Annotated in this window: 200 protein-coding genes, 7 tRNA genes, 1 pseudogene and 1 riboswitch (2 of these 209 running past the window's edge); of the genes and pseudogenes, 60 read left to right on the top strand and 148 right to left on the bottom strand. The window is 67.8% G+C overall.

Annotated elements, in window-relative coordinates:
* The 4 genes from GS424_RS07370 to GS424_RS07355 all read right to left on the bottom strand — a co-directional run.
* Positions 1-545, bottom strand: partial view of an ABC transporter permease gene (locus GS424_RS07370; protein WP_160941748.1) — the 5' end (the start) only. The gene continues 1,894 nt to the left of window position 1, outside the view; the window shows 545 of its 2,439 coding nt (coding positions 1-545); it begins with the start codon at positions 543-545; the stop codon falls past the left edge of the window.
* Between the two features lie 10 nt (positions 546-555).
* Entirely contained in the window at positions 556-1,329 is a 774-nt protein-coding gene (locus GS424_RS07365; protein ID WP_160941749.1) for an ABC transporter ATP-binding protein, read from the bottom strand.
* A 63-nt stretch (positions 1,330-1,392) separates the two neighbouring features.
* Complete coding sequence (locus tag GS424_RS07360; protein WP_160941750.1) at positions 1,393-2,568, bottom strand: sensor histidine kinase; 1,176 nt, start codon at positions 2,566-2,568, stop codon at positions 1,393-1,395.
* Complete coding sequence (locus tag GS424_RS07355) at positions 2,565-3,260, bottom strand: response regulator transcription factor (protein ID WP_160941751.1); 696 nt, start codon at positions 3,258-3,260, stop codon at positions 2,565-2,567. The genes GS424_RS07360 and GS424_RS07355 overlap by 4 nt, the downstream gene beginning before the upstream one ends.
* Before the next feature lie 166 nt (positions 3,261-3,426).
* On the opposite strand from GS424_RS07355, the gene GS424_RS07350 reads away from it, so the two are divergent.
* From GS424_RS07350 to GS424_RS07330, 5 genes are all read left to right on the top strand, one after another.
* Positions 3,427-4,098 carry a response regulator transcription factor gene (locus GS424_RS07350; protein WP_160941752.1) on the top strand — a complete coding sequence of 224 codons (672 nt, stop codon included), beginning with the start codon at positions 3,427-3,429 and terminating at the stop codon, positions 4,096-4,098.
* Positions 4,085-5,308: a sensor histidine kinase gene (locus tag GS424_RS07345; protein ID WP_160941753.1), complete on the top strand. Its 1,224-nt coding sequence runs from the start codon at positions 4,085-4,087 to the stop codon at positions 5,306-5,308. Before GS424_RS07350 ends, GS424_RS07345 begins: the two co-directional genes overlap by 14 nt.
* 81 nt (positions 5,309-5,389) lie before the next feature.
* Positions 5,390-6,865, top strand: coding sequence for an ABC transporter permease (locus GS424_RS07340; RefSeq protein WP_160941754.1), 1,476 nt, complete (start codon positions 5,390-5,392; stop codon positions 6,863-6,865).
* A 12-nt stretch (positions 6,866-6,877) separates the two neighbouring features.
* The gene (locus GS424_RS07335; RefSeq protein WP_160941755.1) at positions 6,878-7,570 is read left to right on the top strand and encodes an ABC transporter ATP-binding protein; all 693 of its coding nucleotides are present in this window, start codon (positions 6,878-6,880) and stop codon (positions 7,568-7,570) included.
* The gene (locus tag GS424_RS07330) at positions 7,567-8,046 is read left to right on the top strand and encodes a hypothetical protein (RefSeq protein ID WP_160941756.1); all 480 of its coding nucleotides are present in this window, start codon (positions 7,567-7,569) and stop codon (positions 8,044-8,046) included. Before GS424_RS07335 ends, GS424_RS07330 begins: the two co-directional genes overlap by 4 nt.
* A 40-nt stretch (positions 8,047-8,086) precedes the next feature.
* On the opposite strand, the gene GS424_RS07325 is transcribed toward GS424_RS07330, so the two are convergent.
* The 8 genes from GS424_RS07325 to GS424_RS07290 form a co-directional block, all read right to left on the bottom strand.
* The gene (locus GS424_RS07325; RefSeq protein ID WP_160941757.1) at positions 8,087-9,238 is read right to left on the bottom strand and encodes a GGDEF domain-containing protein; all 1,152 of its coding nucleotides are present in this window, start codon (positions 9,236-9,238) and stop codon (positions 8,087-8,089) included.
* The gene (locus tag GS424_RS07320; protein ID WP_160941758.1) at positions 9,235-10,401 is read right to left on the bottom strand and encodes a GGDEF domain-containing protein; all 1,167 of its coding nucleotides are present in this window, start codon (positions 10,399-10,401) and stop codon (positions 9,235-9,237) included. The genes GS424_RS07325 and GS424_RS07320 overlap by 4 nt, the downstream gene beginning before the upstream one ends.
* Positions 10,402-10,501: 100 nt before the next feature.
* The gene (locus GS424_RS18130) at positions 10,502-10,597 is read right to left on the bottom strand and encodes a ClbS/DfsB family four-helix bundle protein (RefSeq protein ID WP_160941759.1); all 96 of its coding nucleotides are present in this window, start codon (positions 10,595-10,597) and stop codon (positions 10,502-10,504) included.
* A gap of 161 nt (positions 10,598-10,758) precedes the next feature.
* Entirely contained in the window at positions 10,759-12,177 is a 1,419-nt protein-coding gene (ffh, locus tag GS424_RS07310; RefSeq protein ID WP_154333993.1) for a signal recognition particle protein, read from the bottom strand.
* Positions 12,178-12,293: 116 nt separating this feature from the next.
* Entirely contained in the window at positions 12,294-13,280 is a 987-nt protein-coding gene (locus GS424_RS07305; protein ID WP_160941761.1) for an MBL fold metallo-hydrolase, read from the bottom strand.
* A gap of 1 nt (position 13,281) precedes the next feature.
* A complete protein-coding gene (ftsY, locus tag GS424_RS07300) occupies positions 13,282-14,202 on the bottom strand; it encodes a signal recognition particle-docking protein FtsY (RefSeq protein ID WP_160941762.1) in 921 nt (306 codons plus the stop codon).
* 53 nt (positions 14,203-14,255) lie between these two features.
* A complete protein-coding gene (locus GS424_RS07295) occupies positions 14,256-14,807 on the bottom strand; it encodes a DUF2812 domain-containing protein (RefSeq protein ID WP_160941763.1) in 552 nt (183 codons plus the stop codon).
* Entirely contained in the window at positions 14,800-15,150 is a 351-nt protein-coding gene (locus GS424_RS07290; protein WP_160941764.1) for a PadR family transcriptional regulator, read from the bottom strand. Before GS424_RS07290 ends, GS424_RS07295 begins: the two co-directional genes overlap by 8 nt.
* A 110-nt stretch (positions 15,151-15,260) precedes the next feature.
* On the opposite strand from GS424_RS07290, the gene GS424_RS07285 reads away from it, so the two are divergent.
* Entirely contained in the window at positions 15,261-15,611 is a 351-nt protein-coding gene (locus GS424_RS07285; protein WP_160941765.1) for a hypothetical protein, read from the top strand.
* Positions 15,612-15,641: 30 nt separating this feature from the next.
* On the opposite strand, the gene smc is transcribed toward GS424_RS07285, so the two are convergent.
* The 19 genes from smc to GS424_RS07190 form a co-directional block, all read right to left on the bottom strand.
* A complete protein-coding gene (gene smc / locus GS424_RS07280) occupies positions 15,642-19,202 on the bottom strand; it encodes a chromosome segregation protein SMC (protein ID WP_160941766.1) in 3,561 nt (1,186 codons plus the stop codon).
* Between the two features lie 6 nt (positions 19,203-19,208).
* Positions 19,209-20,054 carry a ribonuclease III gene (gene rnc, locus GS424_RS07275; RefSeq protein WP_154334005.1) on the bottom strand — a complete coding sequence of 282 codons (846 nt, stop codon included), beginning with the start codon at positions 20,052-20,054 and terminating at the stop codon, positions 19,209-19,211.
* A gap of 73 nt (positions 20,055-20,127) precedes the next feature.
* Positions 20,128-21,147, bottom strand: coding sequence for a phosphate acyltransferase PlsX (gene plsX / locus GS424_RS07270; protein ID WP_425321384.1), 1,020 nt, complete (start codon positions 21,145-21,147; stop codon positions 20,128-20,130).
* Positions 21,148-21,332: 185 nt separating this feature from the next.
* Positions 21,333-21,512, bottom strand: a complete 180-nt coding sequence (rpmF, locus tag GS424_RS07265) for a 50S ribosomal protein L32 (protein ID WP_101722275.1) — start codon at positions 21,510-21,512, stop codon at positions 21,333-21,335.
* 741 nt (positions 21,513-22,253) lie between these two features.
* Positions 22,254-24,149, bottom strand: coding sequence for an ABC transporter ATP-binding protein (locus GS424_RS07260; RefSeq protein ID WP_244977705.1), 1,896 nt, complete (start codon positions 24,147-24,149; stop codon positions 22,254-22,256).
* 116 nt (positions 24,150-24,265) lie between these two features.
* Positions 24,266-25,570 carry a chloride channel protein gene (locus GS424_RS07255; RefSeq protein WP_244977704.1) on the bottom strand — a complete coding sequence of 435 codons (1,305 nt, stop codon included), beginning with the start codon at positions 25,568-25,570 and terminating at the stop codon, positions 24,266-24,268.
* Positions 25,571-25,750: 180 nt separating this feature from the next.
* Positions 25,751-26,458 (bottom strand): hypothetical protein, encoded by a 708-nt coding sequence (locus tag GS424_RS07250; RefSeq protein ID WP_160941768.1) that lies wholly within the window; start codon positions 26,456-26,458, stop codon positions 25,751-25,753.
* Positions 26,455-27,318 carry an ATP-binding cassette domain-containing protein gene (locus GS424_RS07245; RefSeq protein ID WP_160941769.1) on the bottom strand — a complete coding sequence of 288 codons (864 nt, stop codon included), beginning with the start codon at positions 27,316-27,318 and terminating at the stop codon, positions 26,455-26,457. The genes GS424_RS07250 and GS424_RS07245 overlap by 4 nt, the downstream gene beginning before the upstream one ends.
* Positions 27,311-27,682 carry a GntR family transcriptional regulator gene (locus tag GS424_RS07240; RefSeq protein WP_160941770.1) on the bottom strand — a complete coding sequence of 124 codons (372 nt, stop codon included), beginning with the start codon at positions 27,680-27,682 and terminating at the stop codon, positions 27,311-27,313. The genes GS424_RS07245 and GS424_RS07240 overlap by 8 nt, the downstream gene beginning before the upstream one ends.
* 175 nt (positions 27,683-27,857) lie before the next feature.
* Positions 27,858-29,432, bottom strand: coding sequence for a phytoene desaturase family protein (locus tag GS424_RS07235; protein WP_218958890.1), 1,575 nt, complete (start codon positions 29,430-29,432; stop codon positions 27,858-27,860).
* Between the two features lies 1 nt (position 29,433).
* Entirely contained in the window at positions 29,434-30,009 is a 576-nt protein-coding gene (locus GS424_RS07230; protein WP_160941771.1) for a TetR/AcrR family transcriptional regulator, read from the bottom strand.
* Between the two features lie 119 nt (positions 30,010-30,128).
* Positions 30,129-33,050, bottom strand: coding sequence for a GNAT family N-acetyltransferase (locus GS424_RS07225; protein WP_160941772.1), 2,922 nt, complete (start codon positions 33,048-33,050; stop codon positions 30,129-30,131).
* A 151-nt stretch (positions 33,051-33,201) separates the two neighbouring features.
* Positions 33,202-33,759 (bottom strand): YceD family protein, encoded by a 558-nt coding sequence (locus tag GS424_RS07220; RefSeq protein WP_160941773.1) that lies wholly within the window; start codon positions 33,757-33,759, stop codon positions 33,202-33,204.
* A complete protein-coding gene (locus GS424_RS07215; protein WP_009304513.1) occupies positions 33,760-34,233 on the bottom strand; it encodes an ATP synthase subunit B family protein in 474 nt (157 codons plus the stop codon).
* A 189-nt stretch (positions 34,234-34,422) separates the two neighbouring features.
* On the bottom strand, positions 34,423-34,905 hold the full coding sequence (gene coaD / locus GS424_RS07210; protein WP_154334013.1) for a pantetheine-phosphate adenylyltransferase: 483 nt from the start codon (positions 34,903-34,905) through the stop codon (positions 34,423-34,425).
* A gap of 26 nt (positions 34,906-34,931) precedes the next feature.
* Positions 34,932-35,525 (bottom strand): 16S rRNA (guanine(966)-N(2))-methyltransferase RsmD, encoded by a 594-nt coding sequence (gene rsmD / locus GS424_RS07205; RefSeq protein ID WP_160941774.1) that lies wholly within the window; start codon positions 35,523-35,525, stop codon positions 34,932-34,934.
* Positions 35,526-35,530: 5 nt separating this feature from the next.
* Positions 35,531-37,729 carry an ATP-dependent DNA helicase RecG gene (locus tag GS424_RS07200; RefSeq protein ID WP_160941775.1) on the bottom strand — a complete coding sequence of 733 codons (2,199 nt, stop codon included), beginning with the start codon at positions 37,727-37,729 and terminating at the stop codon, positions 35,531-35,533.
* A gap of 177 nt (positions 37,730-37,906) precedes the next feature.
* Positions 37,907-39,541, bottom strand: a complete 1,635-nt coding sequence (locus tag GS424_RS07195; RefSeq protein WP_160941776.1) for a DAK2 domain-containing protein — start codon at positions 39,539-39,541, stop codon at positions 37,907-37,909.
* Positions 39,542-39,625: 84 nt separating this feature from the next.
* Positions 39,626-39,973 carry an Asp23/Gls24 family envelope stress response protein gene (locus tag GS424_RS07190; protein WP_160941777.1) on the bottom strand — a complete coding sequence of 116 codons (348 nt, stop codon included), beginning with the start codon at positions 39,971-39,973 and terminating at the stop codon, positions 39,626-39,628.
* 221 nt (positions 39,974-40,194) lie between these two features.
* Here GS424_RS07190 and rpmB point away from each other — a divergent pair, with 221 nt between their 5' ends.
* Positions 40,195-40,386: a 50S ribosomal protein L28 gene (gene rpmB / locus GS424_RS07185; protein WP_009304520.1), complete on the top strand. Its 192-nt coding sequence runs from the start codon at positions 40,195-40,197 to the stop codon at positions 40,384-40,386.
* Positions 40,387-40,488: 102 nt separating this feature from the next.
* Here rpmB and GS424_RS07180 read toward each other — a convergent pair whose 3' ends face one another.
* The 5 genes from GS424_RS07180 to rpe are packed head-to-tail and all read right to left on the bottom strand — an operon-like array spanning position 40,489 to position 44,992.
* Positions 40,489-41,208, bottom strand: a complete 720-nt coding sequence (locus GS424_RS07180; RefSeq protein ID WP_160941778.1) for a zinc ribbon domain-containing protein — start codon at positions 41,206-41,208, stop codon at positions 40,489-40,491.
* 48 nt (positions 41,209-41,256) lie between these two features.
* A complete protein-coding gene (locus tag GS424_RS07175) occupies positions 41,257-42,165 on the bottom strand; it encodes a Nif3-like dinuclear metal center hexameric protein (protein WP_160941779.1) in 909 nt (302 codons plus the stop codon).
* A 46-nt stretch (positions 42,166-42,211) separates the two neighbouring features.
* The gene (locus GS424_RS07170) at positions 42,212-43,021 is read right to left on the bottom strand and encodes a histidinol-phosphatase HisJ family protein (protein ID WP_160941780.1); all 810 of its coding nucleotides are present in this window, start codon (positions 43,019-43,021) and stop codon (positions 42,212-42,214) included.
* 52 nt (positions 43,022-43,073) lie between these two features.
* Positions 43,074-44,279: a cysteine desulfurase family protein gene (locus tag GS424_RS07165; RefSeq protein ID WP_160941781.1), complete on the bottom strand. Its 1,206-nt coding sequence runs from the start codon at positions 44,277-44,279 to the stop codon at positions 43,074-43,076.
* Between the two features lie 5 nt (positions 44,280-44,284).
* The gene (gene rpe, locus GS424_RS07160) at positions 44,285-44,992 is read right to left on the bottom strand and encodes a ribulose-phosphate 3-epimerase (protein ID WP_160941782.1); all 708 of its coding nucleotides are present in this window, start codon (positions 44,990-44,992) and stop codon (positions 44,285-44,287) included.
* Between the two features lie 171 nt (positions 44,993-45,163).
* On the opposite strand from rpe, the gene GS424_RS07155 reads away from it, so the two are divergent.
* From GS424_RS07155 to GS424_RS17840, 3 genes and pseudogenes are all read left to right on the top strand, one after another.
* Positions 45,164-45,643, top strand: coding sequence for a methylated-DNA--[protein]-cysteine S-methyltransferase (locus GS424_RS07155; RefSeq protein ID WP_160941783.1), 480 nt, complete (start codon positions 45,164-45,166; stop codon positions 45,641-45,643).
* An 87-nt stretch (positions 45,644-45,730) separates the two neighbouring features.
* Positions 45,731-47,746 carry an NAD(P)H-hydrate epimerase gene (locus GS424_RS07150; protein ID WP_160941784.1) on the top strand — a complete coding sequence of 672 codons (2,016 nt, stop codon included), beginning with the start codon at positions 45,731-45,733 and terminating at the stop codon, positions 47,744-47,746.
* A 260-nt stretch (positions 47,747-48,006) separates the two neighbouring features.
* A pseudogene (locus GS424_RS17840) lies at positions 48,007-48,869 on the top strand (class I SAM-dependent methyltransferase).
* 9 nt (positions 48,870-48,878) lie between these two features.
* Here GS424_RS17840 and GS424_RS07140 read toward each other — a convergent pair.
* The 5 genes from GS424_RS07140 to GS424_RS07120 form a co-directional block, all read right to left on the bottom strand.
* A complete protein-coding gene (locus GS424_RS07140; protein WP_160941785.1) occupies positions 48,879-49,880 on the bottom strand; it encodes an NAD(P)H-dependent glycerol-3-phosphate dehydrogenase in 1,002 nt (333 codons plus the stop codon).
* Positions 49,881-49,886: 6 nt separating this feature from the next.
* Positions 49,887-50,546 (bottom strand): glycerol-3-phosphate 1-O-acyltransferase PlsY, encoded by a 660-nt coding sequence (gene plsY / locus GS424_RS07135; protein WP_160941786.1) that lies wholly within the window; start codon positions 50,544-50,546, stop codon positions 49,887-49,889.
* A 6-nt stretch (positions 50,547-50,552) separates the two neighbouring features.
* Positions 50,553-51,869: a ribosome biogenesis GTPase Der gene (gene der, locus GS424_RS07130; protein ID WP_160941787.1), complete on the bottom strand. Its 1,317-nt coding sequence runs from the start codon at positions 51,867-51,869 to the stop codon at positions 50,553-50,555.
* Between the two features lie 33 nt (positions 51,870-51,902).
* On the bottom strand, positions 51,903-53,354 hold the full coding sequence (locus GS424_RS07125; protein WP_160941867.1) for a DUF512 domain-containing protein: 1,452 nt from the start codon (positions 53,352-53,354) through the stop codon (positions 51,903-51,905).
* Between the two features lie 150 nt (positions 53,355-53,504).
* The gene (locus tag GS424_RS07120; protein ID WP_160941788.1) at positions 53,505-54,902 is read right to left on the bottom strand and encodes a response regulator transcription factor; all 1,398 of its coding nucleotides are present in this window, start codon (positions 54,900-54,902) and stop codon (positions 53,505-53,507) included.
* A 248-nt stretch (positions 54,903-55,150) separates the two neighbouring features.
* Between GS424_RS07120 and GS424_RS07115 the strand changes: the two genes are divergently transcribed.
* On the top strand, positions 55,151-56,833 hold the full coding sequence (locus GS424_RS07115) for an FAD-binding protein (protein ID WP_160941789.1): 1,683 nt from the start codon (positions 55,151-55,153) through the stop codon (positions 56,831-56,833).
* A gap of 90 nt (positions 56,834-56,923) precedes the next feature.
* Here the strand turns inward: GS424_RS07115 and ispH are convergent, their stop codons facing one another.
* The 9 genes from ispH to GS424_RS07070 form a co-directional block, all read right to left on the bottom strand.
* Positions 56,924-57,760, bottom strand: a complete 837-nt coding sequence (ispH, locus tag GS424_RS07110) for a 4-hydroxy-3-methylbut-2-enyl diphosphate reductase (RefSeq protein WP_160941790.1) — start codon at positions 57,758-57,760, stop codon at positions 56,924-56,926.
* Positions 57,757-58,671: a lysophospholipid acyltransferase family protein gene (locus tag GS424_RS07105; protein ID WP_160941791.1), complete on the bottom strand. Its 915-nt coding sequence runs from the start codon at positions 58,669-58,671 to the stop codon at positions 57,757-57,759. Before GS424_RS07105 ends, ispH begins: the two co-directional genes overlap by 4 nt.
* Complete coding sequence (gene cmk / locus GS424_RS07100; protein ID WP_160941792.1) at positions 58,668-59,345, bottom strand: (d)CMP kinase; 678 nt, start codon at positions 59,343-59,345, stop codon at positions 58,668-58,670. The genes GS424_RS07105 and cmk overlap by 4 nt, the downstream gene beginning before the upstream one ends.
* Complete coding sequence (aroA, locus tag GS424_RS07095; protein ID WP_160941793.1) at positions 59,342-60,670, bottom strand: 3-phosphoshikimate 1-carboxyvinyltransferase; 1,329 nt, start codon at positions 60,668-60,670, stop codon at positions 59,342-59,344. Before aroA ends, cmk begins: the two co-directional genes overlap by 4 nt.
* Positions 60,660-61,832, bottom strand: coding sequence for a prephenate dehydrogenase/arogenate dehydrogenase family protein (locus GS424_RS07090; RefSeq protein ID WP_160941794.1), 1,173 nt, complete (start codon positions 61,830-61,832; stop codon positions 60,660-60,662). The genes aroA and GS424_RS07090 overlap by 11 nt, the downstream gene beginning before the upstream one ends.
* Before the next feature lie 87 nt (positions 61,833-61,919).
* A complete protein-coding gene (locus GS424_RS07085) occupies positions 61,920-62,804 on the bottom strand; it encodes a pseudouridine synthase (protein WP_160941795.1) in 885 nt (294 codons plus the stop codon).
* Complete coding sequence (scpB, locus tag GS424_RS07080) at positions 62,797-63,606, bottom strand: SMC-Scp complex subunit ScpB (protein WP_160941796.1); 810 nt, start codon at positions 63,604-63,606, stop codon at positions 62,797-62,799. The genes GS424_RS07085 and scpB overlap by 8 nt, the downstream gene beginning before the upstream one ends.
* 4 nt (positions 63,607-63,610) lie before the next feature.
* Positions 63,611-64,402 (bottom strand): segregation and condensation protein A, encoded by a 792-nt coding sequence (locus tag GS424_RS07075; RefSeq protein ID WP_160941797.1) that lies wholly within the window; start codon positions 64,400-64,402, stop codon positions 63,611-63,613.
* Between the two features lie 13 nt (positions 64,403-64,415).
* Positions 64,416-65,093: a site-2 protease family protein gene (locus GS424_RS07070; RefSeq protein WP_160941798.1), complete on the bottom strand. Its 678-nt coding sequence runs from the start codon at positions 65,091-65,093 to the stop codon at positions 64,416-64,418.
* Between the two features lie 328 nt (positions 65,094-65,421).
* On the opposite strand from GS424_RS07070, the gene GS424_RS07065 reads away from it, so the two are divergent.
* Positions 65,422-66,204 carry a glucose 1-dehydrogenase gene (locus tag GS424_RS07065; protein WP_160941799.1) on the top strand — a complete coding sequence of 261 codons (783 nt, stop codon included), beginning with the start codon at positions 65,422-65,424 and terminating at the stop codon, positions 66,202-66,204.
* 102 nt (positions 66,205-66,306) lie between these two features.
* Here the strand turns inward: GS424_RS07065 and GS424_RS07060 are convergent, their stop codons facing one another.
* Positions 66,307-67,653 carry a helix-turn-helix transcriptional regulator gene (locus tag GS424_RS07060; RefSeq protein ID WP_160941800.1) on the bottom strand — a complete coding sequence of 449 codons (1,347 nt, stop codon included), beginning with the start codon at positions 67,651-67,653 and terminating at the stop codon, positions 66,307-66,309.
* 323 nt (positions 67,654-67,976) lie between these two features.
* Between GS424_RS07060 and GS424_RS07055 the strand changes: the two genes are divergently transcribed.
* Positions 67,977-69,476: an FAD-binding protein gene (locus GS424_RS07055; protein ID WP_160941801.1), complete on the top strand. Its 1,500-nt coding sequence runs from the start codon at positions 67,977-67,979 to the stop codon at positions 69,474-69,476.
* 100 nt (positions 69,477-69,576) lie between these two features.
* On the opposite strand, the gene serC is transcribed toward GS424_RS07055, so the two are convergent.
* On the bottom strand, positions 69,577-70,656 hold the full coding sequence (serC, locus tag GS424_RS07050; protein ID WP_154334041.1) for a 3-phosphoserine/phosphohydroxythreonine transaminase: 1,080 nt from the start codon (positions 70,654-70,656) through the stop codon (positions 69,577-69,579).
* 548 nt (positions 70,657-71,204) lie between these two features.
* Between serC and GS424_RS07045 the strand changes: the two genes are divergently transcribed.
* Positions 71,205-72,851, top strand: a complete 1,647-nt coding sequence (locus GS424_RS07045) for an FAD-dependent oxidoreductase (RefSeq protein WP_160941802.1) — start codon at positions 71,205-71,207, stop codon at positions 72,849-72,851.
* 113 nt (positions 72,852-72,964) lie between these two features.
* Positions 72,965-73,957 (top strand): LysR family transcriptional regulator, encoded by a 993-nt coding sequence (locus GS424_RS07040; protein WP_160941803.1) that lies wholly within the window; start codon positions 72,965-72,967, stop codon positions 73,955-73,957.
* On the opposite strand, the gene GS424_RS07035 is transcribed toward GS424_RS07040, so the two are convergent.
* The 4 genes from GS424_RS07035 to GS424_RS07020 form a co-directional block, all read right to left on the bottom strand.
* Positions 73,884-74,354, bottom strand: coding sequence for a tRNA (cytidine(34)-2'-O)-methyltransferase (locus GS424_RS07035; protein WP_160941804.1), 471 nt, complete (start codon positions 74,352-74,354; stop codon positions 73,884-73,886). The genes GS424_RS07040 and GS424_RS07035 overlap by 74 nt on opposite strands.
* Positions 74,351-76,411, bottom strand: coding sequence for an ABC-F family ATP-binding cassette domain-containing protein (locus GS424_RS07030; RefSeq protein WP_160941805.1), 2,061 nt, complete (start codon positions 76,409-76,411; stop codon positions 74,351-74,353). Before GS424_RS07030 ends, GS424_RS07035 begins: the two co-directional genes overlap by 4 nt.
* 187 nt (positions 76,412-76,598) lie before the next feature.
* A complete protein-coding gene (locus tag GS424_RS07025) occupies positions 76,599-77,018 on the bottom strand; it encodes a cupin domain-containing protein (protein WP_160941806.1) in 420 nt (139 codons plus the stop codon).
* 39 nt (positions 77,019-77,057) lie between these two features.
* Entirely contained in the window at positions 77,058-77,597 is a 540-nt protein-coding gene (locus GS424_RS07020; RefSeq protein WP_160941807.1) for a flavodoxin family protein, read from the bottom strand.
* A gap of 162 nt (positions 77,598-77,759) precedes the next feature.
* Here GS424_RS07020 and GS424_RS07015 point away from each other — a divergent pair, with 162 nt between their 5' ends.
* Complete coding sequence (locus tag GS424_RS07015; RefSeq protein WP_154334046.1) at positions 77,760-78,137, top strand: MerR family transcriptional regulator; 378 nt, start codon at positions 77,760-77,762, stop codon at positions 78,135-78,137.
* A 90-nt stretch (positions 78,138-78,227) separates the two neighbouring features.
* Here the strand turns inward: GS424_RS07015 and GS424_RS07010 are convergent, their stop codons facing one another.
* The 4 genes from GS424_RS07010 to GS424_RS06995 all read right to left on the bottom strand — a co-directional run bounded on the left by GS424_RS07010 (position 78,228) and on the right by GS424_RS06995 (position 81,285).
* Positions 78,228-78,431 carry a cold-shock protein gene (locus tag GS424_RS07010; RefSeq protein WP_101722236.1) on the bottom strand — a complete coding sequence of 68 codons (204 nt, stop codon included), beginning with the start codon at positions 78,429-78,431 and terminating at the stop codon, positions 78,228-78,230.
* Positions 78,432-78,650: 219 nt separating this feature from the next.
* A tRNA-Asn gene (locus GS424_RS07005) sits at positions 78,651-78,725 on the bottom strand.
* A gap of 127 nt (positions 78,726-78,852) precedes the next feature.
* Complete coding sequence (gene trpS / locus GS424_RS07000) at positions 78,853-79,899, bottom strand: tryptophan--tRNA ligase (RefSeq protein WP_160941808.1); 1,047 nt, start codon at positions 79,897-79,899, stop codon at positions 78,853-78,855.
* Positions 79,900-79,971: 72 nt separating this feature from the next.
* Positions 79,972-81,285, bottom strand: a complete 1,314-nt coding sequence (locus GS424_RS06995) for an acetyl-CoA hydrolase/transferase family protein (RefSeq protein WP_160941809.1) — start codon at positions 81,283-81,285, stop codon at positions 79,972-79,974.
* A 181-nt stretch (positions 81,286-81,466) separates the two neighbouring features.
* Between GS424_RS06995 and GS424_RS06990 the strand changes: the two genes are divergently transcribed.
* Entirely contained in the window at positions 81,467-81,979 is a 513-nt protein-coding gene (locus tag GS424_RS06990) for a DUF6125 family protein (RefSeq protein WP_154334049.1), read from the top strand.
* A gap of 54 nt (positions 81,980-82,033) precedes the next feature.
* Here the strand turns inward: GS424_RS06990 and GS424_RS06985 are convergent.
* Positions 82,034-82,108: transfer RNA gene (locus GS424_RS06985), tRNA-Ile, on the bottom strand.
* 160 nt (positions 82,109-82,268) lie between these two features.
* Here GS424_RS06985 and GS424_RS06980 point away from each other — a divergent pair.
* Positions 82,269-82,343 (top strand) — tRNA-Val (locus GS424_RS06980).
* A gap of 41 nt (positions 82,344-82,384) precedes the next feature.
* Here GS424_RS06980 and GS424_RS06975 read toward each other — a convergent pair.
* From GS424_RS06975 to GS424_RS06950, 6 genes are all read right to left on the bottom strand, one after another.
* Positions 82,385-84,505 (bottom strand): putative bifunctional diguanylate cyclase/phosphodiesterase, encoded by a 2,121-nt coding sequence (locus GS424_RS06975; protein ID WP_218958887.1) that lies wholly within the window; start codon positions 84,503-84,505, stop codon positions 82,385-82,387.
* A gap of 17 nt (positions 84,506-84,522) precedes the next feature.
* Positions 84,523-85,935: a GGDEF domain-containing protein gene (locus tag GS424_RS06970; RefSeq protein WP_160941810.1), complete on the bottom strand. Its 1,413-nt coding sequence runs from the start codon at positions 85,933-85,935 to the stop codon at positions 84,523-84,525.
* A gap of 215 nt (positions 85,936-86,150) precedes the next feature.
* Positions 86,151-86,618: a PH domain-containing protein gene (locus GS424_RS06965; RefSeq protein ID WP_160941811.1), complete on the bottom strand. Its 468-nt coding sequence runs from the start codon at positions 86,616-86,618 to the stop codon at positions 86,151-86,153.
* Positions 86,611-86,961, bottom strand: a complete 351-nt coding sequence (locus GS424_RS06960; protein ID WP_160941812.1) for a translation initiation factor IF-2 — start codon at positions 86,959-86,961, stop codon at positions 86,611-86,613. Before GS424_RS06960 ends, GS424_RS06965 begins: the two co-directional genes overlap by 8 nt.
* Positions 86,962-86,967: 6 nt before the next feature.
* Positions 86,968-87,627 carry a DUF3887 domain-containing protein gene (locus GS424_RS06955; protein ID WP_160941813.1) on the bottom strand — a complete coding sequence of 220 codons (660 nt, stop codon included), beginning with the start codon at positions 87,625-87,627 and terminating at the stop codon, positions 86,968-86,970.
* A complete protein-coding gene (locus tag GS424_RS06950; RefSeq protein ID WP_160941814.1) occupies positions 87,624-87,965 on the bottom strand; it encodes a PadR family transcriptional regulator in 342 nt (113 codons plus the stop codon). Before GS424_RS06950 ends, GS424_RS06955 begins: the two co-directional genes overlap by 4 nt.
* 146 nt (positions 87,966-88,111) lie before the next feature.
* On the opposite strand from GS424_RS06950, the gene GS424_RS06945 reads away from it, so the two are divergent.
* Complete coding sequence (locus GS424_RS06945) at positions 88,112-88,813, top strand: YczE/YyaS/YitT family protein (RefSeq protein WP_160941815.1); 702 nt, start codon at positions 88,112-88,114, stop codon at positions 88,811-88,813.
* Between the two features lie 105 nt (positions 88,814-88,918).
* Here the strand turns inward: GS424_RS06945 and rlmKL are convergent, their stop codons facing one another.
* The 3 genes from rlmKL to GS424_RS06930 form a co-directional block, all read right to left on the bottom strand.
* The gene (gene rlmKL / locus GS424_RS06940) at positions 88,919-91,231 is read right to left on the bottom strand and encodes a bifunctional 23S rRNA (guanine(2069)-N(7))-methyltransferase RlmK/23S rRNA (guanine(2445)-N(2))-methyltransferase RlmL (protein WP_160941816.1); all 2,313 of its coding nucleotides are present in this window, start codon (positions 91,229-91,231) and stop codon (positions 88,919-88,921) included.
* Between the two features lie 186 nt (positions 91,232-91,417).
* On the bottom strand, positions 91,418-92,650 hold the full coding sequence (gene rpoD / locus GS424_RS06935) for an RNA polymerase sigma factor RpoD (protein WP_160941817.1): 1,233 nt from the start codon (positions 92,648-92,650) through the stop codon (positions 91,418-91,420).
* 133 nt (positions 92,651-92,783) lie between these two features.
* Entirely contained in the window at positions 92,784-95,579 is a 2,796-nt protein-coding gene (locus GS424_RS06930) for an ATP-binding protein (RefSeq protein WP_160941818.1), read from the bottom strand.
* A gap of 190 nt (positions 95,580-95,769) precedes the next feature.
* Here GS424_RS06930 and GS424_RS06925 point away from each other — a divergent pair, with 190 nt between their 5' ends.
* Complete coding sequence (locus GS424_RS06925) at positions 95,770-97,209, top strand: D-alanyl-D-alanine carboxypeptidase family protein (RefSeq protein WP_218958886.1); 1,440 nt, start codon at positions 95,770-95,772, stop codon at positions 97,207-97,209.
* Between the two features lie 8 nt (positions 97,210-97,217).
* Here GS424_RS06925 and priA read toward each other — a convergent pair whose 3' ends face one another.
* The 3 genes from priA to metK form a co-directional block, all read right to left on the bottom strand.
* The gene (gene priA, locus GS424_RS06920; protein ID WP_160941819.1) at positions 97,218-99,566 is read right to left on the bottom strand and encodes a replication restart helicase PriA; all 2,349 of its coding nucleotides are present in this window, start codon (positions 99,564-99,566) and stop codon (positions 97,218-97,220) included.
* Positions 99,567-99,593: 27 nt separating this feature from the next.
* Complete coding sequence (locus GS424_RS06915; protein ID WP_160941820.1) at positions 99,594-99,722, bottom strand: toxin-antitoxin system HicB family antitoxin; 129 nt, start codon at positions 99,720-99,722, stop codon at positions 99,594-99,596.
* 99 nt (positions 99,723-99,821) lie between these two features.
* On the bottom strand, positions 99,822-101,087 hold the full coding sequence (gene metK, locus GS424_RS06910) for a methionine adenosyltransferase (protein ID WP_160941821.1): 1,266 nt from the start codon (positions 101,085-101,087) through the stop codon (positions 99,822-99,824).
* Positions 101,088-101,095: 8 nt separating this feature from the next.
* Positions 101,096-101,188: riboswitch (SAM riboswitch) on the bottom strand.
* 307 nt (positions 101,189-101,495) lie between these two features.
* Here metK and GS424_RS06905 point away from each other — a divergent pair.
* From GS424_RS06905 to GS424_RS06880, 6 genes are all read left to right on the top strand, one after another.
* Complete coding sequence (locus tag GS424_RS06905) at positions 101,496-102,860, top strand: glutathionylspermidine synthase family protein (RefSeq protein WP_160941822.1); 1,365 nt, start codon at positions 101,496-101,498, stop codon at positions 102,858-102,860.
* Between the two features lie 87 nt (positions 102,861-102,947).
* A complete protein-coding gene (locus GS424_RS06900) occupies positions 102,948-103,700 on the top strand; it encodes a lipoprotein intramolecular transacylase Lit (protein WP_160941823.1) in 753 nt (250 codons plus the stop codon).
* Between the two features lie 449 nt (positions 103,701-104,149).
* Positions 104,150-105,685 (top strand): glutamate--tRNA ligase, encoded by a 1,536-nt coding sequence (gene gltX, locus GS424_RS06895; protein WP_160941824.1) that lies wholly within the window; start codon positions 104,150-104,152, stop codon positions 105,683-105,685.
* Positions 105,678-106,805, top strand: coding sequence for a 4Fe-4S binding protein (locus tag GS424_RS06890; RefSeq protein WP_160941825.1), 1,128 nt, complete (start codon positions 105,678-105,680; stop codon positions 106,803-106,805). The genes gltX and GS424_RS06890 overlap by 8 nt, the downstream gene beginning before the upstream one ends.
* 22 nt (positions 106,806-106,827) lie before the next feature.
* The gene (locus GS424_RS06885; RefSeq protein ID WP_160941826.1) at positions 106,828-107,922 is read left to right on the top strand and encodes a hypothetical protein; all 1,095 of its coding nucleotides are present in this window, start codon (positions 106,828-106,830) and stop codon (positions 107,920-107,922) included.
* Entirely contained in the window at positions 107,880-108,335 is a 456-nt protein-coding gene (locus GS424_RS06880; RefSeq protein ID WP_244977701.1) for a PaaI family thioesterase, read from the top strand. Before GS424_RS06885 ends, GS424_RS06880 begins: the two co-directional genes overlap by 43 nt.
* Positions 108,336-108,356: 21 nt before the next feature.
* Here the strand turns inward: GS424_RS06880 and GS424_RS06875 are convergent, their stop codons facing one another.
* The 6 genes from GS424_RS06875 to GS424_RS06850 all read right to left on the bottom strand — a co-directional run bounded on the left by GS424_RS06875 (position 108,357) and on the right by GS424_RS06850 (position 112,915).
* On the bottom strand, positions 108,357-109,688 hold the full coding sequence (locus GS424_RS06875; protein WP_244977700.1) for an MATE family efflux transporter: 1,332 nt from the start codon (positions 109,686-109,688) through the stop codon (positions 108,357-108,359).
* A 5-nt stretch (positions 109,689-109,693) separates the two neighbouring features.
* The gene (locus GS424_RS06870) at positions 109,694-110,149 is read right to left on the bottom strand and encodes a MarR family winged helix-turn-helix transcriptional regulator (protein WP_154334083.1); all 456 of its coding nucleotides are present in this window, start codon (positions 110,147-110,149) and stop codon (positions 109,694-109,696) included.
* A gap of 109 nt (positions 110,150-110,258) precedes the next feature.
* Positions 110,259-111,344 (bottom strand): dipeptidase, encoded by a 1,086-nt coding sequence (locus GS424_RS06865; protein WP_244977699.1) that lies wholly within the window; start codon positions 111,342-111,344, stop codon positions 110,259-110,261.
* Positions 111,341-111,856 (bottom strand): nucleotidyltransferase domain-containing protein, encoded by a 516-nt coding sequence (locus tag GS424_RS06860; protein WP_160941829.1) that lies wholly within the window; start codon positions 111,854-111,856, stop codon positions 111,341-111,343. The genes GS424_RS06865 and GS424_RS06860 overlap by 4 nt, the downstream gene beginning before the upstream one ends.
* A complete protein-coding gene (locus GS424_RS06855) occupies positions 111,846-112,436 on the bottom strand; it encodes a DJ-1/PfpI family protein (protein WP_160941830.1) in 591 nt (196 codons plus the stop codon). Before GS424_RS06855 ends, GS424_RS06860 begins: the two co-directional genes overlap by 11 nt.
* Positions 112,433-112,915, bottom strand: coding sequence for a GyrI-like domain-containing protein (locus GS424_RS06850; protein ID WP_160941831.1), 483 nt, complete (start codon positions 112,913-112,915; stop codon positions 112,433-112,435). The genes GS424_RS06855 and GS424_RS06850 overlap by 4 nt, the downstream gene beginning before the upstream one ends.
* Before the next feature lie 572 nt (positions 112,916-113,487).
* Here GS424_RS06850 and GS424_RS06845 point away from each other — a divergent pair.
* Positions 113,488-113,796 carry an autorepressor SdpR family transcription factor gene (locus GS424_RS06845; protein ID WP_160941832.1) on the top strand — a complete coding sequence of 103 codons (309 nt, stop codon included), beginning with the start codon at positions 113,488-113,490 and terminating at the stop codon, positions 113,794-113,796.
* Positions 113,753-114,400: an SdpI family protein gene (locus GS424_RS06840; RefSeq protein ID WP_160941833.1), complete on the top strand. Its 648-nt coding sequence runs from the start codon at positions 113,753-113,755 to the stop codon at positions 114,398-114,400. The genes GS424_RS06845 and GS424_RS06840 overlap by 44 nt, the downstream gene beginning before the upstream one ends.
* A gap of 38 nt (positions 114,401-114,438) precedes the next feature.
* Here GS424_RS06840 and GS424_RS06835 read toward each other — a convergent pair whose 3' ends face one another.
* The 4 genes from GS424_RS06835 to GS424_RS06820 all read right to left on the bottom strand — a co-directional run bounded on the left by GS424_RS06835 (position 114,439) and on the right by GS424_RS06820 (position 122,361).
* A complete protein-coding gene (locus GS424_RS06835) occupies positions 114,439-115,377 on the bottom strand; it encodes a DMT family transporter (protein ID WP_160941834.1) in 939 nt (312 codons plus the stop codon).
* Positions 115,374-118,883, bottom strand: a complete 3,510-nt coding sequence (gene mfd / locus GS424_RS06830) for a transcription-repair coupling factor (RefSeq protein WP_160941835.1) — start codon at positions 118,881-118,883, stop codon at positions 115,374-115,376. The genes GS424_RS06835 and mfd overlap by 4 nt, the downstream gene beginning before the upstream one ends.
* Positions 118,884-119,225: 342 nt before the next feature.
* Complete coding sequence (locus GS424_RS06825) at positions 119,226-120,782, bottom strand: FAD-dependent oxidoreductase (RefSeq protein WP_160941870.1); 1,557 nt, start codon at positions 120,780-120,782, stop codon at positions 119,226-119,228.
* A gap of 178 nt (positions 120,783-120,960) precedes the next feature.
* Complete coding sequence (locus tag GS424_RS06820) at positions 120,961-122,361, bottom strand: helix-turn-helix transcriptional regulator (RefSeq protein ID WP_160941836.1); 1,401 nt, start codon at positions 122,359-122,361, stop codon at positions 120,961-120,963.
* A 110-nt stretch (positions 122,362-122,471) separates the two neighbouring features.
* On the opposite strand from GS424_RS06820, the gene nth reads away from it, so the two are divergent.
* The 5 genes from nth to GS424_RS06795 all read left to right on the top strand — a co-directional run bounded on the left by nth (position 122,472) and on the right by GS424_RS06795 (position 126,620).
* Positions 122,472-123,134, top strand: a complete 663-nt coding sequence (nth, locus tag GS424_RS06815) for an endonuclease III (protein WP_160941837.1) — start codon at positions 122,472-122,474, stop codon at positions 123,132-123,134.
* A gap of 17 nt (positions 123,135-123,151) precedes the next feature.
* Entirely contained in the window at positions 123,152-124,294 is a 1,143-nt protein-coding gene (locus GS424_RS06810) for an aldo/keto reductase (RefSeq protein WP_160941838.1), read from the top strand.
* Between the two features lie 199 nt (positions 124,295-124,493).
* Complete coding sequence (locus tag GS424_RS06805; RefSeq protein WP_160941839.1) at positions 124,494-125,033, top strand: CarD family transcriptional regulator; 540 nt, start codon at positions 124,494-124,496, stop codon at positions 125,031-125,033.
* A gap of 68 nt (positions 125,034-125,101) precedes the next feature.
* The gene (locus GS424_RS06800) at positions 125,102-125,932 is read left to right on the top strand and encodes a DNA-formamidopyrimidine glycosylase family protein (RefSeq protein WP_160941840.1); all 831 of its coding nucleotides are present in this window, start codon (positions 125,102-125,104) and stop codon (positions 125,930-125,932) included.
* 85 nt (positions 125,933-126,017) lie between these two features.
* Positions 126,018-126,620: a helix-turn-helix domain-containing protein gene (locus GS424_RS06795; RefSeq protein WP_160941841.1), complete on the top strand. Its 603-nt coding sequence runs from the start codon at positions 126,018-126,020 to the stop codon at positions 126,618-126,620.
* A gap of 261 nt (positions 126,621-126,881) precedes the next feature.
* On the opposite strand, the gene GS424_RS06790 is transcribed toward GS424_RS06795, so the two are convergent.
* From GS424_RS06790 to GS424_RS06780, 3 genes are all read right to left on the bottom strand, one after another.
* Entirely contained in the window at positions 126,882-127,448 is a 567-nt protein-coding gene (locus GS424_RS06790) for a flavodoxin domain-containing protein (protein ID WP_160941842.1), read from the bottom strand.
* A complete protein-coding gene (locus GS424_RS06785) occupies positions 127,445-128,101 on the bottom strand; it encodes a TetR/AcrR family transcriptional regulator (RefSeq protein WP_160941843.1) in 657 nt (218 codons plus the stop codon). Before GS424_RS06785 ends, GS424_RS06790 begins: the two co-directional genes overlap by 4 nt.
* Positions 128,102-128,344: 243 nt before the next feature.
* On the bottom strand, positions 128,345-128,767 hold the full coding sequence (locus tag GS424_RS06780) for a DUF488 domain-containing protein (protein ID WP_154334104.1): 423 nt from the start codon (positions 128,765-128,767) through the stop codon (positions 128,345-128,347).
* Between the two features lie 242 nt (positions 128,768-129,009).
* On the opposite strand from GS424_RS06780, the gene GS424_RS06775 reads away from it, so the two are divergent.
* The gene (locus GS424_RS06775; RefSeq protein WP_160941844.1) at positions 129,010-130,689 is read left to right on the top strand and encodes a putative bifunctional diguanylate cyclase/phosphodiesterase; all 1,680 of its coding nucleotides are present in this window, start codon (positions 129,010-129,012) and stop codon (positions 130,687-130,689) included.
* On the opposite strand, the gene GS424_RS06770 is transcribed toward GS424_RS06775, so the two are convergent.
* The 3 genes from GS424_RS06770 to GS424_RS06760 form a co-directional block, all read right to left on the bottom strand.
* The gene (locus GS424_RS06770; protein ID WP_160941845.1) at positions 130,667-131,653 is read right to left on the bottom strand and encodes a GGDEF domain-containing protein; all 987 of its coding nucleotides are present in this window, start codon (positions 131,651-131,653) and stop codon (positions 130,667-130,669) included. The genes GS424_RS06775 and GS424_RS06770 overlap by 23 nt on opposite strands.
* 149 nt (positions 131,654-131,802) lie before the next feature.
* Entirely contained in the window at positions 131,803-132,303 is a 501-nt protein-coding gene (locus tag GS424_RS06765) for a hydrogenase maturation protease (RefSeq protein ID WP_160941846.1), read from the bottom strand.
* On the bottom strand, positions 132,304-132,732 hold the full coding sequence (locus tag GS424_RS06760; protein WP_160941847.1) for a viscotoxin-A3: 429 nt from the start codon (positions 132,730-132,732) through the stop codon (positions 132,304-132,306).
* Positions 132,733-132,829: 97 nt separating this feature from the next.
* On the opposite strand from GS424_RS06760, the gene GS424_RS06755 reads away from it, so the two are divergent.
* The gene (locus GS424_RS06755) at positions 132,830-133,393 is read left to right on the top strand and encodes an NADPH-dependent FMN reductase (protein ID WP_160941848.1); all 564 of its coding nucleotides are present in this window, start codon (positions 132,830-132,832) and stop codon (positions 133,391-133,393) included.
* 85 nt (positions 133,394-133,478) lie between these two features.
* Here GS424_RS06755 and GS424_RS06750 read toward each other — a convergent pair whose 3' ends face one another.
* Genes GS424_RS06750 through GS424_RS06740 form a run of 3 tightly spaced genes read right to left on the bottom strand, consistent with a single transcriptional unit; the run spans position 133,479 to position 137,082 of the window.
* Positions 133,479-134,177, bottom strand: coding sequence for a cytochrome b/b6 domain-containing protein (locus GS424_RS06750; RefSeq protein WP_160941849.1), 699 nt, complete (start codon positions 134,175-134,177; stop codon positions 133,479-133,481).
* Between the two features lies 1 nt (position 134,178).
* Positions 134,179-135,843, bottom strand: coding sequence for a nickel-dependent hydrogenase large subunit (locus tag GS424_RS06745; RefSeq protein ID WP_160941850.1), 1,665 nt, complete (start codon positions 135,841-135,843; stop codon positions 134,179-134,181).
* A 6-nt stretch (positions 135,844-135,849) separates the two neighbouring features.
* Complete coding sequence (locus GS424_RS06740) at positions 135,850-137,082, bottom strand: hydrogenase small subunit (RefSeq protein ID WP_160941851.1); 1,233 nt, start codon at positions 137,080-137,082, stop codon at positions 135,850-135,852.
* A 343-nt stretch (positions 137,083-137,425) separates the two neighbouring features.
* Here GS424_RS06740 and pheA point away from each other — a divergent pair, with 343 nt between their 5' ends.
* On the top strand, positions 137,426-138,277 hold the full coding sequence (gene pheA / locus GS424_RS06735) for a prephenate dehydratase (RefSeq protein ID WP_154334111.1): 852 nt from the start codon (positions 137,426-137,428) through the stop codon (positions 138,275-138,277).
* 85 nt (positions 138,278-138,362) lie between these two features.
* On the opposite strand, the gene GS424_RS06730 is transcribed toward pheA, so the two are convergent.
* The 15 genes from GS424_RS06730 to GS424_RS06660 form a co-directional block, all read right to left on the bottom strand.
* A complete protein-coding gene (locus GS424_RS06730) occupies positions 138,363-138,944 on the bottom strand; it encodes a manganese efflux pump MntP (protein WP_160941852.1) in 582 nt (193 codons plus the stop codon).
* 430 nt (positions 138,945-139,374) lie between these two features.
* Positions 139,375-140,004, bottom strand: coding sequence for a TorD/DmsD family molecular chaperone (locus tag GS424_RS06725; protein WP_193666555.1), 630 nt, complete (start codon positions 140,002-140,004; stop codon positions 139,375-139,377).
* A 45-nt stretch (positions 140,005-140,049) separates the two neighbouring features.
* Positions 140,050-141,276: an NrfD/PsrC family molybdoenzyme membrane anchor subunit gene (nrfD, locus tag GS424_RS06720; RefSeq protein ID WP_160943289.1), complete on the bottom strand. Its 1,227-nt coding sequence runs from the start codon at positions 141,274-141,276 to the stop codon at positions 140,050-140,052.
* Positions 141,277-141,294: 18 nt separating this feature from the next.
* Complete coding sequence (locus GS424_RS06715; protein WP_160943288.1) at positions 141,295-141,912, bottom strand: 4Fe-4S dicluster domain-containing protein; 618 nt, start codon at positions 141,910-141,912, stop codon at positions 141,295-141,297.
* Between the two features lie 2 nt (positions 141,913-141,914).
* Complete coding sequence (locus GS424_RS06710; RefSeq protein WP_160943287.1) at positions 141,915-144,434, bottom strand: molybdopterin-containing oxidoreductase family protein; 2,520 nt, start codon at positions 144,432-144,434, stop codon at positions 141,915-141,917.
* Between the two features lie 305 nt (positions 144,435-144,739).
* Positions 144,740-145,675, bottom strand: coding sequence for a slipin family protein (locus tag GS424_RS06705; RefSeq protein ID WP_160943286.1), 936 nt, complete (start codon positions 145,673-145,675; stop codon positions 144,740-144,742).
* A gap of 3 nt (positions 145,676-145,678) precedes the next feature.
* Complete coding sequence (locus tag GS424_RS06700) at positions 145,679-146,077, bottom strand: GntR family transcriptional regulator (protein ID WP_244977698.1); 399 nt, start codon at positions 146,075-146,077, stop codon at positions 145,679-145,681.
* 48 nt (positions 146,078-146,125) lie between these two features.
* Positions 146,126-147,007 (bottom strand): NrfD/PsrC family molybdoenzyme membrane anchor subunit, encoded by an 882-nt coding sequence (gene nrfD / locus GS424_RS06695; protein WP_160943285.1) that lies wholly within the window; start codon positions 147,005-147,007, stop codon positions 146,126-146,128.
* A gap of 466 nt (positions 147,008-147,473) precedes the next feature.
* Entirely contained in the window at positions 147,474-148,349 is an 876-nt protein-coding gene (locus GS424_RS06690) for an HhH-GPD family protein (RefSeq protein WP_160943295.1), read from the bottom strand.
* A complete protein-coding gene (locus GS424_RS06685) occupies positions 148,340-148,915 on the bottom strand; it encodes an RrF2 family transcriptional regulator (protein WP_160943284.1) in 576 nt (191 codons plus the stop codon). Before GS424_RS06685 ends, GS424_RS06690 begins: the two co-directional genes overlap by 10 nt.
* Entirely contained in the window at positions 148,915-150,468 is a 1,554-nt protein-coding gene (locus GS424_RS06680; protein WP_160943283.1) for a ribonucleotide reductase subunit alpha, read from the bottom strand. Before GS424_RS06680 ends, GS424_RS06685 begins: the two co-directional genes overlap by 1 nt.
* A 300-nt stretch (positions 150,469-150,768) precedes the next feature.
* Positions 150,769-151,488 (bottom strand): HAD family hydrolase, encoded by a 720-nt coding sequence (locus tag GS424_RS06675; RefSeq protein ID WP_160943282.1) that lies wholly within the window; start codon positions 151,486-151,488, stop codon positions 150,769-150,771.
* A gap of 50 nt (positions 151,489-151,538) precedes the next feature.
* Positions 151,539-153,416: an ABC transporter ATP-binding protein gene (locus tag GS424_RS06670; RefSeq protein WP_160943281.1), complete on the bottom strand. Its 1,878-nt coding sequence runs from the start codon at positions 153,414-153,416 to the stop codon at positions 151,539-151,541.
* A complete protein-coding gene (locus tag GS424_RS06665) occupies positions 153,413-155,572 on the bottom strand; it encodes an ABC transporter ATP-binding protein (RefSeq protein ID WP_160943280.1) in 2,160 nt (719 codons plus the stop codon). Before GS424_RS06665 ends, GS424_RS06670 begins: the two co-directional genes overlap by 4 nt.
* A complete protein-coding gene (locus GS424_RS06660) occupies positions 155,563-156,054 on the bottom strand; it encodes a MarR family winged helix-turn-helix transcriptional regulator (RefSeq protein WP_160943279.1) in 492 nt (163 codons plus the stop codon). The genes GS424_RS06665 and GS424_RS06660 overlap by 10 nt, the downstream gene beginning before the upstream one ends.
* Before the next feature lie 448 nt (positions 156,055-156,502).
* Here GS424_RS06660 and GS424_RS06655 point away from each other — a divergent pair.
* Positions 156,503-156,579, top strand: a tRNA-Asp gene (locus tag GS424_RS06655).
* Between the two features lie 114 nt (positions 156,580-156,693).
* Positions 156,694-156,770, top strand: a tRNA-Asp gene (locus GS424_RS06650).
* A gap of 76 nt (positions 156,771-156,846) precedes the next feature.
* Here the strand turns inward: GS424_RS06650 and GS424_RS06645 are convergent.
* The 18 genes from GS424_RS06645 to GS424_RS06560 all read right to left on the bottom strand — a co-directional run bounded on the left by GS424_RS06645 (position 156,847) and on the right by GS424_RS06560 (position 174,364).
* Positions 156,847-157,494, bottom strand: a complete 648-nt coding sequence (locus GS424_RS06645; RefSeq protein ID WP_160943278.1) for a TIGR03936 family radical SAM-associated protein — start codon at positions 157,492-157,494, stop codon at positions 156,847-156,849.
* Positions 157,487-159,469, bottom strand: a complete 1,983-nt coding sequence (locus GS424_RS06640; protein ID WP_244977696.1) for a TIGR03960 family B12-binding radical SAM protein — start codon at positions 159,467-159,469, stop codon at positions 157,487-157,489. The genes GS424_RS06645 and GS424_RS06640 overlap by 8 nt, the downstream gene beginning before the upstream one ends.
* 44 nt (positions 159,470-159,513) lie before the next feature.
* Entirely contained in the window at positions 159,514-160,650 is a 1,137-nt protein-coding gene (locus GS424_RS06635) for a YcjF family protein (RefSeq protein ID WP_160943277.1), read from the bottom strand.
* Positions 160,651-160,671: 21 nt separating this feature from the next.
* Positions 160,672-161,865 carry a rod shape-determining protein RodA gene (rodA, locus tag GS424_RS06630; RefSeq protein ID WP_160943276.1) on the bottom strand — a complete coding sequence of 398 codons (1,194 nt, stop codon included), beginning with the start codon at positions 161,863-161,865 and terminating at the stop codon, positions 160,672-160,674.
* A gap of 23 nt (positions 161,866-161,888) precedes the next feature.
* A complete protein-coding gene (mrdA, locus tag GS424_RS06625) occupies positions 161,889-164,069 on the bottom strand; it encodes a penicillin-binding protein 2 (protein ID WP_160943275.1) in 2,181 nt (726 codons plus the stop codon).
* A gap of 12 nt (positions 164,070-164,081) precedes the next feature.
* Complete coding sequence (mreD, locus tag GS424_RS06620; protein WP_160943274.1) at positions 164,082-164,609, bottom strand: rod shape-determining protein MreD; 528 nt, start codon at positions 164,607-164,609, stop codon at positions 164,082-164,084.
* Positions 164,606-165,502: a rod shape-determining protein MreC gene (gene mreC / locus GS424_RS06615; protein ID WP_160943273.1), complete on the bottom strand. Its 897-nt coding sequence runs from the start codon at positions 165,500-165,502 to the stop codon at positions 164,606-164,608. Before mreC ends, mreD begins: the two co-directional genes overlap by 4 nt.
* Positions 165,503-165,520: 18 nt before the next feature.
* Positions 165,521-166,576 (bottom strand): rod shape-determining protein, encoded by a 1,056-nt coding sequence (gene mreB, locus GS424_RS06610; RefSeq protein WP_101722155.1) that lies wholly within the window; start codon positions 166,574-166,576, stop codon positions 165,521-165,523.
* 135 nt (positions 166,577-166,711) lie between these two features.
* Positions 166,712-167,041 carry a hypothetical protein gene (locus GS424_RS06605; protein WP_160943272.1) on the bottom strand — a complete coding sequence of 110 codons (330 nt, stop codon included), beginning with the start codon at positions 167,039-167,041 and terminating at the stop codon, positions 166,712-166,714.
* A gap of 4 nt (positions 167,042-167,045) precedes the next feature.
* Positions 167,046-167,336 carry a type II toxin-antitoxin system Phd/YefM family antitoxin gene (locus tag GS424_RS06600; RefSeq protein ID WP_160943271.1) on the bottom strand — a complete coding sequence of 97 codons (291 nt, stop codon included), beginning with the start codon at positions 167,334-167,336 and terminating at the stop codon, positions 167,046-167,048.
* A 144-nt stretch (positions 167,337-167,480) separates the two neighbouring features.
* On the bottom strand, positions 167,481-168,773 hold the full coding sequence (locus GS424_RS06595; protein ID WP_160943270.1) for a Ni/Fe hydrogenase subunit alpha: 1,293 nt from the start codon (positions 168,771-168,773) through the stop codon (positions 167,481-167,483).
* Positions 168,774-168,784: 11 nt separating this feature from the next.
* Complete coding sequence (locus GS424_RS06590; protein WP_186939426.1) at positions 168,785-169,570, bottom strand: NADH-quinone oxidoreductase subunit B family protein; 786 nt, start codon at positions 169,568-169,570, stop codon at positions 168,785-168,787.
* A gap of 16 nt (positions 169,571-169,586) precedes the next feature.
* Positions 169,587-170,498: an FAD/NAD(P)-binding protein gene (locus GS424_RS06585; protein WP_160943268.1), complete on the bottom strand. Its 912-nt coding sequence runs from the start codon at positions 170,496-170,498 to the stop codon at positions 169,587-169,589.
* The gene (locus tag GS424_RS06580) at positions 170,488-171,525 is read right to left on the bottom strand and encodes a 4Fe-4S dicluster domain-containing protein (RefSeq protein WP_154334509.1); all 1,038 of its coding nucleotides are present in this window, start codon (positions 171,523-171,525) and stop codon (positions 170,488-170,490) included. Before GS424_RS06580 ends, GS424_RS06585 begins: the two co-directional genes overlap by 11 nt.
* A 123-nt stretch (positions 171,526-171,648) precedes the next feature.
* Positions 171,649-172,053, bottom strand: a complete 405-nt coding sequence (ndk, locus tag GS424_RS06575) for a nucleoside-diphosphate kinase (RefSeq protein WP_154334510.1) — start codon at positions 172,051-172,053, stop codon at positions 171,649-171,651.
* A gap of 105 nt (positions 172,054-172,158) precedes the next feature.
* Positions 172,159-173,514, bottom strand: coding sequence for a tetratricopeptide repeat protein (locus GS424_RS06570; RefSeq protein ID WP_154334511.1), 1,356 nt, complete (start codon positions 173,512-173,514; stop codon positions 172,159-172,161).
* Between the two features lie 45 nt (positions 173,515-173,559).
* Complete coding sequence (locus GS424_RS06565) at positions 173,560-174,093, bottom strand: peptidylprolyl isomerase (protein WP_154334512.1); 534 nt, start codon at positions 174,091-174,093, stop codon at positions 173,560-173,562.
* A 195-nt stretch (positions 174,094-174,288) separates the two neighbouring features.
* Positions 174,289-174,364: transfer RNA gene (locus GS424_RS06560), tRNA-Arg, on the bottom strand.
* Between the two features lie 68 nt (positions 174,365-174,432).
* Between GS424_RS06560 and rlmD the strand changes: the two genes are divergently transcribed.
* Positions 174,433-175,803: a 23S rRNA (uracil(1939)-C(5))-methyltransferase RlmD gene (gene rlmD / locus GS424_RS06555; RefSeq protein WP_160943267.1), complete on the top strand. Its 1,371-nt coding sequence runs from the start codon at positions 174,433-174,435 to the stop codon at positions 175,801-175,803.
* Positions 175,800-176,339, top strand: a complete 540-nt coding sequence (dcd, locus tag GS424_RS06550; RefSeq protein ID WP_160943266.1) for a dCTP deaminase — start codon at positions 175,800-175,802, stop codon at positions 176,337-176,339. Before rlmD ends, dcd begins: the two co-directional genes overlap by 4 nt.
* 52 nt (positions 176,340-176,391) lie before the next feature.
* Here the strand turns inward: dcd and GS424_RS06545 are convergent, their stop codons facing one another.
* Positions 176,392-176,811 (bottom strand): GtrA family protein, encoded by a 420-nt coding sequence (locus GS424_RS06545; RefSeq protein WP_160943265.1) that lies wholly within the window; start codon positions 176,809-176,811, stop codon positions 176,392-176,394.
* Positions 176,812-176,827: 16 nt separating this feature from the next.
* The gene (locus GS424_RS06540) at positions 176,828-179,080 is read right to left on the bottom strand and encodes an ATP-binding protein (RefSeq protein ID WP_244977695.1); all 2,253 of its coding nucleotides are present in this window, start codon (positions 179,078-179,080) and stop codon (positions 176,828-176,830) included.
* A gap of 187 nt (positions 179,081-179,267) precedes the next feature.
* On the opposite strand from GS424_RS06540, the gene GS424_RS06535 reads away from it, so the two are divergent.
* Entirely contained in the window at positions 179,268-180,251 is a 984-nt protein-coding gene (locus GS424_RS06535) for a glycosyltransferase family 2 protein (protein ID WP_160943263.1), read from the top strand.
* Positions 180,252-180,662: 411 nt separating this feature from the next.
* Here GS424_RS06535 and GS424_RS06530 read toward each other — a convergent pair whose 3' ends face one another.
* Positions 180,663-184,154, bottom strand: a complete 3,492-nt coding sequence (locus GS424_RS06530; protein ID WP_160943262.1) for a UvrD-helicase domain-containing protein — start codon at positions 184,152-184,154, stop codon at positions 180,663-180,665.
* Positions 184,151-187,075: a PD-(D/E)XK nuclease family protein gene (locus tag GS424_RS06525; protein ID WP_160943261.1), complete on the bottom strand. Its 2,925-nt coding sequence runs from the start codon at positions 187,073-187,075 to the stop codon at positions 184,151-184,153. The genes GS424_RS06530 and GS424_RS06525 overlap by 4 nt, the downstream gene beginning before the upstream one ends.
* Before the next feature lie 50 nt (positions 187,076-187,125).
* Here GS424_RS06525 and GS424_RS06520 point away from each other — a divergent pair, with 50 nt between their 5' ends.
* Positions 187,126-188,049, top strand: a complete 924-nt coding sequence (locus tag GS424_RS06520; protein ID WP_244977694.1) for an EamA family transporter — start codon at positions 187,126-187,128, stop codon at positions 188,047-188,049.
* Here the strand turns inward: GS424_RS06520 and GS424_RS06515 are convergent.
* Positions 188,029-188,925, bottom strand: a complete 897-nt coding sequence (locus tag GS424_RS06515; RefSeq protein WP_160943259.1) for a LysR family transcriptional regulator — start codon at positions 188,923-188,925, stop codon at positions 188,029-188,031. The two genes, GS424_RS06520 and GS424_RS06515, sit on opposite strands and share 21 nt — an antisense overlap.
* A 239-nt stretch (positions 188,926-189,164) precedes the next feature.
* Between GS424_RS06515 and GS424_RS06510 the strand changes: the two genes are divergently transcribed.
* Both GS424_RS06510 and GS424_RS06505 read left to right on the top strand, forming a co-directional pair.
* A tRNA-Glu gene (locus tag GS424_RS06510) sits at positions 189,165-189,239 on the top strand.
* Between the two features lie 136 nt (positions 189,240-189,375).
* On the top strand, positions 189,376-190,812 hold the full coding sequence (locus tag GS424_RS06505) for a glycosyltransferase (RefSeq protein WP_193666554.1): 1,437 nt from the start codon (positions 189,376-189,378) through the stop codon (positions 190,810-190,812).
* A 23-nt stretch (positions 190,813-190,835) separates the two neighbouring features.
* On the opposite strand, the gene GS424_RS06500 is transcribed toward GS424_RS06505, so the two are convergent.
* On the bottom strand, positions 190,836-191,051 hold the full coding sequence (locus tag GS424_RS06500) for a helix-turn-helix domain-containing protein (protein ID WP_160943257.1): 216 nt from the start codon (positions 191,049-191,051) through the stop codon (positions 190,836-190,838).
* A gap of 128 nt (positions 191,052-191,179) precedes the next feature.
* On the opposite strand from GS424_RS06500, the gene GS424_RS17915 reads away from it, so the two are divergent.
* From GS424_RS17915 to GS424_RS06485, 3 genes are all read left to right on the top strand, one after another.
* Entirely contained in the window at positions 191,180-191,605 is a 426-nt protein-coding gene (locus GS424_RS17915) for a cytochrome c3 family protein (RefSeq protein WP_160943256.1), read from the top strand.
* Positions 191,606-191,650: 45 nt separating this feature from the next.
* Positions 191,651-193,186, top strand: coding sequence for an FAD-dependent oxidoreductase (locus GS424_RS06490; protein ID WP_160943255.1), 1,536 nt, complete (start codon positions 191,651-191,653; stop codon positions 193,184-193,186).
* A 243-nt stretch (positions 193,187-193,429) separates the two neighbouring features.
* Positions 193,430-194,902: a DEAD/DEAH box helicase gene (locus GS424_RS06485; protein ID WP_160943254.1), complete on the top strand. Its 1,473-nt coding sequence runs from the start codon at positions 193,430-193,432 to the stop codon at positions 194,900-194,902.
* 538 nt (positions 194,903-195,440) lie between these two features.
* On the opposite strand, the gene GS424_RS06480 is transcribed toward GS424_RS06485, so the two are convergent.
* The 3 genes from GS424_RS06480 to GS424_RS06470 are packed head-to-tail and all read right to left on the bottom strand — an operon-like array spanning position 195,441 to position 199,072.
* A complete protein-coding gene (locus GS424_RS06480) occupies positions 195,441-195,707 on the bottom strand; it encodes a hypothetical protein (RefSeq protein ID WP_160943253.1) in 267 nt (88 codons plus the stop codon).
* Between the two features lie 48 nt (positions 195,708-195,755).
* Entirely contained in the window at positions 195,756-196,127 is a 372-nt protein-coding gene (locus tag GS424_RS06475; RefSeq protein WP_160943252.1) for a DUF1667 domain-containing protein, read from the bottom strand.
* On the bottom strand, positions 196,127-199,072 hold the full coding sequence (locus tag GS424_RS06470) for an FAD-dependent oxidoreductase (RefSeq protein ID WP_160943251.1): 2,946 nt from the start codon (positions 199,070-199,072) through the stop codon (positions 196,127-196,129). Before GS424_RS06470 ends, GS424_RS06475 begins: the two co-directional genes overlap by 1 nt.
* A 99-nt stretch (positions 199,073-199,171) precedes the next feature.
* Between GS424_RS06470 and GS424_RS06465 the strand changes: the two genes are divergently transcribed.
* Positions 199,172-199,528 carry a NifB/NifX family molybdenum-iron cluster-binding protein gene (locus GS424_RS06465; RefSeq protein ID WP_160943250.1) on the top strand — a complete coding sequence of 119 codons (357 nt, stop codon included), beginning with the start codon at positions 199,172-199,174 and terminating at the stop codon, positions 199,526-199,528.
* A 105-nt stretch (positions 199,529-199,633) separates the two neighbouring features.
* Here the strand turns inward: GS424_RS06465 and rplT are convergent, their stop codons facing one another.
* The 4 genes from rplT to GS424_RS06445 all read right to left on the bottom strand — a co-directional run bounded on the left by rplT (position 199,634) and on the right by GS424_RS06445 (position 201,814).
* The gene (gene rplT, locus GS424_RS06460) at positions 199,634-199,987 is read right to left on the bottom strand and encodes a 50S ribosomal protein L20 (protein WP_154334526.1); all 354 of its coding nucleotides are present in this window, start codon (positions 199,985-199,987) and stop codon (positions 199,634-199,636) included.
* Between the two features lie 23 nt (positions 199,988-200,010).
* Complete coding sequence (gene rpmI, locus GS424_RS06455; RefSeq protein WP_160943249.1) at positions 200,011-200,208, bottom strand: 50S ribosomal protein L35; 198 nt, start codon at positions 200,206-200,208, stop codon at positions 200,011-200,013.
* Positions 200,201-200,785, bottom strand: a complete 585-nt coding sequence (gene infC, locus GS424_RS06450) for a translation initiation factor IF-3 (protein ID WP_186939447.1) — start codon at positions 200,783-200,785, stop codon at positions 200,201-200,203. Before infC ends, rpmI begins: the two co-directional genes overlap by 8 nt.
* A gap of 234 nt (positions 200,786-201,019) precedes the next feature.
* Positions 201,020-201,814: a class I SAM-dependent methyltransferase gene (locus GS424_RS06445; protein WP_160943248.1), complete on the bottom strand. Its 795-nt coding sequence runs from the start codon at positions 201,812-201,814 to the stop codon at positions 201,020-201,022.
* A 181-nt stretch (positions 201,815-201,995) separates the two neighbouring features.
* Between GS424_RS06445 and GS424_RS06440 the strand changes: the two genes are divergently transcribed.
* From GS424_RS06440 to GS424_RS06430, 3 genes are all read left to right on the top strand, one after another.
* Entirely contained in the window at positions 201,996-203,051 is a 1,056-nt protein-coding gene (locus GS424_RS06440; protein ID WP_160943247.1) for a cobalamin B12-binding domain-containing protein, read from the top strand.
* Positions 203,052-203,054: 3 nt separating this feature from the next.
* Positions 203,055-204,779: a putative bifunctional diguanylate cyclase/phosphodiesterase gene (locus GS424_RS06435; RefSeq protein ID WP_160943246.1), complete on the top strand. Its 1,725-nt coding sequence runs from the start codon at positions 203,055-203,057 to the stop codon at positions 204,777-204,779.
* A gap of 129 nt (positions 204,780-204,908) precedes the next feature.
* Positions 204,909-205,322 (top strand): YbaN family protein, encoded by a 414-nt coding sequence (locus GS424_RS06430; RefSeq protein ID WP_160943245.1) that lies wholly within the window; start codon positions 204,909-204,911, stop codon positions 205,320-205,322.
* Positions 205,323-205,385: 63 nt separating this feature from the next.
* Here the strand turns inward: GS424_RS06430 and GS424_RS06425 are convergent, their stop codons facing one another.
* On the bottom strand, positions 205,386-206,828 hold the full coding sequence (locus tag GS424_RS06425) for an FAD-dependent oxidoreductase (protein ID WP_160943244.1): 1,443 nt from the start codon (positions 206,826-206,828) through the stop codon (positions 205,386-205,388).
* Positions 206,829-207,042: 214 nt separating this feature from the next.
* Here GS424_RS06425 and GS424_RS06420 point away from each other — a divergent pair, with 214 nt between their 5' ends.
* Positions 207,043-208,452, top strand: a complete 1,410-nt coding sequence (locus GS424_RS06420) for a helix-turn-helix transcriptional regulator (protein WP_160943243.1) — start codon at positions 207,043-207,045, stop codon at positions 208,450-208,452.
* Between the two features lie 7 nt (positions 208,453-208,459).
* Here GS424_RS06420 and GS424_RS06415 read toward each other — a convergent pair whose 3' ends face one another.
* A complete protein-coding gene (locus GS424_RS06415) occupies positions 208,460-209,854 on the bottom strand; it encodes a helix-turn-helix transcriptional regulator (protein ID WP_160943242.1) in 1,395 nt (464 codons plus the stop codon).
* Between the two features lie 216 nt (positions 209,855-210,070).
* Here GS424_RS06415 and GS424_RS06410 point away from each other — a divergent pair, with 216 nt between their 5' ends.
* The gene (locus GS424_RS06410; protein WP_160943241.1) at positions 210,071-211,615 is read left to right on the top strand and encodes an FAD-dependent oxidoreductase; all 1,545 of its coding nucleotides are present in this window, start codon (positions 210,071-210,073) and stop codon (positions 211,613-211,615) included.
* Between the two features lie 53 nt (positions 211,616-211,668).
* Here GS424_RS06410 and GS424_RS06405 read toward each other — a convergent pair whose 3' ends face one another.
* Positions 211,669-212,769: a helix-turn-helix transcriptional regulator gene (locus tag GS424_RS06405; RefSeq protein WP_160943240.1), complete on the bottom strand. Its 1,101-nt coding sequence runs from the start codon at positions 212,767-212,769 to the stop codon at positions 211,669-211,671.
* Between the two features lie 663 nt (positions 212,770-213,432).
* Between GS424_RS06405 and GS424_RS06400 the strand changes: the two genes are divergently transcribed.
* Positions 213,433-215,796 carry an oxidoreductase gene (locus tag GS424_RS06400; RefSeq protein ID WP_160943239.1) on the top strand — a complete coding sequence of 788 codons (2,364 nt, stop codon included), beginning with the start codon at positions 213,433-213,435 and terminating at the stop codon, positions 215,794-215,796.
* 126 nt (positions 215,797-215,922) lie between these two features.
* Here GS424_RS06400 and GS424_RS06395 read toward each other — a convergent pair whose 3' ends face one another.
* The 7 genes from GS424_RS06395 to GS424_RS06365 form a co-directional block, all read right to left on the bottom strand.
* Positions 215,923-216,246 carry a VOC family protein gene (locus GS424_RS06395; protein WP_160943238.1) on the bottom strand — a complete coding sequence of 108 codons (324 nt, stop codon included), beginning with the start codon at positions 216,244-216,246 and terminating at the stop codon, positions 215,923-215,925.
* A 168-nt stretch (positions 216,247-216,414) separates the two neighbouring features.
* On the bottom strand, positions 216,415-217,266 hold the full coding sequence (locus tag GS424_RS06390; RefSeq protein WP_160943237.1) for a class II fructose-bisphosphate aldolase: 852 nt from the start codon (positions 217,264-217,266) through the stop codon (positions 216,415-216,417).
* Between the two features lie 9 nt (positions 217,267-217,275).
* Positions 217,276-218,274, bottom strand: a complete 999-nt coding sequence (locus GS424_RS06385) for a dihydroxyacetone kinase subunit DhaK (protein ID WP_160943236.1) — start codon at positions 218,272-218,274, stop codon at positions 217,276-217,278.
* A 70-nt stretch (positions 218,275-218,344) separates the two neighbouring features.
* On the bottom strand, positions 218,345-218,986 hold the full coding sequence (locus GS424_RS06380; RefSeq protein ID WP_160943235.1) for a DAK2 domain-containing protein: 642 nt from the start codon (positions 218,984-218,986) through the stop codon (positions 218,345-218,347).
* 271 nt (positions 218,987-219,257) lie between these two features.
* Complete coding sequence (locus tag GS424_RS06375) at positions 219,258-220,397, bottom strand: histone-lysine N-methyltransferase (RefSeq protein WP_160943234.1); 1,140 nt, start codon at positions 220,395-220,397, stop codon at positions 219,258-219,260.
* Positions 220,398-220,434: 37 nt separating this feature from the next.
* Positions 220,435-220,803 (bottom strand): SURF2 Surfeit locus protein 2, encoded by a 369-nt coding sequence (locus GS424_RS06370; RefSeq protein ID WP_160943233.1) that lies wholly within the window; start codon positions 220,801-220,803, stop codon positions 220,435-220,437.
* Between the two features lie 170 nt (positions 220,804-220,973).
* Positions 220,974-222,359, bottom strand: coding sequence for a TrpB-like pyridoxal phosphate-dependent enzyme (locus tag GS424_RS06365; RefSeq protein ID WP_160943232.1), 1,386 nt, complete (start codon positions 222,357-222,359; stop codon positions 220,974-220,976).
* A 609-nt stretch (positions 222,360-222,968) separates the two neighbouring features.
* On the opposite strand from GS424_RS06365, the gene GS424_RS06360 reads away from it, so the two are divergent.
* The 6 genes from GS424_RS06360 to pdxR form a co-directional block, all read left to right on the top strand.
* Positions 222,969-224,606 (top strand): ABC transporter substrate-binding protein, encoded by a 1,638-nt coding sequence (locus GS424_RS06360; protein WP_160943231.1) that lies wholly within the window; start codon positions 222,969-222,971, stop codon positions 224,604-224,606.
* A 261-nt stretch (positions 224,607-224,867) separates the two neighbouring features.
* The gene (locus tag GS424_RS06355) at positions 224,868-225,887 is read left to right on the top strand and encodes an ABC transporter permease (protein WP_009304657.1); all 1,020 of its coding nucleotides are present in this window, start codon (positions 224,868-224,870) and stop codon (positions 225,885-225,887) included.
* 5 nt (positions 225,888-225,892) lie between these two features.
* Positions 225,893-226,825 (top strand): nickel transporter permease, encoded by a 933-nt coding sequence (gene nikC, locus GS424_RS06350; RefSeq protein WP_015760477.1) that lies wholly within the window; start codon positions 225,893-225,895, stop codon positions 226,823-226,825.
* Between the two features lie 4 nt (positions 226,826-226,829).
* A complete protein-coding gene (locus GS424_RS06345) occupies positions 226,830-227,957 on the top strand; it encodes an ABC transporter ATP-binding protein (protein ID WP_009304659.1) in 1,128 nt (375 codons plus the stop codon).
* A complete protein-coding gene (locus GS424_RS06340) occupies positions 227,954-229,003 on the top strand; it encodes an ABC transporter ATP-binding protein (protein WP_160943230.1) in 1,050 nt (349 codons plus the stop codon). The genes GS424_RS06345 and GS424_RS06340 overlap by 4 nt, the downstream gene beginning before the upstream one ends.
* A gap of 52 nt (positions 229,004-229,055) precedes the next feature.
* On the top strand, positions 229,056-229,397 hold the 5' end (the start) of the coding sequence (gene pdxR / locus GS424_RS06335) for a MocR-like pyridoxine biosynthesis transcription factor PdxR (RefSeq protein ID WP_160943229.1). It continues 1,077 nt past the right edge of the window; 342 of the gene's 1,419 nt are visible here — the first part of the coding sequence; it begins with the start codon at positions 229,056-229,058; its stop codon lies beyond the right edge, outside the window.

The raw sequence follows: 229,397 nt of genomic DNA, 5'->3' as shown, positions 1-229,397 counted from the left end.
TCGATGAATCCGGCGATGGTGAGCGTCCTGGACCCCGCGCCCAGGTCGAGCTCCACCGTGTCGCCGACGTCCATGCCGGGCGACACCCTCAACGGGAGCGGGACGTACACCTCGTCGGCCGCCGGAGGCTGCGGGTCCTCCGCGAACCCGGTGCCGTCGGGCGTGAGCAGCTTGCAGGACACGCCCTCGCCCCACGCCTTGTAGAGCACCGTCGAGGACGGGTTCTTGTCGACGCTCTCCCCGTTCTCGTCGTAGAACTTCGTGGGGATGCTGAGCGCGCCGTTCGCGCGCACCTCCCCCACCTCGTCGAGCGCCTCGATGTCCGCCAGCGTCTCGTCGGTGAGGTTCGACGCCAGGTCGTAGGCGTACACGTCGCCGGCGCCCGCCTCGACGAGCGCCTCGGCCTCGCGGGCGTTCAAGTCGACGTACATGCAGACGGTGAACGTGAGCGCGGCGGCGGTGAGGGCCATGAGGAACAGCAGGCCCAGGAACGAGCCCTTCCCGCGCCTGAGACCGGCCGCGACCAGCGTGCGCATGAGTGCCATGCCAGCCCCCTTACCAGGAAAGCGACGACAGCCAGGCGTTCACCTGGGCCTCGCGCGCTCTGAGGTAGGCGGCGTCGCCGTCCGCCCGCCAACGGGGCAGGTCGAGCTCGCCGCACACGGCGCCGTCCTCCAGGTAGAGGATGCGGTTCGCGCGCACGGCGCACTGCACGTCGTGGGTGACCATGCAGATGGACTGGCCGTTCGCGTTCAGCTCGCACAGGAGCGCGAGCACCTCGAGGGTGTTCGCGCGGTTGAGGGCGCCGGTGGGCTCGTCGGCGAACACGATGTCGGGATCGTTCACCACGCTGCGCGCCACGGCGCAGCGCTGCTGCTGGCCGCCCGAGGTCTGGCTCGGCAGGTGGTGCGCGTCGGGCGCGAGGCCCATGCGCTCGATGAGCGCCCCCGCCGCCGCGCGCGTGTCGGCCGTCGAGCGGCCCTCCTTGAGGTAGCCGGGCACGGCCACGTTCTCGAACAGCGTGAGGTTCGACACGAGGTGCGCCTGCTGGAACACGAACCCGAAGCGCTGGGCGCGCAGCTCGGCCATGTCGCGCTCGCGCAGCTTCGCGATGCTGCCGCCGCGATAGCGCACGTCGCCCGCCGTGGGGGCGTCCATGCCCGACAGGCAGTAGAGCAGCGTCGACTTGCCGGAGCCCGACGGCCCCATGACGGCGGTGAAGTCGCCTTCGTACAGCGCCAGGTCGATGGCGCTCAGCACGTGCGCCTGCACGCCGTCGGCCGCGTAGCTCTTCGAGAGCTTCTCGGCCTCGATGATGGATGGTTTCATGACAGCCTCTCGGATCGGTTCGTCTCTGGAAGCCATCGTAGCCGCGCCGACATTAAGGAGTCCTTAAGGCTCGAGGGGGAATTCGATCCCGACGCGCAATCCCGGCTCGGCGTTCTCGAGGCGCACGGAGCCGCCCATCTGCTCGACGAGGTAGCGGACGATGAACAGGCCGAGGCCCGCGCCCGGCGTGCCCTGCGCGTTGGCGCCGCGGTAGAAGCGGTCGAACGCGAACGGCAGGTCCTCGGGCGCGACGCCGTCCCCGAAGTCGCGCACCTCGATGCGGTAGGCGCCGCCCTCCTCGCGACCGTTCACCTCGACGGTCGACCCGGGCGCGTACTTGCGCGCGTTCGCCACGAGGTTCTCGAGCGCCTCGACGAGGCGCTTGGGATCGTGCGCGACGACCGCGCGATCGAGGCGCCCCAGCACCACGGTGCCGTCGACGCCGAAGTCGGCGGCCGCCCGGGCGACGGCGCGGTCGATGGGCGCGTCCTCGCACGACACCGCGATGCGGTCGAGCTCGGCGAGGGCGTGCAGGAACAGGTCGTCGGTGAGCGCCGTCACCTCGTCGCACTTGCGCGCGATGGTGCGCGCGTAGCCGGCGCGCTCCGTCTCGTCGCGCGCGAGGCCCAGCTCGAGCGCCTCGGAGTAGGCGCGGATGGACGCGATGGGCGTCTTGATGTCGTGCGACAGCGCGGCCACCGTGGTCTTGCTCTGCTCGAGCGCCTCGGCCTCCGCGGCGCGGGCGCGCTTGATCTCCTTGCGCATGTTGTCGAACGCCCAGGTGAAACGTCCGAACGGGTTGCTGCGCTCGTAGGCGAGCGGCAGGTCGAGGTTGCCGCGGGCCACCTCGTCGGCGAACGCCTCGAGCCGCGAGAACGGCCGCACGACGCTCAGGTACAGGTACGCCGTCACGCTCCAGACGAGGGCGACGCCCGCCGCGCACACGGCCCACGCGAGCGCGAGCGGGAGGGAGCTCTTCGCGTCGGCCGCCCGGCGCAGCGTCTCCTGCGCCTCGGCCAGCGCCCGGTCGGCGACCGCAGGCTCCGCCTCGGCGGCCAGCGCGGCGCGCGCCTCGTTGAGCGCCACGACGCTTTCGCGCACCTGCGCCGCCGCGTCGTCCTGCGCGAGCGCCGCCGTCGCGACGAGCGCGACGACGACGAGCGCAAGCGAGGCGGCCAGCGCGCAGGCCAGCAGGCGCCGCCGGATGGCGCGCGCCTCGCGCGCAGCCGGGCGCGTCACGACGCGCCGCCCGCCGCGTCGAAGCGGTAGCCCCGCCCCCGCACGGTCTTGAAGTGAACCGGGCGGGAGGGGTCGTCCTCCACCTTCGCGCGCAGCCAGCTCATGTGCACCGACACCGTCTGCGGCTCCACCTCCGAGAACGCGCCCCACACCTCGGCCAGCAGGCGCTCCTTCGACACGGTCTCGCCCTCGTGCGCGATCAGGAAGCGGGCGAGCGCGAACTCCTTGGGCGACAGGGCCACGGCCTCGCCGTCCTTCGCGAGCGTCCCGGCGTCCTCGTCGAGGGCGAACGGCCCCGCGACGCGCGGCCTCCCCGCGCATCCCGCGCGCCCCTGCGAGCGCCTGAGCAGCGCGTTCACGTGGGCGAGCAGCTCGCGCAGCGAGTAGGGCTTCGGCAGGTAGTCGTCGCCGCCCGTGTCGAGCCCGACGATGCGGTCCGTCTCGCTCGTGCGCGCCGACGCGAACACGATGGGCACGTCGCTCGCGCGCCTGAGCGCCGCGCACGCCGCGAACCCGTCGTCGCCCGGCAGGTTGATGTCGAGCAGCACGAGGTCGAAGGGGCGCGCGCCCAGCACGTCGTAGGCCTCCTCGGCGCTCGCGGCGCGCACGACGGCGAACCCCTCGCTTTCGAGGTAGCGCGCCACGATGGCGGACAGGTCCGCATCGTCGTCGACTATGAGTATGCTCGGCATCGCGCTCCCCTTCTCGCGTCGGCCCCGCCCGCATCGGCCGGGGACGGCTCCATTGTAGCAAGGACCGCGCCGCCCGCCCGCGCGAACCGCGGCGCCGTTCGCAGAACCTGTGTCGTTCGGGCGCCGCCTCGAGAGGCTGTGCTACCATGCGCGCAGGAGGTGCCCCATGGCCCACATGCTGATCATCGAAGACGAACCCGCCATCCGCACCGTGCTCGCGGAGGTGTTCAAGAGCGCGGGCCACGACGCGACGCTCGCCGCCGACGGGATGGAGGGCGTCGCGGCGTTCCGCGCCCAGCCCTGCGACCTCGTCGTGCTCGACCTCATGCTGCCGAAGATCGACGGCTTCGCCGTGTGCGAGCTCATCCGCCAGGAATCCGACGTCCCCATCATGATGCTCACGGCGCTCGGCGCCGAGGCCGACGAGCTGCGCGGCTTCGAGCTTCTGGCCGACGACTACGTGACGAAGCCGTTCTCCGTGAAGGTGGTGCTGCGGCGCGCCGAGGCCCTGCTGCGCCGGGCGGCGCACGCCCCGGCCGACGGCGCCGACGGCCTGCTGCGCTGCGGCGACGTGGCGCTCGACCCCGCCGGGCGCACGGTGAGCCGCGGCGGGAGGCCCGTGGAGCTCACCCGCACCGAGTTCGACGTGCTCGAGCTGCTGCTCGCCCACCCCGGCCGCGCGTACACCCGCGACGAGCTGCTGGCCCTCGTGTGGCACTACGAGTTCGCCAGCGATCCGAAGATCGTCAACATCCACGTCATGAACATCCGCAAGAAGCTCGGCGCCGGCCTCGTGGCCACCGTCCGGGGGATCGGGTACAAGCTTGGAACGGCGTAGGGGGCGCCTCGACGACAAGGCCCGCCGGCACCGGCTCGGCCTCAGGGTGTTCCTGGCCGTGGCCGCCGCCCTCGCGCTGACGAGCGCGCTCATCTACGCGCTCGTGGCCGTGGCGCTGCCCGCCAGCTACGAGAGCGTGGCCACATCGCGCGTGCACGAGCGCCTCGACGCGCTCGGCGCGCAGCTCGCCGAAACGCCCTACGCCGATGCGGCCCAACCCATCTACGACTTCTGCATCGAGAACAGCGCCACCGCCGTGCTCGTGGTGGGCAACGACACGTCCCGTTTCGGCACCGAGCCGGACGCGGCAAGCGAATCGGCCGTCGCCCTGTCGACCAACGTGCGGTTCGCCGACCAGGACAGCGGCTACCTCACCATCGTGGCCAACCTGTCCGCCGCCGGCGAGCTGCCCTCGGCGTTCTGGAGCATGCTGCCCGCCGTCGTCGCGGCCATCCTCGCCGCGGCCGTGCTCGTGGCCTGGGGCGTGAGCCGCATCATCAACCGGCTCGTCGCCGACGTGGCCGATGCCAAGCGCGCCGAGCGGCAGCGCCGCGACTTCTTCGCCGCCGTGTCCCACGAGCTGAAGACGCCCCTGTGCGCCCTCAAGGCCCAGATCGAGTGCATGCTGTACGGCATCGGCGACTTCGCCGACCGCGACAAGCACCTGCCGGAGGCGCTCGAGACCGCCGAGCGCCTCGAAGGGCTCGTCGGCGAGATCGTGCTCGTCGCCGGCATGGAGGCCGACGACATCGACCGCGCCTGTGAGGACGTCTCGGCGGCCGCGCTCGTGCAGGAGGCCGTCGACGCGTGGGCGCCGCAGGCGGCCGAGCGGGGGCTCGCGTTCGACGCCGACGTGCAGGGCGACGCCATCGTGCGGGCGAACCGCACGCTCGTGGCCAGGGCGCTGGCGAACGTCGTCGGCAACGCCGTGACGTACTCGCCGCCCGGCGCGCAGGTGTCCGTCCGCCTCGCCGACGGGACGCTCGTCGTGGAGAACACGGGCGTCGAGCTCTCCGACGGCGAGCTGGCCCGCGCCTTCGAGCCGTTCTACCGCGCCGAGACGTCGCGCAGCCGGGCGACGGGCGGCAGCGGCCTCGGGCTCTACATCGCGAAGGCGGCGTTCGACCGCTACGGCATCCGCTTCGCGCTCGACAGCGCGGACGACCGCGTCACGTTCCGGGCGCGCTTCCCCAAGGGCCGCGGCATCTAAACCGAATCTATACCGACGCTCAATCGGAGCCGAGCCTTCCTGGTCGATAGTGGAATTCCACCGATCAGAAAGGAGTCTGCCATGGGACTTGGCAAACGCGCCCTGCTGTACCTGACGCGCAAGCGGGGCAAGACGCTCATCCTGTTCCTGCTGCTGCTCGTCATCGCCACGATGGCGTTGTCGGGGCTGGCCATCAAGCAGGCGGCGCAAACCGCGCAGCTCAACGTGCGCGAGGCGCTGGGCGGTTCGTTCGCCCTCAAGCAGAACACGAGCGACGCGAGCAAATGGGAGTCGGTCCAGCAGGGATCGAACGGCTCGAAGGGGTTCTATCGCGGCGAGCCCATCACGAAGGAGCTGGCCGACCGCATCATGGGCAGCGTGGACGGCATCAAGGGCTACAACGCCTCCTACCAGTCCACCGTGCTCATGAAGAAGCAAGGGGCCTACCTCGACCTCGTCGAATCGGACACGGAGGACGGCGGCGGGCTGGGCGCGATGCTGGCCTCGTCGGGCGACATGAACAAGACCTCCACCGCCTTCGGTGCCACCGACACCGCGTTCGACGCCTACTTCGCCCAGGGCTTCCTCAAGCTCGTGGACGGACGGCACCTCGAGCACGGCGAGACCGGCAAGGCGCTCATCAGCAAGGAACTGGCCGAGAAGAACGGCCTCGCGGTGGGCGACACGATCACCCTGCAGCAGAGCGAGACGAAGGCGCAGATGAACGGCGTGGATCCCGAGGACACGAAAATCGACGTCGAGATCGTGGGGCTCTACGAGGCCACCGCCAAGGCGAGCGCCGTCATGAGCAACTGGTCCATCGACAACGCGGTGTTCACCTCGCTCGAGGTCATCCAGCACGTGCGCCCCGAGACGGGCGGCGAAAGCTACGAGCGCGTGGACTTCCACGTGGACGACCCCGCCGAGGTGAACCGCATCGTCGAGGAGGTGAAGAACCTCGACGGCCTCGATCCCACCGACTTCGCCGTGGACGTGGACACGGGCAGCGTCGATTCCGTCATCGAGCCGCTCGAGAACATGGACAGCCTCATGACCGGGCTCATCGCGGTCATGGTGGTCATCGGCGCCATCATCCTCTACCTCGTGCTGGCCGGCCGGGTGCGCGAGCGCATCCACGAAAGCGGCGTGCTGCTGTCGCTCGGCGTGACCAAGCGGGCCATCGTGGCGCAGTACCTCGTGGAGATCGCCCTCGTGGCCGTGCTCGCGTTCGGCGCCTCGTACTTCACGAGCGGGCTCGTGGCCCAGACGGCGGCCGCGCAGCTGCTCGACTACGCCACCGAGCAGGCGGGCGACGTGGGCGGATCGGGATCTGCGGGCCCCAAGAACCTCGACGGCACGAGCGTGGCCGACTCCTCCTCGATGGCGCCGAGGTTCGAGCAGAACCGCGACATGACGAGGATCGAGGTCGTCATCGAGCCCGCGGCGCTCGCGGGCGTCTACCTGGCAGGCGGCGTGCTCATCGTCGGCTCGGTGGCCGCGGCCGCGCTGCCGGTGCTGCGCCTCAAGCCCAAAGAGATACTCACGAAGATGAGCTAGAAAGGACCAGTCATGCACCTCATGGAACTCGAGAACGTACGCTACTCCTACGGCTCCGCACAGCCCGTGCTGCGCGACGTGTCGCTGGCGCTCGAGCCGGGCAAGCTCTACGCGATACTCGGCCCGTCCGGCTGCGGCAAGACCACGCTGCTGTCCCTCATGGGCGGGCTCGACGAGCCCGACGGCGGCACCGTCCGCTTCGGCGGCGAGGACATCGCCGGCACGGGGCTCGCCGAGCATCGCAAGCATCACGTGGCGTTCGTCTTCCAAAGCTTCAACCTCATCGACTACCTCACCCCGGCCGAGAACGTGGCGCTCATCACGCGCTCGTCGCCCTACCCGCTGCTGGAGGAGCTGGGGCTGACCGACGAGGAGGCGCGCCGCAACGTGCTGAAGCTGTCGGGCGGCCAGCAGCAGCGCGTGGCCATCGCCCGCGCGCTGGCCTCGGAGGCGCCCGTCATCCTGGCCGACGAGCCCACGGGCAACCTCGACGAGGACACCGCCGCCGAGATCACCGGCATCCTGCGCAGCTGTGCCCACCAGATGGAGAAGTGCGTGGTGGTGGTCACCCACTCGCGCGAGCTGGCCCGCAAGGCCGACTGCGTGCTGCGGTTGAAGAAGGGCGTCGTCAGCCAGGAGGACGTCGTCCCCGCCGGCGGGTCGGCCTCCCGCCGAAACCCCTCGAGCAGAAGGAGCCGCCCATGAAAGCCCGCAAGCGCCCCGCCGTTCCCGCGTTCGCCGTCGCCTCGTACGCGGCCGGAGGCATCCTGACCGCCTGCTTCGTTCTCGCCGCTGTCGCCACCTGGGCGAACGTATCGGCGCAGCTGGCGCAGGGCGTGCCCGTGCAGGGCAACGAGCTGGCCATCGCGAACGCCGTCCTGTCGGGCTGCGCGTCGTACGCGGCGTTCGCCTTCCTCGCCTTCGCGGCCGGGACGCTGTACCGCGGCCTCGACCGCCGCGCGGCGATCGCGCCCGGCGACGGCGACGGCGACGCGCCGGCCGAGCCTGAAGCCGACGAGGACGCGTTCTGGGACGAGGACGCCCGGGACGCCGGGACGCCCGACGACGGGCGCGCCGAGGACGTCGAGGCCTTCGTGCGCAGCGCCGACCTCAACCGCGTGTTCGGCGCGCGCCAGACCGTGACCCTCGACCAGGCCCTCAAAGGCGTGTACGTCCGCTGACGGCGCTTCCCTCCCGTCGCCGACGAGCCCTCCCCCGGCGTCAGCGCTGCGGGAGGGCGCGCTCCTTGCTCAGCTGCTTGTCCGCGTACATCGCCTTGTCGGCGGCCTCGAGCAGCTGCTCGGGCCGTTCGAGGTCAGCGCCGTGCCACGCCCACCCGGCGCTGACTGACAGGGCGTAGGGGGCGCGGCGCGTCTGCCCCGTCGTCTCGAGCGCGGCGCGCACGTCGTCCAAAGCGCGGCGCACGCCCTCCTCGCCGCGCGCATCGAGCACGACGGCGAACTCGTCGCCGCCCATGCGGGCCAGAAACGCGCTCGTCTTCGCGAAAGCGCGTTTCAAGGCGGCCGCGAGCTGCCGGAGGGCGTCGTCGCCCGCAGCGTGCCCGTAGCGGTCGTTCACGGACTTGAAGTCGTTGACGTCCAGCACGATCAGGCACCATGGGCGGCTCGACCGCGTCGCCCGGCACCGGGCGGCAAGATGGTCGTCCAAGCTTCCCCGATTGTTGAGGCCCGTCAGCCCGTCGAGCGCCAGCTCGTCGCGCTGGACCGACACGTAGGCGAGCACGACGGAGAGGGCGATGCCGGGAAGCACGGTGTCCATGCCCGGAAGCGCCGCTTGCAGCGCGCCGCCGACGAGCGGGCCGACGGCGAACGCCGCCAGGTACAGCAGGCGGCGCCGGCGAGCGGGCCCTTCCTCCTTCGAGCGATAAAAGAGCGCGAGCGCGGTGGCCGCCAGAACGTAGAGGGCGCCTGCCGCGAACGGGACGAAGGACAAGGGTCCGCGCCGGTAGGCGAGCCCTTCGTCGACGTAGAACACCCCGTGCGTCCACGGCGCGCACAGCACGGCGACGGCGAACGCCGCGTAGGGCGCGCACGCGATCGCGAGGGCGAGGGGCTTGCACAGCAGGCTCTCCCCGTGGACGAGGTAGCGGACGTAGAGGAACCATGAGAAGGCGATGCCGCCCATGAACAGGAAGTGCAGGACGTTCACCGCGTAGAGAGCCTCCGCGGGCAACCGGCCGTCCAGCACCCAGGAGAGCATCCCTGCGACGAGCGCGCCCATGGTCGAAAGAATGACGGTGCGCAGCAGCGAGTTCTCGCGCAGGTACGGCAGCCGCACGAGAGAGTTGACGTAGAGTATGCCCATCACGATGAAGGGCGGCACGTCGACGAGCACGTAGGTGATCGCGTTCACGCCCCTGCCCCCTCGGTGCCGATCGCCTTGCGGGCGTTCTTGGCGCGGTACAGGACGGTATCGGCCGCGCCGACGATGCCCTCGGCATCCTGCTCGACGGCGAAGTCGCGCAGAGCGTAGCCCGCGCTGAACGACACGCGGCCCCCCGGGCCCTGCGAGCCGGGGACGCGCACGCTTTCGGACTCCAGGATCTCGGTCATGCGGGCGGCTTCGGCCTCGTCCGCGCAGTCCGCGATCACGGCGAACTCGTCGCCGCCGTAACGCGCGAGGAACGCGCGCTTTCGCGAGAACGCGGTGCGGAGGGCCTCGGCCGCGCCGCGCAGCACCTCGTCCCCCGCCGCGTGCCCGTAGGCGTCGTTCACGCCCTTGAATCCGTCGAGGTCCGCCATGATGAGGCACCAGCCCCCTTGCGACGCCGGCCTGCCCAGGCGGCGGTTCAGGAACTCGTCGAAGAACCGACGGTTGTACAGGCCCGTCATCGCATCGAAGGATATCTGGCGGTTGCTCGCCCCCAGGTACACGAAGAGGATGGCCACCGCGCTGAGGGGCCACAGCACCCACCACCCGTAGAACAAGGATTGCACGACGCCGCCGACGATCGGTATGACCGCGAAGGCCGCGAGCGTCAGGCAGTCGCGGCGGCGCTCCGCGACGATCTCGCGCGTGAACTGGATCAGGGAGATCACGGCGCACCCCACGAGCCCGCCGAACATGGGCAGGAACGAGACGAGGTACCACGGCCCGCGCTTGTACGAACCGTCCACGTCGATGGAGAACACGATGCCGGTCCAGAAATTGACGATCAGGACGGCCGCGATCAGCGAGAACGGGATGCCGAACGCTACGCGCACCTTCCAGCTGCGAAACAGGTTGCGCCCATCGTGCAGCCGCGCGTACACGTACGCTATCCAGAAAAGCGGCGCGATCAGGCTGCAGAACAGGTACACGGTGTTGACCGCCTGCAGGACGAGGAACGGGGTGCGCGCTGCATCGAACAGGCGCGTGACCATGGTGAGCAGCGTCGCCGCCAACGTGAGGAGCACGCCCGCGCGGAACATCACGGCCGTGAAGCGCTCGGCGTCCTTCGAACGCGAATCCGCCCAGATGATAGCGAGGAGCACCGTGGGGAAGAGGTATATGTTCACGAAGGACAGTCCCGTCATCTGACCAACCACGCCCTTTCGCGCAAACCCGCGCGCGTCTCGCCTGCCGGATCGTCCTCTCATCGCGCTCGAAATGCAAGCGTTCAGATGAAGTTTAGCACTATTGGCGGGAAGCGCGCGCCCTCTTCCACGTGCGGATCTTGCTGCGGAACGATTTGTACGGCGCGACGGTGTTCGTGTGGACCCACTTCCACACCGGCCAGCTAGTCGGCGTCGGCCTCGGCCACGTCGTCGAACTCCGCGACGAACAGCGCGGCCGTCCTCCGGATCTCGGCGATCAGCGCTTCCTTGCTCTCGTACCCCCGCATCGAAAGCCCTCTTGGACGAAAGCGGCGGCCCGAAGCCGCCGCATCATGTCTATTCGCCCATCATGTCCTGGAGCCGTTTGATGTCGGCCATGCTCATGCCGCCCATGCCGCCGGGCAGTCCCATGCGACGGCGGCGGCCCTTCTTGCCCTTCTTGCCTTTTTTGCCACCCTGCATCTCCTCCACGGCGGGCATCATCTTCTTCATCATCTTCTTCGTCTCGTTGAACTTCTTCATCAGCTGGTTCACGTCCGAGACGGTCACGCCCGCGCCCGCGGCGATGCGCGCGCGGCGCGAGCCGTTCAGCAGGTCGGGCTTCTCGCGCTCGGCCTTCGTCATGGAGTTGATGATGACCTCCATGTGGTCGAACGCGCCCTCGTCCACCTGGCCGGCCGCCATGGCCTTGTCGCCGCCCGGCAGCGCGGACAGCAGCTTCGACACGCCGCCCATCTTGCGGATCTGGCGGTTCATGTCGATGAAGTCGTTGAGCGTGAGGTTCGCGCGCATCATGCGCTCGGTCTGCTCCTGCTCGATCTCCTCCTGCTGCACCTTGACGGCGCTTTCGATGAGGCTGACCACGTCGCCCATGCCGAGGATGCGCTTCGCCATGCGGTCGGGATGGAATTCCTCGAGCGAGTCGGGCTTCTCGCCCGAGCTGATGAACTTGATGGGCTTGCCGGTGACCTGCTTGATGGACAGCGCGCCGCCGCCGCGGGCGTCGCCGTCCATCTTCGACATGATGACGCCGTCGAAGTCGACGCGCTCGGAGAACGCGCTGGCCACGTTCACCACGTCCTGGCCGGTCATCGCGTCCACCACCATGAGGATCTGGTCGGGCTTCACGGCGCGCTTGATGTTCTCGGCCTCGTCCATCATCTCGTCGTCCACGTGCAGGCGGCCCGCCGTGTCGACGATCACCACGTCGCGCAGGTTGTCGATGGCGTCCTGGATGCCCTCCTGCGCGATCTTCACCGGGTCCTGGCCGTCGCCGCGGTACACGCGCACGCCGATCTCGGCGCCGAGCGTCTCCAGCTGGTCGGCTGCGGCGGGACGGTACACGTCGCAGGCCACGAGCAGCGGGGAGTGGTTCTCCTGCTTCAGGCGGTAGGCCAGCTTCGCGGCGGCCGTCGTCTTGCCGGAGCCCTGCAGGCCCACGAGCATGACGACGTTGGGGATGCGGCTGCTCAGGACGAGCTTGGAATCCGTGCGGCCCAGAAGCTCGGTGAGCTCGTCGAGCACGATCTTGATGACGTTCTGCGCCGGCGTGAGCGAGTCGAGCACCTCGGCGTCGAGGCAGCGCTCCTTCGTGCGCGCGACGAACGTCTTCACCACCTTGAAGTTGACGTCCGCCTCGAGCAGCGCCATGCGGATCTCGCGCATGGCGTCGTTGATATCGTCCTCAGTCAGGCGGCCCTTGCCGCGCAGCCCGCTGAATATGCCCTGAAGGCGCGTCGAAAGGTTCTCGAGCATGGTGTGTTGCTCCCATCACGTTGCGAATGAGCTTGTTTGAGGGAATTATACCGCAGCGGTGCACCGCGCAGCGAACTTCACCGTTTCAACTGCATGCGGGAAGGCGGGATTCCCGCCTAGAAGTACCGGTTGACGCCCGCTTCGTCGGGTTCGCGGCGGACGAGGCCGCGGTCGACGAGATGGTTGAGGATCACGACGCCCTCGGTGACGATGCACCAGCGCTGCACGAAGGATATCTCCCCCCACGTGTCGAACGGGACGTTCCACTTGATAGCGCGGATGACCTCCTCGCCTGTCAGGCCCGGCTGCGCGCTCACGATGCCCCGCGTCTCCTCGAGCCGCTCGAGGTGGTGGGCGGCCAGCCAGTCGATGCGCGCGTCGAAATCGTCGCGTTCGTCGCCGTGCGAGACGAACAGCCGCTTGACGCCGAGCCTGCGCACCTTCGCGAGGCTGTCGAGGTAGGCTTGCAACCCGTCGTCGGCGCCCGGGAACAGCGCGATGCTCGGCGAGATGACGAACAGCACGTGGTCGCCGCCGAACAGGATGCGCGATTCGGGCTCGTAGAGCGCGAGGTGCCCCGGCGTGTGGCCGGGCGTCTCCACCACGCGCAAGCGCCAGCGCCCCACCTCGACGACGTCGCCCTCGCACGAGGGCACGAGCGTGAGGCGCGAGGCGTCGAACAGGCGCGGCTCCACGGCGTAGCGGGCGTAGCCGGACGCGTCGGACGGCGACACGCCCTCGGCCACGAACGCGCGGCGCGCGGCGTCGTAGGACGAGGCCGCGCGCGAGGCGCGCACCGCCTCGAAGTCCACGGGGCTCACGTAGAGCTTCGCGCCCGGCAGGGCGACGCGGTCCACGAGCCCCGCATGGTCGAGGTGCAGGTGCGTGAGGAAGAAGCGCAGCCGCGCGCGGTCGACGCCGAGCTCGTCGAGGGCCGCATCGAGGATGGCGCAGCCCTCGTCGGACGGCGCGCCCGTGTCGATGACCAGCGCGTCGTCGCCGTCCTGCACGATGAAGCAGTTCGTGTCGCTCGTGGAGATGTTCTCGAACGGCACGCGCACCTCGAACACGTCGGGATCGCCGTGGACCTGGACGAACGCCATGCTACCCCCGCTCGTCGAACTCGCCGACGAGCGCGTGGGCGAACTCGTGCGCGTCGAAGTCCTTGAGGTCGTCGAGCCCCTCGCCCACGCCGATCTTGAGCACGGGAAGCCCCAGCTCGTGCGACACGGCCAGCGCGATGCCGCCCTTGGCGGTGCCGTCGAGCTTCGTGATGATCACGCCGTCCAGATCGAGCGCGCGGTCGAACTCGCGCGCCTGCGACAGGCCGTTCTGGCCGGTGGTCGCGTCGGTGACGAGCACGGTGTACACGGGCAGCTGCGAGCGCTTGCGCACGACGCTCACCACCTTCTCGAGCTCGCGCATGAGGTCGGCCGACGTGTGGAGGCGGCCCGCCGTGTCGACGAGCACGAGGTCGGCCCCGCGGCTCTCGGCGCGCTCGATGGTGTCGTAGCACACGCTGGCCGGGTCGCTGCCGCGCTCGCGCGTGACCACCTCGACGTCGGCGCGCTTCGCCCACACCTCGAGCTGCTCGATGGCCGCGGCGCGGAACGTGTCGGCGCTGCCGAGGATCACCGTGCGGCCCGCGTCGTTCGCCTCCTTGGCCAGCTTGCCCACCGTGGTGGTCTTGCCGGTGCCGTTGATGCCCACGAACAGCACGAGCGCGGGCCCGCCGCCCAGCACAACCTCGCCGCCCGGCGTGAACGTGGAGGCGATCTGGTCGTTCAGCAGGTCGAGCACCGCGTACGCGTCGGGAAGCGCCTTGCGCGTGGCCTGGTCGCGCAGGCCCTCCACGATCTCGGTGGCCGCAGCCCCGCCGACGTCGGCCAGGATGAGCGTCTCCTCGAGGCCGTCCCAAAACTCCTCGTCGAGGTCGGGGCCGCGGTCGAGCAGCACGTTCATCTGCTCTTTGAACTTGTCGCGCGAGCGGGAGAGCCCCTCGCTTATTCGGTCGAAGAATCCCATGGCGGACTCCTTTCTTGGTCGCCTGAACAGTGTATCCCAAATGGGGCCGCACGTCAGCGGCGAGGATCCTCCTCGCGCTCGGCGCGGATCGCGCGCAAGGAGCGCGTGTAGCCGACGAAGGGGAAGAACGAGAAGACGAACCCGGCGGCGAACGCCGCGCACAGCGCGAGGCACGCCCACGATCCCGGCTCGTTGCCCTGCGCGGAGAGCCGGGCTTGAAGCGCGAAGAGCGCCGCAGACGCAAGCGCGCAGACGAGCGCCGTCCAGCCCAAGCCCGTCCGGCTCGCGCCGAGCGTCTCCTCCTCGGCGTCGTCGTCGGTGTACAGCGGGACGGTGCCGGCCTCGGCGCGCACGATCTGCCACGAGGAGCCCAGCGCCACGGGCTGCCAGCCCCCGATGCGGTACAGCTCCTCGGCCTCCGCCGAGAAGTCGCGCTGGAAGTCCACCGCGTAGTCGTACGCATGCGGCTCGCCCTCCTCGAAGCGGTACAGGATCCCGCATGAGAACCCGCTCAGGTGCCACCCCCGCGCGCTCATGTCGGCGAGCATCGCCGTGTCGTGATCGGGCATGATCGCCAACCCGCCGCACAACCGGTACCTAGCCATGGTTCTCCTCACCCGTCTCGCCCAGCCGGGCCTCCGCGAAGGCGACCAGCCGCTTGCGTCGAACGAAATCGCGCTGCAGCACCGCGCGGCCCTCGTCGGTGGCCGCGTACAGGATGCGGCTCTCGCCCTCCGCCGTCTCCGCGATCTCGGCGATCCAGCCCGCCGCCTTGAGCTTCTTGAGCGTCGTGTACATGGTGGCGGGCCCGACCTTCACCGCGCCCTGCGTGGACTCCTCGATGCCCTGCATGATGCGGTAGCCGTGCGCCGGCTCGAGCGTAGCCAGCAGGATCAGGAAGATGCTGTCGGACAGCTCCCCCGTCTCGTACGGGCTCTTCTTCGCCATTTCGTTCCTCTCATATATCCATGATGGATACTATGCTACAATGGGCCTGCTTGCAAGCGAACAACCTTTGGTTTCCCACTATACTCTATCTGGAAATGGAGCGTTTCATCATGGTTGAAGAGCATTTGGAAGCACCTGCAAGCGGGCAGGCGGCAAGCTGGTTCGAGCAGAGGAAAGACCCTGAGCTGAGGAAGCGGCAGGATGCGAACCTGTTCCAGACGATCACGCTGGTCTTGCTGCCGTTCGTGTGGGCGGGTTTCATCTACTCGCTGCTCACGGGCAACGAGGGCAACATGAACAGCTACTCGCTCATGATACTCTTCTTCTCGATGCTGAACGCCGACGTGCTGATCAAGGGCGAGAAGCTGTCGAACAAGGTGCTCAACGTGCTGGCGAAGGCCAACTGCGTGCTGTTCTTCGTCTGGGCGCTCGCCAACATCGTCTACCTGCTCGTGAAGTAGCGCACAGCCGCGCGCTGCGCCGACCTGGGCTCACTCCGCGTGGCGCAGCGCGTTCTCCAGCTTCTGGCTGACCACCTTCGTCACGCCGTCGGCCTGCATGGACACGCCGAACAGCACGTCGGCCATCTCCATCGTGCGCCGCTGGTGCGTGATCATGATGAGCTGCGTGGTGTCGCGCAGCGATTCCAGGTACGACGTGAGGCGGCGCAGGTTCGAGTCGTCGAGCGCGGCCTCCACCTCGTCGAGGATGTAGAACGGCGTCGTGCGGATGCGGTACACCGCGAACAGCAGCGCGAGCGCCGTGAGCGACTTCTCGCCGCCGGACATGAGCATCATCTTCGTGATGCGCTTGCCGCGCGGCTGCGCCGTCACCTCCACGCCCGTCCCCTCCAGGTCGTCGGGGTCCACGAGCGTGAGCTCGGCCGAGCCGCCCGGGAACAGCACGGCGAATATCTCGCTGAAGTTCTTGTTCACCGCCTCGTACGTGCGGATGAAGTCGTCCTTCATGCGCGCGTCGATGACGCGGACGATCTTCGTGAGCGAGCGGCGCGCGCCGTCGAGGTCGGCCAGCTGCGCCGCCAGGTAGTCGTAGCGCGTCTTCAGCTGCTCGTACTCCTCGGCGGCGTCGGGGTTGATGGTGCCCATGTTGGCGATGCGGCGGCGCAGCTTGAAGGCCGCGTCCTCCGTCGCGCCGCGATCCTCCAGCTCGGGAAGCTCGAGGGCGCGCTCGAGCGGCACCTTGCAGTCGTGTACGATGGCGTTCACCGCGGCGTCCACCTGCACCTCGAGGCGGCCCTTGTCCACGCGCGCCGTGGACAGGCGGGCGTTGGCGTCGTCGAACGCGTCGTGGGCGGCGCGCGCACGGGCGCGGGCCTCGTTGACGGCGTTGTGCAGCCCCGCGGAGGAATCCTGCGCGGCCGTGGCAGCCTCCTCGAGGTCGCGCGTCCAGCGCCGCGCGCTGGCCACGAGCTCCTCGAACAGCGCGAGCAAGGGCTCGATGCGCTCCTGCGCCACCCGCTTCTTCACGAGGGCCTCGCGCGCGTCGGCATCGCTCGCCGCCACGGCGTCGAGGTCGCGCGTGCGCGCGTCCACCACGCGGCTCTCGTACGTCTGGCGCTCGGCGAGCGTGGCCGCCTTGAGCTTGGCCTCCGACAGCGCGTCGCGCAGGCGCGCCGCCTCCTTGCGCAGCGGCACCACCGCGTCCTGCGCCTCCTCGAGACGCGCGGCGCCCGCCTCGAGCTGCTGCTTGAGCGTGGCGAGCTGCTGCTCGAGCGCCTCCACCGACGGGCGCGCCTCGGCCACGGTGCGCTCGGCCTCGCCGCGCTGGCGCTCGATGTCCTCGAACTCGCGGCGGACGGCGGCCAGCTTCTCCTCGGCGCGGCGCGCCTCGGCGCGGGCCGAGTCCGTCTTGCCGCGCAGCTCGGCCAGCTCCTGCGACAGGCGCAGGCTCTCGCCCTGCGCGGCGCGCAGGGCCTCCTCCGCTGCCGCCGCACGCTCCTCCGCGCCCGCACGCTCGCTCTCCGCGGCGCGCAGCTGCGCGCGCAGCTCCTCCAGGCGGCGGGCGCGCGCGAGCACGCCTTCCTCGCTGTCGGCCGCCGCGGCGCCCACGGTCACCTTGCCGTTCGGCCACACGATGCAGCCGCCGCGCGTCACGAAGCGCACCTCGTGCGCCCCGCGCGCATGCGCGGCGAACGCCGCGTCGACGTCGTCGCACACGACGACGTCGCCCAGCAGCGCCTCCACCGCGGCGGCGTCGGCCTCCGCGTACGCCAGCTCGTCCACGAGCGCGCGCCCCAGGCCGGCAGCGGCCGCGTCGCGCGCGGGGCATGCGCGGCGCGCCTCGCCCGAACGCGGCACAAGCACCACCTCGCCCCGCTCGTCGCGCGCCGCCAGGGCAGCGGCCACGGCGTTCGCGCGGGACGCGTCGTCCACGAGCAGCGCCGACACGTCCGCGCCCAGCAGGTGCTCCACGAGCGCCTCGAAGCCCTCCGAGGCGCGCACGGCGTGCGCGATGGGCGCGAGGCGCACGTCGAGGTCGGCGGCGTTGTCGAGCACCCACGCGCGGGCCGGGCCCGCTGCGGCGCTCGCGCGCTCCACCTCTTCGAGGCCCTTGATCTCGGACGCCACGAGCGAGGCCGCGTCGCGCGCCTCGTCGAGCGCCCCGCGGGCCGCCTCGCGCGCCCCTAGCGCCTCGCCCACGCGGGCGCGCGCCGCGCCTTCGGCCTCCACGAGCGCCGCGAGCGCCTGCCCGGCCTGCGTCGCGGCCTCCGCGAGCGCCACGGCCTCGGCCTGGGCGCGTTCCAGCTGCAGCTCCAGCTCCTTGCCGTGGCCCTCGATGAGCTTCACGTGCGCCAGGCCGCTCGTCAGCGCCTCCTGGGTGCTGGCCAGCTCGCGGCGCGCCTGCTCCTGCACGCGCTCGCCGTCGCGCTTCGCGCGCTCCAGCTCCTCCACCTCGCGTTCGAGGGCGCGGCGCTGCTGGGCGTTCTCGGACTGCTCGCCCGCCAGGCGCGCCACGGCGGCGTCGGCCTGCTCGCGGTCGCGCTGCACCTCGGCCAGCTGCGCGGCGGCCTGCGCGCGGTCGGCCTCGGCCTGCGCCCGCTTCGCCTTGTTGGCCTCCAGCGTCACGCGCAGCTCGGCCTCGTAGCTCTGGGCCGCGCGGCGCTTCTCGTGCAGCAGCAGCGTGGCGCCGTCGAAGCGCTCCACGGCCGACGAGGCCCGGCGGTGCCGGCGCGCCAGCTCGCCCGCGTCCACGCTCTCGCGGCGGATCTTCTCCTGCAGCTCCTCGGCCGCCGCCTCGGCCTGCCCGATGGCGGCGCGCTTCTCCTCGAGCTCGGCTTCCAGCACCTGCTCGCGCTGGGCGGCCTCGTCCCAGCCGCGGCGCAGCGTGCGCAGGTCGTCCACGGCGAGAGCCAGGCTCAGATCGGCCAGCTCGTCGGCCAGCCCCTGGTAGGTGCGGGCGCGCTTCGCCTTGCGCTCGAGCGGCCCCAGCTGGCGCTCCACCTCGGCGGCCACGTCCTTCACGCGGGCCAGGTGCGCGTCCATGGCGGCCAGCTTGCGCTCGCTCTTCGCCTTGCGCTGCTTGTGCTTCAGCACGCCGGCGGCCTCCTCGATGAGGGCGCGGCGGTCCTCCGGCTTCGACTGCAGGATGGAGTCGAGGCTGCCCTGCGAGATGATGGAGTGCGTGCCCGTGCCCAAGCCCGAGTCGTGCAGGATGTCGAGCACGTCCATGCGGCGCGCCACCACGCCGTTGATCAGGTACTCGCTCTCTCCCGAGCGGTACATGCGGCGCGTGATGGCCACCTCGTCGAAGTCCACCGGCAGCGTGGAGTCGGAGTTGTCCAGCACGAGGTCGACCTCCGCGATGCCCACGCTCTTGCGCGCGGACGACCCCGCGAAGATGACGTCCTCCATCGCCTGGCCGCGCAGGTTCTTCGCGTTGCGCTCGCCGAGCACCCACAGCACGGCGTCGGATATGTTCGACTTGCCCGAGCCGTTCGGCCCCACCACGGCGGTGATGCCCGGCTCGAGCGCCAGCACGCTGCGGTCGGCGAACGACTTGAAGCCTTTGAGGACCAGTGATTTCAGGTACATGCGCGGCTACCCCTGCTTGCGCTGCTTGGCGCGCTCGCGTTCGGACTTCTTGCGGGCCTTCTCCTCGGCGCGCGCGGCAGCCTTCTCGGCCTTCGCCAGCTTCGCGGCCTCGGCCTTCTCGGCGCGCGCCTCGCCATCCACGCCCAGGCCGAAGAACTCGCCGAGGCGCGCGAGCGTGCTCTTGGCGGCCTGGCTCTCGGCCTCCTTCTTCGTGCGGCCGGTGCCGCGCGCAAGCCCCTGGCTGCCGGCGAACACCTGCGCGACGAACGTGCGGTCGTGCGGCGGCCCCTGCGTCTCCACCAGCTTGTACGTGGGCGTGATGCCGTCTTCCTGCAGCTTCTCCTGCAGGGCGCTCTTGGGGTTCTCGGGCTCGCGGGCCATGTCCACCGACATGCGCGGGATGAGCGTGGAGCGCACGAACGACACCGCGGCGTCGATGCCGCCGTCGAGGAACAGCGCGGCCACCACGGCCTCGTACACGTTCTCCAGCGCGGAGTGCAGCCCGCGCCGTCCCGTGCCCGTCTCGGAGGAGCCGAACACGATGATGTCGGTGAAGCCCAGGCGCTCGGCGACGTCGGACAGGCTCGCGCCCGACACGAGCGCCACCTTGATGCGCGTGAGGCCGCCTTCGTCCAGGTCGTGGAAACGATCGAACGCGATGGTGGCCACGATGGCGCCGAGGATGCTGTCGCCGAGGAACTCGAGGCGTTCGTAGGAGTACTTGACCGACTTGCCCTCGGTGGCCGAGGGATGCGTGATGGCGGACAGCAGCAGCTGCTCGTCCGCGAAGCGGTAGCCCAGGATCTCCTGGGCGCGCGCCAGTTTTCTCTGCTGTTCGTCGGTGAAGGTCATGGCGTGCTCGGGCTTTCGTTCAGGCTGCGGATGAGCGGCGTGGGCGGGATTCCATGATTGACCGGGCATGGCGTCACTCGCCCTCCGTCGTTCGGGCGGCGCGCGGCGCGGTCACGGTTTGAGCGATTATATCAGAAACGCCCGTGCGCACGATGCTCGCGGTGGTCAGCACGCCGTTGCGCACCGCCAGCGCGTTGGACGACCCGTGCCCTACCAAGAGCGCGCCCTTCACGCCCAGAAGCGGGGCGCCGCCGTACGTGTCGGGGCTCACCTGCGCCATGAGCTGCTTGAGGCCGCCCTTGATGGCCAGCGCGCCCAGCTTCGTGAGCGGCGTGGACATCATGATGCTCTTGAGCGTCTTGAACAGGGTCTTCGAGGTGCCCTCGATGGTCTTCAGGCACACGTTGCCCGTGAAGCCGTCGGTGATGATGACGTCGAACTTCGCGGGCAGGATGTCCGAGCCCTCCGCGTTGCCCGCGAAGTTCGGCAGCTGATCCCTCAACAGGTTGTGCGCCTCTTGGGCGAACTGCGAGCCCTTCGTGTCCTCCTCGCCGATGTTGAGCAGCGCGGCGCGCGGGCGCTCGATGCCGATGACCTTCTCGGCGTAGATGGACGCCATCTGGCCGAACTGCACGAGGTACTCGGGCTTGCAATCGGCGTTCGCGCCGATGTCGCACATGACGACGGGGCGCGCGGGCGACGGGATGACCGTGGCCAGCGCGGGCCGGGCGACGCCCTTGATGCGGCCCATGACCAGCGTGCCCGCCGCCAGGCAGGCGCCGGTGGAGCCGGCCGAGAAGAAGCCTTGCGCGGCCCCTTCCTTCACGAGACGGCAGCCCACCACGATGGACGAGTCCTTCTTCTTGCGCACGGCGTTGGCGGGATGCTCCGCCATGGCGATGACCTCGGCAGCCGCCTGCGGCGTGCAGCGGTCGTGCTCGGCCGCGAACGGCTCGACCACGTCGGCCGGGCCGCACAGGATGACCTCGAGGGCAGCGTCGGCGGCGAGCGCCTGGGCGACGCCGTCGAGCACCACGCCGGGAGCGTTGTCGCCTCCCATGGCGTCGACGGTGATGGTGACCTTATCGGGCATGATGTCCTCGCATTCCTCTTCGGATCGCGTGGACGCATGCGTCTGGCCGCCGGTGCGAGCAGGCGCATGCGCGCAGCGCGGGTTACGAACATGCAAAAAGCCTCCCGGCGCATCACACGCGAAGCGCGATGTGCGGGGAGGCTTGTCAATGCGCGTCAGCAGAACGCACGCGCATGGGCGCTGCGCTAGTCCGTCTCGATGACTTCGCGGTTCTTGTAGAAGCCGCAGTTCGGGCACACGCGATGCGGAAGCTTGACCTCGCCGCACTGCGGGCACACGGAACGCGAGGGCGCCGCGATCTTATCGTTGCTGCTGCGACGGGCGTGGGTGCGGGCACGGCCCATTTTGCGCTTAGGTACTGCCATGATTCTCTATCTCCTTCTTTAAGCCGAGCGATCACGATCGCTCGTTCTCGCTTAAGTAAACACGCGAAACGGTATAGTATCAAACGCGGAGCCGCGCCGCAAGCCCCGACCACCCGCAAAATCCAATCCGCATCCAGGTTTCATAATTGAAACGGATGCGCATCCAGCCAGACAGGCGCGGTGGAAAACGCAGAGCGGAATGCCTTTCGGGCCAAAAGCATCGCCGTCTCTATCGAGCCGGAACGCGCGACGTTGGATCAGAGCGAGATCGGGATGCGTTCCGCATTCGAAGCGCGTCGGATCGGCTGGCAAGAAACGTGGAAAGCGCGTTGGAACGGCGTGGGATCGGCGCTGGATCCAGGCGGCTTTCCATGGTGACGCACGCCATGGAAACGTGAGACCGGCTCGTTATACTCATAGGTACGGATACGCCAGGCGGCTTGGTGCCTCTCCCTCTCATTATTCTAGATGGATGGAGGTGAAGACCATGACCGTTTTTGGGTTTGTCGAATTGGCAGCACTGCTCTTGGAGTTTGCGTCCCGCGTCATCGAGCTTGTTCTCATGATAAGGAGCGCGCTCCTAACCCGTAGGGGAAAGGAGCGCCAAGACTAAACCCAAACCGCCGAAGCGATCCGAGAGCCGTTGGGAGTCTAACCCCTCCCTGCGGCTCGTCCTATTCTACACCGAACTCCTTGCCTCCCGCAATACGCACCCGCCATCGAGCCCACACCGTCGCCCCCCTACTCCGCCGGGCCGAACTGCATCTCGTAGTAGTGGGCGTAGGTGCCGCCGAGGGCGAGCAGCTGGTCGTGCGTGCCGCGCTCGGCCACCTTGCCGTCCTCCACCACCGCGATGAGGTCGGCGTTGCGGATGGTGGACAGGCGGTGCGCGATGACGAGCGTCGTGCGCCCGGCCGACAGCTCCTCGAGCGACTTCTGGATGGCCCGCTCGCTCTCGTTGTCGAGCGCGCTCGTGGCCTCGTCGAGGATGAGGATGCGCGGATCCTTCAGGAACACGCGCGCGATGGCGATGCGCTGCTTCTGCCCGCCGGACAGGCGCGCGCCGCGCTCCCCCACGTAGGTGTCGTAGCCGTCGGGCAGCCCCATCACGAACGCGTGGATGTTCGCCCGCTCGGCCGCCTCGACGATCTCGGCCGTCGTGGCGTCGGGCCGCCCGTAGGCGATGTTGTCGCGGATGGTGCCGCCGAACAGGTACACGTCCTGCTGCACGATGCCGATGGCGTCGCGCAGCGACTCCACGGTGACGGAGCGGACGTCGATGCCGTCGATCTCCACCGACCCGCTCGCCGGGTCGTAGAAGCGGGGCAGAAGCGAGCACGTGGTGGTCTTGCCACCGCCCGAGGGACCCACGAGCGCCACCGTCGTCCCCGCCGGTATGGCCAGGTCGAGACCGCGCAGTACCTCGTGGACGCCGTCGTAGCTGAAATGCACGTCGCGGTAGCGCACCTCGCCGGCCACGTGCCCGTCCGGGCCGCCGCAGCGGGCGCGCTCGGCCGCGTTGAGGTCCATCGCGTCGGGCGCGTCGGCGATGTCGGGGCGCACGCTGAGCACCTCCATGAAGCGCCGGAAGCCGGCGTAGCCCTTCTGGAACGTCTCCACGAAGTTGATGAGCTGCTCGATGGGCGAGATGAAGATGCCGATGTACAGGGCGTAGATGGCCAGGTCGGTGACCTGCAGGCCGCCCGTGGCCACGAAGTAGCCGCCGCCCACGATGGTCACCGTGTACAGCACGCCGATGAACAGCGAGTTCACTGCATGGAACGACCCCATGAACCTATACGAGCTCTCCTTCGTCTCCACGAAGCGGGCGTTCGTGCGGTCGAACTTCTTGATCTCCACCGGCTCGTTGCCGAACGACTTCACCACGCGGATGCCGCCGAGCGAGTCCTGCAGGCGCGCGTTGATGTCGGCCATCTTCTTGCGGTTCTCGGTGAAGATGACGCGCTTCTGGTAGTTGCGCCAGAACGAGTACGCCGCCAAAAGCAGCGTCGCGGCCAGCATGATGGCGGTCAGCGGCACGTTGATGAAGAACAGCAGCGCGAACGAGCCCACGATCTTGAGGATGCAGATGAACAGGTTCTCAGGCCCGTGGTGCGCGAGCTCCGAGATGTCGAACAGGTCGGTGACCAGCTTGCTCATCATCTCGCCGGTGTTGTTGCGGTCGTAGTAGGAGAAGCTCAGGCGCTGGTACTGCTTGAACAGGTCCATGCGCATGTCGGCTTCCATGCGCGCGCCCATGATGTGGCCCCAGCTGGTGATGAAGTACTGGCAGGCCGTACGCACGCCGTACAGCACGACGAACAACAGCGTGATCCACCCGAGCGAGCCGATGATGGCCTCGGGGGAGCTCTGGAAGAAGTCCTTCGTGAAGAAGCTCAGGAACTGGGGGAACGCCAAGTCGACGCAGGCGAGCACCGTCGCGCACACGAGGTCGAACACGAACAGGAACGTGTAGGGCTTGTAGTAGCTCGCGAACTTCGCGAACACCTGGCGCGCGGTCACGACGGGCGCGTCCGTCGCGGGCGCGGGCGCGCTCTCGGGCGCGGGCGCCGCGTCGGCGGTCGGCTCGCTCGCGCGCGACGCCGCCTTCTGGGTGAGGTTCTTGATGGTATCCATGCCCCACATTGTAGCGCTACTCTGAGCGCCGAGCACCTCGAATCGGCGCGGCGCGCGGCGTTTCGTAGGCTTCGCGTGCGCGCGGCGCCGCGGACGGGATGCAGTTTCACGTTGCCTCATCGGGCCTCCTCGAGAATAGATTCGCCACGGCGCGCCTCGCGGCGCACGCGCGCGAGCTCGCTTGCCGCGCCGCGCCCGAACACGCCCACGTCGTAGCTGCCGGCGTACGCCGCCGCGACGGCGATCAGCAGGAACGGCAGCGCCGCCCAGCCGAATATCTCGGCGCCCATGAGCACCGCCGCCAGCGGGCAGCGGCTGGCCGCCGCGAAGAACGCCGCCATGCCGAGCGCGGCCGAGAACCCTGCGGGCTGGCCGGCCGCGAGGCCCAGCGTGCAGCCCAGCAGCGCGCCGACGGTGAACATGGGCATGATCTCGCCGCCTTTGAAGCCGAAGCCCAGCACGAGCACGGTGAGCGCGGCCTTGACGGCGAAGTCGGCCGGGGCCGCCTCGCCGGCGAGCGCCCCGCGCAGAAGCCCCATGCCCGTGCCCTCGAAGGTCTGCCAGCCGAAGGCCAACACGAGCGCCGCGAACAGCAGGCCGCCCGCCGCGACGGCGACGAGCGGGCGGCCCACCCGATGCCGCACCACGTGGCGCAGCGCGCGCAGGCCGCTCGCGAACAGCACGCCGCCCACGGCGCAGCACAGGCCCACGAGCAGGCAGTGGGCGACGGAGCCCCACGACAGCGCGGGCAGCGCGACCGCCGGGATATGGTCGCCGATGCCCACCGCCCGCGCGATGGCGTAGGCGACGAACGTGGCGAGGAGCATCGTGGGCACATGGCGCGCCACCGCGCGGTCGAAGCGCGCGAGCTCGAGCACGAACATGCAGGAGCCCAAGGGGGCGAAGAACAGCGCGCTGAACGCCGCCGCCATGCCGAGCGCGGCGGGGTAGCCGTTCGGGATGGTGCGGCCGCGGCGCCACACGGGAGCCAGCTTGAAGGGGCGGCCGAGCACCGAGCCGATCGACGCGCCCATCTGCAGCGCGCCCGACTCCATGCCCACCGAGCCGCCGCCCAGCACGGTGAGGAAGGTGCCGCCGAGGATGCCGGGGGCCACGCCGCCCGGGATGCGCTCGTTGGCGCGGAAGCGCTCGATGACGCCGTCGGTGGCGAGGTTGACGGGCAGGCGCAGCAGCTTGTACAGCCCGATGGACGCGAGGCCGAGCGCGGGCAGGGCGAACAGCAGCCAGGGATGGCGCTGCGAAAGCGTTCCCGCGAAGTCGACGGACAGGGTGAGCACGATGGAGGCCGCGGCGCCCGCGGCGCCTACGACGAGCGCGAACGCCGTATGGCGCACGAGCTGCCCGAGGTCGAAGCGACCGTCCTGCAAAGATTCCGCCTGCTCGCCGTCCTGTGCGCCCACGCGCGCCTCGCCTCCCGACCTGCTCCGAATACCGACACATCCGCTCCATGGTACGGAGCGGACGTGCGGGAGGGAGGCCGCGGCAGGAGGCGGTTGCCGTACCGTCGCGGCCCGTAGACCGGCGCGTTGACGGCGCGCCCGCCGCGGGCGCACCGCGCACGGACAGGGGCCGGCCGGCGCCTAGCGCACCTCGGCGCGGCGCGCGAGCAGGTAGGCCGCCAGCGCGCCCAGAGCGGCCACGGCGGCGAACAGGGCGATGGGATACGCGAGATTCACGCCCGCCGAGGTGAACCCGAGCGCCGCGAGCACGATGCCGCCCACCGCGTCGGCCGCGCCCGGCACGACCGCGAACAGCGTGGGGACGAGTACGAACGCCAAAAGGCCGACCGCGAGCAGCCCGGCCAGGAACGGCCGCTTCCCCACCCTTCCCTGCAGCACGATGATCGCATAGGAAAGGAACGCGATGGCGAGGTTGAGCAGCAGCGTCCACAGAAACCCGACGGGGCCGAGGCCGTATCCGTCGCCGTACTGCGCGACGAGCGACTGGAGCCGCCACAGCGGCAGCACCGCCAACAGCAGCTGGTCGACCAGGGCGAACGCGGCGGCCACCGCCGCGAACGACAGCGACGTGCTGAGAAACGCCTGCGCGCGCGTCACCCCGCACTGCAACGCGAACTTGAAGTCGATCGAGTACGACATGGTTCCGCACAGCACCAGGAACACGCACATCCACAGGTACATGCCTTGGAACGGCGCGCCCCCTTCCCCGGCGAACGAGATGATCGCCCATCCGAGCGAGAAGCAGGCCGCGAACACGATGAAGAACACGCCCATCGAGAACAGGACGTCGGCCATCTGGTAGCGGGCGATCGCTTTGAACTTCCTCATCGCGCATCCTCCTTCTCGGTCAGCTTCACGAACAGCTTCTGCAGGCTGAGCGGCGCCGTCTCGAGCCGCTCGTGCAAGCGCGTCCCGTCGGGCGCGCCGAGCAGGTACGCCACCTCCAGGCCGCCCAGCTCCTCGACGGCGAGCACGTCGCGGCCCGCGCAGTACGCCTCCACGTCGGCCGCGCGGCCCGACACGCGGTGGCCGCTCGAGCGCAGCTCCTCGGCCGACGAGGCCAGCAGCACGCGTCCGCGGTCGATGATGGTCACCTGCTCCACGAGGTTCGCCACCTCCTCGATGAGGTGGGTGGCCACGACGACGGTGCGCTGCTTCTCCACGTAGTCTTCGAGCAGCAGCTTGTAGAACAGCTCGCGATGGTTCGCGTCGAGGCCCAGCACCGGCTCGTCGAGCAGCAGGTAGTCCACGTCGAGCGACAGCCCGATGACCAGCTGGTAGATGGAGCGGTAGCCGGTCGACAACGCGCCCACCTTCTTGCGCACGTCGAGGCCGAACGCCTCGGCATGGCGCGCGGCCGCGCCCTCGTCGAACCCCTCGTAGAAGCGGCCCATCTCCTTGAACAGCTTGTCGAGGCGGAAGTTCTCCGGGAACATCTTCTTGTCGGAGGTGCAGTACACCTTGGCGAGGGCGGCGGCGTTGTCGGTGACGGGATCGCCGTCCACGAGGATGCGCCCGGCCGTGGGGATCAGGCGGTTCGCCACGAGGCCGAGCAGCGTCGACTTCCCCGCCCCGTTGCGTCCGAGCAACGCGTGGATCTTGCCGTGCTCGAAGGACAGCGACACGTCGTCGAGGGCCGTGCTCGTTCCGAACGACTTCGATACCTGGTCGGCGCGTATCTCACGCATGGCCGTATCCTTTCTCGATCATAGCGACGACCTGCTCTTTCGTCAGGCCGAGCTTCTTCGCCTCGGCGACGAGCGCGGCGACGAACCGCTCGTCGAACGCGCTCCTGCGCTTCGCGCGCACCTTGTCGGCGGCGCCCGTTTGGACGTACATGCCCATGCCCCTCCTCTTGTAGATGATGCCCTCGTCCACGAGGATGTTCATGCCCTTGAGGACGGTGTGCGGGTTGATGCCGAGCAGGGCTGACAGCTCGTTGGTCGACGGGACGCGGTCCTGCTCGGCGTACACGCCGGTGAAGACGTCCTCCTCGATGCCCTCGGCGATCTGGATGAACAGGGGCACGTCTCTTCCCGGGTCGATGTTCATAGGGCGCGCCTCCTCTCTGCTAGTTTGTTACTTGAGTAACTAACTAGCATTCTAGAGCGCGCCAGGCGGGTTGTCAAGGCGCAAGAAGGCGGCCGCCGGGATCGATCCCGGCGGCCGCCGTGCGGTGCGAACTGCGTGCGAACGTATGTTTCACGTGAAACAGCGCGGCGAAGGCCTACGCGGAGGCGCCCCTCGCCGTCGCCGTCGCGCCCTGGAACACGACGCCCTCGTCCTTGCAGAGGTGCTGGACGGCGGCGCGCGCGGTCTCCGCCGCCGTGGGCAGGCCGCCGGGTGCGACGAGGCGCTGCCCCGCGAAGTAGACGCCCTCGATGCCCGCGGGCTTCGCGGGGTAGCTCGTCTGCTTCTCGCCGGGAAGCATGTTCGACATCCACGACCCCTTGTACGAGCGGAGGTAGCGCTCGTAGGTGAGCGGCGTGGCCACGTCCCACACCTCCACCTTGCCCTCGATCTGCGGGTACTTCTTCGACAGCGCCGCGATCACCGCTTCGGCCAGCTTCCGCTTCTCCTGCGCGTAGGTGCCGTCGGCCCTGCGCGCGGCCCACCAGTCGTACGTGTCGCCGTTCATGAACAGCGTCATGGCCGTGCAGCCCTCGGGCGCGTAGCCCTCGTAGGCGGCGTAGTTGTTGAAGGCGAGGGCGTCGTGCCGCTGATCGCCGCAGAAAACGGGTTCGTCGAGGGGGAACCCGACGCATTCCGGCACGTCCGAGAGGTCGGCGCGGATGCCGAGGCTCACGAACGTGTCGAGGATCGGATGGACGTTCGCCCGCAGCCTCTCCGCCCACTCCTCGCGTATCGGCGGGTCGAACAGCGCGTCGATGGCGACGCGGGTGTCCTGCGTCACGATCACGGCGTCGAAGGGGCGAAGCTCGCCGTCCACGACCACGCCGACCGCCCGGCCGCCCTTCGTCTCCACCCGCTCGACGAGGCGGCGGTACTCGATCGCGCCTCCCAGCTTCTCGAAGGTTTCGGCGATGCGCGCGGCCATGGCGAGCGAGCCGCCGAGCGGGTACCCGCCGTCGCCCGAGACGAGCGTCGCGAGGGTGAATGCGAGCCCCATCGCGCTCATCTCCTCGCCGACCATGCTGGAGAACAGGGTGCGCAGCAAGGGGCTGGAGAACCGCTCGGCGAACGTGCGGGTCGTCTGGCCCGCGTAGAACGGCATGCGCGCCATCGACGGCATCATGGCCAGCATGGCGCGCAGGCCCGGCGTGCGCTTGACGGCGACCTTCACGCCCTTGACGTCGACGATGGGCATGCTCACCTTCGTGAACTTCCGCACGTCCTTGATCAGGCTCCGAATCTCCCGCTCGTCCTCGGGCGCGACATCCAGCAGGTGCGCCTCGAGCCGATCGATGTCGCGGTAGAGGCAGACCGTCCGCCCCTCGAACTCGTACACGAGGAAGGGGTCGCGCACGTAGACGGGCACGTCCGGGTTGAGCGCGCCGATCTCGTTCCACACCGCGTTGAGCGCCGTGCGCGGCGACGAGCCCGTCAGCCAGTGCATGCCGCCCTCGAACAGGTACCCGCGCCGGCTCCAGCTCGTGGACGCGCCGCCGGGGATGGTGTGCGCCTCGTACACGGTGACGTCGAAGCCGCTCTGGCGCGCGTACACGCCCGCCGTCAAACCTGCGATGCCCGCGCCCACGATGGCGACGCGCGTCGGCGAGGCGCCCGCTCCCCGCGCCGCTTCCGTTGTTTCACGTGAAACATCCGTTCGCTGCATGTCCATGCTACCTCTTCCTCACGATGTCGACGATCCACGCGCTTTCCGGGCACGGCGTGCCCGGATGCAGCGACAACTCCTCGGCGATGCCCTGGACGGCGGCCCAGAACGCCACGGAGAGCGCCACCGGGTCTCCCTCGCGGACGGTGCCCTCCCGCTGCCCGCGACGGACGATCTCGGCGGTGGGCGTGTGCACGTCGAACCCCGCGAGCTTGGCCTTCACGCGCTCGGGCGCGTCGTCGTTCACCAGCGCATGGCTCATGAGCACGAACATGTCGGCCAAGGTGGGGTCGCTTTGCAGGTAGGCCATGATGCCGGCCGCCGCGCCCTCGAAGAACGCGAGCGCGTCGCCCTCGCTGTCGCCCACCATCGCCATGGGGCCGTCCACGCCCACCTCGACGAGCGCCTCGTAGAGCGCCTCCTTCGATTCGAAGTAGTGGAACATGAGCCCGGTGCTCATGCCCACGGCCTCGGCGATGTCGCTCACCTTCGTGGCCGCGTACCCCTTGCGCACGAACAGCCGCAGCGCCGCCCGGAGGATCTCCTCGCGACGCCGCTCCCGCTGCTCCTGTCTCGTCACCATTCGTTGAACTCCCTTTCATTGAATTTATGTTCAACATAGTACCACGGCGGGGAGGGAATGCAAGGGCGATTGGGAGATTGGGCGATTGCGGCTGCGCGCAACGCTCACGACAGAATGTTTCACGTGAAACATCCGTTCCCCTCTCCTTCCAGGAAGCGGGAGGGGGTTCCCCGGTGGAGGATGGTGAGGCGGTGCATGGCGCGGGTGACGGCGACGTAGAGGAGGGTGCGGTCGAACTCGGTGGAGAAGAAGCGCTCGTCGGCGTCGAGCACCACCACCTCGTCGAACTCGAGGCCCTTCGCCATCTTCACCGACGCCACCGACACGCCGTCCTCGAACGCGGCCGTGCGCTCGGTCAGCAGGTGCACGTCGGCATCGCGGCCCAGCAGCTCGGCGTAGCGCGCGGCCAGCTCGTCGGAGGCGTGCAGGATGCCGAGCGTCTTGCGGCCGCTCGCGCGGAAGGCCTCGACGGCCTCGAGCGTCCGCGCGAGCACCTCCGCCGTGTTCGCGCAGCCGACGATGCGCGGCGCCTCGCCGTGCCGCTCCACCGCCTCGAGCTCGGCCGAGGGCTTCACGCGGTTCGCGAGCGCCACGATCTCGCTCGTCGAGCGGTAGCTGCGCGTGAGCCGCACGACGCGCGCGGCCGCGTACGCCGCCGCCACGTCGTCGAGCGCGGTGGCGTTGCCCCGGTCGACCACCTGATGGCAGTCACCCAGCACGGTCTTGTCGCAGCGGAACAGGCGCGCCACCAGCGCGTGCTGCACGGGCGTCAGGTCCTGCATCTCGTCCACCACGAGGTGCAGGACGTCGCCGTACGCCTCGAAGCCGGAAAACGCGCCCTGCAGCAGCGCCAGCGGCGCGGCGTCCTCCCATTCCACCGTGCGCTTCGGCCCCAGCGCGAGCGCGTCGTCCCAGCCGCGCTCGCGCAGGAACAGCCGGTAGAGCGCCAGCGCGTCCTTCGCGCGCAGCATGCCCGCCAGCCGGCGGCACACCTCGCGCTTCGTCGGCACGGCGTGGCGGTCCCTCCCGACGCTCGTCGATTCCAGCTCGTAGACCACGCTCGCGGCCACGAGGTCGAGCCGCTCCTCCAGCGCGAGCCCCCCGTGCGCGCGGAACCGCGCGTCGATCCGCGCGGCCTCGACGACGCGCCGGCCGAACGCCATGTCCTCGGCCGCGAACGCGGCGTCGGGCGCCCGCTCGAGGAACGCGAGCACCGCGGAGGCGAACGCCGCCGTGCCCTTCAGGCGGGCGCGCTCGCGCCACGCGCCGTCCGCCTCGTCCACGCTCGAGCGCGCTGGCGCGACCGTCGCCGCGCCGCCGAGCGCCCGCTCGACGACGGCGCGCAGGTCGAGGGCCGCGATGGGCTCCTCGCCCAGTTCGGGCAGGACGCCGGAAACGTAGTCGGCGAACACGCGGTTCGGCGACAGGATGGCCACCGCGCGCGAGGACAGCGCGCCCCTGCGGCGGTACAGCAGGTACGCCACGCGGTGCAGCGCGATGGACGTCTTCCCCGAGCCCGCCACGCCCTGGATGACGAGCGTCCCCGACTCCTCGTCGCGGATGATGCGGTTCTGCTCGGCCTGGATGGACGCGACGATGGTGCGCATCTTCTTGTCGGACGAGCGTCCCAGCTCGCGCGCCAGCACCTCGTCGCGCACGGTCGAGGCGCTGTCCGCCGCGTACCCGAGCCTCCCCCGCTCCACGCCCAGCTGCCGCTTGCGCGCGAGCAGGCCCTCCACGCGGCCCGCAGGCGCATCGTAGCCGGCGGGGCCCGGCTCGTCGCACTCGTAGAACAGCCCCGCCACCGGCGAACGCCAGTCGGACACCACCGCCGCCTCGTCGGAGCTGAACGAGAAGCGCCCCAGGTAGAACGGCGTCGGCGCGTCCTCGCCCGCCGCCTGGAAATCCACGCGCGCGAAGTACGGCGCGTCGAGCAGCTTCTCCAGCCGCGCGGCGGCCTCGCGCGCCTCGGCCGCCTGGCGGTCGACCTCCTTCAGGAACAGCTCGTTCTGGTACTGCTCGCTCGGGTCGATCTCGCCGCGGTAGGCCGCCATGTAGCGCTTCGTCTCATCGTACCCGCCGTCCACGCGCTCGAGCAGCCCCGCCGCCCGGTCGCGCGCGGCGCGCAGCAGCGCGAGCACGTCGTCGAGGTGCGCGCGCTCCTCGCGCAGCACGGCGTCCGCAGCAGCTTCGCCGCCCCCGCCCGCGAGCCCGCCCTCCGCGCGCAGCACGAACCGCTGCGTGGGGTAGCCGAACTCCTCGAGCAGCTCGGCCCCCTCGAAGCCGAGGGCCAGCAGATCGCGCCGATGCCCCGTGTCGGCCCGGTCGCCCGCGCGGAACGTGGTCAGCGACACGTCCCGTTCCGGCAGCTCCACCGCGCGCAGCGCGTCGAGCAGCGCCCGCGCCACGTCGAGGCGGCGGTACTGCGGATGCACCGCCAGCACGTCGATGCGCGCCGCATCCGCATCGAACGCGAGCGCTCCGGCCAGCGCCTCCCCGTCCCACGCCGCCAGCGCGTGCCGCCGCTCGATGCATGCGGCGGCCCACGCCTCGTGGTCGCACTCGTCGAAGCACGGGAACCCGTCGATCGACGAGCGCATGAGGTCCATCCACGCGGGCAGGTCGGCAGGCGCCGCGTACCCGACCGTCCAGGCGCCCCCGTCGTCCGGCACCCCGTCGCGCAGCTCGAACGGAAGCTGCAGCGCGTAGAACGCCCCGGCGGCGCGGAACCGCGCGGGCGTCGTCTTGTACAGCGCCGAGAACGCGAGCGAGAACGCCTGCTGGCTGTCGTAGCCCGCCCCGAGCGCCACCTCCGCCAGCGGCGCGTCCGTCGACACGAGGGCGCGCGCCGCCTCGGTGAGCCGGCGGCGCTTGACGTAGTCGTACACGGGGAAGCCCACCGTGGAGGTGAACAGGCGATGCAGGTGGTACTTCGAGTAGCCCGCCTCCTCGGCCAGGCGGTCGAGGTCGATCCGCTCGCCAAGGCGGCTCTCGATGCAATCGATCGTCCGGGCGATCGCGCGCTCCTGTTCCCGGCTCATGGTCGTCCTCCTTCGCTCGCGTCCGACGAACCATCCATGTAACCAGAAACGCGCGGCCGCGTCTCTATCGATCTTGCGCTCTTCGGAAAGCACACGACGAAAAAAGCGCCCGCCGTCGAGGGCGGGCGCTACGGGGAAGCGATGCGCGGTGCTAGTTCCGGGGCTCGTCGAACGGGAAGTCCTTGAGCGCCGCGAAGGGGTTCGGCGGCGTGTCGTCATCGTCGTCCGCCGTCGGCGCGCAGCCGCACGGGCCCTCGTTGAGGTCGGCGCCGCACTGCGGGCACAGGCCCTTGCAGTCCTCGTCGCACAGCGGGATGAGCGGGAACTCCAGCAGCAGGGCCGCCGTGATGATGGGCTCCAGGTCGATGACGTTGTCGGAGGACAGCACCTCGAACTCGTCGTCGTCCATGTCCTCGGGCGCGGCCTTCGTCTCGTCGAGCAGGAAGTAGCCCTCGAGATCGCCGGTGACCGGGAAGGAGAACTCGTCGAGGCAGCGCGCGCAGGCCGTCTTGGCCTCGCCCTCCACCGTGCCGGTGACCAGCAGCGCGTCGCCCGTGTTCGTGATGTCGGCCTGCCAGGCCAGCGGCCCCGCGAAATCGTACAGGTCCGGGCCCGCCTTCATGACGGGGATGGCGACGGTTCCCTCAAAATGAGAGCTCTCCGCCGGCGCGAAGAGCTCAGAGGGTATATGGATGCGCAACGATTCCATTTAGCGCCCCGATGCGAGGGAGTTGGCGTTCAGGCGGTCGCGGCAGCGGCGCACGTTGTTGAGCAGCGTGTCGAGGCTCTGCTCGACGTGGCCGAACACCTCGTCGGCGTAGTCCTCGGCGCCGGCGCGGGTCTGGCGCTCCAGCTCGCGGGCGTCGGAGAGCACCTGGTCGGCCTGCTGCTGGGAGATGCGGACGATCTCCTGCTCGCTGGCGATGGTCATAGCCTGGCTGCGCGCGTCCTCGATCATGCGGTTGGCTTCGGCCTCGGCGTCGTCGAGCAAGCTCTGGCGCTCGCGGACGATCTGACGGGCCTGGGCGAACTCGCTGGGGAACGTGTCGCGGATCTCGTCCATGATCTCGAACGCCGCGGCGATGTCGACCTGGCGCATGTTGCCCTTGCCGAAAACCGGCTTAGAGTCCTCAAGCAGAATCGAGAGCTCTTCCAACAGCCCCAAGACTCCTGTTTCGTCCATGATTGTCCTTCCACCCAGGCGTGCTGCGTTTCATCTGCGTTGGCGCGCACGGGTATCCTCGCGTGCATGCGTCGCAATATTCTAGCATGTATGCTGGGAAAACCAACCTCCAATGCACAAAGCGTGCACATTTTACCCGGTCGGACCCGTGCCGACACCGAACGGTGACCTGCGGGCGCGCAGGATGCGCTACGCGTCGGCGAACTTCTTCAGCAGCGCCTCGTTCACGCACGCGGGCACGAACTGCTCCACGTCGCCGTGGAGGCTGGCGATCTCGCGCACGATGGAGGACGACAGGTACATGTACTGCGGCGGCGACATGATGAACAGCGTCTCGAGCTCCTGGTTCAACTGGTAGTTGAGGGCCGTCATCTGGAACTCGTACTCGAAGTCGGTGATGGCGCGCAGGCCCTTGATGACCACGGTGGCGTCGAGGCGCGCCGCGAGGTCGACGAGCAGCTCGTCGAACGGCTCGACGCGGACGTTGGGTAGGTGGCTCGTGGCCTGGCGCACCAGCTCGGCGCGCTCCTCGAGCGCGAACAGCGGCTTCTTCTTCGGCGAGGCGGCCACGGCGACGACCACTTCGTCCACCAGCTGCGCCGCGCGGGTGATGACATCGAGATGCCCGCTCGTGATGGGATCGAACGTTCCGGGCGTCAGTGCACGTTTCATGTAAGGTTCCGTTCCTTCTTGGGTTCTCAGTCGATCGCGTCGCGCGGCGCCGACGAGCGCAGCACGTCCACGACAGTATCCCCGTACTTCTTGCGCTGCGCAATAGACAAATCGCGCGCTTTTGCCGCCTCGTCCACCGCGCCGTTCGCGCTCGCGGCGTGCTCGTACACCACGATCGCGTCGTCGGCGAGCGCCGCACGCGTGCGCAGCGCGGCCACGAACCCGAGCACCTCGTCGGCGTCGCACGCGTACGGAGGGTCGAGGAACACGAGGTCGAACGGCGGACGGGCGTAGGGCACGTCCTTCAGCACGTCGCCTTTGCGCACGCGGGCGCGGCGCGCGTCGAGACCGAGCAGGCCCACGTTCGCGTTGAGCGCCTTGAGCGCCTCGCCCGCGCGCTCGCAGAACTGCGCGCTGCGGGCGCCGCGGCTGAGCGCCTCGAGCCCGAGCGCGCCCGACCCGGCGAACGCGTCGAGCACCACGGCGCCGTCGAACCCGCCGCGCGCGCTGTGCACCGTGCTCATCATGGCCTCGCGCACCCGGTCGGTGGTGGGGCGGGTGCCCTCCCCCTTCGGCGCCTTGAGCGTGCGCCCGCGGAACTCGCCTGCGATGATCCTCATACGTATCAGCCTCCCTGCGCCACGTGGTCGTGGGCGTACATGATGCGCACCTCGCGCGCGAGCGCGCGGTGCGCGGGCAGCTCCAACTCGGGGTCCTCGGCCATGATGGCCGCCGCGTCGGCGTGCGCGGCCTCGATCACCGCGCCGTCGCGCACGACGTTCACCAGCTTGAGGCCCGACGCGCCGTGCTGCCGGTTGCCGAGGATGTCGCCCTCGCGGCGCAGCGACAGGTCGTAGCTGGCCAGCTCGAAGCCGTCGTCGGTGCTCACCATGGCCGCGAGGCGCGTGAGGGCGGCGTCCGATTTCGATGCCGACACGAGGTGCACCTCGGCGGACTTGCTCCCGCGGCCGACGCGCCCGCGCAGCTGGTGGAGCTGCGAGAGGCCGAAGCGGTCGGCGTCCTCCACGATCATGACCGTGGCGTTCGGCACGTCGACGCCCACCTCGATGACCGTGGTGGCCACGAGCACCTGCGTGTCGTTGTCGCGGAAGCGCTGCATGACGGCCTGCTTCTCCGCGCTGGGCATGCGCCCGTGCAGCAGCTCCACCCGGTAGTCGGCGAACAGGGTGGTCTGCAGGTAGGACGCCTCCTTCGCGGCGGCCGCCACGTCGTCGCCCGCCAGGTCGTCGTCGGTCTCGATGCTGATGGCCGCGTACTCGTAGGCTTCCTCGTCGGCCTCGCGGCGGCGCCCGCCGCTGCCGCCGTCCGCTGCCTTCGCGTCGCGCTCTCCCCCGTCCTGGCCGATGAGCGGGCACACCACGTACACCTGCTCGCCGCGCGCCAGCGCCGCGCGGGCGGCGTCGTAGGCGTGTCCGCGGTCGGCCTTCTGGTGCACGAACGTGGTGCGGCGCGCCGCGTCGTGCGGCCGGTGCTTGAGGTAGGACAGCGTCAGGTTGCCGAACAGCGCCAGCGCCAGCGAGCGCGGGATGGGCGTGGCCGTGAGGTACAGCGCGTCGGGCGCCTCGCCCTTCGCCAGCAGCTTCGCGCGCTGCTCCACGCCGAAGCGCTGCTGCTCGTCGATGACCACGAGGCTGAGGCGCCGGGGCGCCACGTCGTCTTCCAGCAGCGCGTGGGTGCCGATGAGCACGTCCGTCGTGCCGCCCGCCACGCGCGCGAGGATGGCCTCGCGGTCGGCCGGCGAGGTGGAGCCCGTCAGCACCTCCCAGGTGACGCCGGCCGCGTCGAACAGCGGCCCCAGGCTCTTGCCGTGCTGGCGCGCGAGCACCTCGGTGGGGGCCATGAGCAGGGCTTGCGTGCCCGTGTCGGCCGCCGCCGCCAGCGCGAAGGCCGCGACGACGGTCTTGCCGGTGCCCACGTCGCCCAGCAGCAGGTGGTTCGCGGTCTGCGGCGCGGCGAGCGCGGCGAGGATGTCGCGCTTGGCCTGCGCCTGCTCGTCGGTGAGCTCGAAGGGCACCGCGTCCTCGAGCGCGGCCAGGTGAGGCCCGTCCACCACGTGCACGGCGGGCTCGCACCCGTCGCTGCGCTCGCGCGACTCGCGCATGAGCATGAGCTCGAGCAGCAGCAGCTCCTCGTACACGAGGCGGCGGCGCGCCTCGGCCACCTCGTCCATCGTGTGGGGGAAGTGGATGCACGACAGCGCCGCACCGCGGCTCATCAGCCGGTACTTGGCGCGCAGCTCGAGCGGCAGCGGGTCGTACAGCCCGCTGGCCGCCGCCAGCGCGTTGCCCACGAGCCGGCGCATCCACGCGGCCGATATCTTCTCGCAGGCGGGGTGCACGGGGATGATCATGCCCTCGGCCATCCGCTCGCCCTCGAGCACTTCCAGGTAGGGGTTCGTCATGCGCTTGAAGCCGTAGTTGAACTCGAGCTTGCCCGCCACCGCGATGCGCATGCCGGGCTTCACCTGGTCCATGAGCCACGGCTGGCGGAAGCACGTCACCATGAGCACGCCCGTCGCGTCCACGAGCGACAGCTCCACGAGGGAGAGGCGCGGCTTCGGCTTCTTCAGCTTGATCTCGTGCACCGCGCCCTCGACGGTGCACGACTCGCCGATGCGCGCGGTGGCCACCTCGGCCTTGCGCGAGAGGTCGATGTAGCGCCGCGGGAAGTGCGTGGCCAGGTCGCGCACCGTGCGGATGCCGAGCCCGTCGAGCGCGCGGGCGCGCGTCGGGCTCACCAAACGAACGCGCCCGACCGATTCGTCGAGCGCGAGCGTCGCTGCTAAACGGTCAGGCGCGTCCATGCACTTCTCCAGGTCGTTCGTAAGGTCAGCGAGGGGCGCGCTCGTGCCGGAGATCGGCCCGCCGCGCTGCCAAGCGTACTTCGGTACGCGCCGCGCAGCGCACAAGGGCCGAGATTCGGCACGAGCGCGCCCCGCAGCATCGAGCAGGTGCGCCGTTCGGAGAACGGCGCAGCGGTTTTACTCAACGGACATCACGACGGGGTACAAGGGCTGGTCGCCGCGGTGGGCGTCGATCTCGAGGTCGTCGTAGGCGCCCTCGATGCGCTCGAGCAGCGCGGCGAAGGCGTCCTCGCCCAGGTCCTCGCCGGCGAGGATGGTGAGGGTGTCGGCGTCGGCGGCCTCCATCGTGTCGAGCAGCGCCATGACCACGTCCTCGGTCGTGGAGCCCACGGCCTCGATGGACCCGTCGGCGATGCCGATGACGTCGCCTTCCTTGATGGGGTTGTCGTGCGCGTCCTTGGAGTCCTTGATGGCCGTGGTCACCTCGCCGGTCTTCACCTCGGCGTACGCCTCGGTCATCGACTCGACGTTCTCCTCGAGGCTCGCGCCCTCGTCGAAGCCGAACAGCGCGGCGAACGCCTCGGGCACGCTGCGCGTGGGCACGACGGCGCACGGCGTCTCGGACAGCTCGCAGGCGCTCTGGGCGGCCATGATGATGTTCTTGTTGTTCGGCAGGATGATGACGGCGTCGGCGTTCACCCGGCCGGCGGCGTCGAGCAGGTCCTTCGTGGAGGGGTTCATGGTCTGCCCGCCGGACACCACCACGTCCACGCCGAGGCTCTTGAGGATCTTCGCGTTGCCCTCGCCCGCGGCCACGGCCACGAAGCCGAGCGGCTTGGGCGTCGCCTCCTGCTCGGCGGCCAGCGCGTCGGTGCGCGCCGCGCTCTGCTGCTGCATGTTGTGGATGTGCACCTCGGAGATCTGCGCGTCATGCGTGAGGAACCAGCCGAGCACCTCGTCGGGACGGTTCGAGTGCACGTGCACCTTGAAGTTGGGGTGCATGCCCACCATGAGGTCGCAGTCGCCCATCGTGGGCAGGAAGTCCTTGGCGGCATCCACGTCCACCGTGTCGGAATGCACGAGGAACTCCGTGCAGTAGCGGTACGCCGAGCCCTCCCAGTCGTTGATCTGCTCGATCTCCACCTTCGGCGTCGCGCCGCGCGCGAACGCCAGCTCGTCCACCATGGGGCCCTCTTTGCCCGTGAGCGCCGAGGCGAACGCGTCGAAGAAGATGGCCAGGCCGAAACCGCCCGCGTCCACCACGCCGTTCTCCTTGAGCACGGGCAGCAGGTCGGGCGTGCGCTGCACGGAGGCGTAGGCCTCCTCCACCACGTAGGCGAGCGCCTCGTCGGCCGAGAGCTTCTTCTTGCGGGCGCGCTTCGCGGCCGACGCGCTGTCGCGCAGCACGGTGAGGATGGTGCCCTCCACCGGCTTGCGGACGGCCTGGAACGCCACCTCCTGCGACTTCGCGAACGCCGCGTCGATGCTGTCGGCGTTCAGCTCGTCGTGACCGACGCTGCCCTCGCACAGGCCGCGCAAAATTTGCGAGGTAATGACACCGGAGTTGCCGCGTGCGCCCATGAGCGCGCCGGTCGTGATCGCCTTGCGAATTTCCGCGCCGCCCGCCCCGATGGGCAGGTTGGCCAGGTTCTCGACGACGGTTTCCAACGTGAGCGACATGTTCGTGCCCGTGTCCCCGTCGGGCACCGGGAACACGTTCAGACGGTTGATCTCGTCCTTGCGCTCGCTCAGGGTCTTGCTCGCAACGGCGATGGCATTGAGCAGATCGTTCGCGGTATAGGGTTCTGGCATGCTGATCGATTCTCCTTAAACGTAATGCCGCGGAGCGCCGCGCCCCTCTCGGGCGGGCAGCGGCTCATCATGGCAGGGCGAGCGCTACTTGCGCACCTTCACGCCCTGCACGTGCACCTCGACACCGTCGAGCGGGACGCGGGCGTATTCGGTCAGCGCGAACGTGACCTGGTCGATGAGGTTCTGGGACACCGTGTTGATGTTCGTGCCGTACTCGATGACGACGTACAGCTCCACGTGCACGCCGGCGTCGGTCGTGGTGACCACCACGCCGCGGCGCAGACGGGACGTCGGGAGGATCTTCGCGATGCCGTCGACGGCGGTCGGGGCGGCCATGCCCACGACGCCGTAGCACTCGAGCGCTGCATTGCCGACCATGTCGGCCAGTACGTCATTGGCAACGTGGAGGTTGCCTGCTATCGTATCGTTCATGGCATTCCTTTCACGGCGCGGGGATCCCGCGCACGACAAAAAACCTGCTAACGCAGTATAGCGCATGGGCTCGGTGCTGTGCGATGCGCCTGATCGCAGCCGAAAGTATACTACACGAAAAATTCTTGTAACGGTTCAAGTTTATGTGCTATAGTATGAGGGCTTTTTTGTCATCAACGGTTTTTGCCGATGAGTACCCAACGTACATGGAGTGATGAACGATGTCGAAGATTTGTGAAGTTTGCGGTAAAGCGCCGAGCGCGGGACGCAACGTCAGCCACTCGCACCGCGTGACGAACCGTTGGTTCCGTCCGAACATTCAGCGCGTGACGATCAAGGACAAAGAAGGCCACGTCCGCAAGGCCAACGTCTGCACGAAGTGCATGAAGGCCGGCAAGGTCGAGCGCGCGTAACACGCCCGCTACGCCCCGACCGAGGCGTACAAGCCGACATTGAAAAAGCCCGCTTGCGCGGGCTTTTTGCCGTTTGGGAGAAGCGGATGCGGCGCGACTTCCCTATTCCAGGATGAGCAGGCGGCCGCACTGGGGGCACGGCGCCACGTTGCCCTGGCCCTTCATGTCGATGAGGCGCCCGCCCTCGATGGCCATGCGGCACACGCCGCAGTTCGACCCCTGCAGGCGGCCCACCGCCACGCCGCCCGTGCGGGCGGCCGTCTTCTCGTAGGCGTCGAGCAGCTCCGACGGCAGCGAGGACGCCAGCATGGCGCGCTCGGCGTCGATGCGCGCCACCGCGTCCTTGAGCGCGCCGCCTTCCTTCACGAACGTCGCGGTGGCCTCGGCCTCCTGGCGCTCCAAGCCCGCCAGCGCCGCCGCCACCTGCGCCTGCACGCCCTCGATCTTCGCCAGCTCGTCGCCGATGGCGGTCAGCTCGGCCTCCAGCGTGTTGCGGCGCTTCGCGAAGCCGTTGAGCTCCTTCGTGCGCGCCTCGACGCCGCGGTAGTCGCCGCGCACCGCATCGATCTCGCCCTGCACCTGACGCTGCTTCTCGGCCAGCGACGCGTCCTCGTCGCCGATGCGCGCGAGCTGGGCGTCGGCCTTCGCGTGGAGCGCGTCGAGCTGGGCGCGCTTCTGCTCGATGGCCTTCTTCTTCGAGCGCGCCTCGAGGATGACCGCCCGCTGCGGGAGCGCCTCGAGCTTCTTCTTGGACTGCATCGCCTCGAGGTCGAGGTGCTGCATCTTGAGCAACGTGGCGAGGTCGTCGGTGTCTACGTGCATGCGCATCCTTTGTTCGAACGGAGCGCCGCCGCTGCGGCGCTCCCTGTATTATACCCGTACCGTTTCAGGGTACGACCAGTTATCTCCCTGATCGAGCACCGTGACCAGATCACCGGGAATGCCCACGGTTTCCACGGCGGCGGCCAGCACGGCCGCAAGCGGCAGCTCGCTCGTGTCGTGGCCGAGGTCGACGATGGCGAGGCCAGCCTGGGAGAGCTCGAGGGCTTTGTGGTACTTGATCTCGCCGCACACGAGGCAATCGACCTGCGCGCGCAGGCAGGCGCGGCCGAGGTCGTCGTCGAGCGACCCCGTGCAGGTGACCACGCGGTCGAGCTCGCGGGGGAAGTCGCCCCACACGCGCGGCGCGCGGGCGAACACCGAGGTGCAGCGCGCGGCCAGCTGGCCGAGCGTGAGGCCGTCGTCCTCGCCGAGGGTGCACAGCTGCCCGTAGCCCTTGTCCCGCGACCCGGGAAGGGGCACGAGCACCTGCTGGAAGTCGAGGCCCAGCATGCCGGGCAGCACGCGCTGCGCGCGCACGCTCACGTCGAGCGCCGTGTGGTACGACAGGATCGACACGCCGCGCTCGACGGCGCGCCACACGCCCGCGCCCGGGTTGGCCGCCACCGAGGACGCCGGCATGAACGAGTCGGGGGGCGCGAGGAACGCGGGATGATGCGTGACCAGCACGTTCGCGCCTATGTTCGCGGCCGTCTCGATGGCCTCCACCGTCGGGTCGAGCGCGACGGCCACGCCCGTGACGAGGCGAGCCGGATCGCCCACCGACATGCCGGTGCGGTCCCACGGCTCGGCGTCGGCCGCCGGGAACTCGGCCAGCAGCGCCCGCTCGAGCGCGCCGGTGGTGACGGCCGTGATGGGCTTGGACAGCGGCCCCGACGCGCGGCGCGCCAGCCCTTCCCGACCCTTGACATCCTTCTGGTTCTTCTTCGCTGCAACCATGGCGCGGCTCCTTCGCTCGTGTTCGAACAGGTCGTTCGAACCCACGTTACTCGATTGCGATGGTTCGGCGGTCGCCGTCGGCTGTCGGGACCGTTACCGTTCTATAACCCGCCTCGTACATGAGGCGGTAGGCTTTCTCGATGTCGCGCGCGACGTTCGACGGCACGTGCGCGTCGGTGCCCACCGTGCAGGGCACGCCGGCGCGGCAGAACGCGGCCAAGAGCGCCGGCGCGGGGAACATCTCCTTGCAGGCGTAGTAGGACCCCGACGTGTTCACCTCCACCATGCGCCCCGCCGCGGCGCACGCCTCGGCCGCCCGGTCGTAGAGGGGCTGCGGGTCGAAGCTGGGGTAGAAGTTGAACTTCTTGGCGAGGTCGGGGTGCGCCATCACGTGGAAGGGCGCGTCGGAGGAGACGGCTTCGCACCACACTTCGAAGTAGCGCCGCCAGATATCGTCGGCGCCCACCTCGTCCCAGCGCCCGCGCTGAGCGGGGTCGTCGAACGGCCAGCGGTCGACGAAGTGCACGGAGCCCAGGATGAGCTGGAACGGGGCGAGGTCCTCCGCGGTGATGACGCGGTCCTCGTCGTCGCCCAGCCAGTCCATCTCGCAGCCGGCGATCACCTCGATCTCGGGATGGGCCGCGCGCGCGGCCTCGATGGCGGCGAGGTAGTCCCCCATGCGCTCGGCGGGCATCGACAGGTAGCGGTCGGGGTCGAGCGCCGCGGTCATCGGGTAGTGCTCGGTGACGGCGATGGTGGACACGCCCGCCGCGACGGCGGCGGACACGAGCTCCTCCACCGTCCCCTCGCCGTGGTTGGTGAAGCAGGTGTGGGTGTGGGTGGTGACCAGTTCCATGGGCGCTGCGCTCCTCGACGTGTCTCGGGTATCGGTAGTCGGCTATCGGTTCTCAGTTCCAAGCAAGGGTCTTCGCCGTGGCGGCGACGAAGGCGTCGACGTCGGCCTCGGTGGTGTAGCGCCCCAGGGAGATGCGCAGGGCGCCGTGCGCGCGGTCGGCGTCGATGCCGAGCGCCCGCAGCACGTGGCTCGGCTCGAGCGAGTGCGACGAGCAGGCCGACCCGCCCGACACGCCGAAGCCCTGCATGTCGAAGCGCAGGATGAGCGTCTCGCTCTCCAGGCCGTCCACCAGCACGTGCACGATGTTCGGCAGGAAGTCGCGGCTGCCCGGCTCCACGTCCACGGTGGCCTCCACCGCGTCGAACGCGCCCAGCTGCGCGTACAGCTTGTCGCGCAGGGCGCGCAGGCGCGCGGCCTCGTCCTCCTGCATCGCGCACGCCGCGCGCACGGCCGCCGCGAAGCCGACGATGCCGGCCACGTTCTGCGTGCCGCTGCGCCGCCCGCTCTCCTGGCCGCCGCCGATGGCGTACGCCTGGAACGGCGTGCGGGCGCGCAGGTACAGCGCGCCGACGCCCTTGGGGCCTCCCACCTTGTGGGCCGAGAACGACGCGGCGTCCACGTCGAGCTCCTGGAGGTTCACGGGGACCTTCCCCAGCGCCTGCACGGCGTCGGTGTGGAACAGCGCGCCGGCCGCGTGCGCGACGCGGGCCAGCTCGGCGATGGGCTGGATGCTGCCCACCTCGCTGTTGGCGGCCTGCACCGACACGAGCACCACGTCGTCGTCGAGCGCCGCCTCCAGCGCGCGCACCTCGACGAAGCCCTCGCGGTCGGGCACGAGGCGCGTGACGCGGAAGCCCTGCGCCTCGAGGCGCTTCGCGGGCGCGAGCACGGCGTCGTGCTCGACCGCGGTGACGACGACGTGCGGCGCGAACGCGCCCGCGCCGCGCCGGCGGCGCTCGTCGGCGGCCGCCTGGGCGATGCCCAACAACGCCGCGTCGTCGGCCTCGGTGGCGCCGCCCGTGAACACGATCTCGTCGGGACGGCGCGCGCCCAGGTCGCGGGCGATGGACTTGCGGGCGTCCTCGAGCGCGGCGAACGCGGCGCGCCCGGAGGCGTGGAGCGAGTTGGCGTTGCCGCCTGCCGCGAGGTTCGCGCGCCCGGGCACGAAGTAGGGCGCCATGGCAGCGGCGGCCTCCTCGCCAAGCGGCGCCGTGGCGGCGTAGTCGAGGTACACGTAGTCTTCGGGCATCGAGGCCATCGCGCCTACGCCTCCTTCGCGCTGTCCAGCGCGGCGGCGCGCGCCTCGTCGGCCGCGGCCTGCACGGCGGCCAGCGCGGCGGCCGGGTCCTCGGCCGCGAACACGGCGTTGCCGCACACGAGCACGTCGGCGCCGGCGGCGGCCACGAGGGGCGCCGTCTTCACGCCCATGCCGCCGTCCACCTGGATGAGCGGCGCGGCCCCCACGGCGCGCGCCATCTCGGCGATGCGCGCCACCTTGGCGTCGCTGCCCTCGATATAGCTCTGGCCCGAGAAGCCCGGCTCCACGCTCATGACGAGCACCATGTCCACGTCGGCGATCACGGGCGCGAGCGCGCCCGCCGCCGTGCGCGGCTTGAGCGAGACGGCAGCCGACGCGCCCGCGGCGTGGATGGCGGCGATGGCGCGCGCCAGCCCGTCGGCGTCGAGCGCCTCGGCGTGCACGGTGACGGAGTCGGCCCCCGCGTCGAGGAACCAGGGAAGCTGCTCCAGCGGGTTCGAGATCATGAGGTGCACGTCGAGCGGCAGATCCGTGGCCTTCTTCAGCTGCTTCACGACGGGCACGCCCATCGTGAGGTTGGGCACGAAATGGCCGTCCATCACGTCGACGTGCACGTACCCCGCGCCCGCGCGCTCGATGAGCTCGATGTCGCGCCCCAGGTGCATGAAGTCGGCCGACAGGATGGATGGTGCGATCTTCACCGGTTCGAACATGCTCAAGTCCTTCCTCATCGTTGTTGCGCCCATTCTAGCGCAAGGGCCCCGCCCGCCGCAGCGGTGCCGCGGGCGATGGAGGAAAACAACACGATGACGGCGGGGATCAACCGCTTCCCCGCTCAGGCGCGCGCTGCATTATAATGAAAGCCCCCTCTGGAAGAAGGCTCCATGGCTGCACGCGCTGGCACGCACTACGCATATCGGACGCCGCACGGCCCGGTCACCATCGCCGCGAACGAGCGCGGCGTGACCCGCGTCGTGTTCGGCGACGCGCCCCTGCCCGGCGAACGCCGTCCGAGCGAGCTGGCGAACCGCACGGCCACCGAGCTGCTCGAGTACTTCGCCGGCAAGAGGCGCGCCTTCGACGTGCCCCTCGCCCCCGACGGAACCCCCTTCCAGCTGGCCGTATGGAGCGCCATCGAGCGCATCCCGTACGGGCAGACGCTCACCACGGCCGACGTGGCCGCGCTGCTCGACAAGCCCACGTCCTACCGGGCGGTGGGCAGCGCCGTGCACAAGAACCCGCTGGCGGTGCTCGTGCCCGACCACCGCATCGTGGGCGCGGGCGGCGCGCCCATCGGCCCGAACGCCCGGCTGCGCGGCGCGCTGCTGGCCCTCGAGCGCGCCGGCGCGCACGACAGCCGCTGACCCGCCCGCCTGCCGCCCTCCGGCACGCCGGCCCCCGACCCGCCGCCCGCCCGCAACCGTCCCGAACCCCGAAAGGCACCCTCCCGCATGAACGTCTACGTTTCCAACATCTTCACGGCCGCGCTCTCGTTCCCCCTGATCGCCTTCCTCATCACGCTGCCCTACATGGTCTACCAGTACCGCAAGTTCGGGTCCATCCCCTGGCTGCGCACGCTCGTGGTGTACTCGTTCGTGTTCTACCTTCTGTGCGCCTACTTCCTCGTGCTGCTGCCGCTGCCCGAGGACCGCTCGGCCATCGTGCCCTACGCGCAGACGCCCCAGCTCGTGCCGTTCAACTTCGTGCACGAGTTCCTGGCCGAGACCTCTTTCTCGATCGGCGACCCCTCCACCTGGCTGGCCACGCTGCGCGACCCGTACATCTACGAGGCGTTCTTCAACGTGCTGCTGCTCGTGCCGCTGGGCATGTACCTGCGCTACTACTTCCGCCGCACGTGGTGGCAGACGCTCATCATCGGCTTCCTGGTGACGCTGTCGTTCGAGACGACGCAGCTCACGGGCTTGTGGGGCCTCTACGAGCACCCGTACCGCCTCTTCGACGTGGACGACCTCATCATGAACACGCTAGGCGCCATGACGGGCTTCTGGATGGTGGGCCCGGCGATGCGCGTGCTGCCCGACATCCGCCTCGTGAACGAGGAGGCGCGCGAGGCGGGCATGCGCGCCAGCGTGACGAAGCGCGCCCTGTCCTTCCTCATCGACGCCCTCATCGTGTTCGCCGTCTCGCTCGTGCTCCTGTTCGGCGTGGCGGGATCGGGCGTGGCCGACCGGCTGATCGCGCAGGAGGGCGTCTGGAACGCCGCCGCGTACGGGCTCGACCTGCTCGTCCTCGGGACGTTCTTCGTCATCGTGCCCGTCCTGACGCGCGGGCAGACGCTCGGGCAGAAGCTGTTGCGGCTGCGCATCGTGCGCTCGGACGCGTCGCGCGCGCACTGGTACCAGTACCTCGCGCGCTACGGCCTGCTGTACCTCATGATCTGGGCGCCGTTCGCTGTCCTGAACGGGGTGGCGGAGCTCGATCCCGCGACGACGAGCGAGATGGGCTCGCTCGTCGGGTTCGCGGCGCAGCACCAGACGGCCCTCATGCTGGCTTGGGTCGTGCTCATGGTCGCCTGGGGCGTTTCGCTCGCGGTGCGCGCCGTGCGCTCGTGGCGCCTGAAGCAGCCCTTCGTCATGCTGAACGGCGTGCTGTCGAACACGCGCGTCATGACCCAGGCCGGCGTGGAGCTGGCCCGCGAGCGGCGCGCCGTGCTCGACGTGGACGAGGTGGCCGCGCTCGAGCGCGCCATCGCCGAGGACGGCACGCCGCTCATCGAGCTCATGGACCGCGCGGGGCGCGCCGTGGCCGAGGAGGTGCGCGCCTGGGTGCCCGACCCCGCGCCCGTCGTGGTGCTGGCGGGCTCCGGCAACAACGGCGGCGACGGCTGGGTGGTGGCGCGCACGCTGGCCGAAGCCGGCTACCCCGTGACCCTCGTGGCCTCCGACCTGGCCGAGCGCCTGCACGCTGAGCCTGCGCGCACCACGGCCCTCGACGCGTTCGCGCAGGCGGCCGAGGACGGCCTGCCGCTCTCGGTGCTCATCGCGCCCGACGCCGACGTGCTGGCCGACGCTATCGACCGGGCCGAAGCCGTGGTGGACGCGCTGCTGGGCACCGGCTTCTCCGGCGACGAGGTGCGCGAGCCGTACGCCAGCTGGATTCGCGCCGCCAACCGCCGTCGCTTCGAGGGATCGCGCGGCAAGGGGCGCGGGCGGCATCGCAAGCGCACGCACGAGCGCGGCGACCACGTGCGGGCGCGGCGCTCGCTGCCGGCGAAGGTCAAGGACGCGCCCTTCGCCGTGGCCGTCGACGTGCCGAGCGGCCTTGCGGCCCAGACCGGCGCCGTGGCGCGCCCCGCGTTCGCGGCCGACATGACGGTGACGATGCTCGCCTTCAAGCCGGGCCTCGTCGCGTCCGCCACCGCGCCCTGGACCGGCATCGTGAAGCTGGCGAAGCTGGACGTGGACGTGGCGAGGTACCGGGAAGCCGACGCCCTGCTCGACCGGTAGGCAGCCGGGCGTCGCGTTGCCGCGTTGCCGCCGCAGGGTATGCGGGCAATAAAAAGCCTCCCTTGGGTTGGGGGGACCCAAGGGAGGCTATGCAGTACGCACAGAGGAGAAGGGGAAGGTGCGTATGCTGACGGCCCGTCGGAGGTTTGAGAGAGTGAGAGAGAGGGGGGGTTCACACGAGAGACGAGACGACGGGCACTCGGATAGGTTGTCAATTGCCGCATTGTGCTGGCAAGGACTAGAGTACCCGCACTCCCGCGATGCCACAATACGTTCGCGCGTTCGGTAAAACCCCGGTCAACGCCTTGTTGCCCGTGCGAAAGAATACGACGGTTTTCCTCAGGAAGAAGGGCGGGACCATGGATTGGGATGCGGAGCTCTACGACCGGCAGCACGGCTTCGTCGGCGCCTACGGCAACGACCTCGTGGACCTCGTGCGCGCCATCGCGCGCGAACGCGAGGACGGCGGCGAGCGGGCGCTGCGCATCCTCGACGTCGGCTGCGGCACGGGCGCCCACCTCGACGCCCTCGGGGAGATCGGCGACGCGGTGGGCGTCGACGCCTCCCCCGCCATGGTCGCCCGCGCGCCGACGTGCGCGTCGCCGACGCGTGCGCGCTGCCGTTCGAGGGCGCGTTCGACGTGGCGTTCTCGAACGCGGTGTTCCACTGGATACCCGACCAGGACGCGCTGCTGACCAGCGTGGCCCGCGCGCTCGCCGACGGAGGCGTGCTCGTGGCCGAGATGGGCGGCGCGGGGAACAACGCCCGCATGCGCGCGGGCATCGCCGCCGCGCTCGAGAAGCGCGGGCGCGCCTTCGCGGAGCCGTTCTGCTTCCCGCGCGACGAGGAGCAGGGAGAGCGGCTCGCCGCGGCGGGGTTCGACGTCGTGTCGCTGCGCTCGTTCGACCGCCCCACCCCGCTCGCGGGCGGAGCGGCGGGGCTGCGCCTGTTCGCCGAGCAGTTCTACGCGGGCAGCCTCGAGGGCCTCGACGCCGTCGAGCGCGCCGCCGTCCTCGACGAGTACGAAGCGGCCTGCCGCGACGAGCTCTGGGACGCCGCGGAGCGCCGCTGGACGGCCGACTACCGGCGCCTGCGCTTCGTCGCCCGCAAGCGCCCGGCGTGACGCGCGCCCCTACAGCCCGTAGAACTCGGTAGTGAGGGGGCGGCTCGTGAGGGTCTGCGCCACGTCGTGCGGGTCGGCGCCCTCCCAGGCGATGCTGCGCACGACGTCGGTGATGGGAAGCTCCACGTCGTAGTGGTCGGCCAGCGTCTCGAGCGTCCTGCACGCCAGCGCCCCCTCGGCCACCATGTGCGTCTGCGCGGTGAACTCGTCGAGCGTGCCGCCCTCGGCCAGCAGCTTACCGAAGCGGCGGTTGCGCGAGTGCTCCGAGGTGCACGTGGCCACGAGATCGCCCGTGCCGGCCAGCCCCATGCACGTGATGGCCTGCCCGCCGCAGCGCACGACGAGGCGGCTCATCTCGGCCAGGCCGCGCGTCATGAGCATGGCGGCCGTGTTGTCGCCGTAGCCGAGGCCGTAGGACACGCCCACGGCGATGGCGATCACGTTCTTGAACGCCGCGCACAGCTCCACGCCGCACACGTCGTCGCTCACGTAGGTGCGGAACGTCTCGGAGGCGAACAGCTCCTGGAAGAACGTCGCCGTGCCCTCGTCCGAGCTGGCGATGACGGTGCCCGACGGGATGCCCCGGATGACCTCCGCGGCGAAGTTCGGGCCCGACAGCACGGCCAGGCGACTCGCGTTGCCCATCTCGGCCTCGAACACCTCCACGGGCAAGAGGCCGCTGCCCTCCTCGACGCCCTTCGAGCAGATGATCACCGGGAAGTCGGCGTCCACCGCGTCGGCGAGCGTGCAGGCCACGTCGCGCATGAGGTTCGACGGCGTCACGATGACAGCGGCCGCCGCACCCGCCAGCGCGTCCTCGTACGAGGTCGAGGCCACGATGCTCTCGGACAGGGCGACGTCGCTCAGGTAGCGCGGGTTCGCGTGGCTCTCGTTGATGGAGCACACCACCTCGGGCTTGCGGGCCCACAGCCCCACCTCGTGGCCGTTGCCCGCCAGCAGCTGCGCGAGCGCCGTCCCCCACGACCCCGCCCCGATAACGGCTATCTTCATGGTCGCCTACGCTTTCTTCTTGTCGCCGATCTTGCTTTCGGTGCCGGCGATCAGGCGCTTGATGTTCTCGCGGTGCGCCCAGACCACCGTCAGGCCCGCCACGGTGCAGAACAGCCAGGCCAGCCAATCGCCCCAGAAGAAGTACAGCGCGAAGAACGGGCACGCGGCCGCGGCCGCAATGGAGCCGATGGACACGCGCTTCGTCGCCACGACGAGCACGATGAAGATGAGCAGCTCGAGGCAGGCGCCGACCCAGCCGAACGTCACGAACAGGCAGCCCACCGCCACCGCGATGCCCTTGCCGCCTTTGAAGCCCAGCCACGGGCAGAAGATGTGGCCCCAGACGCAACCGAGGAACGCCACGGCCAGCATGGTGTCGTACGTGACGAGCGCCCCGGGCTCGAACCCGCCGCCCGGCAGGAACCACGTGCTGAACGCCCAGGCCAGCACGCCCGACAGCAGGCCCTTGCCGAAGTCGAGCACGAACACGGAGTAGCCGCCCACCTTGCCCATCGTGCGGATGGCGTTCGTGGTGCCGATGTTGCCGCTGCCGTGCTCGCGCAGGTCGGTATGGTAGAACACCTTCGAGATGATCAGCCCGAAGGGGATGGACCCCAACAGGAACGCGGCCGCGAACAGCCCGGCCGCAACCAGCAAATCCCCCATGATTCCTTAATCCTTCTTCTTGAACTTGATTCTGACCGGCGTGCCCACGAGGTCGAAGCCCTCGCGCAGGCGGTTCTCGAGGTAGCGCTCGAAGTTGTCGTCCACGAGGTCGGGGCGGTTCGCGAAGAACGTGAACTGCGGCGGGCACGTGGCCGTCTGCGTCACGTACTTCATGCGCAGCACCGCCTTGCCCTTGCTCACCGTGTGGCCGAACTCGCGGATGCCCGCGAGCCACGTGTTCAGGCGGTTCGTGGGGATGGTCTGGCTGTAGTTCTCGTAGGCCGTGTTGACGGCGTCCCAGATGCGGTCGACCTTCTTGCCGGTGAGCGCCGAGATGGCGATGACCGGCGCGTAGCCCACGAACGTGAGGCGGTCGGCGATGCGCTCGCGGATCTCCGCCTTCGCCTCGGGGCCTTCGATGAGGTCCCATTTGTTCAGCACGATGACCATGGCGCAGCCGCGCTCGGCCGCGAAGCCGGCGACGCGCTGGTCCTGGTCGGTGAGGCCCAGCGTGGAGTCGATGACGAGCAGCGCCACGTTGGCGCGGTCGATGGCGCGCATGGCGCGCACGAAGCCGTAGTACTCCACGTCCGCGTCGATCTGGCTCTTGCGGCGCAGGCCCGCGGTGTCCACGATGGTGTAGCGCTGGCCGTCGTGGACGATGTGCGTGTCGATGGCGTCGCGCGTCGTGCCCGCCACGTCGGAGACGATGGAGCGGTCGTTCGCGGTGAGCTTGTTCGTGAGCGACGACTTGCCCGCGTTCGGGCGGCCGATGATGGCCACGTTGATGCCGTCGTCCTCGTCGGCGTCGGCGGGCAGCTCCACCTTCTCGAGCTCCTCCACCACCGCGTCGAGCAGGTCGCCCGTGCCGTGGCCGTGCATGGCCGAGACGGGCCACGGGTCGCCGAGCCCCAGCTGGTAGAACTCCCAGATCTCGTCTTCCCGGTTCGGCGTGTCCAGCTTGTTCACCACGAGGAAGACGGGCTTGGACGTCTTGCGCAGGATGCGCGCCACGGCCTCGTCGTCGGCGTTGACGCCGGTCTTGCCGTCCACGATGAACAGGATGACGTCGGCCTCGTTCGCGCCGGCCAGCGCCTGGTTGCGGATGGAGCCTTGGAAGGCGTCGTCGTCCCCCATCTCGATGCCGCCGGTGTCGATGAGCTTGAAATCGACGCCGTTCCAGTCGGCCTCATGGTAGGAGCGATCGCGCGTGACGCCGCGCATCTCGTGGACGATGGCCTCGTCGGCCTGGGCTATGCGGTTGACGAAGGTGGACTTGCCGACGTTCGGCCGTCCGACCACCGCGACGATGGGTAAAGGCATGCGGTACCTCACAGATTGCTTCGGTTGGTGCGGTCAGGGGGTCGGAGCGTTTCGTCCGACCAGGTCGATGATCTCGAGGAGATAATCCGACGCGTTACAGGATACCACGGCCAGCGGCGCGCCCGCCCGCTTTTCCATATCCTCCAAACTCATGTCATCGAGCGTTACCGCGTTGTCGTTGAACACGACGCGCGGGATGAGGGCCAGCCGCAGGCCGCGCTCGCGCTCGGCGCGCACGGCGTCGGCCATGTCGCAGCCGCACAAAAGCCCCGTCACGTCCACGTTGCCGCCGAAGAAGTCGTTCTTCACGAACAGCGGCACGAGCCGTCCCGCCAGCGGGCTGGCCGCGACGAGCGGGCCGAGGAAGTGGCGCGTGGCGCAGCCGGCCACGTAGTGGACGCGCGCGTCGGCGGCGCGCAGGGCCTCGGCGCAGCGCTCCACGATGCCCGCGCGCTCGGCCTGCTCCCAGTCGTCGACGAACGAGCGGATGATGCCCACGCCGTCCTCGAACATGCCGAAGTCGCCGTAGTGCGCCGACGGCGGCAGGTTCTCGAGCAGCGCGGGCCCGTAGGCGTTGTGGTAGAACTCGTCGGCCGGGAAGGCCCACATGCTCCCGCGCTCCGCCAGCGCGCGCCGCTGGAACGGGATGACGAGGTCCATGACGGCGCGCGAGGACGCCGGGTCGTTGAAGCTGCGGTCGAACACGCTCTGGTGCTTCGTGAAGCCGAGCGGCACGATGCAGACGTCTTTGATGCCGGGACGCGCGTACGCCCAGGCCAGCGTGTCCTCGAGCACGGCGCCGTCGTTCTGGTCGGGCACGAGCACGATCTGCGCGTGGAACTCGATGCCGGCCGCCAGCAGCCGTTCCAGCACCTCGATGCCGTGCTGCGCGTGCCGGCCGATCATGCGGCGGCGCACCTGCGCGTCGGCCACGTGCAGCGACAGGCGCAAGGGCGAGATGCGCTGCTCGACGATGCGCTGCTCGTCTTCGGGCTTCAGGTTGGTGAAGGTGACGAACGTGCCCGCGAGGAAGCTCAGGCGGTAGTCGTCGTCGCGCAGCGTGAGCGACGAGCGCATGTCGTCGGGCAGCTGGCGCATGAAGCAGAACGTGCAGGCGTTGCGGCACTGCCTCACGCCGTCGAACACGACGCCCTCGAAGTCGAAGCCCCAGTCCTCGCCCTCCTCGCGCTCGAGCTCCACGACGCCCTCGTCGCCGTCGAGGTCGATATAGCCCAGCTCTACGACGTCGTCGGCCGTCAGCCAGCGCCAGTCGATGAGGTCGCGCACCGGGCTCCCGTCCACCGTGGTCACGTAGCAGCCGGGCTCGAAGCCCGCGTCGTCGGCCGGGCTGTCGGGCGCGACGGCGCGCACGAGCGCCCGCGGCGCCTCGCCGCGCGCGGCGCATCCCCCGCACTGCTTCGCCGCCGCCTCGCGATCGACGTCGGCCGGCGGGTACACCGGCGGCGTCGGGCGCGCGGAGCCCATGCCGTCGTCGGCTTCGCTATCGATATCTTGAGAGGAGAGCGCGTTCATGCCAGCAGATCAGGTTCCTACCCATCGCGCCCGAAGCGGGCGATGTACGTACCGTTTCGCCCCATCATATCAGGAGCTTCCGCTTTCCGCATCGCGAAACGGTCAAGCCCTCAGAAGATCGATGAGCTCCTGCCGCGAAGTCACGCCCGTCTTCTGGTAGATGTGGGAGATGTGAGTTTTGACCGTCGCCCTCGAAACGGACAAAGCACGCTCGACGTAGGGCTCGTTGCGCCCTTCGCCTAGCAAAACGAGCACTTCCTGCTCGCGCTTCGTGAGGGCGCAGCGTCGTGCCACCGCCTCGCACCGATCCTCGAGCAAGGAAGTGTCGAGTTCGCTCGCGAAGCGCTGGCCCAAGCCAAGCAACGACAGATAGTCCTTCCCCTTCGCCATGAACAAGGCGAGGAACAGAATGATGAGCACGGCAGGGATCGCGACGAACAGGCCGTCCTGGAACGAGTTTCCGTACAACGGCCCCAGGAACACGAACGCGAACACGGCGGCGAGCAAGCCGCCCGACCCGCTCGCGCAGACGCATGTCAGCAGGTAAGTGCGGCCTTCGCGCGTCTGCGGGCTCCCCATCGCCGACAGGGCGAGCGCATAGCTGAAGAAGACGAACACGACGGCGCAGGACATCATGAGCGAGAAAGGCACCGAGCTCGAGTTCATGAACGGGAGGCTGAAGAAGACGCCCGCGATGAGGATCATCGACGCGATAGCCACGTATGCGGCGTTGACCTTGCGACGCGCCACCAGCAACGAGAGCGCAGCGAACAGCAGGCCGCACAGAACGAACGCCGCCAAGGACGTGAAGCTCACGCCCGCAACGCTCGTTTCGAAGTAAGCGGGAGCCAACTGGGTCGTCTTCGGAAACATCGCGGGCAGGTACACCGCCAAAAACGAGGAGACGAACAAGAGCAGCCTCACCCGCGGCGCCGCGCCTCCTTTCGAGGGCTCGAATCGGAACCCGCAGGAAGACTCGCGCTCCTCCAGGTAATCGCGCTTCCCGAACAGGCACGCAGCCAGCGCGCACGGGCACAGCAGGATGAGGACGGAGAACCCGAACGGCACGACAACCGCCGCAACCACGAGCGCGAACGCGGCAACGAAGGCCGCGGTCGTCATGCCCACGACAGCGGGCATCCCGCACCCGCGAAGCCGATGCGTCGTCAGGGCGAGCGCGCACGGCATGCAGGCTCCCACCATCGCTCCCTCAGCTACAGAATACGCAATCAGACCATCGGGGTCCTCGGGTGCGAGAAACACCGAGCAAACGCCCGCCGCCAACGCGAGCGTGCACAAGGAGGCGGCGATCCCTTTTCTCCACGATGCCGAACCGAGCATGCCGGACCGCACGGCCAACGCGAGAGCCACGGCGAAAGCAGAAGCGATCGCAGCGCAGGAGAACGCGGAGCTCGCCAGCACGGAGTCGGTGAACCGGAACAGCTGGTTGGCGAAGCGAACGTCGAAGAACCATGCGAGGAGCAGCGCAACGAGCAGCACATCGCGCAACCGCGCGCGAACCGCACGGACAACCGCGCCTCGATGCGAGCTAGCTGCAGCCATGCGCCTCATACCTCCGGTAGGATATCGTTCGTTTTCGAGAAAATCCATCCTCAGATAGGACGGAGGAGAACCGCCCAGATTATAGCATTCGTTTCGGCAAGGGAAAACGTTGAGCCTCTTGCTCGGGGGTCCCATCAGGGGCGAAGCAGAGCCTTGCAAGGCAAGGCCTACCAAAGGAGGATGCAATGGGTGAAGTTTTGAACAGAAGGTCGTTCTTGGGAATGGCGGCGGGCGCGGCGGCGCTCGGAGCCATGAGCCTGGCGGGCTGCGCGCCGAACTCGGGCGGCGATGCGACGCCCCTGGCTTCGGCAGGCGTACCGGAATCCTGGGATCACGAGGCCGATTTCGTTGTGGTGGGAGCCGGTACCGCGCTGACAGGCGCGCTCAAGGCGGTCGAGCAGGGCATGACGGCTATCGTGATCGAAGCCCGCGCCATCGCAGGCGGCACGACCGCGCTTTCCGGAGGCTCCGTGTGGATACCCTGCAACGACTACGCGAAGGACGACCGGGCCGCCGCGAAAACGTATATGACCAAAGTGGCCGACGGACTGTCCACCGAAGCGATCATCGACGCCTACTTGAACAACGCCTCGCCCATGATCAACTTCATTACGGAGCAGACGGGCGTCGCTTGGGAGATCGCCGATCGCACCGATTATCACGAGCAGTGGGAAGGCGCCACGACGGCAACCCGCACCGTCAAGCCCATCGATCCCGAGACGGGCAAGTCGACGAACGGCGGCGGGTACACGCAACCGCAGGCCGAGAAGTTCACCGAGCTGGGCGGCACGATCCTCTTCAACACCACCGCCGAAACGCTGATCGCCCGCACGCTCGACGACGGACGCCAGGAAGTGCTCGGCGTCATCGCCACAGATGCGAAGGGTGCCTCGCTCGCCATCAAGGCGTCGAAAGCCGTGCTGTTGGGCGCCGGCGGGTTCGACTACAACGACGACATGAAGGCGCAGTACCTCGACATTCCCTCTCCCTGCACCTTCATGGTGGAGACCTGCGACGGCAAGGGCATCCGCATGGCGCAGGGCGTGGGCGCAGACCTGGCCATGATGTGCTACGGATGGGGAAATGCTGCGTACAAGGTCATCGGCGAAGAAGCGTACGCCAACAAGGTGGTCGATGCCAATATCGCGCCTCTGTGCTACCAAAGCGATACGTCGTCGATGTGGATCAACCGCTACGGCCGCCGCTTCTGCGACGAGGCGGCATCGTACGATTCGTTCTGGTACGGCTTCGGCAACGGACGCGACACGACGGGCGAGATGCTGTACACGAACATTCCCGCCTGGTACGTATGCGACCAGGGAAACCGCAATCGAAACGCAGGCGGCGACGGCGTGGCCACGCCCGACTCCGGCGGCAACCTCTGGGGCGTGGAAGCCTCGGCAGAACCGCCTGCCTGGGTGCTGCAAGCCGATACGCTCGAAGAACTCGCGCAGAAGATGGGGCTTGACGAACTGGGGACGGAGAACTTCCTCGCCCAGGTCGAGCGCTTCAACCGCTACGCGGCAGAAGGAACCGACCCCGAATTCCATCGAGGCGAATCGACCTTCGACCAAGGCGGGCCCGGACGACCCGCCGACTGCCTCGAGCCGATGAACGTCCCGCCCTACTTCGCCGCACAGATCGTCCCCTTCCTGCAGGGCACGAAGGGCGGCCCGCGCACCAACGAGTTCGGGCAGGTGCTCCACGTGAACGGCGACACGGTGCCCCGCCTGTACGCCTGCGGCAACAACGCCGGATGCGGCACGCCGGGCAAGTACTACAACGGCGCGGGCGGCACCGTGGCCCCCGGCATGGTGTTCAGCTACATCGCCGCCATCGATGCCGCGAAGCTGGACAGCTGGGAATAGCCCCCACCTCCATGCGGGAGGACCCGGGGACGACACGGTTCCCGGGTCCTCCCGAAACGCGTCTGGAGCGGAGCGCGGCGGCGTTCGCGCTCATAGGGCCTCCAGGCGCTCCACGATGGCGGCGATCTGGTCCTCGGGGGTGGAGGCGCCGGCGGTGACGCCCACGCTCTCGCAGCCGGCGAACCAGGCGGGATCGAGCTCGCCGGGCGCTTCGACGTGGTGCGTGCGCGGGCAGACGGCGGCGCAGATGTCGGCGAGGCGCGTCGTGTTCGACGAGTTGCGGCCGCCGATGACCACGATGGCGTCCACTTCGCCGGCGAGCGCCGCGGCCGATTCCTGGCGCTGGCGCGTGGCGAAGCAGATGGTGTTCTTCACCTGCGCCTCGATGCCGCGCGCGGCGAGGACGGCCACCACGGCGTCGAGCGCCTCGCGGGTCTGCGTCGTCTGCACGACGATGCCCACCGGGGCCTCGAGCGCGGCGGGAAGGTCCTCGGGCTCGGCGACGACCACGACCCGGCCCCCCGCCTCGCGGGCGTGGGCCACGAGGCCCTCCACCTCGGGATGCCCGGCCTCCCCCACCACCACGACGAGGCCGCAGCGGCGCGCGAGCTCGGCGGCGGCCTTCTGCGCGCGGGCCACGTGCGGGCAGGTGGCGTCGATGAGCGGCAGCTCGCGCTCCTCCACCGCGCGGCGCACCGCCGGCGTCACGCCGTGGCTGCGGATGATGACCGAGCCGCGCTCCACGTTCTCGGGGCCGTCGACGGCGCGGATGCCGCGCGCGGCGAGATCGGCCACCACCTGCGGGTTGTGGATGAGCGGGCCGAGCGTGGACGCGCCCTCGCCGCTCGCGCTCGCCTCGACGGCCAGGTCGAGCGCGCGCTGCACGCCGTAGCAGGCGCCGGCGTAGCGCGCCTTCACCACCCTCATGCGCGCACCTCGTCCGCAGGCTTCGCCTCGTGCTCGGCGGAGGGCTCCGCCCCCTTCGCCGCTTTCGCGGCCTTCGCGGCCGCCTTGGCCTCGATGTCGGCCACCACCTCGGCCGTCGTGTGGCGCGGCACGGGATGCTCGGCGAACACGGCCGTGAAGTCCTTGCCGCCGGGGAACAGCGCGACCATGTCGACCTCGTCGCGCGGCACGTTCAGCGACAGCGCGAAGCACTCGCGCATGGCGTACCACGTGCAGCCGTCGAGGCGGTCCTCCTTCGGCAGGAAGTCGAAATCCCCCACGAGGACGGGGTCGCCGTACTCGATGGTGATCTTCGGGAAGCGGAAGCGCTCGCCCTTGCGCTTCACGTTCTCGGCGTTGCGCACGGTCATCGGCAGGATGGGCGCGTGCCCCATCTTCGCGACGAACGCGGCCCCCGAGTGGATCTCGGGCGTCTTCGTCCCCTTGCCGCGGCGCGTGCCCTCGGGCAGGATGCCCACGATCTCGTCGTTCTTCAGCATGCGCGCGGCGCGCTTGATGGACGTGCGGTCGGCCGCGTCGCGCTTGACGGGGAACGCCCCCACGCGCGAGAGGATCTGGCCCACGAGGCCGTGAGCGTTGTCGAACAGGCTCTCGCGGCCCATGAAGCGCAGCCACTGCTTCGGACGCGTGACGATGTACATGAACGCCACGTCCAGAAACGACGTGTGGTTCGCCACGACCACGACGCCGCTCTTGTGCCAGAACCCGCGGATGCTCTCGCGGTTGTCGACGCGATAGCGGAAGCAGATCTTGAAGACGAAGGCCAAGAAGCCCCAGATGAGGTTTCCGGCCCAGTGCGGCACCTGCTTCTCGTCGGACGTGCCGCCCAGCGGCATGTCCCACATCTTCTCGTAGGGAAGCAGCAGGCTCATCGCGCGCCTTTCTCGCGGGCGAGCGCGCAGATGTCCTCGATGACCTCTTCGATGTAGCGGCCGGTGGAGTCGAGGCGCACGGCGTCGTCGGCCGGGCGCAGCGGCGAGGTGGCGCGCGACGAGTCCTGGTCGTCGCGGCGGCGGATGTCGGTGAGCACCTCGTCGTAGTCGACGGAGCCCACGCCGCGATCGACGTTCTGGCGCACGCGGCGATGCGCGCGCTCCTCGGCCGACGCGGTGAGGAACACCTTCACCGGCGCCTCGGGGAACACGGTGGTGCCGATGTCGCGGCCCTCCACCACGTAGTCGCCCGCGCGCCCGATGCGCTGCTGCTGCTCCACGAGCGCGGCGCGCACGGAGGGAGCGGCCGACACGGGGCTCACGGCGCGGTCGATCTCGGCCGTGCGGATGGCGTCGGTCACGTCGGAGCCGCCGATGGACACGCGGCGCGGGACGGGGTCGCCCGCCTCATGGGCGAAGGCGATCTCGTGGGAGCGCGCCAGGCGGCCGAGCGCCTCGTCGTCGTCGAAGGGGACGCCGTCCTGCAGCGCCTGCCAGGCGATGGCGCGGTACATCGCGCCGGTATCGAGGCAGGAGAAGTCCAGTTCGCGGGCGACGGCCTTCGCAACCGTCGACTTGCCGGCCCCGCTGGGGCCGTCGATGGCAATGATCATCGTGCCAACCTTTCGATATCGGAGAGGAACTGCGGGTAGCTGATTTTCACGGAGTCGAAGTTGTCCACTTCGACGGGCGCGTTGCCGCACAGGCCGGCGAGCGCCCACGTCATGGCGAGGCGGTGGTCGTTCTTCGAGTCGAACGCGGCGCCGGCGGGCACCTGCAGGCCCGGCTGGCCCTCCACGAACAGGTCGTTGCCGTCGATCCACGCGTCCACGCCGAGGGTCTCAAGCCCTTCCACGATGGCTGCCAAGCGGTCGGTTTCCTTGACGCGCAGCTCGCTGACCTCGCGGAACACGGTCACGCCACGCGCATGGGCCGCCACGAGCGCCAGCACGGGAACCTCGTCGACGAGGGTGGCGATCTTGTCGGCCGGCACCTCGCAGCCGTGGAGCGCGGGCGTGTAGCACGCCGAGACGATGCCGTAGGGCTCCTTGCCCGCCGCGCCCGTGTGGCGCACGCTGATGTCGGCGCCCATGCGCTCGAGCGTGCGCGTGAACCCGATGCGCGCGGTGTTCAGGCTGACGTTCTCCACCTGGATGGAGCTGCCGGGCTTGAGCACGGCCGCGCACACGAGGAAGGCCGCCGAGGACGGATCGCCCGGCACCTGCACCTCGCAGGCCTCGAGCTTCGCGGGGCCCGTCACGCTGGCCGTGCGGTCGGCGGCCGTGGTGGTCACGCCGAACTCGGGCAGCATGAGCTCCGTGTGGTTGCGCGAGGGGGAGGGCTCGTTCAGGGTGGTGGTGCCGTGGGCGTACACGCCCGCCAGCAGCACCGCGGTTTTGAGCTGGGCCGACGCCATCGGGGCGTCGTAGGTGATGGCGCGCAGGCCCGTGGAGCCGCACACGGCGAGCGGCAGCGTCTCGCGCCCCTCGGGCTCGAAGCGCGCGCCCATCTTCATGAGCGGCGCGGTGATGCGGCGCATGGGGCGGCGCTGCAGCGACTCGTCCCCCGTGAGCTCCACCCGCACGTTCCACGGAGCCAGCACGCCCATGAGCAGGCGCACCGTGGTGCCGGAGTTGCCGCAGTCGATCGGGCCGTCGGGCTGCGAGGGGCCGGCCGCCCCCCACCCCGTGATGCCGCCGGCGAGGCTGCCGTCGGGCTGTTTCTCGAGCGACACCTGCGCGCCCAGCTGGCTGACGGCCTTGATGGACGAGCGCACGTCCTCGGAATCGAGCACGCCCGCGATGCGCGAGGTGCCCTCGGCCATGGCCGCGAACAGCACGGCGCGGTGCGAGATGGACTTGTCGCCCGGAACCGACGCCGACCCGCGCAGGGGCGCCGGCAGGGGGTTGACGACGGTGGCGTTTGCTTCATGCGACATGGGTGTGCTCCTTTGCCGTCAGGGGGCTGAACGATACTGAGAATCCCGCGTTGATGAGCTGGGCCGACAGCTGGCCGATGTCGCCCTCGTCCGTCAGGACGAGGCTGAGCACGGCGCTGTCCTCGGTGACGTGGTCGATCTCGATGGACTGGATGTTGCAGCCCACCGAGCTGGTGACGGTGGTCACCTCGGCCACCACGCCCGGCCGATCCTCCATGGGGATGCGCACTTCCAGCAGGCGCTCCGTCGAGGGGACCCAGGCAGCTGGCAGCGCGCGGCGCGCGGCGGCCGCCTCGGACAGCAACGCGGTGAGCGCCGCCCGGTCGCCCGCGGCCAGCGCGTCGGCGAACGAGCCGATGATGTCGCGGATCTCGTCCAGCCCGTCGGCCAGCGCGTCCTTGTTGTCGAAGGCGATGCCGCACCACAGCTCGGGCGAGCCGGCCGCGATGCGCGTGGAGTCTTTGAAGCCGCCGGCGGCGAGGCGCATGAGGGCCTGCTGGTCGTCGGCGTGGCGGCTGGCCAGCTGCACGAGCGAGGAGGCCATGATGTGCGGCACGTGGCTGACCACGGCCACCGCCTCGTCGTGGTCCTCGCGCGGCAGCGCGATGACGCGCGCGCCGATGGACGTGACCAGCTCGTGCAGGCGCGGGAAGTGCTCGGCGGGCGTGTCGGCGTCGGGGCAGAGGATCCAGTGGGCGCCCTGGAACAGGTCGGGGCGCGCGCCTTCGAGGCCGTTCTTCTCCGAGCCGGCCATGGGATGCCCGGGCACGAAGTTCTCGGGATGCGGCAGAAGCGAGGCGGCGAGCGCCGTGATGCGCGCCTTCGTCGAGGCGGTGTCGGTGACGATGCCGCGGTAGTCCCACCGGGCGAGGTCCTCGAAGTACTGCGCGACCGCGCCCACGGGCGTGGCGAGCACCACGAGGTCGCAGCCGTCGCCGACGAAGCGCTCGAACGCGGGGTCGTCGGGCAGCGCGGCGGCGGTGGCCCAGCCGCGCTCGAGCGCCTCGGACAGCGTGCGCTCGTCGACGTCGACGGCCAGCACCTGCGTGTCGGGGCAGGCGGCGCGCACGGCGGCGGCGAACGAGGCGCCCACGAGGCCGAAGCCGACGACCGCTATGCGGTGGAACGCCTGATCAGGTTGCGTTTCTTGCTGGTGTGCCATGAAACGGGAGCACCTTTCTTGCGAGGGGGTTCATTCCATCGTCCGCAGACGCCCGCCGCGCGGGCCCCTGCGGATCTCATTCTAGCATTATTCGGCGCGTCCGATAGCGGTATGGAGCGCCGCGACCTCGTCGGCGTCGAGGGCGCGCCACGCGCCGCGCGGCAGGTCCCCCAGCTCGAGCGGGCCGAAGGAGTCGCGATGCAGGGCCAGCACCGGGTGGCCGATGGCGGCCAGCATGCGCTTCACCTGGCGCTTGCGGCCCTCGCGGATGCCCACGCGCACGATGGAGCGCTGCGCCGCGCGGCCTTCGCACACGGCGGCGTACTCCCTCGAGGAGCGCGGCGGCACGGCGGCGGGGATCTCCAGCAGGCGCTCCGCAGCGCGCGCGGCGCCCCCTCCCACCAGGCGCACGTCGGCGGGCTGGGCCGGGCCGTCGTCCAGCTCGATGCCGCGGCGCAGCCGCGCAAGCTCGCGCTCGGTCGGCACGCCCTCGACGCAGGCCAGGTAGCGCTTCGTCACGTGGTGCTTGGGATGGAGCAGGCCGTTGCCCAGCTCGCCGTCGGTGGAGAACAGCAACAGGCCGGTGGTGTCGAAGTCGAGCCGCCCGATGGGGAACAGCCCCGGGTAGCGCTCGGTGGGGACGAGCTCGGCCACGGTGGGGCGCCCCTGCGGGTCGGCCATGGTGGTGACGAAGCCGGCGGGCTTGTGCAGCACGATGGTGACGGGGCCGTCCGCCAGGCGCACGACCGCGCCGTCCACGGCCACCTCGTCCACGAGCGGGTCCACCTTGCTGCCCAGCTCGGTGACCACCTCGCCGTTCACCGTCACGCGCCCCGCCGTCATGAGGTTCTCCGAACCCCGCCGGCTGGCCGCCCCCGCTCGAGCGAGGAACTTCTGCAGCCGCATGGGGACGATCGCATCCCCGTGGCACGGCGCGCCGACGGCGCGCGAGAGCCCCTCTTCCCTACTCATCGTCCGTCTCGAAGGTCAGCTTGTCGAAGTCGATTTTCTCCACGAGGCCGAAGCCGCTCGCCATGGCCTCGGCGAGCATCTGCTGGGCCGCGTCGGAGGCGGCTTCCTCGCGCGGGCTTTCGGCGGCGATCACCGACGCCTCGTCGTCCAGCTCGAACTGCACGCCGTCGAGCGCGTCGGCCGGCTCGGCATCGAGCCGCGCGTCCTCGGCGATGTACACCTCGTCGCGCGTGGCGCTCAGGCGCTCGCGGATGAACGAGCGCGTGTCGTCGTCGGGCGCGAACTGGTCGAGGTCGGGCAGGTCGGCCGTCGAGCGCAGGCCGAACTTCTCGAGGAAGGCGCGCGTGGTGGCGTAGAGCGTGGGGTTGCCGGGCGCGTCGGCCACGCCCGCCTCGCGCACGAAGCCCTTCTCCACGAGCGAGTTGATGGAGCTGTCCGAGTTCACGCCGCGCACCGACGCCACGCCCGAGCGCGTCACCGGCTGCAGGTACGCCACGATGGCGAGCGTCTCCATGGCCGCCTGCGACAGCTTGCGCGTGTCCCACGACAGCACGTAGCGCTCGATGAGCTCGTGGTAGGCGGGGTGCGTGTACAGCCGCCAGCCACCGGCCACCTCGCGCAGCTGGATGCCGCGGTTCTCGCCTTCCAGCTGGCCGCGCAGCTCCACGAGCGCGCGCTCCACGTCTCCCGGCTCCACCTCCAGCATGTCGGCGAGCGCGATGGTGCCCACCGGCTCGTCCGTGACGAACAGCATGGCCTCGATGGCCCCTTTGAGCTGGTTTTCCTGCAAGCCTTGGAACATGGGCCTAATCCTCCCCTACCGAGGTGAGCGCGTCGTCGCCCGTGAGCACGAGCTCGCCCGACCCTTCGATGTAGCGTATGTCGATGTCGCCGAACAGCTCGTCCTGCTCGATCTTCACCATGGCGCGCTTGTACAGCTCGAGCACGGCGAGAAACGTCACCACCACCACCGGCACGGGCGTGCGCTCGTCCACGAGCTCCGAGAAGCTCAGGCGCTTCTTGTTCTGGATGCGCTGGTGGATGGCGCGCACGTGCACTTCCACCGGGATGGGCTTCGCGGCGATGTGCTCCGACTCCAGCAGGAACACGTCGCGCCGCGCGAAGGCGCGCGCGGCCAGCAGCGCCAGGCCGTCGAGCGTGACGTCCTTCAGGTAGTCGGGCATGAGGTTGAGGAAGCGCGCGTCGGGGCCGAACGGGCGCGGATGCATGCGGCCCTCCGACACGAAGCGCATGTGCAGCGCGCTGGCGGCGTTCTTGTACTGCTTGTACGCCAGCAGGCGCTCCACGAGGATGTCGCGCGCCTCGCTCGGCGCGAGCTCGTCGAACTCGTCCTCCACCGCGTCGCGCTCGCGCGGCAGCAGGCTCTCGGCCTTGATCTCCAGCAGCGTGGACGCCACCAGCAGGAAGTCGCTGGCCACGTCGAGGTCGAGGTTGTCCATGCGCGACACCTCGGCCAGGTACTGGTCGGCGATCTGCGTGATGGAGATGGCCCCGATGTCCACCTTCTGGCGGCTGACCAGGTACAGCAAGAGGTCGAACGGCCCCTCGAAGCTGTCTATGCGAACCTTGTACGACACGACCGCGCCTCTTCTACCCGCCGAAGGAGAACAGCAGGTCGAACACGTTGCCAGCCGTCGCGTCGAGGTAGATGCCGATGGGGTTGAAGTGCAGCACGTACGGCACGAGGAGCACCACGACGAGGAACACCGGCATCGCGTAGCGCTGCACCTTGTAGTACTGCGGCAGGTACTTCGCCGGCAGGAAGAAGGCGAAGATGGACGAGCCGTCGAGCGGCGGGATGGGCAGCAGGTTGAAGAACATGAGGTACAGGTTGATGAGCGAGAACATGGGCAGGAACAAGGTGAGGAAGTAGTAGAAGATCTCGTTCTGCGCCAGCTGGTTCACCGGCAGCACGAGCATGATCGCCGTGTACACCGCCGCTCCCAGGATGGCCAGCACGAGGTTGGCCGCCGGGCCCGCCAGCCCCACGATGAGGTCGCCCTTGCGCGGGTCCTTGAAGTAGGCGGGGTTGTACGGCACCGGCTTCGCGTAGCCGAACACGGGCATGTTCATGGCCATGAGCAGAAGCGGCATGATCACCGTGCCGAAGGGGTCGATGTGCTTGAGCGGGTTGAACGACAGCCGGCCCGCGCGCTTGGCCGTGGGGTCGCCCAGCTTGTAGGCGGCGAAGCCATGGCACGCCTCGTGGCACACGATGGCGGGGACGAAGCTCAGGATGGAGCATATAAGGTAGGGTATCGAAATCATAGTGCCGACCAGTTTACCGCAACCGCAGGGGGCGGCATGCGCCGGGAGGGAAACTTCACAAGGAGCGAACGCCGCCCCCGGGGGGGGGGCACGGCCGACAAGGACGCATCTTCGCCTCAAACGCACGCCTCGATCTCCCGGAGCGTGCGTTTGGGGCGAAGATGCTCGGCGGGCGTCGCCGTTGGAGAGCGGTTTCGCGCCGCTCGTGTCGCGCGGCTTCCGCGCTTGGCATGGGAGGGGCCTTTCGCCGCCGGACCGCTTCAACGTGCCCCGGCGCGCATGATACGCTTCAAGCACGATTTCCCGATTTCAAGAAGGAGCAGCCGCCATGCCCGAGTCACGTCACAACCCCGTTCTCGCAGGCCAGACCGCCGTCATCACCGGAGGCGCGTCCGGCATCGGCAAGAGCATCGTCCAGCGCTTCCTGGAGGCGGGCGCGAACTGCCTGGCCGCCGACCTCAACGAGGAGGCCCTCGCCGCGCTCAAGCAGGAGCTGGCCGAGTACGGCGAGCGCCTGGACGTCGTCAAGGTCGACGTGTCGGACCGCGACGCCGTGGAGGGCATGGTCGACCGCGCCGTGCAGACGTTCGGCCAGATGGACATCATCGTGAACAACGCCGGCATCATGGACAACCTGCTGCCCATCGCCGAGATGGACGACGACGTGTGGGAGCGTCTGATGAAGGTGAACCTCAACAGCGTGATGTACGGCACCCGCAAGGCCGTGCGCTACTTCCTCGAGCGCGGCCAGGGCGGCGTCATCATCAACACCGCATCGCTGTCGGGCCTGTGCGCCGGGCGCGGCGGCTGCGCCTACACGGCCTCGAAGTTCGCCGTCGTGGGCCTGACGAAGAACGTGGCGTTCATGTACGCCGACACCGGCATCCGCTGCAACGCCATCTGCCCCGGCAACACGCAGACGAACATCGGCGTCGGGATGCGCCAGCCCAGCGAGCGCGGCATGGCGAAGGCAACGACGGGCTACGCCGGCGCCACCCGCTCCGGCACCCCCGAGGAGATCTCCGCCGCCGCCCTGTTCCTGGCCTCCGACCAGGCCGGCTTCATCAACGGCGAAACCCTCACCATCGACGGCGGCTGGAGCGCGTACTAGGAGAACGCGAGCACGGCGCATCGTCGACAAGGGGCGGCCTAGCGCATGCCACGCACCGTCCCCGCCCCGGCAGCCGCTCCCGGAAACCGGCTGCCGGGCTCCCTACCGGGAATGAACCAAATCCAAAAGCTCCTCTTTGGAATGGATGCCGAGTTTTGCGTAAATATGTTTGATATGCGTTTTGGCGGTCCCCTCGGAAATCACCAAAGCCTCGGACACGTACTGCCTGCCGCGCCCTGCGGCCAACAGCGAAAGAACCTCTTCCTCGCGCTTGGTGAGTTGGAATTCCCCCGCAAGGGCGCTACACGACCGGGCAAGCCGATCGCCTCCGTCAACCGGCGCTCCAGGCGGTTCTCGCCTGGAGCGCTTGAAGCTCAGGACGAGGGAGTAAGCAGGTATCGCTATCGTCATGACGGCGCCCGCCAGGCTCAGCCCTATGCTCAGTTCCGGATAGGTTTCCGCAAGCCGGAAATGCGCGGCTCTCGAAACGATCCACCCGATCGCGAAACTGCCGACGATCGCCGCGAGGGGATCGACGCCTTTCTTTCCGCGAACCGGCGGAATGCCCAGAAAAAGATAGACCCAAAACAATAGCCAGGAGAAGATGAGCATCACCTGTATCGAAGAGGTCATCGATATGCCGAGCGGTAGCAGCGCGAGTATTCCGAACACGACGATAGCCGCCTGAATCATACGCAAAGCCTTCGCGCCCTTGGGGAGAAACAGCTGCGCAACGGCAAGCGTGACCAAGACGATAGCGACGACGTAAAACTCGCTGAGCGGCGAGCGCGGCGCTTCCGACAGATCCAATCCCGGAATGGTGCCCATGCTGAACCCATAGACAACGTATAGCGCGAACGGCAGCGGGCGCGTGCAGTCGACCGGTTTCCTTTCACCGTCCCGTTTGACCAGAATGCTCGTCATCGAGAACGAAAGAAGGAAAGCCGCGATGACCGCAAGGAAGAAGAACTGCAAGGCCATCGTGGGAAGAAGCGTCCCAAACGAGAAGACGAGGCACGATATCGCGCTCGCCAAAAGCAGGGATTTGATCCTGTTTTCCCTATCGGATTCCGAATACATGACGATGAGCGCGCACAGGAAAAAGGCGTTGCCGGCCGCATGCGAAGCCAATCCGACGACCGTCAGCACGGATGCCGACCCGCCCGACCCGACCGGGAAAAACAGCAACGCGGGACCGATCGCCAAAAGCAGGCCGAGCAAGACGATGAGCGGCGTTTTGAAAAAGATCGTTCGATCCCGACGCACGCACGGAACCAACAAGACAAACGCCGCAACGTAGGACAAGCCCATGACGGACTGGGCCGTCCCTTCAAGCTGAAACGCAGCGTTTGGCAGGCTGGCAGAAAGACCGATTTTTATCAAGGATACGCCTCCGAGCAGGCCCGCCGTCAACGGCAAGGCGTATCCTCGCGCCTTCGATAACGCCATCGCATCCCTTTCTGACGAACGAAAAGCTGCACGACTACCGTACAAGTGTAGCCACCTTCTCGTCGGCTCAAGCTAGGAATAGCGGATTCGCATCATCCCGGAAGGGGTATTTTTCCTCGCAGGGGACGGAATCGGCCGAACATACCCCTTGCAGGGAGATTGCCCGTTCGCCTCGTCGTCCTATGCTCGAAGACGATCCCCGATCGAAACGGCCTCGCCGAACCGGAAGGAGGCAGACTGCCGCGATGCGTGCGATACGGGCATCCACATCGAAGGACGGCCCAACATATGCGGCCGAAACGCGACGAAACAGAGGAGGCGTGATGCAAGACAACGCGAACGCACGAGCTTTAACTCGACGCGGCTTCGTTCAGGTGATGGGAGTAACCTGCTTGGGAGCCGCAATCGGACAAATGGGAGGTTGCGCGCCGGCTTCCGAATCCAAGGGCGGCGGCGCCGAGAAAGATGACGTATCGGTGGACGTCCTGGTGGTAGGCGGCGGCGGATCGGGCCTTGCCGCAGCTACGACTGCCGCGGAAGCCGGCAAGACGGTTGCCGTAATCGAGCAGCTCAACAGCACTGGAGGCACGTTCGCCCTGAGCGGCTGCGAGACGGTATCGCTTGACGACGGTACCGGCGAATACATGGACGCCCGAGCGCTGTTCGACTATTGGATGGAGGAGACGAAAAACAACGCCGACGAAGAGCTCATGGCGAATGTGACCGGCTCGATAAACGACACGCTCGCATGGGTCGAAGGACTCGGCGTGAAGATGCACACCCTGACGAACTACAGCAGGCCCGACGCTTCGGCCCCCATCCTGTTCAAAAGCCCGAGCGAAACCGCCGAGTTGGCCTCAGGCGGCGTCGTGACCAATGCGCTTGCCGAAAAGTTCGAGCAACTGGGAGGAACCATCTACCTGAAAACGGCGGCGAAGAGCCTCATCGTCGACGACGGCGGTGCCGTTGCGGGCGTCGTCGCGGAAAGCAACGGGAAGGCCCGCAGGTTCATGGCCAAAAAAACGATCCTTGCCGCGGGCAGCTTCGAGTCGGGCATCGGCGGCGAAGGCAACCCCGTCATCAACGGGCATTTCCCCAACTTGCTCGGCCAAAACATAGTTTACAGCGCGCAAGGATACACGGGCGCCACCGGACATGCGATAACGATGGGCAAGGACATAGGAGCGGAGATCCATTTCGAGATACCATACGTGCGCGGTCGCTTCGTGTACCAAGCGTCGGGCGGTACGTTGAGGGAAGACGGCGTGCTCGTGAACGGCGACGGACGGCGCTTCGGCAACGAAGCGGGGCTCTACCGGGGAATGTACGAAACCGCAGTCGAAAAGGGCGGGGCCGAGAAGATGTTCTCCATCATGGGCCAGCAAAACTGCCTCGACGACATGGAGCAGTACGCTGGAAACGAAAACATGCTTCAAGCAGAGACGACAACGGAACTGGCTGCTCTCATGGGCGCGGATACGGCGACGTTCGTCGACACCATCGAAAAATACAACGCTTACTCGGCGACGGGGATCGACGAGGATTATCAAAAACCCGCCGAGCACCTCGTGAGCATCGACGGCGATCCGCTGTATGCCGAAAAAGTGTCGCTTCTCGTCGGCGGCTGCATCGGCGGCCTCGTCGTGGATGGCTGTGCACGCGTTATCTCAGAAGAAGGCCAGCCCATCCCCAACCTGTACGCAGCGGGAGACACCGCCAACTCGAGTTTCCACCGCGGCACTTATTTGGGCAGCGGATCGAACACCTGCTTTGCTTTGAATTCGGGGCGCCTTGCCGCCCGTGAAGCCGTAAGCGATCTCTAGAGGACGAAACCGAGCTTCGAACCCAAGATGCGAGAAGGCGCGCTTGCAAGCGCGCCTTCTCGTTGACCGAGGGATCGTTTCCCAAAGGCAGGATCGTCCCCTACCCGTTCTCCCTTTCGAATTCTTCCATGAACTTCACGAGGGCCTCGACGCCTTCGCGGGGCATGGCGTTGTAGATGCTGGCGCGCATGCCGCCGACGCTGCGGTGGCCCTTGATGCTCTCGATGCCGACCTTCTTCGCCTCGGCGACGAACTTCGCGTCCAGCTCGTCGCTTCCGGTGACGAACGGCACGTTCATGATGGAGCGGTCCTCGGTGCGCGCCGTGCCCTTGAACAGTGTGCTCGCATCGAGGAAGTCGTACAGCAGCTGCGCCTTCTCCACGTTGCGCTGCTTCATGGCCTCGAGGCCGCCTTGGGCCTTGAGCCACTGGAACACCTTGCCGCACATATAGATGCCGTACGCGGGCGGCGTGTTGTACAGGCTCTTCGCGTCGACGTGCGTGTCGTAGCGCAGCATCGTGGGAGTGCCGGGAAGCGGCTCGGACACGAGGTCGTCGCGGATGATGACGATGGTCACGCCGGCGGGGCCCACGTTCTTCTGCACGCCGCCGTAGATGAGGCCGTACTTCTCAACGTCCATCGGCTCGGACAGGAAGCACGACGACACGTCGGCCACGAGCGGCTTGCCGTTGGTGTCGGGCAGCTCGTGGTACACGGTGCCGTAGATGGTCTCGTTCTGGCAGATGTAGACGTAGTCGGCGTCGTCGGACAGCTCGAGGGCGCGCACGTCGGGCACGTAGCTGAAGTTCTCGTCCTCGGACGAGGCTGCGCAGCGCGCGTCGCCGAAGAGCTTCGCCTCCTTGAACGCCTTCTTCGACCACGAGCCGCTGACGACGTAGTCGGCCACCTTGTTCTTCATGAGGTTCATCGGGATCATCGCGAACTGCGTGGACGCGCCGCCCTGCAAGAACAGCACGCGGTAGTTGTCGGGGATGCCCATGAGATCGCGGATGTCCTGCTCGGCAGCCTCCATGATGGCGGCGAACGGCTTGGAGCGGTGGCTCATCTCCATGACCGACATGCCGGAGCCCCGGTAATCGAGCATCTCGTCGGCAGCCTCGCGCAGCACCTCCTCGGGCAGCACCGCGGGACCGGCGGAGAAGTTGTACACTCGAGCCATAGGAACGACCTCCTTGAAACGTGCGCAGATAATGGGGTCAAGTATACACGCAAGCCCGCGCTCCGCGCACGCTTTATCCCGCTAAAGCAGCGAATGCGGCGCGGACGGCGCCGGGCGCGTGTGCGCAACCGCCCGAAGAGACTCGGCGACACGCGAATCGACGAATGGTAAGCAATTTTTTCGTTTTGCGTGAAAATCCGGCAGATTCGAAGGCTTTTCGGATGCGATCGTGCGGCAGGGGCCAGCGTTTGCCCAGGTCGCTGGAAACCGCTTCGCCCATTTCGGCACGAGACGCATCGAAATCGCACGCAAAACGAAAGAATTGCCTAGAATCCCGGATTTCCCGCGCCGACGAAGGCCGCGCGCGGAAGCGGGCGTTCGGGCCGGCACCCGACGACACGCCCAACGCCCCGCCAAAGCGGCTGCCAACCGCCATCGGATGTTCCCATCGCGGCATCGAAAGGGCCGATGGCGAAACCGCCCGACCCGCCCGTACAATCGGGTCACGGGCCGACGGCAAGGAGCGGCCATACGGGGAAGGATGAGATATGGACACCGAAAACGCACGAGGAGAGGACGCGTCCAAGCGTTCGGAGGAAAGCGCCGGCCTCTCTCGACGGAGCTTCCTGCAAGGGTCGATCGCGGCCGGAGCCGCGCTCGCCATGGGCACGTTCGCCCCAGGATGCGCGCCGACGGAAAACACGGCGAAAGGCGACCCGAAAACCGAGGGGGACGACACCGCGGCAACGCAGGAACACGCGGTACTCACGCCCACCGAAACGCGCGATGTCGACGTCGTCGTGGTCGGCGCCGGCGTGGGCGGCATGGCCGCCGCGCTGCAAGCCGTCGAACAGGGATTGAACACGGTGCTCCTCGAGAAAGAGAGCGTGACCGGCGGAACGAGCTCGTACGCCGAAGGCATGTTCGCCATCGATTCGCACTGGCAGCAGGAAGCCGACGTCGACTACACCACGGCCGAGGTGCTCCAGAAGGTCATGGAATACCATCACTGGATGGCGGACGCCGAGCTGACGAAGGCGTTCTTCGACGCATCGGGCGACACCATCGCCTGGCTCGAGAGCAAGGGAGGCGTGTTCACCGGCGTCGAGACCCTGGGGCCCTCGCTTCGAACCTGGCACACCTACGAAGGCATGGGCGCGGGTTTCACGAAGCGCTTGGCGGAGGCTTGCCGGAGCCAGGGAGTGGACGTGCTCGTCAAAACCGCTGCGAAGCAGCTGGTCATCGCCGACGACGGCTCCGTGAGCGGCGTCATCGCCAAGGCCGGATCGGATCTCGTGCAATTCAACGCGCGCGGCGTCATCCTGACGAGCGGCGGTTACGCGGACAACGCCGACATGATCAACGAGTACACCATGCACGACTACGACGACCTCACCGTCATGGGGACGCCCGAGCGCACGGGCGACGGCATCCAGATGGCCCTCGAGGCGGGCGCCGATACCCACGTGCTGGGCACGATGATGATGTGCGGCGGCGCCATCAAAGGCATGAGCGCATCGTCGCAGCTCAACGTATGCGCGGGGCGCCAGCCGATGCTCTGGGTGAACGAGCACGGCGAGCGGTTCGCCAATGAGGGCATCGTGACGAACTTCTCGTTCACGGGAAACGCGATGGGCCTGCAGCGCGAAGTGTTCAACGTCATCGACGCCGCCGCCATGCGGCACATCACCGAAGTCGGCTGCTACAACGGGCGCGGGGTGTACATCAGGACCGGCGAGCCCATGACCGAGTTCCACGGCGAATTCGAGAAAGAGCAAGCTGCCGGCAACCCCTACATCTTCAAAGCCGACACCCTCGAGGAGCTTTGCGATCTCACGGGCATGGAACGCGAGTCCTTCCTCGCCACCGTGGAGCACTACAACGAGCTGTGCGCCGAGGGAGCCGACGCCGATTACGGGAAGAAAGCCGACTACCTGCAACCCGTGAAAGAGGCGCCGTTCTACACGTTCAAGCTGGCCAAAGCGTATTACTGCACCGTCGGCGGGCTCAAGGTGAACACGAACAACCAGGTGATAAGCACCGAGGGCAGCCCCATCGGCGGGCTGTACGCGGCAGGCTGCGACGCGGGCGGCCTGTACGGCTCGTCGTACGACGTGGGCATTGCCGCCGGATCCCAACAGGGCTGGACCGCCCACGGCGGCAGAACCGCCGCGAAGCATCTCGCATCCCTCTGACGCCCGGCCCCCTCCATCGGCGTTCTGCGGTTGCGAACAGCGGTTTCATCATCGTTGCGGCTTCGCCTCGAACCTGGTAGCTTGGAGGCGAAGCCAAGACAAGGGAGGGCACGATGGACATCCACAAGCTCCGTTGCGTGGTCAGCCTGGCGAAGCTGAAGAACGTCACGCGAGCGGCCGAAGCATGCTACATGGCGCAATCCACCATGTCGAGCACCATCGCGTCCGTCGAGGCCGAAGTGGGCGCGACGCTGTTCACGCGCACGAACCGGGGCGTTTCCACCACCGTCGCGGGAGATCGGTTCGTCGAGGCCGTCGAGGACGTCGTCTCCCGCTACGACAAGGCGGTCGCCTCCGCGCAAGCGCTTTCGGAGGAACCGCCGCCCGCCATCACCATCGGCTTCAATTCCACGCTCGTCGCCGCCTCGATAGCCCCCATCGTCTCCCTTTTCGCACGCGACAACCCCGACGCGCCCATCCGGTTCTGCAAGCAATCGATCAGCGAGCTGGCCACCTGCCTCAAAGACGGGCGCGCCGACATCGCGTTCGGCAACCAGTTCGTCGCACGCAAGTTCCCGCACATGAGGTTCGTGCCCGTTGCGGAAGGGAGCCCGTGCGTGTACGTGCCGAAAGACCATGCGCTCGCCCGGAAAAGCACCGCCACCATCGACGACCTCGCGCACGAGCAGCTGCTGTGCGCTTCGTCGGGATACGACCCGCACGGCATCTCGGCCGCCGCCGAGGTGCTCAAAGACGGAGGGGTGCCCTTCACCGCGACCAGCCCCGTGGACAACGAGGAGGCCATCGTGTCGATGGTGGAGGCGGGTTTGGGGCTCTACCCCGCCTCGACATGGTACCGGCGGGCGTACGAGGACCGCGTCGCCTGCGTCCCCCTCGAGCTGGACGTCGAGCGCATGCAGATCGTGATCGCCTGGAGAGACGCCGAGCTCGATGCCGTTGCGCGCGACTTCGCCGCCTGCGCACGCGCCGTGTTCGACGGGCTCGAAGAAGCACGCCCTCCGGGGACGCTTCCTAGCTTAGCGCGGGGTAGCCTTGCTGGCGGAGGGCCTCGTAGGCTGCCACCGCCACGGCGTTGCTCAGGTTGAGGCTGCGCAGGCCGTCGCGCATGGGGATGCGCACGCAGCGCTCGGCACGGGCGTCGATGACCTCCCGGTCGAGGCCGCGGCTCTCGCGGCCGAACACGAGGTAGGCGCCCTCGCCGTAGGAGACTTCGGCGAACGAGCGGGCTGCATGGCCGGTGAACAGGTGCAGCTCCTCGCCGTCGCACGCCTCGAAGAACGCCGCGGCGCACGGCCAGCGCACGATGTCCACCTCGTCCCAGTAGTCGCATCCGGCGCGCGCCAGGTTCTTCTGGCTCAGCCGGAACCCCATCGGCTCCACGAGGTGGAGCCGCGCTCCCGTGCAGGCGCACGTGCGCGCGATGTTGCCGGTGTTCTGCGGGATCTCCGGCTCAACCAGCACGATGTTCAAAGGCTGCGTCACAGCTGCTCCGCCTGCTTCGCCATCTCCTCTTCCAGCTCCTCGGTGAGCAGGAACCACTCCTCCTCGGCGGCGGCCAGGCGCTGCTTGAGCTTGGTATGCTCGGCCACGGCGTCGGACGAGGCGTCCTCGTTGATGTAGAAGTCGGGGTCGGCCATCTGCTCGAGCAGCTCGGCCATGCGCGCGTTGTCGCGCTCCATCTGGCGGTCGAGATCGGCGATCCGCTTGCGGTGGTTCTTGAGCGCGGCGTAGGCGCGGTTGCGCGCCTCGGCCTCGCGGCGCTTCTGCTCCTTGGTCTTGGGCGAGCTCGCGCGCGGTGCGGTCAGCTCCGCCGAGGAGGCGCCTGCGGCCTCCGCCTTCGCGATCGGCTTCGCTTTAGGCTCCTTGGCCTTCCCCGTCGCCTTCGCCTGCCGGTCCTCGTCGAGCATCTCGTCGACGAGCGACGGCCCGCTGGGCCCGTCGCCGTCCAGCTGCCCGCTCTTGAACAGGTAGTAGTCGTAGTCGCCGTCGTAGTTCGTCGCCTTGCCGGGCTCGATCTCCACGATGCGGTTCGCCACCCCGCGAATGAGGTGCCGGTCGTGCGTGATGAACAGGATGGTGCCCTCGAACACCTTGAGCGCCTGCTCGAGGATGTCGGCGCTCGCGATGTCGAGGTGGTTCGTCGGCTCGTCGAGGCACAGCAGCGGGCGCGGCGCCACGAGCATCTTCGCCAGCGCGAGGCGGCTCTTCTCGCCGCCCGACAGCACGCTGACCTTCTTGTCCACCGCGTCGCCCGTGAACAAAAACGCGCCCAGCAGCGTGCGCACCTGCGAGATGCTCCAACCCGGGGCCGCGTGGTCGAGCTCCTCGAACACGGTGTTGCCGGGATGTAGCTCTTCCAGCTGGTGCTGCGCGTAGTACGTCTTCGACACGTGCACGCCGTACTCGATGGTGCCCGCGTCGGGCTCGATGGCGCCGGCGATCATCTTGAGCAGCGTCGACTTGCCCGCGCCGTTGGGGCCCACGAGCGCGATCTTGTCGCCGCGGTACATGGTGAAGTCGAAGCCGTCGTACACCGCCTTGTCGCCGTAGCGCTTCACGAGGTTGCGGGCGCGCACCACCTCGTCGCCCGTGCGCGGCGGCTGCTTGAAGTTGAACTTGACGGTCTTCTTCTCCTCGGGAAGCTCGATGCGCTTGATCTTCTCGAGCTTCTTCACGCGGTCCTGCACCTGCTTGGACTTCGTGGCCTTGTAGCGGAACTTCTCGATGAAGGCCTCCATGTGGGCGATCTCCTCGGCCTGCCGCGCGGCTTCGGCGCGCAGGCGCTCGAGGCGCTCATCGCGCGTCTTGAGATAGGCCGAATAGTTGCCTTTGTAGAGGTTGACCTGGCCGTTGTCCACTTCGGCCACGCGGTCCACCATGTTGTCCATGAAGGCGCGGTCGTGGCTGACCACGATGACCGTGCCGGCGTAGCCGCGCAGGAATCCCTCGAGCCACTTCACGCTTTCCAGGTCGAGGTGGTTGGTGGGCTCGTCGAGCAGCAGCACCTCGGGGTTGCGGATGAGCAGCTTCGCCAGCGCGATGCGCATCTGCCAGCCGCCCGAGAACTCGGTGGTGGAGCGCGCGAGGTCGTCCTCCTTGAAGCCGAGGCCGAACATGACGCTGCGCACCTTCGCCTCGATGGTGTAGCCGCCCAACACCTCGTAGGCGTCGCGGGCGCGGCCCGCGGCCGCCAGCTGCTGCGGCGTGGGGTTCTCGCCCAGCTCGGCCTCCAGCTTGTGCAGGCGGCGCTCGGCCTCGAGCACCTCCACCTGCGAGGACATGACCTCCTCGAAGATGGGCTGGTCGCACATCTCGATGGCCTCCTGCTCGAGGTAGCCCACGCGCGCGCCCTTCGCGAACAGCACGCGGCCCTCGTCGGCGTCCTCGGCCCCCGAGATGATGTTGAGCATAGTGGTTTTGCCGGCGCCGTTCGGGCCCACGAGCGCGAGGCGCTCGTACTCCTCGAGGCGGAACGTCACGTCGTGGAAGAGCTGGCGCCCTCCGAACGACTTCGAAATATGTTCGAGCTGCATGATCATGATGCGTGCGTGCTTTCTGCTTGTGCGGGTTGCTGCGGCGCCGCGCCGAATGGACGCAGCCTGTTTATGATAGCGGAAGAAGCCGCTTGTGGCGAAGCAGCTTCCCCGTTCCCAGAAAGCAACTACATCGGAGGCCGGGCGGCGGGGCCGGCGCGGCCTCGCCGCGCGGCGCCCCCGCCCGGTAGGCCTACGCGAGCGCGGCGTACTCCTCGTCCGACACGGGCTCGAGCCACTCGTTCGACGCGCCCTCGGCCGGCACCGCGATGGCCACGTGCGAGAACCAGCTGTCGGGCGCCGCGCCGTGCCAGTGCTTCATCTCGGGCGGGATGCTCACCGTGTCGCCCGGCCTCAGCTCGCGCGCCGGCGCGCCCCATTCCTGATAGTAGCCGCGCCCGCCGGTGACCAGCAGGATCTGGCCGCCCTTGTGATGCACATGCCAGTTGTTGCGGCATCCCGGCTCGAACGTCACGTTGCTCACGCCCACGCCCGCATCCGCGTCCGCGAGCGGCGCGAGGTAGCTCTGCCCTGCGAAGTACGCCGCGTAGGCGTCGTTTCGCTCCCCCAGCGGGAACACCGCCGCCGGGCCCAGGCTCTCGTTCATGTCCATGGTTCCGTCCTTTCCTCGTCGATCGCAGCCGGTGCGCGCCTACGCGCCCAGCCCCAGCTCGTACGCCTCGTCCATCGCCGGATTGCCGACGACGGCGCCCTTCTCCCACGCGCCCACGGCGTACACCGCGCCGCGCTCGACGGCGCCCGGCAGGCAGTCGGTGAAACCGCGCAGGCCCTCCATCGTGCGCTCCATGAGCGCCTTGTTCCCGTCCGCCATGACGGCGATGAAGTAGAACTCCTTGCCCGAAAACTCGGTATACCGGGCTACCGTGCGATCGATGAGCGCCTTGAGCTGGGCGTCCATCGAGTAGAAGTACACGGGCGTCGCCAGCACGATCGCGTCGGCCTCGGCCATCTTGTCCAGCACGGCCGCTGCGTCGTCGCGCAGGGCGCACGCGCCGTCGTGGCTGCGGCAGTAGTCGCAGGCGCGGCAGAAGCCGATCTCCCGCTCGCGCAGGAACACCTCGTCCACGATGTTGCCCGCCTTGAGGGCCCCTTCGATGAACCGCTCGCACAGCAGGTCGGAGTTGCCGCCCCTGCGCGGGCTCGCCGCGATCACCAGAATGCGCTTCGTCATATGCTTCGTCCTCTCGTCTTGGATGTCTGACGGGTTCCATCCTATTCCTTCGAGTTCACTCCAAGTCAAGAGGTTATATGGACCGAATCCGCTTTCGCCCGATCGCTTGACTTGGAGTGCGCTCCATGTGCTTCAATGCACGTACGAGGTAAGGAGCATCCCATGAAGATTGCCGAAGTGAGCAAAGAGTACGGCCTGTCCGCCGACACGCTGCGCTACTACGAGCGCATCGGCCTTTTGCCGAACGTCACCCGCACGGCGAGCGGCATCCGCGACTACAGCGAGCAGGACTGCATGCGCGTGCAGTTCGTGAAGTGCATGCGCGGGGCGAGCGTGTCCATCGAGGCGCTGATCGAGTACATGGCCCTGCTGGAAGAGGGCGACGAGACGCTCGAGGCGCGCAAAGCGCTGCTCGAGGAGCAGCGCGACCTCGTGCAGGCGCGCATCGCCGAGATGCAGGCCGGGCTCGACCGCCTGAACTACAAGATCGACAACTACGAGCAGACCATCCGCAAGACCGAGAAGAAGCTGCGCGGCTGACGAGGTCGCGGCGGACGCCGCAGGCGCGGGCTTCGCGACAACAAAAAAGCGGCCCCTCGGGGCCGCTTCGTCAGCTCGTGCTATCAGCGCTTAGAGCACGCAGACCTGGGTGGCCTGGCTCTTGCCGTTGGAGCCGGACGCGATCACGAACTCCACCTTGGCGTTTTCGTCGAGGCTCTTGTAGCCGTCGCCCTGAATCTCGCTGAAATGGACGAACAGGTCCTCGCCGTTCTCCTGGGAGATGAAGCCGTAGCCCTTGTCAGCGTTGAACCACTTAACCGTACCTTGAGACATACAAACCTAACTTTCCACCCCGAAGGGCACATACCGGCAGCGCACATCCTTGAGCGGCGCTCCCGTAGACAGGCGACATCTTGTCGCGCACCCCACTATACGCCCCGCCCCGGCGAATGCGGAGAGCGCACGGGTAATAGATGCGAGCACACACGATCCACATGCGGGCCTGCAGCGAAAAAAGGAGGCCAGACGAATGTCTGGCCTCCTGCAAGTTCATGGCTCCCCGGGTAGGATTCGAACCTACAACCCTCCGGTTAACAGCCGGATGCTCTGCCGTTGAGCTACCGAGGAATGTGCGCCCTTGATTGCGCAAGTGAAGATTATACCGGAACCTCATCTTTTCGCAATACCGAATTTCGGAAAATCGGGCACATGCACGATAATCGTCGATCCGGCCAGCTCATGCGCATAAAAGGGCCTAGTACACCATGTTCATGGCCGCGCGCACCTCGTCGAGCGTAGCGTTCGCGATCTCGTTGGCGCGGCGGTTGCCCTCGTGCAGCACGTCCTCGATGAAGCCCCTGTCGCCGGCCAGCTGCACGCGACGCTCGCGGATGGGCGCGAGGAACTCGTTCACGCTTTCGGTGACGTACTTCTTGAGCGCGCCCGAGCCGCCCTCGCCGATCTCCTCGGCGATCTCGACCTCGGTGCGGCCCGTGCACAGCGCGGCCGTGGTGAGGAGCGCCGACACGCCGGGACGGTTCTCCTTGTCGTAGGTGATCAGGCGGTCGGCGTCGGTCTTCGACTTCTTGATGAGCTTGGCCGTCTCCTCCGCGGTGAGCGACAGGCTGATGGCGTTGCCGTAGCTCTTCGACATCTTGCGCCCGTCGAGGCCGGGGATCTCCACGGCGTCGTTCAGCACGCCCTCGGGCTCGGGGAACACGTGGCCGTAGCGCTCGTTGAAGCGGCGCGCCACCTGGCGGGTCTGCTCGATGTGCGGCAGCTGGTCCTTGCCCACCGGCACGATGTTTCCCTTGCAGAACAGGATGTCGCACGCCTGGTGCACGGGATACGTGAGCAGAAGGCCCGTCAGCGCGTGGCCCGACGCGTCCATCTCCGACTTCACCGTGGGGTTGCGCAGCAGCTCGGACTCGGTGACCAGCGACAGGAACGGCAGCATGAGCTGGTTGAGGGCCGGCACCGCCGAGTGCGTGAAGATGATGGTCTTCTCGGGGTCGATGCCGCAGGCGAGGTAGTCCACCACCATGTTGTACACGTTGTCCTGGATATGCTCGGTGGTGTCGCGGTCGGTGATCACCTGGTAGTCGGCGATGATGATGCGCGTGGCGATGCCCATATCCTGCAGCGCGACGCGCTCGCGGATGGTGCCGAAGTAGTGGCCCAGGTGCAGCCGGCCCGTCGGGCGGTCGCCGGTGAGCATGGTGTACTTCTCGGGATGGACGGGCAGGTCGGCGCGGATCTCGTCGGAGCGCTTGCGGCTCGCTTCAAAACTATCGATGCTCATGGTGTCGGTTCTCCGTTGATCTCGGTTCCTCGTTTGGCGTTTGCTCCGACCCAGTATAGCGGTTTTCGCCGCTCAGTACAGCAACCCGAGCGCGCGGGCCTCGCGGGCCAGCTCGTCGCGGACGTCGGGGTGCGCGATGGAGATGAGCCGCTTCGCGCGCGTGGGGATGTCGCAGAAGCGCAGGTCGACGCAGCCGTATTCCGTGCAGACGAGGTGCACGTCGGTGCGCAGCGTGGTGACGACGCTGCCGGGCGCGAGCGTGGGCACGATCTTCGACACGGGGCCCGCGCTCGTGCGCGCCCTGCTGGTGAGCGCCACGAACGACATGCCGCCCTTCGAGGCGGCCGCCCCGCGCACGTAGTCCACCTGCCCGCCCGTGCCCGAGTACTGGCGGCTGCCGAAGCTCTCGGCGCACACCTGCCCCGTGAGGTCGACCGCGATGGCCGAGTTCACCGACACCATGTCGTCGTTCGCGCGGATCGCGTCGAAGTCGTTCACGCGCTCGTAGGGCGTGAAGAGCACCGCGGGGTTCCGCTCGATGAACGCGTGCAGCTGCGGCGTGCCCACGGCGAAGCCCGCCACCGACACGCCGGGCAGGTGCGTCTTGCGGCTGTTGTCGATGACGCCCTCGCGCTGCAGCTCGGCCATGACGTCCGGGAACATCTCGCTGTGCACGCCGAGGTGCCTCTTCGAGCGCAGCCCCTGCCCCACCGCGTTCGCCAGGCCGCCGATGCCCAGCTGGATGCAGGCGCCGTCCCGCACGCGATCGACGATGTGCTCGGCGATCTTCAGCTCCTCGGGCGCGCAGGCCGCCGGCGCGACGGGCGCGAGCGGCTCGGCGTGCTCGACGACGGCGGCCAGCTCGGACACGTGGTAGTCGTGGGCGGTGCCGTTCACCGCCGGAAGGCAGGGGTTGATCTGGGCGACGATGGCGCGCGCGTGGCGCAGCCCCGCCGGCGTGAAGCCCAGGGGGCCGATGTTGCACCGGCCGTGCTCGTCGGGCGGCGTCATCGGCACGATGGCCACGTCGGGCCGCACGGAGGCCAGGTAGCGCTCGGTGTTGCTGAGATGCAGGGGCACGTAGGTTGCCGAACCGGCCCTCATGCCCGCGCGCTCGTTCGCGCCGTTGAAGAACGACCGGTAGCGGAAACGGCCCTCGGGCACCGCGAGACGGTCGAGCCCCAGGTCGCCGTTCGTCATGTTGCCGTGCAGCTCGATGCCCTCCACCTCGCCCGCCAGCACGCGCTGCAGCAGCGCTTCGAGGGTGCGGCGCGCCACGTCGAGGCCGCCGATGAACACCTTCGACCCGCTCGGCGCGAAGGCGCGCACCGCGTCTTCGGCGCTCATGACCTTCTGCTCGTAGTGGCGCTCCCAGGGTTCTCCCATAGCCTCGCTCCTCGACGTTTCCCCTTCCGGAGTTCATTCTGGATGCTGCGGTTCGGGGAATGAACCCCTAAATGCGCCGATTTGAGGAACGCCGGAGGCGCGGAGGGGCCCGTCGCGCGCGCTATAATCCCTTGCATGCGAAACGAGCCCGGTCGCCGCGAGGAGAAGTTGGAGAAGCCCCATGAACGAAGCCGTGCAGAACCTGTCCAAAGACGAGCTTATCGAGCTGCTGGAGATCTACGCGAAGAACCTCATCGCGCTCGACGGCACCTGGTTCCAATCCATCGAGGCCGAGGACGGCATGGACGCGGCCATGCACCACGACGTCGAGGCATGGCGGCGGTTCAGCGTGTCGGAGGCGCGGCGCATCAAGAAGTTCCTCAAGCTGGACGAGCGCCCGGGCATCGAGGGGCTGGCGCGGGCGCTCGCGCTGCGCTGCCAGTCGGCCGCGAACGTGGACGAGATCGTCGTGGACGGCAACGAGCTCGTGTACCGCATCGTGGACTGCCGCGTGCAGAACGCGCGCGAGCGCAAGGGCATGGGGTTCCACCCCTGCAAGAGCGTGGGCGTGGTGGAGTACGGCGTGTTCGCGTCCGCCATCGACGACCGCATCGCCACCGCGTGCCTCAGCTGCTACCCCGACATCGTGGACGACACCTGCAACTGCGCCTGGAAGTTCACGCTGAAGGCGTGAGGATATGAGAAAGCCGGCTGCACGAGGTCGTCGCGCAGCCGGCTTGCGGTTTCGTGGTGGGCCCAGCAGGGCTCGAACCTGCAACCAAGGGATTATGAGTCCCCTGCTCCACCATTGAGCTATAGGCCCGTACAGCGTCCCGCTATTCTATCCCAAAACGCGCGCGGATGCCAAGAGGGTAACGAAGACCCGCCTGAAAACCAATTTCGGGAAAATTGAAAAAAGGGCCTTGCGCGTATCTGGAACTACCGGTAAAATATCCAAACGTTGCGAACGCCGCAACCGAAACGGTCGCTTGGCTCAGCGGGAGAGCATCGCCTTCACACGGCGGGGGTCACAGGTTCAAATCCTGTAGCGACCACCATAAATTCAAAAGCCTTCCTTCGGGAAGGCTTTTTCGTTCCCTCAGTCGACCTCCGCGCCGTACACGAGCCGCTCGAACGATGCGATGTCGACGGGCCGCGAGAACAGGTAGCCCTGGATCATGTCGCAACCCACGTCGACGAGGAACGCGCGCTGATCCTCGGTTTCCACGCCTTCGGCCACGGTGCGCATTCCCAAGCGACGCGCCAGCTGGACGACGATGTCGATGATGTCGGCCCCGCGCGCATCGCCGAGCGCCGAAGCGTCGAAGAACACGCGATCGAGCTTGAGCGTGTCCACCGCCAAATCCTTCAACACGTTGAGCGAGGAGTACCCGCTGCCGAAATCGTCCATGGAGCACTTGTAGCCCGCTTCGTGCATCGAGTCGATGACTTGCGCCAGCCGCTCAGGGTCCTCGAACACGAGCGTCTCGGTCAACTCGAACTCCACGAGCGAGGCAGGCACGCCGTACCGCGCGCGTATGACCTCGAATCGCGCGAGGAACTGCTCGTCGTACAGGTGGGCGCGCGACAGGTTCACCGAGACGGGCACGGGGCGCACGCCGGCGTCGATCCACTTCCGCAGCATCTTGCACACCTGCTCGAACACGTAGAGGTCCATGCTCACGACGAATCCCGTGCGCTCGAACAACGGGATGAAGTCGTTGGGAGCCACGAGGCCGCTCGCCGGATCGTCCCAGCGCACGAGCGCCTCGGCTCCCGCCACCTCGTCGCGGCGCAGATCGTACTTCGGCTGCAGGTAGACGACGAACTCGCCCGCCTCGAGGGCCGCGCCCATGCGGTTCTCCACGTCCTTCTCCTTGGCAAGCCGCACGCGGTCGTCGTTGCTGTAGAACCGGCAGGCGCACAGGCGTCCCACGCTCGCGCGGCCCGACATCTTGCGGGCGAGGTTCGCACGATCCTGCAACATGACCATGGGAAGCGTCGGATCGTCCACCAGATACACCCCCGCCGTCATGGCGATCGCGTACCCCGGCGAACCGTCGAGCACGAAACGGTGGTTGGCGGCGGCCACCATGTCTTCGAGACGCGCCGCGATGCGGGCCGCGCCGTCGGCCTCGAGCAGGAGGCTGAACTGGTCGGCCGCGATGCGGGCCGCGAACTCCCCTTCGTCGAGGCCTTCTTGGAAGCTGGCATGGAGCGCTTCGAGCACCGCATCGCCCCGCTCCAACCCGAACTGGTCGTTGATGACCTTGAACCCGTCCACGTCGAGCGTCGCCAGCGCGAACGCGCCCGGGGCGGCCGTGCGCAGCGCAGCACCCGCATCCCTTTCGAAGCTGGCCCGGTTGCGCCCGCCCGTCACCGGGTCGACGAAGGCGAGCCGGCGCAGCTCGTCGGAGCGCACCTGCTCGAGCTCCATCGCCTCGTCCACGTTCGTGAACGTGACGTAGAGCACGGGCACGCCGTCGTCGGCCACCTCGTCGGTGAACCGTCCCACAACGCGAATCCACGTGGAGAGCCCGTCTTTGCGCGGCATGCGCAGAAGGCATTCGTAGCCCGCGTCGCCCGCCGCATGCGCCTCGGCCACGGCGTCCGTCAGCTTCGCATACTCCTCAGGATCGGAGGCGAAGTACCTGCTGCAGCGACCGTCGAAGACGTCGACGAACTCCTCGCGTCCGTAGCCGATCATCTCGAAGAAGAAATCGTTCGCCCACATGATCTGCAGATCGTCGGTGAACCGGTGCTTGCTCACCGCCACATGCAGCGTGCTCATGAGCATGTTGTACTCCCGGAGCAGCGTCTCCTCCTTGAAGCGCCTCGCCACCCCGGCGAGCGCCGCCGCATCGGCCGCGCGGCGGAGCGTCTCGTCGCGTCGCGCGCTCGCGCCGTCGCCGCCCACCTCGCGAGCGATCTCGATGCGCAGCGGACGGTCCCGCTCGAGCAGCCGGTCCTTCAGCAGGTAGCGGCGCTGCGTGACGGGGTTGTAGTGCTCCCACGTGACGCACCGTTCGCAGGTGAGCCGGTCGTTCGTGCAGAACGGGCACGGCGCGTCGGCGCCCTGCAGCAGCTCGTAGCACAATCGCCCGTCGGTGCCGTCCACCCCCAGTTGCCGTTTCGCGTGATCGTTCAGGTAGACCAGCTCGTAGGTTTCAGGGTCGGATACGTAGGCGGCCTCCGCGATATCGTTCAAATACTCGAACATGGCGTTTCCCTCCCCGCTTACCGCGTCGTGCGGTCGCGGTCGAGTTCCGGATGCTCGACGTAATAGGCCCGCTTCGCTTCGTACATCTTCCGATCGGCCCGGCCGACGGCATATTCCACTTGGCATGGCTCGGACGCATAGAACGACCCGAGCGCCGTCGAACAGGCCCGCTCCTCGAAAAGCTCCTGAGCACGCACGGTCTTGTCGCGGAAACCCGCCTCGTCCACATCGGGAACGATGGCCAAGAACTCGTCGCCGCCCAGCCGGTACACGGTCGAGCCTTCGAACACGGCGCTCAGCACCTCCGCGACCACCGAGAGCATCCGATCGCCCTGGGCGTGCCCCTCCCCGTCGTTGATCTCCTTCAAGCCGTTGAGGTCGACGTACGCCACGCCGAAGCCGCTGCGCGCGCCGCCTTCGTCGAGCAAGGCCACATCCGAGATGTAACGGTTGCGGTTCGCGAGGCCCGTGAGCGAATCGACGAAGCCCAAGGCCCGCAGCCGCTCTTTCGCGCGGAAGCCTTCAAGCTCCATGGAGAGGAAGTACGCCAAGCTGTCGAAGAACTCGCGCGTACGCCCGATCTGCACCGCGGACGGGTTGTCCACGCCGATCGACCCGATGAGCTCGCCGGAGGCGAGCAGCGGAGCGTTGACGAGCGACGTGATGCCCTGAGGCTTGAGCAGGGCGTACTCGCTCTCAGATCGCTCCCTCACCTCTTCGATGTCCTCGACGACCATCGTCTCCCGACGCAAAAACGGCGACACCCACTCGCCGACCACGCCCAGGTCGATGTTCTGCAGCGCGCCGATCTGCGGCTCCACGCCGGGCGCGCACCACTCATGCGAGTTGCTGAACTTCTCGCGACCCTCCGGCGTGCGGTGCACCTGGAAGATGTAGGCCCGGTCGGCGCCCATCGTCTCGCCGATCATCCTCAGCACCGACGACATATCGCCGGCGAATCCGTCGATGTCGCGCATCTCGCGCACGCACCGCACGAGCAGGCGCTCGAGCCCCAGCTCCGATTCCAAGCCCAGCAGCTGGCGACGGTGCTCCGACATGTCGAACGCGATCTCCAAGCGCGCCGTGCGGCCCTTCCAGTCGATGAGCCGGTCCTTCAAGGCGTAATAGCCGCTCAGGTTCTCGTTGTAGCGCGTCCACGCGTAATAGGAGTCGTGCGTGAGGAAGCGGTTCGTGCAGAAGTCGCAAGGGGCGTCGTTGCCCATGATGGCCTCGTAGCATTTCCGACCTTCGTACGGACCGCCGATCAGCTGCTTTGTGCCCTCGTTGGCATAGAGCATGTCGTAGGTTTCCACGTCGGAGATGTAAACGAGCTCGCCGAGCACGTCGTAGTTGTACAGCACCTCGTCAAGGGATATGGTCTGAGGCTGCGCGAGCGGCACGTTCTCGCGTTCGGCATTCGGTGCGTCCATGGCAACTCTCCGCATGCGATCGGAATATAAATGCGTTCAGCATATGCCAAGAGCCAGCGCAAGCTGAATCCTCGACTTATCATATCACAACGGACACCGGTTCCGATCAGCTCTGGTTGCCGAGGGCCGCCGACGCGCACACGCCTGCGCTCTCGCAGCGGATCTCGACGATGCGCTTGATGGCTTGCATTCCCCATGCAACCCGGGCGCGCGACTCAAACGGAAACGGAATCGCGCGCCCGGCGGTCGAGCTTGGCGTCGGGGCAGCGGCGGGCGAGCTCGGCGTAGAAGCGGTCCTTGTCCCTGACGGCGATCATGAGCTCGTCGTAGCCGATGCGAAGCTCGATGCGGTCGAAGGACGCGGCCAGGGAGGCCAGCGGGTTGTGCGTCTCGCGCGCCTGGCGGATCTTCGCGACGGGGTACGTCGCTTTCTGGAAGCCGAACACGATGAGGAGGTTGCCTTCGCCGTCGAACTCGACGTAGTTGCGCAGGAGCGTGGGGATGATGAGGAGGTCGCAGAGGACGAGGGCGAGGGCGCTCACGCAAAGGCCTATGAGCGCGCCCTCTTTCGCGGGATCGGCGAGGAACGCCACGAGAGGCCATGCCAGCATGACGTTGACGCCCACCGCCAACGCGTAGTACCACCCGTCCACTTTCCCTGCGAACCTCATCGGCTCACCCATGATGCTCCTTCAACAGGTCGGCATGCGTCTTCAGCGAAAGGGCGATGAGCACGACGACGCCCAGGGCCGCTACGATGCCGACAACCAGGCACGCCGTGCGCACCGCCTCGTTCTGCTGGGCGTAGTTCCACGCCCCGAAGCACCAGAAATCGAGCGCGAGCAGGAAGATGGCCGCGCCCGACCGCCGAGCCTCCCGGCGGTACTGCGCCTCGCTCGGGTTGAGCGCCAGGAAGTCGCCTCCCCCGGCGAGGATGCTGAAGCACCGCAGGTTGCCCGCGAACACGAACCCGCCGTACACGGCCACGAGGATCCCGATGACGATGAGTGCGATGAGCGTTTCCACGATGGTCTACCTCATATTCAATCCGATGATCTTCATATCCTCGTCGAACGAGAACGTATACGTAATCGTCGCGTTCTCGTACAGCGCCACGAGGGTGACCGCATTCCCCGTTATTCCCATTTGGCTGATCTCGGTTGCATAGGCATTCCCGAACGACTTGAAAGCACCCCAATCGTCACCGAAAAGCGCATGCGCGTCGGCCATAGTCTGCTCGTTCAAACTTTCGACGGCTGCGTCGGCGATCAACGGACGCAGCTTGTCGTAATCGTTCTCCCCTATCACTTCGGCAACCTCTTGGGCGTAGGCGATGATCTCCTGCTCGGTCATCCCGACGCTCTGCCCCGCGGGGGCGGTTTTCGGCGACGCCCACCAGGTTGCTCCGCCGATGATCGCCGCCACGACGACCACGACGGCAGCCGCGATCACGATCGCCTTGGTGCGCTTGCGCTTCTTGCCGGCGGCGAGCTCGGTTTCGGAGAGGTCTTCGTTGAAATCCTGCGCCACCTGGCGCGGATCGCCCATGCGAGCCTCGACCTGCTCCCACGTCTCTCCCGAGGACAGCGCGGCGGCGATGTCGGACTCGAGGTCGCGCACGAATTCGGCCTGCCGGGCCTTCGAGCACGCCAGGCGCTTCGCAACCGCCTTCACATAGGATGTTTGGTTCATCGCTCCTCCTCCATGATCGACCGCACGTATCCGTCGAATTCGCTCCAAAGCTCGTACATCTCGCGCAGGGCGCTGCGCCCCTCGTCGGTGATGGCGTAGTACTTGCGCGCGGGCTCTTTCGCGGTGTGCGCACTCAGGCGGCTCGTCACGAGGCCGCCGTCTTCAAGCCGGTAGAGAAGGGGGTACAGCGTGCCTTCCTTGAGCGCAAGCGCGCCCTCGGTGCGGTCGCGCAGCTCGCTGATCAGCTGATAGCCGTACTTCTCTTCGTGCTGCAACAGCTTCAAGACGAGCATGTCGAGCGCGCCTTTCTTCATCTGCTGTGCGAACCGAAGCTGCATCCCGCGTCCCTCTCCTCTATACCTAGCAATACTAAATATATCTGATCTGCGGATATTATGCAATAGAGATCAGGTGACCGAACGCTCCCCATATCGGCGCGGTTGCTCCCTTGCCGCGAACGGGGCTCAGGGATACAATCGAGGGCATGAAATCCATCGCAGCGCGTTTCGGACTGCTCGTCGCGGGCGTTCTCGTCATGACGGCCGGCATCGTCCTCGTCACCAAAAGCAATCTGGGCACCTCGCCCATCTCGTCGCTCGGCTACGTGCTGAGCCTGGCGTTTCCCGACGTGTCGTACGGCACGTTCATGTTCGCGTGGAACTCGGCGCTGCTCATCGGCCAGATCGCCATCCTGCGCCGGCGCTTCAAGGCGTTCGCGCTGCTGCAGATCCCCTTGTCGGTGCTGTTCAGCCTCGGCATCGACGGCTTCAGCCAAGCGCTGTGGTTCGTGGTGCCCGACAGCTACCCTGCGTCGTTGGCCGTGCTGGCCCTGGGCGTGGCGGTGCTCGCGTTCGGCGTGGCGTGCACCGTGGTGGCGAACGTGGTCATGAACTGCGGCGAAGCGTTCGTATGCGCCATCACGAGCACCACGGGCTGGAACTTCGGCCACACGAAGGTGGGCTTTGACCTCGGCTGCGTCGCCTTGGCGGCGGTGGCGTCGTTCGCGCTCATGGGCGGCCTCGCGGGCGTGCGCGAGGGAACCGTCGTGGCCGCGACGGCCACGGGGTTCCTGGTGAACGCGTTCATCAGGATGATGGGCGGGGTGAGGCCCGCTTTGGGAGAGGCGAAAAAGCGCGAGGACGAAAGCCCCCTCCCCCATGGCGCGAAGTATAACCGCGCGGACTGAACAGGGCACGCCGCACCTGTTCGACCAGGACGCGGCGTGCGATCGGCGCGGTTGGAGCGGCGCGGACCGGTAAGCCGATGCCGCGCCCTTGATCACAGGAGGCCCTTACCCCCTTTTCACCAGGTAGCATTTGTGGATGCGGGGATTGCGCTCGAAGTCGTGCGGGATCGTCTGGGGCGTGATGTCCTCGAGCACGACGCCGTATTTCGCCAGCTCCTCCTCGTCGGGCTTGAACGAGCGCAGGTTGCACGAGAACACGGCCTCGCCCTCCTCCGACAGGAGGCGCGACACGCCGATGAGCAGCTCCACGTGGTCGCGCTGCACGTCCCAAGTGCGCTTGCCCATGGCCTTCGAGTTCGAGAACGTGGGCGGGTCGACGAACACGAGGTCGAAGCGACGGCCCGTACGGCGCGCCTCGGTGATCCACGCCATCACGTCGCCGCGCTCGAAGGTGTGCTCGTCGCCGTCGAACCCGTTGGCCGCCATGTTGCGCTGCGCCCAATCGAGGTACGTCTGCGACAGGTCCACCGTCGCGGTGCTCTTCGCGCCGCCCCCGGCCGCGTGCACGCTGGCCGTACCCGTGTAGGCGAACAGGTTGAGGAAGCGCTTCCCCTCCGCCTTCGACCCCACGAGCTCGCGCGTCAGGCGATGGTCGAGGAACAGGCCCGTGTCCAGGTACCCCGCCAGGTCGACCTCGAGCAGGTAGCCGTCCTCGCGCACCTGGGTGACGTAGGAGCGCCGCCCGGCCTCGCGGTACTGGCTGCCGCCCTTGTCGCGGCGGCGCACCTTCGAGAACACGTGGTCGGGACGCACGCCCAGCACCACGGGCGCGAGCGCCAGCACATCGTCGTAGCGACGCTGCGCCTTGCCGGGGTCGATGGTCGAGGGCGCCGCGTACTCGGCGATGTGGAGGTACAGGTTGCCCTCGGCGTCTCCCGCACCCGGGTACACGTCGATGGCCACCGCGTAATCGGGCAGGTCGGCGTCGTACACGCGATAGCACGACACGCCCTCGCGGCGCGCCCACTTGCGGCGCTCCTTGGCCGTCTTGTGCAACCGCGCCGCGAACTGCTCGGACGAAGGCTCCAGCACCTCCACCACGTGCTCGGCCCCGCCGGCGGAATCGGGCACGATCGCCTCGTGCGCCTTGACCGGCGGCTCGTCGAACACGGACGCCTCGGTGGCCACCCGATCCTGGCCGAGCGTCGCGTGCGCGACCGGCGCGCTGCCGAAGCGCGCTTCCACGCCCTCGCCGCCGGCGACCGCGAACGTGGAATCAGCCGGGGCCGCCGAGGCGGCGCGCACGAACGCAGCCGCTTCGGCCTGGGCGCGCGCGTCGGATTGGGAGCGTTCGCCCGTCGGCAGCACGCTGGCCACCGTGCACGTCATCTCCTCGAGGTCGCGCACCCTACCCGCCGCCGCGCATGCCCGCTCCACCAGCTCGCCGACGTTCTGGGCATCGGCCGGCTCGATGCTCACGGCCTGGCGCAGCCCCGCGCGCTTCGCGTGGGTGCGCGCCCGGGCGATGGCCGGCGACGACGTGGAAGCGCCGGCGAAGCGCACGTACGCCGGATCGGGCGGTGCCGACGCGGGGCCGTCGAGCGCGCCCGGGGCCGTCGCCGACGCGAGCCCGCGCTCGAACCGCTCGTCGGCGTCGTCGATGAGCTCGTTCCACAGCTCGGGCTGGGACTGGTTCCAGCCGAAGAAGCCCCAGCGCTCGCGCGTCAGACCGGGCGCCAGGTCGCAGGCGGCCGACGCCGCCTCCACCACGAGGAAGCCGTCGCCGCACGCCGGGTCCACGCACGCCTCGCCACGGCTGCCGCGAGCGCGCCAACCGGCCAGCGCCAACAGGCCGGCCGCGAGCGCGCACGACAGCGGCGCGTCGGGGCCGTCGTCGGGCGTGAGGTAGGAGCGGTGGTACAGCGACTCGCCCGACAGGTCGAGCGAGATGGTGGCGCGCCCCTCGCGCACGCGCACGTCCACCGTCGCGTCCGCGCAAGCGGCGTCCACGTCGGGTCGCTCGCCGCGCACCTCGCGCAGGCGGTCGCACACCGCGTCCTTCACCTTGAGCGCCGTGAAGCGCGTGTTGCGCAGCTCGTCGTTCATGCCGTGCGCCTGCACGGCCATGCTGGCGCCCTCGACGATGACGTCCTCCCAGGGCAGGCGCCGCACGCCCTCGTACAGCAGGTTGGCGTCGCCCGCGTTCACGCGCCCCACCACCACGAGCACACGCGAGGCCAGCCGCGACCACAGGCACGCGGACAGCGCATGGCGCACGTCGCAGAAAAAGGCGACGCCCCCACCGAGGGGGCGCACGCGCTTGATTCCGAGACGCTTCAGCTCGTCGGCGAGCGGCGCTTCCAAGCCGGACAGGCAGCTCGCGAACAGTTCGAGGTTTTCGTTGCAGGGTTGGCTCATGCCGGGAACTCCTTATAAAGGGAAGAGGAACCGTACCCTTGGGCGCGGCCCCTCTTCCATGGCGCGGGAGCAGATGTGCGGTTCATCATCCGCATCCGCGCCGATTCGTAACGGGGGCGGCGTGCGATCGGCGCGGCTGGCAACGCACGAACCCGCGCGTCCTTCGCCGCGCCATGAAAAGCGTAGCTAGTCTTCCAAATAGTCTTTCAGCTTGCTCGAGCGGGACGGGTGGCGCAGCTTCGCCAGCGTCTTGCTCTCGATCTGGCGGATTCTCTCGCGCGTGACGCCGAACTCGCGTCCGACCTCCTCGAGCGTGCGCGGATGGCCGTCCTCCAGGCCGAAGCGCAGCGAGATGACCTTGCGCTCGCGCTCGGCCAGGCCGTCGAGCACCTTCGACAGCTGCTCCTGCAGCATGCTGAACGAGGCGGCGTCGGGCGGCACCACGGCGGCGTCGTCCTCGATGAAGTCTCCCAGCTGGGAGTCCTCCTCTTCGCCGATGGGCGTTTCCAGCGACACGGGCTCCTGCGAGATCTTCTGGATCTCGCGCACGCGCTCGGCGGGAAGGCCCATCTCCTTGCCGATCTCCTCGGGGCTGGGCTCGCGGCCGAGCTCCTGCAAAAGCTGGCGCTGGATGCGCACGAGCTTGTTGATGGTCTCCACCATGTGCACGGGGATGCGGATGGTGCGGGCCTGGTCGGCGATGGCGCGCGTGATGGCCTGGCGAATCCACCAAGTGGCGTACGTCGAGAACTTGAAGCCCTTCGTGTAGTCGAACTTCTCCACCGCGCGGATGAGGCCGAGGTTGCCCTCTTGGATGAGGTCGAGGAACAGCATGCCGCGGCCCACGTAGCGCTTGGCGATGGACACGACGAGGCGCAGGTTCGCCTCGATGAGCTGCTGCTTCGCGTCAATGCCCACCTGCTCGATGCGGCCGAGGCGGCGCTTCTCGCGACGCTCGAGCTCGATGCCCTCGTCCTCGGCCTTCTCAAGCTCTTCGGTGGCCGCCACGCCGGCTTCGATCTTCATGGCGAGGTCGATCTCCTCCGCCGCGGTGAGCAGCGGGACCTTGCCGATCTCCTTCAAGTACATGCGGACGGGGTCGCCCGTCAGCATGGTCACGCTCGCGTCGGCGTTGCGCTTGCGCACGGAGCGCACCTTGCTCTTGCCGGCCACCTTGGGCAGCTGGACGTCGACCGTCGCCTTGAGCTCCTCTTCGGGAATGCCTTCGAGCAGGTCTTCGTCGTCGCTGTCCTCGGACAGGCCGCTTTCGAGCTTATCGTCGTCAAGCCCGTCGCCGGCGTCGACCACATCGGGCTCGTCGTCGAGGGCGTCTTCCTCCAGGATGTCTTCGGCTTCGATCGAGGCTTCCGCAGCGGTGTTCTGCTCTTGAGCGGTTTGCTTACTTGAGGCTTGGGCCACGTGATCTTCCTTTCCGACAGGACTGCGCGCAGGGCATGAGTATACATACGCACCAGGCGCAAAGATACAGCCAAATAATATACCACACTCTTCCGTCATTGAGACGACGAATATCCGGCTTGCGAAGAACCTTTCACTCCTCGGGAGGCAGGTAGCTGCGCAGCGTGTCGTAGAGCTGCTGGGCGTCGAAGGGCTTGGGGATGAAGCCGTTCATGCCGGCCGCCGCCGCGTCCTCGCGATCCTCCTGGAACGTGTTGGCCGTGAGCGCGATGATGGGCACCGTGCGCGCGTCGTCGCGCTCGAGCGCGCGGATCTCGGCCGCCGCCTCGAGGCCGTCGAGCAGCGGCATCTTGACGTCCATCAGCACGAAGTCGAACGACCCCGGCTCCGAGGCGGCGAACAGGTCCACGGCCTCGCGCCCGTTCGCCGCGCGCTGCGTCTCGATCCCCTGCATGTCGAGCAGCGCCACCGCGATCTCGGCGTTCAGGTCGTTGTCCTCGGCCAGCAGCACGTGCGTGCCTTCGAGCGAGCGTTCGGCCACGTCGGAAGGGGCGGGCACGCCGCCGCCCAGCGCCGCGTCGTCGGCCGCGGGCAGCTCCAGCACGAAGAAGAACTCCGAGCCCTCGCCGAAGCGGCTCTGCACGTCCAGCTTGCCGCCCATGAGCCGCACGAGGTTGCTGCTGATGGCCAGCCCGAGGCCGGTCCCCTGGGCGTTGCGGCGGTTCTCGGAGGCCTGCTCGAACGACACGAAGATGCGCTCGAGGTCCTCCTCGCGGATGCCCGCGCCGGTGTCCTTCACGCTGAAGCGCACGCTCACGCGGCCCTCGCCGCGCATGAGCACGCCGATGCTCAGCCGGATGGTGTCGCCGGGGTCGGTGAACTTGAGCGCGTTGGACAGCAGGTTCGCCAGCACCTGCTGCAGCCGCACGTCGTCGCCCACCACGACGTCGTCGGCATCGCAGCGCGCCTCGAGCAGGATGCCCTTCTCCTCGGCCTGGATGCAAAACATGCTCTGGAGGCGCTCGGCCAGCGAGCGCAGGCACAGGGGCGCCGTCTCGATGTGCATCTTGTCGTTCTCGATCTTCGACATGTCGAGGATGTCGTTCACGAGCGACAGCAGGAACTGCGCCGACGTGTTGATCTTCTCGAGGCTCGAGCGGATGGACGGCGTGGCCTCGCCCGACAGCGACGCCACGTTCGACAGGCCGATGATGGCGTTCATGGGCGTGCGGATCTCGTGGGACATGCGCGAGAGGAAGTCGGTCTTCGCGCGGCCCATCTCCTCCACTTTCTCCAGCTTCATCTCCATCATGCGGTTGCGCACCTTCGCCACCGACACCACGATCACGATGGCCCCCACGAACAGGCACAGCACGAGGCCGAGCGCAACGACGAGCAGCGGGTTCTCGGACACGACCGCCTGGATGGTGCGCTGCTTGCCGAACGCGGGCATGGTGTTGCGCGAGAAGACGGTGTCGAGCTCGTCTTGCGAAAGGCTGTTCACGGCCTTGCTGAGCACCGAGTACAGGTCGGCGTCCACCGGCTGCGCGATGGCGAACGAGAGGCTGGCCTCGTGATGCTCGGAGGTGGCCGGCGTGATGTTGTTGAACGACCGGTCGGTGAACAGGCTCTCGGCGTAGGCGACGGGCATGCTCGTGATGTCGGCACGGCCGGAGTTCACCGCCTCGAGGCAGTCTTCGTAGGTGCGGTAGTGCACGACCTCGGACGCGTCCACGCCTTCAACGCCCTCGCGGCCGTAGATCTGCGCGCACACCGTGCCCTCCGAGGAGGTCAGCTTGTTGCGGAACACCACCTCGTTGAGCGAGGCGAAGCCCTCCGTGACGACGAGCTGCTGGGCTTCGGCGACGTACTCGTCGTCCATGAAGCCGCCCATAATGTCGGCCTCCCCCGATTTCACGAGGTCGATGGCCCCTTGGTAGGTGCTCGCGTGCACGATCCGGAACGTGAGCCCCGTGCGCTCGGTGACGAGGTCGAGCACGTCCTTCACGATGCCCTGGTTCTGCCCGTCGCGCTCGTAGAACAAGGGGTAGCGGTCCGCCATCACGGCCACGCTGAGCACGCCCGCCTGCTCGATGTAGGCGCGATCGGCGTCGGAGAACTTGATGGACGCCTGGTGCCGCGAGGGCAGGTGCTTGGCGTCCAGCTCCTTCGCGAAATCGGCATCGGCTTCGTATATCGAGGTCATCGCCGCGTCCAGCTCGGCTATCACGTCGCTTCCGGCAGGTGCGGCGATGTAGTACGGCTCGCCGTCGAACTCGGCCGCCACCCGGCGCCCCTCGGTGAGGTCCACGTCGCCGCCCAGCACCACGTCGGCGGTGCCGTCGTCCAGGCACTGCGCGTACGCGTCGTAATCGAGCTGCAGGACGGTGCACTCGATGCCGTTGAACTCGAGGTAGTGTTCGAAGCGGCGGATCTTCTCCGCCGCGTTCCGGTAGGTGCCGATGGTCTTGCCGTTGAGGGTGCGCGGGTCGAAGGTGACGACGTCGTCGTTCTCCTCGAGGCTGATGAGCAGCGCGTGGTTCGAGCCGATGGCGAAGGCGGAGTACTCGTACTGGTCGGCGATCTGCTCGCGGTAGTACATGCCGCCGATCAGGTCGATGTCGCCGGCCTTCGTCCGCTCCATGAGGTCCTCGGCGTCGCCGTCGACGAACTCGTAGCGCCATCCGGTGTACTTGGATATCTCGGTGAGCCAGTCGTAGAAGATGCCCGAGCGCACGCCGTCGTCGCCGATCTCGCTGATGCCCTCGACCTCGGGGAACGCGACGCGCAGCGTTCGGCCCTGCACGGACGCGTCGGCCGAGCCGTCGTCCGCGAACGCGGGCGCCGACGCGGGCGCAGCGAGGGCGGATGCCGCGATGAGCACGGCGGCCATCGCCGAGCAGATGCAGCGCGCTGCCTTCGTTTTCACAGCTCATCCCTTCTTCGACCCCTGCGACACGTCCCACGATCAGCTAGGATACCACGGTATGGAACAAAACCGCCAATCTGACACACGCGACGGAAATTTCGGGCGCCCCACGGGCGGAACGGCCGCGACGCGTATACTGGTGGCGAGACGAACGCCGCGACCGCGCCCGCGCGCACCCGAGGAGCAACCGATGAACGCCCGCCGCCACCTCCCCTTCCGAGCCGCCTGCCTGGCCCTGGGCCTCGGCCTCGCCTGCCTGCCGCAGGGCTTCGCGCACGGCGTCGTGGACGAAGGCGACCTCGTGCTGGGCCGCAGCGTCGCCGAACGCGCGCTGCCGTCCGAGCAGTGCCCCGACCTCGACGCCTCGTACGCCGCGCTCGTGGACGAGGACGGCACGCTGTGGTTCGGCCGCGACGCCGGCGAAACGGCGCAGATCGCCTCGCTCACGAAGATCATGACCGCGCTCGTGGCGGTGGAATGGCTCGACGCGTCCTCGACGATCGAGGTGACGCCCGCGGCGGCGAGCGTCGGCGAATCGAGCGCCGGGCTCGTCGAGGGCGACGCGATGACGTTCGACGACGCCTTGAAGGCGCTGCTCACCGCATCGGGCAACGACGCGGCGTCCGCCATCGCCCAGGCCGCCGGGGCGAGGATGCTGGCGCAGGAGGCTTCGGGCGGCGACGCGTACGCCTGCGAGGCCGCCTTCGTCGAGGCCATGAACGCGAAAGCGGCCGAGCTGGGGCTGGCGAACTCGTACTTCACGAACCCGCACGGCCTGGACTTCGACGCGTTCGCCCAGGGGCAGTACAGCTGCGCGGCCGACGTGGCGGCGATGCTGCGGGCGGCGATGCAGCACGACCTCGTCCGCGCGAACATCGGGTTCTCGCAGGTGGACATCGTGGTGCAGCGCGGCGGCGCGCCCGCGACGCTCACGCTGACGAACACCGACACCATGCTGGGCGGCTACGAAGGTACGTGCGCGGCCAAGACCGGCTACACGCTGGCCGCGGGCCCCTGTGTGGCGACGGCCGTGAACCGCGGCGACGGTCACGAGTACTACGCCGTGGTGCTGGGGTCGTCCTCGAAGCCGCAGCGGTTCGCCGACTCCGAGGCGCTGTACGACTGGGTGCTGGCCGAGCGCGGCGCGCTGGCCGAGGAAGAGGGCGAGGCCGCGGGCGAGCCGGAGCCGCCCGCCGTCGAGACGGTCACGTACCAGCTGGTCAACGCCCCGCGTTCGACGGCAGCGGAGATCGGCGGGACGACGGCCTCCCGCCCCGTGGTGGCCGAGGTGGCCCACGGCGACTGGACGGACCGCACCGTGGAGGCCACGGTGCTCGACGCGAACGCCGCGGTCACGGTGCCCGTCGGGGGCGGGCGCATCGAGCAGGAGGCGTCGTTCGCCGCGCTCAGCGGCGACATCGAGCGCGGCGACGTGGTGGGCCGCCTGACGTTTCGGCAGGACGGCGCGGTGCTGTGGGAGGGCGACCTCGTGGCGGCCGAGGACGTGGCCGCGCCCACCTGGTGGGAGGGTTTGGGCGTGAGCGCGCAGCGCTTCTTCGGCGGCCTGTTCGGCGCGCCGGCCGTCGCCGAGAGCACGCTCGTGGCGACCGGGCCCCTCAAGGTGTCGTAGGCGGCGGGTTAGAGCAGGTCGTCGGGATCCACGTCGATGGCGACGTTCGCGTCCTTGTCCGGCTTGCGGCGGCGGAAAAACGGCAGCAGCGCCGTGGACAGGTCGGCCTCCACCGGACACTTCACCACGATGTGCCAGCGGTACGTGCCGCGCAGCTTCGCCAGCACGCACGGCGTGGCGGGCAGCACGCTCCACCCGTCGCCGCCGTAGTCGCGCACGACCTCCTCGAGCCCCGCCTGCAGCTCGGCCGCCACGCGGCGCACCGCCGGCTCGTCCTTGCTCCACACCAGCACGTTCGCCATGCGCACGTAGGGCGGGTAGCCCAGAAGGCGGCGCTTCGGCAGCTCGTCGCGCAGGAACAGGGCGCGGTCGTAGGTGGCGGCCGCGCGGATGGCGGGCGCGTCGGCCTCGTAGGTCTGCACGAGCACGCGGCCCGGCAGCTCGGCGCGGCCCGCGCGCCCGGCCACCTGCTCCACGAGGTCGAACGTGCGCTCGGCCGCGCGGTAGTCGGGCAGCTTCAGCATGGTGTCGGCGTTGATGACGCCCACGAGCGTGACGTCCTCGAAGTCGAGCCCCTTCGCGATCATCTGGGTGCCCAGCAGCACGGCCGCGTCCGCCGCCGCGAACTCCTCGAGCAGGCGCTGGTGCGCGCCCTTGCCGCTCGTGGTGTCGGCGTCCATGCGCACGATGGGCACGCCCGCGCCCACGCCGGGCATCTCGTCGAGCAGCACGCGCAGCTCGGCCTCGACGCGCTGCGTGCCCGCACCGAACTTCTTGAGGTAGGGGCTACCGCATTCCGGGCACGTGGGCGGCGTGGGAATCCGGTAGCCGCAGTGGTGGCAGATGAGGAAGTTGCCGCGCTCGTGGTACGTGAGCGAGGTGGAGCACGACGGGCACTCGGGCACGAAGCCGCACTCGCGGCACAGGAGGAACTTCGCGAACCCGCGCTGATTGAGCAGCAGCACCGCCTTGCGGCCGGCGGAGAGTTCCTCTTCGAGCGCGCGGGCCAGCGGCAGCGCGAACATCGCGCGCGAGCCGCCGCTGAACTCCTTGGCCATGTCCACCACCTGCACCTCCGGCAACGGCTTGCCGTTCGCGCGCTCGGGCAGGTCCACGTGATGCCACGAGGGGTCCTTCGCGCAGGCGTGGAGCGCCTCGATGGAGGGCGTGGCCGAGCCCAGCACCACGGCGGCGCCGGCGCGGCGCGCCATCCACGCGGCCACGTCGCGCGCGTGGTAGCGCGGCGCGCTGTCCTGCTTGTAGGAACCTTCGTGCTCCTCGTCGATGACGATGAGGCCGAGGTTCGCGAGCGGCGTGAACAGCGCGCTGCGGGCGCCCACCACCACGCGCGCCGCGCCCGAGCGGATGAAGTCCCACTGGTCGTAGCGCTCGCCCTGGCTCATGCGCGAGTGCATGACGGCCACGAGGTCGCCGAAGCGGCCGCGGAAGCGCGCGACGGTCTGCGGCGTCAGCGAGATCTCGGGCACGAGCACGCACGCCGTGCGGCCGGCCGCGAGCGTCGCCTCGATGGCCTGCAGGTACACCTCGGTCTTGCCCGAGCCGGTGACGCCGTCCACGAGCACCACCTCGCCCGCGCCGCGCGAGCGCGCCGCGTCGATGGCCGCGAGCGCGCCGGCCTGCCCCGGCGTCAGCGGCGGCTTCGCGGAGGGGGTGAACGACGGCGCGGCGGCCGAGGGGGCCGAGAGGGCCGAACCCGCGGCGTCCTCCGCCATCCCCCGCATGCGGCGGCGGTGCTCGATGCGCACGACGCCCTGCTTCTCCAGCGTCTTGAGGGGCGACGACACCGCGCCGAACTCGGCCGACAGCTCCGCCACGCGCAGCTCGCCGCCGCGCAGGGCCGCCACGATGGACGCCTGCTTCACGGCGTTCTTGCGCGGCTCGAAGTCCGCGAGGGCCGGGCCCGGCACCACCCAGCGGTCGTCGACCTCCCCCACCGTCGGCTCCTCGAGCCGCCAGTAGCCCGCCTGCGCGCGCACCATGCGCGGCACGCCGCCCGGCGGCGTGAACAGGCGCACGCACGACGACAGCGGCGCGATGTAGCGCTCCGAGAGCCATTGCGCGCACGCCGCGCCCTCCTCGTCGAAGTACGGGCGGCTCACCGCGCGCACGACGCCTTTGAGCTTGGCGGGGTTCAGCCCCTCGGGCCAATCGCCGTCGGCGCGCTCCTCCATGGCGACGACGAAGCCGACCGCCTGGCGCGGCCCGAACGGCACGAGCACGGCGCAGCCGACCTCGACCGGCTGATCGCCCGCTCCCGCTTCCTCGGGGACGGCGTAGGTGTAGGGCGTATCGAGCGCCTGCGTGGGTATGTCGAGAATGACCGATGCGAGTTTCATGCCCCCAGTATATCCCAACCCCGCGCATTACACGGATGCCGCGATGGCTTCTGCAACGAACTGGTTGAGCGACTCGCCCTTTTCAGCCGCCTTCAATGCGGCGCGTTCGTGCAGTTCGGAACCGACCCGCGCGGGCGGCGCGGAGATCGCCGCCATCTATGGGCATCCGAAGGGTGGACGCGTCCGGAAGGGGCGGAAACAGAGCCGCCCGACGCAATCGCGCCGGGCGGCTCGCCGCGCATATGAAGGTTGCGCTTACGCCAGCCCGCATGCCTTCCGCAGCTCGTCGGCCTTGTCGGTGCGCTCCCAGGTGAACTCGGGGAGCTCGCGGCCGAAGTGGCCGTAGGCGGCCGTCAGGCGGTAGATGGGGCGGCGCAGGTCGAGGGCGTCGACGATGGCGCCCGGGCGCAGGTCGAACGCCGCGTCCACGGCGGCCACGATGTCGGCCTCCGGCACCGCGTTCGTGCCGAACGTGTCGATCATCACGCTGACCGGCTTCGCCATGCCGATGGCGTAGGCCACCTGCACCTCGCAGCGCGCGGCGAGGCCCGCGGCCACCACGTTCTTGGCCACCCAGCGCGCCGCGTAGGCCGCCGAGCGGTCCACCTTCGTGCAGTCCTTGCCGGAGAACGCGCCGCCGCCGTGGCGGCCCATGCCGCCGTAGGTGTCGACGATGATCTTGCGGCCCGTGAGGCCCGCGTCGCCCATGGGGCCGCCCACCACGAAGCGCCCCGTGGGGTTCACGTGGATCTCGGCGCCCTCCAAGAGCTCCACGCCCTCGGCGGCCAGCACCGGCTCCACGACGTTGGCGATGACCTGGGCGCGCAGCTCGTCGTGGGCGATCTCCTCGGCGTGCTGCGTGGACACGACCACCTTCTCCACGCCCACCGGGCGGCCCTCCGCGTAACGCACGGACACCTGGGTCTTGCCGTCGGGGCGCAGGCTCGGCATCGTGCCGTCCTTGCGCACCGCGGTCAGGCGCTCGGCCAGGCGGTGGGCCAGGTACACCGGCATCGGCATGAGCGTGGGCGTCTCGTCGCAGGCGTAGCCGAACATCATGCCCTGGTCGCCCGCGCCGACGCGCTCGTAGGGGTCGTCGCCGGCGAGGCCGCGCTGGGCCTCCCAGCTCTCGTCGACGCCCTGCGCGATGTCCGGGCTCTGGTCGTGGATGGCGTTGAGCACGCCGCAGGTGTCGCAGTCGAAGCCGTACTTGGCGCGGTCGTAGCCGATGTCGCGCAGCACTTCGCGCACGATGGCGGGCACGTCGACGTAGGCCTGCGTGCGGATCTCGCCGGTGACGATGACCATGCCGGTGGTGGCCATGGTCTCGCAGGCCACGCGCACCTGCGCGGGGTCGGCGGGGTGCCCGTCGGGGGCCACGTAGCCGGCCTTCGCCAGCTCGGTCTCTTTCGCGAGGATCGCGTCGAGGATGGCGTCCGAGATCTGGTCGCACACCTTGTCGGGATGACCCTCGGTGACGGACTCGGACGTGAACAGGTACGTAGAACGATCTTCGGCCATAAGTTCCTCCTTCATCGCTGTAGGCCGGACCACCTTGGCGTATCCGCCAGGTTGGTGTCGGGATCTCAGAGCCAACTCTCTCCCCCGACTCTTGATAAAACAGAGAACCGCGCACATGGCCGGAATCCCCGTGAAACCTTGCCGATGGTACCCCGAAAGCAGCATCCGCGCAAGACCGGAAACGTCGCAAGCGCGCAACCCCCACGAGCGCCGCGCAGGCGGACGGGAAAACGCCGGCGAACCGCCGGGAAACCGCCTCCGGAAAGATTCCGAGTCCTCGCCGTTCGTGTGGCGATACGGCAACTTCCTCGATCGCGCCGCGCAGCTCATGGTACACTTTTCGGCTGAAACCTATCCCCCGCCCCGATGCGCGCGCCGCCCCGGGAGCGGTGTCCCGAAAGGATCGCCATGCCAACCAACGCCGACTACACGCGCGAGTACTTCGAGATCATGGACTCGCTCGACGGAGACGTCGCCGGACGCCGCGCCGCCTTCGACTACATGCAGAACTCCACGGCCATCGTGCACCACCAGGTGGTGGCGTGCTCCTTCATCCCCCGCCTGTTCAACAAGAAGACCTACGACACGATGAAGGAGACGGCGGAAACGGCGCACCGCATCCTCGTCAAGGTCATCGAGCATTACCTGGCCGACCCCGAGTACCGCCGCGCCTTCGACTTCGACCCGCGCCTCGAGGAGCTCATCCTGTTGCCGCGCGGCTACGACTCGGTGCTGCCGTTCGCGCGCGTGGACACGTTCCTGAACGAGGACGACTACCGGGTGAAGTTCTGCGAGTTCAACGCCGACGGCTCGTCGGGCATGAACGAGAACCGCGAGATCACCACGTCGGTGGCGCAGTCGAGCACGTTCGAGGAGTTCGCGAACCGCCACCATGTGGAGGGCTGCGAGCTGTTCGAGTCGTGGGTGCAGGCCTTCCTCGACATCTACGCCACCTACGCCCGCCGCGTGGAGAACCCGCGCATCGCCATCTGCGACTACCTGGAGAACGGCGTGGTGGACGAGTTCCACATCTACGCCGACCTGTTCCGCCAGCGCGGCGCGGAGTGCGTGGTGGCCGACGTGCGCGACCTGCGTTTCGACGGCGAGGCGCTGTACGACAAGGACGGCCAGCGCATCGACGCCATCTGGCGCCGCTGCGTGACGAACGACGTGATCGACCATTGGGACGACTCGCAGGAGCTTCTCAACGCGGTGCGCGCCGAGAAGGTGGCGCTCATCGGCAGCTTCGCCGGCCACATCGTGCACGACAAGCAGATATTCAAGGTGCTGTTCGACGACCGCACCGTGGAGTTCCTCGACGGCGACGAGATCTCGTTCGTCGAGGAGACGGTGCCCATGACGGCGTTCCTCGACGACGACTACATCAACGTGGGGCAGATCCGCGCGAACAAGGACGAGTGGATCATCAAGCCCACCGATCACTACGGCGCCGACGACGTGTACGCCGGCTGCTCCGTGTCGCAAGAGGAATGGGAGGGCCTCGTCGACAAGTTCGCGAACGGCCGCGCCGGCTTCCCGTTCATCGTGCAGCGCTACATCCGCCCGTTCAAGACCGAGACGCTGCCGCCCGACGCGCGAATCGACGAGCTGGCCGACGACGAGGTGTCGGACTCCCCTGCGCTGTACAACAACCTGAACGGGCTGTACCTGTACGACGGCGTGTTCACCGGCGTGTTCAGCCGCCTGGGCCCGCTGCCCACGATCTCCAAGGACATGCAGGGCATGACCGCCGCCACGATCTGGGTGGACTAGGTTTTCCGGGCGCGCCGGTTTCTCGGCGCGCCCTCTTTTTTGCGCGCCCGACGGCGCGCCACGGGGATGGGAGAGAGGACGATTCGCATGTCCAACGCGATCAACAAGCTTGCCGCGGTGGTTGCCGCTGCGGCGCTGGCGGTGACGCTCGTGGCGACGGGGTTCGCCGCATGCGCGGCGTTTCCGCAGACCACCGAGGCGCTCGCGGGGGCGTTCTCGGGCAACGGCAATCCCGACACGCCGTTCTCGCACGACGAGCTCGTGCAGGCGGCCGTGGCGACGCGCGATTACACGGTGGGGTCGAACGACCGCGACGCCGTCTTCTCCGCGCTGCACGCCATCAACGAGAGCGCGGGCACGCCCTACGCGCAGGCCGGCCCCGACGAGCTGGCCGCCGCCCCCGAGGAGTACACGCTGCCCGCCGACGCCCTGTCGCACCTCGACGACGTGTACCGCGTCGTGGCAGGCGCGCGCATCGGGCTCGTCGTCGTCGCGCTCTTGGCCGTGGCCGCCTGCGCCCACGTGGCCATCCGCGTCGGGCGGCGCGCCCTCGGCGGCGTGCTGGCCGCGGCGGGCGTCGCGGTGGTCGCGGTGTTCGCGCTGCTGGCCGCCTGGGTGGTCGTGGACTTCAACGGCTTCTTCGCCGCCTTCCACTCGCTGTTCTTCGCGAACGGCACCTGGACCTTCTCCTACGATTCGCTGCTCATCACCATGTACCCGCCCGAATTCTGGATGGGGATGGGAGCGGTGTGGCTCGCGACCACGGGCTTGCTGTCGATCGCGGCCGTCGTCGTCGGCGTGTTCTTGCGTCGCAGAGGAGCCCAAAAGCGTTCGGCGTAAAGGGATGCGCGCCCGCGCCGCCGAGCGTGGCGAGACGGGCCTACAAGTCCTCGAGTTATGCACCCTCGTGGCATCGAAAACCCTCCGAAAACGCCCGGTTCGCGAGTTATGCACCCTTCCCGAATCCCGCACGTGCGGCAGGAACGACGGAGCCGATTTTCGACCTGGGGTTATTCCAAGCCTTTTCAGCCGAGTCTTTCGATCGAAGACGATTCGGCCGGACAAGGGGGTGCATAACTCGCGAACCCAGAAGTGCGTGCGGCATCCTCGACCGGAAACCCTCTCGACAAGGCAGCGGCACCCGGAGGTCAAGCCAGGGTCGAGCTTTTTGATGAGGAAGGGCAGCGAGCAACTTGCGGCGACGGCGGGGTCGACTATACTGAAACCGTTGCCGAAGTCCCGCTTCGACCCGAACGACAAGCCATTCTATCCGGAGGATCATCCCAGCTATGAGCGATAACAAAGTACGCGTGCGCTTCGCACCTTCCCCCACCGGCCGTCTCCACGTGGGCGGCGCCCGCACGGCCATCTACAACTGGGCGTTCGCGCGCGCCATGGGCGGCGACTTCATCCTGCGCATCGAGGACACCGACCCCGAGCGCTCGACCGAGGAAAACGTGCAGGTCATCCTCAACGCCATGAAATGGCTGGGGCTCGACTGGGACGAGGGCCCCGAGGTGGGCGGCGCGTCCGGCCCCTACTTCCAGACCCAGCGCATGGACACGTACGCCGAGGCGCTCGAGCGCATGAAGGAGCGCGGCAGCGCGTACCCCTGCTTCTGCACGAAGGAGGAGCTCGACGCCAAGCGCGCCGCGGCCGAGGCGAACGAGGGCGGCTACGCGGGCTACGACCGCACCTGCCGCGACCTCAACCCCGCCGAGGCGGCCCGCCGCATCGCCGCGGGAGAGCCGCACGTGTGGCGCCTGCGCGTGCCCGAGGACCACGCCGCCATCGAGTTCGACGATGCCGTGTACGGCCACGTCAGCTTCCCGGCCGAGGTGATGGACGACATGATCGTCGTGCGCACGGACGGCTCCCCCACCTACAACTTCGCCGTGGTGTGCGACGACGCGAACATGGGCGTCACGCACGTCATCCGCGGCGACGACCACCTGTCCAACACGCCGCGCCAGATCCTCATCTACGAGGCGCTCGGATTCGACGTGCCCACGTTCGCGCACCTGTCGATGATCCTGGGCGCGGACGGCAAGAAGCTGTCGAAGCGCCACGGCGCGGCTTCCGTGGAGGAGTTCTGCGAGCGCGGCTACCTGCCCGACGCCATGGTGAACTTCCTGGCGCTCTTGGGCTGGTCGCTCGACGGCGAGACGACGCTCATCGACCGCGCCACCCTGTGCGAGCGCTTCAGCCTCGACCGCGTGACGAAGAAGGATGCCGTGTTCGACGAGACGAAGCTCGACTGGATGAACGGCCAGTACATCAAGGCCATGGACGCGGGCGCTTGGGTGTGGGCGTCGCTGCCGTGGCTCTGCCGCGCGCATGCGGGCGTCGCGGCCGACGGCGAGCTGACCGACGAGGCGCGCGACGCGGCAGCGGCCGACGTGGGCGCGCGCCCGGAGTGGTACGCCAAGCTGTACCCGCTCGTGGCCGAGCGCCTCGCGCGCCTGGACGAGATCCCCGCCAAGCTGGCGTTCATGTTCTGGGGACCCGAGGTGCCCGAGCTCGACGAGAAGAGCGTCAACAAGGTGCTGAAGAAGGAGGGCGCACGCGCCGACGAGGCGCTGGCCGCCTGCCGCGGCGTGCTGGCCGACGAGGACGTCGCCTGGGAGGCCGAAGCGCTCCAGGAAGCGTGCCGCGCCTGCGGCGAGGAGCTGGAACTCAAGCCGAAGCTGCTGTTCCAGCCGCTGCGCGTGGCGGTGTGCGGCAACATGGTGTCGCCGCCCCTGTTCGAGAGCATCGAGCTGTTGCCCCGCGCCGACGTGCTGGCCCGCATCGACTACGTGACGAAAGAGGTGTTCGGTGGCTGAGGCCCCTGAGAACATGCCCCGGAACGCGGGCGACCCCTCCGCCGAGGCGGAGAACCGGCCCAACCAGATCGTCGTGCTGCGCGATTACTGCACGCGCGTGCGCGGCGCCGCGTGCGACCGCTGCGCGCTGGCCTGCCCGCACGACGCCATCGCGTTCGCGGAGAACGGGCGCCCCGTCATCGACGCGGACGCCTGCACGCGCTGCGGCATCTGCCTGGGGATCTGCGACGCGTTCTCGTCCTCGCGCGTCACGATGATCGACGTGCACGCGCGCATCCGCCGCATCGCGCTGCGCGGCGAGGACGTGGTGCTCACCTGCAAGGAGAACATCTTCCCCGGCTTCGAGCCCGCCGCCAACGTGGTGGTGCTGCCGTGCCTGGCGTGCCTGTCCCCCGAGTTCTGGACGCTCGTGCTGACCGAGAACATCCCGGTGCGCATCGCCGCGGACCTCGCCTACTGCGCCGACTGCGAGCGCGCGGGCGAGATGGGCGAGATGCTGTACGCCCACGCCGTGGAGACGGCCGAGGAATGGAGCGGCGCCACGGTGGGCTACCTCGACGAGATCCCCGAGAAGGAGAACCTCGTGCGCGACCTGGCGAACCCCGAAGGCGTCGACCGCCGCAGCGCGTTCACGAACCTCGTGAGCGACGTGGGCGACATCGCGTCGGGCAAGCGCCGCCTGCGCAACTCCGACGTGCTGCAGCAGTTCTACGAGCGCAAGGAGCGCGCTCGCGCCCGGGCGCGCCTCAACCTCGTGGACGGCGTGCAGTTCAACGACTTCGTGCCGCAGGGCCGCACGAAGCACGTCATGTGGCCGAAGCGCCAGCTGCTGCTCGAGGCCATCGACCGCAACCCGGAGATCGCCGCGCGCGTGCCGGCAGTGCTCTCCGAGACCGATTGCAGCCGCTGCACGAACGAGCTCGCGTGCGCCGAAGCGTGCCCCACGGGCGCGCGCTTCCCCAGCCCCGAGGACGGCCTGCTGTCCTACGATCCGCGCTACTGCATCGGCTGCGGGCTGTGCGTGGACGCCTGCCCGCAGCAGGCGGTGGGGCTCGTCGAGACCACCGCGGCCGCGTTCGCACGCGACGAAGACGAGAACCCGGAACCCCCGACCGACTAGCCCTCAAGGCAAGGAGCATCGCATGACCGCACCCGAGCAACCCGTTCCCGAGCGCGACGACCAGAACGCGCAGGGAGGCTTCGACGGCCAGCAGTACCCGCCCGCGACCCCGACGGGCGGAGCTCCCATGCCGCCCCCGCCCCCGGGCGGCCAGCCCTACGCTCCCCAGCAGCCCTCCTACGGCGCGCCGCAGCCGCCGTACGGTCAGGCCCCGCAGCAGCCCTACGGCCAGCAGCCGTACGGCGCCGCGCCGCAGCCTCCCTACGGCTACCCCGTCCAGCCCCCGTACCCCGCGCCTCCCGCGCAGCCGAAGAAGAAGGCGTGGCCCTGGGTGCTTGCGGGCTGCCTGCTGGTGTTCCTGCTGGGCATCGGCGGGTGCGTGGGCTGCGTGTCGTGCGCGATGATGATCGACTCGAACTACAACGGGTCGTTCGATCCCTATTACGACGACGAATACGACGGGCCGTACGACCCCTTCTCCGACGATTACGGCTACAACTACCCCTACGGCGACTCCGCCGACAGCTACGACGGCTCGGGCTACCTCACCTACGAGGCCATCAAGGAGGCCGCGGGCGACCTGCCGAACGAGATCGTGGATGGGAACTGCTCGTCGGGCGTATACCGCGTGGGCGCCGGCCAGGACATCGAGCCGGGCCGTTACTTCTTCGAGGGCAGCATGGACGAGGAGGGCTACTTCTCCATCTTCGACAGCGCCGGCTCCTCGGGCGGCTACGACATCGAGTCGGCCATCTCGTACTTCGGCAACTACTTCGCCGACCTCGAGGAGGGCGACCTCGTCGTGTTCATGGGCGCGGGCGACGACCGCATGTACCTGGCCGACAAGGCCGACTTCAAGCCCGAAGCCCCCTACGACAGCGGCCTGTACCGCGTGGGCACCGACATCCCGGCGGGCACCTACACCGTCACCGCGCAGGACGAGGCGGCGGCCGTCGCCGACCAGGACAGCGCGGCGTTCGTCATGAAGAGCATCGACTTCGACGACGATCCCATCATCGACACCAAGTACGTCCTGAAGGGCGGCTCCCAAACCGTCACGGTGAAGGACGGCGAGTGGCTCGAGTTGTTCGCCGCCACGGCGACGCCGGCGGAATAGGAAGGCGCACGATGCTTCCCGACAACCCCGCGCTCGACGAGATCGAGGCCGTGTTCGCCAACGACCGGTTCGCCACCGAGGCGGCGGGCTGCCGCGTCGTGTCGGGCGAGCGGGGCCGTGCCGTGTGCGCGATGGAGCTGGCCGACGTGCACCGAAACGCGATGGGCAACGTCATGGGCGGCGCCATCTTCACGCTGGCCGATTTCGCGCTGGCCGTCTGCTGCAACATCGGCGAGGAGCCCACCGTGTCGGTGGACTCCTCGATCAGCTTCTTCCGCTCCACGCAGGGCTCGACGCTCACCGCCACGGCCGTATGCGACAAGCCAGGCCGCCATCTGGGCTTCTACACGGTCGAGGTCGAGGACGACCTCGGGAAGCCCATCGCCCGGATGACCGCCACCTGCTACCGCTAGCCGCCGGCTGCGTTGCAAACCTTACGCGTAGCCGTAGGGTTTGCGCAGGTACACGAGGAAGAACGTCGTCAGCACGAGCGCGCACGCCTCCGCCACGATGATGGCGCTCCACACCCCGTCGATGCCCCACGCCAGCGGCAGCAGCATGACCGTGGACGTCTCGAACACGAGCGTGCGCATGAAGCTGATGAGCGCCGACACCTTGCCGTTGTTGAGCGCCGTGAAGAACGCCGAGCCGTAGATGTTGAACCCGCACACGAGGAACGCCGTCGCGTAGATGCGGAACCCGTGCAGCGTCATGGCGGCGAGCTCCGGGTCGTAGCCCACGAACACGTTCACGAGCGGCACGGCCAGCGCCTGCGAGGCCGCGAACATGGTGGCGCCCGTCGCCCCCACGAGGATGAGGCTCTTCTTGAAGAGGCCCCTGAGCTCGCTTTGGTTCCGCGCTCCGTAGTGGTAGCTCACGACGGGCCCCGTGCCCATGGAGAAGCCGAAGAACACGGCCGTGAAGATGAAGTTCACGTACATGATCACGCCGTACGCCGCCACGCCGTCGGCGCCCGCCAGCATCATGAGCTGGTAGTTGTACAGCATGCTCACCACCGATGCGGCCACCTCGGTCATGAGCTCCGACGATCCGTTGACGCACGTCGCGCCGAGCGCGCGGAAGTCGCGGACGGGGCGCGCGAAGCGCAGGCGGCTGGTCTCGCTGCGCGCGAAGAACGCCGTCGACGCTGCCGCGGCCAGCAGCTGGCCCGCCGCCGTGGCCACCGCCGCGCCCGCGATGCCCCAGCCCAGCACGGCGATGAACAGGTAGTCCAGCACGATGTTCGTCACGCCCGCGCACACGGTGACCAAAAGGCCCATCTGCGGCTTCTCCGCCGCGATGAAGAAGCTGAGGAACACGTTCTGCACGATGAACAGCGGCAGCGCCGCCAGCAGTATGCGCCCGTACATGAGCCCCTGCTCCATGAGCGAGCCCTGCGCGCCCATGAGGCCGAGCACCGACTCGAGCGCCAGCGCGCCCACGCCCGCCAACGCCGCGCCCGAAATCGCGGCCGCCAGCACGATGAGGCTGAACAGGCGGTTCGCGCGCTCGGCCTTGCCCTCGCCCATCGTCTTCGCCACGAGGGCCGCGCCGCCCGTGCCGAACATGAACCCTACCGATCCCAGCGCCATGACCAGCGGGAACACGAGGTTCACGGCCGCGAGCGCCTCCTTGCCCGCGAAGTTCGACACGAACAGGCCGTCCACCACGCTGTAGATGGACGTGAAGATCATCATGGCGATGGAGGGCAGCGCGAAGCGCACGAGCCGCCCGTAGGTGAAGTGGTCGGAAAGCTTGATGGCCATGGCGATCACCGCCCGTCCGGGTACGGCAGGGCGTCCATCTGCTCGCGCAGGGCGGCAAGGTGCAGGCGTGCGAGCCGCAGCAGCTCCTCGCACGCGCCCGGCTCCATCGCGGCGAACGCGGCCCGCTCGGCTTCGACCACCGGGCGGATGCGCTCCTTCACGAGCGCGCGCCCCGCCTCGGTGAGGTGCAGGTGCGTACCGCGGCCCTGGTCGATCCGCAATTCCACGATGCCCGCGCGCTCCAGCTTGTGCACCGACGAGTTGATGGTCTGCTTGGTCAGGCCCGAGGCCGCGCACACGTCGCGCTGCAGGCAGCCGTCGCCCAGGTCGTCGAGGCAGTACAGGATGTCGAAGGCGCTGTCGGACAGCCCCATCTTCGTGGCGACGTCGTGGTACAGCTCCGTCTCGAGCCTGAACAGATTGTTGTATTCCCGGTTCGCACGGTCTTGCCGCGTGTCCATTGGTGCACCTCTCGCTATCGAGTCCGATTTCGTACTCGGCACAGTATAGGTACGAAATCGGACTCGTAAAGAGGGTTCACGAAACCATCACGCGTATGGCAGCGCGCCCTCAGCGCTCGGCGTCGAACTGCGCGAAGAAGTCGTGGGCGTTCTGGAAGAACACCCGGTCGGCCACGGCGAGGCCGAACTCGCCCGCCAGCAGCTCGTGCAGCGCGCCGACGCGGTCGCAAGGATCGAGCCAGGTGGGAACGTCGCAGCCGTCGTAGTCGCTGCCGAGCGCCAGCACGCGCTCGCCCGCCGTCTCCAGGACGTGGTCGACGTGGCGCAGCACGTCGTCGCGCGTCGGATCGGCGATGCGGTCGGTCAGGAACTGCGTGCAGAAATTGAGCCCGACGATGCCGCCGCGGTCGGCCAGCTCGCGCAGCTGCCAGTCGGCGAGGTTGCGCGGGTGCCCGCACACGGCGCGCGCGTTGGAGTGCGAGGCGGCGAAGGGACGGGTCGCGACGGCGCACACGTCCTTGAACCCGGCGTCGTTGAGGTGCGACACGTCCACGACGATGCCGCGACGCTCGAGCTCGGCCACGCACGTCCGCCCGAACCCGGTCAGGCCGTGGCGCGTGTCGTTGCCGCTGCCCAGCGCGTTCGGGCCGTTCCACGTGAGCGTGACCATGCGCACGCCCGCGTCCGCAAGCTCGTCGAGGCGACCTTCGGCCGTGCCGTCGTCCTCCAGAAACGACGCGCCCTCCACCGTGAACACGGCCGCCGTCCTGCCCGCAGCGTGCGCGGCATCGACCTCGGCCATGGTGCGCGCCTGCGCGAGGCGCTCTCCGCAGCGCTCCAGCTCGCGCGCCAGCACGGCGCGCACGCGCTCGAACAGCGCCCAGGCTTCCGCGCCGTGCACCTCGTCGGGGACGAAGGCCGCGAAGCACTGGCACCATGCGAACCCTTCCGTGCGCGCGAGCGAGACGTGCGCGTCGTTGTCGGCCAACGTCGCCATGCGGTGCGCGGGGATGTGCGCGTCGTGCGCGGCGAAGCCGCCCGGCACCGACGCGTCGCCGTGGAACGCCAGCCGGTCGAGCGTGTCGCAGTGCAGGTCGAACACCCGCAGGCGGTTCGATGCCGCCCGCCCCTCGTCCTCAAGCCGCGCCGCCTCCTCGGCCGCCAGCTCGTCCAGCGTCATGAACAGCCCCATCATGCTTCCTTCCTCATCGCGTCGCGATACTCTTCGGGCACGGGGACGCCGAAGCGCTCGCACAGCAGGCGCACGTCGTGCACGTCGTCGGCGTCGAAGTCGTAGCCGCAATTGAACGCCACCTGCTCGGCTGCCGGGATGCAGCGCACCTCGACGCCCCCGACCGTCCCCCGCCCGGAGAACGCGGACGCCGGGTAGCGCTCCCCCAAGAACACGAGGGAGCCGTCGTCGGCGAACTCGAACACGTGCAGGTCGACCACGCGCCCGTCGCCCGCCTCCCAGGCGGTATGGTCTTCCATCGTGAACGCGCGGGGCGCTTCCGAGAAGCCGTCCGCTTCCAGCAGCGCGACGAACGCGGCCTCGTCGCGGCGCCTCACGAACACGTCGAGGTCGTCGTGCGGGCGCGTCTGCTCACCCACGAGCGCGTCCACGCCCCAGCCGCCGTCGAGCCACACGTCGATGCCCCGGCGCGCCGCCTCTTCGAGCAGGGCGGCGGCCGCGCGCTCACCCATCATGGGAGAACCCCATCGCCCGCATCACCTCGTGCGCCGCTTCGCGCGAGGTCAGCATCGCCAGCAGCTCGAAGGCCACGAAGGGCGCCGTCTGCGGGCACCACGACGTGACGACGTTGCCGTCAACCACCACGGGCTCGTTCACCACCTGCGCGCCGAACGATGCCAGCTGGCGCTGACGCGACCCGTCGCCCAGGTGGTACGTCGTCGCGCGACGGCCCGCAAGGATGCCGCTCTTGCCGAGGGGCAGCGCGCCCACGCAGATCGACGCGACGGGCTTGCGCGCCGCGTCGAACGCGCGGATCAGCCCGAGCGCGCGCTCGTCGTACGCCTCCTCGTAGAAGCCGTACTCCTCGAAGCCGCCCGGCACGGCGAGCGCGTCGTAGTCCTCGGGGCGCGCGCCGTCGACCAGCGCGTCCATCGCAACGCTCACGCCGAACGTGCTGGCCACGGCAGGCGCGAACCCGCACAGGTCGACCTCGACGTCATGGCCGAAGTCGTCGCGCGCCCAACCCATCACGTCGACGAACGGGCTGAGCTCCATCGTCTCGAACCCCTTGCAGCACAGCAGCAGCACCCTCATCGGCACGTCCCTTCCGCTTGCGTCTTCTCGATGGCGAACAGCAGGTCGACCCGCGGGCGCCTGCCAAGCGTCTTCTCGGTGTGGTGCTCGTACTCGAGGTTGAGCGCAACGTAGCCGCTCGTCGGAAGCCACGTCGTGTACAGCCAGCGCTTCGCCTTGCCGACGGAGGCACCCCACAGGGCGCGCAGCGCGGGAGCCAGCTCGATGCGCGCATATGCGCCGGCCGGGATCGCAAAGCGCTCGAGCCCGTCCGCCTCGGCCTCCCCGCCGACGAACAGCTCGCAGTCGCCCGTGGACGAGTCGTAGGCATGCGAGATCACGAACAGCGGCACCGTAGTGCCCGCAGACGCGTCCGCGGCTTCCGCACGCACCTTCGCCAGCCGGTCGATGTCGCGCGCGAGCATCCGGTCGTTCGACGCCATGCCCACCCCGTAGACCACGCGCTTCGCAGTCTGCTCGACCCGCACCTCATATCCCATCGTCCGCACCTTCCCGACCGTCCGACCGCTCTTCGCTATCGTAGCAAACAGGGCACGCGAAGCAGAACCCCGGATGCGAACAACATGCACAAAACGGGGCGCCGCCGAAAACTTCGTTGCCACGATGTGTAGGATCGGCTTGAACGAGCACCCGGCCCCACGGCCAGTCCATCTTCTGGAGTCAGTCGACAGCATCATGCACGGACTCGGACGGTTTTTGCACAAAAACGGCCGACGTGCGAATCTCTCCCCTTGTGAATTCCTGACACACCTTCCCCTTGTCTGAAGAATTCCCTGGTCAAAAGAGGATAGCCTCCGTGGAGGCACGCTGCATCCACCTGAATCGCTCATGGGAACGCACCCCGAAAGCCCTCCGGGTTCGCACGTCGCAGATTTTTGTGCGCTGGAGCCGAAATCGTGTGCAGAAGCCCCGGCACCTTCCCTGCCGCCGCGCTTCGCAGGCGGTGCCCCACCTCCGCTTCTGCAATCCGCATTCCAAGCCCCCCCCCTTGCATCCTCCTCTGCAACACGTTATATTTAACCATATTGTTAATTGTTTGCGGAGAGGGCCGATGGGCATCCAGGAAACGCTGAAAGCGCTGTCCGACCCCGTGAGGAGGGATATCCTCGAGCACCTGAAACAGGGGCGCATGCCGGCGGGCGACATCGCCGGCCTGTTCGACATCTCCGCCCCCGCCGTGTCGCGGCACCTCTCGGTGCTCAAGAGCGCCGGCCTCGTGCGCGACTACCGCGAGGGCAAGCACATCTTCTACGAGCTGAAGGCGTCCGTGCTCGAAGAGACGCTGCTTTGGATCGCCAACCTGAAGGAGGCTGACAATGAAGAAGCTCTACGCAACGACGTACGTCCTCATAGCGCTTAACGTCATCGTGGCGTCCGTGCTCATCCATCTCATGCCCGACCAGGTGCCGGTGCACTTCAACGCGGCGAACGAGCCCGACCGCCTTGGCAGCAAGTACGAGCTTCTGGTGGCGCTCCTGTTCCCGCTCTGTGGCGTGTTCATCGTGATGGGTTCCAAAAACGCGCCGATCGGCAAGGAGCAGCGCTACGCGTGGGGCGCCGTGGCCTTCGAGTTGTTCGTGTTTGCCTGGATCCTGTTCTTCCTCACGAAGGCGCTCCTCTACGACGGCGCGCCCTTCCCCGAGCCCGACCTGGACGCGAGTCGCTGGGCCGCCGTCATCGGCGGCTCGCTCTGCGTCGTGGCGGGCAACTTCATGCCGAAGGCAGATCGCAACCCCTTCTTCGGCCTGCGCACGCCGTGGAGCGAGGCCAGTCCCGAAACGTGGCGCCGCAGCCAGCGTTTCGGCGGGTACGCGGGCATCGCGATGGGCATGGCGATGATAGCGCTCGGCCTCGTACTGCCCGCTCGCCTCGTGACGCCCACCGTGTTGCTCGTGCTGCTCGTCGGGTTCGCCACTGTCGTCGTCGGCTCCTACATCGTCTACCGTCAGGAGCTGGGGAAGTAGTGATTCCCGTCAGGAGGGCGCGAAGGGAGAGGAAAAGACTACTTCTTCCCCGTCACGAGGAAGATCATGGCTATCATGAGGGCGCAGCCGGCGAGGTCGGCGCCGGTGAACGCGGTGCCCAGCCACAGCGTGGCGAACACGGTGGCGCTGACGGGCTCGATGGCGCCCAGCAGGCTGCCCTCGACCGAGCCCACCACCGACACGCCGTGCAGGTACAGCGCGAACGCCGCGAACGTGCCCACCACGATGAACGCGGCGAACACGGCTACGCCCATCGCGTCGAGCGACGGCAGCGCGAGCGGCTCGCCGAGCGCCACCCCGCCGAGGTACACCGCCGTGGCCACCACGCCGCCGAACAGCATGCCGATGCCCGTCACCGCGAAGCTGCCCCAGCGGGCGAACAGCCTCTTCGGGTACATGATGTAGAACGCCACCGACAGCCCGTTCGCGATGCCCCACGCCAGGCCCACGAGCGGCAGGTACAGCGCGCTCGGATCGCCCTGCGTGGCGATGAGCCAGGTGGCTGCGATGGCGGCGACCAGCCCCACCGCCTCGCGCACCCGCGGCAACCGACGCGTGGCGGCGCAGGTGAACAGCATGACGAACGCGATGCCGGTGGTCTGCAGCACGGTGGCGGTGCCCGCGTTCGTGTAGCCGATCACGATGGTGTAGGTGATCTGGCATAGGAACAGCCCGACGCCGCCGAACACGGCCAGCTGGCCGAGCGTGCGCCCGTCGCGCAGCATCGCCGCCAGCAGCCCGCGGTTGCGCATGGCCAGCACGATCAGGAACAGCGCGCCGGCTCCCAGCATGCGCACGGCGGTGATGAACGAGGGCGTGATATCGTAGCTCGCCAGCAGGTACTGCGCGCACGCGCCCGAGAAGCCCCACAGCCCCGCGCCCACGAGCGCGCACAGCACGCCCCGCAGATGGCGGCGGCGCAGCAGCGCCTCCCCCTCGGCTATCCCCTCCCTCATGCCAGCTCCTCGAGGAACCGCGCGACGGGGCCCAGCAGGTTGTCGCCCTCGTCCAGCTTGAAGTGGCGCAGGGGCAGCGACAGCTTCCGCTTGTCGGCCAGGTAGCGCCCACCCGCGCGGCGCAGCCCCGTCATCTTGTCGCGGGAGACGTCGATGGGCTCCACCACCAGCTTGCCGCCCGTCACCGACACGGTCTTGATGTGGTGCTCGTTCGCGTAGGCCTTGATGCGCGCCTTCTCCAGCAGGTTCTTCGCCGCCTGCGGCATGTCGGGGCGCTTGTCCGCCAGGTCGGCAGCCACGTCAGCGACGGCCTGCTCGGTGGCGGCCGAGGCGATCTTGCGGTACCACAGCACGCGCTCGTCGGCGTCGGGCACGTACTCCTCGGGCAGGTAGGTGTGCCCCGGCACGTTCACCGTGATGTCGGAAAGCGCGGGCGGCAGCGTCTCCATCGCCTTGAGGTCGCCCTCGCGCGTGGCGTTCACCGCCTGGGACAGCATCTGCGCGAACAGGTCGAAGCCCACCGCGGACATGTTGCCGCTCTGCTCGGCGCCCAGCAGACTGCCCGCGCCGCGGATCTCCAGGTCGCGCATGGCGATGCGCATGCCGCTGCCGAGGTCGGTGTGCTCGTTCAGCGCGGTCAGGCGCGCGGCGGCCTCCTCGGTGAGCTCCATGTGCTCGGGGAACATGAAGTAGGCGTACGCCTGCGTGCACGAGCGGCCCACGCGGCCCTTCAACTGGTACATCTGCGCCAATCCGTAGCGCTGCGAGTCCTCGATGATCAGCGTGTTCGTGTGCGGGTTGTCGATGCCGCTCTCGATGATGGTGGTGGCCACCAGCACGTCCAGCTCGCCGGCGCTGAAGTCCTCCATCACGCGCTCGAGCTGCTCCTTCGACATCTGCCCGTGCGCCACGCCCACGCGCGCCTCGCCCGCGGCCGCGATGACGCGCCGCACCGCCTCCTCCATGGAGCGCACGCGGTTCGACACGTAGTACACCTGGCCGCCGCGCGCCAGCTCGCGCCGGATGGCGCCGCTCACCACGTCGGGGTCCCACTCGCCCACGTGCACCTCGACGGGGCGGCGCTCGTCGGGCGGCGTGAGGATGAGGCTCATGTCGCGCACGCCCGACAGCGACATCTGCATGGTGCGCGGGATGGGCGTGGCCGACAGTGTGAGCACGTCGATGGACTCGCGCAGGTTCTTCATCTGCTCCTTGTGGCCCACGCCGAAGCGCTGCTCCTCGTCGATGATGACCAGGCCCAGGTCGTGCGGGTTCACGTCGCGGCTGAGCAGGCGGTGCGTGCCCACGAGCACGTCGACGTCGCCGTCCTGGAAGCCTTTGAGCGCCGCGGCCTGCTGCGCGGGCGTGCGGAAGCGCGAGAGCACCTCCACGCGCACGCCGAAGGGCTCGCAGCGCTCCTTGAAGTTCGTGTAGTGCTGCTGCGCGAGGATGGTGGTGGGGCACAGCACCATCACCTGCTTGGCGTCCTGCGTGGCCTTGAACGCGGCGCGCAGGGCCACCTCGGTCTTGCCGAAGCCCACGTCGCCGCACACGAGGCGGTCCATGGGCTTCGCCGACTGCATGTCGGCCTTCACGTCGGCGATGGCCGCCAGCTGGTCAGGCGTCTCCTGGTAGGGGAACGCCTCCTCCATCTCGCGCTGGGCCGCGGTGTCGGGCCCGAAGCGGTAGCCCTGCGTGGAGGCGCGGCGCGCGTACACGTCCACGAGGTCGAACGCGAGCTTCTTCGTGGCCTTGCGCGCCTTGGCCAGCGCGCGCGACCAGTCGGCCGTGTTGAGGCGCGTGAGGCGCGGGCTCGCGCCCTCCGGGCCCACGTAGCGCGTCACGCGGTCGAGCTGCTCCACCGGCACGTACAGCTTGTCGCCCTCGGAGTACTCCAACAGCAGGTAGTCGCGTGCCGTGCCGTCCACGTCGCGCCGCACGAGCTCCTTGAAGTAGGCCACGCCGTGCGCGGCGTGCACCACGTAGTCGCCCGGCTGGTAGGGGAAGGTGATCTCGGTGATGTCCACGTGGCGCGACGGCCTCGACGAGGACGAGCCCTGCGTGTCGGACAGGCTCACGATGGCCAGCTTCGCCTTCGGGATGATCATCCCGAGCGGCACGTCCACGTCCACGACGTTCACCACGCCGCGCCGCAGGCGGCGCTTGGCCGCGCCATCGGTCTCCTCACCGGCGGGACGTCCCGAAGGGGAGCCGTCCTCCTTCGAGACGTCCAGCGTCTCCTGGATCGGCAGGCCGTGGTCCACGAACGCCAGCTTCATGTCCTGGCGGGCGCGGAAGTTCGGGGCGCTGAACACCACCGTGTAGTCGGTGTCCACGAGGCTGCGCAGCCGCCCGAACAGCTTGTCGGGATGGCCGGCCACCTCCACGCGCTTCACGGGCAGCTCGTCGTCCACGTGTCCGCCCACGCGCATGATGGACACGTACGTGGCGCGCTGCCCCTCGCCGAAGCTCACGGCCCCGGGCTCGGCGTACAGGCCCTCCACCGGGATGCTCGAGCCTTTCGCGCGGCCCACGACGTCGTCGTAGGCGTGGGTCATGTCGTCGAACAGCGAGCGCGGCTCCAGCAGCGCGGTGAGCGCGCCGGGGCGCACGTAGTCGCCGAGCGTGGACGTGGTGGCGTACAGGTACGGCAGCAGCATGTCGGAGCCGTCGAAGCGCAGGCCGCCGTCCAGCTTCTCCAGCACGTCGCGCAGCACCGGGTTCGTCGCGGCGGGGCGCTCGAGCTTCTGGCGCGCGCGGGCGAGCCCGCGTTTGGAGCACGAGAACTCCACCACCGGGTAGATGCTCACGCCCGGCAGCGCCTGGATGGTCTGGCCCGTGGTGGGCACGATGCGGCGGATCTCCTCCAGCTCGTCGCCGAAGAAGTCGAGCCGCACCGGGTACACGAGGTTGCCGGGGTACACGTCCACGGTGCCGCCGCGCACGGCGAAGGTGCCGGGGCCGTCCAACTCGCCGGTGTTGCGGTAGCCGCGCTCCTCGAGCGCGTGGGCGAGGTCCTCGAACTCGGTGACGCTCGCCGCCTGGGCGCCGGGCATGGCGGCCAGCTCGCGGCCCGCCTCGAGCGCCACCGGCAGGTGCACGTCGGAGCCTGCCGGCGGCAGCGCGCGCACGAGCGCGCGGGCGCTTGCCACCACCACCGCCTCGCGCCCGCCGGCCAGCGCGTGCACGGCCTCCATGCGGCGCGCCACCTGCGCGGGGTCGCTGGGCTTCGCGACGAAGGGGTAGTCGCTGCGCTCGGGGAAGCGCATGACGCGCTCCTCGCCCAGGTAGGCGGCCAGGCTGCGCGAGAACGCGACGGCGGCGTCCTCGCCCGCCACCACGACGAGCGTCGGCTGGGGCTTGTGCGCGAAGCGCGCCGCCACGAGGAACGGGCGCGCCGACGAGGCCACGCCGAGCGTGCCGTCCTCGCCCCCGTCGAGCCTGCCCCAGAACGCGTCGAGGCAGCCCGATTTCTCCAGCGTGAACGTCAATGAGTCGATGAGCATGGCGCGTCCTCTTCCGTATGCATTCCGTATGCGAACAGCACAAAAAGCCGCGATTCGCGGCCTCATGCAAGGTTTCTGCTCGCCGTCCGCGCACGCGCGGGCAGCGCTGACGATTCTACCACCCGAGCCCGCCCCGCACGATGCCCGAAGCCGCCCCGTGAAGGAGAAACCACAGGCACCGTCGAAGATGCCGACCCGTCAGCGCCCCGATCCCTGAAGATCGGATCCCTACGAGGGTTCGGACGGCCACGCACGTTCGGCTAGGGGGCGCACTGGTTCGCAGTGCGCCCCCTGCGCCCCCGTCTCATGCCATCGCAGGAGCGACGGAAGGAAGCAGAATTATCACGCCGACGTTGCAGCGGCCTTGCCCGCGATGCGCCCGAACGTCAGCCCATCGGCGATCGAAGAGCCCGAGCCGGCATACTCCCCGAATATACCGCACGAGCAACGCCCCGCCGCGTACAAGCCGGGGATCGCAGCACCGTCGAGGTCAACGACCTGCGCAGACGGGTTGATCTTCAACCCTCCGAGCGTGAAGTAGCTTGCCAGCGCCCCAAGATTCGCAGGCACCGCGTAAAACGGCGGAGTGACGAGCGGCTGCAAGTATTCGACCCCCTTGTCGAAGTCGCCATCAGCCCCCTGGTCGCAAAACTCGTTGTAGCGTTCGATCGAAAAGACCACGTTGCCCTCCGGCAGCCCCGTTTGCTTCGCTATCTCCTCGAGCGTGTCCGCTTTGAGCGGCTCGGGGAGCCCTTTCGCCGAGGGGTTTTGCATAACCTCGTCATACAACGGCTGATCGAGGATGATGAAGCAGCTGTCAGGGGAATTCTCCAAGACCTTCCGCCCGATGAAACTGCCGTACCAATCTTCCGAGAGGATGCGATGTCCTCGATAGTCGAGCAGCGCGCCGGACGAGAGCGCTCCGTACAGGTACACATGCTCGCCGATCGTCATGCGCGACAGGCTATGAGTCGCCGCGCCGATCTTCAAGGCGGCCAGAAGACCGTCTCCGAGATCGTTCTCGCCTCCTGTGCGCTTCTTGCAGGAGAGAACCTCGGCGCGAGCATCAGCCACCAGGCCTTCGTTGAACGTGAAGGCGCCCGAAGTCAGGATCACTCCCTTGTTCGCTTTGATTGCGAGGTCGCCCTTATCGGGGCCTTTCGCCTTGATGCCGATCACCGCGCCGGCGCTGTCCACTACCAGCTCGGTGCCCGTCGTCTTGTATCGGATGTCCATGTCCCCTTCCACGTTCGACAGCAAGGGCTCGATAATGTTTATCGCCCCTCCTTGGGGAGCATGTCCTCGAGGCGCCGGCGCCGCAACGCTCATATACTCGCGCGTCCGCTCGTTGCCAGAGTAGATGAGGCTGATGCCCTCCGGCGGCTCGACAACATGGGATGTCTCGTCGACGCCCCCTTCGAATTTCATCCCCTGCTCAACGCACCAGTCGTACAGATCGACGGACTGGTCGCAAAACGTGGCGAACAACTCGGGATCGGAGCTTTTCCCAAGCGCCTTCGAAAGATAGTTCTTGAAGTTCTCGGGGGTATCCTCGATCCCGAGGTTCGTTTGCAGCTTGGTGCCGCCTCCCATGTAGATGAGTCCCCCCGAAAGCACCGTCGCGCCGCCAGCCTTCTCGGCTTTCTCGATGGCGATCACCTTCGATTGGGCCGCCACCGCTTCGACCGCGGCCGCCACGCCGGCGGCGCCCAGCCCCATGATGACGACATCGGCCTCGTCCGTCCACTCGGTCGAGCTTCCCTCTCCCACAATTTGAGAGCTCTGCTTCGGATCCTTCGGCGCGCACCCGGCCGCAAGCGACGAAGCCGCCAATGCGACGGTTGCTGCACCAGCAGCCTTCACGAATCCCCTGCGCGACAATCCCGCTTCCTGCTTCATAGCATCCTCCTTGATCGAAATCCGACTTCCCGCCTCTTCGATGCCCCTGATACGTCGCTCAACCGAGCGCGCGTCGCACCGAAGCGCGTTAGCCTACATCCTGTCACGTCGTCCGGATGCCCACCATCGTCCGCGGTATCGGCTTTTCAGGATGAATCTGCTGGTCGCTATCGATTTTTTAGGATGACGAGCGGGTTTCCCGCCCTCGGGCGAGCAGCTGCAGCTCGTCTTTGCTATGAATGTCCATCTTGCCGTAAATGTGGCGGATATGAGTCTTCACCGTGCTTTGAGAGAGGCCGAGCGATGCGCAGATGTAACCAACGCTCCTGTTCTCGAGCAGAAAGGCGGCAACCTCCAGCTCGCGTGCTGAAAGCTGGTACGCCAGGAACGCCTGCTCTACCGCACGTGCACAGGCACGCTCGTCCTGCGGCTCCTGCCGCACCTCCAAAGAGCCTTCGAAGAGCTCCGCGCGGTCTTTCAAGCCGAGCATCCCGCAAACGACGTCGATCACAACCATCGCAATGATCAACGCCACCACCATGGAAGCACCGTCCATCGAGAACGCTCCCGCCAAAACCTGCTGGACAGCGAGCCCAACGAGGCAAAGAACGGTCGCAGCGCTCAAAAGGACGCCGGTAAGCAGAATGCTCCCACGCGCCGAGCAGAGCAGCCACACCGTCAGAGAGCCGCATCCCGCAAGGTACACGGCGAGGGGGGCGCCTGATTCGGGCAGCAGCCACATGCAAAGGCCTATCACCATAAGCGCGGGGGCGACATGCGAGACGGTCCGCAGCGCGGGCGCGCGCCGGTAGAGTGAAGCCGCAATCAAAAGTACGGCCAGAAGGCCCGCACTGTAATCCGCGTTGTAAGCGCCGTTTCCCATGAGCCCCATCCCCATGCCAATAACCACGAAGCGCATGGCGAGCGGCGCAGCTTTGCCCAGCGAGCCGACAGCTATCCCCGACCGATCAAGCTTGAACGACCGGGGCTTGCGGCGCTGGACGACGAGCAGGGGTATCACGGTAGCAAGAGGGAACAGAAACCCGAGCATGAGCGGCGGGAGCAGTATCTGAACGACGCGGATGAGAAAGCCGCACAAAAACGCAACCGCGAATCCAAACATCTCGGTCCGCTCCGTCCCGACGGGTTGATATGGGAGCCAAAGCACCAAGAGAGACGCCGCAGAATAGCCCGTCATCGCTACGGCAGCCCACGTGAAACCTGAAAGAGGCTGCGTCATCGGATAGCCCAGCATAAAGAACGCGAACGCGCATTCCAACACGACGGCATCGACGACGCCCAACGCCTTTGAGGCAAACCGTCCCGCCCGGCACACGAGCAGAGCCGAGAGGAAGCCGATGAGGGCGGAGGCGAAGAAAGCCAGGTAAAGATTGCTTTCATGCAGTTCCGCCACAGGAGAGAGCGTGTACGAGAGAACGGATAGGCTGGCGGCGACGAGAGGAGCGACCGGGAGAGCCCAGCGAACGACCGCGTCTAGATCGATGTTGTCGGCATCGCCGTACGATGCAGCAGACGGCTCTTGCAGGGCCAGCGTCCTCATCTCCTTCGCGTTTTGCATTGACGCACCGTGACGCATGTAAGCATACCAGGACACGCTCGTCAGCGGCGCGTTTTCTGAGCTATACTGAAACCCGTTCTGAACCAACGACGCGCCCCGAAGGAGTTCCTATGCCGCGTGAAACCATGACCGCCAAGCGCGAGCGCGCCCTCGAGGTGGCCGAGCGCATGAACGAGCACTACCCCGCCGCCGAGTGCGCGCTCGTCTACGGCGGCAACCCGTTCCGCCTGACCATCGCCGTGCTGCTGAGCGCGCAGACCACCGACAAGGGCGTGAACAAGGTGACGCCCGCGCTGTGGGAGCGCTACCCCACGCCCGCCGACCTCGCCTCGGCCGACGTGCGCGACGTCGAGGAGATCATCCGCACCATCGGCTTCTACCACACGAAGGCCGCGAACGTCATCAAATGCGCCCAGCTGGTGGTGGCCGACTACGGCGGCGAGATACCGCGCGACATCGACGAGCTGCAGAAGCTGCCCGGCGTGGGCCGCAAGACGGCGAACGTCGTGCTCAACGAGGCGTTCGGCATCGTGGAGGGCATCGCGGTGGACACGCACGTGTTCCGCATCGCGCACCGGCTGAAGTTCGCCGGCCCTTCCGCCGACACGCCCGCCAAGACCGAGAACGCGCTGCTCAAGCTGTACCCGCGCTCCTGGTGGGGGCCCATCAACCACCAGTGGGTGCTGTTCGGCCGCGAGACGTGCATCGCGCGCAGCCCGAAATGCGCCGAGTGCTTCATCTGCGACCTGTGTCCCAGCTGCGGCACGTTCTAAGCAAGAAGGAGAACCTCATGAAGTACCGTCGGTTGGGCAAGACCGGGCTCATGGTGAGCGAGATCGGCTTCGGAGCCGAATGGATGGAGAAGAAGACGGCCGCCGAGGTGCGCGCCGTGACCGCGCGCTGCGAGGAGGCGGGCATCAACATCCTCGATTGCTGGATGGCCGGCCCCGACGTGCGCAGCAACCTGGGCGCCGCGCTGGCGAACACGCGCGATAGCTGGATCATCCAGGGCCACATCGGCTCCACCTGGCAGGACGGCCAGTACGTGCGCACGCGCGACATGGACCTCGTGCGCCCCGCCTTCGAGGACCTGCTCGCGCGCCTCGGCACCGACCACGTGGAGCTCGGCATGATCCACTACGTCGACGACGTGGACGAGTACGAGGGCATCATGGCCGGGCCGTTCATCGACTACGTGCGCGCGCTCAAAGCCGCCGGCACCGTCGAGCACGTCGGGCTGTCCACCCATGCGCCCGAGGTGGCGAAGCTGGCCGCGCGCTCCGGCGAGATCGAGACGATCATGTTCAGCGTGAACCCCGCCTTCGACCTGCTGCCCGCCGCCGCGAGCCTCGACGACGCCTTCACCTTCGACTACGACGACGCGCTCGCGGGCATGGAACCGGCCCGCGCCGAGCTGTACGCGACGCTCGAGCGCGAGGACGTCGGGCTCACGGTGATGAAGGGCTACGCCGGCGGGCGCCTGTTCAGCGCCGAGGCCTCGCCCTTCGGCGCGGCGATGACGCCCGTGCAGTGCATCCACTACGCGCTCACCCGCCCCGCTGCGGCCAGCATCATGGCGGGCTTCGACGAGCCGGCGCACGTCGACGACGCCGTGGCCTACGAAACGGCCGCCGACGCGGAAAAGGACTACGCGAGCGTGCTCGCGAGCGCGCCGAAGCACGCCTACTACGGCCAGTGCACGTACTGCGGCCACTGCGCGCCCTGCACGGCCGGCATCGACATCGCCGTCGTCAACAAGTTCTACGACCTGGCCGTCATGCAGGGCGAGGTGCCCGCCTCGGTGCGCGCGCACTACCGCGCGCTCGACGCCGCGGCCGACGACTGCACGGCCTGCGCCGCCTGCGAGCCGCGCTGCCCCTTCGGCGTGCCCATCGCCGAGCGCATGGCCCAAGCCGCCGCGCTGTTCGCGTAAGCCGCCCCCCGTGCGGCCCGCATGGCCCGCACGCAGCAGATGGCGCACGTCGCAAGCGGCGATTCCCCACCTGCGCCGCTCGCCGATTGGGGCGGCGCCGCGACGGTGCGAAAAATGGTACAATTGAACCGCTGATCTGCGACGTCATTGCGACGCGACGGAACCGCTTCCTCACATCACCCATTCATCGGAGGTTGCCATGTACTCATGCGGAGATACCGTCGTCTACCGTCATCACGTGTGCGAAGTCGCCGCGCTGCGCGAGCGGTACTTCGAAGGCAGGGACTACCTCGAGCTGCACGCGCTGTTCGAGAACTCGCTCAAACTGTTCATCGCCGCGGACGAGGCCGCGACCGACGCGCTCAGGCCCGTCATGACGAAACGCGAGGCGCTCGCGCTCATCGACTCCATCGCGGACGCCGAGGTCATCGACGAGGAGGCGCTCAAGCCCGACGCGCCCACGCCCACGCTGCTCGAGCGCCGCATCAAGGAGGAGTACGACCGCCACCTCAAGACGTTCGCGCCCGAGGACCTCGTCCCCATCATGAAGTCCGTGCACGAGCGCACCGTCCGCCGCGTCGACTCGGGACGCCAGATCACCGCCACCGACAAGAAGTACTTCGACCTCGCCGAGAACCTGCTGTGCGACGAGCTGGCCGTGTCGCTCGACATCCCCCGCGACGACGTGAAAGGCTTCCTCGTGGAGCGCGTGAAGAAGGCGGAGGCGCGCCGGCGCTGACGGCTGGTATACTGGCGGCAGCGCCGCGGCCCCGCGACGGCGCCCCGTTCGAACCCAGGAGGCCCGCCATGATCGAACTGCCCGAAGCCCTCTCGCTCGCCCGCCAGATGCGCGACGCGTATCTCGGACGCGTCATCGTCGAAGCCGAGGCGAACCGCGCGCCCCACAAGTTCGCGTTCTACACGGGCGACCCCTCAACCTACGACGCGCGCCTCGCCGGCCGCGCGATCGTCGACGTCAGGGCCACCGGGCCCTACGTCGAGCTCGTGCTGAACGACGGCATGACACTGCTCTTGCGCGAGGGGGTGAACGCGCGCCGCCTGGCGCCGGGCGCGAAGGCGCCCGCGAAGCACCAGCTGCTGCTCGCGTTCGACGACGGCTCGAAGCTCGTGTGCACGGCCGCCATGTACGGCATGTTCCTCATCGCCGACACCGGCGCCGACGATGACGAGTACTACGTCGCCGCCCGCGACGCCGTCCCCGTGCTCTCCGACGCCTTCGACGAGGCCGCCTTCCGCGCGCTCGTCGACGCCGCACCGCCCGTCACCAGCGTGAAAGCGCTCCTGGCCACCGAGCAGCGCATCCCCGGCGTCGGCAACGGCGTGCTGCAGGACATCCTGCTGAACGCCCGCCTCAACCCGAAGCGGAAGGCGAAGTCGCTTGCCGACGACGAGGTCGCGCGCCTGTTCCGCGCCATGAAGGACACGCTGGCCGCCATGGCCCGCGAAGGCGGGCGCAACGTGGAGAAGGACCTCTACGGGGAGCCCGGCGGCTACCGGTGCCTGCTGTCGGCGAAGACGTGGAAGGACGGCTGCCCGGTCTGTCACGGCGCCGTCGTGCGCCAGCCCTACCTCGGCGGCAACGTGTACTACTGCCCCGCCTGCCAGCCGCTCACCTAAGCCCGCGACTCTACGGAGCGTTCATTGCGCCGGCGGCCGCGGGCGCGTATCGTGGACGCCGTCGAAAAAACCAGGGAGGATCATCATGGACGCCAGAAACACCGGCACGCTCATCCGCGCGCTGCGCGAGGAGCGCGGGCTCACCCAGCGCCAGCTCGCCGACGCGCTCGGCGTCACCGACAAGGCCGTGTCGAAATGGGAGCGCGGCGGCGGCTGCCCCGACATCGAGCTTTTGGGCGGCCTGTCCGCATGCTTGGAGACTCCCGTGGAAACGCTGCTCGACGGAACGCTTGCCGTCGACGCAAGAACGGGAGGAACCATGAAACGCACGGCATTCCGCGTCTGCCCCGCCTGCGGCAACGTCGTCACCACCACGGGAGACGCCGAGGTGTCCTGCTGCGGCAGGAAGCTGGCCGCGCTCGAAGCGCATCCGGCCGACGACGAGCATCGGGTGACGGTGGAATCCGTCGAGGGCGACCTGTACCTCACGTTCGACCACCCCATGGCCAAAGGCCATCACCTGGGGTTCGTCGCGGTGGTCGGCCACGACCGCATGGCGCTCGAGAAGCTCTACCCCGAGCAGGGCGGCGAAGCGCGCCTCCCCCATCTCGGCGGCGCGAAGCTGTACACGTACTGCACCGCCCACGGCCTCATGCTCCACGAGCCCCTCTCTCGCCGCACGAGATAGGCTCCACGCCTTCCACGGCGCGAGGAGGGGGATGGCCCCACTCCCCCGGCACGGGGCGGGGATTTCCCCTTTCCCATGGCGCGGGGCGGGGATTACCCCTTTCCCATGGCGCGGGGCGGGGATTACCCCCTTTTCATGGCGCGGGGCGACGCTTGCCCCCTTTTCCCATGGCGCGGGGCGACGCTTGCGGTCCAGCGATCAAACGCCGCGCCGATTCGGAACGGGCGCGGCGTGCGATCGGCGCGGCCAAAGACGCCCCCCCTATCCCTCAAAGCGCCCCGCGCCACGAAAGCCCGCCCCCAGCTCCCTCGCGCAGGCGACCACGGGGGCGATGGCGGCTCGGTCGGTGCCGTCGAAGCCGTCGCCGCGCATCCCTTCGAGCATCTCGGCGGCGCGCGGATCGCTTTCCGCCGCCTTCGCCTGCATCTTGAAGAACATCTTCATGGCCAGCTTGTTCGGCCTGCTCAGCCTCTCGTAGGCGAACCCGCCCCGCAGGTAGAACCGCGGCATGCCCTCGAACTCGGGCGACGGAAACGCGCGCGCCATCGCCTCGTCCACCATGTCGGTCCACGCGGCGGGCGTCGCGCCCACCGCGAACGCGACGAACTTGGTTTCCGGATGCGCCACGCGCTGCCGTTTCAACCACTTCCCGCCCACGAGCGCCGCCGCATGGAACCAGCCGCCGAACACCACCGTGTCGAATGCGCCCGCGTCGAACCTCGCCTCGTCGTCGAGCGACACCGCATCGCAGCCCAGCTCCTCGGCGATCCACTCCGCGTAGCGCTTCGTGAACCCCGTCTGCGACGAATACGCGACCACCGTACTCATACCCGCTCCCCTCCTTCGATCGCATGTTCCGCGTAGAAGCGCCGCATATGGTCGCGAACGAGCGGCTCCGCTTCGGCCCACGGCATCGACGACATCATCAGCAGAAACACCGGCCCGTAGAACGCCAAGGCGAGCGCACGCGGATCGTCCCCCCCGAACCGCCCGTTCTCCATGAGGTGCGCGAACACGGCAGCCTGTATCTCCCGCGGCCGATCCAGGAATATCTCCCGAAACGCCGCAAGGGCGCGCGCGTCGTCGAACTGGCTGATGAGGAGGAGGCATCGCAGCCGTATCATCTGCTCGTCCTCGAAAAAGTACCGGAACCCAGCGAGGACCCGCCGCTCCGTCTCGTCGTAGGCGCCGGCGTAGCCCGCCGGATCCTCCGACGGCTCGAACATGACCCCCTCCTCGGCGAACGCCGCGCGCGTCCGCGCGAGCTGGTCCGCCAGCACCGCGTCGAATATGGCCTGCTTCGTGGGAAAATGATTGTACAAGGACGCGTCCTTGATGCCCACGGCCGCCGCGATGTCGCGCACCGACACGGCGTGGAAGCCGCGCTCAGCGAACAGGGCGAACGCCGCCCGCACGATGCGCTCGCGCGTGGCGGCCCCCCGCGCGCTCTTCGGCTGCCGATCGGTTGATTCTTGCTCCATGCTCACGCTCCCCTCAAAACTAGCAGTTGCTAGTATATTAACTGGCAACTGCTAGTTTTGCAAGGGGTGATCGAGAAACGGCGCGAGCGTGCGCATGTTATGGCGCGGAGCGACGCTTGCGGCCCGTCGAGCGAGCTCGCGCCGATTCGGGATGGGCGCGGCATGCGATCGGCGCGGCAGAGGACGCGCTCATCCCGAAGAACAACCCGCGCCATGAGAGGGGCGAACCCCCCCCCTTTTTTTTTACGCCTTCAGGAAATCCTCGAGCATCTCGGCGAGTATCTCCACGTGGGAGCGGCGGGATCGGGTGGCGGTGCCCACGAGCGCCACGGACTCGTAGTCGCCGTAGCGGTCGAAGAACTGCGGGACGGCCTCGCGCTCGCGCATGTCCTCGCGATAGGCGTCGGCGTAAGCGTCCCAGCCGATGTTGCCGTGGATGTAGCGCTCCATCATCGTGGGCGCCGGAGCGAACAGCTTGTCGTGCACGTAGCGCGCGTGCGCGAGCTGCTCCACGAAGTAGGCGAGGTCGTCGCGCTTCGTGAAGCCCGCCAGCTGATTCGTGTTCTTGAGCCTCGTGTCCACCACGAGGTCGGTCTTCCAATCGTCGAGGCGCTTGAAGAACTCCTCGGCCGAGGTTTCGTAGGCGCTGATGGTATGAATGCGCATGAGCGAATGCTCCTTCACGGTCGTTTCCCCGAAACGATACCGCGTGCCCGCGCAGGAGCGAGCCGCGCGGGAGCTCTGTGAACGAATCGAGAAGCCTTCGTCACGGGGCCGCAATCAGGCGAATTTATCGCCTGTCAGGGGGTCTTTACCCTCATCTTGGGCCATTTATGCGCAAAAACGTGCCATTTGCGTTTACAATACAGAAGGCCTATTCAATCGTTCATTGAAACGGAGCGCATTTCTTGGATACGAAAGAAGCGCTGAACTCGTTCGAGCTCGACGCGCGGCTGTTCTACGATGCGGTGACGTTCAGCACGGACGATTACCTCTACATCATCGACATGCGACGCGACGTGGCGCTCGTCTCCGACAACATGCGCGAGGACTTCGGCTTGTCCGACAGCCTCGTACCCGGCCTCATCCCGCTCTGGCGCGACCTCATCGTCGAGCGCGACCGCGTGCGCTTCGACGAATCCATCGACGACATGCTGTCCGGCAAGACGGACATGCACGACGTCGAGTACCAGGTGACGAACATCCTCGGCGAGAGCATCTGGGTAGTGTGCCGCGGCCTCTTGAAGCGCGACGAGAACGGCGAGCCCACCATGTTCGCCGGCGTAGTCACCTGCCTGGAGCGCAAGGGCAAGATCGACCCGGTCACCGGGCTGTTCACGCACGACGAGTGCGTCAACCTGCTCGACCGGCTCATCGGCTGCGGGTCGGAAGGCGGCGTCATGCTGCTGGGCCTCGACGACTTCTCCCGCATCAACTCGCTCAACGGCCACGCGTTCGGCAACACCGTGCTCAGGATGTTCGCCCAGTCCACGCAGCGCCTCATCCCCGACGGCGCCTCCATGTTCCGCCTTGACGGCGACGTGTTCGCCATCGTGGCGGACGGCGCCGACCGCGCCGCCATGAAGGAGCTCTACCACGCCATCCACGTGGTGGCGAACCGCCCGCACGCCGTCGACGACGCCACGTTCTTCTGCATGGTGTCGGCCGGCATCGCCATGATCGGCCAAGACGCAACCACGGGGCAGGACCTGCTGCGCAACGCCGAGAACGCGCTGGAGGAGAGCAAGCAGCGCGGCAAGAACACCGCGACGTTCTTCTCGTCCACAATGACCGCGACGAAGCTGAGGCGCCTCGAGATCAGCGGCTACATGCAAACGTCGGTCCTCGACGACATGGCGGGCTTCGAGCTGTACTACCAGCCGCTCGTCGACGCGGCCACCATGGGCCTCGCCGGCGCCGAGGCGCTGCTGCGCTGGAACTCCGAGGAGCACGGCCAGCTCTCCCCCGTCGAGTTCATCCCCGTGCTGGAATCCTACGGCCTCATCGGGCAGGTGGGACGCTGGGTGCTCGAGCAGTCGTTCGCCCAGTGCGAGCGCTGGACCGAGGCGCAGCCGGGCTTCATCATGGATGTAAACATCTCCTACCTGCAGCTGCTCGACGCCGACTTCGTCCCCTTCGTGGAGCGGCTCATCGAGCGTACCGGCGTCGACCCGGCGTCCATCGTGCTGGAGATGACCGAAAGCTACTTCGTCACCGACATGGACGCGCTGCGCACCACGTTCGACCGCCTGCGCGCCATCGGCATCCGCATCGCGATGGACGATTTCGGCACCGGATACTCCTCGCTCGGCCTGCTGTCGCAGTCGCCGGCCGACATCGTGAAGATCGACCGCCTGTTCATCCGGAACATCCACGAGGAATCGTTCAACCGCGCGTTCATCGACGCGGTCATCGACCTGTGCCACAGCGTGGGCATCGAGGTCACCGTCGAAGGCGTGGAGGAGTCGACCGAGCTCGACGCCGTGCGCGCCATCGGCGCCGACAACATCCAAGGGTTCCTCGTGTCGCGGCCGATCCCGGCGCCCAGCTTCGAGGAGCGCTTCCTCACGCAGCAGGCAGCGTCCTAGCCGCGGCCTCCCCGTCGCCGTCGGTCCCGGCCTCGCACGGCGCGGCGGGCCCCTGCACGTCCCTCGCCCCGACGTCGTCCATGTCGGCGATGCGGTAGGAGCTCTTCCCCGTGCGCTTGATGCCGTACAGGGCCTGGTCGGCCGCACGGTAGAACGCCTCGAACGCATGCGTGGGCCGCCCCACCGCCACGCCGATGCTCACGGTCACGCCCGCCGACGAGGCGACCGTCGCCTCCACGCTGGCCACCACCTCGGCGCAGATGCGCTCGGCCACGCAGGCGCAGGGGATGTCGGGCACGAACGCCGAGAACTCGTCGCCGCCGGCGCGGTACACGATGTCGGAGCATCTGAACGAGCGCTCGAGCACGCGCGCGAACCCCTTGAGCACCGCGTCGCCCCGATCGTGGCCGAATTCGTCGTTCACCTGCTTGAAGTCGTCGAGATCGAACATGAACAGCGCGCCGCGCGCGCCGACCCAGCGCGGCGATGCGAGCGCCCGCTTTGCCAACGCGCGCCCTTCGCGCACGTTGTACAGGCCGGTCAGCGGGTCGCGCGCGGCCCGGTGCTCGAGCTGTTCGCGCTCCGCCTTGCGCGCGTTCTCCTGATGCGCCAGGTCGCTCACGTCGTGCATGACGAGCGCGCAATAGCCCGGAAGCGGCTGGTACGTTTGGATGGAGAGGTAGCGCGCGTCGGCGATGCGGCGCGTGAAATGCTGCTTGGCCCCGCGGTGCGCCGTCTCGCCCATGACGGCGAGCATTCCCGGATCGACGTCGGAATACATCTGGGAAAGCGGCGTCCCCTGGCCCTGGCCGCACGCGAGGCCCTCGATGCGCGCGGCCGCGTCGTTGACGTAGGCGCACACCGCGTCGCAGGGTCGTCCGCCCTCGTCGAGCAGCACGCGAAACACCGAGAACGCCACGGGCATGTCCCGCAGCACGTCCAACTCGCCATTCTGATTCAACACGGCAGCCCAGTCACCCCTGTATCGACTGACATTCGAACGACGGCGCCCCGCAAGAAAACGCCGGGGCCATTGTACGATATCCGACCGATCCGCTCATGGTGCGCCGGCCGGGTTCGGGTGTTACCCCGATCGGGCCGCGGGATTTTCCCTTACGCCCGCGCGCGCAAAGGCGATCCCAGCCGGGCGAGCTCGCCCGCCACCGTCTCCACGAGCAGCGGCAGCGCCGCGTCCACCTTCGGCGTGAGCCCCACGGTGACCACGGCGGGCGACGGGTTCTCCACCTGCATGCCCAAGCACAGGCCCTCGGCCTCGTAGCCCAAGAGCGTGGCGGCGTCGAACAGATCCACCAGCTTCAGGTCGTGCAGCGACGCGTTCGCACCCGAGTGGCGCGCCATGGCGTCGGGCTCGAAGCGGAACACGGTGCCCGGCTCGGCGTCGGTGCCGTCCACCGCGTCCACCGTGATGATGACGTCGTACTCGCGCACGCGCTCGATCATGTTGAGCGTAAGGCATCCCAGGTCGAACAGCTCCACGTTGTCGGGGATCTCGTAGCGCTTGAGCAGCTCCTCGTACACGGCCGGCCCCACGCCGTCGTCCAGCATGAGCTTGTTGCCCACGCAGAACACCGCGATGCTGCGCGCGCCTTCCACCTACGCTCCCACCGTCGGGCGGATGACCAGGTTGTAGTACGTGGCCGCCGCGATCATCACGAGACCCGCCGCCACGCACGCCACGGTCCAGATGCGCTCGCGCTTGAGGTACGTCTCCTTGTCCTGCCCGAGGCTGGCCGCGCGATGCGCCGCGAACGGCTGGCCGAGGATGGCGAACGCCACGGTGCCCGCGGTCAGCGTGAGCAGCACGACGAGCGCGACGGCGATGGCGAGCGGCGTGCGCTCCGTGAACGCGGTATAGAACGTGTTGTCGGCAAACAGCCAGATGGGGTAGAACAGGATGGTCGCCCACATGCCGTGCGCCGGCCCCCAGATGGGCGGCAGGAACAGCGCGCCGACGTTGAGCCGGGGTATCCCTTCGAGGAAGCGCTCTTCGCGGGCGATCTGTTCGTCGGTCAATTCAGTCACAATTCGATATCCCTTTCGCACCTTCGTTGATTGTCTGCCATTATAGACGAGTGAGCCCCGTACACGAGGGGGCTTTAGCCGAGCGGAAGGAGACACCATGAAGCTGCTGGCAATCGCAGGATCGCTGCGCGAGAACAGCTACAACCGGCAACTGGCCGAAGCGGCCGGAACCGTGATGCGCGAGAAGCACCCCGACGTGGAATTCGAGATCCTCGACTGGGACGACGTGCCGTTCATGAACCAGGACGCCGAGCACCCCGCCCCCGAGGCGGTGACGCGCGCCCGCGCCGCCGTGCGCGAGGCCGACGGCCTGTGGCTGTTCAGCCCCGAGTACAACCACGCCATCCCCGGGCCGCTGAAGAACCTCCTGGACTGGCTGTCGCGCCCCGTGAGCGCCACCGAGGCGCAGGTGCTGGGCGGGAAGCCCGTCGCGCTCGCCGGCGCGAGCATCGGCATGAGCGGCGCCGCGCACGCCCAGGACCAGCTCGTGAGCATGCTGAGCTTCCTCGACGCGCACGTGATGAACAAGCCGCGCCTCACCATCCCCCACATCGCCACGCAGGCCGACGAGCAGGGCCGCCTCGAGCTGGCCGCCTCGGCCCCCTACCTCGAAGCGCAGGCGGACGCCTTCGTGAGGTTCGTGGAGCGGGAGATCGCCTGAGCGGCGCCGTCCGACGAGACCGCTTCCCGAAGAAGAGAAAGGGCCCGGTTTCCCGGGCCCTTTCGTTGGTGCTGAGGTGCGAAGCTTACGCCTTTTCGCCGTGCTTGAGATCGTCCTCGCCCACGATGGTGTGCTTCTCGGGGTCGTACACCAGGCCGCCGTGCTCTTTCCAGAAGAACATGAGCAGCGTCGGGGAAATGCCCTCGATGTTCGCCAGGTACACGTGGATGAACATGAAGCAGATGAAGACGTACATCATGAAGTAGTGGATGATGCGCATCGACATGAGGCCGCCCACCAGATCGGTGCCCGCCGCGAAGAACGCCCAGTTCATCGTCGGAGCCCACAGGGCGAGGCCCGTGTAGAACATCACGATGATGAGGATGGGGATGGCGAGGTAGCTGATCTTCTGCGGCACGCCGAGCTTGGCGCCCAGCGGGTGATCCTTCTTGAAGAACAGGTAGTAGCGGATCCACGCGCCCAGCTGGTGACGGTTGTCAGCCTGCGGCAGCCACGTCTTGTAGTCCGTGACCTGGTAGCGCGTGCCGCCGTCCGGAGCGGACTTCACGAAGAAGGCCATGATCACGCGGACGATGCAGTTGAGGAACAGCACGAAGCCCATGAACACATGGACGCCGCGGGCGATGCCCATGAATCCGGCCCAGAAGGGGAAATGGATGCAGAAGCCCGTGAGGATCAAAAGCAGCATCGCAACGAGGTTGATCCAGTGCGTGATGACGAAGGGCATCGGATGCGCTTCGCGGTAGTGTGCCAAGTGCGCCATGTTACTTCACCCCCCAGGGGCTCGTGACGGTCTCGAAGCTCTTGCCCGTCGCCGGCTCGGTGATGTGCACCGCGCACGCCGTGCAGGGGTCGAAGCTGTGCACCGTGCGCAGCGCGTTGATCGGCTTCTCGATGTCGCCCACCGGGTTGCCGATGAGCGCCTGCTCCATCGGGCCGTGCTCGCCGCTCTCGTTGATCGGAGCGAGGTTCCACGTCGTCGGGATGATGATCTGGTACCCCTCGATCTTGCCGTCCTTGACGCTTTCGGAGTGGTAGAGCGCGCCGCGCGGGGCCTCCCAGAAGCCCGTGCCGGAACCGGTGATGGTGGCAGGCTCGCGGAAGTACTCGCTGTCGCCGCTCTTGAGCGCCTCGATGAGCTCGGCGACCCAGTCCTTCATGAGGCCGGCGATGTAGAGCGTCTCGATCTGGCGGACGGCGGTGCGGCCGAGCGTCGACTGCGCGACGCCGATCTGGCCGGGAGCGCCGAGCGCCTCGAGGAGCCCGTCGACCTGCTCGACGATGAACGGCACGTTGCGCTTGTACGCGGCCAGGATGCGGGAGAGTCCGCCGGCCTCGTAGGGCTTGCCGTCGTACGCGGGGCACTTGACCCACGTGTAGCGGTCCTCGACGTTGTACTCGGTGTACTCGGGCTCCGTGACGAAGTACGGAGACGTGTACGTGGCGTCGCCCTTGTACCAGGAGCGGCCCATGTACTCGGTGATGAGGTCTTCCTGCACGTCGGACAGGTTGAGCTTGTCGTCGATGACGCCCATGGGCAGGTAGCGGTTCGCCATCTGCTCGGTGTAGCTGGCGTAGTCGCCCTGGCCTTCGAACACGCCCCAGGCGACGTAGCGGCCGCAGCCCTTGCCCCAGTTCAGCGCGTCGATGTAGTACGGCGCGATGGCGAGGGTGTCGGGGATCATGGTCGACTCGACCCAGGTGTAGATCTCGTCGACGAGGCCCTTGAGGTCGTCGAGCTTCTGGTCGGTGGGCACGAAGGCCGTGCCGCCCGGGATCAGCGTCATGACGTGGGGCATCTTGCCGCCGATGATGGCGGAGATCTGCGAGGCCTTGGCCTGCATGGTGAGCGCCTCGAGGTAGTGCGCCGTGCAGATGAGGTCGAGCTCGGGCGGCAGCTGGTAAGCCGTGCCCTCCTCGGCGTCGAACCAGTTGCCGGAGAAGATGGACAGCTGGCCGTTGTCCGCGAAGTTCGCCAGACGCTCCTTGAGCGCGACGAAGTCGCTGTTCATGGAGGTGCCGGCAGCCTGAGCAAGGTCGTAGGCATCCGCCGGGTCGGCCTTGAGGGCGTTCAGCGGGTTCACGTAGTCGAGGGCAGCCAGGTTGTAGAACCACAGGATATGGCTGTGCAGGAACTGCGCGCCCTCGAGCAGGTTGCGGATGATGCGCGCGTTGTTCGAGATCTGGATGCCGTAGGCTTTCTCAGCCGCGATGGCGGACGAGTGGGCGTGGGACACCGGGCACACGCCGCAGATACGCTGCACGATCTGCGCCGCGTCCTCGGGCGTGCGGTTCTCGACGACCATTTCCATGCCGCGGAAGCAACCGCCGGACACCCAGGCGTCGGAGACCTTGCCGTTGGTCACTTCCATCTCGACGCGGAGATGGCCTTCGATGCGGGTGATCGGGTCGATGACTGAACGGGTCATAGGGGCTTACCTCCCTTCTTTTTTGTCGTCGTTTTTAAGGTCGGCTTCGTCGTACTTGCCGATGGACTTGTCGGGATGCTTCGCGTCCCAACCGCGCACCTTCTCGAAGTCGGCGCCGCCGTCCATGCGGCCGGTCATCTTCATGCCGAAGCCGTGCACCACGAGGGCCGCGGCGAGGAGGCCGGTGATGCCGAGCGCGATCGTGCCGGGCTGGACCATCCAGTCGCCGATGCGCAGGTCGCGATGACGCTTGTAGAACGGGGTGTTGACCTCGACCCAGTTCTGGCCGGGATCGTTCGGGTTGGCCTCGCAGCAACCGATGCAGGGAGCGCCGGACTGCACGCACCAGCTGCGACGGTTGTTCCACAGCACCACGCCGCAGTTCGACTTCGTCTGCGGGCCGCGGCAGCCGAGCGGGTACAGGCAGTAGCCCTTCGCCTCTTCCTCGGAACCGAACTGGTAGACGAACTCGCCGTTCTCGAAGTGACCGCGACGCTCGCAGTTGTCATGGATCGTCTGGTCGAAGATGCCGGCAGGCTTGTTCTCGCCGTTGAGCGCGGGAAGCTGCTCGAGCAGGATGACGTCCGCCAGGACGGCCACGAGCCACTCGGGGTTGGCCGGGCAGCCGGGAACGTTCACGACCGGCGTCTCGATGCCGGCTTTCTCGAGGAACGCCTGCACGCCGAGCGCGCCCGCCTGGTTGGGGTTGGCGCCCATCCATCCGCCGTTCACTGCGCAGGAACCCAACGCAACCACGGCGTTGGCTTTCTCGGCAGCCTCGATCAGATGCTCCGTACCGGGCTTGTCGGCCACGCGCAGCGCCTGGCCGCCCCAGCCTTCCAGCACGGCACCCTCGTACACGAGGATGTAGTTGCCGGCCTCGATCGTCTGCTCCTTGGCTTCCTCCATCGACCAGCCGGCGGCCGCCGACAGGGTTTCGGAGTAGTTGAGCGAGATCATGTCCAGCACGATCGAAGCCGCATCCGGCGTCTCAACCTGGGCAAACGACTCGGTACAGCCCGTGCACGACGCGCCTTCGATCCAGATAACCGGATACAGCTTGCCCTTCGTTGCGCCGATCACGGATTTCTCGAGGGCCTGCGCCACGCGCGGAGCAGCGAGCTCGGACAATCCGGCCGCGACCGCAACGGCGCCGCAAAGTTTCATGAAGCTGCGGCGGCTTACGCCACGCGCGGAAAGCATGTTCTGAAACTCTGAAACTGTGGCCTCTGTTTCCATGTGCACACCTCCTCAGGTGCTCTCGTCTTCCAATGCTTGCTGATTGTGTATTTTCCACGACTCCAGAAATAAAACGCACAGCGAGAGCGCGAGCGCAACGTTTGACCCGCAAGTGGTGCAAAAATGTTACGGATTGACATTTGCGTAACATGAGTTATACACTTGATTAGCTGGTTTATGCATTTTCATGCAAGAGGACCCCTTTTTCGCCCCTCTGTATGCAGACCGCTCATCCGTGAGAACTCCCGTTGGTTTCTCGTTCACCGCCGTTCATCTTGTCGTGAAGACGGGTATGATAGCACAAGCACCGATAATCGAGAACCCCGATAGAAGGATTGGACCCATGGCTTCAACCGAACCCGTATTCGCCTACCTCGGCCCTGCCGGCACCTACACCGACGAAGCCGCGCGCGCGTTCGCGGCCCGGCTCGGCATCGACGACCCGAACCTGTTCGAATGCGCCTCGTTCGACGAGGTGTTCGACTGCGTCGACCGCGGCAAATGCGAGTTCGGCGTGGTGGCGAAGGAGAACTCCCTCGAAGGGTCCGTCACGGCCACGCTCGACAACTTCTCGTTCAAGAGCTCGGCCACCATCCTCGGCGAAGAGGTCGTCGACATCCACCATTGCCTCATCATGCACCCCGACGCGAAGATCGAGGACATCTCCACGGTGGCCTCGCACGCCCAGGGGCTCGCGCAATGCCGCCGCTTCCTGAGCGAGCGCCTGCCGGGCCGCTCCACCATCACCACGTCGTCCACCGCCGAGAGCGCGCGCCTCGCCGGCGAGAACAAGCACATCGCGAGCATCGCCAACGCGTTCGCCGCCGAGCTGTACGGCGCGCGCGTCGAAGAGCGCGAGATCGAGGACCACTTCGGCAACCAGACGTCGTTCGCGCTCATCGGGCGCCAGGGGCATCCGCCCGTGTTCACCGGCGAGCGCTACAAGACGTCGCTCGCGCTGTTCTTGCAGGTCGACCGCGCCGGCACGCTCAACATGATCCTGTCGGAGTTCGCCTACGCCGGCATCAACCTGTCCATGATCCAATCGCGCCCCACGAAGCAGGCGCTCGGCGACTACATGTTCTTCATCGAGTTCAAGGAGAACGTGAACGACCTGGCCGTGCAGACGGCGCTCAACTGCCTGCGCCTCAAGCTGCGCGAGGTGAAGGTGCTGGGAAGCTATCCTATTATGTAAGCGGTTGCGTGCACGATCGCGAAGGGGGACGCCGAGGCGTCCCCCTTCGTCGCTTCCGGGCATGAGGGGAGGGGCGACGCCCCACCTAGAAGGCGATGATCCCCAAATGCTCGAGCAGAATCTTGAGGCCGATGAGGATGAGCACGATGCCGCCGGCGATGGTGGCCGGCTTCTCGTAGCGGGCACCGAAGCGATGGCCCACCGCCACGCCCACGATGGACAGGATGAACGTCGTCGCGCCGATAAGGCCCACAGACGTGACGATGTCCACGCGCAAGAACGCGAACGTGATGCCCACGGCCAGGGCGTCGATGCTCGTGGCGACGGCCATCATCACGAGCTCGCGCAGGTCGAGCTTGCCGTCGGCCGGGCAGGCTGCGCCCTCGACGTCGTCCTCGTGGAAGGCGTCCCACAGCATCTTTCCGCCGATGATGGCCAGCAGCACGAAGGCGATCCAATGGTCGACCGGCGTGATGTACTTCTCGAACTGCGTGCCCAGCGCCCAGCCGATCAGCGGCATGAGCGCCTGGAAGCCGCCGAAGAACAGCGCGATGACCGCCGCTTGGCGCAGGTTGAGCCGCTTCATGCACAGGCCCTTGCACACCGACACGGCGAACGCGTCCATCGACAACCCTACCGCTATCAAGAACAGCTCTACGAATCCCATGGGTATTCCTCTCGTCCGATGCGACCCCCCTGGCCGCCCCCGCGCTCCGTGCGCGGGCATAAAAATACCGACGCGTACGCGTCGGCTGCATGAGCGGTGCGACGGGTACGCCACACCGCGAGTCTTGTCGTTTAAGGTTGCGCCAGCTTCGCTTGGAAGCAGTATGTTGACGCAGCCACGCCTTCCGGCATCGACTACTCCCCCACGGGATTCGGATATTTTAGCATAAGGGCTGACGCGTGCGCCCATCTTTTTGGGAAGACGGCGATTCAAAATGGCAGAGATCGCGCCTTGTGTATGGATTTCAGCCCGTCTCCGAGCGGCACGGAAACCGCGACCTGGGGTTTTCCTCCCCGAGCACAGCTCTCCGAAGCGAAAATCCGCGCATTCGGCGCGATCTCTGCCACTTCCCGCGGCGGGCGGGGCGCCCTCAGGCGACGAGCGCGCCCAGGTAGGCGGCGGCCGCGCGGTAGAAGGGGTGGCGGGCCTCGGCGGCGAGGCGCTCGGCGAAGGCGGGCATCCAGGCGCGGGCGTGCCCGGAGAGGAAGCGCCCGTAGGCGGCCCCGGGGGAGCCGCCGGGAAGGGCGGCGGCCTCGGGCGCGCCCGCCGGCGCCGTGGCCCCGGCGGCCAGGGAGGCCAGGTAGGACAGCAGCTCGCACTCGGCCGCCACGTGGTCGAGGGGCTCGTTGGTCCCTGCGGGGCGGCCGAGGCCGCAGGAGCGCACGAAGCGCTCGACCTCCATGGAGCGCGGGTTGACGAACAGGAGCGCCTGAACCCCCTCGGCCTCGGCGGCCCACACGCCCTCGTAGGGCGGGCACGCCGGCTCGGGCGCGCCCACGAACAGGCGCGTGGCCTCGCGCCGCAGGCCCTCCCCGGGCGCGGGCGCGCCCCGGCCCCCCGGCAGCGCGAGGCCCAGCGCCGAGGCGACCTCCTCGGCCGCCTCGGCCCACTCGCCGGAGGCGACGGCGCCCTCGAGCTCCTCGCCCGGGTAGCGGAAGCTCAGCGCCGCGAGCTCCCAGGCTGCGGCGCGCACCTGCCAGATCTCATCGTCCATGGTCATTCATCCCTCCCTCACCGGGGAGCGCTTTGCGCACACCCCATTATCCTAACGCGACCCCTCCGTCGGCTTCAGCGGCAGGTACTTGAGGCCCAGCAGCAGGAGCAGCGCGCCCAGGCCGATCACGCCGAGCGCCACGCCGAACTCGATGGGCGTCGGGAAGTACACCATGCCCTGGTAGGCGCTCGCCATGGTGCCGGAGGCGTCCGTCACGGTGTACTGCGTCATGGGGCCGGCGTAGTCGATGTTCGGGATCTGGAAGCCGCCCACGAGCAGCTGGACGCGCTTGCAGAAGATGCCCGCGATGGCCAAGAGCGACGCGACGACGATCAGCGGGCTCGTGCGCAGCCTCGGCGCGAAGCACACGACGGCGCACAGGACGCAGCCGACGACCTCGGTCCAGAAGAACGGGGCGAGCGGGCCGGCCGTGAGCATGCCCACCACCTCGGCGCCCGAGCCGCCCGGGAAGGCGGAGGTCAACAGGTCGCAGCCGAAGAAGTACAGGTCGACGAGCACGAAGGCGCCCAGCATCTTGGCGAGCTTGACGACGTTGGCCTGGTCGAGCTCCAGGTAGCCGGCCTTGCGAAGCGCGATGACGACGACCAGCACGAGCGCCACGCCGCACACGAGCGCGGAGGACACGAACCACGGGGCCAGAAGCGCGGTGTGCCAGAGCTCGCGGGCCTGCTGCAGCCCGAAGATCCAGGCGGTCACCGAGTGGACCAGCACGGCGCACACGAGGGCCACCACGCTGATGACGCGCAGCGCGGCCGCCGACACCTTGCCCGCCTCGGCGCGAAGCGTCGCCCAGAGGTAGACGACGGACAGGATCAGGTACGCGCCCAGCACGAGGATGTCCCACATGAGCGGCGAGCCCAGGTTGGAGTACGCGAACAGCTCCCACAGGCGGGCGGGCTGCCCGAGGTCCACCACGACGAACCCGACGGCGAGCACCGTGCAGCAGATCGACGTCCACACGGCCACCTTGCTGATGCCGCCGAAGCCGGCCATCCCGAAGGCGCGCGGCACCGACGAGATGATCAGGCCGCCCGCGGACAAACCCACGAGGAACATGAACATCGTGATGTAGAGCCCCCACGAGTCGAGGTTGCGCATGCCGGTCTGCACGAGGCCGCCGGAGAGCTGGACGCCCCACAGCGCGACGCCCGCGGCCGCGACCACGGCGGCCACCGCGATGCCGATATTCAGCCCCCTGCCCCCGAACCGGGCAGCAGGAGCCTTGGCGACTTGCGCCGCCGATACGTTCTCAGACATGTCGTTCTCCTTATCTCCCTAGACGAGGTAGTAGACGGAGGGGTTCGTGCCCTTCTCCGGAAGCAGCTGCATATGCTCGCGCTCCCGAACAAGCCGCGACACCTCGGAATCGGGATCGTCGAGATCGCCGAAGTGGCGCGCACGGGCCGGACATGCGGCTATGCAGGCCGGCTCCAGCCCTTCGCTCACCCTGTGATTGCACAGGGTGCACTTCTCCACCGTATGTTTTTGATGCTCGGGCACAGTACCACCGACAGGAAAATCGATGGCATATTGCGGTTCTTCCCAGTTGAACGAGCGCACGCCGGTGTACGGGCACGCCGCCATGCACATGCGGCAGCCGATGCACTTGTCGTAGTCCTGTCGCACGATGCCGGTCTCGGCATCCTTGAAGGTGGCGCCGACCGGACACACCTTCACGCAGGCTGGGTTCTCGCAGTGCTGGCAATTGACCGGCAAATAGCTCATTGCGTTGTTCGGCCATTTTCCCGAGGGAACATCCATCTGCCCCCCACCGTCGGTCAAGATTCGATTCCACCACAGATCTCTTGGTAGATTGTTTTCATGTTTGCACGCTACGGCGCACGTATGACACCCGATGCATCGCGAAGTATCGATCGCCATCCCCAAACGCATGGCTACCCCTCCTTCTTCACTTGGACGCGTATGTCGTAAAAGTTATAATTGACCGACATCGGATTGACTTTCACGTGACTCAGTTCTTGATAGCATCCCTTGATGAACTGATTGCGCTGCCAACCTTTAGGCATCCAAGCGATGCCGTCCTGCAATCCCCCATGGATACGGCAGCGGACTTTGACGGATCCTCGGTCATTGTACACACATACGATTTCACCTTCGGCGATATTACGGGCAGCAGCTTCGTTTTCGCTGAGATACACGAGCGGTTCAGGCATTAATTCGTTCATACTCTCGTTGCCGAACCATTGCGTATGGGTCATCCAACGACTGTGAACTTGCAAGAATTGAAGAGGGTATGTTTTCGCCAGCTCTTCATCGGCCACCTCAAGCGTTGGCTCCCAATACGGCAGTCGCTCTTTATCCTCGTAATCGGCCCAGTCCTGACCGAAATCATACCGAGGAGCGGGATGCTCGCAGTAGAGCTCCACCAGGCCGGAATCCGTAGGAAATGATTTTTCGCTCTGCACGAAAAGCCGTCCCTTCTCACCAACCAATCGTATGGCTTTCTCCTTTTTCAAACGATCATACGTAATCCCGTTTTGAGCGAGATCTTTCGAGTCCATGATGAGTTCAATCCATTCAGCAGCGGATTTTCGAGGAACTTCCTTTTCCAAACCCATCGCATGAGCGATACCGGTGAATATTTCGAAATCAGTCCGGCTTTCGAAAAGAGAATCGACGGCTTTTTCGGAAATGGCAAGATAGGGATTGCCGTTATTGATTCGGATATCCTCCTGCTCAAGCCAAAAACTTACCGGCAATACGATATCGGCATACCGAGCACTATCAGTGAACTCGATGTCCATGGCCACTACGTACTCAAGATTCGGAAGCACTTCGTTGAGATAGGAATTCTGATCGGGCTCATTAGATAGAGTATTCGCATTCGTGATGATCATGGCTTTGATGGGGAACGCTTTACCTTGGTACTCCCCGCTGATGATGACATCCCTCATTGCATTCGGAACAAGATCGCTGGATACACTTTTCCCGTCGACCGTAGTCCATTCGCCATTAGTGCTTACGTGCAAACCGCTGTTCCAAAGGCTTCCATAGGTGGCACCATGCTTGCCAACATTTCCCGTGATCGCGGAAAGCATCGCAGCCGCATAAGACCATAGGTGACCATTCCAATAATGATCGATACCGTACATGCCTGCAAGCCAGAGAGGGCCACCGCATGTATAGCATTCGTACAAGTAGTCCATATTCTCCATGCTTATACCGCATTCGTCGGCAGCGCGCTCGAACGAGAATTCTCCGACCCGATCTTTCAGCAAGCTGAACACCGTATCCACCTGAACGCCATTAACCTCGAAGCTCCCAAACAGAGCAGGAGATTCACATTCGCTCATGAGTTTTGGCTCATTCGTCTCTTCATCCCATACATAGAAATCATCGATGCGCTCATCGTCACCGGCAGCTGCGCGAGCGGCGATGAGCTGGGCGTATTCCGATGTCCCTTCCTCGCTGCTCGAAAGCATTGCTTTGAGATCGGCATCGAAATCAGATTTCCTCAACAGCTCTTTAGTGTCGCGGCGAACCAAACACGGAGCAGTGCTGCGAGATCTGCAGAACTCCGGATCGTATTCAGCTTTTTCGATCACTTTGTTGAGGAGGGCCAGGGCAATGAGAGTATCTGTGCCGGCTTTAACTGGTATGTACTTGTCAGCCTGAGCCGCCGTCGCGGAGAACACAGGATCGACGACCACGATCTTCGCTCCCGCATCGCGCGCAGCCAAGAAGCAACGCCACGTTTGAGGACTTGCCCATACCGGGTTAAACCCCCACACGAGAATAGTTTTTGCATTGACGGCATCCGCCGTTTCGTTCGTGCAGAACGTACCGAGAACCCTGAATGCAGAATACTCGAACGCCTGATCGATGCTGAAACCCTGCAACGTTGCCTGCGTGGCATTTGCGAAACGTGCAACAAACGACCCCGCCCCATTGAGCGCGCATCCGTTTCCATTCAATCTCGACACAGCAAGAGCCTGGTTGCCGTACTTGCTTTGGATATCTTTTAACGTGCGCCCTACTTCCTCAAGCGCCTCATCCCAGCTGATGCGCTCCCACTGGTCGCCGCCCCGTTCTCCGACCCGACGCAGCGGATATTTCACGCGCTTGTCGCTGTACGTGCGCTCTTGCATCGAAAGACCACGCAGACAACAACCCGAATACAACTCCGTCTCGTAGGCTTTGGGTGTTAGCTTCACCACTCGGTTATCGCGAACATGAACATTGAACAAGCAAGCTTGCGAGCAATTAGAGCGGCAAACCGTAGTGGAGATCGCATCCTCGCTTGCTTCCGTCGAGCCATCCTCGAACTGCACCGCCAGGGCCGTCAAAGTGGGTGCGGCGGCGCCCGTCAGGGCGGCGGCGCCTGCTACGGCTCCGGTGGTTTTCAGAAAACTTCTGCGGGTGAGCCCGGCGCGCGGGCTCGTCGTTTCTGACATCTCTCCTCCTCAAAGATCAGTCAGGATGTTCGCGCTTGCTTCCCCCGTGGACTTCGGCTGCGCAACCGCCGCCTTTGGCGCGAACGCACGGTGAACATCCCTGCACTTCCCTACGCAGAATCGGCCAGATCCTTCGAGTTGTCATGTTATCATATTGTACTAGTTCAATGCAATTAAGTTGATTGTTCTATCTGAGGGATAATACAGGTGCGAGCGCCCGCAGCTGATACGGCGAGGGCGCTCGACAAGCGAGCGCCCTCGTGCGTTACACGGCAGGAAGGAGGCCTCGCCCCCGTCCCGCTGCCTCATTCCCCTTTGAACAGCTTGCTCACGTCGAAGCCGTCCGCGAGGCTGCTGGGCGCGAGCAGCACGCCCTTGCCATCCTTCGCGCCCTCGTAGGCCAGGTTCATCGCGCGCAGCTGCATGGCCTTGGGGTTGCGGTCGTACACCTCGGCAGCCTCGACGAACATCTCGGAGATGTCCTTCTCCACCTCGGCCAGGATGGCGCGCGCGTTGCGCTCGCGCTCGGCCTGGGCCTCCTTCGACAGCGCGTCCTGCAGCTCGCGCGGCACCATGATGTCGCGGATCTCCACGCTCATGACCGTGATCCCCCACTGCTCGCACTTCGCGCCCATGATCTCCTGCAGCTCGCGGTCGATCTGCTTGCGGCGCAGCGACAGGTCGGCCAGGTTCAGCTGGCCGATGGCGTCGCGCATGGCCGTCTGCGCCGACCACAGCACCGCCTTCGGGTAGTTCTCCACCTCGAGGCACGCCTTCTCGGCGTCCCACACCATCCAGAAGAGGATGGCGTCCACGTCAACCGGCACGAGGTCGGCCGTCAGCGCCGCCTCGGCCGAGAACGACGAGGTCATCACGCGATGGTCGATGTGGATGGCCGTGTATTCCACGAACGGGACGAGCACGTAGAGCCCCGGCCCCGCCACGCGGCTGAAACGGCCGAGGCGCAGCACCGCAACCCGCTCCCACTGCGGCGCGACGCGGATGCAGCCGGCGCACAGCAGGCCCGCCGCCACTGCGGCGACCACCGTGCCCACCGACAGCCACGGCAGCGTCGCCGCGAACACGATGCCGAAGCCGACCGCGAACACGACGAGCGAGAACAGGTACACCCCCGCGCGCGTCGCCTCGTTCGGCTCCAGCTCGGTGGACGCCACCGAGCGGCGCTCGTCGTCCTTGGATTTCGACGTCTTGGTCCTATCGCTTCTCAGGCTGAACTTCATACCCTACCCTTCCAACGCTTCGAGCCGCTTCTCCACGAGCTCGACGATATCCGCGCGCGGCACGCCGAGTTCGCGGCACTGCTGGATGAACACGTCCGCCAGCGAGTCCACGGCGTTGTCCGCCGTCTCGCTGGCGCTTCGGTACTTGTCGTGCACGAAGGTCCCCCGGCCCCGCTTCGACACGATGTAGCCGTCCCGCTCGATGTCCTGGTACACCTTGCTCACCGTGTTGTAGTTGATCCCCAGGTCGACGGCCATCTCGCGCACGGTGGGAAGCTTGTCGCCGCACGCGTAGTACCCCGAGGTGATCAGGTAGATCAAGCGGTTGCGCAGCTGCAGCCAGATGGGGATGCCGCTGTCGTCGTCGATGGTGATCTGTATGGTTTTGCTTTCAGTCGTCACGCTATCCTGCAATCATGTCGTCCAACTCGTACCTGTCCTGCCGACTCATCATATCGCACCGAGCGCGAGCGGCGTGAAGAACGCTGCGGCCACGATGCAATACCTCAGAAGAAGTCCACCGACCAGCACGCCGAGCGACGACCCCAGCATGGCCGCGCGCTCCGGCAGCAGGCTCCCCGCCGCATGCGCGGCAAGCGGCAGGGCGAGGCCGACCGCGCACACGCCGCCCCAGAACGCCGGGGCGAGCGCGCCGCTCAGCAGCAGCTCGCACGACGCGCGCGCCGTGTCCGTGAAGCCGCTCTGCACCACGAGGAACACCGCGAGCACCGCCGCCTCGACGCAGCCGAGCACCGCGCCCGCCCGCCACAGGCCTCGCGACACCGCGTACGACGGCGGCGCGAGGGCCGCATCGAGCGCCACGATGGCCGCGATGCCGCACGACAGCGACGATGCGACGAACAGCGCGATGAGCCACGGCGTGTGCCAGAAGTCGATCGACACCAGGTCCGACAGCAGCAGCCCCGTGTAGCCCATCACCCCGAGCGCGCACGGCACCCCGACGGCGCAGCACGCCCCCAGCAGCGACCGCGGAACCTCGCTGACCGTCAAGCCGAGCGCTGCCACCGCGCCCGACACCGCCACGAGCAGCGCGACGAGCCACGCGCCCACCGACATCACCGACTGCAAAGGCGTCGCGAGCACGAGCCACGCGCGCTGGGCGTTTCCGAGGTCGAGCAGCAGGAACAGCGCCGCGAGCACCACGAGGCAAGGCGCCGCGTAGAAGCCCGCCTGGCAGGTGCGCGCCAACCGCTCGCTCGCGTCGCTTCGGCGCACGGCGTCCCACGCGCACGCGCAGGCCGCCGCGCAGAACGCGCCGGCGCCCGCTCCCGCCAGGAACAGGTACGCTACGATGTACCAGCCGAATACCACGGTACTCCCCCTGCCGCACCTCCACGCGCCCGCCGAACCGCGGCGAGCACCCTTTCGTCAGTATATCATAGGATATTAGTTCAATCTTTGAGAAGGAGGAGGGGTCGGCCTCGCTCTCGACAGCGAGACGCACCGTGCCAACCGGTTCCTGAGTTATGCACCCTCGCGGCAGTCCTTTTCGCCGCCACTGCGCACGTTCGAACAAAAGCGATCGAAGAAACGCCTGGTAGATAGCGCGTGCTTGGTAAGCGTGCCATTGTTGATCCCGGTTCGAGGGTGCATAACTCGGGGACATGGCAATTTTCGAGCGAATTCATTGCCACGAGGGTGCATAACTCAAGGACATGGCTGCGAGAAGCGGGTTCTGCCCTCGGTCTCGGGAAAGAGCCGTGAGCGAAGGTGCGCGATCGCCGATCCGGGATCGGCTCCACCGATGCGACGATTCTGCACACGCCGCATACGATCCCTACGCGAAGAACACGTCGCCTTCGCGGCGGAAGAAGCCTTCGGCCACAAGGTCGGACACGATGGAGTCGAACGTGGCGGCGTCCACGCCGTCGCGCCCGGCGGCGCGCTCGAACGCGTCGAGGCGCTCGGCCAGCTCATCGGCGCCGAGGCCTGGCTCGGCCAGAACCGTGCGCACGAGCTCGGCGCGCTTCTGGCGACGCGAGCCCTCGAAAGCCGACTGGCGGGCGTAGTGGGCGCTGCGGCGCGAGGGGTTCGCGACGAGCGTCTTGAGGTGCGCGCCGTAGTCGAGCAGCGCGTAGTACCACGCCCGCGCGTCGTCGTCGGGGCAGGTGGACGCCACGAGCGGCGCCAGCTCGCGGTCGGGCACCTTGTCGCGGTCGGGGAACAGCTCGTGGAGGAACACCGTGCGCACGTTCGTCTCGATGTACACCGACGGCCGGTTGTAGGCGAACGCCATGACGCCCGCCGCCGTGGCGGGCCCGATGCCGGGAAGCGCCTCGAGCTCCTCGGCGGTGGCGGGCAGCCGCCCTCCCCGCTCGGCGGAGCACGTCTCGGCCGCCCGCTTGAGCGCGAGGGCCCGGCGGTTGTACCCCAGGCCCTGCCACTGCGCCAGCACGTCGGCCGTGCCGGCCGCCGCCAGGGAGTCGATCGTGGGAAACAGCGAGAGGAAGCGCGTCCAGTGCTTCTCGACGCGCGCCACCTGGGTCTGCTGCAGCATGACCTCGCTGACCAGCACGGCGTAGGGGTCCTCGATGTAGCGCCACGGCAAGTCGCGGTGAAGCCGCGCGCCCTCGCGCCGCACGAGCTCCACGAACGCGTCGCGACCGAGCGCGTCGGACGGCCATGCCTCCGGAGCGGTGCCCGCTACGCGCACGACTCGCACACGTCCGCATCGGCATCGACGCCGCCCGCCGCGCCGGGCGCGTCCGCGACGATGCGCGGCGTCGGCGCCGCGCACTTGGCGGCGCAGCGGGCGGCCGTCGGGACGACCTCGATGTTCTTCGCCTTCGTCATGGCCGCCTCCACCACCGGGTGCGACGCCCCCTGCTCGATGAGATCCTGCAGGGTGATGGCGCCGAAGTAGGCGTTCAGCAGCTGGTCGGCTCCCTGCCACAGCTTGTTGTAGGCGCAATCCTTCTGCTTGTCGCAGTACTCCGGGTCCATCACGCACAGCGAGATGCTCACCGGGCCCTGCACCGCTTCGAGCACCTCGAGCAGCGTCACGGAGGCCGGGTCGCAATTGAGCGCGAGGCCGCCGCGGGCGCCGCGCACCGTCTTGATGAGCCCGCCCTTCACGAGGTCGTGCTGGATGCTGCGCGCGAAGGCGTACGGGATATCCTCCTGCTCGGCGATGTCGGACACCGACACGTAGGACTCGCCGCTTCTGTAGGCGGCCCTCAGTATCCTGCAGGCATAATCGCAACGGCGCGTGACGTCCATCAGTTTCCCTCTTCCCCGGTGAGCAGGTCTTCCAGATGTTCCAACTCGCGCCTGAAGTCGCTCACGACCGCCTCTTCGAGCGCGCGGTACTCCTCGGAGTCGAGCGGCTGGTAGGCCGCCAGCTTGTCGTACAGGTTGTCCGCCGTCACCGGCAGGTAGCGGCGCGCGACGAGGCTGGCCTTGTAGGCCTCCTCGATGGCCTCGCGGGCGGCCATGTACATGTCGTAGCGCGGCATCTGCGACGAGAAGCGCACGAGCGACGCGCGGTCGATGCCGCGCAGCGACGGATGCTCGCGGGCGATCTCCATCCAGATGTCGTCGCGCTCGGACACCGTGGGGAAGTCGATGTCGATCACCGACAGCGGCTCCAGGAGATCGTAGAAGAACGGGTCGATCTCCCCCGCCTCGGACGACGACGCCAGCACGAACACGTCGGGGTTCTCCACGGCCGAGCGGATGAGGCTGATGGCCTCGCGCGCGCCGCGCGACAGGCTGGCCATGAGGAAGCCGCCCAGGTCGTCGCCGGTCGACTCCACCATGGGGGACATCCACAGATCGAGGTCCTCCAGCATGAGCACGCCCGCACCCTCGAAGGCGTTGCGCGCCGCGTTGAGCTTCGGCTGGCGGTCGGCCTGCGCCATGACGCACAGCACCGGCATGCCCTGGAGGTTCTCCTCCATGCGCATGCGGATGGCCGGCAGCCCCAGCTCGCCGAGCGTGGCGGTCATGAAGCGGTTCGCGTCCTCGCGCGCCGGCGAGCGGAACAGCAGCGCGTCGGACGCCGGCATGCGGTCGAGGCCGTGGCGCGCGTTCAGCAGCTCGACGAGCTCCTGGAAGCGGTCGTCGTGCTGCATGCCCACGCCGAAGTCGCGCATGAGCTTCACGGTTTCGTCGTAGCCCACGAGCTCGCGGTACGAGATGCTCTCGATCGACGACACCACCGCATGCGCGTCGGGGTCGTCCCCGCACGACCGGATGGCCTCGGCGAGCGACTTCTCCACCTCGGCGATCGAGGGGGTCTCCTGCTCGTCGGCCGCGTTCTCCTCCGCAGGGGCGCTCTCGGCGGCCCGGGCCGCCGACTCGGCGGCGGGCGCCGAGGACGGCTCGGTGACGTGCTCCACCCGCATGAGGCGCGCGGCGTCCAAGCCCAGGAAGTCCTGGGAGATCATGTCGGTCATGTCTTCGAGATCCTCGCGCGTGAGGCCGTACTCCTCCAGCTTGTCGAGGGCGAGACTCTGCAGCTGCTCGGCGCAGGCCGCGGCCTCGTCCGAGGACAGGTAGGGCTCGAGGCGCTCGAACGCGTATTCGGCGATGGAGCGTTCCTTGAGCTTGCAGGCCAGCTGCCACGCCTGCTTGAGGCCCTCGAGGGCCGCCTCGTCGGGCGCCGCGCCGCCGCCGTGCTGGGCGCGTTCGAACGCCGCCAAGTAGAGGTGCATGCCGAGGACCGCGTCGCCCGAGGCGCACGCCTGGGATGCGAGCCGCAGGTACTCGGTCGAGGAATTGCTGTGCTCGTCGTTCTGGCTGGGCGAGCTGTTCGCATCGTTCTCAAACATGGACCCAACCTCCTTTTCAAAGAATCCGCTTATCAGCGGTCGAAATGCATATGTTCAGGTCACATTTTACCGAAGTTGGGGGCCGACGCATAGGCCGCACCGCAAAAACCCCAAAACGTAAGGAAGTCGAAGGGTGCGGGCCCGGGCCGGCCGACCGGCGGGCGGCGGGCGCGCCGACTCCCTCGGCGGGAGACAAGCGCACGCGACCCGCTCGCCTCACACGCTGCGTGCGCCAACCCGCTCGCCGCGCGCAGCGCGCCACCTTCCCTCGGCGCACACCGCCTGCCGGCGCAAGAGGATCTACCAGTCCAGCACGTCCCAGCCCTTCTCGCGCGCCGTGCGCGCCAAGGGGCGGTCGGGGGACACGGCGTAGGGGTGCTCGGCGGCCGCCAGCACGGTGCGGTCGGAATGGTGGTCGCCGTAGGCGTAGGCGAGCTCCCAGTTCCCGGGGCCGAAACGGCCGTCCCCGAACCGGCGCACGGCGGCCAGCTTCTCCTCCCCTTCCACCGGCAGGCCCTCCACCGCGCGGGTGTAGGTGCCGTCCGTCGCCACGCACATGCGGGTGGATATCTGGTTCTCGAAGGGATGGTGCTCCATGGCGCGCAGGATGATGGGCTCGAAGGTGGCCGAGATGACCACCACCACGTCCCCCGCCTCGGCGTGGGCGCGCATGGCCGCGTCCGCCTCGGGCCGGAACAGCGGCGCGATGCGCTCGTCGTAGAACTCGGCCAGGAAGGCGTCCACCTCGGCGGCGGGCTTGCCCTCGAACGCCGTGAACACGAGGCCGCGCACGGCCGCCTCGTTCTGCGGCAGGCGCAGCTTGTAGGCCGCCGCCCACAAAAGGATGCGGAAGACGACCCGCTTCGACAGCATCTTGTGCCGAAGCAGGTGGCTGACCAGCAGCACGGGCGAGTTGCCCGCGATGCTCGTGCCGTCGAAGTCGAACACGGCAAGGCGCGCCTTGCCCTCAGGCGCGCCTTGCGGATGCGCGGATGCGCTCTCAGTTCCCGGTCGGGGCATACGTCGTTGTTCCCATTCCCTGAGCGAGGAAGGGGAACGCGCCGTGTGCGCTAGTCCTCCACCTCGTCAATCGTCTCGGTGAATTGAGAATTATACAACTCCGCGTAGAAACCGCCAAGTTCGAGCAGTTCCTCGTGCGTTCCCTGCTCCACGATGTCGCCGTCGCGGATGACGAGGATGAGATCCGCGTTCTTGATGGTGGACAGGCGGTGCGCGATGACGAACGACGTCCGGCCGGCCATGAGGTTGTCCATGGCCTTCTGGATGCGCTCCTCGGTGCGCGTGTCCACCGAGCTCGTGGCCTCGTCGAGGATGAGCATGCGGCGGTCGGCCAGGATGGCGCGCGCGATGGTGAGCAGCTGGCGCTGGCCTTGGCTGATGTTGCTGGCGTCCTCATTGATCTCGGTGTCGAAGCCCTGCGGCAGCGTCTGGATGAAGTGGTAGACGTAGGCCGCCTTCGCCGCCGCCTCCACCTCCTCGTCGGTGGCGTCGAGCTTGCCGTAGCGGATGTTGTCGCGGATCGTGCCGTGGAACAGCCACGTGTCCTGCAGCACCATGCCGAACATGCTGCGCAAGTCGTCGCGCGCGAACGTGCGGATGTCGTGGCCGCCTATCTTGATGGAGCCCGACTGCACGTCGTAGAAGCGCATGAGCAGCTTCACCATGGTGGTCTTGCCGGCGCCCGTGGGGCCGACGAGCGCCACGGTTTGACCCTCGGTCACGCTGGCCGAGAAATCCCTGATGACGGGCTTCTCGGGATCGTAGCCGAAGTGCACGTGCTCGAACTGGACGTTGCATTCCACCTCGGAGGACCGTGCGGACACGTGATCCTCTTCCTCCTCGGGCTCGCCGAGGAACTCGAAGATGCGCTCGGCCGCGGCGGCCATCTGCTGCAGCACGTTGGACACCTGGGTGAGCTGCGTGATGGGCTGCGTGAAGTTCTTCACGTACTGGATGAACGCCTGGATGTCGCCGACCGTGATGATGCCCTGCACGGCCATGAAGCTGCCCGTGATGGCCACCACGACGTAGCCCAGGTTGCCCACGAAGTTCATGATGGGCTGCATGAGGCCGCTGATGAACTGCGACTTCCACGCGGAGCCGTACAGGCGGGCGTTCGTCGCGTTGAAGTTGTCCACCGTGCCGTCTTCGCGGTTGAACGCCTTCACGATGGCATGCCCCGAGAACGTCTCCTCCACGAGGCCGTTGATCTCGCCGAGCGTCTTCTGCTGGGCGAAGAAGTACTTCTGCGAGTGCTTCACCACCACCATGATGAGCACGAGCGAGAGGGGCAGGATCACCACCGTGATGAGCGTCATGACGGGGTTGATGGACAGCATCATGATGAGCACGCCGATGATGGTCACCGTGGACGTGATGAGCTGCGTGATGCCCTGGTTGAGGCTCTGGCCGAGCGTGTCCACGTCGTTGGTGATGCGCGAGAGCACGTCGCCCGTGGAGGTGCGCTCGAAGTAGCCCATGGGCATGCGGTCGATCTTCTCCGCGATGCTTTTGCGCAGCTCGTAGCACGTGCGCTGGGAGATGGAGCTCATGATCCAGCCCTGCACGAACGAGCAGGCGGCGGAGAGCAGGTACAGCCCCATGGTGAACAGCAGGATCTGCGCGATGAGGTCGAAGTTTATGCCGCCCGTGCCGCCGATCTTGGCCACGATGCCGTTGAACAGCTCGGTCGTGGCCGTCGAGAGCACCTTGGGGCCGACGGTGGTGAACACGGTCGATCCGATGGCGAACACGAGCACGATCACGATGGACACCTTGAAGCGTCCCATGAAGCTCAAGAGCTTCATGAGCGTGCCCTTGAAGTCCTTGGCCTTCTCGCCGGGCATCATGCCGCCGCCCGGGCCATGGCCCCCCATGGGGCCGCGCCGCGGAGAACGCTCCGCCGCAGGTTGCTTCTGCGCGCTCATGCCGCATCACCTCCGTTCAATTCCTCGGCCGACAGCTGGGACATCGCGATCTCCCGGTATTCCTCGCACGTTTGCATGAGCTCCTCGTGCGTGCCCTGGCCGACGATCCGGCCCTCGTCGAGCACGACGATCTTGTCGGCATGCAGGATGGTGGAGATGCGCTGCGCCACGATGACCACGGTCTTGTCGGACAGGCGCGTATGGAGGTCCTGCCGCAGGGCGGCGTCGGTCTTGTAGTCGAGCGCCGAGAAGCTGTCGTCGAACAGGTACGCGCGCGCCTCGGTCGCGAGCGCGCGGGCGATGGCGAGGCGCTGGCGCTGGCCGCCGGACACGTTCGTGCCGCCCTGCGACACGGCGGACTCCATGCCCTCCTCCTTCGAGGAGATGAACTCGGACGCCTGGGCGATCTCGGCCGCCGCCCGCACGCGGTCGGCGGGCATGTCCTCGTCGGAGTAGGCGATGTTCGACTCGATGGTGCCGGAGAACAAAAACGCCTTCTGCGGGACGTAGCCCAGCTGCGCGCGCAGCGCCTCCTGGCTCACGTCGCGGACGTCCACGCCGTCGATGGTGACGGAGCCGCACGTCACGTCGTAGAAGCGCTCGATGAGCTTGATGACGGTGGACTTGCCCGAACCGGTCGACCCGATCAGCGCCGTGGTCATGCCCGGCTCGCACGTGAAGTTCAGGTCCTCCAGCACGCACTCCTTCGAATCGCCGTACTTGAAGCTCACGTCGTTGAACGCGATGGTCGCGCCGCCTGCGGAAGGAAGCTCCGCGTCGCGCGCGGCGTCTTCGGCGGGGTCGCAGATGGTGGGCTTGGTGTCGAGCACCTCGTTCACGCGCTGCGCGGCCACGTCGGCGCGCGGCAGCATGATGGAGATCATGCCGATCATGAGGAAGCCCATGATGATGACCATGGAGTACGTGATGAACGCGATCATGTCGCCGGTCTGGATGGTGCCGTTGTCGATGTAGGAGCCGCCCACCCACACGATGAGCACGCTCACGCCGTTCATGACGAGCATCATGAGCGGCATCATGAACGTCATGACGCGGTTCGTGAACAGCTGCGTCTTCATGAGGTCGGTGCTGGCCGCGTCGAAGCGCTTCTCCTCGTAGGGCTGGCGGTCGAACGCGCGGATGACAGGCAGGCCCGTGAGTATCTCGCGCGACACGAGGTTCACCCTGTCGATGAGCTTCTGCATCATCTTGAACTTGGGCATGGCCACCTTCATGAGCACCATGATCAGGATGAAGATGACCACCACGGCGACCACGATGATCCAGCTCATGGACAGGTTCGTGCGCGACACCATGATGATGCCGCCGATGGCGAGGATGGGCGCGTACAGCACCATGCGCAGCAGCATGACGGTGACCATCTGTATCTGCTGGATGTCGTTCGTGCCGCGCGTGATGAGCGAGGCGGCCGAGAAGCTCTGCACCTCGGCGTCGGAGAACGACACCACCTGGCGGAACAGCTTGGCGCGCAGCGTGGCGCCCACCTTCGCGGCCGTGCGCGAGGCAATGAAGCCCACGAGGACCGCGGCCACCATGCCGAGCGCGGCCAGGCCGAGCATCATGAAGCCGACGCGCAGGAGGTAGCCCATCTGCAGGTCGGACAGGTTGTAGCCGAGCGACTCGTACTCGGCCTTCGCCGCCTCGATGGCCTGCTGGTCGACGATGGAATCGCCCATGTCGCCCATGTGCTGCTTGGCCTCGTCGAGCATGTCGAGGATCTTCTGCTTGTCGATGGCGCCGGCCTGGTAGGCCTGCATCACCTGGTCGAGGTCGAGATCGGGGATCTGGCTGGAGTAGTGGATAGCCACGAGCGGCATGGCCACCATGCGGTCGAGCTCCTCCTGCTCCTTCTTGCCCTGATCGTTCAGCTTGTACGTGCCGTCGTCCGTCTCGGTGTAGGCGTCGCGGAACGTCTGCTCGTCGTCGGCGGGCAGCATCATGGCGATCTCGTCGTGGGTCTTCGCCGTCATCTCGTCGGTGGAGGCGTGCTCCACGCCCGACTGCTGGATGCCCACGTCGACGATGTCGGACGTGTAGTTCGGCAGCGCCAGGTCGGTGAACGCCTGCACGACGAGCAGGCACAGTATGAGAACCACCGCGATCTTGCAGTTCTTCAGGTAGCGGATTATGCGCACGGAGCGTCATCTCCTTCGGCATGGCTCTTGCATGCATCTTCGGGGTCCTGGTCGTGGAACTCGACCACTTTGCGCATGATGCGGACGAGGTGCTGCATGTCCTCGACGCCCACGTACTTCATGACCGCGTCCATGTGCTCGTCGCGCAGGCGCTTGCCCTCGGCGGCGAACCGCTCGCCCTCCTCGGTGAGGCTCACCGACACGGCGCGGTAGTCGTCGCTCGAGCGATGGCGCTCGATGAGGCCCTTCTCCTCGAGCGTCTTGAACGTCTGGGACAGCGCGCTGGGCGTCGTGTGCGTCATCTCGGCGACGCGGCCCGGCCTGATATCCTCGCATGTGCGCCCGAGCCCGCTGATAGCCATCATCGTGCGCGCCTCGGACGGCGTCACGCCCTCAGGCGTGGGCGGCGTGAACCGTTCGCGTCGCGAGCGCTGCATGAGCTCGTACAGCTCGCGTCTCGTCTCAATGAACGAGTCTGTCATCGCACCTTCCTTGCTCTCGATTCCTGCCGTATACAATTTAGTCGCTAAACTTTATCACTACGGTGAAATTTCACACCGAAATGTTTCCTTCATCACAGAACCTGCACGCAGGGCCGAAGGAGCCGCACTCGCGTCGGAGGGCGGATAACGGTTTCGCCTTGCCTATGTGCGGAAAAATCGGGGTTTTGGCAATCTCTCCCCCGCTTTCCGGTCGCCAAAGATCGTCGCAGGCCGGAAACGACCGAAGAAACCCCAGGTCGCGCGTTTTCCCACAGGATGACGCGATGCTCCCGATTGCCAAAAACCCGATTTTTCCGCACAGCGAGCTCGTCACGAGCGCGCGATGAACCGATCGCGGGAGAAACGGGCGCGCCCTTCCGAACTTTTTCAAATTGGGGGCTTGCGTCGAGCGCTGACTACCGGTAATATATTCCGCGCTGCAAAGCACGGGGTGTTAGCTCAGTTGGTTAGAGCGCCGGCCTGTCACGTCGGAGGTCGCGAGTTCGAGTCTCGTACATCCCGCCATTCTGAATGCTAAGAACCCGCTTCGGCGGGTTCTTTTCGTATCGGCGAAATTCGTCATAATAATGATTGCGCAGCGAAGATTCTTCCGGTAGAATAACCTTCGCTGCAAAGCACGGGGTGTTAGCTCAGTTGGTTAGAGCGCCGGCCTGTCACGTCGGAGGTCGCGAGTTCGAGTCTCGTACATCCCGCCATTCTGAATGCAGAAAGCCCGCCGATCGGCGGGCTTTTTTGTCGCTCGCGATGCGCGCGGGATGCGCGGCCCTCCCCTCAGCGGGCCGCGCGCTGCTCCGTGCGCATGACCGACAGCACGTGCAGCGGCGCCGCGTCTTCGGGCGCGGCCGCGTTGGCGGCGTCGCAGCACGCGCGCAGCAGCACGTCGGGGCGCAGCGAGCCCGTCAGCTTCGACTCCAGCGAGAACGTGACCACGGCCCCGGACACCTCCGGCTCCCCCACGAGGAACTCGTCCACGCGCAGCACCTTCTCCTTCTTCTTGCGCACCACCCTCACCTCGTCGGGCACCGGGAAGCTCGCGGGAGGGCGCGACAGCAGCGCGCGGTAGGTGGCGATGGGGTACGCGGCCGAGGCGGCCGGCGCGTGCGGCTCGATGTAGTCGCAGGCCTTCACCATGAGATCGGGCACGCTGGCGTCCTGCAGCGCCCGGAGCGCCTCGTCGGCCGGAACGTAGCGCGTCATCTGCAGGTCGAACAGCTCGTGCGTGCCGCCCACGCCGACGGGCAGCGCCGCGCCGAACGCGATCTTCATGTGGGGCGAGAAGCCCTGGCTCACCGCGAACGGCAGGCCGGCGCGGCGCACCGCGCGCTCGAGGGCGCGCGCCACCTCGAGATGCGACAGCAGCGCCAGGCGGCCCTGCTTGCAGAACGTCACGCGCAGGCGGAACAGGTTCGGATCAGGCATGGGAAACCTCCTGGGAGTCTGCGGGATTCACGGCGGGATCCTTCGACTCCGCGCCTACGGCGCTCCGCTCAGGATGACAACAGGGGGGCTCGATGGCGTTCGACCCCGAGGCCACGCGGGGCTGAGCCAGCTCGTTGTCCACCCCGAGCGTCGGGCACGCGCCGCATGCCGAGCACTTCTCGAACGTGCAGTCGGGCGTCGTGCGACCCTCGTCGGCCAAGCGGCGCTCGCGTGCGAGCCAGCGCGCCGACACGCCGGTGGATATATGCTCCCACGGCATGACGCGGGTCGTGGGATAGGCGGTCTGGGCAATGGCGGCCGGGTCGAGCCCCAGCTCGTCGGCGGCTTCGCGCCAAGCCGACTCGCTGAAGCACTCGGTCCACGCGTCGAACCGCGCGCCGCGGCGCCAGGCGGCCTCGACCCACGCGGCCCCTTCGCGGCCGGCGCGGCTCATCACGGCCTCGACGAAGCTCGTGGCCGGGTCGTGCCAGTGCACGTCCACGGCGCGGTACTTCACGGAGTTGCGCAAAAGCTGCACGCGGCGCAGCGCCTCCTCCGGCGGTATCTGCCCGTCCCACTGGAACGGCGTCTGGGCCTTCGGCACGAACAGCGCGCACGAGATGCTGAGCGCGAGGCCCCCGCGCTGCTCGGGCGGCGTGGCCGCCTTCATGCGATCGTAGGCGCGCTGCGCGAGGCTCGCGATGCCCTTGATGTCGTCGTCGGTCTCGGTGGGCAGTCCGATCATGAAGTACAGCTTGCAGCGCCGCCAGCCGGCCGCGAACGCGGCGTCGAGCGCGCCGAACAGGTCGTCCTCGGTCACGTTCTTGTTAATGACGTCGCGCAGGCGCTGCGTGCCCGCCTCGGGCGCGAACGTGAGGCCGCCCTTCTTGCGGCCCGCCACAAGCTCGGCCATGTCCACGCCGAACGAGTCGAGGCGCTGCGAGGGCACCGATATGCGCACGCCCTTGCCGTCGCAAGCGCGGTTGATGCGCGTGAGTATCTCGGCGATCTGCGAGTGGTCGGTGGACGACAGCGACGTGAGGCTCACCTCGTCGTAGCCCGTCTCGGCCAGCCCCTGCACCACCGACTCCACCACGTTGTCGGCCGAGCGCTCGCGCACGGGGCGGTACATCATGCCGGCCTGGCAGAAGCGGCAGCCGCGGGCGCACCCGCGCAGGATCTCGACGTTCAGGCGGTCGTGCACCACCTCGGTGAACGGCACGATGCACGGCTCCCAGCCGGGACTCTCCGCGAACCCCTCGAACAGGCTCTTCTCGATGCGCAGGGGCAGCCCCTCCTCCACCGGCTCGATCCACGAGCCCGCTTCCTGGGCCTCCTCCTCGGCGCGCCAGCGGTACAGCGACGGCACGTACCAGCCCGGCTCCGCAGACAGCGCGCGCAGGATGTCGGCGCGCGCGGCACCCTCGGCGCGCAGCCGGCGGATGACGGACAGGCCGCGCGGCAGGGCCTCCTCGCCCTCGCCGATGTTGAACGCGTCGAAGAACGGCGCGTAGGGCTCGGGGTTGTAGGCGCACGGGCCGCCGCCCACCACGAGCGGGTCGTCCTCGGCGCGCTCGGAGGCGTGCAGCGGGATGCCCGCCAAATCGAGCGTCTCCAGCACGTTCGTGGCGGCCAGCTCGTGCGGCAGCGTGATGCCCACGGCGTCGAACTCGGCAAGCGGCGCGCAGCTCTCGATGCTGAACAGCGGGATGCCCTCGGCGCGCAGCGTGTCGCACATCGCGGGCGCGGGGAGGAACGCGCGTTCGGCCGCCATGTGCTCGGCCGCGTTCACCACGTTCACGAGGATGCGCAGCGCCTGGTTCGCCTGCCCCAGCTCGTAGGTGTCGGGGTACACCATGCAGAAGCGGAAGTCCGCCTCGGGCTTGTAGACGCAGCCGAACTCGTGGTTGAGGTAGCGCGCAGGGCGCTCTGCGGCGGCGAGCAGCGGCTCGAGGCGCGGCCAGAGATCCGTCATCGGATTCGTTTCCCTTCTTCGGTTTGCCTGATGGTACGAGGGGCTCAGCGCGCTTTGCCGGCGGCGAAGCGGTTGAGGGCGGCATCGCGCACGCCGCCGGCCGCCTGGGCCGCGCGTCCGGCGCGGTCGCGCACGGCTCCCACGGCCTTCGCGCCGGTGGCCTGCGCCGTCTGCGCCGCGCGCTTCGCGGCGGCCTGCACCACCTTGTCGCGCGCGCCAGCGACCGCGTCGGTGAGCTTGCCCAGCGTGGGGCCGTCCTCGTAGTACTCGATGGCCGCGCGCCCCATGGCGACGGTGCCGGTGTAGCCGATGGCGGCCTTCACGGCCCAGCCGAGCGCGGGCACGAACGTCACGAGCTGGCGCGCCACCGCGCGGCACGCGAACGCGCCGCCCACGAGGGCCGCAAGCTCCTTCACGCGCTCCATGTTGAGCTCTTCGCCGTACGAGGCGGCTATCATGAGCAGCATCTTCGCCTGGTTGAGCGTCATGACGGGCATGTCGGCGCCCGGGATGATGACGAGCAGGCCCACGCCCGCGTTCTGCAGCGCCGTGGAGTTCACGGCCTCGAGCGACAGGGGCTTGCGCACGAAGGGGAACGCCAGCGCGAACGCGAGGCGCTTGTCGTTGCACGCCGCGATGACCCAGCCGCCCATGCGCTCGTTGAGCGAGCCGACGGCGGCGGCGTCGAGCGCGTACGGCTCGTTCGGCGAGCCGGCCCCGACGGCCTGGACGGCTTCGGCCCCGTTCACGGCGGCGTCGGGCGCCGGCAGCGGAGCCGGCTCGACCTTGGGGGCCTTGGGGGCGATGAGGTCGCCGTGCGGGATGGGCGCGCCCTGCGCCTTCGCGATGTCGGCCACGAGCGAGGGCAGCGTGGTGACCACCATCACGGGGACGCCCGCCGCGCGCACCTGCGCCGCGTACTCCCCCACCTGCTCGTTCAGGCCCGCCACGATGACCGCCATGTCGTCGCCCGAGAAGGGCGCGAACGGGCGGCCGTCGAGGTACATGAGCGACACGCGGGCATGCGGCGACGCGCTGGCGAACGCCTGGCGCACGTACGCCTGCACGTCGCCCGGCGCGCTGTCGTCGAGATACACGCTCACCGACAGCGACGTGCGACGCGCTTCGTCGATGTTGGTGGCTTCGTCGATAACCGCTTTGATGTCAACGGGTAGCTGCATAACCGCCCCTTTTCCTCGTGCTTAGCGCTGCTTCTGGATGTTATGGGTCCACACGGAGCCGATCATGCCGAGCATGATGAAGTTCATCACCATTCCCGTCGCTCCGTAGCTGACGAACGGCAGGGGGATGCCCGTGATGGGCATGAGCCCGCAATCCATGCCGATGTTTTCAAGAATCTGGAACAACCACATGCCGACGACGCCCATGACGATGACCATGCCGAACAGGTCGCTCGAAGCGCCGGCGATACGGAAGCATATCAAAACGAGGGCCGTGTACAGCGCCAGCAGCACCATTACACCGAAAAACCCCAGTTCCTCGGCCAGCACGCAGAAGATGAAATCGGTGGCCGGCTCGGGCAGGATGCCCAGGGCATGCTGCGTTCCCTGGAACAGGCCCTTGCCGAACAGGCCGCCCGAGCCGATGGCGATCTGGGCTTGCTTGAGGTTGTAGCTCTCTCCCGTGGGGTCGATGTCGGGATCGAGGAACACGAGCAGGCGGTTGCGCTGGTACTGCTTGAGCAGCTTGTACTCGCCGGTTGAGTTGTAGATGACCTGGTCGATGAGGAACACGGCCACGATGGCCACGATGAACAGCCCGAGCGTGATCAGCAGGTACTTCGGCCGCGCGCCGCCCACCACCAAGGCGACCGCCCCGATGAACAGGTACACGAGGCCCGTGCCCAGGTCGGGCTGCGTCATGATGCAGGCGAACGGCACGAGCATCATGCCGAGCGCCTTGGCGTACTCGCGCGGGTCGTCGAGCCTGCCGCCGTAACGCGCCATGATGCTGGCGTCCAACAGGATGACGGTGATCTTGGCGAACTCGCCGGGCTGAACCTGTATGCCCAACTTGATCCAGTTCTTCGCGCCCATGCCCGCATCGGTTCCCAGCCCCGGTATGTGCGGCGAGAGGATGAGCACGATGCTGACGACGAGGAAGATCGTGGTGAAGTCCGAGAGCCGGCGGTAGTCGAAGCGCCAGACCAGCACCATGAACACGACGCCGAGGGCGACGCCCGTCAGCTGGTTCGTGAACGAGTAGTCGGGATCGTTGGCTATCGCCGACATCAGGATGACGAGGCCGTACGACACCAGCAACGCGATCACGAGGATGAACGGGAGGTTGAGCCAGGGGAACCGGCGCGTGCGCGTGGCCTGCGCCACGACCTTGTCGGGCGCCTTCACGGAGTTGATCTGCGGTAGCTGCGGCATAACGCCTCCTTTCCTCGTCTCGTCTAGTCGGTACGGCCGCCGGACGTCGCGGCGCCCGCGCCTTCAAGCACCTTGCCGGTGGAGCCGGCGATCACGCCCATGCCGGCGGCCGGGTCCTCCTCGGCAGCGGCATCGCTCGCGAGCGCCGCCGCCAGCACCTTCGCGCCGAGCGGGGCGGCCACGGACGAACCGCCACCGCCGTGCTCGACCACGCAGGTCACCACGTACCGGGGATCGTCCACCGGCGCGTAGCAGGCGAACCAGGCGGTGTCGGCCATGTCGGTGTACTCGGCGGTACCCGTCTTGCACGCCACGGTTGCAGGGTCGATGCCCTGCTCGTTGAGCAGCTTCGACACGTCGGCGTTGTCGGTGGCCACGCCGTTGAGGGCATCGCGCATGAAGGCAAGATCCGCTTCGGGCACATCCAACTCCCCCGCCGTCTCGATCTTATGGGTGGCGGCCACGTCGCCGCTCGCGTTGCGCACCTCCTTGAGCAGGTGCGGCTTCAACAGCTTGCCGGTGGCGATGGCGCCGTAGGCCACGGCCACCTGCAGGGGCGTGACGAGGACGTAGCCCTGGCCGATGATCATGTTCGTCATGTCACCGCCCTTCCACGCTGCTTCCTCGGGGGTGTCGCGGAAACGCTCCGCCTTCCACTCAGGTGTGGGGATGATGCCCACCGATTCGCCGCCCAGGTCGATGCCGGTGTACTGGTCGAAGTGGAACTTCGCGAGGTAGTCCTGGAGGGCGGTATGGCTGACCTTGCCGTCCTGCGCCGCCTCAAAGAAGTCATGGGCGATCTGATAGAACACGACGTCGCACGACTGCACGATGCCGCCGCGCAGGTCAAGCGTGCCGTGGCCCGAGTGGTTCCAGCACATCTGCTCCTGGCCCGTGCCCCAGCCGTCCCACGAACCGCCGCACGTCCACGTGCGCTTCATGTCGGCGAAGCCGTTCGCCAGCGCCGCGAGGCCCGTGAACGTCTTGTACGTCGACGCGGCGGGATAGCTGCCCGAGATCGCACGGTTAAACAGCGGCTTCTGAGCTTCATCGGAATTGTATACAGCGTACACGTCTTCAGAAATCTTGCCCGTGAACTCGGCAGGATCGAACAGGGGATAGTTCGCCATGGCCACGATCCCGCCGTCGCGCAGGTCCATGACCACCACCGAGCCCGCCACGCCGCTGCCCGTGCCGATCGTCCCGTCCTCAGGCGCGATGAGCGCCGCCAGCTCACGATCGGCTACGTACTGCACCGGCCCCTTGAGGGCCAGGTACACGTCGGAGCCCTTCGTGGGCTGCGTCTCGCTCACCACGCGCACCACCTCGCCATCGGCGTTGGCGACCACTTTGCGCTTGCCGTGCTCGCCCGCCAGCAGACGGTCGTACTGCAGCTCGATGCCCGACGCGCCCATGTCGTCGCCCAACTCCACGTCGCGGCCCTCGCCGACGGACTTCATCCCGTCCTCGGTGACGGAGCCCGTGTACCCCACCACGTGCGCGGCGAGCGCGCCGTAGGGGTAATCGCGCACGTAGCGCTCCTCCGTCTTGATGCCGGGGAACGCGTCGGAATGCTCGGTGATGAAGGCGATGTCGCGCAGCCGCACGTCGCTCGCCACGACGCGCTGGCTCTGGGCGCCGCCCGTCGCGTCCTGGATGCGCTGGCGCACCACGTTGTACGGCACACCGAGCACCGCGGACAGGCGCTGCACCACGTCGCGATCGCTGGCCGCCTCCACGTCGGCCAGCACGGTGAGCGACACGCGGTTCTTCACGAGCGGCAGCCCGTTGGCGTCGCAGATGTAGCCGCGCGGCGCGGGCGTGGACACGGTGGCGTACTGGTTGTCGTCGGCCTTGCTGCGGTAGGCGTCCGACGACAGCACCTGCATGGTCCACAGCTTCGCCGTCAGCGTCCCGAAGATGCCGGCGGCCAGCACGCCCATGGCCACGAATCGCGATTTGAGGTTGTCGGCCGGGTTGGACGTCGGACGCTGCGCCGAGCCGGTGCGCACCTGCGTCGACCCGCCAACGTGGCCGCCCGCGTTGCCGAGGCTCGACTTCACGCCCACCGAGCTGATGGAGCGGACGTCCTTCTTCACGCTGACGTTCGGCGACTTCGTGTTGTTGCGCAGGGCGAACACGACGGCGATGACGATGATTGCCACGACGAGCGTGACGACGGCGGCGATGATGGCGGCGATCATGGCAAGCGCCCCCTACCGCAGCCGAGGCGTGCGCGGTCCGCGGTCCTGGGCGCCGTCGGCAAGCAGGCGCGCGATGATCGGATACAGCACGAGGCCGATGACGCAGTCGTACAGCGTGCACGGCAGGGCGCGGTACAAGAACGCGTCCCCGGGGCTCACCGACAGCCCGAGGCCGATGAGCAGGGCGCCGTACAGCATCTCGGTAGCGAACGTCGCGATGACGAAGATGGTCAGCGGCATGAACAGCGTGTCGTTGTCGAGCACCGAGAACGCGCGCGACGCGATGAACGACACGATGACGAACAGGAAGGCGTAGCCGCCCACGGGCCCCGATCCCAGCAGGTCGCAGACGAGGCCCAGCACGAACGGCAGCACCGGGCCGGCGTCGAGCGGCCGCACGATGGCCACCACGAGCACGTACGCCAGCAGGATGTTCGGCTGCGCCGAGAACAGCGCGATGTTGGGGGCCACGACGATCTGCAGCAGCAGCGCGACCACCGCGCCGACGGCGATGACGATGCTCTCACGCGTCAGGTTCACGATGCATCGCCTCCTTCGTTGCCGTCGTTGCCGTCGTTGCCGTCGGTATCGTCGTCGGCGCCCACGCCGAACACGACGAGCACCTCTTCGAGGGCGCCCGTCGTGTCGTTCGGCGACACGACCACGCGCCGCGTGGACTCGCCCTGGCGGGTGTCCACCTTCACCACGGTGCCGATGATGAGGCCGGGCGCGTAGCTGCCGCCCAGCCCGGACGTGACCACCACGTCGCCGGGGTTCACCACGGCGTCGGCGTCGAGGTTCTCGAGGTACAGCAGCCCCTCGAGCGACCCGCGCACCACGCCCTCCGCGCGGCTCGATTCCACGCGCGCCGCGGCACCGGAGTCGGGGTCGGTGAGCAGGCGCACCTTGGCGGTGTGCTCGGCCGCGCTGTACACCTGGCCGATCACGCCGGAAGTGCCCATCACCGTCAAGCCGGTCTCCACCCCGTCGGCGGTTCCCTTGTCGATGGTGACGGTCTGGCTCCACGCCTCGTCGGGGTTGCCCACCACGCGCGCGCCCACGCCGTCGATCTCGTACAGGTCCTTGAGGTCCAGCAGCTGCTGGAGGCGCTGGGCCTCCTGCTTGTACTCGTCGGCCTGGCTCAGCAGCTCGCGCAGCTCGGCGTTGCTCTCGCGCAGGCCCGACAGCGTGCTCTCGTCGGCCGTGAGGTTGCCGAAGCTTTCGCCGGCGCTGTTCACGCCCGAGTTCGCGGCCGCGCCGACGAACTTCAGGGGCGCGACGGCTCCCGACACGCCGCTCTGGATCGCATGCAGCGGGCCGTCCTGGCCCTCGCGCGAGTACAGCGTGACCAGCGCGAGCGACGCGACGAGGAATGCGACGAGCAGAACCCGGCGCAGGAACACCGAGCTTCTCTGTTGGAAATTAAGCGCCATAGACGAGTCGGTTCAGCCTTATTTCGAGCGCATGAGCGTCTGCTTGAGCGCCGTCGGCGTCTCGAGCACCTTGAGGCAGCCCATGACCACGTTCGTGAGCGCCGTCTCGCTCGTCCATACGGGAATCTCCAGCTTGTCGGTGAGGTAGCGGTCGAGGCCGGACAGCAGGCCGCCGCCGCCCGTCAGCAGGATGCCGTTCTGGATGATGTCGGAGGCGAGGTCGGGGTTCGTCTTCTTGAACGTCTCCTTGATGTGCACGACCATCTCCTCGCAGGGGGCCTGCAAGGCGGCGCGCACATCCTCGGATTGGATGGTCACTTCCTTCGGCTGCTCGGTGATCACGTCCTGGCCCGAGATGATCATGTCGCGCTCGCGACCGTCCTCGAACGGCAGGATGGAGCCGATCTTGATCTTGATGATCTCGGCCGTGCGCTCGCCGATCTTGATGCCCAGAAGGTCGCGCAGGTGCATGGCGATGGCCTCGTCCATGCGGTTGCCGGCCAGGCGCAGCGACGACGAGGTGACGATGCCGCCGAGCGAGATGACGGCCACTTCCGTGGTGCCGCCGCCGATGTCCACCACCATGGAGCCCGTGGGCTCGGTGACGGGCAGGTCGGCACCCATGGCCGCGGCCATGGGCTCCTCGATGAGGTAGGCCTGGCGCGCGCCGGCCTGGACGGCGGCCTCGAACACCGCGCGCTTCTCCACCGAGGTGGCGCCGCACGGGATGCAGATGACGATGCGGGGCTTGGCCTGCCAGGGGTACTTGCGCGGCGCGGCCTTGCCGATGAACGCCGAGATCATGGCCTCCGTCACGTCGTAGTCGGCGACCACGCCGTCATGCAGCGGGTGCTCGGCGGAGAACGCCTCCGGCGTGTGGTTGATCATGTTCTTGGCTTCGTGGCCCACCGCGAGCACGCGATGGGTGGCCTTCTCGATGGCGACGACCGAGGGCTCGTTCACAACGATACCCTCGCCAGGGATGGCGACCAATGTATTAGCAGTTCCGAGGTCGATGGCCATGTCCGTGGACATCTGGCCGGTCAAACCCGAAAACATATCTAAGAAGGACATACAGGAAACCCCTTGAATCTCGATTCCAGGTGAAACCGAATTTTAGCACAGGCGTTGACCCGATGATGAAAATCCACGAGGGGCACACCCGCCCCGGCAGACGGAACGCGGAGGAGCCGCGGGCGAGCCTGCTCGCTACCAATCCACGACCGACCAGTCGAAAGACGAGAAGCGCGCGTTGGGTTCGGCGCGTTGGTATTCGATGCAGAAGATGACTATGCGGCGCAGGTCATCGTCCTTGAGATAGTACAGCGAAAACGGCGTATCGGGAACGGCGATGCAGCGACACGGAAACGGAGGGCGCGCAGCAGGATAATCGGGATCGTAGGCACGACCGAGATCGGGAGCGGATTCCAGCAGCGTACGGTACGAGAACAGCTTCTCCGCAACACGTTCGCTCCATACCTCGGCTACGATGAAGTCGATGGCGCTTCGGGTGTAGACCGTCGTCCAACCCTCCCCCATTAGCCTACGACCAGCCCTTCGCGCGCCTGATCTCCTCTTCCGCCTGGTCGGCATCGACGATGCGTCCTTGCTGGACGTCGTCGTACCCCTTCATCAGGCTGTCGTACACACGCATCTCGTTCGCATAGGCGCTCGCGCGAAACGACATGGCCCGGTCGAACGCCCCGGCGTCCATGACCACGATCGACGCGGTTCCATTGCGCGTGAGGTATATGGGCCGTTGCGTCTGCTCGAGCTCGTCGATGATCGACGACTGGTTGCGGTTGAAATCCGAAAGCGGTTTGACGATAGGCATGGCAACTCCTTCCTTTCGGAACCACTCTATCATGTAGTTCGTAGTATACAGCATATATACTACGAATTTACAGCATATGGTTACCGAGCGCCAACGCGCAAAAAAGGCGCCGGTTCCAAACCGGCGCCTTCACTTGGGCTATCTTTAGTGCACGCTGCAGCTGAGGCAGGGGTCGTAGGCGCGGACGAGCTTCTCGATCTCGAGGCGGACGACGTCCTCCGCCGCCCCGTCGGCGACGAGCGTCTCGGCCAGAAGGCGCATGTCGGCCTCGAGGTTCGCCACGTTCTGGGCCGTGGGCGTGAGGATGGACGCGTGCGTCACGCGGCCCTCGCCGTCCAGCGTGAGGTCGTGGAACAGCGCGCCGCGCGGCGCCTCGGTGAAGCCCACGGCGCGGCCGGCTTTCACCTCGAAGGGCACGGGCTCGCTCGAGCTGGCGATGGCGCCGGGCTCGGCCAGCATGCGGCAGAGGTTGGCGCAGCGGTCGAGCGCGTCCACGATCTCCACGGCCTGGGCCACGTTGTTCATGAACGGGTTGGCCTCGGGCGGGCGCAGGCCCGCCTTCGCCGCGGCCACCTTGGCGTTCTGGCCGAGGTTCTGCCACGAGGCGTTGATGCGGGCCAGCGCGCCCGTGAAGTACGGGTCGCCGGTCTCGCGCACGCGGGCGAGCAGCGCGGCCGAATGCGGCACGGCGTACTCCTCGACGCGCTCCTGCACCTCGTTCGCGTCGAACTCGATGCCCGCGTTCAGGAAGAACGCCGTGTCGGAGCACTCCACCGGGTAGTAGTCGTCCTCCACCATGGCCAGCATGTCGCCCACCGTGGCGATGGCCGGCACCGTGAAGCCGCGGAACAGGTCCACCGCTTCCAGGGCGAAGTCCATCGCGGCGTCCATCTTAGCCGCCAGCTCGAGGTACTCCGCCGGCTCGATCTCGTGCGTGAAGCCGCCCACCACGGCGGTGATGGGATGGATGCTGCGGCCGCCCACCTTCGTGCACAGCTCGTTGCCGAGCGCCTTGAGGCCGAGCGCCTGCTCGAACAGCTCGGGGTCGGTCTGGGCCAGCGGGAACACGCTGGGCATGCCGAGGAAGTCGGGGGCGGCGAACACGAACAGGTGCGACGCGTGGTTCTGCAGGTAGGAGCCGTACACCAGAAGCTCGCGCAGGGCGCGCGTGCGGTCGGTCACCTCCACGCCGAAGACGCGCTCGATGGCCTTGAGGTCGGTCACCACGTGGCTCGACGAGCAGATGCCGCAGATGCGCGAGGCGATGTAGGGCACCTCCTCGAAGCGGCGGCCGCGCACCATGCTCTCGAACAGGCGCGCGGGCTCGACGACGTTCATCTCGACCGTCTTCACCGCCCCGTCCTCGATGACCACGTGCACGTTGCCGTGGCCCTCGATGCGGGCGATATGGTCGACGTGTATAGCGGTTTTCGTCATGGGTTCCGTCCTCACTCGCTGCCCGCAAGGGCGGGGTTCGTCTGGTTGAACATCTCGAGCGCCCGGTCGAAGTCGGCCACCGACACGCCGTAGCGCACCACCGCGTCGCGGGCCGAGTCGAGGTTCGCGTCGGGCGACAGCCCGCGGCAGCCGTTGCACGGCCGTCCCAGGTTCACGCACTTCGCGCCGCATCCGGCCGTGGTCACGAGGCCCAGGCACAGCTGCCCCTTGCCGAAGAAGCAGCTCGTCTCGTTGCGCTTGCAGTCGCCGCACATCGTGCGCGAGGTGGAGGCCTTGTTCGAGCCGTACAGCGCGCGCTGCAGCACGTCGATGAAGTCGAAGGAGTCGATGGGGCACGCGCGCACCTCGTAGTCCACGTCGATGACGGCGCCCACCGCGCGCGGCGCCACCATGTCGCCGCAGGCCGAGGGCACGCGCTCGTACACCTGGCCCGGGCGCTCGAGGAACCCGTCGGCGGCCATGCCGGGGATGCCCGCCGTCGTGGCGCACGCGCCCACGGCGATGATGGCCGCGGCCTTCGCGCGCAGGCTGCGCACCGTGGCCTCGGCTTCCTCGGTGGTGACGGCGCCCTCGATGATGGCCACGTCGAAGTCCTCGGGCATGGGATCGCTCGAGGCCAGCTGCCAATAGCGCAGGTCGATCTGCCCGAGCACGTCCAACAGGTGCGCCTCGGCGTTCGTCACCTGCAGCTGGCAGCCGAAGCAGCTGGCCAGGCCCACGACCACCACGCGGGGCGTGGTCGGCTCGTCCTGGCAGGCTATGCAGTTTCCGCTCATGTCGCTCCGCTCCATCCTACATCGACCCCTGGATGTTCTTGGCTTCCCAGTAGTTGAATACGGGCCCGTCGATGCACACGTACTGGTGCCCGATCTGGCAATGGCCGCACTTGCCCATGCCGCATTTCATGTGGCGCTCGAAGCTCACGTAGATGTGGTCGTAGCTGATGCCCTTCTTGCGCATCTCGTCGATGGCGAACCGGTACATGATCGGCGGCCCGCACAGCGCCCCGAACGTGTTGGACGCGTCGATCTCCAAATGCTCGAACGGCTTGGTGACCAGGCCCACTTCCCCGTCCCACGTGTCGTCGGGATGGTCGACCGTCAGGTACAGGTCGAAGTCCTTGCGGTGGCGCCACATCTCGAACTGGCTGCGGAACATCACCTCGGAGGGGTTCTTCGACCCGTAGATGATGGTGACCTTGCCGAACTCGGAGCGCTCGTCGTGGATGTTGTTGATGAGCGAGCGCAGCGGCGCGATGCCGAGGCCGCCGGCCACGAGCAGGATGTCGTGGCCCTTCATGTCCTCGAACGGGAATCCGCGGCCGAAGGGGCCGCGAAGGCCCACGATGTCGCCGCACTGCATCTTGTGCAGCACCTCGGTGAAGCGCCCGGTGCGGCGCACGCACAGCTCGATGAAGCCGCGCTTGGACGGCGAGCTGGAGATGGAGATGGGCGCCTCGCCCACGCCGAAGATGGACACCTCGACGAACTGGCCCGGCTCGTGGGAGAACGCGTCGCGGATGCGCTCGTCGATGAGGCGGAACTCGAACAGCTTCTCCGTCTCGGTGAGGTCGATGATGGACGTGATGCGCGCCGGCCAGGGCCGGTACGGGTTCGCCGCCATCATCTCCGCGCCCGACAGGGGCGCCGCCTCGTCGAAGAACGGCTTGACCTGGACGGTGGACGCCGCGCAGCTACTGGGCATCGTCGGCCCCCTTCCTCTCGAAGAACTCGAGCACCTCGATGGGGTTGATGTTCGCCTTGCACGCTTTCACGCAGCGCCCGCAGCCCACGCACAGCATGCGGTCGTGGTTCGCGAGGAATCCGTTGAGCTTGTGGTACATGCGGTGTCGCACGCGGTTGCGCCCGTCGTCGCGGAAGTTGTGGCCGCCGGCCACCTGCGCGAACTGCGGTGCGGTGCACGCGTCCCACACGCGCTCGCGCCGCCCGGCGTCGCCGGAGGGGTCGAGCGTGTCCTGGATGTCGAAGCAGAAGCACGTGGGGCACACCGCCGAGCATGCCGTGCACGACAGGCAGCGGCCGCCCAGCTCCTCCCAGAACGGGTCCTTGTGGAACGCGTCCATGAGCATGGCCACGTCTTGGATGTCGGGGATGTCGCCGTTGAAGGCCTCCTGGCGCCGGCGCGTGGCGTGGCGGAACTCGATGCGGTCCTCGTCGGTGGCGACGCGCGGGTTGCACGCGGCCTCGAGGATGTTCGCCGCCTCGACGCTCGAGATGCTGACGAGGTACTTGTCGCCGATATCCTGCAGGAACAGGTCGTAGCCGAAGCGCGCCTCGTCGGCGCCCCACAGATGGCAGAAGCACGTCTCGGTCGGCGTGCAGCTCAAGCCCACGATGAGCGTGGCGTTGCGGCGGGCGACGTAGTAGGGATCGGGATAGCGCCCGTCCTTGAACACGAGGTCGAGGCGGTTCACCGCGTTGATGTCGCAGGCATGCGCGCCGAAGATGACGCGCGGCGTGATCTCGGAGGCGAAGTCCGTCACGCTGTTCGTGCGCGCGTCGAAGGACATGAGCGTCTCCTCGGGCGGCAGGAAGTACTTCTTGGGCGATGCCATGGTGGTGGGATAGCCGAGCTCGATGTCGTCGGGCGATTGGACGGCCTCGAACGCGTAACCCTGGTCGCGCTTGACCGGAGCCACCACCTCGTAGGTTTCCATGAACGCCGATACGAGCGCTGGCAACTCGGATGCATCGATGACACGATAGAGCATGCTCACATCCTTTTCTCGTCTAGTGTCCCGCGCCGCCCCACGGCGCGTTCGGCTCCGAAAAACAGAAAACGCGCCGTCGCTCGAGCGGAAGGCTCGTACGCGGCGGCGCGTTCGAAATGCAGCTTACGCGAAGAAGATGCCGATCTCGCGCTCAGCGGATTCCGGGGAATCAGAGCCGTGTATAACATTCTCATCCATAATGAGGCCGAAATCGCCGCGAATCGTGCCGGGGGCAGCTTCCGCCGGATTAGTGGCGCCCATGAGCGAGCGGCACTTCGCCACCGCACCGTCGCCGGACACGACCATCTTCACGACCGGGCCGCTGGTGATGTAGGAGATCAGGCCGTCGTAGAACGGCTTGCCCTCGTGCTCGGCGTAGTTGGCCTTCGCCTGCTCGTCGGTCACCATGCCCAGCTCCATGCGCTCGATCTTGAGGCCCGCGCGCTCGAAGCGGTTGACGATCTCGCCGACGTGGCCGTTGCGCACGCCGTCGGGCTTGATCATCGTGTAAGTCTTCTGCTCTGCCATGTTGTAGTGCCCTTTCTCTCTCTTTCGAGTACGAACGCTCTTGGGGTGACGCAGAAAACGGCCCCGTCGTCCCGCGCGTCGGCACGGGCGGCAGGGCCGCGCGAGTTAGTTCTGGCTCGGGGAGTAGATCTCGGCGTTCGAGACCTTCCACCCGATCATGTTGCGGACGAGGGACACCTTGAACTGTATGTCGCCGCCTTCGGCCGTCTTGGCCGTCACGTACACGGTGGAGTCGCTCATGGACTTGTCCATGCCGTCGATGACGGGACTGTCCACCAGATCGAGGATCTCGGTTATGGACGCGGCGTTGTCCTCGGTCACCTCGCTGGCGAACGCGGACTGCGGGTCGGTGAACAGCTGCTCCACCACCTGGTCCTGCGACGGGTAGCCCCAGCCCTGCGTGTACAGGAACACGACGGCGCCGAAGGCCACGAGCACGAGCAGGACGATGGTGACGAGGATCTTGAGGCCCACGTTGCGGCGCTTGCGATCCTGCTTGGCGAGGCCCTTCGACCACTGCTCGAGCTCTTCGTCGCTGGCGTTGAAGAAATGGTCCTCTGCGCCCGGGGCGCCGTAGGGGTTCGTCTGCGCCTGGGAGTACGGGTCGGCGTAGTAGTACGGGTCCTGGCCGCCCGCGTAGGGGTCCTGGTCGACATACACGGCCGTGCCGTCGGCGGCCACGTCGAGGCCCGACATGTCGGCCACCGGCGCGACCGGGGCCATCACCTGGGTCACCTCGGCCGTTCCCTGGGAAACGGCGGCGATGGCGCGCTGGTAGTCCACGCTGGCCGAGTCGCTGAGGAAGTACGTCTTGTCGGCGATGGACTCGTCGAAGGCGTTGACGGCCTTCTGCATCTGGCCGCTGGCCACGTAGGCCTGCCCGAGGTTCGCGTACAGCTTGTTGCGCGTGTCGGGCTGCATGTCGAACTGCAGCGCGCTCTCGTACGAGGCCACGGCGTCGGCCGGACGGTCGAGCGCCATGAAGCACACGCCGAGGTTGAGCAGCGCCTTCGTGGGATCGGGGTTCGCCTCGTCGAGCGCGGCCTCGCGGAAGGCCACGCCGGCCTCGGCCGACTTGCCCAGCTTCAGCAGCGCGTTGCCCATGCCCGCGTAGGCCTTGTACGAGGCGTCGTACTTGGCGTCGGACACGGCGATCTCGAAGTGCTTGACGGCGTCCTCGTAATCGTGCAGCGAGGCGTAGGCCATGCCGAGGTTGTAGTTCACCGCGCCGCACGCGTCGTAGGCCGCGTCGGCGGTGGCCTGCGTGTAGGCGTGGATGGCCTCGTTCGGGTTCTTGAGCTTGACCAGGCAGTTGCCGATCTGGTGGTAGAGCAGGCCCACCTCGCCGGGGGCGAGGGAGCTGCCCGCATCCTGCAAGCACTGCGTGTACGCCGCAAGGGCGCCTTGGAAGTCCTTGCGCGCGTACGCCGCACGGGCTTGCTGGAATAAGTCGTTGTTCATCTGCTTCCTTCGTATCTTCGCGGAATCGCCTCGGCGGCAAAGCCGCTATTCGGCGGCGTTCTCGATCTCGACGCTCTCGATCACATCGCCCACGCGCAGCTCGCCGATGACGTCCATGCCGTCGATGGTCTGGCCGAACACCGTGTAGCCCGAATCGAGCATGGGCTGGGCGCCCAGGCACAGGTAGAACTGCGAGCCGGCGGAGTTGGGATCCTGCGAGCGCGCCATGGCCAGCGAGCCGTCGAGGTGCTTGTTGTTGGGGTTCGTGGAGAACTCCTCCTTGATGGAGTAGCCCGGGCCGCCCGTGCCGAGGCCCGCGAACGGGTTGCCGGCCTTCTTCACGACCTCGTCGGAGGACAGGTCGCGCGTGTTCGGGCAGCCGCCCTGGATCACGAAGCCGGGGACGTGGCGATGGAACTTCAGGTCGTTGTAGAAGCCTTTGCGCGCCAGCTCGACGAAGTTGCCCACGTGGATGGGGGCGTCCTTGCCCGCCAGCTGCACGCGGATGGTGCCCTTCGACGTGGTGATGACGGCGATCTCGTCGCCGGTGGGCTGGTATTCCGGAGTGTACTGCGCCATAGGTCGGCTCCTTTTCGTTTGTTTGCTATCGTGCGCCCGCGCGAAACGGGGCGAAAGTATCGCATACAAGGGTGAAGTTTAGCAGGTCAAGCCCACCCAACCTGAAAAATCGTAGAACATCCACGGCATGATTCGACGCGAGAGCGCTTTGCGCGCGTCGGGACGTTCGCCGGCCGTCAACCGGCAAAACAAAGATGGTGCCCTTGACAGGATTCGAACCTGCGGCTTTCTGCTCCGGAGGCAGACGCTCTATCCCCTGAGCTACAAGGGCACGGTGGAGGAGATTATACGCTATCATGGGCGAAACGGAAAAACAAAATCAAGATTTGGGCGTATTCAATGGAAGAAATCATAACGATAGACCGGATGGGCTACGGCGCGCAGGCCGTCGGCCGCCTCGACAACGGCAAAACCGTGTTCGTGGAAGGCGGTGCGCCCGGCGACGTGGCCGCCGTCGAGATCGTCGAGGACAAGCCGACGTTCGCCCGCGCGCGCATCGCGCGGCTCGAGGAGGCGTCGCCCCTGCGCGCGAAGCCGCGCTGCGAGGCGGGTGCGACCTGCGGCGGCTGCCCCTGGCAGCACCTGGCCTACGACGCGCAGCTCGACGCGAAGCGCGCCAACGTGGTGGCGGCCCTCGAGCGCACGGCGAAGCTCGACCACGAGCGCGCCGAGGAGCTCGTGCGCGCCTGCCTGCCGAGCAAGCGGCAGTGGGGCTACCGCAACAAGCTGGAGCTGGGCGCTGCGTTCGACGAGCGCGGCACGTTCCAACTGGGGTTCCACCGCGAGGGCACGCACGACATCGCCTCCCCCGGCATCTGCCCGCTGGCCCACGACGCCATCGCGAAGGCGCCCAAGGCGCTGCGCGGCGCGCTGAAGTTCGCGCAGGGGTCGGCCGACCTCGGCATCTTCCGCGTGGGGGTGCGCCACAGCCTGCGCACGGGCGACCTCGAGGTGGCCCTGTGGACGAACCCCGGCTCGTTCCCGCGCGGCCACATCGCGAAAACCGTCAAGAGCGCCGTCAAGGCGTCGAGCATCGTGCGCGTCATGGCCGACCCCGGCAAGGCCCGCAAGATCAAGGGCGTGGAGACGCTCGACGGCAAGGGCTGCTGGGAAGAGCAGCTGGGCAGCGCCCGCTACCTGGCCAGCGCGCCGTCATTCTTCCAGGTGAACACCGCGCAGGCCGAGAAGCTGGTCGCGTGCGTGATCGAGGGGCTGGGAGGGCGCATGGCCGAGGACGGCCCCGAGGGCCTCGACGACCTGCTGATCGCCGACCTGTACGCGGGCGGGGGCACGTTCTCGGTGCCGCTCGCGCAGGCGGGCGCCGAGGTGCTGGCCGTGGAGGCCGCCGGCTCGTCGGTGCGCGACCTGCGGCGCAACGCCGATCTGAACCGCGTGGACGTCGAGGTGATCGGCGGCGACGCGGCGCGCGAGCTGCCCGAGCTGGGCGACCTCGACGCGCTCGTGGTGGACCCGCCGCGCGCGGGGCTGGCCGACGGCGTGGTGGAGAGCATCGCCGCCGCCGAGCCGACGCGCGTGGCCTACGTCAGCTGCGACCCGGCCACCTGGGCCCGTGACGTCGCGCGCTTCGAAGCCTGCGGCTACCGCCTGGAGAGCGTGCAGCCCGTCGACCTGTTCCCGCAAACCTACCATGTCGAAGTGGTCAGCATTTTCGCGCGCCTCGAGCGGCGCGCACGAAAGGAGCGCCCATGATCCTGTCCGACGCCACCATCGAATGCCTCATCGCCGAGGGCGGCCTCGCCATCGAGCCGCTCGAGCCGGGGCAGATCCAGCCGGCCAGCGTGGACATCCGCCTGGGAGACACGTTCAGCATCGTCGAGGACACGCCGAGCGGCATCGTCGGGCTCGAGGACGAGATCGCCTACAAGACGATCCGCACCGACCGCTACATCCTGCTGCCGGGCCAGTTTGTGCTGGCCACCACCATGGAGTACGTGCGCCTCGGCGCCGACTTGACGGCCTTCGTGGAAGGGCGCAGCTCGCTCGGGCGCATGGGGCTGTTCGTGCAGAACGCCGGCTGGGTGGACCCCGGCTTCGAGGGCGAGATCACGCTCGAGCTGTTCAACGCGAACCGCTGCGCGCTCGAGCTGCGCACGGGCCGGCGCGTGGGCCAGCTCGTGTTCGCCCAGCTCGACGAGGCGGCGAAGAACCCGTACGACGGCAAGTACCAGGGCCAGCGCGGCGCGACGGGCTCGCGCGTGTTCCTCGATCCGGAGGCGGCGCGCTAACGCGCTGTCGCCCGCGCGCCCCGGACGCCTCCGCGACGCGCGGCCGCCCGGGCTATTCGATGTCCGAGAGGATCTCGCCGGGCTGGTCGCCCGCGTCGAGGAACCTCTTGCGGGTGACGAAGTTCCACACCACGACGATGAACGTGGCGCCGATCTTCACGAGCAGGTAGTGCGCGCCCAGCAGCTCGACGCCCGCCCACATGCAGCCGTTGTTGATCAGAAGGCCGATCACCGACAGCACGACGAAGATGACGAACTCGCGCCGGCGGCTCATGCCCTCCTTGTGGGTGAACACGTAGCGCATGGACGCCACGTAGTTGAACACGACCGAGGCCGTGAACGAGATGGTGGCGCTCACGAGGTAGTTCACGCCGAACGCCTCGGTGAGCAGGGCCAGAAGGCCGTAGTCGATGACGAATGCGATGACGCCCACCACGCCGAACTTCATGATCTGAGCAATGAGCTTCTTCACCGCGCGTCCTTTCGCCCTACGCTCCCCCGCCCCGGGGCCGCTCCCTCAAAAACCCGTCTATTGTGGCATATACGAGGCGGATATCAAGGGGTTTGCTCAGATGGCCATCCATTCCGCTCATGCGGCTGCGCTCCTCGTCCTCGACGAACGCGTTGGCCGTCATGGCGATGATGGGCACCGTGCGCGCGTCGTCGCGGTCGAGCGCGCGGATGACGCGCGTCGCCTCGTAGCCGTCCATCTCGGGCATCTGGATGTCCATGAGGATGAGGTCGACGGATCCCGGGCGCGACCGCTCGAACACGCGCACGGCCTCGGCGCCCGTGGACACCGCCACCACCTCGGCCCCGGTCATGACGAGCACCTCGGTGGCGATCTCGCGGTTGAGCTCGTTGTCCTCGGCGATGACGATCTGCTTGCCGGAGAAGTCGTAGGCGTCGTCCGCGTCCGCCTGCAACGGGCGGCTCAGGCCGAACGCCCCGTCGCGGCCCGCGGGCCCCTCGCCTGCGGCGGCGCGGCCGAAGGGGATGTCCACCGTGAACGTCGACCCCTTCCCCACCTCGCTTGCGAGCGCGATGGAGCCGCCCATCATCTCGGCGAACCGCTTCGTGATGGCGAGGCCGAGGCCCGTGCCGCCCCGCATGCGGGAGGCGTCGTCGCCCTGCTCGAACGACGAGAAGATCCGCTCGCGGTTCTCCGGCTCGATGCCGCATCCCGTGTCCGTCACCGAGAAGCGCAGCCAGACGGGGTCGTCGCCGCGCCCGGCGTCGTCGTCCGGTCGCGCGGGCAGCTCCTCGATGCGCAGCGTGACGCTTCCCCCGCACGGCGTGAACTTGAACGCGTTGCCCACGAGGTTGTAGATGATCTGGTTCAGCCGCAGCCCGTCGCCGACGAGCAGCGACGGCAGCGCGCCCGCCTCTTCCGTCTCGTAGCGGATGCCCTGCTCGAGCGCCTGCGTGCCGAACACGGCGTTGAGCGATCCCACGAACGCGGCGAAGTCGAACGTCTCGCGCTTGATGTCGATCTTGCCGCTTTCGATCTTGCTCATGTCGAGGATGTCGTTGATGAGCGCCATGAGGTGCTCGGACGTCACGTCGATCTTCTCGAGGCAGGCGCGCGTCTTCTCCTCGTCGTGCGCGTGCTCCAGCGCGATGGCGGTCATGCCCATGATGCCGTTCATCGGCGTGCGTATCTCGTGGGACATGCGCGAGAGGAACTCGCTTTTCGCCAGGCTGGCGCGCCGCGCTTCCTCCGAGGCGCGCTCGGCGCGGTCCTTCTCGTCGGAAAGGAGGCGCGTGTTGCGTTTGACCAGCCGATAGTAGATCAGGAAGAAGATGACGATGACCGCCACGATCATGGTGGCCATGAGGACGGCGTTCTGCATGAGCACCTTGCTGAGGCCCGCGATGTCCTCGTCCACCACGCCGTAGGGCATCGCGGTGCACAGGTACCAGTCCTGGTTGTCCATCGGCCGGAAGTACAGGTACTCGTGATGGTCTTTGTACCAGAAGGGAAGGAGGAACGAGTCGCCCTCGTCCACGGCCTCGCGGACCTGGTCCATGGTGAAGCCGTCGTCGAGGCGCGCGGTCGCCTCGAGCGCGTCGAACAGGTTGTCGCCGTTGCACAGCCCCTCGGCGTCGCACCCGGCGATGCAGGTGCCGTCGAAGCCGATGACGCTCGACCGCGAGCTGCCCTTGATCAGATCGAGGTTGAGCCTTCCGGAGATGATGTTCACGTCGTAACCGGCAACCACCGCGGTGAAGGTCACGTCTCCGCAGGTGACGGGGTCGAAGGCATCGACGAGCGCGATCGTCCCGTCGTAGAGCATCACGTCGTGCCCGCTGGCGTCGCGATACGACAGCGACAGGTCGCCGCGGGCGGCGTCGTCGTCCGAGGCGGCGGCCACGCCGCGGGCGGTGTAGTAGCGCCCGTCGTTGCCGCGCAGCGCGAGGTAGGCGTACTCCTCGTCGTCGGCCTCCATGCAGGCGAGGAAGTCCCGCACCTCGTCGAGGTCGGCGGGCTGGTAGAGCGAAAGCGAGCTGCCCACGGTGTCGATCTGGCAGAACTTGCCGTCGATGCCGGTGTTGAAGTGGGCGATGACCTGATCGCTGAGCTCCTGCAAGTACACTTCGCTCATCGTCTCCACCGCGGCGGACGTCGCCTCGCGCGACGACACCACCGTGTAGACGAGCGCGATCAGGAGCGTGAGGACGAGCACGACCACGACAAGCGCAATGCGCCGCCGCTCGCGCGAGCGGGTAATCAATTCCATCGGGAGGACGCCCCTCTTCCTATCGTAGCGGGCGCTCCCCATTGTAACAGGAGGTTCAGGGCGCAATATTACCGGTCGAAAACGGCTTCCTTACCGCGTTTCATCTGGAAAACAACGGAGCCGTCTGGCGCTGGCCTGCCGTTTCGAGTAGGATGATTCTCACCTATACAGAACCGAGGAGTGATTCGTGGATCAGAAGAACGATACGCCGCGCGACGCTGCAAGCGCCGGCACCGTCGCCGTGCTCATCCCCTGCTACAACGAGGCCGTCACCATCGGCAAGGTCGTCGACGACTTCAAGCGCGTGCTGCCCGAGGCGACCGTGTACGTCTACGACAACAACTCCTCCGACGGCACCGCGCAGATCGCCCGCGAGCACGGCGCCGAGGTGCGCGCCGAGCGCCGCCAGGGCAAGGGCAACGTGGTGCGCCAGATGCTGCGCGACATCGACGCCGACTACTACGTCATGGTGGACGGCGACGACACCTACCCCGCCGAGTCCGCGCCCGCGCTGCTGGCGCCGCTCATGGCCGACGAGGCCGACATGGCGGTGGGCGACCGCCTGTCCAACGGCACCTACGGCGAGGAGAACGACCGCGCCTTCCACGGCTTCGGCAACGACCTCGTGCGCACGCTCATCAAGTGGATCTACGGCTTCGAGTTCTCCGACGTCATGACCGGCTACCGCGCATTCAACGCCGTGTTCGCCAAGACCATGCCGGTGCTGTCGCCGGGCTTCGAGATCGAGACGGAGCTGTCCATCCACGCCGTGGACAAGCGCTGGCGCATCGCCGAGGTGGCAATCGACTACCGCGACCGCCCCGAGGGCTCGGAGAGCAAGCTCAACACGTTCTCGGACGGCATGAAGGTGCTCGGCATGATCATGTCGCTGTTCAAGGACTACCGCCCGCTGGCGCTGTTCAGCTGGCTCGCGCTTCTGTTCTGCGTGCTGGGCCTCGTGGCCGGCATCCCCGTCATCTGGGAGTTCGCGGCGACCGGCCTCGTGCCGAAGCTGCCCTCGGCGCTGCTGGCCGTGGCGCTGGTGTTCGTGGGCATCCTCGCGTTCGCGAGCGGCCTCATCCTGGACACCGTGGTCAAGGGCACCCGCAAGGAGTACGAGCTGCAGGTGACGCAGGCCTACGAGCGCTACGGGAGGAACGGCCGGGCGTGATCGTGCAAACGAGGGGCGGGATCGCTGTATGGATGCCCGCTACGCACTCCCCGATCCGCACCCCTCTCACGGCCCGTATCCTAGCAAACAAGCGGGAAAATATGCAGTCGTGATTTATGACTTTCTTCCTGAGAGAATTAAAGGTTCGGAACGTTTTACCTGATAGGGGTGTCGTAATGTAGCTTTCCGGTTACATGATAGCACAGCGGGATCGACGAGGGGCTCGCCCGGGCCAAACGCATATGCGCGCAGGCTCTGCGTGCGACGGCCAATCGGCGCTACCTGATGCAAAATCGGGTTTCCGACAGCGTTTCCCTGCACCGGCTGCCATTCGGAACGTTCCGGCGTTGCACGAGCCGGCGCACAGCCGCGCGCAGCGCACAGGGGCGATGCCCCCCCCCCCCGTTCGAGCTACCCCTCCCGCGCTTGCAGGATGCGGGCGGCCAGCTCGTCGCGGTCGGCGGCGGCGAAGCGGTACCGCACCGTCTGCACATCGCCGCCCTCGGCATGCTCGACGCGCGCGAAGCGCAGCTCGACCTCCGCGCACCCCTGCGACAGCAGCGCGTAGGCGTAGCATTGCGCCTGCAGGAGGTGCTTGTCCCTCAGCGCATCCGGCAGCTCGTCGTCGCTGCCGCCGGTCTTGTAGTCCACGACGAGGGCGCGGGCGCCGCCGAGTTCCGGGCCGTCGGTGCACAGCAGGTCGATCTCGCCTTCCATGAGCGCATCGGCCAGGCGCACGGCGAACGGCACCTCCGCGCGGCACAGCCGCCAGGAGCGCGCGTCGGCGCACGTCGCGCTGGCGAACCAGCGCGCGCATGCGTCGGCCAGGCGCGCGCGCTGATCGGCCGTGAGGCCGTAGGCCGCCGCGAGCGCGGCGAGGCGCTCCGGGCCCGGCTCGCGCCCCGTCTCGACGGCCAGCTGCGCCGCCCGGTGGAAGGCGCTGCCGAGATCCGTCGCCTTGTCGGCATCCGCCGCGCGGGGCGCGTCGTCGTCCGGCGCGAGCGTCGGGTTCGGGGCGATGGACGAGTACGAGAATGCGCCCGCGCGCGCGGCGCTCCACGCGAAGCGGGCCGGCGCGGGCGCGTCGTCCACGACGGGCACGAAGAACCGGGCGGGTTCCGCGGCGGCGGCGCCCTGGTCGGCCGGCTCTTCCGGCGCCTGCACGAGGATGCGCTCGAAGCGCGCCGGCGCGGTGCCGCCGTACGCGAGCTCGGAGTCGCCCTCGGGGAAGTCGCCCGAACCGCACAGCGCGCTGCGGATGTCGTCCACGAGCGGCGCGTAGGTCGGGGGCTTGCCCGCGGCGGGGGCCTTCGCGTCCATCGCCACGACGAGCGCCTCGCTCGCGCGCGTGAGGCCCACGTAGAGCTTGCGGCGCGCCTCGGCCAGCTCCTCGTCGGCGGCGCGCCGGGCGAGCTGGGCGCGGTAGGCCGCCTGCGTGCACGACGGCGCGCCGGGCGCGCAGCCGGAGACGTCCGCGCCCTCGACGTAGCGCCGCGCCGCGAGCGCGCCGGCGTCGTCCGCATCGTCGCCGGCGGAAGCCGACACGCCCGAACGCTTCGCCAGCTGCGGGAACGCTTCGAGCGACCCCGCGGGAGCGAGCGAGGCACGCGCGACGGGGCCGCACGTCTCCACGAGCAGCTTGCCGCTGCCGACGCGCGCGTCGGCGAAGTCGGCCAGCGCCACGATGGGGAACTCGAGGCCCTTCGAGGCGTGGATGGTCATGATCTTCACCACGTCGCCGCCGGCCCCCGACAGCGCGCCGGGAGCCTCCTTCAGCCCCACGGCCAGCTCGTCGGCCAGGGCGCGCGCCGTCGAGGCCAGGCCCAGATGGCGCTCGGACTCGAGGTTCTCGATGAGCCGGATGGCCTTCAGCACGTTCGCGGCGCACGCCGTGCCGACCGCGCCCGCCTCCTCGAGCCGCGCCATCCATCCCGAGCGCACCACGGCGTCGCGCACCACGTCGGCCACCGGCCGCGTGCGCGCCTCGGCGCTCGCGCGGTCGAGCAGCCGCACGGCGTGGGCGAGCCGCGGCGGCAGGTCGCCGGCCTGCGCCGCGAGCCAAGCGAAGCCGCGGTCGAGGTCGCGGCGGCGCACGCACCCGGTCTCGGGATCCTCCTCGGTGGAAAGCGCGAGGAAGTCGTCGGCCGAGAGCCGCACCATGTCGCTGGTCAGCACCTCGAACAGCGCGGCGGTGTTCGCCGGGTTCGCGAGCGCCTCCACGAACCGCGCCACCACGCGCACCTCGGGCGCCGACGCGAACAGCGACCCGCCCGTCACCACGCACTCGAAGCCCTCGGCGCGCAGCGCCTCGGCGTACACGCCCGCACGGCTCATCTTCCCCAGCAGCACCACCATGTCGCCGGGCGCGTGGCCGTCCTCGCGCAGCGCGGCGAAGCGCCGGGCGATGGCCTCGGCCCCGGCGCGCTTCACGTCGGCCGTGCGCACCCCGGTGCCGCGGCCCGCGGGCTGCAGCGACAGCACGAGGTCGATGCGCGGCGCGCGGCCCCGGTAGCGCGATGCGCGGCGCTCGTTCGGGGCGAGCGACATGAACGCGTCGCCGAACACCGTGGGCTGCTCGAACACGCGGTCGACGAACGACAGCACGTCGCCGTGGCTGCGGAAGTTCTTCGTGAGCTCGACGTAGAGCGCGCCCACCTCGTCGGCGCGCATCGCGCGCTTGTGCGCCTCGTACACGTTCACGTCGGCGCCGCGGAAGCGGTAGATGGACTGCTGCGCGTCGCCCACCGTGCACAGATGCGCGCACCTCGGTCCGGCCAGGCGCGCGATCATGTCGATCTGCAGCTGGCTCGTGTCCTGGAACTCGTCCACCATCACGAGTTTGAAGCGGTCCTCGTAGCGGGCGGCGATGTCGGGATGGCGCTCGAACGCGTCGAGCGTCCGCACGAGCAGGTCGTCGTTGTCGAGCTTGCACGCCGCGCGCTTCGCGCCCTCGTAGCGGGCGGTCACCTCGCGGGCGAGCCTCGCCAGCTCGGCAGACAGCGGGTACGCCAGCGCGAGGGCGATGCCCTGGGCCACGCGCGCGTGCACGGCCTGGTACGCCTTGACCTCCGCTTTCACGGCCGCGCCGCCGAAGGTGCACGGCAGGTAGGCGCAGCCGTCGACCACGGCCGCCAGCGCGCGCGCGTCGTCCGCCGCGGACGCGTCGGCCAGAAACGCGCCGAGCGCCTCCACCGCGTCGGCCGCCTGGGCCCGCGCCCGCTCGGCCGACGCGCTCTTCCCCGCCTGCTCGAGCGCGGGCAGCACCCCCTCGTACGCCAGCAGCAGCTCGCGCGCGAGCGCCGACGCCTGCGCCGGCGGCGGTCCGAAGTCCAGCGCGTCGAGGCCGCCGCGCAGGCCCACCGCCTTGTCGAGCAGGGCCTGCAGCATGGAAGCCACCGACGGCGCGAGCGGCATCGCCGAGCGCGCCGGGTACTCGTCGAACAGCGCGGCGTACGAGCCGCGCGCGATGATGTCGTTGTCCTCGCCGAGCGCGCCGTCGATGGCGTCGGCGATGAGGTCGGCGCGCTCGGCGTCGCCCATGATGCCGAAAGCCGGGTCGATCCCCAGGTCGAGCGCATGGGCGCGCAAGATGCGGGCGCACATGCCGTGGATGGTGGAAATCCAGGCGCCGTCGACGCGCAGCGCCTCCTCGGCCAGGCCCTCGGCGCGCAGCGTGCGCTTGACGCGCGCCTTGATCTCGGCCGCGGCCTTCTCGGTGAACGTGATGGCCAGCACCTCGTCGATGCTCGACACCGCCGGCCCGCTCTCGGGCAGCAGCGCGTAGGCGATGCGCTGCGTGAGCGTGAACGTCTTGCCCGAGCCGGCGCCGGCCGACACGAGCAGCGGGCCGCGCACGTGCTCGATGCTCTGGCGCTGGCCGGGCGTGCAGGTGGCGAGGTTCATAGCGCGCGCCTCCTCTCGCAGGCGAGCACGGGGCAGTAGCCGCAGGGGTCGGTCCCGCGCGGGTCGGGGCCGATGCAGCCGCCGGCCAGCGTGCGCACGGCCTCGCCGATGCGCTCCTCCACCGCGTCCACGAGCTCGCCGAACGACGAGACGCCCAGCGCCTCGCCCGCCGGCCCCGGCACGCCGCAGCGCTCGACGTCGATGCCCGGCACGTCCCGCTCGCCGAGGACCGCGCGGTCGAGCGCGCCGGCCACTCGACGGTCGCGCCCGTACGACACGTACAGCGCGCCCACGACGTCGAGTCCGAGCACCTTGCGCGCCACCTGGGCGTACATGAGCGTCTGCACCTTGTGAGGCAGCAGCGCGCCGGCCGCCTGCGCGGCGGGCGACGCCGAATCCAGCGCGTAATCGCCGCTGAGCGAGCCCTTGTAGTCTATGACCACCGCCTGGCCGGCCCCGTTCACGTCGATGCGGTCCACGCTGCCGCGCAGCAGGCAGCCCGCGTACGGGAACGGCTCGCTCGAGCCGAAGTCGAACTCGAAGCGCGTCGGCTCGAAGCCCGGCAGCAGCAGCGCCTCGCGATCGAGGAACGCGACGAGCTTCTTCTTCAGGTCGTTCGTCTCGGCCTGCTCGAACGCGGTGCGCGGGATGAGCGGGTTGGCGGAGCGCTTGAGCCTGCGCTGCGACTCCAGATGGCGGTCGAACGTCTCGCTCAGCAGCGCGCGGGCCTCGGGCAACGCGGCGGCCTCCACCTTCGCGCAGCCGGCGGCGCGGAAGCGCTCGTAGAAGCTGCGCAGCACGTTGTGGGAGAAGCTCCCCATCTCGAGCGGGCCGAACCCGGCGTCCGGCTCCGACAGGCGCAGGCGGCGCAGGGCGAACCACTTGTAGGGGCATTCGAGGTAGCTCTCCAGCGCCGACGGCGACAGCGCCAGCGGCGCGTCGGCGCCGAGCAGCCCCTCGCGCGGCGAACGCGGCAGCACGATGCGCGGGCGCTGCGCGGGCGACACCGCGCCCGCGGCGGGGAGCTCCCACGACAGCGTGGGAAGGACGCCGCCCGCGCGTCCCCACACGCCGGCGCACGCGAGCGCGAGGTTGTCGTGCAGGGCGTCCTCCCCCGCCTGCGCCGCGAACGGCGCGAGCGCGGCGGGAAGCCCCGTCGCGCGGTCGTCGCCGTCGCCGTCGTCGCCCGCCGCGCGGTAGCAGTCGAGCAGCTCCTCGTACATCACCGCCGGGTACGCCTCGTCGGCGTCCACCGTGTTCAGCACGCGCTCGCACACCACCGCGTCGCGCGCCGTCGAGAGCGCGCGGAAGAACCGGCGGCGCGCGTCGGCCAGCGCGTCCGCGGGCCGGTCGAGGCCGAGCTTCCCCATCAGCAGCGTGCCCCCGTCCTCGACGGCGCGCACCGGGTAGGCGCTCGCCGAGAGGTCGCACAGCACGAGCGTGCAGCACGAGCACGAGGGGCGCTCGGCCGCGTCCGCCAACGACATGAACAGCGCCTCGGGCTCCGCGTCCCCGTCGACACCCGCGCGGGCGCCGGCGGAGACCGGCGTGCGCTCCAGCAGCGCCGTCGCCTCGGCGAACGCCGTGCCCGTGCGGGCGCACGAAGCCGCGAAGGCGCGGGCGCGCGATGCCGCCGCCAGCTGCTCGGCGCGAAAGGCCGGATCGAGGTCGACGCGGGCGCGCAGGCGCCCCTCGAGGCTCGCAAGCGCCCCGTCCACGTCGCCGGCCGCGAGCGCCGCGAGAACCTCGGCTGCCGCCTCGCTCTCGCGGGAGAGGTCGGCGACGATGCGCTCGCGCTCCACCGTGCGGTCGCCGCGCCACGCGGCGTCCAGCTCGCAGGCCGTGCGCCGCCCGATGCCCGAGAAGGGGCCGAACGCGAAGTCCGACGCCTGCGCGATGCGCCACGCGCCGTGCATGAACGAGTGGAGGGCCAGGAAGGAGCGGCCAAACGCGGTGTCGGCGAACGGGCGGGCCGCCTCCGCCGCCGACGTCACGCCCCGCTCGCAGAGCGCGTCCGCCACCTCGTCGAACAGCGCGCGCGCATCGCGCGCCGCAACCGCCACGGGCAGCGCGGCGCGCCCCTCGGCGGCCGCGCGCGAGCGCTCGTCGAGCACCGCCTGCGCCACCGCGCCCGCCACGAGCGCCGGCGCGGCGTAGCGCCCCGCCGGCAGCAGGAAGCGCACGCGCCCCGTCGGCTCCAACGGCGCGGCAGCCGCCGGCTTGAACAGCCGCGCCAGCAGCCCTTGCAGCTCGGGCGCGCGCTCCGCCGACGCGGACGGCGCGCGGCAGCCGTCGTCGAGGCGCACGACGTCCGCCCGCTGCGCGAGCGCGGCGATCATGCGGTCGTCGGCGTAGCCCAGCTCGTCGAACCCGGCCAGCACGAGCGGTTCCGCGGCGCCCGCCGCCGCAAACGCCGCGGGCAGCCAGGCCGCCGCCTGCGACGACTCGCACAGGCCGCCCTCGGCCAGCAGCTCCGCGTAGCGCCCGAGCACCGCGAGCGCGTCGCGCTCGGCCGGGCTGAGCCCGGCAACCGCGGCGCCCGGCGCCTCCAGCAGGTACGGCAGCGCCTCGCGCGCCAGGCGCGCGAGCACGTCGACGGTGCCCGGGGTGGCGTCGAGGGCCGTGCGGTCGGCCTCCAGGCAGGCGCGGCGCACCAGCAGCGCGCGCTCGGACGACGCGACGATGCGGCGGCCGTCGCCGAACAGGTCCCAGCGATCCCGCACCCACGACGCGGGCGTCTCCACCCGCACGCCGAGCGCGCAGGGGCTTTCCGCGAAGGCGCGGCGCGCTCGCGACGCCGCAGCAGGGCTCGGCACCAGCAGCACGGGAACGCGCCCCGCGGCGCGCTGGGCGCCCAGATGGTCGCGGGCCGCTTCGAGCACGGCGTCCGCATGGTCGAGTATGTAGCGATGGAGGGGCATGGCGCCTATTGTACTCGCACACCGCACAAACGTGCGCTACAATGGCCGCCATGCAGAAGAACACCTTGAAATACTCGGCCGTCGTCTTTCTCGGCGGCGCCAGCTACGGCGTGATGGCCGCCACGGTGAAGAGCGCCTTCGCCGAAGGGTTCGCCTGGGCGCAAACGGCCGCCAGCCAGGCGTTTTTCGGCGCGCTGCTGTTCGCCGTCGCGCTCGTCGTCCTCGCCGCGTTCGGCAAGCGGCCCGTGCCGCTGGCCCCCAAGCGCGTCCTCGCCCTGCTCGGCCTCGGCCTCACCACGTGCACCACCTGCGTGCTGTACAACTTCGCGCTCACGATGCTGCCCGTGTCGGTGGCCATCACGCTGCTGTTCCAATTCACCTGGATCGGCATCGTCTTCCAGGTGATCGCCACCCGGCGCAGGCCGCACGGCGCCGAGATCGGCGCGGCCGTCATCATCCTCGGCGGAACGCTGCTGGCAAGCGGCCTGTTCTCGTCCACGGTGGGCTACCTCGACCCGCTCGGCATCGCCTGCGCGCTGCTGTCGGCCGTCAGCTGCGCCACGTTCATGTTCCTCTCCTCCCGCATCGGAGTCGACCTGCCGCCCATCGAGCGCGGCCTCGTCGTGTGCCTCGGCGCGTGCATCCTCGGGTTCGCCGTGTGCCCCGACTACTTCGCCAGCGGCGCGCTGCAGGCCGGCATCTGGAAGTACGGGCTGATCCTGGGCGTGTTCGGCCTGTTCGTGCCCGTGGTGCTGTTCGGCATCGGCACGCCGCACCTGTCGGCGGGCCTGTCCACCATCATGGCCTCCTCGGAGCTGCCGTGCGGCATCGCCGTTTCGGTGCTCATCCTGTCCGAGCCCGTGGACGCGTTCCAGGTGGCCGGCATCGTCGTCATCATGCTGGGCGTGGTCGTGTCCCAGCTTCCCAACCTCGTGCCGCCGCGCGCATCGCGCTCAGAAGCCGAAGGACGCTAGCCCGACCGAGAAGAGATCCTGCAGCACGGCCTCGACCTCGCCGCTGCGCTCCTTCAGGTAGACGGCGCAGATGGGCACCGTCACCGAGTCCTGCGGGACGAACGGGCGCACGGCCGTCATCGCGTGCGACTTCTCCATGGCCGGGATGCCCGTCGTGAAGATGACGCCGCCGGCCCTGAAATGCCGGTTGACGTCCGCCAGGTCCATCTCCACGAAGGTGAGGTCCGTCCCCATCGCGCGGTACCGCGACACGATGCTGTCGTTCGACTCGTCGAACCAGTTGGGAGCGGCCACCGGATACGGGACGAGCTCGGCCAGCGAGACGGCCTCCTTGGAGGCCAGCGGATGCTCCTTGCCCATGAACACCGCCGAGGGAACGGTGCCCACCGGGCGGCATTCCACGTCGGGGTGCGCGAACGCGCCCACGGTGATCAGCACGTCGAACTCGAAGGACTTCAGCCCGGCGAGGCCCGCCGCGCCCGTGGCCAGCGCCATGGTGGTCTCGATGCCCGTCTGCGCCTGCACGAGCGCGGCCGTGTTCTCGCGCACCACGTCGTTGTCCGAGAACGGCGGCGTGTTCAACGCGAGGCGCAGGCGGTCGATTCCCCCGTCGGCCCGCCGGTAGCGGGCGGCGAACGTCTCGAGCTCCGAGAACTGGGCCAGCACCGGCACGGCCTGCTCGTACATCGTCTTCGCGAACGTGGTGGGCTGCATGCCCTGGTTGTTGCGCACGAACAGATCGCATCGCACCTCGGACTCGAGGTCGGCCATGCTCTTCGAGATCGCCTGCACGGTGATGTGCTGGCTCTTCGCGGCAGCGGAAAGGCTGCCATGCTCGACCACTGCGGCGAAGTATTGAATCTGTTTGATATTCAAGGGCTTGACCTTCGGGACCTGTGCGATTGTAATGGAAAAAATCCTACCACTCCGGCAACGAGCAGCCCGAGCAGCCCATCGTGTTCAACTAATTTTTGAATCACACATCGGTCCGGAGCGCGACCGCTCCGTACGACCGGGCGAGAAATCGCCGTCACGCCGGAAAAAAGCACTTGCATTGACGCGCCCGCTTTGTAATAATGTTCAGGCTGCTTTTCCAGCTCGGAATCGCGCAAACCGTCCCCATAGTCTAGAGGTCAGGACGCGGCCCTTTCAAGGCTGAGACACGGGTTCGATTCCCGTTGGGGGCACCATGGATGATACGCGCGCAGGCTCGCCCTGCGCGCGTTTTCGTTTGCCCGCGCTCCCCCGCGCCGCGCAGATGCGGCGATGCGGTGGGCAACGCGCCGGAGCCGTTCGCTTGCAGCCCGTTTGCGGTATGATGGAGCCATGAACACCGACGAGAACACCCCACGCCCGCTCGCAGCGGAAGACGGCCCCGCCCCCCTCGAGCCGGGAAGCGCCGACGAGCCGACCGGCCTCGCGCCCGTCGATCCCGAAGCCGAACGCGAGCTCGAGCTCGAAGCCGAGGCCGATCCCGAGCCCGTCAAGCCCACCGTCATCGTGATGCACGCGTCGGTCGGCTCCGGCCACCGCAGCGCCGCCTACGCCGTCGCGCAGGCGTTCGAGCTCATGCGCGACGCGCGGGCCGAGGACGCGGACGCAACCGCGGACGGAAGCGACGCGCAGCCCCCCGTCCCCGCCGACCTCGACGTCGAGGTGATCGACGTGCTGGACTACGGCCGCATCGTGTTCGACGGCAACAACGCCGCCTCGCTGTTCACCGGCGCCACGCGTCCCATCTACGACCTCACCTGGCGCTTCACGCTCACCGGGCGCCTGTTGTGGGGAGGCGGCTCCGCCTGGTCGCACCTCATGTACTCCAAGTTCACCGACTACGTGCGCGAGAGGAAGCCCCTCGCTATCGTGTGCACGCACATCACCGCCGCCAACGTGGCCGTGGCGGCGCGCATGCTGACCGGGCAGCACTACCCCATCGTGTGCGTCCCCACCGACTACGAGACCGAGGGCCTCTGGCCGCACCGCTCCGCCGACCTGTTCTGCGTCGCGAACGAGTCGATGGCCGAGACGCTGCGCCCGCGCAAGGTGCCCGAGGAGAGCATCCTCATCACCGGCATCCCCACGCGCGACGACTTCCGCCGCACCTACGACCGCGTCTCCACCCGCGAGCAGCTCGAGCTGCCGCAGGACCGCCGCGTCGTGCTGGCGCTGGCCGGAGCCTACCTGCCGCGCCCCTACGTGCACTTCCGCACCGCGCTCGACAAGCTGCTGCCCTACCTGCACGGCTTCGACGACACGCTGCACTTCGTGTTCGTGGCCGGAAGCGACGCCGATTACGCGCGCCACCTGCGCCAGGAGTGCGCCGATCTGGGGCTGACCAACGCCACCGTGCTCGACTACGTGGACGACATGGCGGCGCTCATGGCGGCCAGCGACCTCGTGATCTGCAAGTCGGGCGGGCTCACGGTCACCGAGTGCCTGTGCGCCCAGGTGCCCATGATCCTGTTGGGCAAGGCCTACGGCCAGGAGAAGGTGAACGTGCAGATGCTCACCTCGCTCGGCGCCGCCATGCACGTGACCACCGCGCGCGAGCTGCTCGACACGCTGCGCCACGTGGCGAGGAACCCCGAAAGCGCCCACGCCATGCTGATCAACGGCAGCTTCCTGCGCCATCCCGACGCGGCCGAGGACATCGCGAAGGCCACGCTGCGCCTGATCGCCGAGCCGAAGAACCCCGACGACCCCCGCTATCGCAAGCACTTCCTGCAGTTCTACTGGGGAAAGAAGCCCGCCCACATCCGCTAGGGACGCGTCGACGCGGGCCGGGCCTAGAAGTCGATCAGGTCGCGCACGCTCACGTCAAGAGCTTTCGCGATCCGGCACAGCACGTCGATGGTGGCGTTCTTGTCACCTTTTTCCAGGGCTGAGATGTACTGCTTGGTGTTGTTGCCGATCATGGCGGCCAACTGACCCTGCGTCAGGCCCTGCCCCTCGCGCAGCGTGCGGACCCTGCTGCCGAGCATCTGTCTCTGTGTCATTCCCATTGGACAAGCTTAAGGTTCCCCGGTATCATATAGTCATCCTATGGGATGACTTTTGCCGCGCAGTGGGGATACCGGCACCAGCCGGAAACAAGAAAGGCGGCAACGGTCGAGACATCGAAGGAGGAGCAGTGAGAAGAGTACTAGCAGGCTTGGTCGTCGTTTCGCTTGCGGCGGGAACACTCTGCCTCGGGTGCGCGAGCAGCCAAAACGCCGGGGGTTCCGCCCCTGCGAGCCAAAAGGAGCTGGCAGCCGCCTGGCCGCTCAGCAATGAGAGCCACGTCGCCAACAACATGAAGTGCGGCGCCTGCCACGACGAAGAGGACCCGACACAGGGGGCGGCCGCGGTCACCGCCGACACATGTCTTTCGTGCCACGGAAGCTACGAGAGGGTGGCCGAGCGGACGGCCGCCATCGGCGAGGACGTCAACCCTCACGACAATTTCCACTACGACATGCAGCTCGATTGCACCACCTGCCACAAGAGCCACGGCGAGTCCGTCAACCTCTGCTTGAGCTGCCACGACGCCGACCTCTGGATGAACGACATCCCGTAGCCGCACGAGCGTATCGAGCATGCCGACACACTAGGAAGGATTCGCATGGACAGGAAATGCTTTCTGAAAACCAGCCTGGTCGCCGCAGCCGCCACCGTCGCGTCGGTTGCCGGTGCGGGCCGGGCTTTCGCCTCGCCCGCGCAGCAGGCCGGCGAAACCGAGGGCTTCGACGAAATCGTCGACGTCGTGGTCGTGGGAAGCGGCCTCGCAGGCACGGTTGCCGCAGTAGCCGCCGCGGAAACCGGCAGCACGACCCTACTGCTGGAGAAGATGGACCAGCTCGGCGGAACCTCACGCGTGAGCGGGCTGAACTTCGCCTGCGCCGGAAGCGACGAGCAGGCCGCCGAAGGCATCGAGGACGACCCGGAATCGCTCTACCAGGATATGAGGAAGGTGGCCGAAGACTACGGCGACCCCGAGCTCGCCCGCACGGTCGCTTCGAAGTCGGCGGAATTCTACCGATTCCTCACCGAGCGCGGCGTCGTCTTCAAGCAGTTCAAGAACGGCGGCGGTCACAGCGTCAAGCGCATACTGTGGGCGGGAGGCGGACGTTTCCTCCTCGATCCCCTCTGCGCCCATGCCGAGAAGAACCTCGCTGACGCCCTCGAGACGAGAACGCGCTGCAAGGTGGACGACCTCATCATGCGCGACGGCAGGGTCGTCGGCGTGTCGGTTCGGGAGCAGTACTCGTTTCGCTACGACGATCCGGAAACGGACGATGCCGAGAACGCGAGCGGACAAGCGCGTCGCATCGGGGCGCGGAAAGGCGTGGTCTTCGCGACAGGCGGCTACGCGCGCGACAAAGAGCTGCTGCGCGCCGAAAGCGCCATCCTCGCCCAAGCCGACTCCATGACCAACCCCGGCGCGACCTCGGGGACGCTGAAGATGCTGACGTCCCACGGCGCGCAGGCGGTGAACCTTTCCCTATTCCGCCTCTCCTACCCCATCCCCACCGAGGACGTGTGCTGGGGCATGCTCGTGAACCCCGACGGCGAACGCTTCGTCAACGAGCTGGGAAGCCGAAACGACCTCGGCGTCATCATCTTGAAGGAGATGCTGGACCACGACGGAAAGCCTCCGCTGCTCGTATACGACTCCGTGGGCGTCGAGCTGTTCCGCGACAAGCAGCGCCTCGAGATGTCCCTCGCCGGGAGGAACTTCAAGAACGGCAGCATGTACGCGTTCGACACCGTCGAGGAGGTCGCCGAGCATTTCGGCTACGAGCCCGCGGTGCTCGCTGCGGCAGTCGACCGCTACAACCGGATGTTCGACGGGGGAACGGACGAAGACTTCGGCAAGGACATGGGCGCCTTGAACGGAGCCGCTCTCAAGCAGCCGCCGTTCTACGCCATGAACCTGATCCCGAACAACAACTACACGCCCGGCGGGGTGCGCATCGACACGTCGGCGCGCGTGCTCGACGTGGACGGCAACCCCATCGACGGCCTCTACGCCGCAGGCGAGGCCTCGGGCGGCGTGCACGGAGCGCAGCGGCTCGCCGCCTGTTCGTGCCCCGATTGCGGCGCGTTCGGCATGATCGCCGGCAGAGAAGCGGCGAAGCGGGAGCCCGTAGAGCTGTGAGGCGCGCGAGCGTCCCGCGGCATCGCTGCGGGACGCTCGCCGCATGCGTCGGTATGGTTCCAGGTTTGTGCATTATGCGCTCATCGGCTGAAACGTCGGCTGATGAGCGTATACTGGTTGCTCGGCGCCCGACGACCTTCGTTCGGTGGCGCCTCGATCTTCCGACATGCATGACGCGGCGGATCGACCCCGCACCTGCAATGAGCGGCATGCGTGCCGCACCGACACAGAAAACAGAGACATATGAAGCAATTCAACGAACTCGGCCTGTCCGACCAGGCTTTGCAAGCCGTCGCGCGCCTGGGCTACGAAGCGCCCACGCCCGTCCAGGAGCAGGCCATCCCGCTGGCGCTCGAAGGGCGCGACCTCATCGCCGCCGCCAAGACCGGCACCGGCAAGACCGCGGCCTTCTCGCTGCCCTCGCTCGACCGCCTCGGGCACGCCAAGGGCGGCCAGGGCCCGCTCATGCTCGTGGTCACGCCCACGCGCGAGCTGGCCCAGCAGATCGGCGAGGTGTGCACGGCCATCGCCGCGTCCACGCATCACCGCATCCTCACCGTGGTGGGCGGCCTGTCCTACACCCCGCAGATCAACAAGCTGAAGCACGGCGTGGACATCCTCATCGCCACGCCGGGGCGCCTCGTGGACCTCATGGAGCAGGGCGCCGTGCGCCTCGGCGACGTGGAGGTGCTCGTGCTCGACGAGGCCGACCGCATGCTGGACATGGGCTTCTGGCCGGCCATGAAGAAGATCATCGGCGCCACGCCCTCCTCGCGCCAGACGCTGCTGTTCTCGGCCACCATCGACGCGTCCATCAAGAACAGCGTGGGCAAGCTGCTGCACGACCCGGCGTTCGTCGAGATCGCGCACAAGGGCGAGACGGCCGACACCGTGGACCAGTACGTCGTCCACGTGGCGCAGACGCTCAAGCCGGCGCTGCTCAAGGCGCTGCTGGCCGAGAAGGGCGCCGAGCGCGTCATCGTGTTCGCCCGCACGCGCAGCCGCGCCGACTCCACGTGCCGCCGCCTCAAGCGCGCCGGCTACACCGTGGAGGCCATCCACTCCGACCGCAGCCAGGCGCAGCGCCGCCGCGCGCTCGACAACTTCGCCAACGGCAAGACCGGCGTGCTCGTGGCCACCGACGTGCTGGCGCGCGGCATCGACGTGGAGGAGGTGGACTACGTCGTGAACTTCGACCTGCCCACCCAGCCCGAGGATTACGTGCACCGCATCGGCCGTACGGGCCGCGCGGGCGCCGCGGGCTTCGCCGTGTCGTTCGTCAGCCCCGAGACCGCCGACGCGCTGCGCGACATCGAGAAGCTCATCAAGCGGCCCATCCCCGTCATGGAGGTGGCCTCGTTCGATGCCGAGCAGGCCGCCGAGGAAGCGGCCGGCAAGGCAGCCCGCGCCGACGCGCGCCGCGACCCCGAGATCAAGCAGGCCTCTAAGGAGATGGCCGCGCGCGAGCGCAAGAAGGCCAAGGCCCGGGAGCAGGGCCAGGCCGACGCTCCGGCGGCGGGCAGCAAGCGCCCGCCCGCGAAGAAGAAGCCGTCGGGCGGCCAGGGCGGCCAGCCCAACCGCCCGCAAGGCCCGCAGGGCAAGAAGCCGAACGCCCCGCAGGGCGGCGCGCCGAAGAAGCGCGGCGGCTCCGACCTGCGCCCCGGCCGCGCCCACCGCGCCGCCGTCGCCCAGCAGAGGGGCAAGCGCAGCAGGTAGAACGAAAGAGGGTCGCAGATGCGACCCTCTTTTTGCGTTCGGGGCGGAGGTGGCGCGCATTCCGAATCGGAGCGGGGAACGCGGCACGCGATTTCGCTCGCGGCAAGCGATTTTTTCGTTTTGCGAACGCCGGGGCCGATCAGCTTGCCTTTTGGCAAGCACTCAGAATTTCCGACCTGGGCTTTTGTACGCACACCGCAGCGGAATCCCCGTTTCGGGAAAAGAAAAGCACGCAAAACGAAAAAACTGCTTGGAACAGCCTGTTTTGCGTGCCGAAACCGGCTTCGCATCCCTCGCTTTCGCCTCGAGACGCCCGTCCCCCCTTGGCGCGGCAGGGGCTTCCCGGCCAAGGCGTCTCGCGCCCCACCTGACCGCACGCCGCGCCTGTCGCGAATCGGCGCGGGCGCGAGTTACGAGCCGCACGTCTTCCTCCGCGCCACGGAGAAGAAGTGCGTCCCGCGCCCCACCTAACCGCGCCCCACCTCCGCGCCAAGGAGAAGCGCCTCGACGCTCCCGGGCCGGGGCGGGGTCGTCCGCCTTACCCCAGCGGGTTCTTGTTCTGGTTGGCGGCCACGCGGACGAGGCGGTTGCCCAGCCACAGCAGAAACGCCAGCACCACGACGGCGCTGCCAGCCAGCAACCATTGGCCGCTCAGCACCTCCGCGATCAGCAGGAACACCGCCACAGCGGCGGCGAACAGCAGCACGAGCGTGCCGACGGCTACCAAGATCGTGGCCGCGAGGCGCGCGCGGTCGTCCCCTGCGGGCTCGGGCGCCTGCTCGCCGTTCAAAGGTTCATCGCTCATATCGAAAGCTCCTCCCATCGAAAACGGCCCGACGGGGGTCGCCTTCCCCTAGCATACGCTCTTCGTGGCGACGACGGGCACGCCGGTGCCGCATACGTCCTCGATGAGCACGTCACCGGCCACGACGGGCGCGGAAAGGTCCAGCGCGGCGATGGCGGCCAGCACGTCGCGCATGGCGGCTTTCGGCACGGGTCGCTGCGTCTTCACGCTGACGGGCTCCAGGCAGCCGGACACGCACAGCACGGCCGTCACCATGCGCTCGGGCGCGACGGCCTCCTGCGCCGCGTACTCCGCGCCGCGCTTGCACGTGTAGCCGGAAACGTCGGCAACCTGGCCGTTCTCGTCGAGCGTCACTTCGACGCGGCAGCCCAGCGGGCAGCAGATGCACGTGAAGGCGACGATGTCGGTGGCGAATTGCATCAGTCGGCCCCTCCCCCTGCGATGCCCGCGTCGCTCGCAGGCGCCGCAGCCGCGTCGCGGCCCTCCACGCGCACGCGCACGGCCGAGCAGCCCGCCGCGGCGCCGGCGGGGACGGTGACGAGCACCATCTCGGCGGGCACGGCGATCATCGTCTTCGCGCGCTTGAGCTCGCGCACCCGGCCCGCGGCGTCGATGCCTTCCACGATGAAGCGCGGCTCGTTCACCGTGCGCGTCACGCGCAGCGACAGCATGAGCTTCTCGTCGGATGGCGTGGCGGCGTCGACGGTCTGCGGCACGACGTAGCGCACGCCCTCGCCCGCCATCACGGGGATGCCGGCTCCCGCGTCGCCGAGCGCGACATCGGCGGCGCCGGCCGCGCCCTCCCGCATCGCATGGGCGGCTGCCGCGGAACCCGCGCGCTCGCCCTCCTGCGACGCATGGTCCACCAGATCGTGCACGTGCAGCGCGTTGCCGCACGCGAACACGCCGGGCACGTCGGTCGCCAGGCGGTTGTCCACGCGCGCGCCGCCCGTGACGGGGTCGAGCCCCACCCCGGCCGACTTCGCCACCTCGTTCTCGGGCAGCAGGCCCACCGACAGCAGCAGCGTGTCGCACGCGATGCGCTGCTCCGTACCGGGAATCGCCTGGATCGTCTCGGGATCCACGCGCGACACGTACACCGCGCTCAGGCGGCCCTCCCCTTCCAAGCGGGTCACCGTCGAGCTGAGGTGCAGCGGGATGCCGAAGTCGTCGAGGCACTGCACCACGTTGCGGCGCAGGCCCGACGGATGCGGCATGAGCTCGTGCACGCCGACGACCTCGGCGCCCTGGGACGCCAGGCGGCGCGCCATGATGAGCCCGATGTCGCCCGAGCCGAGGATGACCGCGCGCCGACCGGGCAGGCATCCCTGCAGGTTCATGAAGTTCTGCGCGCTGCCCGCCGAGAACACGCCCGACGGACGGGCGCCCGCCATGTTGAGCGCGCCCAGCCCGCGCTCGCGCGAGCCGGTGGCCAGCACCACGGAGCGCGCACGGTACGCATGCGCGCCGCGCGCGTCCACCGCGTGCACCGTGAGCGGCGCGCCTGCACCGTCTCCCGGAACGCCCGGATCGACGGACGTCACGCTGGCCCCCGCCAGCACGTCCACCGCGCCTTCCGCCGCGAGCGCGTCGATCTCGCGCTGCGCGTACTCCGGCCCCGTCAGCTCCACGCCGAAGCGGTGCAGCCCGAAGCCGTTGTGCACGCACTGCTTGAGGATGCCGCCCAGCTTCTCCTCGCGGTCGAGCAGCAGCACGCGCGCACCCTGCCGCGCAGCGGCCTGGGCTGCGGCGATGCCGGCGGCACCGCCGCCCACCACCGCCACGTCGTACAGCTCGCGCGCGCCCTTCGGCGCCTCGGCGCCGCCGCGCTCGGCGGCCGGCGCGCCCGCGCCCGCCAGCTCCGCGTAGCCGGGGCGCGCCGTCGCCACCACCGGCGAGCCTGCCAGGCGCTTGTCCAGCGCATCGGGTGCCACGCCGGTCTCCCGCGCCACGATGCGCGCGATCTCCGGCGAGCAGAACCCGCCGTGGCAGCGCCCCATCATCGCGCGCGTGCGCCACTTGAGCGCGTCGAGCGACAGCACCGGCAGCGGCCCGTGCAGCGCGGCCACGAGCTCGGCCTCGGTCACCTCGCAGCAGCGGCACACGATATGCCCCCAGCGCGGGTCGGCCTCGATGGCGCGCTCCCGTTCGGCTTCGTCGCGCTCGGCGAACGGCTTGCAGCGCTCGCGTCGGGCCCGGAACGCCTCGTTGGGCTCGGCCCCCAGCTGCTCGGCCACCGCGCGCGCCACGTGCTCGGCCACGGCCGGCGCCGAGGTGAGCCCCGGCGAGTCGAAGCAGGCGATGTTGAAGAACCCGGGCGCGTCGTCCGGCTCGCCGATGACGAAGTCGTCTCCGTCGGCGTTCGAAGCGCGCAGGCCCGCGAAGTTCGCGATCATGCCGCGCGCGCTGACGTCGGGCCAGGTCTTCTTCGCGGAGTCCAGCACGAACCGCAGGCCCTCCGCGCTCGTCGACAGGTCGGTCTTGCTCGCCTGCTCCACCGCGTTCGGCCCCACGAGCAGGTTGCCGTGCACGGTCGGCGTCACGAGCACGCCCTTGCCCGCCGACGACGGAGCCTGGAACACCGTGCGGGAGAACAGCGGGCCGTACTCGGTGTCGTAGAGGCAGTACTCGCCGCGCCGGGCCGCGACGCGCAGGCGGTGCGCGCTCACGGCGTTGTTCAGCTCGTCGGCGAACACGCCGGCGGCGTTCACCACCGCGCGCGCAGCGTAACGCGCGCCCGAGGAGGCGACCAGCAGGTAGCGCGCCGGAGGCGCCGCATCGGCGGCGAGCGCCGCAGCGCGCTCAGGCGCCAGGCGCTCGACGGACACGACGCGCTCGTTGAAGCGGAACGCCGCGCCGTGCAGCGCCGCCTGCTCCGCCGAGAACAGCGCCACCTCGTACGGGTCGCAGATGGCCCCCGTCTCGGCCAGCAAGCCGCCGCGCACGAGCGGGCTCGCCTGCGGCTCAAGCGCCCGCACCGCAGCGGCGTCCAGCTCGCGCACGCCCTCCACGCCGTTCTCGGCCGCGCGCGCCACGAGGCGGCACACGGACGCCAGCTCCTCGTCGGAGAACGCGAGCACGAGCGAGCCGTTGCGCACATAGGAGAATCCCAGGTCGTCAGCCCATTGCGGGAACAGCCTCGACCCTTCCACGTTGAAGCGCGCCTTGAGCGTTCCGGGCAGCGGGTCGTGCCCGGCGTGCACGATGCCGGAGTTCGCGCGGGTCGCGCCGCAGGCCACGTCGTTGCCCGCTTCCAGCACCACGACGGACAGGCGCCAACGCGCCAAGGCGCGCGCTGCCGTCGATCCGGCAACGCCCGCTCCCACGATCGCAACGTCGACGCTCTGAAGAGGTTCGGTATCCATGTCGTTCAGCTTACTATTTATCCCCGTTGAGCGAAAGGGCAGACACGCAATCGATCAAGCACGGTATCGTTATCTCCACGAAGCGACGAAAGGAACCTTATGAGGATAGCGGTGGCAAGCGAGGGGCTGGCGGTCTCGCCCTACTTTGGGCACTGCGCGAGCTTCACCTGCTACAAGATCGAACGGGGCATCATCGTCGAATGCCAGAACATGCCGAACCCCCATCAAAGCCCGGCCCGCATCGCCGCCGTGCTGCGCGAGCTCGACGTGACGGCGGTCATCACCGGCATCATCGAGCGCGACGCCGTGGAGGCGCTGGAAGCGGCCGACATCGAGGTGGTGGCCAACGAGGAGGGAAGCGCCCGCGATGCGGCCGAGGCGTACCTGGCCCACACCCTCATCGGCGCCGACGAATGGCACAACGACGAGGAGACCCTCAACGCCCTCGAAGCGTGAGGAAGCGCATCCCCCCTTTGGCCCGAACGCACGAAGGCCCCGCGCTGCGGGGCCTTCGTCATATCGTCGAGCGGTTTCGCGGACCGTAGGCCGCAAAACGGAAGGCTACAGGGCCTTCTTGGCGACCTCGGTGATGGCGGTGAACGCCGCGGGGTCGTTGATGGCCATGTCGGACAGCACCTTGCGGTCCAGCGTGACGCCGGCCTTCTTGAGGCCGTTCATGAGCACCGAGTAGCTCATGCCGTTGATGCGGGCGGCCGCGTTGATGCGGGTGATCCAGAGGCGACGGATCTCGCGCTTCTTGTTGCGGCGGTCGCGGTACATGTACTGGAGCGAATGCTGCACCTGCTCCTTCGCGGCACGGTAGGAACGGGACTTCGCACCGTAGTAGCCCTTGGCGCGGTTGAGGACGGTACGACGCTTCTTATGGGCGCTGACTGCGCGCTTGACACGAGGCATGTTCTATCACTGTTCCTTTTCGATTAGCGGAGGCCGAGGTTGCGGGCGATGACCTTCTGGTCAGCCGTGGCCACTTCGGTTTCATGGCGGAAGTTGCGCTTGCGCTTAGGGCTCTTCTTCGTCATGATGTGGCTCTTGAAAGCCTTCGAGCGCATGATCTTGCCGGAACCGGTGACGCGGAATCGCTTCGCGGTGCCGCGATGAGTCTTCATCTTAGGCATGGTCGTTCCCTTCTTCTTTCTTCTCGTTCTCTTTCTTTTTCTTCGCCGCAGCTGCCGCAGGCAGCGGGGCGATGAGCATGTGCATGTTGCGGCCTTCCATCTTGGGCTGGTTCTCGATGACCGCTTCGTCCTTCAGGTCGTCGGCCAGACGCTCCAGGATGGTGAGGCCCAGCTCCGGGTGCGCCATTTCGCGGCCGCGGAACATGATGGTGATCTTCACCTTGTTGCCGGCTTCGAGGAAGCGCATGACGTGCTTCTTCTTGGTCGTGTAGTCGCCCACGTCGATCTTCGGCCGGAACTTCATTTCCTTCGTCTCGACCTTGCTCTGGTTCTTGCGGGCCTGCTTGGCCTTGATGGCCTGGTCGTACTTGAACTTGCCGTAATCCATGATGCGGCATACGGGCGGTTCGGCGTTCGGCGCGATCTCCACGAGGTCGAGCCCCTGGTTATCGGCGACGCGCTGAGCCTCCGCCGTGACGTAAATGCCCATCTGTTCGCCATCGAAGCCGATCAGACGGCATTCGCGAACCGTAATCTCTTCGTTGAGCCGAGGCTCCTGAGCAGCTATCGCGCTCACCTCCCAATCCTTCGCGCTTCCGCGCCATAGTAAAAAACCCGTCGCCTTGGGAGCGTACGGGTTTCGCATTCGTTTCGGGCTTTTCAGCCGGTATTCGAGCGACCCATCAGCAGCCAAAGCGCCGAACCAGGTGGAGGGCTTCCCCTCACTTGAATAAACAACTTGCTTATTGTAGCACGAAGCCGGGCGGATGCAAGCGTTTTGCGCAGCTTTTTCGCCCTTCGCGCCCCGAGCCTACCCGCGCTTCCGTGCCGTCAGCAGGAACGAGAGCGGAAGGCCCCGGCCGTCGTACGCGTCGGCGAGGCCGACGTCGTAGTCGAACTCGTCCAGCGCGGCCACGGTCAGCCCGGCGCGGCACGTCGCGTTCACGATGGCCGACATCGTGTGCGAGAAGCTCGTGAACGTCTTCGACTCGTAGCGCTCGGACAGGTACCCCATGCCCTCGTTCTCGATCCAGGGCTCGCTGCGGAAGTACGAATAGGCCAGCCGGCTCGGCGGCTCGGCGTCGAAGCCGGGCTCGCCGGGCAGCGGCAGCATGTTCATGACGGGATGGAAGTCGTGAACGACCATCGCGCCGTCCGGCTTCAAGCACGCCGCAACCCTGGCGAACAGGGCGTCCAAGTCCTCGATCCAGGTGATGGCGCCGACGGTGAACAGCACGAGGTCGAAAGCCCCGTCGTAGGCGGAAGGGACGGCGAGGACGTCGCCCGCCACGAAGGTGCAGCGCTCGACGCCGGCGCGCCGCGCGCTGTCCCGCGCCTGGTCGAGGATGTTCTCGGCGATGTCGAAGCCCACGCCGCGCGCGGGGCCCAGCTGCATGAGCGACAGCAGCTCGCGCCCGTTGTTGCAGCAGAACTGCGCCACGTCCTTGCCCGCAAGGTCCAGCGATCGCAGCTTAAGCGCGAGGTCGGGGTTGAGGAACGGCAGCTCCTCGCGCTGCAGCCGTTCGGCGACGTCCTCGCCCCAGCCGGGAAGCCGATGCTCGAACGCCTCTTCCCACGCTTCCTTGTTCGCCTCGACGTATCCCATCGCGCCCCCTCGCTCCGCCCGCACCCGCTTCCATCAGTATACGCGAAGGGTTCGCGACGGCGACCTGCGACGTTGAACGCGCCGTTGAGCGGGAGGGCCTCGCCCCCTGCCGTTCTCGAGTAAGGGTATACTGGAGCCGACGTACCTGTTCGGTTACCGAGACGGGCGAAGGGAGCACCGGATGAGCCTGCTTCTCATCGACAAAGACGCGGCGCTCCGCAAGCTGGCGGACGAGGTGTTCGAGCGCCAGTTCGCGGACGACCCGCGCCTGAACGACGAGCTGGACGAATGGGCCAAACGCGCGATGTACCAGGATGCCGCGTACAACGTGAACTTCCTGCGCACGGTTTTAACCCTCGGCGACGACGGGCTGTACGCCGCGCACGCGCGCTGGGTGCACCAGCTGCTCGTCCCCCTCCTGCCGAACTGCACGCGCGAGCGCGTGCGCGACATCATGGCGGCCCACTACGAGCTCATCCGATCCTGCATGGAGCCGACGATGCCCGCCGAGGACCGTCCGCGCATGCATCGCATCCTCGACGGGGCCGTGCGCGCCGCCTTCGACGAGTGCGCGCGCGAAACGCCCCCGTCGGACGGGTTCGCCGTCTACCGCGAGGAGTCCGAGCTTTTGCTGGACCGCCTGCTGAACGCGGACACGATAAGCGTCTCGGCGCTCGTCCTCGAGTTCGCGAGCGGCGGCATCCCCCTGCCCGACCTCTACGTCGACATCGTGGCGCCGGTCATGCGCAGGGTGGGCGAGCTGTGGCACCGCAACATCATCTCGGTCGACGTCGAGCATCGCTGCACGTCCACCATGCAAATCGCGCTCTCGCAGTTCTACCCGTTCGTGTTCGAGCAGGAGCGCAGGGGAAAGACCCTGCTGGTCGCCTGCGTGGGAAGCGAGCTGCACGAGCTGGGCGCCCGCACGGTGGCCGACCTCTTCGAGTACAGCGGGTGGGACAGCGTGTTCCTGGGAGCCGCGACGCCCGTCGAGACGATCGAGGCCGCCATCGACGAGCACGATCCGATCCTCGTCGCGCTCTCGGTGACCATGACGCACCACCTGCCCCTGTGCAAGGAGGTCGTCGAGCGGCTGAGGGCCTCCCGGCCGAACGTCGCCATCGCCGTAGGCGGCCGCGCCTTCGAGAACACGGGCGCCTGGAAATCGTGGGACGTCGACGAGTGCGCGACCGACGCGCGCGTGCTCGTCCGGTGGGCCGAAGAGAACCTGGGGTGAGCCGTGATCGCATACTTGGCGTACTGCGATAGGCGCGGCGCGGTCGAGCGGGTGGTCCGCGCGACGCCCGGCATCCTCCCCCTCGGGGCCGTCGACGTGCACGAGCTGTTCGAAAACGCCCGCGCGCTCGACGCGCTGCTCGACCTCGAGCCCGAGGCGAGCGCATCCGCCGCGCTGAGCACGACGCTCGACGGCCCTCCGGCCCTCAACATCGCCCTCAGATCGTTCGAGGACGTCGTGCTCGTCTTCGCCTACCACCTCGACGACGAGGCCGACCTGCCCCGCGTCGCCGAATTCGCGCTGAACGCTTTCGCCACCCCCGGGATGCTCGGATTGGAGCCGCACGGCAGCGAGTACTTCGAGATACAGCGGCTCAACAGCAAGCTGGTCAACTCCCAGCGCACGATCTCCAAAACGAACGCGCAGCTGAAGAAGCTGCTCGAGGACGCGCGCGCGGCGAAAAGCGCCATCGAGGTGCTGGAGCGCGACTCGCTGACCGGCTTGCTCACCGAGAAGGCGTTCCAGGAGCGGGCGCGAGTCCTCATCGAAGGAGGCTCGTCGGCGAAGCTCGACGTGGTGGCGCTGGACGTGGAGCGGTTCAAGATCGTCAACGAGACGTTCGGGACGAACGCCGGCGATCAGCTGCTCATGAGCATCGCGGGGGCGATCGAGGAGCAGGAGAGGCCCCTCCTGATCACCCGAGCGCGCGCCGACACGTTCTTCATGCTCAAAGAGCGGGCGGAAGGCTCCTACGAGCGCATGTCGGACAGGCTGGCCGCGTTTTTGAGCGAGTATCCGCTGCCGATGCGCCTCCAGGCGAAGCTCGGGGTGTACCAGATCGACGAGAAGCCGCCCGACGTCGCGCGGATCTGCGATCGCGCCCTCATGGCGGCCGAGAGCGTGAAGAACGACTACAACAACGACCTGGCGCTGTACGATGCGTCCATGCGCAAGCAGATGATCACGGAGCAGAACATCGTCAACACCATGGTGGAGTCGATCGAACGCGAGGACTTCTACGTCGTGCTGCAGCCGAAGGTGGAGGTCGCCACGCAGCGCGTCATCGGCGCGGAAGCCCTCGTGCGCTGGAACCACCCCGACCTGGGAGCCGTGTCGCCGAAGGACTTCATCCCCACGTTCGAGAAGAACGGCTTCGTCCACACGCTCGACTGCTACGTGTGGGAGAAGGCGTGCGGCATGCTCGAGCGCTGGCGCGGCACGGGCAACGCCGTGCCGCTGTCCGTGAACGTGTCGCGCGCCGACCTGTACCGCGAGGACCTCGCCGAGCTGCTGGCGGACATGGTGCGCAGCCACCGCCTCGAAGCGGCCGACCTGCACCTGGAGATCACCGAGACGGTGTTCGTCGAAGACTCCGGCCAGCCGCTCGCCGCGGTCAACCGCCTCAAGCGGGCGGGCTTCGTCATCGAGATGGACGACTTCGGCAGCGGTTACTCGTCGCTCAACGCCCTCGCCGACCTCCCCGTCGACGTGCTCAAGCTGGATATGGGCTTCCTTCGCCGAACCGACCGCCCGGAACGCAAGCACGCGATCATGCGGTCGATCATCGGCCTTGCCGGCCAGCTGGACATGCAGGTGATCGCCGAAGGGGTGGAAACCGAAGGGCAGGCATCGCTGCTCGCATCCATGGGATGCCGCTTCGCGCAAGGCTACCTGTACGGGCGGCCCATGGCCGAAGCCGCCTTCCTCGAGCACCTGCCACGGCCTTAGCCGCCCGAGCCGCCGCCCTCAGGATTAACCCGCCTCCCCGCTCTTCGCAGGCCCGCCCGAACGCAACGTTTGGTATACTGGCGGCCACAACTTCACGCCCATCCGCTGACCCCGACGGAAAGGACGCCCTTGAATCGCATCGTTCGCTATCTCATGCTCGCCGGCGCTTGGACGGCTTGCATCATCGGCTGCATCGGCGTGTTCGTGCCCGTGCTGCCCACCACCCCGCTGCTGCTGCTCGCGACGTTCCTGTTCGCGAAATCCTCGCCGCGCTGCCACGCGTGGATCGTCTCGACGCGGGTGTACCGCACCTACGTCGCCGCGTTCAAGGAGGCGGGCGGCATCCCGCTCGGCGCGAAGGTGCGCATCCTGGCCGTGTCGTTCTCGCTCATGGGGCTGTCCGCGTGGTTCGTGCAGAAGCCGCTCGTCTGGGCCATCCTCAGCTGCGTCAGCGCGTTTCTGCTGTACCTCCTGCTCGTGCGCATCCCCACCATCGCCCCCGAGCACGTCCAAACCATCCGCCGCGCCGAAGAAGAGGGGTAAGGCTCCCATCGCGCAAAGGCGCAACGGGAGCCCCTTGTCGATTACGCAGAGCCGCGCTTCTGTCTACAGGGACGCCTCCTGGGCCGCGATGTCGACGGCGATCCGCCCGAACACGTAGCCCTGGCTCAATCCTGAGGTATACAGCAGCCCTTCGCGCATCTCGGACGATGCGCACACCTCGCCGCACGCGAACAGGCCGGGAATGGGCGCGCCGTTCGCGTCCAGAACGTGGGCGTCCGCGTCGATGTTGAGACCGCCGTACGAGTAGTAGATGCACGGCTCGATGCTGAGCGCGTAGTACGTCGGACCCTCGAGGGGAGCGAGGAACGATTCGCGGCCGAAGTCCTCGTCGACGCCGCGCGCCATCATGTCGTTGTAGCGGGCAACCGTTGTCGGGAGGTTCGTCGCACCGATGGTCTTCGCCAGATCCTCTAGCGACGGCCCCTCGATCACGATACCCTCCTCGAAATAAGCCTCGAACAGGTCGTACTCGGCTCGAACCCCCTCGTCGAAGATATAGTAGCCGCGATGCTCGGGCTGCTTCATGCCGAGCTTCCCCGCTGTGTCGTAATGCGAGTCTTCGGCATGGAAGCGATCTCCCAGAATATTCACGACGATCCCCGGAGCGCTCGAAGGCGGCACCGACATGTCGGTCATGCCCTCGGTGCTCACGAAGTACGTGTGCTCGCCAGCGTCGAGCAGGATGCTGTCGGCACCCGCGTCCTGCGCCATGACGAGGCCCTCGCCCTCCGCACCAGCGCTCGAGATGACGCGCACATCGGCGTATTCCGGCACGTACCGCTGCACCATCGCCGGATTGTTGGTGAATCCGCCCGTGGCCAGGATGACGGCCTGCCCGCGGTACAGCGTGCCCGCCGCATCCATGACTCCGACGACTCGGTCGTTTTCGACCACGAGCTTGTCCACCTTCGTCTTCGTGCGAATATCGGCACCTGCATCGGCGGCCACGCCCTTCAAGAACGTCACGAGCGCGCCGCCTGCTCCGTCAACATTGTGGGCACGGGTGTCCCAGTCCTCGATAGGCAGGAACCCGAGCCCGCGCTCGTGCAGATCGTCGACCATCGCGACCGCACCGGCGTACAACGCGCGGCACAGGGGCTCGCCAGGATTCTCGTAGCGCGCATCAGGCAGCCTCATGTACGCGATGTACTCGTCGACGCCGTCGCCGCCGTAACCCTGTTCGGCTTGAAGCTTCGTGCCCGGCGCATGGATGGTTCCCGCGCTGAGCGCGGAGTCGCCGCCCAAAGCCGCTTCCTTCTCGAGCACCACGCAGCTCTTCCCCGTCTCCGCGGCGCGAATAGCGGCTCCCAAGCCGCCGATGCCGCCGCCAACGATCACGAAGTCAGTCTCGACGACGTCTTTCGCCTTGCTTTCGGCGTCCTGCTTCGTGCAAGCGCCCAGCAAGCCGCCCGCCATCGCCATCGCCGCGGCCGTTGCGGTCAACCCGACGAACGATCGACGCGTAAGGTTCATCTCCGTGCCCATAGTCAGCATCCTCCCTTGTTTTTCGCACGCCTCCCTCCGGCGCACTTCCCACGATCATTCTGGGAAAAGCGGCCCGGTCGCGCATCCCCCACGAGCGGGTACCCTGCAAATACCCTGGTTTTAGGTATGCCGTCTGTCAACGGATGCACTCCACTGCCCGCGCGCGCCGCTATACTGTAGGCGAAAACCGTCGAATCGAAAGGCAGCTGACACGATGACGCGTTTGAGATCCCACCTCACCGCCGCATCGTGCGGTCTCGGCCTCTTCTGGGCATGGTGCTACTGCCTGTGGTTCGTGCCCAACATCTACACCGGAAGCATCGTGGTTCCTCCCGGCGAGAACTGGTCGTGGCTCGTCGTGCTCGGCTCGGCCTCCCTCGTCCATTTCATCCTTCCGTGGATGCTCAAGACGCGCCGTCTCTCCTCGCTGCGATGGCTGCGCTACGCCGTGCCGATCGCCACCTGCATCGGCACCGTGGGAATCGAGCTGACGGAGCGCGCGGTTCCGTCCATGACGCTTTACTACTCCTCAGCCGTCGTTTGCGGCGTATCGTCGGCCTTTCTGCTCCACCTATGGGGAGATCACTACGCGGCGACGCGCAACGGGGACGCAGAGAGCATCACGCTCGGATTCGGCGTGGTGGTGCTTGCGTCCATCATCGCGACGTCGTTTCTGCCGACGGAGCTCTCCAACGCCTATGTCGCTTTCATTCCGATCGCTTCGGGCGTACTGCTCGTTCGCGAGCAACGCAGGGTCGACACGTCGTCGTATCCGGCACTCCTCCCGAAGGCGAGTAGGAAAACCAGCCGAAACGCCATCGTGAAGGTATGCCTGATAGCGTTCACCGCCTGCGTGATATGCACGTTCATGTGGGCCATCGTGCCGCTGGACCAGCTTCCCCTCGGCTACGACGCCATGGCGTTGGGCGTTGCCGCAGGCGCCGTGCTGATGATCGTGGCAGCCCTTCCCAAGCTGCTGTTCAACGAGAAGATGCCGACGGCGCGCATCCTCACATGGATGCTTGTGCTGGCGGCTTTCGGCATCGCGCTCTATCTCGCGGGAGGCAGCGAATTGCTGATGGCCTCCTACATGGCAAGCATGGCATCGTCGGTCGCGCTCGACGTATTGCTGGCTACCTACTTCGTAGCGCTCATCGTCAAGGGCTACGTTGCCTCGTCGACGGCCTTCGGCTACAGCGAAGGGTTCATCTGCGCCGGTATGCTGGTGGGGAACCTGTTGAGGAACGGACTGGCCGCTTCAGGGCTGCTCGACGGACAAGGCATGCTCGATATCTGCCTGCTGTTCATGTGCGCGCTCATACTGCTGGTCGTGCTGCTGAACGACCAGCAGCGCAGCATCCACGAGATCATGACCGCCCCGCGCAAGCCCTCGGCGCTCGAGCGACACGCCGCCGCCATCGCCGACGAGTTCAAGCTCTCGGCACGCGAGTTCGAGATACTCGAGCTCCTCGGCCAGGGACTCACGGCACAGGGCATCGCGAAACGTATGGTGATCTCGCCGTTCACCGTGCAAACCCATATCAAGCACATCTACCAGAAGATGGACATCCACAGCCGAACGGAGCTGCTCGACTATCTCACGCTCAGGCAGTCGGAAACATGAGGCTCCTTCAGCCCTCGAACAGCGCGTCGAAGTCCTTGCGGGAGTGGACGCCGAACTTGTCGTAGATCCTGCTGCAATGCGCCCGCACGGCGCCGTTCGATATGAACAGCTCCTCGCTGATCTCGGTCGAGGTCTTGCCCATCACGAGCAGCTGGAACACCGTCGTCTCCCGCTGCGAGAGGCTCTTGGCCTCGGCGATGCGCTCGAGGCGCGCGCGATCAGTTGCCTGGCGGTCGGGATGGAACTGGTAGTACTCGCGCCGACCGCCAAGCCGCGGGGCGAACGCGGCGATGCCCACCGCGAGCGCCGCGAGTATCGTCGCCGTCACCACCACGCCGCTGTTGAGCTCGGGCACGAGCCTCATGAGCGCGATGGCCGCATCGGCAGCGACGAGGGCGAGCACGCGGACGCACGCCCCCGGCAGCATGGCGGACGTTCTGCTCTGGAAGGCCGCTGAGCACACGAGCGTGTACACGAGCAGGTCGAACGTCGAATACGCCGCGCTGACCAGCATCTGCGAGAGCGACAGCGACACGCCGAGGAACTCGACGCCGATGAGCCCCGCCGTCAGAAGCGGCAAGGAGATGGCGTAGAGGATGGTCTGGTCAAACCGATCCCCCATCTTGAAGGCGAGGACCAGCACGACGATCGAGGGCAGCACCGTACCCCACCCCGTTTCGCTCGCCGAATGGGAGAGCGAGGTCGTGCTTCCGCACAGCCCGTAGGCGAACGCGAACACGCATACGAAGAGGAATAGCATGCCGCATCCGGAAAGCCCGCGCATCCCGGATGCGTCGCGCACGCTGACGGAGGCCATGGGCACCTTGTCGAAGCAGAAGGCGATCTGGACGAACGACGTTCCCGCCAAGAACATGACGAGCAGCGTGCTCGACAGCGCATCGACGCCGGTGACGAGCGGCAGCAGCAGGAAGCGGACGGCGAAGGAGATCGCGAACACCTGGATCACCCTGATCGGCGGCAGGTAGCCGCAGAACTCGATCCATTGGGCGAACAGCATCCCCGCGCCGGCGCCGATCAGCACGAGGCTGCTTATGACGGCTCCCGACCCCGGTTCGAGCCCCAACACCACGAGCAGCGGCACCACGCAGCCCGAAACGACGAGCGCGCTGGGAGCGACGAGCAGCGCGCCGCTCGTGCGCTGCCGATCGCGCCCGTAGCACAGGACAAGATAGCCGACGAGCCCCACGACCTTACCCACGTCGACGAGTAGGAAGAAGAAATCGCCCTCGAAGAGAGGCGGCACGCCCGCATGCGCAACGGCGGCGTTGAACCACAAGGGCCATTCGTGCACGCAGCGGTACACACCCATGCCGATGCCCGCATAGAAGATGAGCGTGTTCTCCCTCAGAAAGGAGAACAGCTTGTCGAGCAGATCGTTCATCCCGTTCGCTTCCCCTTGCCCCCGACGCGCCGCTCCCTCGGCGCTTGCGAGGATGATACCCGTTTTAAACATCGCGAACAACGTTTAAACACGTTTAAACATCCGTGCGCCCCTCGACCCCGTACCGTGAAGCCCGCCACGAAACCGCCGAGGCGCACGCTTCCCTCCAACGGCGGCTTCGGGCGACATCGCAACGCAAGAACGAAAGGGGACATCATGGAACGCACGAGCAGCAAGCACTGGGGACGACGCGACTTCCTCAAAGGAGCCGTCGCCGGCGCGGCCGGGCTGGCCGCCTTCGGCATGGCGGGATGCGCGCCCAAAGCCGAGGGGAAGGAGGGCGCCGCGAACACCGGCGCCGCCGGACTCCCGCAGACGTGGGATCGCGAGGTCGACGTCGTGGTCGTCGGCAGCGGCGGGTCGGGGCTCTCAGCCGCCATCGAGGCGAGCGGAGCCGGTGCCGACACGCTCGTGCTGGAGAAGGGCAGCGTGATCGGCGGCACCACGGCGCTGTCCGCCGGCATCACGCAAGCCGCGGGCACGAGCTACCAGAAGGAGTTCACCGAGTACCAGGACGACACGCCCGAGCGTCACTTCCAGTGGTACATGGCCCTCGGCGAAGGCTGGGTGGACGAGGAGCTCGTCAAGGACTTGGCCTACGGCTGCCCCGAGGTCATCCGCTGGTACGTCGAGGACCTCGGCATCACCATCGGCGACTTCTCGGGCCAATCGCACGTGCCCTACGCCGACGACTACTACGCCGTGCGCATCCACCGCCCCGACGGCCAAGGCGCGGGGCTCATCGCCGCAATGCAGAAGAAGGCCGAGGCCAACGGAGCGAAGATAGAGACGAACTCCGAGGTCACGCGGCTGTTCATCGATGCGGAAGGCGTCGTGGCGGGCGTCGAGGCCGACACCAAGAAGGGCACCGTCACCGTGAAGGCGAACCGCGGCGTGGTCATCGCCACGAGCAACATCGACCACAACGCGGAGATGGCCCAGCAGTTCTGCCCTCAGCAGGTATGGGCGATGAGCCTCGCCGACTGCCTGAGCGTGCCCACGAACACGGGCGACGGTATCCGCATGGGCATGGAGATCGGCGCCGACATCCGCAACCTGGGCAGCGGCATGGACGCCATCCTCGACCTCAAGCTGACGTCGGGCAAGGACGTGTGGGGACTCGTCTTCGTGAATAAGGCAGGCCAGCGCTACGTGTGCGAGGACGCGCACTACGCCTATAAGACGCGCATGCAGTTCCAGATGGAGAAATCGACCGGCCACCCCTGTTACGCCGTATGGGCCGAGAGCAACCTCGAGAACTGCCGCGCCTGGGACGCGACCACCATCGGCGACGCCGTAGCGGCGGGCACGGTGATCAGCGCGCCGTCCGTCGAGGAGCTGGCCGCCGCCATCGGCGTCGACGCCGCAGGGCTGGCGAACACGCTGCAGTTCTGGAACGACACGGCGGTTCCCGCGCAGGCTGATGCCCAGTACGGGCGCATCAGCGGCTTCGAGCGCATCGAGGGCGCCACGTACTACGCCAACCGCATGCGCCCCGAGATCATGGGACCCTGCGGCGGCCTGCGCATCGACCTCGAAGCCCGCGTGCTGCGCCCGAACGGCGATCCGATCCCCCACCTGTTCGCCGCAGGCCTGTGCACCGGCGGCTGGGTGGGGCCGTTCTACCCCGGCTCCGGCACGGCCATGGCCTCCAACGCCCACTTCGGCCGCAAAGCCGGCCGCAACGCCGCCGCGGAGTAGAGGAGCAAGTGCGGGCCCCGCACTTGTGCGGGGCCCGCAGGCCGACGCACGGCCTACCGCTCGAACACGCCGCACAGCTCGTCCGACCCGAACACGAGGTCGATCATCTCTTCTTTCGTGCCCACGTTCAGCTTCGCGTATATGCGCTGGATATGGCTCTTCACGGTATTGGGAGACAGGTACAGCTTGTTGGCGATATACGTCGAGCTGCGCCCGATCACCAGATAAGAGAACACTTCCGACTCGCGCTCGGACAGCTTCCCGCCATCGCACAGCACCCTGCATCGTTGCGCCAGCTCCGGCGCGATCGCAACCTTTTCAAGGGGAGCGTCGCGCCGTTTGCGCGTCTCGAGGGACAGAGCCACCACCAGCACGAACACGTACAGCGAAACGATGAGGAACAGAACCACCTCGAGGGCTCCCGCAGGCAAGAACCGACCCGTCATCATGCCGGCGAGCAGCAGCAACGTGCAGACGAGGCTCTTCGAGCCGTACACGAAATCGTCCGGCGCGCGGAACACGAACACCGCTATCGACAAGCACGCCCAGGCGAGCACGTCGAATACCGAGAAGCACAGATTCAGCACCACGCTCGAGAACAAGCTCGCCTGAGGCAGCGTCCCCATGCTCGACAGAAGGACGATGGCCGTTGCGGGCATGAGGGCCTGGTACACCAGCGTGACGTCCATCAACCCCTTCTGCCTGCGAAGCAGCACGACTATGACGATCGTCAGCGCCACATGGCCCGCTATCTGGCAGAGCAGCAGCGACGGGTCCCCGTCGAACTCGAGCGACGAGCACGCCCCCAGCACGAACGAGCTGATGGCCATCGCGGCTATGGGCTTCCACAGGAAATCGAACGCCTCGCGCAAGGGGGTTTCGCCAGGCTCGGCGACGGCGTACAGCTCCAGCGTGCCCGCGGCATCGCTCGACGCGGAAGAACGGGGGTCGGCGGTCAGGCGCAGCTCCCTCATCAGCAGGGCCACCGCGCCTGCGGCCAACAGCACCCAGCACGCCGCGCGCAAACCGTACGTCGGCACCAGCGGGGTGAGAGCCCACGCAACCATGACCGCGAAGCTCGACAGCGTCCCGTTCAAGAGAGCCGTCTTGGGAGGAAGCGTGCCGTAGACGCGCCCCCACAACAGCAGGAGCATACCGCTGCCAACGCCCGCAGACGCGCATCCTGCAAGAAAAAGGAAACCTCCCGCCTGCGACCCGAATCCGCCTCCGTACACGAGAGGAAGCCCCGCAAGCAACAGGATCGCCGACAATCTCGCCGCGCTGGGACTCGGAAGAAAACGACCGCCCGCCTTCGAGCGAACGACGGCGACGAGCCACACGCCGCAGCTCGCAAGCGTCGCCACGATGAGCGCGGTCTCCGAAAGGTCGAAGAAAGGCAACGACGGGCCCGACCCTGCGAAAGCGCGAAGCTGCACGAACGACGCCATCGTGGTGAACGAGGAGCCGAGAAGGGACCATCTGAACTCGAGAGAACCTTCCGCCTTGCTCGTCGACGCGGGCGAGGAAGCGCGGGCTCCCTCGCTCCGACCCGCTTTTCCCATCATCGCCCCACCCCTCCCATACCGCCCCGTATCTGCCACTATAGCAAATCCCGGCGAACCTCAAGCAGATTTGGTACTTTCAGACCACAGCGTCGAACCGCCCCCACCCGGCCCTTGCGGCGCGATCGAGCTAAATTGGTTCCTTCGGGCGATAGACGCCCCCTCCCCGCAGCCGTAGCGTGAAGAGGTCAGCACGGGGAGATGCAGCGAAGAGCGAGCGAGCTGCCCCTCCCCGCAATCAAGGAGGAGGTTTTCATGGGGCTTCGCATCGAAGGACTCGAGGAAGCGGGGGGATTTTCCCGCCGCACGTTCTTCAAAGGAGCCGCGCTTGCAGGCGCGGCCGTCGCAGGATCCGCGATCGTCTCGGGGTGTCAGCCGCAAGCGAACGAGCACGCGAGCGCGGCCGAAAGGGCGGGAAACGCGGGGGACGTCGCAGCCGCGGAGATCAATCCGCAAGACGAAGGCTACACCTCCTGCACGACCGACTTCTCGGCGTTGTTCCAACCGCTCACGATCGGCGACTACACCATGCCGAACCGCCTGTGCAAAAGCAGCGCCGGATCCGACACCGCCCTGCTCGAAGAGGTGATGCCGTTCGAAGGGCAGGCGTTCTACGAGAACTTCGCAAAGGGCGGCATCGGCATGATCTGGTGCGAGCAGTGCGGCATCTGGCCCGAAGAAGAGATATCCATGCTATCGGCAGGCCGTGAAGAGGATATCGAGCATTGGAAGCCGTTCGTCGAGATGTGCCACGGCTACGGGGTGCCCGTCGGAGGACAGCTGCTGGGCGATTTCACCCGCTTCTCCTCCTCGAAGAGCCACTACTCGCCGCTCGACATCGAAAACCAGAACTCGAACGTGCCCATGACCACCGACGAGGTCAAGGACATGCGCGACCACGTCATCACGGCCGCCTACCATCTGCAACAGGCGGGTTTCGACGCGGTTGAGCTGAACGCCTCGTGCAGCCACACCTTCGATTCGTTCGTCTCGCGTTTCTGGAACACCGAGCGCGACGACGAGTACGGCGGGCAGAGCATAGAGAACCGCGCGCGATTCATCACCGAGATGATCTCCGGCATCCGCGAGAAATGCGGCCCCGGCTTCGGCATCCAAGTGCTGTACTCCGCCATCGAGGAAAACGTCGCGGAGCTAGGCGACAGCGACCTCTGCATGAAGAAGGAGGAAGCCGTCGAGTTCGCGAAGCTGTTCGAGGCCGCCGGCGCATCCAGCCTACACATTCGCTCGTCGATATTCGGCAACCATGCCGCAGGGTTCATGACCGACATGTTCAACGTGCCCGTGCCGGGCCATACCGGTTTGGGTACCGTCGCCGATTTCAGCAGGCATATGGACGGCCAATGGCAGGGCCAGTACGACGGCGTGGCCGCCTTTTTGAAAAGCGCGGCCAACATCAAGAAAAACGTGTCGATCCCCGTCGGAACCGTCGGCTGCATGGACGCGCGCCTCGCCCCCGACCTCATCAACGACGCGATCGCCGACGGCGAGATCGACTTCGTGCTCATGACGCGCCCGCTGCTGGCGGATCCCTCGTTCGCCGCCAAGCTCAAAGACGGGCGCCGCGACGAAATCGCACCCTGCAACCACTGCATGACGTGCTTCGCGGGAAGCCTGGCGATCGGCACGCCCATGCACTGTCGTGCAAATCCCGCTATGGCCCGGGCCTACACGGCCGACATGCCCGAGGGGTACGAGCCGCTTCCGGCCGAGGAATCCAAGAACGTGCTCGTCATCGGCGGCGGACCGGCGGGCATGGAAGCCGCCCACACCGCCGCAAGGCGCGGGCACCGCGTAACGCTGTGCGAGAAAAAGGCCGACACCGGGGGCATGCTGTCGTTCGCCGCCTCGGTCAAAGGCACCCACGAGAAGATCGCGGATTACCGCGCGTACCTGCAACGCCAACTCGAGGTGCAAGGCATCGAGGTGATCGCGAACCAGGAGGTCGATGCCGACTTCGTCGCCTCGAAAGCGCCCGATGCGGTCATCGTGGCCACCGGCGCCCAACGCAGCATGATAACCGCGCCGGGCAGCGACCTGCCCCATGTGACCTCGATCGAGAACTACGCGACGATGGAATTCGGAGCGAGCGTCGTGCTCGTGGGAGCCGGCATCCAAGCGATCGACTTCGCCATCCACCTCGTCAAGCAGGGGATCTCGGTGACCGTCGTGCACGAAGGGCCCGAAGAGGACGTGGACAAGCACTGCCCCGCCTGGATCAAGCACCACAACCTGAACTGGCTGCGAGCCCAGGGCACGCAGGTGTACAGCAACGCGACGATCAGCGAGATCACCGAGGATCAGGTTGCCATCGGCACCGATTACGGCACGGTCGTGCAGATAGCCGCCGACACCGTGGTGTCGTGCATCGACATGCAGCCGAACGACGGCCTGTACCTTGCGCTCAAGGACACCTACGAGACGTACCTCGTCGGAGACGCGAAGGAACCGTCGACCATCGCCCACGCGAGCGCAACGGGCAATCTGGCGGCGCGCAGCATCTCGGCTCCGGCAGTGGACTACGTGCCCAAAGAGCCCAAGCTGGTGTTCGGCGACGGCGCAGGACCCGCAGGCGCCGGGGCGGACACCCCTTCCGCATAGGCGATGGGCCCCGCACCCGCGCCCATCGCATCGCGGCGGCTGCGGGTTCGGGGCCTTCGGCGTTCGAAAGCCCCCGCGCCCTCGAGGGGATGCGGGGGCTTTCGGCATGCGTGCGGGGTCGAAACGCTAGTTCTTGTCCTCGTAGAGCTCGATGACGGCGCCGTCCTTCTCGACGAAGGCCAGCCGCACGCCGGGACCGGCGTCCAGGGGGCCGCAGATGATGCGGTCGGCGTCGTCGGCGTAGCGGTCGAGATCGTCCACCGAGTAGGCCACATGCCAGCGGCGGTGCAGCTCCTCGGGGAAGGGCGTGCCCTCCTCGAACTTGAGGTACTCCACCTTGTAGTCGTAGTCGTCGACGTTCGACACCCAGAACTTCATGGCCTCGTTGTAAGTCATGTTCGGCTTCTTCTCCGTGATGGGGATGCCGATGTGCATATAGGTTGCGGTCATACCGATCTCCTCTCGTCGCAGGTCGTTCGTAGCGTCAGCGAGGCTGGCTGCGGTGCCCGAGATTCGTGGGATCGCGGAGGCGAAGCGTACTTTGGTACGCGAGTCTCCGGGATCGCGCGAAGATCGGGTGCCACAGCCAGCCGCAGCGTCGGCTGGTTCCAACGGCCGTCAGGCCGACGGAACCATACTGAACATGTCCATGGCGGCTTCCGCGTCGGCCTGCATGGCGGCGGTCGCCGCGTTGGCCAGGGCGTGGAAGTACTTCGGGTGCTCTTCGGCGATGAGCGCCTCGACGGCGCGCACGCCCGCGTTGCTCATGTAGCTGAAGTAGTTGATCTTGCGGATGCCGGCACGGATGGCCGCCCGCGTGTCCTCGCACGACAGGCCGCTGCCCCCGTGCATGACGAGCGGCACGCCGCAGCGGATGCGCAGCTCCTCGATCAGCTTGAAGTCGAGGTTCGGCTGGGCCCGGTAGAAGCCGTGCACCGTGCCCACGCTGGCCGCGAGGGCGTCGATGCCCGTGTCGGCCACGAAGCGCGCGGCCTCGTCGGGGTCGGTGTACACGTTCTCCCGGTCGTCGTCGGCGTTCTCGAGCCCTTCGTGGCCCGTGGTGAAGCCGATCTCGGCCTCCACGTCGGCGCCGTACTCGTGGGCCAGCTCCACCGCGCCCAGCGTCAACGCCACGTTCTCCTCGTAGGGAAGCTGCGAGCCGTCGATCATGATGGCCGAGAACCCCAGGTCGAGGGCGCGGCGCACGTAGTCGATATCCTCGCCGTGGTCGAGCATCACGCACACGGGAACGCGCGAGGCCTCGGCGCGCGCCACCATGATGGGGCCGATCACGTCGATGGACGTCTCCTCCTCGTGCAGCTGCGCGTGCTGGATGATGACCGGCTCGTCGCGTTCCTCGGCCGCACCGATGGCGGCGAGCAAAAGCTCGAGGTTCGGCGTGTCGAAGGCGGCGGCCGCGCAGTCGTTCTCTTCCGCCCAAGCGAGGACGGTTCTCAAAGATACGAGCATGGGCCTCCCCTACTTCTTCAGGTACGGCGTGGTGCAGGGGGCGTTCCACAGGCGCAGCAGCTCGTCGTCCATGCGCGCCATGAACATCTGGAACCCGGCCTGCTCCTGCACGGTCAGCATCTCGCCCACGAAGTTCGCCACCACTTCGATGTCCTGCTTCGCCAGCTCCTTGACCGCGGCGCGGTACACGATGAGCTGCTCCATGAGCGTGGTGGCGCCCGAACCGTTGACGATGAGCATGACCCGCTCGCCCGGCTCGATGCCGATGTCCTTCACGAGCGCGTTCACCATGATGGCGGCCGTCTCGTCGGCGGACTTCAGGGGCTGGCGGCCGCCGCCCTCCTCGCCGTGCTGCCCCATGCCGATTTCCATCTCGTCGTCGCCGAGCTCGGCCAGCAGCGTGCCCGTCTGCGGATGCGTGGCGCCGCGCACGGCCACGGCCAGCGTCGCCATGTTGTCGGCGAAGCGCTGCGCGACGGCCGCCACCTCCTCGAGGCTTCTGCCCTCGGCGGCCGCGGCGCCGGCGATCTTGTAGGTGGGGATGCAGCCCACGAGGCCGCGGCGGTCGTCGGCGTTCTCGCGCGGGGCGTTCGACACGTCCTCCTGCGTGACCACCTTGACCACGTTGAGACCCTGCTTCTTGCACTGCTTCATGGTCATGTTGCCCGTCAGCATGTCGCCGGCGTGGTTGAGCACGATGTAGAGCACGCCCTTGCCCTTGTCGGCCAGCTTGATGGCGTCGACGCAGGCCTGCGGGCCGGGCGCGGCGAAGATGTCGCCCACCACGTCGATGTCCACCATGCCCTCGCCCACGAAGCCCTCGATGGCCGGCTCGTGGCCGCTGCCGCCCTGCGTCACGATGGTCACGCGGTCGGCCTCGGCCAGCTTCTTGTTGATGACCATGTTGTCCTCGCCCAGCTCGAGAATGTCGGGGTTGGCCAGGGCCAGGCCCTCGAGCAGCTCCGCGGTGAGGTTGTCGGGGTCGTTGATGAACTTCTTCATCTGCATGGTGCTCCTCCTCAGTCGTTTGACAGCCGGAAAAGAAAGGCCCGCCGCGCGATGCGGCAGGCCGGGTTCCCTACGAGCGCGGCAGCGAGGCGCCGTTCGCCAGCCCGCGCAAGAACAGCGAGGTGGACACGGCTCCCGCATCGGGCGTTCCGATGGTCCGATCGCCGTAGCTGCGCGCGCGGCCGAACTTGGAAGCGAAGCCCTCGGATGCCCGGGCGCCCTCCTCCGCGGCCTCGGCCGCGGCCATGAGCACGTCGACGGGGCCGTCGTCCGGGGCGGCGCATGCCTGCGCGGCCTCCACGGCGGGGATCAGGGCGTCCATCATGGTCTTGTCGCCCACCTGCGCCGTGGTGATATCCTGCATCTCGGCCAGGCAGCCGGCGAACATGCGGCGCACGGCGTCGGCGGAAAGCTCGTTCTCGTCGTCGCCGAGCTGGGCGCCCAGGCCGCCGATGAGCGTGCCGTACAGCGGGCCCGCGGAGCCGCCGCGCACGGCCATGACGTCCATGCCCAGATCGTCGAGGAAGTCCTTGATGGAGGCGTCGTCCCACGCCTCGACGCGCTCGTTCACGAGCTTGGCGATCTTCGTGACGGTGATGCCGTGGTCGCCGTCGCCGAACCGGGAGTCGATGTCGCTTAAGCGCTCGGCATGCTCCAGCATGAGTCGCGCGCTCTCGCGCAGCATGGCCTTGCACGTGCCCCGATCGATCATAGGTGCCCCTCTTTCGTCGGTTATCGCTTCGCGGTCAACTCTACCCGCAACGTTCGAGAAGGTCAATGGGCGAAAAGCGCCGTTCCCTCGGGGCGGCGGCAGGAGACGTGCGGGTTTCATGGCGCGAAGAGGGCTGGCGGGCGGGAACGCGCGCCGCGCGCCGATCCGCGCAGGGCGCGGCGTGCGAACCGGCGCGGAGAAGGACGCACGGATCCCGAGCCCTCCGCCGCGCCATGAGAAAAAAGCGCCCCCTCCGTGGAGGGGGCGAACCTTACGCGTTGATGTAGACGTAGACGATGCGAATGGTGTCGGCGAGGTTGCCGGACGTGTTCGCGGTGGAGTAGTTGTACAGCAGCACCGCCGACCATTCGTGCGCCGCGCCGTCCAGGTCGACCGTCCCGGAGAACGAGTACGACTCCTTGACGAGCGTCGTGCCGTCGCTCGCGTACTCGGAGTACGCGGTCTTGTCGGCCGGCAGCTCCGCGGAACCCTCGGGCACGTCGACGCCGGCTTCCTGCAGCGTCTTCTCGATGAGGTGCTCGTTCTTCACCGCGTCGACGAAGCTGAGCGAGCCGTAGCCGAGCGAAGCGGTGGCGGCGGAATACCCCGCCTGCACGACCGCGCCGTCCTCGTTCAGGCCGAGGTACACCGTCGGCGTTCCGGAGCGCGTGTCGGCCGGCTCGTCGGTGAGAGCCACCGTCACGTTCGTCTTGACCGGGTTGCCCTCCTCGTTCACTTCCTTCGAGGTGGTCTCGGTGGCGCCGTGCTTGAGCGCCGTGATGGCCTCGTCCTTCGTCATGCCGAGCACGGCGGCCAGGTCGGGCACGTCGGTCTTCTTGGCGGTGGCGGTGGTGGCGTCCTTCGTCTCGTCGGTCTGCATGGACCCGACCTCCTGGGAGCTCTGCTGCTCCTGGGTCTGCTGCGAGGCGATCAGCTGGCTCTCCTCGAACCACTGCCACGCGAAGTAGCCCAGCGCGCCGATCAGCAGGACGAGCAGCACGACGATGGCGATGAGCACGCGCCGCATGCGGCGGGATTTGCGCTGGTAAGCGGGGATCTGCTGCTTCTGCTTCTTTTCCTTCTTCTTCTTGCCGTGGCGGCCCTGGGGCTCTTCGGGCTCGACCGGGACGGCCTCGTCGCCGAACAGCAGGGGCGGCGCGTCCACCGGCTCGAGGGCCTCGATGGCGTCGGGGTACTCGTCCTCGTTGTCGCCGCGGTAGCTGAAGCCGCCCGCGTGCGCGCCGTCGCCCACCGGGGAGAACGCCTCGGTCAGGCCGATGCGGCCGTCGGAACCGTCGGCGGGCGGTTCCGTCCCGTCGCCCACCGGGGAGAACGCCTCGGTGAGGCCGATGCGCTCGTCGGAGCGGTCGGAGGGGGTGCCTTTGGGTACGTTGGGAGCATGTTTGGGCATCGTAGAGCCTTCCTGACAGGTGGAACGGAGGTGCTGGCTAGCGCAAGAACAGATACCATGCGACGACGGCGATCACGGCCACCGCGCCGAGCGCGAGCACGATCTTCTGGGCGATGGGCATGGGAGCGGCCTCGAGGTCGTCCAGGGTCGTCCCCTGGAAGCCCTCGTCTTCGGCGGACGGCTCCTCCCGCTCCTCGACCGCCTCGGGCTCCTCGGTCGCAGCGTCGTCGGGCTCGACGACGGCGTCGTCGGCGCCAAGTGCCGTCGGAGCCGGAGCCGGGACCGGCGTCGGGGCCGCGGTCGGGGCGGCGGTTCGCGCCGGGCGCGCGCCCGCCTGGATGACGACATCGTCCTCGTCGTCGGGCGTCACGGTTATGTGGGAAAACTTGGGGTCGCCTGCAGCCACGGTTCATCCTTTCACGTCAATGCGATTATAGATGATAATCCAGGCGGATGCCCCCGTCCAAATAATATCCATCGAGCTGGGCGCATGCGCCCCCGACGCCCCCGACGCACGCGCCGCCCCGCCGCGGGAACCTGCGGCGGGGCGGCGCGAAGCGGGAATGCGCGAGCGGCCTACTGCACGCCCTCGATGTGCGGGATGCTGGCGAAGCCCGCCTCCAGCTCCTCGTCGGTGGGGACATGGTCGCTCATCTCGCCGCGGTTGTACGCGTCGTAGGCCTTCATGTCGAAGTAACCCGTGCCCGTGAGGCCGAAGAGGATCGTCTTCTCCTCGCCCGTCTCGGCGCAGCGCTTGGCCTCCTCCACGGCCTGGAAGATGGCGTGGGCGCTCTCGGGGGCCGGCAGGATGGTCTCGAGCCGCGCGAACTCCACGGCCGCCGCGAACACGTCGGTCTGCTTCACGGCCACGGCGTCCAGGTAGCCGTCGTGCTTGAGCTTCGACACGATGGGGCTCATGCCGTGGTAGCGCAGGCCGCCGGCGTGGTCGGGGCTGGGCAAGAAGCCGTTGCCCAGCGTGTACATCTTCGCGAGCGGGCAGGTGCGGCCCGTGTCGGCGAAGTCGTAGGCGTAGCGCCCGCGCGTGAGGCTCGGGCAGCTGGCCGGCTCGACGGCGACGAAGCGCGTGTCGGGACGGACGCCCTTGATCTTGTCGCGCATGAACGGCGCGATGAGGCCGCCGAGGTTCGAGCCGCCGCCCGCGCAGCCGATGACGACGTCGGGGTACTCCCCCAGCTCCTCGAAGGCGGCGTAGCTCTCCATGCCGATGACCGACTGGTGCAGCACCACCTGGTTGAGCACCGAGCCCAGCGTGTAGCGGCCCTTGTTGCCGGGGATGTTGAGCGCGCGCTCCACCGCCTCGGAGATGGCCGTGCCCAGCGAGCCCGTGGAGTCGGGGTGCTCGGCCAGCATCTTGCGGCCGATCTCGGTGGTGTCGGACGGCGAGGGCGTCACGCGCGCGTCGAACGTCTCCATGATGTTGCGGCGGAACGGCTTCTGCTCGTAGGAGCACTTCACCATGAACACGTCGAGGTCGAGCCCGAAGTGGGCCGACGCCTCGGCCAGCGCCGTGCCCCACTGGCCCGCGCCCGTCTCGGTGGTGATGCCGTCGAGGTCCTGGGCCTTGGCGTAGTACGCCTGGGCGATGGCCGAGTTCAGCTTGTGCGAGCCCGACGTGTTGTTGCCCTCGAACTTGTAGTATATCTTCGCGGGCGTGCCGAGGGCCTTCTCCAGGTTGTACGCGCGGCACAAGGGCGAGGGGCGGTAGATGCGGTACATCTCCAGCACGGGCTCGGGGATGTCGACGTAGGCCGTGTCGTCGTCGAGTTCCTGGCGCACCAGCTCGTCGCAGAACACGGGTGCCAGATCCTCGGGCCGCGCGACCTGGCCGTTCGGCAGCCGGATGGGCTCCGGCTTCTCCGGCATGTCGGCCCGCAGGTTGTACCACTGCGTCGGGATCTGGTCTTCGCGCAGGTACAGACGATGCGGTGCTTGTTCGGTCATGGTCGTTTCCTTTCCTTGCAGTCGGTTCCGCGGCTTCCCGCCGCAGATCATCGTGATCGGCCTCGCGCACGCACGGCACGCACGAAAAGAGCCCCCGGATCTCCGAGGGCTCTTCTGATGAGTATGTATGCGTGGACAGAAGCCAGGGGACCCGGGATTAATGCGTTCTGTTCCACCACCATGCGCAGACGGACGGCGTCGCGAGGACGTTGTCGGCGAGAACGATGTTGGCGGCAGTTCGCAAAGTGAGCCTTTCACGCTCGGGTTTCCGGGTACGCCCGCCAGTATAGCTCTTCCCCCCGTCGGATGCAAAGCCCTTTTTTCGGCGTTCTCGCCGTCCCTCTGCGGCGAAAACGGCCGTCGACGCAGCGAAAACGGCTGCGCAGGGCCGGGCCTCCCTCGGCGGAACCTACCTTTCAGGGGCCATTCGGGCGCGCTCGCGGAAGGAAAACGGCGGTCGAATGTTAAATTTTCGACACAATTCGCTTTATTGCAATAAAGTATGCTGATACGCTTAGCATCGCAACGATGCGCAAAAGCGTCAGCAAAGTCGCACGACTCGCTGGAGGGCCCCGCACAAGGCGGGGTGCGAGGGAAGGAGACCGACCTATGGAAGAAAGCAAGAGCACATTCAGCAGGCGTCAGTTCGTCGAGCTGCTCGGCGTGTCGGCTGCGGGCTTCGGCCTGGTCAGCATGGCGGGCTGCAGCGGCGGCGGCGACACGAGCGCGCCGGCTGCGAGCGGCGGCGACACGACGGGCGGCGGCGCGGCCGACGCCATCACGTACAGCCTTACGGCCGATCCGCGCGCGCTCGACCCGGCGTACTTCGACGACGGCGAGTCCGCAGTGGTCAGCTGCAACATCCACGAGGGCCTGTACCAGTACGGCGCCAAGGATGCGAAGGTCGCCCCGTGCCTGGCAGTCGATCTGCCCGAGATCTCGGACGACGGCAAGGTGTACACCATCAAGCTGCGCGAAGGCGTCAAGTTCCACGACGGCGCCGAGTTCAACGCGGAAGCCGTGAAGAAGTCCATCGAGCGCCAGCTCGAGCCCAACCGCAACTCCGACATGCCCTACGCGTCGTTCGTGTTCGGCGAGAAGGAGGCGGGCAACGGCGTCGAAACCGTCGAGGCCGTCGATCCCACCACCGTGAAGATCACCCTGCGCGCCGCGTCCACCCCGTTCCTGAAGAACCTGGCCATGGCGCTGGCCTCCCCCATCGTGTCCCCTGCGGCAATCGATGCCGCTACCCCCGGCCAGCCCATCGCCGAGCCCAAGGGCACGGGTCCCTACAAGTTCGTCGACTGGACGAAGGGCGCTTCGGTCACCCTCGTGGCTAACGACGAGTACTGGGGAGAAGCCCCGAAGGTCAAGAACCTCGTGTTCAAGATCATCGCCGAGGGCAACACGCGCCTGACCTCGCTCATGAACGGCGAGTGCGACATCATCTCGAGCGTCGACCCCTCGTCGGCCGACCAGGTGACCAGCAACGGCTTCGAGCTGTTCTCCGAGGACGGCATGACCATCAACTACATGGCGTTCAACACCGAGACCGGCCAGTGCACCGATCAGGAAGTGCGCAAGGCCGTCGCCCAGGCCATCAACGTCGAAGAGATGGTGCAGGCCATCTACGGCGATTACGCCACCGTTGCCAACTCGGTCATGCCCACCTGGATGGCTCCGTACGCCAAGGATGTCAAGCAGACGGCGTACGACCCCGAGACCGCCAAGAAGACCCTGGCCGACAAGGGCATCACCTCGCTGCAGTGCATCACGTACACCACCGCGCGCCCCTACAACCAGAAGGGCGGCAGCCAGCTGGCCAACATGATCCAAGGTTACCTGTCCGAGGTAGGCGTCGACGTGAGCATCACCGAGTACGACTGGACCACCTACAAGACCAAGGTGCAGACCGATCCCTACGATATCTGCTTCTATGGCTGGACGGGCGACAACGGCGATCCGGACAACTTCATGAACCTCTTGGCCGACACGAACTGGTCCATGAACGTGGCGCACTTCCAGGACGACGAGTACAAGGCCCTCATCGCTCAGGGCGTCGACACGCCCGACGGCGATGAACGCGACGCCATCTACCTCAAGTGCGAGGAAATGGTTGCCGAGAAGCAGCCGTGGGTGCTGATCTCCCACTCCAAGAACCTGCTGGGCATCAACCCGAAGGTCAAGGACTTCTACTACCATCCGACGGGCGTCGCCTTCTTCAAGGGCGTGTCCAAGGAAGCGTAAGCCTCTCGCTTCGCGCGGACGGGGCCGCTCGGCGTCGAGCGGCCCCTTTTTTGGGTTCTATTACCGCTCGGCATGGCGTTCTTGCCGTCAAACGAGAGCAAGTGCGCTACACTGTCATGCGATCTTTTTCGATCCACGACTGCACGTTCGGGCGAAACCGGACGCGCGCTCGAAGCCGAAGGCACTGCCTCCGGCTTCATTCCTGTTCGCTCGGCGCCGACACGCCGCCCGGACGGATCCCGGTAAAGAAAGGAGCAGCAGTTGCTCAAATACATCCTCAAACGAATCCTCATGGTGATTCCCGTTTTGCTGGGTGTGACAGTCATCATCTTTCTCATCACACGCGTGTTGGCCCCGGACCCGGCTCCGGTGGTTCTGGGCGAGCACGCAACGACCGAGGCGATGGCGGCATGGCGCGCCGACAACGGGCTGGACGATCCCATCTGGCTGCAGTACATCAACTTCATCGTCGGCGCGCTCCAAGGCAATCTGGGCACGTCGTACTACACCCACCAGCCGGTCACGGCTGAGATCGCGGCGCGTTTCCCCGCCACCGCCGAGCTGGCCATCTGCGCCATCATCGTGGCGTCGATCGTCGGCGTGGCCTTGGGCGTGCTGGCGGCAGTGAAGAAGAACAAGGCGGCCGACAACGTGAGCATGCTCATCGCGCTCGTCGGCGTATCGATGCCCATCTTCTGGTCGGGCATCCTGCTTATCCTGCTGTTCTCGGGCATCCTGCACTGGCTGCCGTCGAGCGGCCGCGTGTCCCCCCTCCTGCAACCGTCGGGAGGAACCGGATTCTTCATTCTCGACACCATCATGCAGGGCAACTGGGCCGGCCTCGCCGACGTGCTGGTGCACCTCATCCTGCCCACGTTGGCGCTGTCGCTGTACTCCATGGCCATCATCACGCGCATGACGCGCTCCAGCATGCTGGAGACGCTGAACGCCGACTACATCCGCACCGCGCGCGCCAAAGGCCTGTCGAAGGGCTCCGTCAACATCAAGCACGCGCTGCGCAACGCCATGCTGCCCGTGTCCACGGTCATCGGCCTGCAGTTCGGAAGCCTCTTGGGCGGCGCGCTGCTCACCGAGACGGTGTTCGCATGGCCCGGCATCGGCAAGTTCGCCGTCGACTGCGTGCTGAAGAGCGACTTCCCCGTCGTCCAGGGCATCGTGCTTCTGGTGGCGGTCATCTTCGTCATCATGAACCTCGTCGTCGACATCGTGTACGCCTACCTCGATCCCCGCATCAAGTACGGCGCGAAGGAAGAGGGGTGATCCGCATGGCGAAGAACAAGCTGCTCGCCACGGAGCCGGCCGGCGATGCCGCGCTGCTGAACGGCCAACCGGTCAAGGAGAAGCACGAGAGCATCTGGAAAGACGTGTTCGCGGGCATCGTGTCCAACAAGGCGTCGCTCGTCAGCGGCATCTTCATCCTGATCCTGGCCGCCATCGCCATCGTCACGAAGCTGGCTCCCGGCATCCTGCCCTACGACCCGTACGCGCAGAACCTCGGCGAATCGCTGCTGGGGCCCTCGGCGCAGCACTGGTTCGGCACCGACATCCAAGGCCGCGACATCTTCTGCCGCGTGCTCGTGGGCACGCAGATCACGCTGACCGTGGGCCTGGCCGCCGTGGCCATCTCGCTCACCGTGGGCGTCATCCTTGGCTCCATCGCCGGCTACAAGGGCGGCAAGTGGGACACCGTCATCATGCGCATCATGGACATGATGCTGGCCATCCCCTCCATCCTTCTGGCCATCGCCATCATGGCGGCGCTCGGGCCCGGCATCGAGAAGGCGGTCGTGGCCATCGGCCTGGTCGCCATTCCCGAGTACGCCCGCATCGTGCGCTCGGAGATCCTCTCCATCAAGGAGAACGACTACGTGGCCGCCGCGCGCGTCATCGGCGATTCCAACTTCAAGATCGTGTTCAAGCACGTGCTTCCCAACGTGCTGCCGTCCATCATCGTCCGCGCCACGCTGGGCATCTCCACGGCCATCCTCGACGCAGCCGCCCTCGGCTTCCTCGGCTTGGGCGTGCAGCCGCCTGCCGCCGAATGGGGCGACATGCTGGGCCGCGGGCGCAACGAGCTGTTCCGCGCGCCTTGGCTCATGATATTCCCCGGCCTGGCCATCACGCTGACCGTGCTCGCGTTCAACCTCCTGGGCGACGGCGTGCGCGACGGTCTCGACCCCAAAGCAAGGAAGAGGTGATCCCGTGCTTCTTTCGGTGAAGAACCTCTCAACGGAGTTCCCCGTCAAGAAGGGCATCGTCCGCGCCGTCGAAGACGTGAGCTTCGACGTGGACCAAGGCGAGATCCTGGCGATCGTGGGCGAGTCGGGTTCCGGCAAGTCCGTGACCAGCCTCTCCATCATGGGTCTTTTGGCCGAGCCGGGACACGTGGCCGGCGGCTCCCTGGAGTTCGAAGGCAAGGACCTCGCAACCCTGTCCGAGAAGCAGTACCGCGAACTGCGCGGCAACGACATGGCGATGATCTTCCAGGAGCCCATGACCTCGCTCAACCCGGTGTACCGCGTGGGCAACCAGATCGTGGAGGCCATCCGCACCCACGAGAAGGTGTCGAAGGCCGAGGCGAAGGACCGTGCCGTCGACCTGTTGCGCAAGGTGGGCATCCCCAGCCCCGAGGCACGCATCAACGACTACCCGCACCAGATGTCGGGCGGCATGCGCCAGCGCGTGATGATCGCCATGGCGCTGGCCTGCAACCCGAAGCTGCTCATCGCCGACGAGCCGACGACGGCCCTCGACGTGACCATCCAGGCGCAAATCCTCGATCTTCTGCGCCGCCTGCGCGACGACACGGGCATGGCCGTGCTGCTGATCACGCACGACCTGGGCGTGGTGTCGGAGACGGCCGACCGCGTGGTGGTCATGTACTGCGGCCAGGTGGTGGAGGAAGCCGAGGTCCGCACGCTGTTCGACCACCCGATGCACCCCTACACGCTGGGCCTGCTGAAGTCCATCCCCCGCCTGGAGGACGACGATTCGAAGCGCCTGTACATGATCAAGGGCATGGTGCCGAACCCGTTGGAGATGCCGCCGGGCTGCCATTTCTCAGACCGCTGCGACTCCTGCATGGACATCTGCCGCACGAAGGTTCCCGAGCTTGTGGACGTCGACGGCCATAAGGTGCGCTGCTTCCTGTACGAGAGCGCCGACGGCGAAGTGAAGAGCGAGGAAGCCATCGCCCGAGCCGAGGCCGAGGCGCTGGCCGACGTCGAAGCGGCGCGCGAGGTGGAGACCGCCGAGGCGCTGTTGGCTGCCGAAGATCTGCGCGAGGCGGAGATCGAGGAGATCGAGAAGGAAGAGGAGGCGAGCCGATGAGCGAGAACACCGCGAGCAACGCGACCGCGTCCGCGCAAGCGGGCGCGGTCGAGCTGGACATCCTGCTCGACGTCCAGCACCTCACGAAGCGTTTCGCTGCAGACACGAACTTCTTCGGCAAGGCGACCTCCTACGTGCAGGCCGTGGACGACGTGAGCTTCCAAATCCGCAAGGGAGAGGCGTTCGGCCTGGTGGGCGAATCGGGCTGCGGCAAAACCACCGTAGGCAAGATGCTGGTGAACCTGCTGAAGCCCACGTCGGGCAAAATCGTCTTCGACGGCAAAGAGCTGACGGCGATGAAGCCGGCCGAGCGCAAGCAGTACTGCAAAGACATCCAGCTGATCTTCCAGGATCCCTACGCGTCGCTCAACCCGCGCATGCGCATCGGCGACATCATCGCCGAGCCCATCATCACGAACAACATCCTGCCGAAGGACCAGGTCGAGGATCGCGTGAACGAGCTGCTCGAGCGCGTGGGCCTGGCGAACTACATGCGCAACCGCTACCCCCACGAGTTCTCGGGCGGCCAGCGCCAGCGCGTGGGCATCGCGCGCGCCCTGGCCGTGAACCCGAAGCTCATCGTGTGCGACGAGCCGGTGAGCGCGCTCGACGTGTCCATCCAGGCGCAGGTGCTGAACCTGCTGGACGAGCTCAAGGAGCAGTTCGGCCTGACGTACCTGTTCATCGCGCACGGCCTGAACGTGGTGAAGCACGTGTCCGACCGCGTGGGCGTCATGTACCTGGGCAAGATGATGGAGATCGCCCCCAAGAAGGCGCTGTACGCCGACCCGCTGTCGCCGTACACCCAAGCGCTGCTGTCGGCCATCCCGTCGGTCGACCCCGCCACGAAGAAGGACCGCATCATCCTCGAGGGCGACGTGCCCTCGCCCATCGACCCGCCGCCCGGCTGCCGCTTCGCCAGCCGCTGCTTCGCGAAGGTGGACGGGTGCGACGAGATCATCCCCGACCTCGTGGAGGTCAAACCCGACCACTGCGTGGCCTGCCACCGCTACGACGAGGGCGGCCCCGGAACGGCCGTCATCTGACGACGAGCGACGATACGCGGTCCCTTCGGGGGCCGCGTTCTCTAGGAGCACCATGGCGCTTACCAACGGGCCTTCGAAGAAAACGCTGAGCGACCAGACGTACGACTTCCTCAGGGAGCGCATCCTGAACGACGTGTACCCGGCGAAGCGCAAGCTGCCGTCCGTCCGCGAGACGGCCGAGACGCTGTGCGTGTCGCGCAACACCGTGGAGCGGGCCTACCAGCAGCTGTTGGCGGAAGGGTACGTGCGTTCGAAGGAGAAATCGGGGTACTACGTCGAGGACTTCGACAAGGACGCCGTCCCTCCCGCCGGGAAAGCCTTCGTCCCGCGCGAGGGGCAGCCGGCCGAGGACGTCGGGCAGCCCTATGTCGACCCCGGCACCCCCTACGATTTC

Source organism: Eggerthella guodeyinii (assembly GCF_009834925.2).
Lineage (GTDB): Bacteria > Actinomycetota > Coriobacteriia > Coriobacteriales > Eggerthellaceae > Eggerthella > Eggerthella guodeyinii.
This window is presented reverse-complemented; position numbering and strand designations above follow the sequence as displayed.

Excerpts from the sequence above, each read along its gene's own strand:
- GS424_RS07365 (WP_160941749.1), bottom strand. The coding sequence starts at position 1,329 with ATGAAACCATCCATCATCGAGGCCGAGAAGCTCTCGAAGAGCTACGCG.
- GS424_RS07355 (WP_160941751.1), bottom strand. The coding sequence starts at position 3,260 with ATGCCGAGCATACTCATAGTCGACGACGATGCGGACCTGTCCGCCATC.
- GS424_RS07350 (WP_160941752.1), top strand. The coding sequence starts at position 3,427 with ATGGCCCACATGCTGATCATCGAAGACGAACCCGCCATCCGCACCGTG.
- GS424_RS07340 (WP_160941754.1), top strand. The coding sequence starts at position 5,390 with ATGGGACTTGGCAAACGCGCCCTGCTGTACCTGACGCGCAAGCGGGGC.
- GS424_RS07335 (WP_160941755.1), top strand. The coding sequence starts at position 6,878 with ATGCACCTCATGGAACTCGAGAACGTACGCTACTCCTACGGCTCCGCA.
- GS424_RS07330 (WP_160941756.1), top strand. The coding sequence starts at position 7,567 with ATGAAAGCCCGCAAGCGCCCCGCCGTTCCCGCGTTCGCCGTCGCCTCG.
- GS424_RS07320 (WP_160941758.1), bottom strand. The coding sequence starts at position 10,401 with ATGACGGGACTGTCCTTCGTGAACATATACCTCTTCCCCACGGTGCTC.
- ffh (WP_154333993.1), bottom strand. The coding sequence starts at position 12,177 with ATGCTCGAGAACCTTTCGACGCGCCTTCAGGGCATATTCAGCGGGCTG.
- GS424_RS07305 (WP_160941761.1), bottom strand. The coding sequence starts at position 13,280 with ATGGCGTTCGTCCAGGTCCACGGCGATCCCGACGTGTTCGAGGTGCGC.
- ftsY (WP_160941762.1), bottom strand. The coding sequence starts at position 14,202 with ATGGGATTCTTCGACCGAATAAGCGAGGGGCTCTCCCGCTCGCGCGAC.
- GS424_RS07295 (WP_160941763.1), bottom strand. The coding sequence starts at position 14,807 with ATGGCTAGGTACCGGTTGTGCGGCGGGTTGGCGATCATGCCCGATCAC.
- GS424_RS07290 (WP_160941764.1), bottom strand. The coding sequence starts at position 15,150 with ATGGCGAAGAAGAGCCCGTACGAGACGGGGGAGCTGTCCGACAGCATC.
- GS424_RS07285 (WP_160941765.1), top strand. The coding sequence starts at position 15,261 with ATGGTTGAAGAGCATTTGGAAGCACCTGCAAGCGGGCAGGCGGCAAGC.
- smc (WP_160941766.1), bottom strand. The coding sequence starts at position 19,202 with ATGTACCTGAAATCACTGGTCCTCAAAGGCTTCAAGTCGTTCGCCGAC.
- rnc (WP_154334005.1), bottom strand. The coding sequence starts at position 20,054 with ATGACCTTCACCGACGAACAGCAGAGAAAACTGGCGCGCGCCCAGGAG.
- plsX (WP_425321384.1), bottom strand. The coding sequence starts at position 21,147 with ATGCCCGATAAGGTCACCATCACCGTCGACGCCATGGGAGGCGACAAC.
- rpmF (WP_101722275.1), bottom strand. The coding sequence starts at position 21,512 with ATGGCAGTACCTAAGCGCAAAATGGGCCGTGCCCGCACCCACGCCCGT.
- GS424_RS07260 (WP_244977705.1), bottom strand. The coding sequence starts at position 24,149 with ATGGATACCATCAAGAACCTCACCCAGAAGGCGGCGTCGCGCGCGAGC.
- GS424_RS07250 (WP_160941768.1), bottom strand. The coding sequence starts at position 26,458 with ATGAGGAAGTTCAAAGCGATCGCCCGCTACCAGATGGCCGACGTCCTG.
- GS424_RS07245 (WP_160941769.1), bottom strand. The coding sequence starts at position 27,318 with ATGCGTGAGATACGCGCCGACCAGGTATCGAAGTCGTTCGGAACGAGC.
- GS424_RS07240 (WP_160941770.1), bottom strand. The coding sequence starts at position 27,682 with ATGAACATCGACCCGGGAAGAGACGTGCCCCTGTTCATCCAGATCGCC.
- GS424_RS07235 (WP_218958890.1), bottom strand. The coding sequence starts at position 29,432 with ATGGACATGCAGCGAACGGATGTTTCACGTGAAACAACGGAAGCGGCG.
- GS424_RS07230 (WP_160941771.1), bottom strand. The coding sequence starts at position 30,009 with ATGGTGACGAGACAGGAGCAGCGGGAGCGGCGTCGCGAGGAGATCCTC.
- GS424_RS07225 (WP_160941772.1), bottom strand. The coding sequence starts at position 33,050 with ATGAGCCGGGAACAGGAGCGCGCGATCGCCCGGACGATCGATTGCATC.
- GS424_RS07220 (WP_160941773.1), bottom strand. The coding sequence starts at position 33,759 with ATGGAATCGTTGCGCATCCATATACCCTCTGAGCTCTTCGCGCCGGCG.
- GS424_RS07215 (WP_009304513.1), bottom strand. The coding sequence starts at position 34,233 with ATGGACGAAACAGGAGTCTTGGGGCTGTTGGAAGAGCTCTCGATTCTG.
- coaD (WP_154334013.1), bottom strand. The coding sequence starts at position 34,905 with ATGAAACGTGCACTGACGCCCGGAACGTTCGATCCCATCACGAGCGGG.
- rsmD (WP_160941774.1), bottom strand. The coding sequence starts at position 35,525 with ATGAGGATCATCGCAGGCGAGTTCCGCGGGCGCACGCTCAAGGCGCCG.
- GS424_RS07200 (WP_160941775.1), bottom strand. The coding sequence starts at position 37,729 with ATGGACGCGCCTGACCGTTTAGCAGCGACGCTCGCGCTCGACGAATCG.
- GS424_RS07195 (WP_160941776.1), bottom strand. The coding sequence starts at position 39,541 with ATGCCAGAACCCTATACCGCGAACGATCTGCTCAATGCCATCGCCGTT.
- GS424_RS07190 (WP_160941777.1), bottom strand. The coding sequence starts at position 39,973 with ATGAACGATACGATAGCAGGCAACCTCCACGTTGCCAATGACGTACTG.
- rpmB (WP_009304520.1), top strand. The coding sequence starts at position 40,195 with ATGTCGAAGATTTGTGAAGTTTGCGGTAAAGCGCCGAGCGCGGGACGC.
- GS424_RS07180 (WP_160941778.1), bottom strand. The coding sequence starts at position 41,208 with ATGCACGTAGACACCGACGACCTCGCCACGTTGCTCAAGATGCAGCAC.
- GS424_RS07175 (WP_160941779.1), bottom strand. The coding sequence starts at position 42,165 with ATGGTTGCAGCGAAGAAGAACCAGAAGGATGTCAAGGGTCGGGAAGGG.
- GS424_RS07170 (WP_160941780.1), bottom strand. The coding sequence starts at position 43,021 with ATGGAACTGGTCACCACCCACACCCACACCTGCTTCACCAACCACGGC.
- GS424_RS07165 (WP_160941781.1), bottom strand. The coding sequence starts at position 44,279 with ATGGCCTCGATGCCCGAAGACTACGTGTACCTCGACTACGCCGCCACG.
- rpe (WP_160941782.1), bottom strand. The coding sequence starts at position 44,992 with ATGTTCGAACCGGTGAAGATCGCACCATCCATCCTGTCGGCCGACTTC.
- GS424_RS07155 (WP_160941783.1), top strand. The coding sequence starts at position 45,164 with ATGGCTGCACGCGCTGGCACGCACTACGCATATCGGACGCCGCACGGC.
- GS424_RS07150 (WP_160941784.1), top strand. The coding sequence starts at position 45,731 with ATGAACGTCTACGTTTCCAACATCTTCACGGCCGCGCTCTCGTTCCCC.
- GS424_RS07140 (WP_160941785.1), bottom strand. The coding sequence starts at position 49,880 with ATGAAGATAGCCGTTATCGGGGCGGGGTCGTGGGGGACGGCGCTCGCG.
- plsY (WP_160941786.1), bottom strand. The coding sequence starts at position 50,546 with ATGGGGGATTTGCTGGTTGCGGCCGGGCTGTTCGCGGCCGCGTTCCTG.
- der (WP_160941787.1), bottom strand. The coding sequence starts at position 51,869 with ATGCCTTTACCCATCGTCGCGGTGGTCGGACGGCCGAACGTCGGCAAG.
- GS424_RS07125 (WP_160941867.1), bottom strand. The coding sequence starts at position 53,354 with ATGGGCTCCGCGCGCCCGACGCCGCCGGTGTACCCGCCGGCCGACGTC.
- GS424_RS07115 (WP_160941789.1), top strand. The coding sequence starts at position 55,151 with ATGGGTGAAGTTTTGAACAGAAGGTCGTTCTTGGGAATGGCGGCGGGC.
- ispH (WP_160941790.1), bottom strand. The coding sequence starts at position 57,760 with ATGAGGGTGGTGAAGGCGCGCTACGCCGGCGCCTGCTACGGCGTGCAG.
- GS424_RS07105 (WP_160941791.1), bottom strand. The coding sequence starts at position 58,671 with ATGAGCCTGCTGCTTCCCTACGAGAAGATGTGGGACATGCCGCTGGGC.
- cmk (WP_160941792.1), bottom strand. The coding sequence starts at position 59,345 with ATGATCATTGCCATCGACGGCCCCAGCGGGGCCGGCAAGTCGACGGTT.
- aroA (WP_160941793.1), bottom strand. The coding sequence starts at position 60,670 with ATGTCGCATGAAGCAAACGCCACCGTCGTCAACCCCCTGCCGGCGCCC.
- GS424_RS07090 (WP_160941794.1), bottom strand. The coding sequence starts at position 61,832 with ATGGCACACCAGCAAGAAACGCAACCTGATCAGGCGTTCCACCGCATA.
- GS424_RS07085 (WP_160941795.1), bottom strand. The coding sequence starts at position 62,804 with ATGAGTAGGGAAGAGGGGCTCTCGCGCGCCGTCGGCGCGCCGTGCCAC.
- scpB (WP_160941796.1), bottom strand. The coding sequence starts at position 63,606 with ATGTTCCAAGGCTTGCAGGAAAACCAGCTCAAAGGGGCCATCGAGGCC.
- GS424_RS07070 (WP_160941798.1), bottom strand. The coding sequence starts at position 65,093 with ATGATTTCGATACCCTACCTTATATGCTCCATCCTGAGCTTCGTCCCC.
- GS424_RS07065 (WP_160941799.1), top strand. The coding sequence starts at position 65,422 with ATGCCCGAGTCACGTCACAACCCCGTTCTCGCAGGCCAGACCGCCGTC.
- GS424_RS07060 (WP_160941800.1), bottom strand. The coding sequence starts at position 67,653 with ATGGCGTTATCGAAGGCGCGAGGATACGCCTTGCCGTTGACGGCGGGC.
- GS424_RS07055 (WP_160941801.1), top strand. The coding sequence starts at position 67,977 with ATGCAAGACAACGCGAACGCACGAGCTTTAACTCGACGCGGCTTCGTT.
- serC (WP_154334041.1), bottom strand. The coding sequence starts at position 70,656 with ATGGCTCGAGTGTACAACTTCTCCGCCGGTCCCGCGGTGCTGCCCGAG.
- GS424_RS07045 (WP_160941802.1), top strand. The coding sequence starts at position 71,205 with ATGGACACCGAAAACGCACGAGGAGAGGACGCGTCCAAGCGTTCGGAG.
- GS424_RS07040 (WP_160941803.1), top strand. The coding sequence starts at position 72,965 with ATGGACATCCACAAGCTCCGTTGCGTGGTCAGCCTGGCGAAGCTGAAG.
- GS424_RS07030 (WP_160941805.1), bottom strand. The coding sequence starts at position 76,411 with ATGATCATGCAGCTCGAACATATTTCGAAGTCGTTCGGAGGGCGCCAG.
- GS424_RS07025 (WP_160941806.1), bottom strand. The coding sequence starts at position 77,018 with ATGGACATGAACGAGAGCCTGGGCCCGGCGGCGGTGTTCCCGCTGGGG.
- GS424_RS07020 (WP_160941807.1), bottom strand. The coding sequence starts at position 77,597 with ATGACGAAGCGCATTCTGGTGATCGCGGCGAGCCCGCGCAGGGGCGGC.
- GS424_RS07015 (WP_154334046.1), top strand. The coding sequence starts at position 77,760 with ATGAAGATTGCCGAAGTGAGCAAAGAGTACGGCCTGTCCGCCGACACG.
- GS424_RS07010 (WP_101722236.1), bottom strand. The coding sequence starts at position 78,431 with ATGTCTCAAGGTACGGTTAAGTGGTTCAACGCTGACAAGGGCTACGGC.
- trpS (WP_160941808.1), bottom strand. The coding sequence starts at position 79,899 with ATGAGCATCGATAGTTTTGAAGCGAGCCGCAAGCGCTCCGACGAGATC.
- GS424_RS06995 (WP_160941809.1), bottom strand. The coding sequence starts at position 81,285 with ATGGGAGAACCCTGGGAGCGCCACTACGAGCAGAAGGTCATGAGCGCC.
- GS424_RS06990 (WP_154334049.1), top strand. The coding sequence starts at position 81,467 with ATGAACGAAGCCGTGCAGAACCTGTCCAAAGACGAGCTTATCGAGCTG.
- GS424_RS06975 (WP_218958887.1), bottom strand. The coding sequence starts at position 84,505 with ATGTTCGAGTATTTGAACGATATCGCGGAGGCCGCCTACGTATCCGAC.
- GS424_RS06970 (WP_160941810.1), bottom strand. The coding sequence starts at position 85,935 with ATGGACGCACCGAATGCCGAACGCGAGAACGTGCCGCTCGCGCAGCCT.
- GS424_RS06965 (WP_160941811.1), bottom strand. The coding sequence starts at position 86,618 with ATGGGTGAGCCGATGAGGTTCGCAGGGAAAGTGGACGGGTGGTACTAC.
- GS424_RS06955 (WP_160941813.1), bottom strand. The coding sequence starts at position 87,627 with ATGAACCAAACATCCTATGTGAAGGCGGTTGCGAAGCGCCTGGCGTGC.
- GS424_RS06950 (WP_160941814.1), bottom strand. The coding sequence starts at position 87,965 with ATGCAGCTTCGGTTCGCACAGCAGATGAAGAAAGGCGCGCTCGACATG.
- GS424_RS06945 (WP_160941815.1), top strand. The coding sequence starts at position 88,112 with ATGAAATCCATCGCAGCGCGTTTCGGACTGCTCGTCGCGGGCGTTCTC.
- rlmKL (WP_160941816.1), bottom strand. The coding sequence starts at position 91,231 with ATGAGCCAACCCTGCAACGAAAACCTCGAACTGTTCGCGAGCTGCCTG.
- GS424_RS06925 (WP_218958886.1), top strand. The coding sequence starts at position 95,770 with ATGAACGCCCGCCGCCACCTCCCCTTCCGAGCCGCCTGCCTGGCCCTG.
- priA (WP_160941819.1), bottom strand. The coding sequence starts at position 99,566 with ATGAAACTCGCATCGGTCATTCTCGACATACCCACGCAGGCGCTCGAT.
- GS424_RS06915 (WP_160941820.1), bottom strand. The coding sequence starts at position 99,722 with ATGGCGGCGATCTCCGCGCCGCCCGCGCGGGTCGGTTCCGAACTGCAC.
- metK (WP_160941821.1), bottom strand. The coding sequence starts at position 101,087 with ATGGCCGAAGATCGTTCTACGTACCTGTTCACGTCCGAGTCCGTCACC.
- GS424_RS06905 (WP_160941822.1), top strand. The coding sequence starts at position 101,496 with ATGCCAACCAACGCCGACTACACGCGCGAGTACTTCGAGATCATGGAC.
- GS424_RS06900 (WP_160941823.1), top strand. The coding sequence starts at position 102,948 with ATGTCCAACGCGATCAACAAGCTTGCCGCGGTGGTTGCCGCTGCGGCG.
- gltX (WP_160941824.1), top strand. The coding sequence starts at position 104,150 with ATGAGCGATAACAAAGTACGCGTGCGCTTCGCACCTTCCCCCACCGGC.
- GS424_RS06885 (WP_160941826.1), top strand. The coding sequence starts at position 106,828 with ATGACCGCACCCGAGCAACCCGTTCCCGAGCGCGACGACCAGAACGCG.
- GS424_RS06875 (WP_244977700.1), bottom strand. The coding sequence starts at position 109,688 with ATGGCCATCAAGCTTTCCGACCACTTCACCTACGGGCGGCTCGTGCGC.
- GS424_RS06870 (WP_154334083.1), bottom strand. The coding sequence starts at position 110,149 with ATGGACACGCGGCAAGACCGTGCGAACCGGGAATACAACAATCTGTTC.
- GS424_RS06865 (WP_244977699.1), bottom strand. The coding sequence starts at position 111,344 with ATGATGGGGCTGTTCATGACGCTGGACGAGCTGGCGGCCGAGGAGGCG.
- GS424_RS06860 (WP_160941829.1), bottom strand. The coding sequence starts at position 111,856 with ATGATGGGTGAGCGCGCGGCCGCCGCCCTGCTCGAAGAGGCGGCGCGC.
- GS424_RS06855 (WP_160941830.1), bottom strand. The coding sequence starts at position 112,436 with ATGAGGGTGCTGCTGCTGTGCTGCAAGGGGTTCGAGACGATGGAGCTC.
- GS424_RS06850 (WP_160941831.1), bottom strand. The coding sequence starts at position 112,915 with ATGGGATATGAGGTGCGGGTCGAGCAGACTGCGAAGCGCGTGGTCTAC.
- GS424_RS06845 (WP_160941832.1), top strand. The coding sequence starts at position 113,488 with ATGGGCATCCAGGAAACGCTGAAAGCGCTGTCCGACCCCGTGAGGAGG.
- GS424_RS06840 (WP_160941833.1), top strand. The coding sequence starts at position 113,753 with ATGAAGAAGCTCTACGCAACGACGTACGTCCTCATAGCGCTTAACGTC.
- GS424_RS06835 (WP_160941834.1), bottom strand. The coding sequence starts at position 115,377 with ATGAGGGAGGGGATAGCCGAGGGGGAGGCGCTGCTGCGCCGCCGCCAT.
- mfd (WP_160941835.1), bottom strand. The coding sequence starts at position 118,883 with ATGCTCATCGACTCATTGACGTTCACGCTGGAGAAATCGGGCTGCCTC.
- GS424_RS06825 (WP_160941870.1), bottom strand. The coding sequence starts at position 120,782 with ATGAAGCAGGAAGCGGGATTGTCGCGCAGGGGATTCGTGAAGGCTGCT.
- GS424_RS06820 (WP_160941836.1), bottom strand. The coding sequence starts at position 122,361 with ATGCAAAACGCGAAGGAGATGAGGACGCTGGCCCTGCAAGAGCCGTCT.
- nth (WP_160941837.1), top strand. The coding sequence starts at position 122,472 with ATGCCGCGTGAAACCATGACCGCCAAGCGCGAGCGCGCCCTCGAGGTG.
- GS424_RS06810 (WP_160941838.1), top strand. The coding sequence starts at position 123,152 with ATGAAGTACCGTCGGTTGGGCAAGACCGGGCTCATGGTGAGCGAGATC.
- GS424_RS06805 (WP_160941839.1), top strand. The coding sequence starts at position 124,494 with ATGTACTCATGCGGAGATACCGTCGTCTACCGTCATCACGTGTGCGAA.
- GS424_RS06800 (WP_160941840.1), top strand. The coding sequence starts at position 125,102 with ATGATCGAACTGCCCGAAGCCCTCTCGCTCGCCCGCCAGATGCGCGAC.
- GS424_RS06795 (WP_160941841.1), top strand. The coding sequence starts at position 126,018 with ATGGACGCCAGAAACACCGGCACGCTCATCCGCGCGCTGCGCGAGGAG.
- GS424_RS06790 (WP_160941842.1), bottom strand. The coding sequence starts at position 127,448 with ATGAGTACGGTGGTCGCGTATTCGTCGCAGACGGGGTTCACGAAGCGC.
- GS424_RS06785 (WP_160941843.1), bottom strand. The coding sequence starts at position 128,101 with ATGGAGCAAGAATCAACCGATCGGCAGCCGAAGAGCGCGCGGGGGGCC.
- GS424_RS06780 (WP_154334104.1), bottom strand. The coding sequence starts at position 128,767 with ATGCGCATTCATACCATCAGCGCCTACGAAACCTCGGCCGAGGAGTTC.
- GS424_RS06755 (WP_160941848.1), top strand. The coding sequence starts at position 132,830 with ATGAAGCTGCTGGCAATCGCAGGATCGCTGCGCGAGAACAGCTACAAC.
- GS424_RS06750 (WP_160941849.1), bottom strand. The coding sequence starts at position 134,177 with ATGGCGCACTTGGCACACTACCGCGAAGCGCATCCGATGCCCTTCGTC.
- GS424_RS06745 (WP_160941850.1), bottom strand. The coding sequence starts at position 135,843 with ATGACCCGTTCAGTCATCGACCCGATCACCCGCATCGAAGGCCATCTC.
- GS424_RS06740 (WP_160941851.1), bottom strand. The coding sequence starts at position 137,082 with ATGGAAACAGAGGCCACAGTTTCAGAGTTTCAGAACATGCTTTCCGCG.
- pheA (WP_154334111.1), top strand. The coding sequence starts at position 137,426 with ATGGCTTCAACCGAACCCGTATTCGCCTACCTCGGCCCTGCCGGCACC.
- GS424_RS06730 (WP_160941852.1), bottom strand. The coding sequence starts at position 138,944 with ATGGGATTCGTAGAGCTGTTCTTGATAGCGGTAGGGTTGTCGATGGAC.
- GS424_RS06725 (WP_193666555.1), bottom strand. The coding sequence starts at position 140,004 with ATGACCATGGACGATGAGATCTGGCAGGTGCGCGCCGCAGCCTGGGAG.
- nrfD (WP_160943289.1), bottom strand. The coding sequence starts at position 141,276 with ATGTCTGAGAACGTATCGGCGGCGCAAGTCGCCAAGGCTCCTGCTGCC.
- GS424_RS06715 (WP_160943288.1), bottom strand. The coding sequence starts at position 141,912 with ATGCGTTTGGGGATGGCGATCGATACTTCGCGATGCATCGGGTGTCAT.
- GS424_RS06710 (WP_160943287.1), bottom strand. The coding sequence starts at position 144,434 with ATGTCAGAAACGACGAGCCCGCGCGCCGGGCTCACCCGCAGAAGTTTT.
- GS424_RS06705 (WP_160943286.1), bottom strand. The coding sequence starts at position 145,675 with ATGAAGTTCAGCCTGAGAAGCGATAGGACCAAGACGTCGAAATCCAAG.
- GS424_RS06685 (WP_160943284.1), bottom strand. The coding sequence starts at position 148,915 with ATGGACGTCACGCGCCGTTGCGATTATGCCTGCAGGATACTGAGGGCC.
- GS424_RS06680 (WP_160943283.1), bottom strand. The coding sequence starts at position 150,468 with ATGTTTGAGAACGATGCGAACAGCTCGCCCAGCCAGAACGACGAGCAC.
- GS424_RS06675 (WP_160943282.1), bottom strand. The coding sequence starts at position 151,488 with ATGCCCCGACCGGGAACTGAGAGCGCATCCGCGCATCCGCAAGGCGCG.
- GS424_RS06670 (WP_160943281.1), bottom strand. The coding sequence starts at position 153,416 with ATGAGCGCGCAGAAGCAACCTGCGGCGGAGCGTTCTCCGCGGCGCGGC.
- GS424_RS06660 (WP_160943279.1), bottom strand. The coding sequence starts at position 156,054 with ATGACAGACTCGTTCATTGAGACGAGACGCGAGCTGTACGAGCTCATG.
- GS424_RS06645 (WP_160943278.1), bottom strand. The coding sequence starts at position 157,494 with ATGCCTGATCCGAACCTGTTCCGCCTGCGCGTGACGTTCTGCAAGCAG.
- GS424_RS06640 (WP_244977696.1), bottom strand. The coding sequence starts at position 159,469 with ATGACGGATCTCTGGCCGCGCCTCGAGCCGCTGCTCGCCGCCGCAGAG.
- GS424_RS06635 (WP_160943277.1), bottom strand. The coding sequence starts at position 160,650 with ATGCAGCTACCCGTTGACATCAAAGCGGTTATCGACGAAGCCACCAAC.
- rodA (WP_160943276.1), bottom strand. The coding sequence starts at position 161,865 with ATGCCGCAGCTACCGCAGATCAACTCCGTGAAGGCGCCCGACAAGGTC.
- mrdA (WP_160943275.1), bottom strand. The coding sequence starts at position 164,069 with ATGATCGCCGCCATCATCGCCGCCGTCGTCACGCTCGTCGTGGCAATC.
- mreC (WP_160943273.1), bottom strand. The coding sequence starts at position 165,502 with ATGGCGCTTAATTTCCAACAGAGAAGCTCGGTGTTCCTGCGCCGGGTT.
- mreB (WP_101722155.1), bottom strand. The coding sequence starts at position 166,576 with ATGTCCTTCTTAGATATGTTTTCGGGTTTGACCGGCCAGATGTCCACG.
- GS424_RS06605 (WP_160943272.1), bottom strand. The coding sequence starts at position 167,041 with ATGGGGGAGGGTTGGACGACGGTCTACACCCGAAGCGCCATCGACTTC.
- GS424_RS06600 (WP_160943271.1), bottom strand. The coding sequence starts at position 167,336 with ATGCCTATCGTCAAACCGCTTTCGGATTTCAACCGCAACCAGTCGTCG.
- GS424_RS06595 (WP_160943270.1), bottom strand. The coding sequence starts at position 168,773 with ATGACGAAAACCGCTATACACGTCGACCATATCGCCCGCATCGAGGGC.
- GS424_RS06590 (WP_186939426.1), bottom strand. The coding sequence starts at position 169,570 with ATGAGCGGAAACTGCATAGCCTGCCAGGACGAGCCGACCACGCCCCGC.
- GS424_RS06585 (WP_160943268.1), bottom strand. The coding sequence starts at position 170,498 with ATGCCCAGTAGCTGCGCGGCGTCCACCGTCCAGGTCAAGCCGTTCTTC.
- GS424_RS06580 (WP_154334509.1), bottom strand. The coding sequence starts at position 171,525 with ATGCTCTATCGTGTCATCGATGCATCCGAGTTGCCAGCGCTCGTATCG.
- ndk (WP_154334510.1), bottom strand. The coding sequence starts at position 172,053 with ATGGCAGAGCAGAAGACTTACACGATGATCAAGCCCGACGGCGTGCGC.
- GS424_RS06570 (WP_154334511.1), bottom strand. The coding sequence starts at position 173,514 with ATGAACAACGACTTATTCCAGCAAGCCCGTGCGGCGTACGCGCGCAAG.
- GS424_RS06565 (WP_154334512.1), bottom strand. The coding sequence starts at position 174,093 with ATGGCGCAGTACACTCCGGAATACCAGCCCACCGGCGACGAGATCGCC.
- rlmD (WP_160943267.1), top strand. The coding sequence starts at position 174,433 with ATGGAAGAAATCATAACGATAGACCGGATGGGCTACGGCGCGCAGGCC.
- dcd (WP_160943266.1), top strand. The coding sequence starts at position 175,800 with ATGATCCTGTCCGACGCCACCATCGAATGCCTCATCGCCGAGGGCGGC.
- GS424_RS06540 (WP_244977695.1), bottom strand. The coding sequence starts at position 179,080 with ATGGAATTGATTACCCGCTCGCGCGAGCGGCGGCGCATTGCGCTTGTC.
- GS424_RS06530 (WP_160943262.1), bottom strand. The coding sequence starts at position 184,154 with ATGAACCTCGCCACCTGCACGCCCGGCCAGCGCCAGAGCATCGAGCAC.
- GS424_RS06525 (WP_160943261.1), bottom strand. The coding sequence starts at position 187,075 with ATGCCCCTCCATCGCTACATACTCGACCATGCGGACGCCGTGCTCGAA.
- GS424_RS06520 (WP_244977694.1), top strand. The coding sequence starts at position 187,126 with ATGCAGAAGAACACCTTGAAATACTCGGCCGTCGTCTTTCTCGGCGGC.
- GS424_RS06505 (WP_193666554.1), top strand. The coding sequence starts at position 189,376 with ATGAACACCGACGAGAACACCCCACGCCCGCTCGCAGCGGAAGACGGC.
- GS424_RS06500 (WP_160943257.1), bottom strand. The coding sequence starts at position 191,051 with ATGGGAATGACACAGAGACAGATGCTCGGCAGCAGGGTCCGCACGCTG.
- GS424_RS06490 (WP_160943255.1), top strand. The coding sequence starts at position 191,651 with ATGGACAGGAAATGCTTTCTGAAAACCAGCCTGGTCGCCGCAGCCGCC.
- GS424_RS06485 (WP_160943254.1), top strand. The coding sequence starts at position 193,430 with ATGAAGCAATTCAACGAACTCGGCCTGTCCGACCAGGCTTTGCAAGCC.
- GS424_RS06480 (WP_160943253.1), bottom strand. The coding sequence starts at position 195,707 with ATGAGCGATGAACCTTTGAACGGCGAGCAGGCGCCCGAGCCCGCAGGG.
- GS424_RS06475 (WP_160943252.1), bottom strand. The coding sequence starts at position 196,127 with ATGCAATTCGCCACCGACATCGTCGCCTTCACGTGCATCTGCTGCCCG.
- GS424_RS06470 (WP_160943251.1), bottom strand. The coding sequence starts at position 199,072 with ATGGATACCGAACCTCTTCAGAGCGTCGACGTTGCGATCGTGGGAGCG.
- GS424_RS06465 (WP_160943250.1), top strand. The coding sequence starts at position 199,172 with ATGAGGATAGCGGTGGCAAGCGAGGGGCTGGCGGTCTCGCCCTACTTT.
- rplT (WP_154334526.1), bottom strand. The coding sequence starts at position 199,987 with ATGCCTCGTGTCAAGCGCGCAGTCAGCGCCCATAAGAAGCGTCGTACC.
- rpmI (WP_160943249.1), bottom strand. The coding sequence starts at position 200,208 with ATGCCTAAGATGAAGACTCATCGCGGCACCGCGAAGCGATTCCGCGTC.
- GS424_RS06445 (WP_160943248.1), bottom strand. The coding sequence starts at position 201,814 with ATGGGATACGTCGAGGCGAACAAGGAAGCGTGGGAAGAGGCGTTCGAG.
- GS424_RS06440 (WP_160943247.1), top strand. The coding sequence starts at position 201,996 with ATGAGCCTGCTTCTCATCGACAAAGACGCGGCGCTCCGCAAGCTGGCG.
- GS424_RS06425 (WP_160943244.1), bottom strand. The coding sequence starts at position 206,828 with ATGGGCACGGAGATGAACCTTACGCGTCGATCGTTCGTCGGGTTGACC.
- GS424_RS06420 (WP_160943243.1), top strand. The coding sequence starts at position 207,043 with ATGACGCGTTTGAGATCCCACCTCACCGCCGCATCGTGCGGTCTCGGC.
- GS424_RS06415 (WP_160943242.1), bottom strand. The coding sequence starts at position 209,854 with ATGAACGATCTGCTCGACAAGCTGTTCTCCTTTCTGAGGGAGAACACG.
- GS424_RS06410 (WP_160943241.1), top strand. The coding sequence starts at position 210,071 with ATGGAACGCACGAGCAGCAAGCACTGGGGACGACGCGACTTCCTCAAA.
- GS424_RS06405 (WP_160943240.1), bottom strand. The coding sequence starts at position 212,769 with ATGCTCCTGCTGTTGTGGGGGCGCGTCTACGGCACGCTTCCTCCCAAG.
- GS424_RS06400 (WP_160943239.1), top strand. The coding sequence starts at position 213,433 with ATGGGGCTTCGCATCGAAGGACTCGAGGAAGCGGGGGGATTTTCCCGC.
- GS424_RS06395 (WP_160943238.1), bottom strand. The coding sequence starts at position 216,246 with ATGACCGCAACCTATATGCACATCGGCATCCCCATCACGGAGAAGAAG.
- GS424_RS06390 (WP_160943237.1), bottom strand. The coding sequence starts at position 217,266 with ATGCTCGTATCTTTGAGAACCGTCCTCGCTTGGGCGGAAGAGAACGAC.
- GS424_RS06385 (WP_160943236.1), bottom strand. The coding sequence starts at position 218,274 with ATGCAGATGAAGAAGTTCATCAACGACCCCGACAACCTCACCGCGGAG.
- GS424_RS06380 (WP_160943235.1), bottom strand. The coding sequence starts at position 218,986 with ATGATCGATCGGGGCACGTGCAAGGCCATGCTGCGCGAGAGCGCGCGA.
- GS424_RS06375 (WP_160943234.1), bottom strand. The coding sequence starts at position 220,397 with ATGCCCAAACATGCTCCCAACGTACCCAAAGGCACCCCCTCCGACCGC.
- GS424_RS06365 (WP_160943232.1), bottom strand. The coding sequence starts at position 222,359 with ATGACCGAACAAGCACCGCATCGTCTGTACCTGCGCGAAGACCAGATC.
- GS424_RS06360 (WP_160943231.1), top strand. The coding sequence starts at position 222,969 with ATGGAAGAAAGCAAGAGCACATTCAGCAGGCGTCAGTTCGTCGAGCTG.
- nikC (WP_015760477.1), top strand. The coding sequence starts at position 225,893 with ATGGCGAAGAACAAGCTGCTCGCCACGGAGCCGGCCGGCGATGCCGCG.
- GS424_RS06340 (WP_160943230.1), top strand. The coding sequence starts at position 227,954 with ATGAGCGAGAACACCGCGAGCAACGCGACCGCGTCCGCGCAAGCGGGC.